The organism is Rhizobium sp. 10PS4 (assembly GCF_032464805.1).
GTDB classification, from domain to species: domain Bacteria; phylum Pseudomonadota; class Alphaproteobacteria; order Rhizobiales; family Rhizobiaceae; genus Rhizobium; species Rhizobium laguerreae.
In genome coordinates, this window is sequence record NZ_JAWDIW010000001.1 from 113534 (window position 1) to 344219 (window position 230686).

The 230686-nt window shown below is 60.8% G+C and carries 202 protein-coding genes and 3 pseudogenes (2 of these 205 cut by a window edge); 97 read left to right on the forward strand and 108 right to left on the reverse strand.

What is annotated here, in order from left to right; translation table 11 throughout:
* The 3 genes in view from RWJ89_RS00535 to RWJ89_RS00545 are tightly spaced (each overlapping or abutting the next) and all read left to right on the forward strand, a layout consistent with a single transcriptional unit that may run on beyond the window.
* Positions 1-745, forward strand: the 3' portion of a protein-coding gene (locus tag RWJ89_RS00535; RefSeq protein ID WP_065282748.1) for an ABC transporter permease. Its footprint begins 173 nt before the window's first position; the window shows 745 of its 918 coding nt (coding positions 174-918); its start codon lies beyond the left edge, outside the window; the stop codon is at positions 743-745.
* The gene (locus RWJ89_RS00540; RefSeq protein ID WP_316030403.1) at positions 745-1716 is read left to right on the forward strand and encodes an ABC transporter ATP-binding protein; all 972 of its coding nucleotides are present in this window, start codon (positions 745-747) and stop codon (positions 1714-1716) included. The genes RWJ89_RS00535 and RWJ89_RS00540 overlap by 1 nt, the downstream gene beginning before the upstream one ends.
* Positions 1713-2705, forward strand: coding sequence for an ABC transporter ATP-binding protein (locus RWJ89_RS00545; protein ID WP_316030404.1), 993 nt, complete (start codon positions 1713-1715; stop codon positions 2703-2705). Before RWJ89_RS00540 ends, RWJ89_RS00545 begins: the two co-directional genes overlap by 4 nt.
* Positions 2706-2779: 74 nt before the next feature.
* Here RWJ89_RS00545 and RWJ89_RS00550 read toward each other — a convergent pair whose 3' ends face one another.
* From RWJ89_RS00550 to RWJ89_RS00580, 7 genes are all read right to left on the reverse strand, one after another.
* Positions 2780-4894, reverse strand: a complete 2115-nt coding sequence (locus RWJ89_RS00550; RefSeq protein WP_316030405.1) for a carboxy terminal-processing peptidase — start codon at positions 4892-4894, stop codon at positions 2780-2782.
* A gap of 147 nt (positions 4895-5041) precedes the next feature.
* Entirely contained in the window at positions 5042-5521 is a 480-nt protein-coding gene (locus RWJ89_RS00555) for an MEKHLA domain-containing protein (protein WP_316030406.1), read from the reverse strand.
* Between the two features lie 119 nt (positions 5522-5640).
* A complete protein-coding gene (locus RWJ89_RS00560; protein WP_316030407.1) occupies positions 5641-6831 on the reverse strand; it encodes a M20 aminoacylase family protein in 1191 nt (396 codons plus the stop codon).
* A 70-nt stretch (positions 6832-6901) separates the two neighbouring features.
* The gene (locus tag RWJ89_RS00565) at positions 6902-7681 is read right to left on the reverse strand and encodes an amino acid ABC transporter ATP-binding protein (protein WP_316030408.1); all 780 of its coding nucleotides are present in this window, start codon (positions 7679-7681) and stop codon (positions 6902-6904) included.
* Positions 7678-8607 (reverse strand): amino acid ABC transporter permease, encoded by a 930-nt coding sequence (locus RWJ89_RS00570; RefSeq protein ID WP_222000419.1) that lies wholly within the window; start codon positions 8605-8607, stop codon positions 7678-7680. The genes RWJ89_RS00565 and RWJ89_RS00570 overlap by 4 nt, the downstream gene beginning before the upstream one ends.
* Positions 8604-9494: an ABC transporter substrate-binding protein gene (locus RWJ89_RS00575; protein ID WP_222000418.1), complete on the reverse strand. Its 891-nt coding sequence runs from the start codon at positions 9492-9494 to the stop codon at positions 8604-8606. The genes RWJ89_RS00570 and RWJ89_RS00575 overlap by 4 nt, the downstream gene beginning before the upstream one ends.
* Before the next feature lie 74 nt (positions 9495-9568).
* Positions 9569-10531, reverse strand: coding sequence for an ABC transporter substrate-binding protein (locus RWJ89_RS00580; protein WP_316030409.1), 963 nt, complete (start codon positions 10529-10531; stop codon positions 9569-9571).
* 99 nt (positions 10532-10630) lie between these two features.
* Between RWJ89_RS00580 and RWJ89_RS00585 the strand changes: the two genes are divergently transcribed.
* Entirely contained in the window at positions 10631-11956 is a 1326-nt protein-coding gene (locus tag RWJ89_RS00585) for an aminotransferase-like domain-containing protein (protein ID WP_316030410.1), read from the forward strand.
* A 55-nt stretch (positions 11957-12011) separates the two neighbouring features.
* On the opposite strand, the gene RWJ89_RS00590 is transcribed toward RWJ89_RS00585, so the two are convergent.
* Both RWJ89_RS00590 and RWJ89_RS00595 read right to left on the reverse strand, forming a co-directional pair.
* Complete coding sequence (locus RWJ89_RS00590) at positions 12012-12734, reverse strand: response regulator transcription factor (protein ID WP_003562390.1); 723 nt, start codon at positions 12732-12734, stop codon at positions 12012-12014.
* 13 nt (positions 12735-12747) lie between these two features.
* Complete coding sequence (locus RWJ89_RS00595) at positions 12748-13986, reverse strand: GAF domain-containing sensor histidine kinase (protein WP_222000415.1); 1239 nt, start codon at positions 13984-13986, stop codon at positions 12748-12750.
* Between the two features lie 280 nt (positions 13987-14266).
* On the opposite strand from RWJ89_RS00595, the gene RWJ89_RS00600 reads away from it, so the two are divergent.
* The 5 genes from RWJ89_RS00600 (at position 14267) to RWJ89_RS00620 (ending at position 19623) form a co-directional block, all read left to right on the forward strand.
* Positions 14267-15283, forward strand: coding sequence for an ABC transporter substrate-binding protein (locus tag RWJ89_RS00600; RefSeq protein ID WP_025396862.1), 1017 nt, complete (start codon positions 14267-14269; stop codon positions 15281-15283).
* Positions 15284-15354: 71 nt separating this feature from the next.
* A complete protein-coding gene (locus RWJ89_RS00605; RefSeq protein WP_168281402.1) occupies positions 15355-16803 on the forward strand; it encodes a sugar ABC transporter ATP-binding protein in 1449 nt (482 codons plus the stop codon).
* The gene (locus tag RWJ89_RS00610; protein ID WP_168281400.1) at positions 16800-17747 is read left to right on the forward strand and encodes an ABC transporter permease; all 948 of its coding nucleotides are present in this window, start codon (positions 16800-16802) and stop codon (positions 17745-17747) included. Before RWJ89_RS00605 ends, RWJ89_RS00610 begins: the two co-directional genes overlap by 4 nt.
* Positions 17744-18694: an ABC transporter permease gene (locus RWJ89_RS00615; RefSeq protein WP_168281398.1), complete on the forward strand. Its 951-nt coding sequence runs from the start codon at positions 17744-17746 to the stop codon at positions 18692-18694. Before RWJ89_RS00610 ends, RWJ89_RS00615 begins: the two co-directional genes overlap by 4 nt.
* Before the next feature lie 14 nt (positions 18695-18708).
* A complete protein-coding gene (locus tag RWJ89_RS00620; RefSeq protein WP_222000414.1) occupies positions 18709-19623 on the forward strand; it encodes an SMP-30/gluconolactonase/LRE family protein in 915 nt (304 codons plus the stop codon).
* A 76-nt stretch (positions 19624-19699) separates the two neighbouring features.
* Here the strand turns inward: RWJ89_RS00620 and RWJ89_RS00625 are convergent, their stop codons facing one another.
* On the reverse strand, positions 19700-20926 hold the full coding sequence (locus RWJ89_RS00625; RefSeq protein ID WP_222000413.1) for an MFS transporter: 1227 nt from the start codon (positions 20924-20926) through the stop codon (positions 19700-19702).
* Positions 20927-21045: 119 nt separating this feature from the next.
* Between RWJ89_RS00625 and RWJ89_RS00630 the strand changes: the two genes are divergently transcribed.
* Together RWJ89_RS00630 and RWJ89_RS00635 are read left to right on the forward strand one after the other, a co-directional pair.
* Positions 21046-21636, forward strand: coding sequence for a TetR/AcrR family transcriptional regulator (locus RWJ89_RS00630; RefSeq protein ID WP_168281392.1), 591 nt, complete (start codon positions 21046-21048; stop codon positions 21634-21636).
* A 190-nt stretch (positions 21637-21826) separates the two neighbouring features.
* Positions 21827-23164 carry an epoxide hydrolase family protein gene (locus RWJ89_RS00635; protein WP_316028155.1) on the forward strand — a complete coding sequence of 446 codons (1338 nt, stop codon included), beginning with the start codon at positions 21827-21829 and terminating at the stop codon, positions 23162-23164.
* Between the two features lie 122 nt (positions 23165-23286).
* On the opposite strand, the gene RWJ89_RS00640 is transcribed toward RWJ89_RS00635, so the two are convergent.
* The 5 genes from RWJ89_RS00640 to paoA are packed head-to-tail and all read right to left on the reverse strand — an operon-like array spanning position 23287 to position 28681.
* Positions 23287-23898, reverse strand: a complete 612-nt coding sequence (locus RWJ89_RS00640; protein WP_168281389.1) for a nucleotidyltransferase family protein — start codon at positions 23896-23898, stop codon at positions 23287-23289.
* The gene (locus RWJ89_RS00645) at positions 23891-24820 is read right to left on the reverse strand and encodes an XdhC family protein (RefSeq protein ID WP_316028157.1); all 930 of its coding nucleotides are present in this window, start codon (positions 24818-24820) and stop codon (positions 23891-23893) included. Before RWJ89_RS00645 ends, RWJ89_RS00640 begins: the two co-directional genes overlap by 8 nt.
* A 55-nt stretch (positions 24821-24875) precedes the next feature.
* Positions 24876-27074 (reverse strand): aldehyde oxidoreductase molybdenum-binding subunit PaoC, encoded by a 2199-nt coding sequence (gene paoC, locus RWJ89_RS00650; protein ID WP_316030411.1) that lies wholly within the window; start codon positions 27072-27074, stop codon positions 24876-24878.
* Between the two features lie 3 nt (positions 27075-27077).
* Complete coding sequence (locus RWJ89_RS00655) at positions 27078-28028, reverse strand: FAD binding domain-containing protein (protein WP_222000409.1); 951 nt, start codon at positions 28026-28028, stop codon at positions 27078-27080.
* The gene (gene paoA / locus RWJ89_RS00660) at positions 28025-28681 is read right to left on the reverse strand and encodes an aldehyde dehydrogenase iron-sulfur subunit PaoA (protein WP_222000408.1); all 657 of its coding nucleotides are present in this window, start codon (positions 28679-28681) and stop codon (positions 28025-28027) included. The genes RWJ89_RS00655 and paoA overlap by 4 nt, the downstream gene beginning before the upstream one ends.
* A 234-nt stretch (positions 28682-28915) precedes the next feature.
* Between paoA and RWJ89_RS00665 the strand changes: the two genes are divergently transcribed.
* Positions 28916-29782, forward strand: coding sequence for a creatininase family protein (locus tag RWJ89_RS00665; protein ID WP_222000407.1), 867 nt, complete (start codon positions 28916-28918; stop codon positions 29780-29782).
* Here the strand turns inward: RWJ89_RS00665 and RWJ89_RS00670 are convergent.
* Positions 29745-30734, reverse strand: coding sequence for a LysR family transcriptional regulator (locus RWJ89_RS00670; protein WP_168281379.1), 990 nt, complete (start codon positions 30732-30734; stop codon positions 29745-29747). The two genes, RWJ89_RS00665 and RWJ89_RS00670, sit on opposite strands and share 38 nt — an antisense overlap.
* A gap of 184 nt (positions 30735-30918) precedes the next feature.
* On the opposite strand from RWJ89_RS00670, the gene RWJ89_RS00675 reads away from it, so the two are divergent.
* From RWJ89_RS00675 to RWJ89_RS00700, 6 genes are all read left to right on the forward strand, one after another.
* Positions 30919-31935 (forward strand): ABC transporter substrate-binding protein, encoded by a 1017-nt coding sequence (locus tag RWJ89_RS00675; protein ID WP_168281378.1) that lies wholly within the window; start codon positions 30919-30921, stop codon positions 31933-31935.
* 73 nt (positions 31936-32008) lie between these two features.
* Positions 32009-32833: an ABC transporter ATP-binding protein gene (locus tag RWJ89_RS00680; protein WP_168281376.1), complete on the forward strand. Its 825-nt coding sequence runs from the start codon at positions 32009-32011 to the stop codon at positions 32831-32833.
* Positions 32833-33675, forward strand: a complete 843-nt coding sequence (locus tag RWJ89_RS00685; RefSeq protein ID WP_168281374.1) for an ABC transporter permease — start codon at positions 32833-32835, stop codon at positions 33673-33675. Before RWJ89_RS00680 ends, RWJ89_RS00685 begins: the two co-directional genes overlap by 1 nt.
* Positions 33675-34988, forward strand: a complete 1314-nt coding sequence (locus RWJ89_RS00690; RefSeq protein WP_168281372.1) for a cytosine deaminase — start codon at positions 33675-33677, stop codon at positions 34986-34988. Before RWJ89_RS00685 ends, RWJ89_RS00690 begins: the two co-directional genes overlap by 1 nt.
* A 1-nt stretch (position 34989) precedes the next feature.
* Complete coding sequence (locus RWJ89_RS00695) at positions 34990-36399, forward strand: FAD-binding oxidoreductase (protein ID WP_316030412.1); 1410 nt, start codon at positions 34990-34992, stop codon at positions 36397-36399.
* A complete protein-coding gene (locus RWJ89_RS00700) occupies positions 36396-36977 on the forward strand; it encodes an NAD(P)H-dependent oxidoreductase (RefSeq protein WP_168281368.1) in 582 nt (193 codons plus the stop codon). Before RWJ89_RS00695 ends, RWJ89_RS00700 begins: the two co-directional genes overlap by 4 nt.
* Here RWJ89_RS00700 and RWJ89_RS00705 read toward each other — a convergent pair.
* The 11 genes and pseudogenes from RWJ89_RS00705 to RWJ89_RS00755 all read right to left on the reverse strand — a co-directional run bounded on the left by RWJ89_RS00705 (position 36974) and on the right by RWJ89_RS00755 (position 48400).
* A complete protein-coding gene (locus RWJ89_RS00705) occupies positions 36974-37363 on the reverse strand; it encodes a RidA family protein (protein WP_168281366.1) in 390 nt (129 codons plus the stop codon). The genes RWJ89_RS00700 and RWJ89_RS00705 overlap by 4 nt on opposite strands.
* A 237-nt stretch (positions 37364-37600) precedes the next feature.
* Positions 37601-38623, reverse strand: a complete 1023-nt coding sequence (locus RWJ89_RS00710) for a class I SAM-dependent methyltransferase (RefSeq protein WP_316030413.1) — start codon at positions 38621-38623, stop codon at positions 37601-37603.
* A gap of 631 nt (positions 38624-39254) precedes the next feature.
* Positions 39255-39345, reverse strand: a pseudogene (locus RWJ89_RS00715) (HAD family phosphatase); the annotation flags it as partial.
* Positions 39346-39639: 294 nt separating this feature from the next.
* Positions 39640-40347 carry an ABC transporter ATP-binding protein gene (locus RWJ89_RS00720; protein ID WP_168271984.1) on the reverse strand — a complete coding sequence of 236 codons (708 nt, stop codon included), beginning with the start codon at positions 40345-40347 and terminating at the stop codon, positions 39640-39642.
* Positions 40344-41063, reverse strand: a complete 720-nt coding sequence (locus tag RWJ89_RS00725) for an ABC transporter ATP-binding protein (RefSeq protein WP_316028161.1) — start codon at positions 41061-41063, stop codon at positions 40344-40346. Before RWJ89_RS00725 ends, RWJ89_RS00720 begins: the two co-directional genes overlap by 4 nt.
* Complete coding sequence (locus tag RWJ89_RS00730; protein ID WP_164566215.1) at positions 41060-42001, reverse strand: branched-chain amino acid ABC transporter permease; 942 nt, start codon at positions 41999-42001, stop codon at positions 41060-41062. The genes RWJ89_RS00725 and RWJ89_RS00730 overlap by 4 nt, the downstream gene beginning before the upstream one ends.
* Positions 42002-42092: 91 nt before the next feature.
* Positions 42093-42965 carry a branched-chain amino acid ABC transporter permease gene (locus RWJ89_RS00735; RefSeq protein WP_222416046.1) on the reverse strand — a complete coding sequence of 291 codons (873 nt, stop codon included), beginning with the start codon at positions 42963-42965 and terminating at the stop codon, positions 42093-42095.
* An 11-nt stretch (positions 42966-42976) separates the two neighbouring features.
* Positions 42977-44230 (reverse strand): ABC transporter substrate-binding protein, encoded by a 1254-nt coding sequence (locus RWJ89_RS00740; protein ID WP_168271981.1) that lies wholly within the window; start codon positions 44228-44230, stop codon positions 42977-42979.
* A gap of 55 nt (positions 44231-44285) precedes the next feature.
* Positions 44286-45881 carry a GMC family oxidoreductase gene (locus RWJ89_RS00745; protein WP_316030414.1) on the reverse strand — a complete coding sequence of 532 codons (1596 nt, stop codon included), beginning with the start codon at positions 45879-45881 and terminating at the stop codon, positions 44286-44288.
* A gap of 54 nt (positions 45882-45935) precedes the next feature.
* Positions 45936-47342 (reverse strand): aldehyde dehydrogenase family protein, encoded by a 1407-nt coding sequence (locus RWJ89_RS00750; RefSeq protein ID WP_222060914.1) that lies wholly within the window; start codon positions 47340-47342, stop codon positions 45936-45938.
* 101 nt (positions 47343-47443) lie between these two features.
* The gene (locus tag RWJ89_RS00755) at positions 47444-48400 is read right to left on the reverse strand and encodes a helix-turn-helix domain-containing protein (protein WP_246621818.1); all 957 of its coding nucleotides are present in this window, start codon (positions 48398-48400) and stop codon (positions 47444-47446) included.
* A 208-nt stretch (positions 48401-48608) separates the two neighbouring features.
* Here RWJ89_RS00755 and hpaR point away from each other — a divergent pair, with 208 nt between their 5' ends.
* The gene (gene hpaR / locus RWJ89_RS00760) at positions 48609-49076 is read left to right on the forward strand and encodes a homoprotocatechuate degradation operon regulator HpaR (protein WP_246621832.1); all 468 of its coding nucleotides are present in this window, start codon (positions 48609-48611) and stop codon (positions 49074-49076) included.
* A 1-nt stretch (position 49077) separates the two neighbouring features.
* Here hpaR and hpaI read toward each other — a convergent pair whose 3' ends face one another.
* From hpaI to RWJ89_RS00805, 9 genes are all read right to left on the reverse strand, one after another.
* On the reverse strand, positions 49078-49884 hold the full coding sequence (hpaI, locus tag RWJ89_RS00765) for a 4-hydroxy-2-oxoheptanedioate aldolase (RefSeq protein WP_168281357.1): 807 nt from the start codon (positions 49882-49884) through the stop codon (positions 49078-49080).
* An 11-nt stretch (positions 49885-49895) separates the two neighbouring features.
* Complete coding sequence (gene hpaH, locus RWJ89_RS00770; protein ID WP_222060913.1) at positions 49896-50699, reverse strand: 2-oxo-hept-4-ene-1,7-dioate hydratase; 804 nt, start codon at positions 50697-50699, stop codon at positions 49896-49898.
* A gap of 2 nt (positions 50700-50701) precedes the next feature.
* Positions 50702-51571: a fumarylacetoacetate hydrolase family protein gene (locus RWJ89_RS00775; RefSeq protein WP_222060912.1), complete on the reverse strand. Its 870-nt coding sequence runs from the start codon at positions 51569-51571 to the stop codon at positions 50702-50704.
* 17 nt (positions 51572-51588) lie between these two features.
* On the reverse strand, positions 51589-53043 hold the full coding sequence (gene gabD / locus RWJ89_RS00780) for an NADP-dependent succinate-semialdehyde dehydrogenase (RefSeq protein WP_222010819.1): 1455 nt from the start codon (positions 53041-53043) through the stop codon (positions 51589-51591).
* 70 nt (positions 53044-53113) lie between these two features.
* The gene (hpaD, locus tag RWJ89_RS00785) at positions 53114-54094 is read right to left on the reverse strand and encodes a 3,4-dihydroxyphenylacetate 2,3-dioxygenase (protein WP_168271973.1); all 981 of its coding nucleotides are present in this window, start codon (positions 54092-54094) and stop codon (positions 53114-53116) included.
* 64 nt (positions 54095-54158) lie between these two features.
* Complete coding sequence (gene hpaE / locus RWJ89_RS00790) at positions 54159-55676, reverse strand: 5-carboxymethyl-2-hydroxymuconate semialdehyde dehydrogenase (RefSeq protein WP_316030415.1); 1518 nt, start codon at positions 55674-55676, stop codon at positions 54159-54161.
* A gap of 48 nt (positions 55677-55724) precedes the next feature.
* On the reverse strand, positions 55725-56111 hold the full coding sequence (locus tag RWJ89_RS00795; protein ID WP_168271971.1) for a 5-carboxymethyl-2-hydroxymuconate Delta-isomerase: 387 nt from the start codon (positions 56109-56111) through the stop codon (positions 55725-55727).
* Positions 56112-56218: 107 nt separating this feature from the next.
* Positions 56219-56731, reverse strand: a complete 513-nt coding sequence (locus tag RWJ89_RS00800; protein WP_168271970.1) for a flavin reductase — start codon at positions 56729-56731, stop codon at positions 56219-56221.
* 10 nt (positions 56732-56741) lie between these two features.
* Entirely contained in the window at positions 56742-58304 is a 1563-nt protein-coding gene (locus tag RWJ89_RS00805; protein WP_168271969.1) for a 4-hydroxyphenylacetate 3-hydroxylase N-terminal domain-containing protein, read from the reverse strand.
* 96 nt (positions 58305-58400) lie between these two features.
* Between RWJ89_RS00805 and RWJ89_RS00810 the strand changes: the two genes are divergently transcribed.
* A complete protein-coding gene (locus RWJ89_RS00810) occupies positions 58401-59276 on the forward strand; it encodes a helix-turn-helix domain-containing protein (protein WP_316030544.1) in 876 nt (291 codons plus the stop codon).
* Positions 59277-59440: 164 nt separating this feature from the next.
* Here the strand turns inward: RWJ89_RS00810 and RWJ89_RS00815 are convergent.
* A pseudogene (locus RWJ89_RS00815) lies at positions 59441-59758 on the reverse strand (methyl-accepting chemotaxis protein); the annotation flags it as partial.
* A 170-nt stretch (positions 59759-59928) separates the two neighbouring features.
* On the opposite strand from RWJ89_RS00815, the gene RWJ89_RS00820 reads away from it, so the two are divergent.
* Positions 59929-60648, forward strand: coding sequence for a 4'-phosphopantetheinyl transferase family protein (locus RWJ89_RS00820; RefSeq protein WP_316030416.1), 720 nt, complete (start codon positions 59929-59931; stop codon positions 60646-60648).
* On the opposite strand, the gene RWJ89_RS00825 is transcribed toward RWJ89_RS00820, so the two are convergent.
* The 3 genes from RWJ89_RS00825 to RWJ89_RS00835 are packed head-to-tail and all read right to left on the reverse strand — an operon-like array spanning position 60621 to position 66199.
* The gene (locus tag RWJ89_RS00825) at positions 60621-61973 is read right to left on the reverse strand and encodes a lysine N(6)-hydroxylase/L-ornithine N(5)-oxygenase family protein (protein WP_316030417.1); all 1353 of its coding nucleotides are present in this window, start codon (positions 61971-61973) and stop codon (positions 60621-60623) included. The genes RWJ89_RS00820 and RWJ89_RS00825 overlap by 28 nt on opposite strands.
* Positions 61970-65962, reverse strand: a complete 3993-nt coding sequence (locus RWJ89_RS00830) for a non-ribosomal peptide synthetase (RefSeq protein ID WP_316030418.1) — start codon at positions 65960-65962, stop codon at positions 61970-61972. Before RWJ89_RS00830 ends, RWJ89_RS00825 begins: the two co-directional genes overlap by 4 nt.
* An 18-nt stretch (positions 65963-65980) precedes the next feature.
* The gene (locus RWJ89_RS00835) at positions 65981-66199 is read right to left on the reverse strand and encodes an MbtH family protein (RefSeq protein WP_316030419.1); all 219 of its coding nucleotides are present in this window, start codon (positions 66197-66199) and stop codon (positions 65981-65983) included.
* Between the two features lie 205 nt (positions 66200-66404).
* On the opposite strand from RWJ89_RS00835, the gene RWJ89_RS00840 reads away from it, so the two are divergent.
* The 3 genes from RWJ89_RS00840 to RWJ89_RS00850 are packed head-to-tail and all read left to right on the forward strand — an operon-like array spanning position 66405 to position 70001.
* Positions 66405-67394 carry a GNAT family N-acetyltransferase gene (locus tag RWJ89_RS00840; protein ID WP_316030420.1) on the forward strand — a complete coding sequence of 330 codons (990 nt, stop codon included), beginning with the start codon at positions 66405-66407 and terminating at the stop codon, positions 67392-67394.
* A complete protein-coding gene (locus RWJ89_RS00845; protein ID WP_316030421.1) occupies positions 67391-68803 on the forward strand; it encodes an MATE family efflux transporter in 1413 nt (470 codons plus the stop codon). The genes RWJ89_RS00840 and RWJ89_RS00845 overlap by 4 nt, the downstream gene beginning before the upstream one ends.
* 10 nt (positions 68804-68813) lie before the next feature.
* Positions 68814-70001: a PLP-dependent transferase gene (locus tag RWJ89_RS00850; RefSeq protein WP_316030422.1), complete on the forward strand. Its 1188-nt coding sequence runs from the start codon at positions 68814-68816 to the stop codon at positions 69999-70001.
* Here the strand turns inward: RWJ89_RS00850 and RWJ89_RS00855 are convergent.
* Positions 69892-70551, reverse strand: a complete 660-nt coding sequence (locus RWJ89_RS00855; RefSeq protein WP_026264432.1) for a sigma-70 family RNA polymerase sigma factor — start codon at positions 70549-70551, stop codon at positions 69892-69894. The two genes, RWJ89_RS00850 and RWJ89_RS00855, sit on opposite strands and share 110 nt — an antisense overlap.
* A 164-nt stretch (positions 70552-70715) precedes the next feature.
* Between RWJ89_RS00855 and RWJ89_RS00860 the strand changes: the two genes are divergently transcribed.
* Positions 70716-71207, forward strand: a complete 492-nt coding sequence (locus RWJ89_RS00860; RefSeq protein WP_168281334.1) for a GNAT family N-acetyltransferase — start codon at positions 70716-70718, stop codon at positions 71205-71207.
* A gap of 82 nt (positions 71208-71289) precedes the next feature.
* On the opposite strand, the gene fhuF is transcribed toward RWJ89_RS00860, so the two are convergent.
* The 4 genes from fhuF to RWJ89_RS00880 form a co-directional block, all read right to left on the reverse strand.
* Positions 71290-72072 carry a siderophore-iron reductase FhuF gene (fhuF, locus tag RWJ89_RS00865; protein ID WP_168281332.1) on the reverse strand — a complete coding sequence of 261 codons (783 nt, stop codon included), beginning with the start codon at positions 72070-72072 and terminating at the stop codon, positions 71290-71292.
* A 9-nt stretch (positions 72073-72081) separates the two neighbouring features.
* Positions 72082-74265 carry a TonB-dependent siderophore receptor gene (locus RWJ89_RS00870; protein ID WP_316030423.1) on the reverse strand — a complete coding sequence of 728 codons (2184 nt, stop codon included), beginning with the start codon at positions 74263-74265 and terminating at the stop codon, positions 72082-72084.
* 290 nt (positions 74266-74555) lie between these two features.
* The gene (locus RWJ89_RS00875; RefSeq protein WP_131663398.1) at positions 74556-74981 is read right to left on the reverse strand and encodes a type II toxin-antitoxin system VapC family toxin; all 426 of its coding nucleotides are present in this window, start codon (positions 74979-74981) and stop codon (positions 74556-74558) included.
* Positions 74978-75232 carry a FitA-like ribbon-helix-helix domain-containing protein gene (locus RWJ89_RS00880; RefSeq protein ID WP_131663397.1) on the reverse strand — a complete coding sequence of 85 codons (255 nt, stop codon included), beginning with the start codon at positions 75230-75232 and terminating at the stop codon, positions 74978-74980. The genes RWJ89_RS00875 and RWJ89_RS00880 overlap by 4 nt, the downstream gene beginning before the upstream one ends.
* Positions 75233-75339: 107 nt before the next feature.
* Between RWJ89_RS00880 and RWJ89_RS00885 the strand changes: the two genes are divergently transcribed.
* The 10 genes from RWJ89_RS00885 (at position 75340) to RWJ89_RS00930 (ending at position 85316) form a co-directional block, all read left to right on the forward strand.
* Positions 75340-75462 (forward strand): hypothetical protein, encoded by a 123-nt coding sequence (locus RWJ89_RS00885; RefSeq protein ID WP_261337140.1) that lies wholly within the window; start codon positions 75340-75342, stop codon positions 75460-75462.
* 278 nt (positions 75463-75740) lie between these two features.
* Positions 75741-77027 (forward strand): GGDEF domain-containing protein, encoded by a 1287-nt coding sequence (locus RWJ89_RS00890; protein ID WP_391581106.1) that lies wholly within the window; start codon positions 75741-75743, stop codon positions 77025-77027.
* A gap of 174 nt (positions 77028-77201) precedes the next feature.
* Complete coding sequence (locus RWJ89_RS00895; RefSeq protein WP_168255521.1) at positions 77202-77945, forward strand: FadR/GntR family transcriptional regulator; 744 nt, start codon at positions 77202-77204, stop codon at positions 77943-77945.
* Positions 77929-79527 carry an ABC transporter substrate-binding protein gene (locus RWJ89_RS00900; RefSeq protein ID WP_316030424.1) on the forward strand — a complete coding sequence of 533 codons (1599 nt, stop codon included), beginning with the start codon at positions 77929-77931 and terminating at the stop codon, positions 79525-79527. The genes RWJ89_RS00895 and RWJ89_RS00900 overlap by 17 nt, the downstream gene beginning before the upstream one ends.
* Before the next feature lie 71 nt (positions 79528-79598).
* On the forward strand, positions 79599-80558 hold the full coding sequence (locus tag RWJ89_RS00905; RefSeq protein WP_316030425.1) for an ABC transporter permease: 960 nt from the start codon (positions 79599-79601) through the stop codon (positions 80556-80558).
* 2 nt (positions 80559-80560) lie between these two features.
* Positions 80561-81439 (forward strand): ABC transporter permease, encoded by an 879-nt coding sequence (locus RWJ89_RS00910; protein ID WP_072641185.1) that lies wholly within the window; start codon positions 80561-80563, stop codon positions 81437-81439.
* A gap of 18 nt (positions 81440-81457) precedes the next feature.
* Positions 81458-82375 carry a dihydrodipicolinate synthase family protein gene (locus RWJ89_RS00915; protein WP_168326999.1) on the forward strand — a complete coding sequence of 306 codons (918 nt, stop codon included), beginning with the start codon at positions 81458-81460 and terminating at the stop codon, positions 82373-82375.
* 8 nt (positions 82376-82383) lie between these two features.
* Entirely contained in the window at positions 82384-83400 is a 1017-nt protein-coding gene (locus RWJ89_RS00920) for an ABC transporter ATP-binding protein (RefSeq protein WP_222039554.1), read from the forward strand.
* Positions 83401-84354: an ABC transporter ATP-binding protein gene (locus tag RWJ89_RS00925; RefSeq protein ID WP_221968058.1), complete on the forward strand. Its 954-nt coding sequence runs from the start codon at positions 83401-83403 to the stop codon at positions 84352-84354. It abuts the gene before it with no gap.
* Positions 84355-84380: 26 nt separating this feature from the next.
* Entirely contained in the window at positions 84381-85316 is a 936-nt protein-coding gene (locus tag RWJ89_RS00930) for a dihydrodipicolinate synthase family protein (RefSeq protein ID WP_131663391.1), read from the forward strand.
* 47 nt (positions 85317-85363) lie between these two features.
* Here RWJ89_RS00930 and RWJ89_RS00935 read toward each other — a convergent pair whose 3' ends face one another.
* Positions 85364-86128, reverse strand: coding sequence for an IclR family transcriptional regulator (locus RWJ89_RS00935; protein ID WP_316030426.1), 765 nt, complete (start codon positions 86126-86128; stop codon positions 85364-85366).
* Between the two features lie 193 nt (positions 86129-86321).
* Between RWJ89_RS00935 and RWJ89_RS00940 the strand changes: the two genes are divergently transcribed.
* The 7 genes from RWJ89_RS00940 (at position 86322) to RWJ89_RS00970 (ending at position 94441) form a co-directional block, all read left to right on the forward strand.
* The gene (locus RWJ89_RS00940) at positions 86322-87896 is read left to right on the forward strand and encodes an ABC transporter substrate-binding protein (RefSeq protein ID WP_316030427.1); all 1575 of its coding nucleotides are present in this window, start codon (positions 86322-86324) and stop codon (positions 87894-87896) included.
* A gap of 146 nt (positions 87897-88042) precedes the next feature.
* On the forward strand, positions 88043-88897 hold the full coding sequence (locus RWJ89_RS00945) for a hydrolase (protein ID WP_077980603.1): 855 nt from the start codon (positions 88043-88045) through the stop codon (positions 88895-88897).
* Positions 88894-90504, forward strand: coding sequence for a gamma-glutamyltransferase (gene ggt, locus RWJ89_RS00950; RefSeq protein WP_316030428.1), 1611 nt, complete (start codon positions 88894-88896; stop codon positions 90502-90504). The genes RWJ89_RS00945 and ggt overlap by 4 nt, the downstream gene beginning before the upstream one ends.
* Before the next feature lie 65 nt (positions 90505-90569).
* Positions 90570-91544, forward strand: a complete 975-nt coding sequence (locus RWJ89_RS00955; RefSeq protein ID WP_168281308.1) for an ABC transporter permease — start codon at positions 90570-90572, stop codon at positions 91542-91544.
* Between the two features lie 4 nt (positions 91545-91548).
* On the forward strand, positions 91549-92463 hold the full coding sequence (locus RWJ89_RS00960; protein WP_130689986.1) for an ABC transporter permease: 915 nt from the start codon (positions 91549-91551) through the stop codon (positions 92461-92463).
* The gene (locus RWJ89_RS00965; protein ID WP_206988318.1) at positions 92460-93437 is read left to right on the forward strand and encodes an ABC transporter ATP-binding protein; all 978 of its coding nucleotides are present in this window, start codon (positions 92460-92462) and stop codon (positions 93435-93437) included. Before RWJ89_RS00960 ends, RWJ89_RS00965 begins: the two co-directional genes overlap by 4 nt.
* Positions 93437-94441 carry an ABC transporter ATP-binding protein gene (locus RWJ89_RS00970; protein ID WP_222060962.1) on the forward strand — a complete coding sequence of 335 codons (1005 nt, stop codon included), beginning with the start codon at positions 93437-93439 and terminating at the stop codon, positions 94439-94441. The genes RWJ89_RS00965 and RWJ89_RS00970 overlap by 1 nt, the downstream gene beginning before the upstream one ends.
* Before the next feature lie 48 nt (positions 94442-94489).
* Here RWJ89_RS00970 and RWJ89_RS00975 read toward each other — a convergent pair whose 3' ends face one another.
* The 3 genes from RWJ89_RS00975 to RWJ89_RS00985 all read right to left on the reverse strand — a co-directional run bounded on the left by RWJ89_RS00975 (position 94490) and on the right by RWJ89_RS00985 (position 96599).
* On the reverse strand, positions 94490-94915 hold the full coding sequence (locus tag RWJ89_RS00975) for a CBS domain-containing protein (protein ID WP_027664465.1): 426 nt from the start codon (positions 94913-94915) through the stop codon (positions 94490-94492).
* A 101-nt stretch (positions 94916-95016) separates the two neighbouring features.
* The gene (locus RWJ89_RS00980) at positions 95017-95457 is read right to left on the reverse strand and encodes a DUF2267 domain-containing protein (RefSeq protein WP_131641184.1); all 441 of its coding nucleotides are present in this window, start codon (positions 95455-95457) and stop codon (positions 95017-95019) included.
* A 92-nt stretch (positions 95458-95549) separates the two neighbouring features.
* Complete coding sequence (locus RWJ89_RS00985) at positions 95550-96599, reverse strand: AI-2E family transporter (RefSeq protein WP_222060881.1); 1050 nt, start codon at positions 96597-96599, stop codon at positions 95550-95552.
* A 142-nt stretch (positions 96600-96741) separates the two neighbouring features.
* On the opposite strand from RWJ89_RS00985, the gene RWJ89_RS00990 reads away from it, so the two are divergent.
* The 3 genes from RWJ89_RS00990 (at position 96742) to RWJ89_RS01000 (ending at position 99085) form a co-directional block, all read left to right on the forward strand.
* Positions 96742-97695, forward strand: a complete 954-nt coding sequence (locus RWJ89_RS00990) for an alpha/beta fold hydrolase (RefSeq protein ID WP_316030429.1) — start codon at positions 96742-96744, stop codon at positions 97693-97695.
* A gap of 164 nt (positions 97696-97859) precedes the next feature.
* Positions 97860-98534 (forward strand): L,D-transpeptidase, encoded by a 675-nt coding sequence (locus RWJ89_RS00995; protein ID WP_077980595.1) that lies wholly within the window; start codon positions 97860-97862, stop codon positions 98532-98534.
* Positions 98535-98548: 14 nt separating this feature from the next.
* On the forward strand, positions 98549-99085 hold the full coding sequence (locus RWJ89_RS01000) for an OmpA family protein (protein WP_025396922.1): 537 nt from the start codon (positions 98549-98551) through the stop codon (positions 99083-99085).
* 317 nt (positions 99086-99402) lie between these two features.
* Here the strand turns inward: RWJ89_RS01000 and RWJ89_RS01005 are convergent, their stop codons facing one another.
* Positions 99403-99873: an Hsp20 family protein gene (locus RWJ89_RS01005; RefSeq protein ID WP_025396923.1), complete on the reverse strand. Its 471-nt coding sequence runs from the start codon at positions 99871-99873 to the stop codon at positions 99403-99405.
* A 276-nt stretch (positions 99874-100149) separates the two neighbouring features.
* Positions 100150-102612, reverse strand: a complete 2463-nt coding sequence (locus RWJ89_RS01010; protein WP_316030430.1) for a glycoside hydrolase family 3 C-terminal domain-containing protein — start codon at positions 102610-102612, stop codon at positions 100150-100152.
* 203 nt (positions 102613-102815) lie between these two features.
* Between RWJ89_RS01010 and RWJ89_RS01015 the strand changes: the two genes are divergently transcribed.
* Positions 102816-103454 carry a TetR/AcrR family transcriptional regulator gene (locus RWJ89_RS01015; protein WP_316030431.1) on the forward strand — a complete coding sequence of 213 codons (639 nt, stop codon included), beginning with the start codon at positions 102816-102818 and terminating at the stop codon, positions 103452-103454.
* Positions 103455-103523: 69 nt separating this feature from the next.
* Here the strand turns inward: RWJ89_RS01015 and RWJ89_RS01020 are convergent, their stop codons facing one another.
* Positions 103524-106550: an alpha-mannosidase gene (locus RWJ89_RS01020; RefSeq protein ID WP_316030432.1), complete on the reverse strand. Its 3027-nt coding sequence runs from the start codon at positions 106548-106550 to the stop codon at positions 103524-103526.
* A 328-nt stretch (positions 106551-106878) separates the two neighbouring features.
* Here RWJ89_RS01020 and RWJ89_RS01025 point away from each other — a divergent pair, with 328 nt between their 5' ends.
* Positions 106879-107067, forward strand: coding sequence for a hypothetical protein (locus tag RWJ89_RS01025; RefSeq protein ID WP_025396930.1), 189 nt, complete (start codon positions 106879-106881; stop codon positions 107065-107067).
* 210 nt (positions 107068-107277) lie between these two features.
* Positions 107278-108417 carry an ROK family transcriptional regulator gene (locus RWJ89_RS01030; protein ID WP_222060870.1) on the forward strand — a complete coding sequence of 380 codons (1140 nt, stop codon included), beginning with the start codon at positions 107278-107280 and terminating at the stop codon, positions 108415-108417.
* Between the two features lie 11 nt (positions 108418-108428).
* Here the strand turns inward: RWJ89_RS01030 and RWJ89_RS01035 are convergent, their stop codons facing one another.
* Entirely contained in the window at positions 108429-109475 is a 1047-nt protein-coding gene (locus tag RWJ89_RS01035) for a Gfo/Idh/MocA family protein (RefSeq protein ID WP_222060868.1), read from the reverse strand.
* Positions 109476-109845: 370 nt separating this feature from the next.
* Between RWJ89_RS01035 and RWJ89_RS01040 the strand changes: the two genes are divergently transcribed.
* The 6 genes from RWJ89_RS01040 to RWJ89_RS01065 all read left to right on the forward strand — a co-directional run bounded on the left by RWJ89_RS01040 (position 109846) and on the right by RWJ89_RS01065 (position 116246).
* A complete protein-coding gene (locus tag RWJ89_RS01040) occupies positions 109846-111144 on the forward strand; it encodes an ABC transporter substrate-binding protein (RefSeq protein ID WP_222060865.1) in 1299 nt (432 codons plus the stop codon).
* A 70-nt stretch (positions 111145-111214) separates the two neighbouring features.
* Positions 111215-112144, forward strand: a complete 930-nt coding sequence (locus RWJ89_RS01045) for a carbohydrate ABC transporter permease (RefSeq protein ID WP_020047456.1) — start codon at positions 111215-111217, stop codon at positions 112142-112144.
* Positions 112141-112983 (forward strand): carbohydrate ABC transporter permease, encoded by an 843-nt coding sequence (locus RWJ89_RS01050; RefSeq protein ID WP_011649125.1) that lies wholly within the window; start codon positions 112141-112143, stop codon positions 112981-112983. Before RWJ89_RS01045 ends, RWJ89_RS01050 begins: the two co-directional genes overlap by 4 nt.
* A gap of 38 nt (positions 112984-113021) precedes the next feature.
* Positions 113022-114260 carry an ROK family transcriptional regulator gene (locus RWJ89_RS01055; RefSeq protein WP_222060863.1) on the forward strand — a complete coding sequence of 413 codons (1239 nt, stop codon included), beginning with the start codon at positions 113022-113024 and terminating at the stop codon, positions 114258-114260.
* A 47-nt stretch (positions 114261-114307) separates the two neighbouring features.
* Positions 114308-115162, forward strand: a complete 855-nt coding sequence (locus tag RWJ89_RS01060) for a sugar phosphate isomerase/epimerase family protein (protein WP_222060861.1) — start codon at positions 114308-114310, stop codon at positions 115160-115162.
* A gap of 22 nt (positions 115163-115184) precedes the next feature.
* Entirely contained in the window at positions 115185-116246 is a 1062-nt protein-coding gene (locus RWJ89_RS01065; protein ID WP_168281274.1) for an ABC transporter ATP-binding protein, read from the forward strand.
* A gap of 157 nt (positions 116247-116403) precedes the next feature.
* On the opposite strand, the gene RWJ89_RS01070 is transcribed toward RWJ89_RS01065, so the two are convergent.
* Entirely contained in the window at positions 116404-116877 is a 474-nt protein-coding gene (locus tag RWJ89_RS01070; protein ID WP_168281272.1) for a ProQ/FINO family protein, read from the reverse strand.
* 276 nt (positions 116878-117153) lie between these two features.
* Between RWJ89_RS01070 and panC the strand changes: the two genes are divergently transcribed.
* Both panC and panB read left to right on the forward strand, forming a co-directional pair.
* Positions 117154-118029 carry a pantoate--beta-alanine ligase gene (gene panC / locus RWJ89_RS01075; RefSeq protein WP_168281270.1) on the forward strand — a complete coding sequence of 292 codons (876 nt, stop codon included), beginning with the start codon at positions 117154-117156 and terminating at the stop codon, positions 118027-118029.
* On the forward strand, positions 118026-118847 hold the full coding sequence (panB, locus tag RWJ89_RS01080; RefSeq protein WP_077980583.1) for a 3-methyl-2-oxobutanoate hydroxymethyltransferase: 822 nt from the start codon (positions 118026-118028) through the stop codon (positions 118845-118847). Before panC ends, panB begins: the two co-directional genes overlap by 4 nt.
* A gap of 21 nt (positions 118848-118868) precedes the next feature.
* On the opposite strand, the gene RWJ89_RS01085 is transcribed toward panB, so the two are convergent.
* The gene (locus tag RWJ89_RS01085) at positions 118869-119783 is read right to left on the reverse strand and encodes a hydrogen peroxide-inducible genes activator (protein ID WP_132611671.1); all 915 of its coding nucleotides are present in this window, start codon (positions 119781-119783) and stop codon (positions 118869-118871) included.
* 143 nt (positions 119784-119926) lie between these two features.
* On the opposite strand from RWJ89_RS01085, the gene katG reads away from it, so the two are divergent.
* The gene (katG, locus tag RWJ89_RS01090; RefSeq protein ID WP_168281268.1) at positions 119927-122107 is read left to right on the forward strand and encodes a catalase/peroxidase HPI; all 2181 of its coding nucleotides are present in this window, start codon (positions 119927-119929) and stop codon (positions 122105-122107) included.
* A 97-nt stretch (positions 122108-122204) separates the two neighbouring features.
* Here katG and RWJ89_RS01095 read toward each other — a convergent pair whose 3' ends face one another.
* The 3 genes from RWJ89_RS01095 to RWJ89_RS01105 all read right to left on the reverse strand — a co-directional run bounded on the left by RWJ89_RS01095 (position 122205) and on the right by RWJ89_RS01105 (position 124182).
* A complete protein-coding gene (locus RWJ89_RS01095; RefSeq protein ID WP_168281266.1) occupies positions 122205-122465 on the reverse strand; it encodes an antitoxin in 261 nt (86 codons plus the stop codon).
* An 81-nt stretch (positions 122466-122546) separates the two neighbouring features.
* Positions 122547-123101 (reverse strand): DUF3299 domain-containing protein, encoded by a 555-nt coding sequence (locus RWJ89_RS01100; RefSeq protein WP_316030433.1) that lies wholly within the window; start codon positions 123099-123101, stop codon positions 122547-122549.
* 112 nt (positions 123102-123213) lie between these two features.
* The gene (locus tag RWJ89_RS01105; RefSeq protein WP_168281262.1) at positions 123214-124182 is read right to left on the reverse strand and encodes a zinc-dependent alcohol dehydrogenase family protein; all 969 of its coding nucleotides are present in this window, start codon (positions 124180-124182) and stop codon (positions 123214-123216) included.
* Positions 124183-124234: 52 nt separating this feature from the next.
* On the opposite strand from RWJ89_RS01105, the gene RWJ89_RS01110 reads away from it, so the two are divergent.
* From RWJ89_RS01110 to RWJ89_RS01120, 3 genes are read left to right on the forward strand one after another with little or no spacing between them, the layout of a single operon-like run.
* Positions 124235-124651 carry an acyl-CoA thioesterase gene (locus RWJ89_RS01110; protein ID WP_168281261.1) on the forward strand — a complete coding sequence of 139 codons (417 nt, stop codon included), beginning with the start codon at positions 124235-124237 and terminating at the stop codon, positions 124649-124651.
* Positions 124652-124680: 29 nt separating this feature from the next.
* Positions 124681-126210 (forward strand): class I adenylate-forming enzyme family protein, encoded by a 1530-nt coding sequence (locus tag RWJ89_RS01115; RefSeq protein WP_168281259.1) that lies wholly within the window; start codon positions 124681-124683, stop codon positions 126208-126210.
* On the forward strand, positions 126188-127390 hold the full coding sequence (locus tag RWJ89_RS01120) for a thiolase family protein (RefSeq protein ID WP_168281257.1): 1203 nt from the start codon (positions 126188-126190) through the stop codon (positions 127388-127390). The genes RWJ89_RS01115 and RWJ89_RS01120 overlap by 23 nt, the downstream gene beginning before the upstream one ends.
* Before the next feature lie 20 nt (positions 127391-127410).
* Here the strand turns inward: RWJ89_RS01120 and RWJ89_RS01125 are convergent, their stop codons facing one another.
* Positions 127411-127869, reverse strand: a complete 459-nt coding sequence (locus RWJ89_RS01125; protein ID WP_077980570.1) for a carboxymuconolactone decarboxylase family protein — start codon at positions 127867-127869, stop codon at positions 127411-127413.
* 397 nt (positions 127870-128266) lie between these two features.
* Here RWJ89_RS01125 and RWJ89_RS01130 point away from each other — a divergent pair, with 397 nt between their 5' ends.
* Positions 128267-129031: an SDR family oxidoreductase gene (locus RWJ89_RS01130; RefSeq protein WP_168255482.1), complete on the forward strand. Its 765-nt coding sequence runs from the start codon at positions 128267-128269 to the stop codon at positions 129029-129031.
* Positions 129032-129080: 49 nt separating this feature from the next.
* Entirely contained in the window at positions 129081-129494 is a 414-nt protein-coding gene (locus RWJ89_RS01135; RefSeq protein WP_131663368.1) for a cupin domain-containing protein, read from the forward strand.
* A 44-nt stretch (positions 129495-129538) separates the two neighbouring features.
* On the opposite strand, the gene RWJ89_RS01140 is transcribed toward RWJ89_RS01135, so the two are convergent.
* From RWJ89_RS01140 to oiaX, 21 genes are all read right to left on the reverse strand, one after another.
* A complete protein-coding gene (locus RWJ89_RS01140; RefSeq protein WP_168281256.1) occupies positions 129539-130822 on the reverse strand; it encodes a cystathionine gamma-synthase family protein in 1284 nt (427 codons plus the stop codon).
* A 73-nt stretch (positions 130823-130895) separates the two neighbouring features.
* The gene (locus RWJ89_RS01145) at positions 130896-131975 is read right to left on the reverse strand and encodes a YihY/virulence factor BrkB family protein (protein ID WP_025396954.1); all 1080 of its coding nucleotides are present in this window, start codon (positions 131973-131975) and stop codon (positions 130896-130898) included.
* A gap of 748 nt (positions 131976-132723) precedes the next feature.
* Complete coding sequence (locus RWJ89_RS01150) at positions 132724-132948, reverse strand: hypothetical protein (protein ID WP_131663367.1); 225 nt, start codon at positions 132946-132948, stop codon at positions 132724-132726.
* Positions 132949-135145: 2197 nt separating this feature from the next.
* The gene (locus tag RWJ89_RS01155) at positions 135146-136057 is read right to left on the reverse strand and encodes a protein-L-isoaspartate O-methyltransferase family protein (protein WP_222000290.1); all 912 of its coding nucleotides are present in this window, start codon (positions 136055-136057) and stop codon (positions 135146-135148) included.
* A gap of 271 nt (positions 136058-136328) precedes the next feature.
* Positions 136329-136838 (reverse strand): GNAT family N-acetyltransferase, encoded by a 510-nt coding sequence (locus tag RWJ89_RS01160; RefSeq protein ID WP_131663365.1) that lies wholly within the window; start codon positions 136836-136838, stop codon positions 136329-136331.
* 153 nt (positions 136839-136991) lie between these two features.
* Positions 136992-138062, reverse strand: a complete 1071-nt coding sequence (locus RWJ89_RS01165; RefSeq protein ID WP_168281254.1) for an ABC transporter ATP-binding protein — start codon at positions 138060-138062, stop codon at positions 136992-136994.
* Between the two features lie 20 nt (positions 138063-138082).
* Positions 138083-139603, reverse strand: a complete 1521-nt coding sequence (locus tag RWJ89_RS01170) for a DUF5060 domain-containing protein (RefSeq protein ID WP_168281252.1) — start codon at positions 139601-139603, stop codon at positions 138083-138085.
* A 33-nt stretch (positions 139604-139636) separates the two neighbouring features.
* Positions 139637-140521 carry a carbohydrate ABC transporter permease gene (locus RWJ89_RS01175; protein ID WP_222060850.1) on the reverse strand — a complete coding sequence of 295 codons (885 nt, stop codon included), beginning with the start codon at positions 140519-140521 and terminating at the stop codon, positions 139637-139639.
* Complete coding sequence (locus RWJ89_RS01180) at positions 140518-141417, reverse strand: carbohydrate ABC transporter permease (protein ID WP_168281250.1); 900 nt, start codon at positions 141415-141417, stop codon at positions 140518-140520. Before RWJ89_RS01180 ends, RWJ89_RS01175 begins: the two co-directional genes overlap by 4 nt.
* A gap of 91 nt (positions 141418-141508) precedes the next feature.
* On the reverse strand, positions 141509-142762 hold the full coding sequence (locus tag RWJ89_RS01185) for an ABC transporter substrate-binding protein (protein WP_131663361.1): 1254 nt from the start codon (positions 142760-142762) through the stop codon (positions 141509-141511).
* Positions 142763-142832: 70 nt separating this feature from the next.
* Entirely contained in the window at positions 142833-143477 is a 645-nt protein-coding gene (gene dhaL, locus RWJ89_RS01190; RefSeq protein WP_316030434.1) for a dihydroxyacetone kinase subunit DhaL, read from the reverse strand.
* Between the two features lie 3 nt (positions 143478-143480).
* Entirely contained in the window at positions 143481-144485 is a 1005-nt protein-coding gene (locus tag RWJ89_RS01195) for a dihydroxyacetone kinase subunit DhaK (RefSeq protein ID WP_131663359.1), read from the reverse strand.
* Positions 144486-144540: 55 nt separating this feature from the next.
* Positions 144541-146403, reverse strand: coding sequence for a D-apionate lactonase (apnL, locus tag RWJ89_RS01200; RefSeq protein WP_131663358.1), 1863 nt, complete (start codon positions 146401-146403; stop codon positions 144541-144543).
* Complete coding sequence (locus RWJ89_RS01205) at positions 146400-147434, reverse strand: Gfo/Idh/MocA family protein (protein WP_131663357.1); 1035 nt, start codon at positions 147432-147434, stop codon at positions 146400-146402. Before RWJ89_RS01205 ends, apnL begins: the two co-directional genes overlap by 4 nt.
* A gap of 1 nt (position 147435) precedes the next feature.
* Complete coding sequence (locus RWJ89_RS01210; RefSeq protein WP_131663356.1) at positions 147436-148500, reverse strand: ABC transporter permease; 1065 nt, start codon at positions 148498-148500, stop codon at positions 147436-147438.
* Positions 148497-150047 carry a sugar ABC transporter ATP-binding protein gene (locus tag RWJ89_RS01215; RefSeq protein WP_168281246.1) on the reverse strand — a complete coding sequence of 517 codons (1551 nt, stop codon included), beginning with the start codon at positions 150045-150047 and terminating at the stop codon, positions 148497-148499. The genes RWJ89_RS01210 and RWJ89_RS01215 overlap by 4 nt, the downstream gene beginning before the upstream one ends.
* Positions 150044-150688, reverse strand: a complete 645-nt coding sequence (locus RWJ89_RS01220; protein ID WP_164048340.1) for a DUF2291 family protein — start codon at positions 150686-150688, stop codon at positions 150044-150046. The genes RWJ89_RS01215 and RWJ89_RS01220 overlap by 4 nt, the downstream gene beginning before the upstream one ends.
* Positions 150689-150761: 73 nt before the next feature.
* Entirely contained in the window at positions 150762-151703 is a 942-nt protein-coding gene (locus tag RWJ89_RS01225; protein ID WP_097621577.1) for a D-ribose ABC transporter substrate-binding protein, read from the reverse strand.
* A gap of 101 nt (positions 151704-151804) precedes the next feature.
* Positions 151805-152632 carry a phosphogluconate dehydrogenase C-terminal domain-containing protein gene (locus tag RWJ89_RS01230; RefSeq protein ID WP_130679019.1) on the reverse strand — a complete coding sequence of 276 codons (828 nt, stop codon included), beginning with the start codon at positions 152630-152632 and terminating at the stop codon, positions 151805-151807.
* Between the two features lie 132 nt (positions 152633-152764).
* A complete protein-coding gene (locus RWJ89_RS01235; protein WP_168281571.1) occupies positions 152765-154102 on the reverse strand; it encodes a four-carbon acid sugar kinase family protein in 1338 nt (445 codons plus the stop codon).
* Positions 154103-154107: 5 nt separating this feature from the next.
* Positions 154108-155364, reverse strand: a complete 1257-nt coding sequence (gene oiaX / locus RWJ89_RS01240) for a 3-oxo-isoapionate-4-phosphate decarboxylase OiaX (protein WP_168281242.1) — start codon at positions 155362-155364, stop codon at positions 154108-154110.
* A 176-nt stretch (positions 155365-155540) separates the two neighbouring features.
* Here oiaX and RWJ89_RS01245 point away from each other — a divergent pair, with 176 nt between their 5' ends.
* From RWJ89_RS01245 to RWJ89_RS01280, 8 genes are all read left to right on the forward strand, one after another.
* Complete coding sequence (locus RWJ89_RS01245; RefSeq protein WP_003550397.1) at positions 155541-156245, forward strand: transcriptional regulator NanR; 705 nt, start codon at positions 155541-155543, stop codon at positions 156243-156245.
* Between the two features lie 178 nt (positions 156246-156423).
* Complete coding sequence (locus tag RWJ89_RS01250; RefSeq protein ID WP_168281240.1) at positions 156424-156738, forward strand: hypothetical protein; 315 nt, start codon at positions 156424-156426, stop codon at positions 156736-156738.
* 272 nt (positions 156739-157010) lie between these two features.
* A complete protein-coding gene (locus tag RWJ89_RS01255) occupies positions 157011-157538 on the forward strand; it encodes a sigma-70 family RNA polymerase sigma factor (RefSeq protein WP_168281238.1) in 528 nt (175 codons plus the stop codon).
* 210 nt (positions 157539-157748) lie between these two features.
* Positions 157749-158507 carry a FadR/GntR family transcriptional regulator gene (locus tag RWJ89_RS01260; RefSeq protein WP_222060845.1) on the forward strand — a complete coding sequence of 253 codons (759 nt, stop codon included), beginning with the start codon at positions 157749-157751 and terminating at the stop codon, positions 158505-158507.
* Positions 158508-158530: 23 nt separating this feature from the next.
* Positions 158531-159505 (forward strand): sialic acid TRAP transporter substrate-binding protein SiaP, encoded by a 975-nt coding sequence (locus tag RWJ89_RS01265; protein WP_168281234.1) that lies wholly within the window; start codon positions 158531-158533, stop codon positions 159503-159505.
* Positions 159506-159729: 224 nt separating this feature from the next.
* Positions 159730-160302 (forward strand): TRAP transporter small permease, encoded by a 573-nt coding sequence (locus tag RWJ89_RS01270; protein WP_168281232.1) that lies wholly within the window; start codon positions 159730-159732, stop codon positions 160300-160302.
* Between the two features lie 4 nt (positions 160303-160306).
* A complete protein-coding gene (locus RWJ89_RS01275) occupies positions 160307-161713 on the forward strand; it encodes a TRAP transporter large permease (protein WP_168281230.1) in 1407 nt (468 codons plus the stop codon).
* Between the two features lie 11 nt (positions 161714-161724).
* On the forward strand, positions 161725-162759 hold the full coding sequence (locus RWJ89_RS01280) for an L-idonate 5-dehydrogenase (protein WP_168281229.1): 1035 nt from the start codon (positions 161725-161727) through the stop codon (positions 162757-162759).
* A gap of 85 nt (positions 162760-162844) precedes the next feature.
* On the opposite strand, the gene RWJ89_RS01285 is transcribed toward RWJ89_RS01280, so the two are convergent.
* Complete coding sequence (locus RWJ89_RS01285) at positions 162845-163309, reverse strand: Lrp/AsnC family transcriptional regulator (protein ID WP_020047400.1); 465 nt, start codon at positions 163307-163309, stop codon at positions 162845-162847.
* A 126-nt stretch (positions 163310-163435) separates the two neighbouring features.
* On the opposite strand from RWJ89_RS01285, the gene alr reads away from it, so the two are divergent.
* The 3 genes from alr (at position 163436) to RWJ89_RS01300 (ending at position 166944) form a co-directional block, all read left to right on the forward strand.
* Positions 163436-164569, forward strand: a complete 1134-nt coding sequence (alr, locus tag RWJ89_RS01290) for an alanine racemase (protein WP_168281227.1) — start codon at positions 163436-163438, stop codon at positions 164567-164569.
* Positions 164570-164598: 29 nt separating this feature from the next.
* Positions 164599-165849, forward strand: a complete 1251-nt coding sequence (locus RWJ89_RS01295) for a D-amino acid dehydrogenase (protein ID WP_316030435.1) — start codon at positions 164599-164601, stop codon at positions 165847-165849.
* 72 nt (positions 165850-165921) lie between these two features.
* Entirely contained in the window at positions 165922-166944 is a 1023-nt protein-coding gene (locus RWJ89_RS01300) for a helix-turn-helix transcriptional regulator (RefSeq protein WP_316028205.1), read from the forward strand.
* A 78-nt stretch (positions 166945-167022) separates the two neighbouring features.
* Here the strand turns inward: RWJ89_RS01300 and RWJ89_RS01305 are convergent, their stop codons facing one another.
* A complete protein-coding gene (locus RWJ89_RS01305) occupies positions 167023-168357 on the reverse strand; it encodes an aspartate aminotransferase family protein (protein WP_316030436.1) in 1335 nt (444 codons plus the stop codon).
* A 144-nt stretch (positions 168358-168501) separates the two neighbouring features.
* On the opposite strand from RWJ89_RS01305, the gene RWJ89_RS01310 reads away from it, so the two are divergent.
* A complete protein-coding gene (locus RWJ89_RS01310; RefSeq protein ID WP_316030437.1) occupies positions 168502-169050 on the forward strand; it encodes a cupin domain-containing protein in 549 nt (182 codons plus the stop codon).
* Here RWJ89_RS01310 and RWJ89_RS01315 read toward each other — a convergent pair.
* The 14 genes and pseudogenes from RWJ89_RS01315 to RWJ89_RS01380 form a co-directional block, all read right to left on the reverse strand.
* Complete coding sequence (locus RWJ89_RS01315; protein ID WP_316030438.1) at positions 169047-169829, reverse strand: pyrroline-5-carboxylate reductase; 783 nt, start codon at positions 169827-169829, stop codon at positions 169047-169049. The genes RWJ89_RS01310 and RWJ89_RS01315 overlap by 4 nt on opposite strands.
* Before the next feature lie 540 nt (positions 169830-170369).
* On the reverse strand, positions 170370-170867 hold the full coding sequence (locus tag RWJ89_RS01320) for a DoxX family protein (RefSeq protein WP_020047393.1): 498 nt from the start codon (positions 170865-170867) through the stop codon (positions 170370-170372).
* Entirely contained in the window at positions 170864-171646 is a 783-nt protein-coding gene (locus RWJ89_RS01325) for an HvfC/BufC N-terminal domain-containing protein (protein WP_316030439.1), read from the reverse strand. Before RWJ89_RS01325 ends, RWJ89_RS01320 begins: the two co-directional genes overlap by 4 nt.
* On the reverse strand, positions 171643-172524 hold the full coding sequence (gene bufB / locus RWJ89_RS01330) for an MNIO family bufferin maturase (protein ID WP_316030440.1): 882 nt from the start codon (positions 172522-172524) through the stop codon (positions 171643-171645). The genes RWJ89_RS01325 and bufB overlap by 4 nt, the downstream gene beginning before the upstream one ends.
* 64 nt (positions 172525-172588) lie before the next feature.
* Entirely contained in the window at positions 172589-172876 is a 288-nt protein-coding gene (locus RWJ89_RS01335; RefSeq protein ID WP_168281209.1) for a BufA1 family periplasmic bufferin-type metallophore, read from the reverse strand.
* A gap of 425 nt (positions 172877-173301) precedes the next feature.
* Positions 173302-173418, reverse strand: a pseudogene (locus tag RWJ89_RS01340) (DUF488 family protein); the annotation flags it as partial.
* A gap of 228 nt (positions 173419-173646) precedes the next feature.
* Positions 173647-175092 (reverse strand): aldehyde dehydrogenase, encoded by a 1446-nt coding sequence (locus RWJ89_RS01345; RefSeq protein WP_316030441.1) that lies wholly within the window; start codon positions 175090-175092, stop codon positions 173647-173649.
* A gap of 23 nt (positions 175093-175115) precedes the next feature.
* The gene (locus tag RWJ89_RS01350) at positions 175116-175901 is read right to left on the reverse strand and encodes a coniferyl-alcohol dehydrogenase (protein WP_316030442.1); all 786 of its coding nucleotides are present in this window, start codon (positions 175899-175901) and stop codon (positions 175116-175118) included.
* Between the two features lie 40 nt (positions 175902-175941).
* Entirely contained in the window at positions 175942-176979 is a 1038-nt protein-coding gene (locus tag RWJ89_RS01355; RefSeq protein ID WP_316030443.1) for a branched-chain amino acid ABC transporter permease, read from the reverse strand.
* Positions 176976-177890, reverse strand: coding sequence for a branched-chain amino acid ABC transporter permease (locus RWJ89_RS01360; RefSeq protein ID WP_316030444.1), 915 nt, complete (start codon positions 177888-177890; stop codon positions 176976-176978). The genes RWJ89_RS01355 and RWJ89_RS01360 overlap by 4 nt, the downstream gene beginning before the upstream one ends.
* A complete protein-coding gene (locus tag RWJ89_RS01365; protein WP_316030445.1) occupies positions 177887-178615 on the reverse strand; it encodes an ABC transporter ATP-binding protein in 729 nt (242 codons plus the stop codon). The genes RWJ89_RS01360 and RWJ89_RS01365 overlap by 4 nt, the downstream gene beginning before the upstream one ends.
* Positions 178612-179367, reverse strand: a complete 756-nt coding sequence (locus RWJ89_RS01370) for an ABC transporter ATP-binding protein (protein WP_316028214.1) — start codon at positions 179365-179367, stop codon at positions 178612-178614. Before RWJ89_RS01370 ends, RWJ89_RS01365 begins: the two co-directional genes overlap by 4 nt.
* Before the next feature lie 6 nt (positions 179368-179373).
* Positions 179374-180693 carry an ABC transporter substrate-binding protein gene (locus RWJ89_RS01375; RefSeq protein ID WP_316028215.1) on the reverse strand — a complete coding sequence of 440 codons (1320 nt, stop codon included), beginning with the start codon at positions 180691-180693 and terminating at the stop codon, positions 179374-179376.
* Positions 180694-180759: 66 nt separating this feature from the next.
* Positions 180760-182271 (reverse strand): aldehyde dehydrogenase, encoded by a 1512-nt coding sequence (locus RWJ89_RS01380; protein ID WP_316030545.1) that lies wholly within the window; start codon positions 182269-182271, stop codon positions 180760-180762.
* A gap of 203 nt (positions 182272-182474) precedes the next feature.
* On the opposite strand from RWJ89_RS01380, the gene RWJ89_RS01385 reads away from it, so the two are divergent.
* Positions 182475-183374, forward strand: coding sequence for a helix-turn-helix transcriptional regulator (locus RWJ89_RS01385; protein WP_316028216.1), 900 nt, complete (start codon positions 182475-182477; stop codon positions 183372-183374).
* Positions 183375-183895: 521 nt separating this feature from the next.
* Here RWJ89_RS01385 and RWJ89_RS01390 read toward each other — a convergent pair.
* The 5 genes from RWJ89_RS01390 to RWJ89_RS01410 all read right to left on the reverse strand — a co-directional run bounded on the left by RWJ89_RS01390 (position 183896) and on the right by RWJ89_RS01410 (position 189720).
* The gene (locus RWJ89_RS01390) at positions 183896-185323 is read right to left on the reverse strand and encodes a TRAP transporter large permease (protein ID WP_168255859.1); all 1428 of its coding nucleotides are present in this window, start codon (positions 185321-185323) and stop codon (positions 183896-183898) included.
* Positions 185320-185967 carry a TRAP transporter small permease subunit gene (locus tag RWJ89_RS01395; RefSeq protein ID WP_221996953.1) on the reverse strand — a complete coding sequence of 216 codons (648 nt, stop codon included), beginning with the start codon at positions 185965-185967 and terminating at the stop codon, positions 185320-185322. The genes RWJ89_RS01390 and RWJ89_RS01395 overlap by 4 nt, the downstream gene beginning before the upstream one ends.
* A 59-nt stretch (positions 185968-186026) precedes the next feature.
* Positions 186027-187157 carry a TRAP transporter substrate-binding protein gene (locus RWJ89_RS01400; RefSeq protein ID WP_168291607.1) on the reverse strand — a complete coding sequence of 377 codons (1131 nt, stop codon included), beginning with the start codon at positions 187155-187157 and terminating at the stop codon, positions 186027-186029.
* Between the two features lie 547 nt (positions 187158-187704).
* Entirely contained in the window at positions 187705-189111 is a 1407-nt protein-coding gene (locus RWJ89_RS01405) for an adenylate/guanylate cyclase domain-containing protein (protein ID WP_316030446.1), read from the reverse strand.
* Between the two features lie 123 nt (positions 189112-189234).
* Positions 189235-189720 (reverse strand): MarR family winged helix-turn-helix transcriptional regulator, encoded by a 486-nt coding sequence (locus tag RWJ89_RS01410; protein WP_316030447.1) that lies wholly within the window; start codon positions 189718-189720, stop codon positions 189235-189237.
* A gap of 199 nt (positions 189721-189919) precedes the next feature.
* On the opposite strand from RWJ89_RS01410, the gene RWJ89_RS01415 reads away from it, so the two are divergent.
* The 7 genes from RWJ89_RS01415 to RWJ89_RS01445 all read left to right on the forward strand — a co-directional run bounded on the left by RWJ89_RS01415 (position 189920) and on the right by RWJ89_RS01445 (position 199873).
* Positions 189920-191542 (forward strand): AMP-binding protein, encoded by a 1623-nt coding sequence (locus RWJ89_RS01415; RefSeq protein ID WP_221947243.1) that lies wholly within the window; start codon positions 189920-189922, stop codon positions 191540-191542.
* Between the two features lie 4 nt (positions 191543-191546).
* Complete coding sequence (locus RWJ89_RS01420; protein WP_316030448.1) at positions 191547-192371, forward strand: p-hydroxycinnamoyl CoA hydratase/lyase; 825 nt, start codon at positions 191547-191549, stop codon at positions 192369-192371.
* A 56-nt stretch (positions 192372-192427) separates the two neighbouring features.
* A complete protein-coding gene (locus tag RWJ89_RS01425; protein ID WP_020047368.1) occupies positions 192428-193534 on the forward strand; it encodes an NAD(P)-dependent alcohol dehydrogenase in 1107 nt (368 codons plus the stop codon).
* 21 nt (positions 193535-193555) lie between these two features.
* The gene (locus RWJ89_RS01430; RefSeq protein WP_316030449.1) at positions 193556-194995 is read left to right on the forward strand and encodes a coniferyl aldehyde dehydrogenase; all 1440 of its coding nucleotides are present in this window, start codon (positions 193556-193558) and stop codon (positions 194993-194995) included.
* Positions 194996-195286: 291 nt separating this feature from the next.
* On the forward strand, positions 195287-197215 hold the full coding sequence (locus RWJ89_RS01435) for a diguanylate cyclase (protein WP_221947246.1): 1929 nt from the start codon (positions 195287-195289) through the stop codon (positions 197213-197215).
* An 82-nt stretch (positions 197216-197297) separates the two neighbouring features.
* On the forward strand, positions 197298-199592 hold the full coding sequence (locus RWJ89_RS01440) for an FdhF/YdeP family oxidoreductase (RefSeq protein WP_221947247.1): 2295 nt from the start codon (positions 197298-197300) through the stop codon (positions 199590-199592).
* Positions 199589-199873 (forward strand): hypothetical protein, encoded by a 285-nt coding sequence (locus tag RWJ89_RS01445; protein ID WP_221947248.1) that lies wholly within the window; start codon positions 199589-199591, stop codon positions 199871-199873. Before RWJ89_RS01440 ends, RWJ89_RS01445 begins: the two co-directional genes overlap by 4 nt.
* A 28-nt stretch (positions 199874-199901) precedes the next feature.
* Here RWJ89_RS01445 and RWJ89_RS01450 read toward each other — a convergent pair whose 3' ends face one another.
* From RWJ89_RS01450 to RWJ89_RS01475, 6 genes are all read right to left on the reverse strand, one after another.
* Positions 199902-200903 carry an AraC family transcriptional regulator gene (locus RWJ89_RS01450; RefSeq protein WP_316030450.1) on the reverse strand — a complete coding sequence of 334 codons (1002 nt, stop codon included), beginning with the start codon at positions 200901-200903 and terminating at the stop codon, positions 199902-199904.
* A gap of 1063 nt (positions 200904-201966) precedes the next feature.
* Positions 201967-203046 (reverse strand): quaternary amine ABC transporter ATP-binding protein, encoded by a 1080-nt coding sequence (locus RWJ89_RS01455; protein WP_316030451.1) that lies wholly within the window; start codon positions 203044-203046, stop codon positions 201967-201969.
* Positions 203039-203926: an ABC transporter permease gene (locus RWJ89_RS01460; protein ID WP_025397051.1), complete on the reverse strand. Its 888-nt coding sequence runs from the start codon at positions 203924-203926 to the stop codon at positions 203039-203041. The genes RWJ89_RS01455 and RWJ89_RS01460 overlap by 8 nt, the downstream gene beginning before the upstream one ends.
* 208 nt (positions 203927-204134) lie before the next feature.
* Entirely contained in the window at positions 204135-205136 is a 1002-nt protein-coding gene (locus RWJ89_RS01465) for an ABC transporter substrate-binding protein (protein ID WP_020047352.1), read from the reverse strand.
* Positions 205137-205203: 67 nt separating this feature from the next.
* Positions 205204-205998, reverse strand: a complete 795-nt coding sequence (locus tag RWJ89_RS01470; RefSeq protein ID WP_168281145.1) for a pyrroline-5-carboxylate reductase family protein — start codon at positions 205996-205998, stop codon at positions 205204-205206.
* Between the two features lie 11 nt (positions 205999-206009).
* Positions 206010-206639 (reverse strand): TetR/AcrR family transcriptional regulator, encoded by a 630-nt coding sequence (locus RWJ89_RS01475; protein ID WP_011649280.1) that lies wholly within the window; start codon positions 206637-206639, stop codon positions 206010-206012.
* Between the two features lie 147 nt (positions 206640-206786).
* Between RWJ89_RS01475 and RWJ89_RS01480 the strand changes: the two genes are divergently transcribed.
* From RWJ89_RS01480 to RWJ89_RS01555, 15 genes are all read left to right on the forward strand, one after another.
* Positions 206787-208823 (forward strand): NADH:flavin oxidoreductase, encoded by a 2037-nt coding sequence (locus RWJ89_RS01480; RefSeq protein WP_316030452.1) that lies wholly within the window; start codon positions 206787-206789, stop codon positions 208821-208823.
* Between the two features lie 48 nt (positions 208824-208871).
* Positions 208872-209474, forward strand: a complete 603-nt coding sequence (locus RWJ89_RS01485; RefSeq protein ID WP_131662606.1) for a dimethylsulfoniopropionate lyase — start codon at positions 208872-208874, stop codon at positions 209472-209474.
* Between the two features lie 32 nt (positions 209475-209506).
* Positions 209507-210256, forward strand: a complete 750-nt coding sequence (locus RWJ89_RS01490; protein WP_222060838.1) for an electron transfer flavoprotein subunit beta/FixA family protein — start codon at positions 209507-209509, stop codon at positions 210254-210256.
* A 25-nt stretch (positions 210257-210281) separates the two neighbouring features.
* A complete protein-coding gene (locus tag RWJ89_RS01495; protein ID WP_222060837.1) occupies positions 210282-211223 on the forward strand; it encodes an electron transfer flavoprotein subunit alpha/FixB family protein in 942 nt (313 codons plus the stop codon).
* 15 nt (positions 211224-211238) lie between these two features.
* Positions 211239-211934: a dimethylsulfonioproprionate lyase family protein gene (locus tag RWJ89_RS01500; RefSeq protein ID WP_168281138.1), complete on the forward strand. Its 696-nt coding sequence runs from the start codon at positions 211239-211241 to the stop codon at positions 211932-211934.
* 148 nt (positions 211935-212082) lie between these two features.
* Positions 212083-213210: an S-(hydroxymethyl)glutathione dehydrogenase/class III alcohol dehydrogenase gene (locus RWJ89_RS01505; protein WP_168281136.1), complete on the forward strand. Its 1128-nt coding sequence runs from the start codon at positions 212083-212085 to the stop codon at positions 213208-213210.
* 3 nt (positions 213211-213213) lie between these two features.
* Entirely contained in the window at positions 213214-214050 is an 837-nt protein-coding gene (fghA, locus tag RWJ89_RS01510; protein WP_168281134.1) for an S-formylglutathione hydrolase, read from the forward strand.
* A gap of 54 nt (positions 214051-214104) precedes the next feature.
* Complete coding sequence (gene gfa / locus RWJ89_RS01515) at positions 214105-214677, forward strand: S-(hydroxymethyl)glutathione synthase (RefSeq protein ID WP_132612109.1); 573 nt, start codon at positions 214105-214107, stop codon at positions 214675-214677.
* Between the two features lie 260 nt (positions 214678-214937).
* A complete protein-coding gene (locus RWJ89_RS01520; protein WP_029871392.1) occupies positions 214938-215948 on the forward strand; it encodes a GlxA family transcriptional regulator in 1011 nt (336 codons plus the stop codon).
* 674 nt (positions 215949-216622) lie between these two features.
* Positions 216623-217687, forward strand: coding sequence for an N-acetylmuramoyl-L-alanine amidase (locus RWJ89_RS01530; protein WP_168281132.1), 1065 nt, complete (start codon positions 216623-216625; stop codon positions 217685-217687).
* Positions 217688-217729: 42 nt separating this feature from the next.
* Positions 217730-218728: a DUF3616 domain-containing protein gene (locus RWJ89_RS01535; RefSeq protein WP_222060836.1), complete on the forward strand. Its 999-nt coding sequence runs from the start codon at positions 217730-217732 to the stop codon at positions 218726-218728.
* A 571-nt stretch (positions 218729-219299) separates the two neighbouring features.
* A complete protein-coding gene (locus tag RWJ89_RS01540) occupies positions 219300-222098 on the forward strand; it encodes a S8 family serine peptidase (protein WP_168281128.1) in 2799 nt (932 codons plus the stop codon).
* 9 nt (positions 222099-222107) lie between these two features.
* The gene (locus RWJ89_RS01545) at positions 222108-224183 is read left to right on the forward strand and encodes a trypsin-like serine peptidase (protein ID WP_222010354.1); all 2076 of its coding nucleotides are present in this window, start codon (positions 222108-222110) and stop codon (positions 224181-224183) included.
* A complete protein-coding gene (locus tag RWJ89_RS01550; RefSeq protein ID WP_316030453.1) occupies positions 224183-227617 on the forward strand; it encodes an AAA family ATPase in 3435 nt (1144 codons plus the stop codon). Before RWJ89_RS01545 ends, RWJ89_RS01550 begins: the two co-directional genes overlap by 1 nt.
* A 29-nt stretch (positions 227618-227646) precedes the next feature.
* Positions 227647-228606 (forward strand): DNA/RNA non-specific endonuclease, encoded by a 960-nt coding sequence (locus RWJ89_RS01555; protein ID WP_168281121.1) that lies wholly within the window; start codon positions 227647-227649, stop codon positions 228604-228606.
* Between the two features lie 1087 nt (positions 228607-229693).
* Here the strand turns inward: RWJ89_RS01555 and RWJ89_RS01560 are convergent.
* Positions 229694-230686, reverse strand: the 3' portion of a protein-coding gene (locus tag RWJ89_RS01560; RefSeq protein WP_168281119.1) for a M24 family metallopeptidase. It continues 288 nt past the right edge of the window; 993 of the gene's 1281 nt are visible here — the last part of the coding sequence; its start codon lies off the right edge, out of view — the gene reads right to left on this strand; the stop codon is at positions 229694-229696.

Genomic DNA, 230686 nt, shown 5'->3' on the forward strand with positions numbered 1-230686 from the left:
CATTTCGCTGAAGGCGCGCAACCTGCCGCCCTTCGACTTCGGCCAGTCCTGGACGTTGTGGCTGGGCGCCGACGCCCTCGGGCGCCCGCTCCTCGTTCGCCTCATTCAGGCGGCATCGACGACGATCGGCATAGCGCTTGTAACTGTTCTGACGAGCCTGATCGGCGGAACGCTGCTCGGCGTGATCGCCGGTTACTTCGGTGGCATCATCGGCAACCTTGTCATGCGGATCTGCGACATCATCCTGGGTTTCCCGACGCTGCTGGTAGCGCTCTTCGGGCTCTACCTGTTCGGCCCGAGCGTCGGCAATCTCATCATCGTGCTCGCCGTTACCCGCATGCCTGCCTATATCCGCGTCGCAAGAGCCGAAACTCTGGAGGTCCGGGAGAGGCTTTTCGTTGATGCGGCGCGCGTCTTCGGCGGCGGGCCTGTCTGGATATTGCGCAATCACATTCTCCCAAGCGTCGCTCCCACGATGCTGACGCTCGCCTCGGTCAATCTCGCCATGGTGATGCTATTCGAATCCGGGCTGAGTTATCTCGGTCTCGGCATTCAGCCGCCTGCCGTAAGCTGGGGTCTGATGGTGGCGCAGGGCCAGGGATATCTGTCATCCGCCTGGTGGCTGGGCTTTTTCCCCGGCCTGGCTGTGATGCTCACGACCATGTCCTTCAATCTCCTCGCCAACTGGTTCCGGATCGTTAATGACCCGTCGCAGCACTGGCGTCTTGTTAGCCGGAGGCGCTGATGGCTCTTCTCGAAGTCGAGGATTTGCAGGTCAGTTTCGATACTGCAGCCGGCCGCATCCTGGCGCTCAACGGCGTTTCCTTCTCGCTCGAGCGTGGAGCGGTCCTGGCGCTCCTAGGCGAAAGCGGCTCCGGCAAGTCGGTAACCGCATCGGCCATCATGGATCTCGTTCCCAACCCGCCGGGCGAAATCAATCAAGGATCGATCCGTTTCGACGGTGTCGAGCTGTTGCAGCTCTCGCGGAACGAGCGGCGCGATCTCTGCGGCGATCGGATCGCCCTGATCTTTCAGGATGCGCTCGCAGCGCTCAACCCGGTCTATTCCGTGGGCTGGCAGATCGCCGAAATGTTCCGTATCCACGGCCGCACTCCGGAAGGTGGCGTCGAAAAAGCCGTGATCGACCTTCTGACGGCCATCGGCATTCCCGACCCTGAAAGCCGTGCGAGGCAATATCCGCATGAGTTTTCGGGCGGTATGCGCCAACGCATCATGATCGCCATGGCCGTGGCGTTGGAACCGGATGTCATCATTGCGGACGAGCCGACGACAGCGCTCGACGTCACGATCCAGGCGCAGGTGGTCGATCTTCTGGAGACGATCCGCAAACGCAGCGATGCCGGCATGATCTTCATCACCCATGATCTCGGCGTCGTCGCCGAACTCGCCGATCGGGTTGCCGTCATGTATGCCGGCCGCGTCGTCGAGACCGCAAGCGTCTTCGAACTGTTCGAAGATGCCCGCCATCCCTACAGCGTCGGATTGCTTGCCTCGCAGCCGCGCATGGACACGGATGAAGACGAATTGGTGCCGATCCCCGGCTCCGCCCCCAATCCTGTCGCCCTGCCCTCCGGCTGCGCCTTCAGAACCCGCTGTCCACGCGCCGAAGGGCTCTGTGCCGAGATCGTCCCCTCTCTTGAAACCGTAGGGCCGGGCCGCCAGGCCGCCTGCCACTTCCCGGTATCACCAGTATGATCGAACCTCTGCTCAAGGTCCAAAACCTTTCCCGGCACTTCGGCGGCGCCTCGGCACCGGTGCGTGCCGTCGACGATGTGAGCTTCGAGATTGCCAAGGGAGAGACGCTCGGCCTCGTCGGCGAAAGCGGTTGCGGCAAAACCTCGCTGGTTCGGACGCTCTTGAAGCTTGGGCCGGCGACAAGCGGCAGCGCTTTGCTTGACGGCGTGGACATTACGACAGCCAGCGGCCGGCGGCTGCATGAATTGCGCCGCAAGATGCAGGTCGTTTTCCAGGATCCCTACCAGTCGCTCAATCCCCGCATGCGGGTCGACCGGCTGATTTCCGAACCCTGGGCATTGCACCCGGGGGTCGTGTCTAGGAACAACTGGCGTGAAGAGACGGTCAAGCTGCTCGAATCCGTCGGGCTGCGCGCCGAACATGCGGACCGTTATCCCTCGGAATTTTCAGGCGGCCAGCGGCAGCGCCTTGGCATTGCCCGCGCTCTCGCGCTCAATCCGACACTTCTTGTCTGCGACGAGCCTGTTTCGGCCCTCGACGTCTCGGTCCAGGCGCAAGTGATCAACCTGCTCGCCGGACTGAGGCGCGAGCGCAACCTGGCGATGCTGTTTGTCGCGCATGATCTCGCCGTTGTTCGGCATGTCTCGGACCGTGTCATGGTCATGTATCTCGGCAAGATCATCGAAACGGGGCCGAAGCAATCGATCTTCAGCGCGGCGGCCCATCCCTACACGCAGGCGCTGATGTCGGCGGTCCCGACACCGGATCCGAGGCGTCGCGCGCAGCGCAAGCGCATCGTTCTGCAGGGCGATCTGCCGAGTCCCGCAAATCCGCCTAGCGGATGCCGTTTTCGAACGCGTTGCTGGAAAGCAACGTCGATCTGCGCAGAACAGGAGCCCACGCTGACCACGCGAACGGCGGCCCCTGGTCTTCTGACCGCCTGTCATCACGCCAATCCGGAAATCGCCACCGAGATCCCTCGTCTTTGAAAGGACCTGAACCCAGGCCCATTATGCCAAGGTGATCGCAAAGCTGCGCATACTGTCACGCCGGTCAGCTATGACTATTTTCCGTTCGTGTTTCCCGTTTGTTTTATAGCTGCCTTGAGCACGCCTTCCTGCAGATCCGCCTGGTCTGCAAGAATGGCGGCGGCCTCGTCCAGCAAGACGTCTTTTGCATTCTTGCGGGCATTCTCGATGGCAATATCGGCACTCAGGCTGCGCTCGCCTGCCTCCAGGCCGTCATCTCCAAGATCCTCGCCATCCCCTGCTTTCGCTCGATCCTTGAACCGTTTCTCGCGAGCCGTCGCTTCTTTGCGACGTTCGGTTTCATTGAGGGAAACGACCCCTTTTTCGCGCTGCGCCTTGAGGTCGGCAATGTCTTTTATCAGGCGTTGGAAGTCCGGATCGCTCTCAACCCGCGCATCGTGGCGGCTTTGCAATGTAGGCAGCAACGTCGTGATCGTGTCGACAGCCGTGTACTTCGCAGGTTTGATCTGCGCCCACGGCAGGGCATTGTCATAACTGGTCTCGCCGAAGCTCGCCGGATCGAAAAGTCCTGGCAAGCTGATATCGGGCGTCACGCCGTGCAGCTGCGTCGTACCGCCGTTGACCCGGAAAAACTGGGCAATCGTCACCTTTAGCTCCCCGAATTCGGGTTTGCTGTTGCGGACGATCCGGTCAAGATCGACGACGGTCTGAACGGTGCCCTTGCCGAAACTGGGTTCGCCGACGATCACACCTCGGCCGTAATCCTGGATTGCCGCGGCAAAAATCTCCGAAGCCGACGCCGAGCCGCGATTGATCAGGACACCCATCGGGCCTGTCCAGACAGGCGCTGCAAGCTCCGAGCTCTTGACCTCGACCTTGCCATCGCTGCCGCGTTGCTGAACGACCGGACCATCGCCGATGAACAGGCCAGTCAAATCAATCGCCTCGTCCAATGAACCGCCGCCGTTGTTGCGCAGGTCGATGAGAACGCTGTCGACCTTTTCTTGGCTCAGTTCGCCGAGAAGCTTGGCGACATCGCGGCTTGCACTCTTGTAATCCTTGTCTCCTTTGCGCTTGGCTTCAAAATCCTCATAGAATACCGGCAGGGTAATGATCCCGATTTTACGCGTGACGTCGCCCGCTTTTACGGACAACACAGCCTTTCTGGCGGCTTGCTTGTCGAGGCTGATCTTATCGCGCACCAGGCTGATGACGCGATGCGTGGCATCAGCTCCGGCATCTGCCGGCAGGATGTCCAAACGCACGACAGAACCCTTTTTCCCGCGTATCATCTGCACGACTTCATCAAGGCGCGTGCCCACCACGTCCTTGATCGCGCCGTCCTTGCCTTGACCAACGCCGGTAATCCGGTCTCCGACCGAGAGTTTGCCGGACAGCTGTGCCGGTCCACCAGGAACGAGCTCGCGGATCGTCGTGTAGTCGTCGCGCTCCTGCAGGACCGCACCGATACCAAACAGCGAAAGCTTCATCGAGACATTGAAGTCGGCTGAAGCGGCCGCACCGAAATAGTCCGTGTGCGGATCGATCGACGTTGCGTAGGCATCCATGAACGACTGGAAAACGTCGTCGCTTTTGAACTTGTCAGCGCGCTCGAGCGTGTTTTCATAACGTTTGTCGAGTGTTTCGCGAATGGCCGCGTCGTTTTGGCCGCCCAGTTTCAACCGCAACCAGTCGCTCTTGACGCGCTTGCGCCAAAGGTCATTGCTCTCGGCCTCCGACTGCGGCCACGGTGCTTTATCGCGCAGCACCGAATAGTTTTCCTGCGCGCTGAAATCGAAGTCCTGCTTAAGCAGATTGCGCGCATAGTTCATGCGGTCGACAACGCGCTGCTGATACGCTTTGAAGATCGCAAACGGGATCTTCAAGTCTCTCTCCTCGATGGCATCATCGATCTCGCTGCGGTCGGACATGAATCCGTCGATGTCGGCTTGCAGGAAGAGCATGCGGTCCGGATCAAGTGACTTGATGAACCCATCCATGATCCTAGCCGACAAGGCGTCGTCGAGTGGGACGGGCTTGTAGCTATACCGCGAAAGAAATTGCGCGCTCAACTCAGCGGCTTGCGCCTGTCGCTTTAGCGGCGCCAGAGCAGGCGGTGATGCAACTTCAGCATATGCGGACTGTGCAATTGCAAGAAATGCACCAAGGAAAAAGTAGGCTATGCGCATTCAGCGTTGATCCAATTCTTAATGCCGAGTGTCGATGTGCGATCTATGTGACGCAATCATGGTTTTTTGGCAACCAAATGGCAAACGACATGGTTTGCAAAGCTGCGGACATATCCGGCGCCTGGTCGGCGTCTCCGCAGCCGGCGCTCAATCCGCCTGCACGTCTTGCCAGGAGTCGAATGTCGCAGCCTGACCGCGACGGCATCCGCTGCGGTCGACAAGATCCCAGACGATGGCTTTTTCGATATAGAAACGCCGCCCTGACTTGGCGATGCGAAGTCCGCGGTAGTCGGCGATAAAGCCATTCGCCGCCACGGCATTCAACAGCCTCTCACGTTCGGCGCGATCCGGTGCCTCCGCCGAAAGACGCGATGGCAAAGTGATGAACTCGTCCCATGAATATTCGAAGCAGGCCTGGGCAGCGCGGTTTGCGTAGATGAAGCGCGGATCGGCGTCGGTGTTGTGGGCAAGGACGACAGCCGGTGACCGGTCGTAAAGCCATTCGGCACCGTGGCCTTCCGGCGTCAGGCTGCGTCCCACCCTTCGTTCGAAGCTTTCCGCCATCAATGCGTAAAATTCGAGATCGTAAGACAAGTCGCGTCCGGCGTCGTTGTAGTTGGCAATCATGCTGCGCATCCTGCATTGCGGCGAGAGATGTTGACGTGATGGTCTCGCTACAAAATCCTTTTGCGCTACAGAAAGTGCAAGCTCCAAATGCGACGCGGTCAAGCCGGGCGATCGAGACTTCAGGCGTGATCCTGGAGGTAACGTTCCGCGAGCCTTGCCCACATGGCTGCGCCAACCGTCAGGCTGGCATCGGCGAAATCATATTTGGGGCTATGCAGGATGGCGGAATTCATGCCGTTGCCGAGACGCAGGAAGCTGCCCGGCTTGTGCTCGAGAAAATGCGAAAAATCCTCGCTTCCGGGAATGAGCGGGCAGGTCGCGACCTTGTCTTCGCCGACAAGTTCTGCCGCGACGATCCGGGCAAAATCCGTCTCGGCAGGCGAGTTGACGACGACGGGACTGCCGCGATCGTAGTCGATCTCGATGGAAGCACCATGACCGTCTGCCACCGAACGGGCGAGCTTGGTAATGCGTTGCTGCAGGAGGTCGCGAATGCCTGGCTCGAAGGAGCGCACGCTCAATGCGAGCTTGGCATATTCCGGAATGACGTTGACTGCATCGCCGGCATGGATCGTGCCGACGGTGATGACGGCCGTCTGGGTCGGATCGAGGTTGCGCGAGATGATGGTCTGCAGCGAGACGACGAGGTTGCACGCGACGACCACGGGATCGACGGTCAGGTGCGGCCGCGAGGCATGGCCGCCTTTGCCCTTGATGGTAATCTCGACGGTGTCCGACGCCGCCATCATCGGGCCGGATCGCAGCAGGATGGTGCCTTCGGGAGCGCCGGGGTGGTTATGGAGGCCAAAGATGGCATCGAACGGAAACCGCTCGAACAGGCCGTCGGCGATCATCGCCTGGGCGCCGCTATTCTTGCTCGCCTCTTCCGCAGGCTGGAAGATCAGCGTCACCGTGCCGTTGAAGCGGCGGGTGCGGGCGAGATATTCGGCTGCGCCGAGCAGCACGGTCGTGTGGCCGTCATGGCCGCAGGCATGCATCTTGCCGGGGGTGCCGCTGGCATAGGCAAGTCCTGTTTCTTCTGCGATCGGCAGCGCATCCATGTCGGCGCGGATGGCGATGCTCTTGCCACCCGTGCCTGCGCTGAGGCGGGCGACAACGCCGTGGCCGCCGACGTTGCGGGTCACTTGATAACCCCAGCCTTCCAGCTTTTCCGCGACATACCGCGCTGTTTCCGCTTCTTCGAAGGAGAGTTCCGGATGGGCGTGCAGGTACTGGCGGGTCGCCTTCAGCTCCGACTCCATGGCTTCGAAATCGGAAAGGCGGGCATAGGCATTGTCGAGCGTGGGCATGAAAACATCCAGTCTTGATCGAAAAGGGCGATTGCTCCGGCCCGAGGGTCGAAGCAGAAGCTGACACCAGTCAGAGAAAACGGGCGAGAAAAGCCTGGGTCCGGGGATGTTGCGGATTGCCGATGACATCCTCGGGCTTGCCGATCTCGACAACATTGCCGCCGTCCATGAACACGACCCGATCGGCCGCCTCACGGGCGAAACCGATCTCGTGGGTCACGACGATCATCGTCAGGCCCTGTTTGGCGAGATCGCGCATGGTGGAGAGAACTTCGCCGACGAGCTCTGGGTCGAGCGCCGAGGTGGGCTCATCGAACAGCATCAGTTTCGGCTTGATCGCCAGGGCACGGGCGATGGCGACGCGCTGCTGTTGCCCGCCGGAGAGCTGACGGGGATAGCTACCCGCCTTTTCCGACAATCCGACTCGCTCCAAAAGCCGCATGGCGTTCTCGGTCGCGGCCTTGCGGCTTTCTCCGTGCACGCCAATCGGGGCCTCGACGATATTTTGAAGCACCGTCATATGCGGATAGAGATTGAACTGCTGGAACACCATGCCGATCTTGCGCCGCTGGCTGGCGATCCCGTTGCTCGACAGCTTTTCCAGTCGGTCTTTGCGAAGGCGATAGCCGATCTGCTCGCCATCGACTTCGATGAACCCCTTATTGATCGCTTCGAGACGGTTGATGCAACGCAGGAAGGTCGATTTTCCCGACCCGGACGGGCCAAGCACCACGACGACTTCCCCCGGCATGACATCGAGATTGATCCCCTTCAGCACTTCGAGTTGGTCGAAGGACTTGTGGACGTTGCGGGCTCTGACGAGAGGCTTTGCAATTTCGGCACTGGTCAATGGCTTGCCTCCTCGGCAAGGGTCTCGGATTTGGCGGCAGCGGCATTGTTGCGCCGTTCGCTGCGGCCGTAATAGGCCTCGATATAGCTCTGGCCGAGATTGAGGATGGAGGTGATAAGCAAGTACCAGAGGACCGCGACCAGCAGCATCGGCACGATCTCGAAGGTGCGATTGTAGATCGACTGGACGGAATAGAGCAGATCGGCCATGGCGATGACGCTGACGAGCGAGGTTGCCTTGATCATGCTGATCAGCTGGTTACCCGTTGGCGGCACGATCGAGCGCATCGCCTGCGGAATGATGATCCGCCACAGCGCCCTCGCCTTGGTCATGCCGAAGGCTTCCGCCGTCTCGAACTGGCCGCGATCGACCGAGAGCAGGCCGCCACGAATGATTTCGGCCATGTAGGCCGCTTCGTTCAAGGCCAGGCCGACGATTGCCGCCGTCATCGGCGTAATCACCGAATTGGTCTCCCAGCTGGCGATCGTCGGTCCGAACGGAATGGCGATCGAAAGTTCGGGAAAGAGGGTCGAGAGATTGTACCAGAAGATCAGCTGCACCAGGAGCGGCGTGCCGCGAAAGAACCAGATGAACAGCGATGCCAGCGAACGTGCGAGCCGGTCATTCGACAGCCGGGCGATCGCCAGTCCGAGGCCGAGAACGATGCCGATGGCCATCGCAACCACCGTGAGGCCCAGGCTGACGTAAAGGCCGTTGATAACAGTCGGATCGAAGAAATAGGCCGCGACGACAGGCCAGCCGAAATTCTCGTTATGGGCGACGATCCACAGAAAGTTCGCGGCAATCAGGAGCACTACCACCCACAGGACGAGCCGGCCCGTTTGAAAAGGCTTGTGGGCGTGGGCAACATCCCGGAAGTCCGCACCGCCCAAAGGCGGTGCGGCAGTCGTGCGGTCATTGCTCATTTCGGCAGGGCTCCACCAAGATTGAGGCCGGGCTGCTTGATCATGTTGTTCTCAAGACCCCATTTCTTCATGATGGCGGCATAGGCGCCGTTATCCATCAACGCTTTGATCGAGTCGAGCAGAACGGGGCCGAGCGGCGAGCCCTTCGGCACGACGGCGCCCTGATAGAGATCCTCGAACCCGTTTTTCTGGCCGACGCCGCTCAATTCCAGCTGGCCGTTTGCCTGGGACACGAAATAGGTCAGCGGCGCCTGCGAGGAGAAGAAGGCATCGGCGCGTTTGGAGCGGACTGCCAGGATCGAGCTCGGCTGGTCGGTGTAGGACTGCACTTCGGGCGCGGGCTTGCCCGCCGTCTTGCACTTTTCGACCTGGGCCTGGATCACCTTTTCGGCGGAGCCGCCGGCCATGACGGCGATGCGATTGCCGCAGGCGCTGTCGAGCGAGGTGACGGCCTTCGGATTGCCCTTCTGGACGGAGAAGACCACGTATTCCTGAACCCAGTCGACGAAATCATTGGCCTCTTCACGGCTCTTGAAGTCACCGATCGGGCCGAAGGCGAACTGGTATCGGCCGGAATTGATGCCGGCGAGCAAGGCGCTCAACCCGCTGACGGTTTCGTGCTCGATCTCGACGCCAAGCATTTGGCCGATCGCATCGGTCAGATCGGCGCTGGCGCCGGTCAATTTCGTACCGGTGACGATCTCATAGGGAGGAAAGGAACCGTTGTTGACGGAGATCATCTTGCCGTCCGTGCGGATCTTCTCCGGCAGGCGGGCTCGAAGAGCGTCGTTGACGGTCTGTTTTGGCACGGCCGCCTCCTGAGCGAAGACCGACGTCGTCATCATCAGACCCAGCAGGGCGGCGGAAGCGATCAGTTTCGAATGCATGTCATTCCCCTTTTTTGGTTTGCGAAAGTGGGTGGTTCAACGATGAGGCCTCCGAGGGTTTCACCGGGCTTTGTTCATCGGGCCTTGGCGTGCCACGGAAACAGATCGGCGGGCGTCAAAAGGCGCGGCATGATCTTCTGTTCGTAGAGTTCCTCGGCAAAGTCGGCGATCATTGCCTCGTTCTCGGCAAGCCCGCTGGCTCTCCAGGTCGGCGGCAGGTCGGCCGCGCAGCGGCGCAGTTCGTCGATCATCCACGGCGTGGTGTCGGCGTATTTCTCACGCTTTTCCAGCCAGATACGCTGGGACTCGTCGATCAGTTCGCTGAGTTCAACCATGATCCAGGGGTGCTCCCGGACGATATCAGCCTTGAAGCCGATCAGATGCATGCCCGGGATGTAGCCAACTTCGTGGAAGTAAGCGACTTCAGCGGCACGGAAATCATCCAGCACCTGGCGGAGCGGCGATTCCTGATCGAAGAAGCCCTTCGGCATGAAAGGGGTGAACACGGCATCGAGCCCGCCATCCGTCAGAAGATCGACCATCGGGCGCTCGCTGGGAGCAGCCTCAATGCGGCCAGGCCGTCCAAAACCATCGAGCCGGTCGACGATCGGATGAGCCTCCGTCAGGCGCCCGGCATACCACATCGCATCCTCGACGCCGACGCCTTCCCGGCGCAATGCGGCGCGGGTCCAGGTATTTCCGGAATCGCGCCAACCGGTCACGCCGATCTTCTTGCCGGCCAGATCGGAGAGCTTGCGGATCTGACTATCCTTGGTGGTGATGATGCAGCGATGGCGGAAGCCGCGCATGATGAAGTTCGGCATGCCCAGAACCCGATCATCGCCATCATGACGCATCTGCGAATAGCGGCTGAAGGACATTTCCGCGGCATCATGCGCCGCATCATCGGCGAGGCTGGAGACCAGCGTGCCCACACGATGCACTTTGATATCGAGACGGGAAGAACTGACGTCACCGAGCACGAGGGGTGTCATGTAATCCCAGTCCCGGAGGGCGATGCGAAGCGTCACAGGCATGCAAAAACTCACAAAATTGCTCGACGAGTGGCAAATTAAATGTTCAAAATGAAGAGTACAAATGTTATTACGTTATTGAACATTTAAAGTGAGAGAAAAATGGGCGACACGGTCGAAGCCTCCTGGTTTGCCGAAAAAATAGCCGACCGCAGCATCCGGGGGATCGCTCTCGAAACCAGCGCGCTGATCCGTGCCGGCGTCCTGCCCATTGGGACGCGCCTGCCGGCGATCCGCGATATCGCTTACGAATTGCATGTCAGTCCGGCAACGATCTCCGAAGCCTGGAGCGAATTGCGGCGGCAGAAGATCATCAGCGGCCGGGGGCGCAACGGCACCTGGGTCAGCGGCGACCGCTTTGTCGCCAAGCCGGAACGTCTTGCCAGCTCGGGAAACTATGCGGCAGGTGTGCTCGACCTCACCTTAGCCGAACCGGATGCAGCACTTCTTCCTCGTCTCGCCGAAGCAATGGCCTATGGCGCGTCCGTCGATGATCTCAACAGCTATGAGCGCAGCCGGATCGTCCCTGAGTTGAAGGACGCCGTTTCAGAGCGATGGCCCTATGAGGCGGAAGCCTTTCTGGCCACCAATGGCGGTTACAACGCCGTCTATACGATATTGCATGCGCTGGTTTCCTCGGGTTCGTCGGTCGCGATCGAACATCCGACCGCGATGCGGCTGCTCGATATTCTGGAAGATCTTGGCGTGAAAATCATCCCTGTCGCCTGCGACGGCGAAGGCCCCCTGCCGGATTCGCTGCGCGAAGCATTGCAGCAACGTCCGGCAGCTTTCCTGTTCCAGCCGCGGCTGCATTCCGTGACCGGCGTTACGGTCAGTTCATCCCGCCTCGGTCAGCTCGGCGATGTGCTGGAAGACAGCGATACGCTTGTCATCGAGGATGACGGCGTCGGCGACGTGTCGGCGGCACCTCCGCAGTCGCTGGGCGCCCGATTTGCGGAGCGGACGATCCATATCCTCTCACTCTCGAAAAGCCTCGGCCCGGATCTCCGTCTCGCGGTTCTGTCGAGTTCCGCGCCGATCGTCGACCAGATCCAGTCTTACCGTTCCTTCAGCGCCGGCTGGACCAGCCGCATCCTGCAAGGTGCCGCCGCCTGGCTTTTGCGCGATCCGGCAACCTGGCAGCTCATCGACGAGGCGCGTGAGATCTATCAGCAGAGGCGCGACGCTCTTGCCGATGCGCTCAGCGAACGGGGGATAGCGATCCCTGCAGGCCGGGGCCTGTGTCTTTGGGTGCCCGTCGTCTCCGAACCATTCGCGATGGTGACGCTCGCCGCACGCAATATCGCCGTCAACCCGGGCAGCAAATTCTCCGTCCTGCCAAGCAGTCATATCCGTGTCGCGACCAGCACGCTCAGCCATCGCTGCGAGGAAGCCGCCGATGCGATCGCGCTGGCGCATGCGCCGTGAAAGGCAGGGCCGCAGCCCATGTCTCTGATCCCAGTCATTCCACGCAAGTCCGAAACTACTTTCCCTCAAGCCATTCCTGCAGCTCTGCCTCGGCCCGCTCCAGAGCGCTATAGTTCAGGAGTTTGCGGAGGAAAGCGACGGTGACGGCGCGGGCGCGCAGATTGAAGCGGCCGTCCTCGTGGTCGTCGCCGGCGCTCTGGTAGACGTCGAGCTTGTCGTAGAGCTGCTGCAGGCGGTTCTGCACGCTGCGCAGCGAAAGGCCCCGACGTTTGGCGATGGCCCGGTCGGTGAGGCCGAGCGCGATATCGACGAGGATCTCGTATTCGGAATCGGTAAAGCCGTTCGTCTGGCCTAGGCTCTTCTGCTGCAGGCCCCGCACCTCGCGGTCGATGACGCATTGGCTCTCGATGAAGATCGAGCGCAGCGCAAGCTTCAGCCGCTCGTCGGAAGCGGATTTCAGCACATAACCATAGGCGGCGCCATCCGGCACGATGCGGGAGACGCCGCGCACATAGGCCTCGTCCGAGTAATTCGACCAGAACAGGATGCGGGTCTCCGGCCGCTCCTTCCAGATGGTGCGCGCCGCTTCGATGCCGTTGCGGTTCGCCATCTGCAGGTCCATGACGATATGCGCCGACTTGTGGTCGCGGGCGAGCTTCTCGCCGACGGTTCCGTTCTCCGCCTCGATCACCGTGTCGCATTCCGGCAGAGCCGCGTTGACCGCCTCGTGCAGATAGGACCGGTGCAGCGGGTCGTCCTCGACGATCAGAACCTTCATCATGCCCTTCTCCTCAGTTTGGCCCGCTCGGCGGGTCGTTCGGTACGAGCGGTAGCACGACGCGCACCGCAGTCCCGCGATTGTTGTGGCCGGGGCCGGTCATGAACCGCGCCGAAATCAGCCGCGCACGGGTCTTCATATTGTCGATGCCGCCGCCGATCCGTCCCCGCGCCTTGGCGAGGCCGGTTCCGTCGTCGGAGATTTCGATCGATAGCCGGTCGTCATCGGCCTCGAGCCGCACCGTGACGGCCAGTGGCGCGGCATGGCGCACCGCATTGTTGATCGCCTCCTGGGCGATCCGGAACAGCGCGACGCTGACAGTCGGTTCCAGTCGCTCCAGTGCGCCGTGCGTCTCGTCGACAAGGCCCCACTCGATCCCCGATCCCGTGTCGCGGGTCGATCGGTCCAGATGATGCTCGATCGCCTGGGCGAGACCGAAGAGCTGGAGCACGGAGGGTTTTGCCTGCTCGATGATCTGCCGCAGATCCTGCATGCAATGCTGCAGAGAACGGGAGACGGGCTCCAGCGCCTCGGGCGTCACCTCGCCGTTGCGTGACAGCCGATCGATCCGGCGGGCGAGCCGCGTCAGGTCGGCGAGCGTCTGGTCGTGCAGGTCCATGCCGATGCGCTGGCGCTCCTGCTCCAGAGCTTCGGTAAGCTTCAGCGCACCTTGCCGCAAACCCTCCTCGCGGGCGCGGGCCTCTGCCTCGACAATGGCCGAGCGTTGCGCCTGCTCGGCCGCCTGCAGCGCGAAGAAATAGGGCGTCAGCAGGTCGGCGATGATGCGGGCGCGTTCGATATCCTCCATCGTATAGACGCCCGCCCTGTGCGACGAACAGGAGAGTGCTGCGATGATCGTGCCCTGCACCTTCATCGGCACGTGCAAGCGGCTCCTCAGCAACTGTTCGACGATCGGCCGCTTGAAGGCGCCCTCGAAGTGGAAACGCGGGTCGGTCATGGCGTCGTCCGCCAGCAAAAAATCCACCTCGCCCCAGAGCAGCGAACGGATGGGGCTGTTGACAACAGGCGCGCCGGCAAGGCCGCCCCAGGCAGTCTCGATGCCCGTCTCATAGGCCGTGTGGTAGTTGCCGCCCTCAAGCAGCACGCAGACATCGAGATGGTCGTGCGGGATGATATGGGCGACTTCGGCCGCGACGGAACGGATAGCCGAGCGGAAGTCGAGCTGGCCCGCGAGCAGCCGGGAAATGCCGAGATAATGGTCGAACATGGCTGCGGGTACGAGATGCAGCATCGTCAGTTCCTCCCCGAGGCGGCAGCAGGCTCCTCAACCCGCCGCGACCCTTCGCAGTAAGCGCCTGCGGAAGCGCCGCCGTCTTGCGTAAACCCGCAGCTTGTTGCGCAAATCCCGCAAACGGATTGCCGCCTTGCCCCTGTACAGGCCGGTCGATCTCCCGCATCCTGCCCTTACTGAGAGGAGGAAGCTCAGTGCAAGAACAATTTTCACTCGGACCCAATTGGGCCGGCAGGAGTGAAGCGATCCGCCGACCAGCGCGATCATCAGGGAGGAAGACATGACAATCCGTAAGATGCTTCTGGCATCGGCCGCTATTGCTTGCGCCGCGATGCCCGTTTCCGCCTTTGCCGACACGTCGGCCAAGAAGATCGCCCTTTCCAACAACTATGCCGGCAACTCCTGGCGCCAGGCCATGCTGACGAGCTGGGGCAAGGTGACGGGCGAAGCCGTGAAGGCCGGCACCGTTGCCGCAGCCGACCCTTTCACCACCGCCGAGAACCAGGCGACGGAGCAGGCCGCGCAGATCCAGAACATGATCCTGCAGGGTTATGACGCCATCGTGCTGAACGCCGCCTCGCCGACGGCGCTGAACGGCGCGGTCAAGGAGGCCTGCGACGCTGGCATCACCGTCGTGTCCTTCGACGGCATCGTCACCGAACCCTGCGCCTGGCGCATCGCCGTCAACTTCAAGGAAATGGGCCGCAGTGAGGTCGAGTACTTGTCGAAAAAACTTCCGGACGGCGGCAACCTGCTCGAGATCCGCGGCCTTGCCGGTGTCTTCGTCGACGACGAAATCTCGGCGGGCATCCACGAGGGCGTCAAGCAGTTCCCGCAGTTCAAGATTGTCGGCTCCGTTCACGGCGACTGGGCGCAGGACGTGGCGCAGAAGGCTGTTGCCGGTATCCTGCCGAGCCTTCCTGACATCGCTGGCGTGGTAACGCAGGGCGGCGACGGCTATGGCGCCGCACAGGCGATTGCAGCGACCGACCGGAAGATGCCGATCATTATCATGGGCAACCGCGAAGACGAACTGAAGTGGTGGAAGGAGCAGAAGGACGCGAAGGGTTATGAGACCATGTCCGTGTCCATCGCCCCCGGCGTCTCCACGCTCGCCTTCTGGGTGGCGCAACAGATCCTCGACGGCAAAGAAGTCAAGAAGGACCTCGTCGTGCCCTTCCTGCGCATCGACCAGGACAATCTCGAGACCAACCTTGCCAATACCCAGGCCGGTGGCGTCGCCAACGTGGAATACACGCAAGCAGACGCAATCAAGGTCATCGAGTCGGCAAAGTAAATCTCCCGGCGACTGCCGCGCGGCCGCAGAAGGTCGCGCGGCATTTTTTGCAAGCAGGCATGGCGGGCAGCATGGATGACGTTTTGAAGGCGGTGATCGCCGTCGATGGCGCCAAGGTGAGCTTCGGCGCGGTCAGGGCACTCGATGGCGTGACCCTCCACGTCATGCCGGGCGAATGCGTCGGGCTTGTCGGACACAATGGCGCCGGCAAGTCCACTATCGTCAGCGTCATCAACGGCGGTCTCGCGCCGCATGAAGGAAGTGTGGCGAGCGACGGCGAGCGGCTGGAGCGCTATGGCATCAACGCGGCGCGTGCCCGCGGCGTGCGCTGCGTCTTCCAGGAGCTTTCGCTCTGCCCCAACCTTTCGATCATCGAGAACACGCGCATCATGCATCGCCATCTCGGTGGTTTGGGCTGGCGAAGGCGCGCCGCAAGAATCATCCAGACGAGCCTCGACGCCGTCTTTCCCGGCCACGGCATCGACAGCAGCCGGGCCGTGGGAGATCTTTCGATCGCCGAGCGGCAGATGGTCGAGATATCAATGGCCTTTTCCGACGCCGGCATTGCGCCGCGTTTGGTGATCCTCGACGAGCCGACCTCGTCGCTCGATGCAAGCCTTGCCAGGCAGATGCTCGACCATGTCCGCCGCTTCATCGCCACCGGCGGGTCCGTCATCTTCATCTCGCATATCCTGCACGAGATCCTCGAAACCGCCGATCGCATCGTCGTCATGAAGGACGGCCGCGTTGTCGCCGAGCGCCCGGCGCGGGGCTTTGACCACCACGGCCTCGTGGAAGCCATGGGAACCGTTGCGAAGGAGGAAACCAAGCGCTCGGCCCGCGAACAATCCACCGCTCCGCTCATTCTGTCCCATCAGGCAAAGGGCCTTCCCTTTGCGGCCCGCAAGGGCGAGATCATCGGACTGGCGGGCCTGGCGGGCCATGGGCAGACCGAGCTCCTGCTCGCCCTGCATGCCGCCCAGTCGAGCAACTGGCTGCCGGAGAGAGATCCGCTCGTCACCTTCGTTGCCGGCGACCGCCGCCTCAACGGCGTCTTCGAGCTGTGGAGCATCCTGCGCAACTTCTCCATCGCCTCGCTCGGTGACCTCTCCCGGCGCGGCCTCATCCTGGCGGACGAAGAGGAGACGAAAGGCGCCGACTGGAAGCGGCGGATCGAGATCCGCACCCCCGATATGGACAATCGCATCCTGTCGCTTTCGGGCGGCAACCAGCAAAAAGTGCTTTTTGCGCGCGCGCTTGCGACGCGCGCACCTGTCGTCCTGATGGACGATCCGATGCGCGGTGTCGACGTCGGCACCAAGCAGGAGGTCTACGCGATTATCCGCGAGGAAGCGGCGCGCGGCCGCACCTTCATCTGGTACTCGACCGAGATGGACGAGGTTCGCCTCTGCGACCGCGTCTACGTCTTCCGCGAAGGCCGCATCACCACCGAACTTGCCGGTGATGCCGTCAACGAGACGAGTATCATCGCCGCCTCCTTCGAGGGGGCTGCTGCATGACGTTCCGGCTGTCGTCCGACGCCCTGCGTCTTGCCATTCCCGCCTTGTCGCTGACGCTGCTGCTTGCCGCCGTCTTCTGGCTGCAGCCGCGCGCCATGAGCTATGTCGGGCTCAACCTGCTGTTCAACCTGGCTGTGCCGATCGCGCTTGCGACGATCGCCCAGATGATCGTGATGGCGGTCAACGATCTCGATCTCTCGATGGGCGCCTTCGTCAGCTTCGTCGCCTGCGTCACCGCGACCTTTCTGCGGGATGCCCCGTTGATCGGCGTGCTGATCCTGGCCGGCGCGATCGCAACCTATGCGGCGCTCGGCGTTGTCATCTATCTGCGCAACCTGCCGTCCATTGTCGTGACCCTCGGCATGAGCTTCGTCTGGGGCGGCCTTGCCGTCCTGCTGCTGCCGGCACCGGGCGGGCAAGCGCCGGACTGGGTGCGCTGGTTGATGACCGTCAAGCCGCCGCTCGCGCCGATGGCGATCGTCGCCAGCATCGTCATCGCCTTGGTCGCTCATCTTCTCGTCATGCGGTCGTCGCTCGGCGTGCTGATGCGCGGCATTGGCGGCAACCAACGCTCGGTCGAGCGCGCCGGCTGGTCGATTGTCGGGGCGCGCGCGAGCGCCTATGGTCTTGCCGGTCTCTTCGCGGTGCTCGCCGGCATCGCCCTCGTCGGCCTGACGACCTCGGCCGATGCCAATATCGCGCTGCGCTACACGCTGCTGTCGATCGCTGGCGTGATCCTCGGCGGCGGCGAGTTCATCGGCGGCCGTGTCTCCCCGATCGGTGCCGTCATCGGTGCGCTGACGCTGACGCTTGCCGGCTCGTTCCTGTCCTTCCTGCGCATCTCGCCGGATTGGCAGATCGGGGCTCAGGGCGCGATCCTGATCATCGTGCTGGCACTTCGGCTGATGCTGAACCGCCTGGAGAAGCGGGAGAAACGCCGATGACCCCGCTCCTTCGCCTCTTCCGCAAACCCTGGATCTGGTCGTGGCTTGCCGCCTTCGTCGTCTGGTTCCTGACGATCATGGTGACGCTCGGCGCCAGCGCGCTCGGCCTGTCGCAGGCAGCCCTCACCTTCGCGGCCTTCTCGGTCATCGTCGGCATCGGCCAGATGTTCGTCATCACGCTCGGTCCCGGCAATATCGATCTCTCGGTTCCCGCCACCATGACGCTTGCCGGCACGGTGGCGCTGAAGCTGATGAATGTCGAAAACGGCATGATCCTGCCCGGCCTTCTCGTTGCCATCGTCATCGGCCTTGTCGTCGGCCTCGGCAACTATGCGCTCATCAAGGCGCTGCGCATTCCGCCGATCATCGCCACGCTGTCCATGAGCTTCATCGTGCAGTCCGCCGCGATCTGGACGAACCGGGGCTTGCGCATCAAGCCGCCGAGCGTGCTGGCGGAATTCACCACGTCGAACGCGCTCGGCGTGCCGAATGTGGCGATCGTGGCATTCCTCATCTCGCTGCTTGCCTGGTTCCTGCTCGAGAAGACGATCTACGGACGCTGGATCTCGGCGATTGGCCAGAGCATGCCGGCAGCGCGCATGGCCGGCATACCGGTCGACGGCACACGTTTCGTCACCTACCTCTTCTGCGCGGTGCTCGCATCGGTCGCAGGCTACCTGCTCGCCTGCTTCTCCGGCGGCGCGGCGCTCAACATGGGCTCGGAATATCTCCTGATGTCGATCGCTGTCGTCGTGATCGGCGGCACGGCGGTCGCCGGCGGCGATTCCAACGTGCCGGGCATCTGGGGTGCATCGCTCTTCATGTTCCTGGTCGTCTCCATGCTCAACACTTACGGGCTCGGCGCGGGCATCCGCCTGATCATGACCGGGCTCATCATCATCAGCGTCATCATGCTCGCCGGCGGTCGCCGGGCCGGCATGCGATAAACGGAAAGACCGCCATGGCCGAAGCCAGTATCTACGAAATCCACGACCCGCGCTTCCGGCAGATGATCGTGACCAGCGCCGGTCTCGAGGAGCTCTATTCCGGCTGCCGCTGGGCGGAGGGTCCCGTCTGGTTCAACGACGCGAACCAGCTGCTCTGGAGCGACATTCCCAACCAGCGCATGCTGCGATGGACGCCCGAGAGCGGCGTCTCCGTCTATCGCCAACCGTCCAACTTCACCAACGGCCATACGCGCGACCGGCAGGGACGGCTGATCTCCTGCGAACATGGGAGGCGCCGCGTCACCCGCACCGAGGTCGACGGCTCGATCACCGTGCTCGCCGACCGTTTCGAGGGCGCCAGGCTCAATTCGCCGAACGATGTGGTGGTGAAGTCCGACGGCTCGATCTGGTTCACCGATCCGACCTACGGCATCATGTCGGACTACGAAGGTTTTCGCGCCGAGCCGGAGCAACCAACCCGCAACGTCTACCGGCTCGATCCGATGACAGGCGCGCTTGCGGCTGTCGTCACGGATTTCATCCAGCCGAACGGCCTCGCCTTCTCGCCCGACGAGACAATCCTCTATGTGGCAGATTCGGCCGCAAGCCATGACGAAAGCCTGCCGCGCCACATCCGCGCTTTCGATGTGATCGACGGCATCAGGCTGGCAAACGGCCGCGTCTTCTGCCTCATCGACAACGGCATCCCGGACGGCATCCGCACAGATGTGAACGGAAACCTCTGGTCGAGCGCGGGCGATGGCGTGCACTGCTTCGATCCGACGGGCAAGCTGATCGGCAAGATCCGCGTACCGCAGACCGTCGCCAACCTCACCTTCGGCGGCCCCCAACGCAACCGGCTGTTTATCGCGGCGACGCGGTCGGTTTATTCGGTCTATGTCGCCGTGAGTGGGGCGCAGGTGCCGTGAGGTTGGTCGCCTTGAACGGTTTCGAACCGTTGGCCGGTGAACCCTCCTGCGCCGTTCCCTGCTACCGCCCGCCTTGCTACTGCGCCGGCTCCAGCATCGCGCAATCTTCCCCGCCGGTGCACTCTCCCGAGAGGGTGCGCTGACCGAGGGCAATGATGAGGACGGTCGCGGCCCCGGCCGCCGCAGAGAGCCAGAATCCGCTCTGGGGACCATAGCTGTCGACGACCCAGCCCGAGACGAAGGCGCCGAGTGCCATACCGATGCCGATGCCGGTCATCACCCAGGTGACGCCTTCCGTCAGCACCGATTCCGGCACGCGACGCTCGATCAGTCCGAAGGCCGTTATAAAGGTCGGCGAGATCGCGATGCCGCTTACGAAGACGGCGATAGCAAGCAGGGCTACCGAACTGCCGGCGACGAGCAGCGGCAGCGAGGTCAGTGCGAGGATCGCAACAGCGATCAGCAGCTGACGGTGCAAGGGGATGCGCAGATTAAGCGCGCCGAGGATCAAACCGACTAGGAAGGAACCGAGGGCATAGACACCGATCACCAGGCTTGCCGCATTCGGCTGACCAAGCTCCTTGGTGATGGCGACAACACTCACTTCAGCGGTTGCGAAGATCGCGCCGACGAAGATCAGCGCGAGCGTGATGATCTGCACCGGACGCTGGCGGATCGCGGAGCCAACCGAAGCCGCGCCGGCGACATGACGCACCTTCGGCTCGGTGCCGCGCTGCACGATGAAGGCGGCCGTCCCGAGCGCCAGAAAAGCTGTGCTCACCATCATGCCGGCTTCCGGGAATAGGGCGACGGCCAGCCCGACCGACAGCGAGGCTCCGGCGATATAGACCAGTTCGTCCGCAGCACTTTCGAACGCGAAGGCGGTGTTGAGCTCGGGCCGGTTGCGAAAGAGTTCCGTCCAGCGCGCCCGCATCAGCGCCGGAATGCTTGGCATAGCCGCCGCGAGGAAGGCTGAGGCGAACAGCGTCCACACCGGCCAGTTCTGGTTGGCCGCGGTGATCAGCGCGATGAACGCCAGCACGGATACGATGGTTGTGGGAACGACGACTGCCGTCTGGCCCAGTCGGTCGACCGCTCGCGAAATCTGCGGCGAGATCACCGCATTGGTAAGCGCATAGGTCGCCGACACGGCGCCTGCCAGCCAATATTCGCCATGTGCCTGAGAGAGCATGGCGACGATGCCAATCGGCGCCATGGCGATGGGAAGGCGTGCGAAGAAGCCGGCTGCGGAGAAGCCCTTGGCCCCAGGTGCCGCGAATATTTGCTTATACGGATTTGACATGGGACGATCCTTCCAGATATCGGGTAGAACACTTATATACGGAGCGTATGCGTTTAGATAATGCATACGTTCCGTATGTCAATGAAAAAAGATACGCGGCGTATGCCAATGGAGAAGACATGCGCAAACCGCGCCAGGAGATGATCGCAGAGACCCGCGGCAAACTGATCGCAGCCGGGCGGCGCGCCTTTGGCACGATCGGCTACGCAGAAGCCTCGATGGACGATTTCACCGGCGAAGCGGGATTGACGCGAGGGGCCCTCTATCACCACTTCGGTGACAAGAGAGGCTTGCTCCAGGCCGTCATCATCGAAATCGACGCGGAAATGACGGAGCGGCTGAACGAGGTCTCGGCCGCCGCTCCGACGCGCTGGCAGGGCTTTGTCGATGAGTGCTCCGCTTATATCGAAATGGCGCTGGAGCCCGAAATCCAGCGCATCATGTTTCGCGACGGCCCGGCTGTACTCGGCGATGTCTCGCAATGGCAGAACACCCCCGGCTGTATCGCCGCCCTCTCCCGCAGCATCGACCGTCTCAAGGCCGATGGCGAGGTCATCGACATCGACACCGAAACCGCCGCTCGCCTCATCAATGGCGCCAGTAGCCATATGGCGCTTTGGATCGCCAATGCGGAGAATCCGGAGGCGGTTTCGAAGCGGGCGGTTGCGGGCTTCAAGGCTATGCTGGGCAGCCTCCGCAGGCAGAAATAGGTGTTTGATTCCTATTCTGGCGCCGTGGGCCTGGTCGTTCCCTGACGATCGCGTTCCCGCCGCTGTGTAGCCGCCACTCCACACTCTGATACGTTTTTGGCATTTCTCGAAACATGCCAGATACGCAGACCCGGCAGACATCACTCCGTCACGAAATGTCGCCCCGGGCGACAAGAACATGGAGTGCCTCATGAAGAAGTTTGACAATATTCTCGCCTGGCGCCGGCTTGCCCGCGGAGCAATGGTGATGGCGGTTGGGCCAATGTTGCTGTTCCCAGCCGGTTACCTTGTGCCAGCGAGTGCCGCCGACGTCACATCGGACGGGCGGGCGACGCCGATCGGGGCCGACGAAACGATCCGCCCGTTCCAGATCCACGTTCCGCAGTCACAGCTTGACGATCTGCGCAGGCGCATTGCCGAAACGCGTTGGCCAGATAAGGAGACCGTGAGCGACACCTCGCAAGGCATTCAGCTTTCGCGCGTCCAGGATCTGGTCCGTTACTGGGGCACTGATTACGATTGGCGCAAGGCCGAGGCTGAGCTCAATGCACTTCCGGAATTCATCACGACGATCGACCGGGTCGATATCCAGTTCATCCATGTGCGGTCCCGTCATCCCAACGCCCTTCCAGTCATTCTGACCCATGGTTGGCCGGGTTCGACCTTCGAGTTCATCAAGGCGATCGGCCCTCTTACCGATCCGACTGCTTATGGCGGTAAAGCGGAGGACGCATTTGATGTCGTCATCCCTTCCATCCCCGGCTACGGTTTTTCGGGCAAACCGACGGAGCTTGGCTGGGGGCCTGACCGCGTTGCGCGAGCATGGGACATCCTGATGAAGCGGCTCGGCTACGCGCACTACGTTTCCCAGGGTGGCGACCACGGCTCCGTTATCTCCGACGCGCTGGCGCGCCAGGCACCGAAGGGCCTGCTTGGTATCCATCTCAACATGCCGGCGACCGTTCCGGGCAATCTCACCAAGGCGATCAACAGTGGAGACCCGGCTCCTGCGGGACTGTCGGCGCCCGAGCGGGATGCCTATGAATCGTTGAGCACCTTCTTCGGCCGGAATGCCGCCTATGGGGCCGTGATGGTGACGCGTCCGCAGACGATCGGCTACTCGCTTTCCGACTCGCCGTCGGGTCTGGCTGCCTGGATCTACGAAAAATTTGCTCAATGGAGCGACAGCGAGGGCATTCCCGAGCGTGTTTTTTCCAAGGACGAAATGCTGAATGACATCACATTGTACTGGCTGACTAACACTGGGGCATCCTCGTCGCGGTTCTATTGGGAAAACAACAACAACAACTTCAGCTCCGACGCCCAGAAGACCAAAGAGATCAAGATCCCGGTGGCAATCAGCGTATTCCCAAAGGAGATCTACCAGGCGCCGGAGAGTTGGAGCAAGGAGGCCTACCCCACGCTGCATTATTACCACCGTGTCGATATGGGCGGTCACTTCGCAGCCTGGGAACAGCCCCAGCTTTTCGCTGAGGAACTGCGAGAGGCATTCAGGTCGGTGCGTTGATCCATCGGCTGCCGAATGACGGCTTGGCATATCCGCGGCTGAGAGTGGCGAATTCAAAGCCGCGGAGAATCGAGCTCGAACCGTTGCGTCAAATCATCCTCATCTCAGTGTATTTTCGCGGATCAGTTCATTGCGCCACCGGCCGCCAATACCTCGTCCGGCGTGTCGACATCGAGCAAGGCCGCGTCGCCAACATCGACATCGAGCACGGGCAGGCCTGATGTGGCGATGATAGCGCGAGCGCCGACATCGCCTCGAAGTCGGAGGACTGCCTGAGTGAGAGAACGTGGCAGGATAACAGGATTGCCGGGCTTGCCCTGTGAAACGGCGCGCACGACGGTCTCGCCGCCCGAGTTGCGGAAGGCGGAAATCAGGGCGTCGAGATGCGTCGTGGAAATGCCGGGCATATCGGCCAGCATGACGAGAATGCCTTCGGCGCTGTCGGCGTCTCTCGATGAGAACCCTGCTATGAGTGAGCTCGCCATGCCGCTGGCGTAATCGGGATTATCGATGAAAGTCAGATCGAGCCCATCGAGCGTGGCCTCGATCTCGCTCCTGCGATGGCCCGTGACGACAATGACGGACGCTGCATCGGCAGCGAGCGCGGTCAATGCTGACCGCCGCACGAGCGGCACGCCGTCGAACGCGGCCAGCAGCTTGTGCTTCCCGCCCTCACCCATCCGGCTTGCCTTGCCGGCAGCGAGAATGACGATCGCGACCGACGCCTTACGCATAAGCCACCAGTCTTGCCGCGGCGACATCAGCCAGAACAGACAGGGCGAGCGAGGTTGCATCCCGCGTTGGGCCGAACATTCCGATGGGCGCCTTGATACGACGGATGTCGTCTTGTCCGAAACCCAAGGTCGTCAACCGCTCGACACGCCGATGATGCGTCCGGGTGCTGCCGAGCGCGCCGATATAGAACGCCGGCGAGTGAAGCGCGGTCTCGAGAATGGCGGCTTCGGCGTCGATGTCATGATGCAGGAGCACGACGGCGGTGAAAGGATCGATGGTATCGGCTGCGACCCTGCCCCCCTCGCCCCGTCCTCTGACGATCACGTCGTAGCCGGAAGCCTCGGCCAGTCGTGCGACGGCCTGCGCTTCAAGCGTCTGTCCGGAAAGGACGATACGGGTGCGAGGACGATAGACGGTCAGGAAATTACCTTCGGTCCAGCACGTCCGCAGCGGCGGGTCGACCGATATAAGCGTCTGCCGCTCTGGCGAATATGCAAGGCCGGGTGCCTGCCTTCGTTCGAGACGATCAAGAACATGCTGCAGAGCGCCGACATCTTTGAGGACATGGATAGCGATGGAGATTCCTCCGCCGCAGGGAAGAACGATGTCGAAGAAGGGCGAGCCGTCGCCGAACTTGACCGTGCGGTCCCGTCCGTCTTTCACGGCAAGCAGCGCTTCTGCGGCGACGGCGGCTTCGATGCATCCGCCGGAGACATAGCCGCAGAACCGCCCGTCTGCTGCAACGGCCATATGAGCGCCGAGCGCCCGCGCAGCGCCACCGCGGATTTCGACAAGGGTTGCAAGAGCCGCCGCGCCGAGGCAATGGGCGTCTATCGCGAAGCGAAGCAGTTCCGCAGGATCGTCGGTGGACGAGGCCCTGACGGGAATTGGTGCTGCAACGGGCGCAAGTGTCTGATCCATGCAAGATCCTACAGAAAGTGACGGTGGTCCGGGCTTTAAGACCGCCGCCGACTAATCAGGCCACATCCGGCAAGCCGCCGATCAGCTTGTCAAGGGTCAGCGGGTAATGCCGAACCCTGACGCCGGTCGCATTGTAGACGGCGTTGGCGATTGCTGCCGCGACGCCGCAAAGGCCAAGCTCGCCGACGCCCTTGGCCTTCATCGGCGAGGACATCGGATCGGTCTCGTCCATGAAGATCACCTCCTGGTGCGGAATGTCGGCATGCACCGCCACTTCGTAGCTGGCGAGATCGTGGTTGACGAAGAAGCCGCGACGGGTGTCGACCGCCAGTTCCTCGGACAGTGCGCCGCCCGCCCCCATCGTCATCGCGCCGATGACCTGGCTGCGGGCCGTGATCGGGTTGAGGATCCGACCTGCCGCGCAGACTGCGAGCATTCTGCGAATACGACTTTCTCCCGTGGCAATGTCGACGCCAACCTCCACGAAGTGCGCGCCGAATGTCGATTGCTGATGCGTCTCGGTGAGCTCGCCCCACTTGATGGTGTCCTCGCCGACAAGACCATCCGGACCGGCGGCCTCGGCAAGAGGCACCGAACGATTGCCCGAGCGGACCTCGCCATTCTCGAAGACGATGTCTTCGGAGTTGAAGCCGAGCTTCTTGGCGATGGCTTCACGCAGCTTGACACAGGCTGCATAGACGCCAGACGTGGAAGAGTTTGCACCGAACTGTCCGCCGGAACCTGCAGAAACCGGAAAACGCGAGTCGCCGAGTTGGACGGCGACCTTGTCGATCGGGACTCCCATCATTTCGGCGGCGGTCTGGGCGATGATCGTGTAGCTGCCCGTCCCGATGTCGGTCATGTCGGTTTCGACCGTTACGACGCCTTCCCGGTCGAGTTTTACCCGGGCTCCGGAGGGAAGGACGAGGTTGTTGCGGAAGGCAGCGGCGACGCCCATGCCGACCAGCCAGCTGCCGTCCCGCCTGGAACCCGGCCTTCCCCTTTCACCCCAGCCAAACCGCTCGGCACCGAGCGTCAGGCAGCCGACGAGATTGCGCTGGGAAAAAGGCCGCTGCGGCTTTTCCGGATCGACCTGCGTGTCGTTGACGATCCGAAACTGCACAGGATCGATCCCAACTTTTTCGGCAATCTCGTCGATGGCGATTTCGAGCGCCATCAGTCCGGGGGCTTCGCCCGGAGCGCGCATGGCATTGCCCTCCGGGAGGTTGAGTGTTGCAAGACGCATCGCGGTCATCCGGTTTGCACCCGCATAGAGGAGCCGCGTCTGGTTGACGGCGGTCTCCAGTCCGCCGCCCGGAAGGTCGCCGGACCAGCTTTCGTGCGCAATGGCGGTGATCTTGCCGTCACGCTCGGTTCCGATGCGGATCCGCTGGATCGTCGCCGGCCGGTGGGTGGTGTTGTTCATCATGAACGGTCGCGGCAAAGCAACCTTGACGGGGCGCCCAATCGCACGCGCGCCGACAACGGCCAGCACGGCATCCGCCCGCAGGAACAGCTTGCCGCCGAATCCGCCGCCGATGAAGGGCGACATAAGGTGGATCTTCTCCTTGTCGATGCCGAGCGTCGTTGCAAGGTCGGAGCGCCACCAGTCGATCATCTGGCTGGAGGTCCAGACGGTCACCTCGTCGCCGTTCCAGGCCGCGATCGATGCGTGCGGCTCCATCATCGCATGCGACTGGTCGGGCGTCGTATAAGACGCGTCAACAGTGACGGGAGCTGACCTGAAGGCAGCCTCGAAGTCGCCGACCGCTGTATCGGGCTGCTGCGATTCATCCGGCTTGACGGCTGAATCCTTTGCCTGGCCGAGATCGAACACACCCTTTTCTTCGGCATAGTCGACCTTGACCAGGGAGGCTGCGGCGCGTGCCTGCTCGAAACTCTCGGCGACGACGACCGCGATTGCCTGGTGATAGTGCTGAACCTCGTCGCCACCGAAAAGCTTGGCGGTGTTGAACCTGCCCTTCTTCCGCTCGCCGATGTCGAGCGTCGTCACGACGGCAAGCACACCCGGAGCCTTCTTGGCGGCGGAAACGTCCATGGACGTGATGCGGCCCTTGGCGATGGCCGCACCGACGGGATAACCATAGCCGTAGGACATATTGGGATCGTGCCACTCATAGGCGTACATCGCGCGGCCGGTCGTCTTGAGCTGACCGTCGATGCGGTGGATCGGCTGGCCGACGACCTTCAGATTGTCGATCGGGTTGGTTGTCGCTGGCGTATCGAACTGCATGGCTCAACCCCTTGCTTCGGCAATGACGGCGCCGAGCGTGCGCTCGACAAGATCGATCTTGAAACGGTTCTGTTCGGTCGAACGGGCGCCGGCAAGAAGCACGCCTGCCACCGCCCGCGCGCCTTTCGGCAGCTCGGCTTCGGCTGCCTCGATGCGCCACGGTTTGTGGGCGACGCCGCCGACGGCGACCCGTCCTGTGCCGTCCGGCTGGATCACCGCTCCGACCGAGACCAGCGCGAAGGCATAGGAGGCGCGGTCTCGCACCTTGCGATAGATGTGCTTGCCGCCGACCGGGGGTGGCAGCAAGACCGCCGTGATGAACTCGCCGCGCTCAAGAACGGTCTCGATATCAGGCGTGTCGCCGGGTAACCGATGAAAGTCGGCGATCGCAATCGCGCGACGACTGCCGTCGGCCTTGACCGTTTCCACAACGGCATCGAGCACCCGCATGGCGATCGCCATGTCACTCGGATGAGTGGCGATGCAGGCTTCGCTGGTGCCGACGACGGCATGCTGGCGGCTGAAGCCGCCGATAGCGGAACAGCCGCTGCCTGGCTGTCGCTTGTTGCACGGCTGGTTCGGGTCATAGAAATAAGGACAGCGCGTGCGCTGCAGGAGGTTGCCGGCCGTCGTTGCCTTGTTGCGCAGTTGCCCGGAGGCACCCGCGACAAGCGCCCTGGAGATCAGGCCGTAATCGCGGCGAATGGTTTCATGAGCTGCAAGATCGGTGTTGCGGACCAAGGCGCCGATGCGCAGCCCGCCCTCCGGCGTGGGTTCGATCTTGTCGAGGCCGACACCGTTGACGTCGATCAGATGCGTTGGCGTTTCGATCTCGAGCTTCATCAGGTCGAGGAGGTTGGTGCCGCCGGCGATGAACTTGGTTTCAGGATTTAAGGCTGCCGCCTTGGCCGCGGCCTCGACGGACGAGGCACGTTCATAGGTGAAGGCTCTCATGCTTTAATCCCCGCGACTTCAGCAATGGCATCGATAATGTTGGAATAGGCGCCGCATCGACAGATGTTGCCGCTCATGCGTTCGCGGATCTCGACAGGAGTGACGGCCGCCTCTGCCGTAAGATCGCCGGTGACGTGGCTCGGTATGTTCGCCTTGATCTCCTCGAGCACCGCCACGGAGGAACAGATCTGTCCCGGTGTGCAGTAGCCGCACTGGAAGCCGTCATGCTTGACGAAGGCCGCCTGCATCGGATGAAGGTTTTCAGGCTGGCCGAGGCCCTCGATCGTGGTGATTTGATCGCCTTCGTGCATGACCGCCAGTGTCAGGCACGAATTGATGCGGTGGCCGTCGACCATGACGGTGCATGCACCGCATTGGCCGTGGTCGCATCCCTTTTTTGTGCCGGTCAGATGCAGGTGCTCGCGCAGTGCATCGAGCAGCGACGTTCTGTTGTCGACCTCGAGATCGCGCTTCTCACCGTTAACCGCGAAGGAAACTTTGGATGTATTGGATGTATAGGCCATGTCATTTCCTGGGGACTGTGCCGCCGCGGGCGCGACGGCTCCGGTGACCGCAATCGTTGCGGCCGACGAGATAAGTAGATCTCGACGGGAAAGTTCCAGTTGTGTCTGGCTTGGCATGAACTGTTCCACCTTGCTCGTTGGACATGGGCGCGCGTCAACGCCGTCTGCTGAGGTAGTGCAACTCCGCCTCCTGATTAGACCCCTTCCGTTGCATACGGTTATCGATCTGGCTCATGAATTCCCCGAGCCGCGGTCATAAGATGCCGCGAGCCACAACTTCAATGAAGTTGCCTTGGACGCGGAAGCGCCAGCGGAGCAACGCCCGCCGATGCGCGCGAAAAAAAGCAGCGCCATGCGCAAAAAATGATGCTTTTCGGGCTCATCATTATTCCCTACTCCCTATCGAAGCAGGTGACGAAAGGGGAAGACCGCATGCCCACGCCGTTTTACTGGAACGAGCTCAATACATATGATTTTGCCGGCCTCTCCCCCGAGACCACGATTGCCGTTCTGCCAATCGCCTCGACGGAACAGCACGGCCCGCATCTGCCGATCGCAACGGATGTTGCCATCGCGACCGGCATGCTGGCGGAGCTGAAGAGGCAGCGGCCGGAGGACCTGGACATTCTGGTCCTTCCGACACAGGAGATCGGCAAGGCCAACGAACACATCTATGGCCCCGGCACGCTGTCGCTCAGTGCCGAGCTGCTCATCCCGGTCTGGACGGCGATCGGCGCAAAGGTTGCCGAAGCCGGGCTGCGGAAGATGGTGATCGTCAATTCCCACGGCGGTAATGTCGACATCATGAGCATCGTCGCGCGCGAACTGCGCGTGCGCCATCAAATGGCGGTGGTCTCCACGCAATGGGGCCGTTTCGGTCATCCGGAAGGCATGGTCAGCGATCACGAGAGCAAATATGGCATCCACGGCGGCGATGTCGAGACGTCGTTGATGCTGCACTTTCGCCCCGAGCTGGTGCGGATGGACAAGGCGCAGAATTTCTCCTCGAAGGCCGAAGGGATGCGGGAGCAATCCAAATTTCTTCAGCCTCTGCCGCCGCATTCGCTGGCCTGGATCGCGCATGACCTCAATCCCTTCGGTGTCGTCGGCGATGCCTCGATTGCCACTGCCGAAAAGGGCGAGGCGATCTGCCGCCATCAAGTCAACGGGTTCGTCGAGCTGCTCCGGGACCTCAAGGCCTATCCGCTTTCGGATCTCTATGTGAAATAGGCTCAGCCGCGGGTTTCACATCCGGTGGGATATGACCCTTGGCCTGCAATTCCTGCACCAGGCCGAGCAGTTCTGCGAGCAGATATTCGACGAAAAGGCTGGTGGCCGCGTCGAGCGGCGCACGGGCACGCGCAAACAGCTTCATCTGCTGGTAACGCGCATGCGGCTCGGCGATCGGCCGGAAGACGAGTTCACCGCGCCGGCATTCGGTGATGACGTCGAGCGGATTGAGCAGCGTCAGCCCGGTGCCGCATTTGACGAGCTGTTTCAGCATCTCCGATGCATTGGTTTCCAGCACCGGCTCGACCGAAATGGGCAGGCGCGCAAAAGCAAGGTTGATCACCTCGCGCAGGCTGGTGCCCGGCTGCGCCAGAACCAGTTTTTCCTGAGTGACATCGGCGAGGTTGATCGGCCCGGGACCGATCAGGTGATGCCCCGGCGGCAGCACGACGCCGATCGGGATATCGAAATTTCCAAGCGTGCGGATGCCGGGCATGGCGGGGATATTGAAGCCAAGACCGATATCCACCTCGCCTGATACAACGGGGTTGGCCGTCGTGCCGCCGGTGTCGTTGCGCAGCTGGACGAAGACGCGCGGATGCTCTGAAAGAAAGCGCGCGATGATTTCGGGCAGCGGCCCGGCGGCTAGCCCAACGGTCGTCACCATGCGCACCTTGCCTGCCTGCTGCATCTTGAGGCTGCGGATACGCCCCTCCAGGCGCTCGTAATTCTTCAGCACGTCGCGAATATGCTCGATGCAGAGCTCGCCGGCAGCCGTCAGCCGCAGGCCACGCGGCAGCCGCTCGAAAAGCGGCGCCCCGATCTCCTCCTCCAGCGCCAAAATCTGCCTGTTGACCGCCGACGACGCCACGTTAAGGCGCGCGGCCGCCTTGCGGATCGAACCGCAACGGGCAATCTCGTTGATGTAAAGAAGGCGTCTGGAGTGCAGCATGATCTCTCCGATGCATATATTTTGCGCAGGCCGCACAAATTATCTTCAGCTTTCCCAGGGATGCCGAAAAGGCATCAATGTGCACGAATTTTGATGCTTTTCAAAGCGCATGGCAATGGCTCAAATTCTCTCAAAAGGGAGCCGGATAAGGCTTCCCTCTGCCACAAAAGGGGAACTGCCGACCATGTTGAAAGCACAGACGAACAGACAATTCCTGAGCTGCCTTGGCCTCGCCTCGATGCTTGCCGCGGCCTCGCCGGCGCTTGCCCTCGACAAGGTGAGCTACGGGACGAACTGGCTTGCCCAGGCGGAACATGGCGGCTTCTACCAAGCCGTCGCCGACGGCACTTATGCGAAATACGGCCTCGACGTCACCATCGTCCAGGGCGGCCCGAATGCTGCAGGCAGCGCGCTGCTGATCTCCGGCAAGCTCGATTTCTACATGGGTGGTCCTCAGGGAGAGATATCCGCCGTCGAGCAGGGCATTCCACTGGTCGATGTCGCCGCGATCTTCCAAAAGGATCCGCAGGTGTTGATCGCTCATCCGGACAACGGCGTCGACAAGTTCGAGGATCTCGCCAAGCTGAAAACGCTGTTCCTCAGCAAAGACGGCTACCTCACCTATTTCGAATGGATGAAGGCCAACTTCAAGGGCTTCAAGGACGAGCAGTACAAACCCTATAACTTCAGTCCCGCCCCTTTCCTTGCAGACAAGGACTCTGCTCAGCAGGGGTACCTGACCTCCGAACCTTACGAGATCCAGAAGCAGGCAGGCTTCGAGCCGAAGGTCTTCCTGCTCGCCGACAACGGCTACTCGCCCTATTCGACGATGATCACGACGACGCAGGCGATGATCGACGGCAAGTCCGATGTCGTGCAGCGCTTCGTCGATGCTTCGATCGAAGGCTGGTACAACTATCTCTACGGCGACAACACCAAGGCGAACGAACTGATCAGGAAGGACAATCCTGAAATGACGGACGGCCAGATCGCCTATTCGATCGCCAAGATGAAGGAATACGGCATCATCGAATCCGGCGACAGCCTCGACAAGGGCATCGGCTGCATCACCGACGCCCATTACAAGAAGTTCTTCGACGAGATGACCGCCATCAAGGTGTTCAAGGCCGATACCGATTACACCAAGGCCTTCACGACGAAGTTCGTCTGCAAGAGCACCGGCGTGGCACTGAAGAAGTAGGCCGACCGACGGCTCTCCTGGTCCGCCATCGAGGATGTGGCGGGCCGTATCCTCCCGCATGAACGAGACAGCAATGCTCCCAGCAGAAGCCCAGGCGGTATCCCCGAAAGAGACGCGCAAGCGGCCGCTTGTTATCATGCAGTCGGTCTCGAAGGTCTTTTCAAGCGGCACTGTCGCCCTTTCGAACATGTCGCTCACGGTCGAAAGCGGCGAGTTCGTCAGCCTGCTCGGCCCTTCCGGCTGCGGCAAGTCGACGGCGCTGCGCATCATCGCCGGTCTCGGCGATGTCACCTCGGGAACGATCGACTGGCCGAGTTCGCGCATCAATTCCCGAGGTCTGCCGGAGGGCGATATCGGCTTTGTCTTCCAGGAGCCGACGTTGATGCCCTGGAAGAACGTGTTCGACAACGTCCACTTGCCGCTGAGGTTGAGGCGCGTTTCGAAGGCAGCCGCGCGTGATCAGATTATGGGAGTGCTGACCACCGTCGGTCTTCAGGATTTTGCCAAGGCCTATCCGCGGGAACTTTCCGGCGGCATGAAGATGCGCGTCTCGATCGCCCGTGCGCTGGTGACGAAGCCGAAGCTGCTGCTGATGGACGAGCCTTTCGCCGCGCTCGATGAGATCACCCGCCAGAAGCTCAACGACGACGTGCTGCGGCTGTGGAAGGCGACCGGCATTACGGTGATTTTCGTGACGCATTCGGTCTTCGAGTCCGCCTATCTCTCGAACCGCATCGTCGTGATGAAGGCAAGGCCCGGGCGCGTGCATGCCGACGTCCCGCTGATCACCAGCCTCGAACGCGACGCGCACTACCGCACCTCGGAAGAATACCGCAAGGCCTGCGAAACGGTATCGCATTCGCTGATCGGGGCGATCAATTCGGCAGGGGATCATTGATGAGTGACGAAACAGACACATCGCCGCTGCTCGTTAAGGGTACCGTAAGCGCAAGGCGCCGCGATCTTGCGCTGCGCATCGCCATTCCTTTTCTCGTCATCGCCCTGTTGATCCTCGTCTGGTACGCCTATGTGAAACTGTCCGGCGTGCCGCCCTATATCCTGCCAGGACCGGCCGCTGTGGCAAACGCCTTCGTGACGGATTGGGGTACGCTTGCTCCTGCCCTCTGGGTCACCACCAAGATCACCTTCATGTCGCTGATGCTGGCGCTTGTCGGCGGCGTCGGCTTTGCGATCTTTCTCGTGCAGTCACGCTGGGTCGAGCTTGCCTTCTATCCCCTTGCCGTCATCCTGCAGGTAACGCCAATCGTCGCCATCTCGCCGCTTATCCTGATCTATGCGCCGTCGACGCAGGTAGCGCTGCTGATCTGCGCCTTCCTCGTCGCCTTTTTCCCGATCCTTTCGAATATGGTCCAGGGACTGAAGAGCGTCGACCACAATCTGATCAACCTCTTTGAGCTCTACGGCGCCTCGCGCTGGCAGACGCTGCTCTTTCTCAAATTGCCTGCCGCCCAACCCTATTTCATGACCGGCCTCAGGATCGGCGGTGGCCTTGCGCTGATCGCCGCTGTCGTCGCGGAATTTGCGGCAGGTTCGGCAGGCGCGGGATCCGGCCTCGCCTTCCGGCTTCTCGAAGCACAGTATCGGCTGAATATCCCGCGTCTCTTTGCAGCCTTGCTGATGCTCTCCCTGCTCGGTGTAGCGATCTTCGCTATCACCTCTTTCATTTCCTGGCTGAGCCTGCACCGTTGGCATGAGAGCAGCCTGAAACGGGAAAACTGATGACCTATTCCTTCATCTCCCCGCCCAATGCCGGCCGCTTCGTGCTGAGCAATGCAACGCTGCCCGCCGTTGCCGTTGTGGGATTTGACGCGCCCGCCGTCGAGGGGCTCGTCAAGGCCGATATCGTCATTACCGATGGCATGATTGCCGCCATCCGGCCGGCCGGCGCCGCACCCGCCGATTATGCCAGGACCGATCTTAAGGACGGCATGGTCTGGCCGTGCTTCGCCGATATCCATACCCATCTCGACAAAGGCCATATCTGGCCGCGCCAGGCCAATCCCGACGGCAGCTTCATGGGGGCGCTCGATGCGGTCAGGGCCGACCGGGAAGCCAACTGGTCGGCGGCAGACGTCAAACGGCGCATGGAATTCTCGCTCCGCTCCGCCTATGCCCATGGCACCAGCCTGATCCGCACGCACCTGGATTCGCTTGCGCCCCAGCATCGCATCTCCTTCGAGGTCTTTTCCGAAATCCGGGATGCCTGGAAGGACCGGATTGCACTGCAGGCGGTCGCCCTCTTCCCGCTGGATGCCATGGCAGACGGCATCTTCTTTGCCGATCTCGTCACAACAATCCGACAAACCGGCGGCCTGCTTGGCGGCGTCACCCGGATGGGGCCGGAGCTTGTCTGGCAGCTCGACACGCTCTTCGGGACTGCCGCAGAGCATGGCCTGGAGGTCGATCTGCATGTCGACGAGACGGATGATCGCGGCGCGGAAACACTGAAGGCAATTGCCGAGGCCGTGCTGCGCAACGGGTTCGAGGGCAAGGTGACCGCCGGCCATTGCTGCTCGCTCGCTCGCCAGGACGAAGACACCGCCGCGCGCACCGTCGAGTTGGTCGCCAAGGCAGGTATCGCGGTCATCGCGCTGCCGATGTGCAACATGTATCTGCAGGACCGCTATCCCGGCCGCACCCCGCGCTGGCGCGGCGTCACCCTGTTCAAGGAATTGGCCGCCGCCGGTGTCGCGACTGCGGTCGCCTCCGACAATACCCGCGACCCCTTCTATGCCTATGGCGATCTCGATCCGGTGGAGGTCTTCCGCGAGGCCGTGCGGATTCTGCATCTCGACCACCCGCTCGATACCGCCGCCCGTGTCGTCACCACCTCGCCCGCCGCCATCGTCGGACGGCCGGACAAGGGCCGTATCGCCGCCGGCGATCCCGCCGATCTCGTGCTTTTCAGCGCGCGGCGCTGGAGTGAATTCCTTTCCCGTCCGCAGTCTGACCGCGTCGTGCTTCGCCGCGGCAAGGTGATCGACCGCAGCCTGCCGGATTACCGTGAACTCGATAGCGTTGTTGGAGCCTGACATGACCGATTATCAGAAGATCAAAAAGGAGCTCGAAGGCATCGCCGTCGAGGACAATCCGGCGCTGGTGCGCCAGAAGAGCCGGGATTTCTATTGGTACTCGCCGATCCTAAAGGCGCAGCTCGACAATGTGACGGCCGATCTCGTCGTCACACCGAAGACCGAGGAAGAGGTCATAAGGACGCTGAAGGTCGCCTATGCCCATGGCGTGCCGGTCACGCCGCGCGGCGCCGGTACCGGCAATTACGGCCAGGCCATGCCGCTTTCCGGGGGTATCGTGCTGAACCTTGCGGCGATGGACAAGATCAAGGAGATCCATCCCGGCCGCGTCATCTGCGAACCGGGCATCGTGCTTGCCCAGCTCGACAAGCAGACCAAGGCCCATTCCGGCCAGGAGCTGCGCTTCCACCCCTCCACCGCGCAGACGGCGACGGTCGGCGGCTTCATCGCCGGCGGCTCGGGCGGCGTTGGCTCGATCACCTGGGGCGGCTTGCGCGACCTCGGAAACATCCTGCGCCTGCGCGTCATCACCATGGAAGCCGAACCGCGCGTGCTCGACCTCACCGGCTGGGATCTGCAGAAGGTGAGCCACGCCTATGGCACCAACGGAATCATCACCGAGATCGAGATGCCGCTTGCACCTGCCTATGACTGGGTCGATGTGCTGGTCGGCTATGACGATTTCATGGAAGCGGTGCGCTTTTCCAACGCGCTGGCGAAATGCAACGGCATTCTCGTCAAGGAAATTGCCCCGATCGCCGCTCCTATCCCGCACGACTATTTCACCCGCCACAAGCCCTACATCCGTCAGGGCCAGTCGATCGTCGTGCTGATGATCGCGCCGCACTCCATGGATGCTTTTCTGGCCTTCACGGCGGCGCTGAAGGGCGAGATCATGTTCCGCTCCGACAAGGTGGAAAGCATGCGCGGCATCCCGCATGCCTACGAGCTTGCCTGGAACCATACGACATTGCGTGCGCTGAAGGTCGACCCGAGCTTCACCTATCTGCAGGTTCAATATCCCGGACCGGATCATGTCGCCAAGGTTCGCAAGATGGTCGAAATCTTTGGTGACGAAGTGCCGGGTCATCTCGAATTCATCAAATTCGACGGCCAGATCCAGTGCTCCGGCCTGCCGCTGGTGCGCTACACCACCGAGGAGCGGCTGGAGGAGATCATCAAGATCCACCAGGACAATGGATGCCCGATCTTCAACCCGCACCGCTATACGCTCGAAGAAGGCGGCATGAAGCGCACCGACGCGGTGCAACTCGCTTTCAAGCAGGAAACCGATCCGAAGGGCCTGCTCAATCCCGGCAAGATGATCGCTTGGGAGAATCCCGATTTCGACTTCAACGCCGGTAAGAACTATCTCTTCCCCGGCCTGGCGGCCTTGATGGAGGCTTCATGAGGGTTCTCGTCCTCCACTCTCACCCGGTCGAGGAAAGTTACGGCAAGGCGCTTTACCGGCAAACCGTCGAGAGCCTTGAGAAGGCCGGGCATATGGTGGATGGCTGCGACCTCTATGAAGAGCGGTTCGATCCGGTGCTCTCGCGCCACGACCGGCTCGTCTATCACGACTATCCGGAAAATCTGAAGCTGGTGGAGTCGCATGTCGAAAGGTTGAAGGCGGCCGAGGGGCTGGTGATCTGCACCCCGATCTGGAACTTCGGCTTTCCGGCGATCCTGAAGGGATATTTCGACCGCGTGTGGCTGCCGGGCGTTTCCTTCGAGCTGGTCAACGGCAAGGTGGAATCGCGGCTGCGCCACATCCGCAAGCTCGCAGCCGTCCTGACTTATGGCGCAACGCCCTTCCGCGCCTTCGCCGCCGGCAACCCGCCGAAGAAAATCGTCAAGCGCGTGCTGAGGGCGCAGATCAATCCGGTGAGGCCGGTGACGTTCCTCGCCCATTACGACATGAACAATTGCACGCCGGAGACGCGGGCAAAATTCCTCACCCGCGTCGGAGACGCGATGGAGCGCTTTTAGAAAATTTTCGCGGCCGTCACTTCCACTTCGACCAGGAACTCAGGGCGCGTAAAGCCGCCGATGATGAGCAAGGTGGAAACCGGCTTCGGATCGAGCGTATAGCGATCCCGCACGGCCATATAGGCCGGGAAATCCTCGCGGCGGGTGACGAAGCCCGAAATGCGGATGACGTCGGCAAAACTCATTTCCGCCTCTTCGAGGATCGTCTTGATAGCCTTGAAGCAGAGTTCAGCCTGAGCAGTGATATCGCTCGGAACAGCATCGTCGAGACCGATACCAAGCTGGCCCGAGGTGACCAGGAGCGATGCGCCGGGCGGCACCAGCAGGCCGTGATTATAATTTCCAAAGGGCCGGCGCACCGAGGCCGGATTGAATGTCTTTTTCATCGATCTGAAATTCCTGAGGGCTGCAGATATCAAGCCTACAGGATGCGGCGGGATATGAGAATATCGCCTGCGTCCATAATGTTTTGCGACAAAAAGCAGGACGACCGCCTTGAACGGAATCGAACCGCCGGGCACGAGCAAATGCGGCGAACGATAAGCGCTTTTTGTAGCGGCTACATGCTTCAGCGCAGCGACTCGGCAGGTGTCAGCTAGGCGACGCAGATGACGGTCGACCGGCTATTCAAAGAGAATAACGCTTGCCGGAGTTGGCGGCATCGATTTGATCGTGACGCCGGCAAGACCGGCAAGTCTTGCCATCTCAGTCAACTCACTTTGCGTATAAGCCTGGCCAGCCGGCGTGCTAGCGAGCATCTCCCAGGAGAAGGCTGCGGGAAAAGGCGGCGACACGCCATCTTCGTTCGGCACGAAATCGACCGCGACGATCCGACCATGCTCTGCAAGGCTGGCGATGATCCTTCGTAACAGTTGGACACATGTCGGCAAATCGAAGTGGTGCAGAAAATTCGGAAGCAGGACAAGATCATAACCCGTGCCCCACTCAACATCGAAAGCACTGCCGGCTATCGTCCGGTACCGGTCAGCCACGCCGGCTTTTTCCGCATTCTGCCTCGACAGCGCTAATACGGCGGCCCAGTCGACGGCGACGATCTCCGCCGTTGGAAAGGCCTTCGCAATTTCGATCCCGAAAACGCCTGGACCTGCAGCGATGTCCAACACCTTTTTGGGAGGCCTCGGCCAGCCGGAGATTTCGCCAGCCAGCATTTTGGCGCTGAGCCCGGTAAAGGAGCCCATGCCGTGCGCAAACTTCAACCAGACGGGGTTGTCTGCCGACACGTTCGCAAGCCCGGCCGAACCGCCTTTTCGCACGACGGCGGCCGGATCGCGCAGAAAATTATCCAGTATTTCGGGTGCGGCCGTGAACTCAACGGCCGCGCCCATATAGGCCGGCGAATTGCGATCGAGGAACATTCTGGTCGAGGGCGTCATTCGGTACTGTCCGCTCTCCTTTGTCAGGAAACCATGTACCACAAGGTAGTCGCACAGGATGCGCACCCCACGCTCCGAGGCGCTTGTTGCCGACGCCAGCGATGCTGCAGTCTTGCCCTCGTTTATATGAGTAAAGAGATCGAGCTCGATCGCCGCCCTTATAGCCGCCGTCTTTCGACACGCAAACAGTGCATCGACTACGAGTTCGGGCGACACTACGCCAACACGGGCGTCCTCGACGATTGTTTCCATGGGATCTCCAGAGCCCTCGATCAATCTTGCCCAGCAGCGGCAGCCGCGGAAATTATGCGCATATCCGCATATTCTACAATACTTATCGCGCTAACCCTATCGGGTGCCCGCCTCAAATGGCCGAGCTGTCCTGCCGGCCCGCCGACACCATGGCACGCGTTGCAGACCGGCGAGGCTGAGGTTCAATGCGGCAGGACTCAAAGAGCTGTCGACTTGCTTGGTATTGTGTGTCCCGGAATCGCAGAGAGTGGAAAATGAAATCTAGATCGCTCATTTTTGCTCTATCCGCGCTGCTTGCGACGGCTGTGAATGCCGCGGAGGACGAAGCTCTGCCACCTTACTTCGCACCACTTATAGCGGGACAGGGAGGGGAGATCGAAGGATGCTACACGGCAATCCTGGCACGCGATGGATTGGACTCCCCTGGATCGTGTCCCGGGAGGTGGTGTAGGTCGCGTGCTACTTCGACCTAAAATGACGAATACCCATGCTGCGAATCGCAAACGGGCCTATCCAACCAATTTTATCGGCACGTTTGCTGATTTGAAGTAAGCTGAAATTTTGTGCGATTGCCTTCGACCGCTCATGCAATCAGCGAGTCGAGCTGCGGATCACGCATGTTAGACCACCAGCGCGCTTCCGGGCGCAGTCACCAGGTCGGCCTCGGCGCCGCGCGCCCGCTGTACGAAGGTCTTCATGTCGGTCCAGTCTTCGCCAACCAGCCCGTTTCGGTCTTCCCTGACTATATGGTGAGCGGATATCCGTGCCGGAAAGCTTGCTCCACTCTTTCCTGAATGGTCGCTGCCGGTGGGCGGCATTTACGCTATGTTTCCGCCAGCCCGTTTCCGGCCAACCAAGGTGAGGATGTTTCTTGACTCTGCTTCTCGCGGCGGAACGAAACCGCCGGGAAACGATCGGGTTACAAGGAGGGTCGAAGAGGTTCGGCCTAACCTGCCAGTATCGATGCAACTGTCTCCCCGACCATTGCTCCGATGATGGGCGGCAGGACGTGGAACTCAGGCGAGATAGGCCTTGTGCAGAATGTCGGGATTTTGCCGCAGTATCTCCGGCGCCCCGCTGAAAGAAAACCGGCCGCGCGACAGGACATGCGCGTCGTGTGCCTCTTTAAGCGCGAGAGCAGTAAACTGCTCGATCAGCAGGATACCGGTTCCCTGGGCCGCGAGACGGGACAGCACGGCCATCAGCCGTTTGACGACCAGCGGCGCGAGCCCAAGCGACATCTCGTCGGCAAGGATGAATTTCGGGCGGGCAACGAGGCCCTGGCCCAGAGCTAGCATCTGCTGCTGACCGCCGGACATGGAGCCGGCACGCTGCTTCTTGCGCTCTGCCAGTTCCGGGAAGATGGCATAGACCTCGTCCACCGCCTTTGCGGCGTCTGCTGCCGATTGCTGAAAGCCTGCGGCCTGCAGGTTGTCCTCGACATTGAGGCCTGAAAGCACGCGGTGGCCTTCCGGTACCGCTGCAATGCCCGCGGCCCGCACAACCTCCGGCGATTGCCCGGAAACGACCCGTCCATCGACCGCCACCGTACCCGAGGCGACCGGCTGCGCACCGGCAATCGCCAGCACCAGCGAACTCTTGCCGGCGCCATTGGGGCCGAGAAGGGCGGTGATGCGACCGCTTTGCAATGTGAAGCTCAGATCATCGATGACCCGCTTGCCGCCGCGCTCGACTGACAAATTGCTGACCGTAAACGTGCTCATGCAGCCACATCCTCCATGCCGATATAGACTGCGCGGACCTTCGGATCCGTCAGCACAGCCGCAGTCGCGCCAACGGCAATCAGCGACCCGAAATCGAGCACCATCGTGTCCTGGCAGACAGCCTGAATGAGATCGACGTCGTGGTCGATCAGCAGCGTCGTTGCGCCGTTGAACGCCCTGATGCCGTCGATGATCTGGCGAAGCCTGTCAACTTCGCCCTGTGAAAACCCGGCGCCGGGTTCATCGAGGAGGATCAGCCTCGGCTTGCCGACAACGCAGCGGGCAATCTCGACCATCCGGCGTTCGAAGGCGTTGAGGCCAGCGGCGTTCAGACCACGAACGGCGGAAAGGCCCACGAACTCCAGAGCGGCCATCAGCGCACGTTCGCGATCGTTTCCCGACATTGCAAGGGGGTCGAGTACGACGCGAACATTGTCCTCGACCGACAGTTCATCGACCACCTGCTCCTTCTGGAAGGAACGGCGCAGCCCCCAGCGTGCCCGCTGATGCGGTGCGAGAGGGAGAATATCTGCTCCATCCATAGTGATCTGGCCGGACTGGGGTGTGACGAAGCCGGACAGGACATTGAGGAAGGTGGTCTTGCCGGCTCCGTTCGGGCCGATGATGCCGAAGACCGGCTTATCGAGGATGACGGTCAGGCAGTTGAGCGCGGTGACACCGCCGAAGGTGACGGTGACGTCGTCGATCGAGATCATCGCTTCTCCTCCCGTGAGCGCAAAACTCTGACCGCATCGGTCAACTGACCGGCGAGGCCTTTCGGCGCGGTGATCAGGGCGTGGATCAGGGCAAGGCCGAAGATCACATAGGCGGTATCGCCATTGATACCGAGGTCGTTGAGGTAGGCCGGTACCAGCCGGTAGAGCAGGGCGGCAATCACCGCGCCATACCAATGCCATGCACCGCCAACGATGGTCAGCGCGAAGATCATCACCGATTCTGCTGGCGGAAAGGAACGGGCGTCGAGAAGCTGGAGATTGCCCGCCAGAAGAGCGCCGGCGATTCCGGCCAGAAAGCCGGACAGGGCAAAACCCCAGACCTTGTAGAGCGTCACGTCAACGCCGGCTGCCATGGCGGAGGCCTCGCTCTTGCGGATCAGCGCCCAGCCCCGGCCGGCGCGGCTGCGCTCGTGCCAGTCGATCAGCAGGAACCCAAACGCCACGACCACCATGCAATAGCGGAAATAGGCGCTGTCCGACGCCGCCAGGTATGGACGCGGCATGTAGGTGACGGCCTGGACGGCAAAACCGGTCAGGCCGCCGCCGCCGTTGGGGAACTGCAAGACGTTGATGAGGATGCCGAAACCGCCAGCGGCCATTAGGGTGATCAGCGCCAGATAGAGACCGCGCATGCGCAGCGCCGGATAAGCGAGGACCATGCCGATCACTCCGGCAAACAAGCCGCCGGACAGGAGGTTCAGTTCGAACGGCAGGCCGAGGCCATGGGCAAGGCGTAGCGCGATCCATCCGCCGCAGCCCATCAGCGCCACCTGCGCAAGGGATACCAGCCCCAGCCGGCGATACAACAATGCGATGCTGGCGGCGGTCAGCGTATAAATTGCAGTGCCGGTCAACACCTTCACCCAGAGCGCATTGGCGGCGAGGGGCACGATGACGGCCATCGCAGTGAAAAACATCTGTGGCGCGTATCTCTGCAATAGTGGTCTCAAGGCCGTAGGGGGTGTGGAGATTTTAGCGGCGAGCGGTTCGATGACGGTTTGCATGGCGTCAATCCTGTCCGGCGAATGTCAGCTTGCGGCCGCGCTGCATCCACATCATCGCAATAATCGCGACAATGAAGGGGGTGGCAACGCGGAAGGGCGCCAACGGTTTGTAGAGGGTCAGCAGGCTTTCGAACATGCCGATGACGAGCCCGGCGGCGAAGGTCGCGGGGATTGAGGCAAGTCGGCCGATGATGGTCGTGGCAATGATCGGGATCACAAGAAAGGTCAGCACCGCCGGATCGAGCCGGACGAGGGTGGCAAACAACAGACCGGTGAAGCCGGCAAGAACGCCGGATATGCCCCAGGCGAAAGTTTCGACGCGCCTGACCGGTGTTCCGAGGATGGCCGCAATTTCGCGGTTGTCGGCAAGCGAACGCATCATCAGGCCCATGCGCGTGCGGGCGAGGAACAATCCCATGCCGAGTGTCACGCCGATGCCAGCAGCCAGTGCGATCAACCGCGTCGCGGTCACGCGCAAACCGACGATCGACAGTGAGAGGCTGTCGGGTGTCAACGAAAGCTTGCGCGGCGTGACGGTCCAGATCAGGTTCATAACGCCGAGCAGTGCAAGCGCTAACCCGAGGGTCGCCACCGCCTTGACCACCGGTTCACGATGAGCAAGTCCCGGGGCGATCAGCCGGCCGAACGCCAGAGACAGGACCAGCGCGATGCCGATACAGGCGAGCCAGGCAATGGGTTCCGGCCAGTTCCACTGCAACAGTTGCCAGGCGGTCATGGCACCTGCGGCGCCCATGGCGCCGTAGGCAAAATTCAGCACGCCCGTGGCGCGGTTGAGAAGCACCAGCCCGACGCCGCCGAGGGCATAAAGCGCCCCAACGGCAAGGCCGGAAACCAGGAACAGGCCGAGAGCGTTCATCGCGTATCCAATCAGTTGGTGATGCCGAGTTCTTTTTCAGCGGCGCGGATCGGATCGAGATAGGCGCTGTCGACGTCCGCGCATTTGCTGATGACCTTGAAGCCGTTGCCTGAGATCTGCACCATCATGTTGGCATGGTTCGGCATATGCCGGTCCGCCTTGCCGACATAGTATGGTCCACACAACAGGTCGGAGTTCTCGTTCTTGATCTGCTGAATGGCTTCGGTCACCGAGGCCCGATCGATCTTGGCCGGATCGAGCTTCAACAGGGCATCGACGAAGAAACGTGCCGAGAGATAGCCGGACTGGCTGAAGGTGTCGCGGGGATCCTCTGGCTGGGCATGCTTCTGCATGACCTCCCGCCAGTTGGCGGCGTCAGGTTCTGTGCCGTCGATCGGGGTCAACTCGATGTTGACGTTCATCACGCCGTCCCAATAGGCACCAAGCATGCCGGGGACGTCGGCATCATAGAGCGGGGTCGAGGAGATCCACTTGAAATTGTCGCGAAGATTCTGTTCCTCGACCGCTTTGAGGTAGGCGGCCGCCATGCCGGCGGGCAGGTTCACGAGGACCGTGTCGGCACCGCTGGCGACCGTTTCCAGCACAGAAGCATTCATGTCGGCGGCGGCTGGGTCAAGCAGGATGCTTGTTCCTGCCAGCCCCTTTGCCTGCATGTATTTTTCCGTCCAGCCGCAGGAATAGGGGCCGACCGACGGAATGGTGAGGCCAATGCACACGACATTCGTCGCGCCGAGATTGCCGACGGCCCATTGCGCCGCACCGACGCTGGAGGGCAAAGGCCCTTCATTGGTGGAAACGATGTTCGAGGATTCGAAGCACTCCGCCACGGCACACGCCGAGGCCATCGCCATGACGCCTTCGTCGGCATAGAGTTTGGCGTTGACGCCCATTTCGACGAACGACCCGTTGCCGACAAGGGCTACGACCTGCTCGTCCTTTACCAGCTTGGTCGCGACCTGACTGGCGACTTCCGGATTCCACTGGTCGTCTTCAACCAGATACTCGATCGGTCGGCCATTGATGCCGCCGTTTTCGTTGACGCAATTGAAATAGGCTCGCGCCGCGTCGGCGGACGACGAGAAGTCATCGGGGCCTGTCTGGCCGACCACGGCGCCCACCTTTATCGGTTCACCGGCCGCTTTCTGGCCGTTGCTGAGCCCGCAGGCGGGGGCCGCGAAGGCCGAGCCGCCGCTGAAGATGATCGCGGCGGTCGATGCAGCAAGAAACAGAGTTGTCTTGGTCATGTGTTCTCCTCCCAAAGAAACGTTGCATGAAAGTCAAAAAGGGCGCCGCTTTCGCTTATGCGGCGGCCTCCTTGCCGAGAATGAAGCGGGCTGCGCGCTCGCCGATCATGATGCAGGGCGCATTGGTGTTGCCGGACACGAGCGTCGGCATGATGGAGGCATCGGCGACCCGAAGTCCCTCGACGCCGCGCACTTTCAGATCCTCTCCTACGACCGCCATGCGATCTTCGGCGGGGCCCATCTTGGCGGTGCCCGCCGGATGGAAAACGGTTTTGGAGATGCTCCGGATATAGTTGCGCAGGGAAGTCGGATCTTTCTCGATGCCAGGTTCCGGCAGAACCCGCCGCTTGACGATCCGCGCAAGGGACGGAGCCTCGGTGATCCGGATCGCCCATTCGACACCGCGCACAAGCGTTTCCAGATCAGCCGGATTGGAGAAGGAATTTGCGTGAAACAGGGCTCTGTCCTTCGGATCGGCCGAGCGCAACTTTACCGTGCCACGGGATTGGGGCCGCAGGAAGCAGGGGCCGATCGAAATGCCGTGGCCGGGGACGGCGGCGCGTTCGCCAAATCCGACGAAGCTTGGCAGCACATGGAACTGGACATCGGGCTGTCCGGTGCCGGCCGTATCGACGAAACCACCGGATTCCACGACGCTCGAGGTCAGCAAGCCGGTTTTGGTCAGCAGGTATTGCAGCATGTGGCCAGCGGCCCTGAGCCCTTTGTCCTGCCCGAACATTGAGATCGGATCCTTGACCTCGACCTGAACGGTGGCCTCGAGATGGTCCTGGTAGTTCTCGCCGACGCCGGGCAGATCGGAAACGACGCCGATGCCATGGCTCTGCAGATGGGCGGCGTCGCCGATACCGGACAGCTGCAGGATTTTAGGCGTAGCGAGTGCGCCGGACGTCAGAACGACCTCGCTGCGGGCTTTGTACGTTGTGCCTGTCTCCGTCAGGACGCCGACGGCCTTCTTGCCCTCGAAAAGCACCTTGTGAACGCGCGTACTGGTCAGGATCGTCAGATTGGGACGCTTTTCGGCGTCGCGCAGGAAGGATTGCGCGGAACTCCAGCGCCGGCCGTTATGGGTCGTCGTCTGATAGAAGCCGACGCCCTCCTGGACCTTGCCGTTGAAATCCTCGTTATAGGGGATGCCTGCTTCCTGCGCAGCGCGGATGAACGCCCAAGACAGGGCGTGGCCGAAGCGACGGTCGGAAACCTTAAGTTCGCCCTCTGCGCCATGGAATTCGCCGGAGAGACGCTGATTGCCCTCGACAGCCCGGAATGCCGGCAGCACCTTGTCGTAGGACCAGTTGCGGCAGCCCATCTGGGCCCAGGTGTCATAATCTTCCCGCTGGCCACGAATGTAGATCATCGCATTGATCGAACTGCCGCCGCCGATGACATGGCCCTGCGGCACGACGTTCGGCTTGCCGTTCAGGCCCTTGTCCGGTTCCGAGGCATAGAATTGGACGTCCTTGCCCCTTTCGATGACTTTGAAAAATGTCGCCGGAATATGGATGAACTTGTCGGCATCCCGCGTGCCGCTCTCGATGAGCAGCACTTTGTTGCCGGGGTTCTCGGAGAGACGCGCGGCAACGACGCAACCAGACGAGCCGCCGCCCACGATAATGTAGTCAAATTCGTTCATGATAGGCTCCATCGCGGCAGCGCAGGAAAAACAGCGCGTGCCGGGTGTTTCACGTCAGCAGAAGACGGTCTGGATAGTGGTGAATTCCTTCAACCCGTCGGCACCGAATTCGACGCCGATACCGGATTGCTTTACCCCGCCGAACGGAGCATTCGGCTGGATTGCACCATGCTTGTTGATCCAGACCGAACCGCATTCGAGACGGCTTGCGACCTCTTTCGCCCTGGCGAGATCCGCCCCCCATACCGAGCCGCCGAGACCGGCCGGATTGTCGTTGGCCTTTCTGATCGCCTCTTCGACATCGCTGTAGCGGATGATCGGAAGGGCCGGGCCGAACTGCTCAAGATCGACGAGCTTGGCACCATGATCGATGTCGGCGACCAGCGTCACCGGATAGAAATAGCCGGGGCCGCCGTTGGGATTGCCACCGGTCAGAATGCGCCCACCTCTGGCTCTCGCCTCCTCGACAAAGGAGGCGACGATCTCGTACTGCATGCTGTTCTGCACCGGACCCAGCACCGAACTTTCCTCCATGCCGTCGCCGACCGGGATGTTGGCGGCGTAGGCGGCGAGATGCTCGCAGACAGCGTCGTAGATGCTGTCATGAACGTAGAGGCGCTTCAGGCAGGCACAGGTCTGGCCGTTGTTGATGAAGGCACCCCAGAACAGCCCCTCGGCGATTGCTTTCGGGTCAGCATCGGGCAGGACGATCCCGGCGTCATTTCCACCGAGTTCCAGGGTCAAACGCTTCAGCGTATCGACCGCGCTGGCCATGACCTTCTTGCCGGTAGCAGTGGAGCCGGTGAAGGTAACCTTGGCGATGCCGGGATGGGCGGTCAGTGCGGCGGCGATCTCGTTTTCACCCGTAACGACGTTGACAACACCGGGCGGCAGAACCTCGTTCATCAACTCCACGAGTCGGATCGTCGATAGCGGTGTCAGCGGTGATGGTTTGATGATGACGGTGTTGCCGGTGCGGATCGCCGGTATGATGTGCCAGCAGGCGATCATCACCGGCCAGTTCCAGGGCGTGATCGAGGCGACGACGCCGATCGGCTTGCGATGCAATTCGACGCGGCCCTCCGGCGCATCCTGAAGCACCTCGATGGGAAGTTCGATTTCCGCGGTATGGCGGGTCCAGGCGAGCGCGCCGCCGATTTCAAAACGCGAACCGAGACCGTTGAGCGGCTTGCCCTGCTCGAGGGTCAGCAATTGCGCGATTTCCTCGGCATGGGCTTCGATCTTGGCAGCAACGGCCCGGCACGCATCGGCAAGCTCGGTGCTGGATTTCAGCTTCCACGTCGCGAATGCCAGGCCGGCTGCTTCCACTGCGGCATTAAGGTCGGCGTGGGTCGCCATCGGCATGGCACCGACGATGTCGCCGGTGGATGGGTTGCGAATGTCCACGTGATGTGCGGTTTCCACCGCGGTACCGCCGATGAGCAGCGTATAGCGCTTCATGTCGAACTCCTCCCAAAGCAATGTTTCGAGAGGCATTCAATTCCATGTGCGCCGCGCTGTCTTGGGCTCCGGCGCGGTCTGAATAGGACAAAAACGCGACTCTAGTGCTGCAGGATGTCTTTCGGCGAGCAGTCGAAGGCTTTGCGGAAGCAGCGGTTGAAATAGGAGATGTCGTTGAAGCCGGCGGAATAGGCAACTTCGGCGATAGTTGGCGCGGACGGTCCGTTCTTCATCTGGAGCAGCTGTTCGTGAACCAGGTGCAGGCGCCGCAGGCGGATAAGAGATGTCGCCGTGGTTCCAAGTGCCGAGAAGTCATCCTGCAGCGTGCGCAACGAGATGCCAACCTTGTCGGCCAGCCACTGAGGCGTCAGGTGTTCGTCGGTGAGGTGCCGGTCGATCAGAATCTGGACGATTTCCAATCGCCCGCCTGGACTATCAACCGGAAAAGACTGATCCGGGTCCTCATCCATTGCAAAGGCCTGACGCGTGGCGCTGAACAGCAACTCTCTCAAATTCTGTGCCCGCTTGTCCTGTGCATCGGTGCGGATCAGCTTGGCGACCAGCGCCCGCAACATCGCCGACATGGGGTCTTCGGCTTCGAGCCGCCGCGAGATCTCCACCTGTGCGGCCTTGCCGGCGACGATCAACTGGCGCGGCAGGTGGACGGACAGATGGTTGGAAAAATGACCGCCGAAATGAAAGATTGAGGGTGCCGAGCTGTCCACCAGAATGCAGTCGCCCGGCGCGATGATTGATTGGCGACCCCGCTGCTCGATGCCGCAGGTTCCCTCCAGTTGCAACAACAGGAACAGGTTCTCGCCGTAGTCACGCTTGATGTCGATGAAGTCGCGATGGATGATGTCGAGATCGTTGGCCACCTGTGCCAGTTCCAGACCGCCAGCGTCCATGATCGTAGCGCTGCCGGTGACGACCTTGCATTCGACGCGGCGCGAATTGAAGCTCCCGCAGATTGATTTCAGCTGATCAGTCCAGTCGTCCACGGGAGTTACTGGCCATTGCTTGGGGATCAGGGCCCCGAATTCCACCATTTGCTGCATGTTAGCCTCCTCCCAAAGACTAAATGAAAAATCGCCGGCTCCGCCGAGATAGTTTCTATGTTAAGGAAATACTCTTCGTGACCTTTGTCAACTTTATTGCGGTTCGATCCCGTAGGATCTGCGAATACCCGCGATTGCACAAGCGCCGAAACACCGGATAGAAAGAACCAGCATGAAGAATGAACCGATCGACGATAGAGAAAGTGGCATGGGTTCTGCCGGCCCCGCTTCCCGCGAGCGGCGCTCGCTTGCGATTGGGCTCCTGCGCGCCCGTGAAGCGGTGATGAGCCACTTTCGGCCAATCCTTGCGGCCCATAACGTGACCGAGCAGCAGTGGCGGGTGATCCGCGCGCTGGCTGAGGCAGGAACGCTGGATGCCACCGAAGTCGCGGAAAAGGCTTTCATTCTGGCCCCAAGCCTCACCCGCATGATCCGCTCGCTCGAGGAGCGTGATTTCATCACCAAGCACAAGGACAAGGCGGATGGGCGGCGGGTGCTTCTAAAGCTTGCGCCGCCCGGCAGAGCCATCATTGACGAGGTGATGCCGGACAGCCGTCGGGTCTATGCGGACATCGATGCCCGCTTCGGTGCAAGCCGCGTCGAAGAATTGCTCAACATGCTTGACGACCTTGCCGCCCTGAAACTTGACGGCAAGCCAAGCGGCGAAGACGTTTAGGTCAGTAGGTGTTTGCAGTCGCCACCGCCTTGGCCGTCGTGGCAACCCGAAAATCGGAAAGCAGCTTTGTCGTGGCATTGGCGAGCAGCGTCACATCGTTGCCGATAGCAACGAAGGTCGCGCCCAGTTCAAGATAACGCTTGGCAAGATTAAGGTCGCCAGTGAGAATGCCCGCAGCCTTGCCATGGCTCTGGATTCGCAAAAGCGCGCGTTCGACCTCGGCCTGGACCTCCGATGCGCCTGGCTTACCGAGATAGCCCATATCGGCAGCGAGATCGGCGGGCCCGATGAACACGCCGTCCACGCCTTCGGTGGAAGTGATAGCGTCCAGCGCCGCGAGACCCGCCCGGCTTTCGATCTGCAATAGCAGGCAGATCTCGTCATTGGCGGTTTGCAGATAGTCGGGAATACGGTTGAACGCAGAGGCCCGCGCCAGGGCAGCGCCAACGCCGCGCACGCCGTGCGGCGGATAGCGCACGGCTTTCACCATGGCGTCTGCAAGTTCCTTGCTGTCGACCATCGGCACAAGCAGGGTTTGCGCGCCGATATCGAGCAACTGCTTAATGATATGGGTCTCACCGATCGGCGGGCGGATGATCGCATGACTGCCGCTTCCCTTCATCGCCTGCAACTGGGACACCAGAAGCGGGATGTCATTGGGCGCGTGCTCGGCGTCGAGCAGAAGCCAGTCATAGCCGGCTCCAGCGGAGATTTCGACCGTGTAGGGATTGGCCAGCGCCTGCCAGAGACCGATCTGGGGCGCGCCTTCCCGCAGCGCTTGTTTGAAAGTGTTCTTGGGGGCAGGCATGATGGCGATCCTTATTCGAAGAACAGGCTGACGGTGCCGTAGGGTCCGAAGTCGCCGACAATGGTGTCGCCATGCCGGGCTTCGATCGGCCGGATGAAGGAGCCGGCGAGCACGATCTGTCCCGCTTCGATGCCGTCGCCGTATTGCGCCAGCCGGTTGGCAAGCCAGGCGATGCCGCGCGCTGGTTGGTTGAGCACGCCAGCACCAAGTCCAGTTTCCTCGACCTCGGCGTTGCGGCTGACGATCGCACCCATCCAGCGCATGTCGATCTGGTCCGGGCGCACCGCGCGCCCGCCGGTAACAATGCCCGCATTGGCGGCATTGTCGGAAATCGTGTCATGGACCGTGCGGGCCTTTTTCGTTTCCGGGTCGATGCGCAGGATGCGGGTATCGAGAATTTCGAGCGCCGGTGTCACATAGTCGGTGGCGTTCAGCACGTCGAAGACGGTGACGCCCGGCCCCTTCAGCGGCGCCTTCATCACAAAGGCGATTTCGGCCTCGATGCGGGGCTGGATGAAACGGTCTTCGGAAACGGTCGCGCCATCCTCGAAAACCATGTCATCGAAGAGCACACCGGAATCCGGGATATTGATATTCAGCGCATATTGCATGGCCTTGGAGGTCAGTCCAATCTTCCAGCCGATCACCTTGCGGCCCGCGGCGATCTTCCTTTGCACCCAGGCGCCCTGGATCGCATAGGCATCGTCCATAACGATCTGCGGGTATTGCAGGGACAGGAGCCCGGTCTGCACGCGGGTGCGCTCGGCCTCGTCGAGACGGGTTGCGGCTTCCTCGATCTGGTCTTTGGTCAGCATGCTCAAACCTCGTCGGCGATCGTGTTGCGTAAGATGCCGATGCCGTCGGCTTCGACTTCCACGACATCACCGGGCTTCAGCCAGATTGGGGGATCGAAACGCGCGCCGGCGCCGGTCGGAGTACCCGTGACGATTACATCGCCCGGCACCAGCGTGGTGAAGGTCGAGATGTAGTTAATGATCTTGCGGAAGGAGAAGATCATGCGGCTTGTACGATCCGACTGGCGAACCTCGCCATTGATGCGGGTTTTTAGCTCGATGTCAGCCAGTTGGTTTTCGTCGACGTAGGGCACGAGCCAAGGGCCGATCGAGCCGGTGCGGTCAAAATTCTTGCCCTGTGTCACGTTGAACTTGGCATGGCGGACCCAGTCGCGGATCGTGCCTTCATTGCAGAGAGAAAGTGCTGCAACGTGATCGAGCGCCTGCGCTTCGGGAATGCGCCGGCCGCCCTTGCCGATAACGATGACGATCTCACCTTCGTAGTCGAGCTGCGGGCTTTCCGGTGGACGGATCAACGGTTGGTCATGGCCGGTGAAGGACCGCGGAAAGCGAATGAACAAGGACGGATTGGCGGGCGCCGACTGGCCGTCCTTGTATTCCTCGTTGCGGTCCGGGAAGTTCACGCCGACGCAGATCAGCTTTTCCGGCTGGGGAATCGGGATTTCGTAAGTGACCTCGGACAGCGGGAAATCGGCAGGAAGGCTCTTTGCGTCTTCGGCCAGCAAGGTGAGTGCGCCTGCTTCGATAACTTCCCGCAAGGTCGGCCATTTCGATCCATGACGAGCGGAGAGATCGACAACTCCTGTCTCGATCAGAAGGCCATAACCGGTGCTGCCATTGCGGGAAAAGCTGACGAACTTGGGATGAGACATGGTTTCTCCTTGCCTCCTCAGGCGATGCCGCCGAGGCAAACATATTTGATTTCGATGAAGTCCTCGATACCGTATTTCGACCCCTCGCGTCCGAGGCCGGAAAGCTTCACGCCGCCAAAAGGCGCCTCGGCGGTCGAGATCAGACCGGTATTGACGCCGACCATGCCGTATTCGAGTGCCTCGGCGACGCGGAAGACGCGGGCGAGGTCCTTTGCATAGAAATAGGACGCCAGGCCGAATTCGGTGTCATTGGCCTGCGCGATGACATCATTCTCGTCCTTGAACCGGAAGAGAGGCGCAAGCGGTCCAAAAGTCTCTTCATGCGCCACCACCATGTCTGGCGTGACATCGGCGAGCACCGTCGCTTCGAAGAAGGTGCCGCCCAGTTCGTGTCGCCTGCCGCCCTGGATCAGGCGTGCGCCTTTGGCCAGCGCGTCGGAGACATGCTCCTCGACCTTAGCCACGGCAGCTTCATCGATCAGCGGCCCGAGGATAACGCCTTCATCCAGGCCGTTGCCGGTTTTCAGCTTGCCGACGGCCGTTGCCAGCTTCTCGGCAAAGGCGTCATAGACACCCTCCTGGACATAGAGCCGGTTGGCGCAGACGCAGGTCTGGCCGTTGTTGCGAAACTTGGCGATCAGGGCGCCTTCGACGGCAGCATCGAGGTCGGCATCGTCAAAGACGATGAAGGGCGCGTTGCCGCCGAGCTCCAGGCCCAGCTTCTTGATGGTCGGCGCGCACTGGCGATAGAGTTCGGCCCCGATCTCAGTCGAACCGGTAAATGTCAGCTTGCGGACGATCGAGCTCTCTGTCAGTGCGCCGCCGATCTCGCGGGCTGAACCGGTGAGCACGCTGAACAGACCGAGAGGCAGGCCGGCGCGTTCGGCAAGGACGGCCAGAGCAATGGCAGAAAAAGGGGTCTGAGACGCCGGTTTCAGAACCACGGCACAGCCTGCGGCCAGTGCCGGGCCAGTCTTGCGGGTAACCATGGCATTGGGGAAATTCCAGGGTGTGATAGCGGCCACCACGCCGATGGGCTGCTTGAGCACTAGGATTCGCTTGTCAATCTGGTGTCCGGGAATGATGTCGCCGTAGACGCGACGCGCTTCCTCCGCGAACCACTCGATGAAGCTTGCGCCATAGGCAATTTCACCCTTGGCCTCGGCCAGCGGTTTGCCCTGCTCAAGCGTCAGGATGCAACCGAGGTCATCCTGGTTCGCCATCATCAGCTCGAACCATTTGCGCAGGATGGCCGAGCGCTCCTTGGCGGTGCGTGCAGCCCATTCTTTTTGCGCGCGTTCGGCCACGACGATAGCGTCACGGGTCTCCGTCGCGCCGAGCTTCGGCACGCGGCCGATGATTTGGCCTGTTGCCGGATTCGTAACCTCAATGGCATTGTCCGGATCGGCCTCGATCCATTGGGTCCCGACCAGTACGGCCTGTCGAAAGAGCGTCGGATCCTTGAGCTGCATGGTCGCTTCTCGCTTGCTGTGCAAAAAATGGCAGACCCGAAGGTCCGCCAGGTGGGGAGGTCTGGGAAGTTTAAGGAGCGATGATCGGCTGGGCTTTGAGGTCGGAATCGCGTACCGGCGTATCGGCAAAAACGCTGCCATGCTCGAACCAGGATTTTGGCGCGGGCGCTCCCCAGAGCGTCTGGCGCTGCGGATCCTTAAGGTCCCACTTGATCGGCTCGAGGTCCGGATCGACCGTCTGGTAGTCCGAGCAGTAAATCTCGATACGATGACCATCCGGATCGAGAATGTAGAGAAAAAAGGCGTTCGAAATACCGTGGCGGCCAGGGCCACGCTCGATATTGGCAACCCAACCGGTCGTCGCCATCAGGTCGAGCAGGTCGATAATGTTGAGGGGCGTCGGAACCCAGAAGGCGGTGTGATGCATGCGCGGGCCGGTGCCGTTGGTAAAGGCGATGTCATGCACGCCGCCCTTTCGGTGGGTCCAGGCAGCCCAAAGGCGGCCTGTTTCCTCGTCCGCCGTGTATTCCGTCACCCGGAAGCCGATCTCGTTGTAGAAGGCGACCGACTCGTCCACATTGGGCGAGAAGCAGTTGAAGTGATCAATGCGCAGCGGCTTCACGCCCCTGTAAAGCGCGTATTTCTGATGGATCGGCGGCAGGCGGTCCATCCTGGAATAGAATTCGAGCGGAATTCCGTGCGGGTCGCGGGTGCGGAAGGTGCGCGACTGGTAGGGACGCTCGACCCATTCCACCGGCAAGCCCTTGCCTTTGAAGAAATGCGCTGCCTTGTCGAGTTCTGCCTCGTCATAGACCTTGAAGCCCAGGTCGCGCGCTTCCGACTTATCGGATTTCTTCAACACGATGCAGTGATGCCCGCGCTCTTCCATCGCCCGCAGATAAATCGTGTCGGCGGTCTCGTCCGTCACCTGCAGGCCGAGCGTATCGACATAGAAGGCGCGCGACTTTTCGAGATCCTTGACGCCGAATTCGACATGGCTGAGGCGCACGATGTTGAAGGGCGGGTAGAGATTGGGTGCAGGCAGTGCCATTGGGTCCTCCTCCGGCCTGTCTCACTCCATGAAACAGGCACTCGTGTTCGTTGTTTTCTGAAAATCAGCCACCCAGCTTCTGGATGGCGTGGGGCTTCGTGGCGAAGGCGACGTTCTTCGTTTCCATGTAGAAATCAAAGGACCAGTCGCCGCCGTCGCGGCCGATGCCGGAATTCTTGACGCCGCCGAAGGGCGTGGGCAGATGTCGCACATTTTCCGAGTTCACCCAGATCATGCCCGCCTCAAGATGGTCAGTGAAGCGGAAGGCGCGGGTGAGATCCGACGTCCATAGGTAGCCCGTCAGGCCGTATTGGACGTCGTTGGCAAGCGCGAGGGCCTCGGCTTCATCCCTGAACGGTATCGCTGTGAGCACCGGTCCAAAAATCTCTTCCTGCGCGATGCGCATCTGGTTGTGGGCACCGGTGAAAAGCGTCGGCGAGACATAGCAGCCACCGCCCGGTCCATCGAATTTCGCCCCGCCAGCTGCAACGGTTGCGCCTTCGGCCTTGCCGACGCCGATATATTCGAGAACCTTCGTCTCATGCACCGGATGGATCAGCGGGCCGATCACCGTTTCCGGATCGAGCGGATGGCCGACTTTGATGCGCGTGGCTTTCTCGGCGACCATCGTGGTGAACGTGTCATAAACGCTCTCTTCGACCAGCAGTCGCGAGGACGAGGTGCAGCGTTCGCCGTTCAGCGAGTAGATCATGAATACGGCCGCATCGGCAGCGCGTTCGAGATCGGCGTCGGCAAAGACGATGACGGGATTTTTTCCGCCGAGTTCGAAATGGACCCGTTTCAAGGTGTCGGCGCCCTGTTTCATGATCATGGAGCCGGTGCGGCTTTCGCCGACGAAGCCGATGGCCTTGATCAGCGGATGTTCGGTCAAAGCCTTGCCAGCATCTTCACCCAATCCGTTGACGAGGTTCCATACACCCTTGGGCAGCCCGGCATCTTCTGCGATTTCGACCAGCAGGCGAGCAGTCAGCGGCGAAAATTCGGCCGGCTTATGGACGATCGTGCAACCGCTCGCGAGCGCCGGCGCGATCTTCCAGGTGGACAGCATGAACGGTGTATTCCACGGTGTTATGACGCCTACCGGACCGATCGGGTTGCGCGTTGTGATGTTCACCTGGCCATCGGCGCGCAAGGATTTGCCGTCACGAGCTTCCGGCGCACGGTCGGCAAAGAAACGGAAATTCTCAGCGCCGCGCAAGGCAGCCTTGGCCATGAACTTCAACGATTGTCCGGTGTCCATGCACTCGACAAAGGCAATTTCCTCAGCCCGCGCCACGATGGCATCGGCGATTTTGTGCAGCAGCTTCTTGCGGGCTGTGCCATCCATGGCGGCCCAGGCCGGGAACGCAGCCTTGGCAGCCTTCGCCGCGCGGTCTATATCTTCCGCCTTGCCACGAGCGATGTTGGCAAGCGGCTTCAGATCGACCGGCGAAATCGTTTCAAACGTCGAACCGTCGGCTGCAGCGACGTCCTCGCCTCCAATGCGATTCAAGACGCCGTTGTCCCCGAACCGGGCGAGATAGGCTTGCGCCTTGGTGATGTTTTCCTCAAGTATGGACATGGAATGATCCTTGGCTCAACCGCTCGCGATACCAGCGGCAGTCTGGGGTTATTTGCCGCGCAGGCGCGGATGGATGGCGTTATTCTTCCAGCTCAACTCCGCGTCGATCTCCCGGATTTCCAGCGACAGCGCGAAGTGGGGGGTGTCAAAGAGCTGGGCCAGGGCGGCGCTTGCCGCGGCAAACAAAGCGTCGCCCGTACGCTTCTTCTCTTCTGCGCTGCGGCCCGCGCCGACACGGAAATTGAGGTCGATGAAGCTGTTTTCGGCAAGTCGGTCGGCGACGGCGTAGTGATCAGCTTTCAGCGCCCGCACACGGACGGCTCCGATTTCAAACAGGCCCGTTTCCAGAACCGTTTCAAGCAAGGTGCCGCAAAGGGCTCCCATATCGGCGCGACCTTCCAGGTTGGCCGAATATTCGACGGTCAAATGTGGCATGTGTCCTCCCAGATGCCGATATATTTAACATGTTAACTATTTAGTCATATGTCAAGGGAGATTTTGAAATCCCTTTGAAGGTTCCCGACATGAGCGGCTGCCTGGAATCAACCGCCGAAGCTGCCGGTCTGTGTCGGCACATGCACATAGTTACGGTCGAAATACAGAAGCGCGTGCCCGTCCTTGCGCGAGCGGATTTCGACGACCTCTCCGATCAGAATGTTGTGCGTCCCGACCGGCCGCGCCTCGATCAGGCGGCAGTCGAAGGAGACGATCGAGTTGGCGAGAGCCTGGTTCCCGGACAACAGGTTGATCCAGTCGGCGGCTGCATAGCGCGCATCCATGTCGCTTTGCTGTCCGGCAAAATAGCTGGCCAGATCCTTGTGTTCCGGCGTCAGGACGTTGACGCAGAACCGACGGTTTTCAACAAAGATACCCGTCTGGGCTGATCGGCTGTTCATGCAGACAAGCAAGGTTGGGGGCTCGTCCGTGACCGAGCACATGGCTGTCGCCGTGAACCCGCCGCGGCCGGCGGATCCGTTGGTGGTGATGACATTGACGGGAGCGCATACCCTCGCCATCGCATTGCGAAATTCGGTCTTCGAGACAGAAGCGGCCATCACACCACCCTCACTCGGCCGCATCGCGCAGTGGACGGATATCGTTGAGCGGCGGCAGCCAGGTGTCGCCGGTCCAGCCGTTTTCGTCATAATCTGACATACACTGATCGACCAGCGCTTCCATCTCCTTCAAGCGGCCGCCACGTTCGGCGCCTTTGAGGACCTGCAAGCGAACCTCTTCCGGCGCCCCGGCGTAGTTCAGCTCGTAAAGAGCATGGCGCCCACCGAATTCCGTTCCCGTCGCATCCCAGAGCAGTTTCATGATCTTGATGCGCTCAATATGAGACATATCGTTGGAACCGCGGACATACTGCGCGAGATAACGATTGATCTCCGGGTTCTGGAAATCCTTTGCCGAGGACGGCAGGTAGATGAGGCCGGACGCCACAGTACGCCGGACGATGTCGATGACCTTGGGATAGGCTTCGGACATGAAGGTCCGGTAGCAGAGCGCGGCCTCCAGGTTCGGCAGCACGGCGCCGTTCGCCCAAGGAATGGGATTGTGCGCCATTGCATCGGAAAAAGCCCAGAACTGGTGGCGGATGGCGATCACTTCGCCCAGCATGGCCTGGTTGCCGCGGAAGGCATCGCCGCCTGTCGCGCGGAGCGCCTTGGCGAGGAGACCTGCGAGAAAGTCCATTTTCACGGCAAGACGCGTGCAGCCCTGGAAGCAGTAGCCGTGCATGAAGCCTGAGGCCGGATGGAAGGACAGGATCTTCGCCGCATCCCGGATCACCAGAACGTCCTCCCACGGCACGAACACATTGTCGAGCACCAGGATGGCGTCGTTCTCGTCGAAGCGCGAGGAGAGCGGATAATCGAAGGGTTGGCCTTCCGCATTGGCCGTCTGTTCGTAGGAGACGCGACAGAACATCTTGATGCCGGGCGCATTCATCGGAACGATGAACATAACGGACAGCGAAGGGTCCTCGGTTATGGTTGCCGAGCTCTGGGCGAGGAAGTTGTAGTGCGTCAGGGCCGAAGAGGTCGCGACGACCTTGGCGCCAGACACATAGATGCCGGCGTCGGTTTCCTTGGTGATGTGGACGAACACGTCCTTCACCGCATCGGCCGGCTTGTGTCTGTCGATCGGCGGGTTGACGATCGCGTGGTTCATGAACAACGCTGCTTCCTGCGCGCGCTTGTGCCATGCGAGCGCATTGTCCTTGAACGGGCCATACCAGTCGGCATTGGCGCCGAGCGTGTTCATTAATGCGGCCTTGTAATCGGCCGTGCGGCCCATCCAGCCATAGGACATGCGCGCCCAGTCGGCGATCGCTCCCTGCTGTGCGACAAGGTCTTCGGACGATTTGGCGACGCGGAAGAACTTGTGGGTGTATCCGCCGGATCCGGTATCCGTCGGTGACGTCAGGCGCGCTTTGGTCTTCTCGTCGTGAAGCGCGTCGTACATGCGGGCAATCGAGCGGGCAGAGTTGCGCATCGACGGGTGCGTGGTGACGTCGGCGATACGTTCGCCATTGATATAGACCTCGCGGCCGTCGCGCAGGCTCGCCAGATATTCGGCGCCGGTGAACGGGCGGGTCTTGTCTGCCCGGTGATCTTCAGGTCGCATCCCGTGTTCCTCCCTTGAGATTGTGACAGGAAGGTAAGACCGCGCGTGATTTCGAGCCATGGACAAAGCAGGCAATTCGCTGGTACTTTTTCCGGTATGATGGCAAAAAACGATATTCCCTCATTCTTCGTCTATGGCGAGCCGAGCCGTTCACTCGATGTTGGGTTCCTCCATGTTGAGACCGTTATGGCGCGCAGAATCGTGCATTTCGGCCATGTTGCGCCGCATAAGCATTCCTCCATGGGGCAAATCACCTATTGGTTTCGAGGCGGCGGCGTCTATCGCATCGACGACCAGACTTGGAATTTTTCGGCTCCAACGATCAGCTTCGTGCCGAGCAACGTGGTTCATGCTTTCGATGTCGGCGAGCAATCCGATGCGATCGTTGTGTCGGTATCTGACGATTTACTGGGTGCGATAGATCCACAGGTGGCACTCGATCTTGACACACCAATACTGCTCATTGGCGAGGCGCACGATCCGGGCTGGTCACGGCTCGGGGCGACGCTTGAAATGATTGCCGACGAATATCGGGGCAGCGGCGGTAAGGAGGACAAGGTTGTCGTCGGTCTTGTCTCGGTCGCCCTGTCGATGTTGGCCCGTCTTGCTGGGGCGAGAGATGTCCAGATGACATCACCAGCGGGCGCTCTCAGCATTGCGCTTCGGCGAGCCATCGACAATCATTACAAAGAGGACTGGCCGGTCAGCCGCTATGTCGATTATCTGGCGACCACACCCCATCTGCTTGACAGGGCCGCGCGCGAGGTGTTCGGCCAATCGGTCAAGGATCTGCTGCTCGATCGACGCCTACTGGAGGCCAAGCGATTGCTGAAGTTTACAATCCGCTCTGTCGAGGATGTCGGCCGGGAAATTGGATTCGAGGATCCGGCTTATTTTTCCCGGTTTTTCCGCAACCGTGCAGGAGAGGCACCTGCGGCTTGGCGCCGGCGGCAGGTCGGCGGGGAGCCATAACACCGCAGAGTGGCGCTGCATTTCCTTTGTGCCGCCGGGACGGACGGAACGGCAGGCCGCCACTCTGGAGAAAGCGGTCGCAGCATGCCGTGCCATGTCGAGCAAAGCACGATTATAAACAATCCTCCCGCGTCGCCTTCACCGATGACAGCAGTCTTCATGATGCGCTGCACGTCCGCCGTGCTTTTCTCGTCGTCCAATTGAAACTGATTGACCAGATCCCGCAGGGGGCCCGCCTCGGAGGACAATGAGGCAACGGCAGCTGTCGACTGCTCGACCATCGCTGCATTTTGCTGGGTCGCCTGGTCCATTTGATTGACGGCCGTGTTGATCTCGGCAAGTCCAGTCGACTGCTCGCGCGCCGATGTGGCAATCGCATCCATCAGTTGGTTGATCTGGACAACGTACTCACCGATCGACTTGAACGATGTTCCGGTTTCAAGAACCAGTTTCACGCCATTTTCCACATCAGCTGATGACTCGGCTGATGCAAGATCTCGCACCGGATTCAATAATTTAGTATTAATTAAACAATGTTCCCGCTTCACTCTCGAAGATCTTCTGAGTTGACCAATACTTCCGCGATCGATTAAACGCGTTACGACCCAGAGTTCTTGAAAATTCAGGAAGATAGCAGCCACGGCGAGCAAAAATGCACCAACCTGAAGACCAAGCCGCCGGCATTGAAATCGCGCTCTGGCAGTATTCTAAGAACGAAGGCGACCGAAACCGCTGGATGCAGTCGCTTTCACCGGATGAACGGGAGCGCGCCGCGACCTACTATTTTGACCGGGATCGGGCCTCCTTCGTTGCCGGCCGGTATCTCCTGCGGCGGCTGTTGAGCGTGCATACCGGGATATCGCCGAGCAAGCTCCTGTTGTCCCCGGACAACCGCGGCAAGCTGAGGCTTGAGGGGCGTGAGAGGCCGCAATTCAGCCTCGCAAATACCGATGGGCTTGTGGCGGTCGCTGTCGCTTCAGCATGTGACCACCTGGGAATAGACTGCGAGCGCGCCGATACCGAGATCGAAGCGGCGGCAGTGGATAGCTATTGCAGTGCAGACGAACGGCGCTGGCTCGCGGAATTGCCTGCGTCCGAACGCGGGCGCGCGGCGGCCGCACTCTGGACGCTCAAGGAGAGCCATCTGAAGGCACTCGGCGTCGGGCTGCGCGAGGATCCCCGCAACGTCGCCTTTTCCTGGAAGGATGGCATCCCAGTCATGGTCGATGGCGGCGATCGTGACCGGCAATGGCATCACCGTCTGGTCGAAAGCGGCAGCCAGCACGTCGTTGCGCTGGCTGTTTGCTCTCAATCCGGACTCCCCGGCATTTCGACACGCCTGTTTCAGGACGACAGCATGCCGTCCGAATAGCCGGTCCGGAGCTGATGAGGCATTGCGGAAGCGGTCTCCGTCGCCCAGGCGAGTTGCCCGTTGTCGGGTTCCGCATCGAAGTGCTGCCGGCCGAGAAGCGTATTGACGATGGTTGCGCTGCGCCAGGCCATCAGGCTGAGCTGAGAGTCGGCGATGCCATGCGAGTATCGCCCCGCATTCTGCGCAAACAGCCGGTTGGCCCTCGGACCCGTCCACTGCATCGTGTAGTCGTCATTGAGAAGCGGATAGCCGTTTCTGTCGAGCGTTATCCTGTCGCCCAGCGAGCCGAGAGCCTCCGGCAACCGGAACCGGTAGCCGGTTGCCAGAACCACCGCATCCGCATGAAGCACCTCGATCCCACCGTCGAACTGGTTCCTGACGATGAGCCGATAGGCATTGCCGTTCCGCTCCATCTGGATCACATCGCGGTTTGGCGCCAGGGATGCGTTGAGCGTGCTCGGTTCGAGATAGCGCAACGCATAGAGGCGTCGATAGATCGCGTGAATCGTCGAAATCGACAAGCCGTCGCTGGTCAGGATCGAGTTCCTCAAGGCGGCCTGCTTCTGCTCGCCGCCGAGCTTCAGATAGGCCTGCACATATTCCGGCGAGAAGACCTGGTTCGAAAACGGCGTGTCGTTGATCGGCTCGAAATTATGACGCCGGCTGATCCATGTCAGCTCCTTCATGGAACCAGGATCGGCAAGCAGGGCTTCGACGACCTCGCCGCCGCTTTGACCGCCGCCGACCACGACGATGCGGGCAGCGCCGAGATCGCTGAGACGCGATTTGGCCTCGCTGTTGTGAAAGCAATCAGCACCCAGAAACGGTTTTGCCCAGTCGGGCACGAAGGGTGAAGAACCTGTACCGATCACCAGGTTTCGCGCCTCCTCCTGCCCGTTGTCGAACCGCAGCAAGAAGCGGTCGTCGCGATGCTTGACGTCGCGGATCTCCGTGCCAAAGCGCAGGCCGTCCACGCCGTTGGCGACCCAGGCGAGATAGCGCGCGAACTCCTGCCGGGGAACGGCGTCATAATTGGCGTTCAGGAAAGCGTAGAGCCTTTTATGGGCAACCAGATAGGAGACGAATGACCAGCGGCTGGTCGGCAGGACCGGGGTGACGAGGTCTTTCAGAAAGGACGATTGCAGCTCGACGCCGGGCATCATCATACCGGGATGCCAGTCGAACGACGGGCGCCGCTCGAAGAAACGGCTCCTGATCTCGGGCACCGACTCGAACAGGCAGGCGAGGCTCAGATTGGAGGGGCCGATGCCGATGCCGGCAATATCCAGCGGCTCGGCATCCCCGCGGGCAAAAGCGACGGTCATGCGATATCCTTCTCTGTTTCCTTGAGACGCAGGGCAAGCCTTGAGTGGAAGGCGGGAGACCCGATCATGTGCAGATGGTTGGTGCCGGTGATGATTTCGGCGGCACGCGCCCGCGGCGACAGGCGGCGCCAGTCGATCAGGTTGAGGCCACGATTGAGGCTGTCGTCGGCAGCCCAGGGGTAGATCGGCACATCGTGAGGAACCAGCCGGTGCTTGCGGAAGATCAGGGCATTATCGATCAGCACCCAGAACGTATGCTCACGACTGCTGATATCCGGCCCGTCGTTTGGAAGCGGGTCCTTTTCGTCGCCGACAAAGCGCAGGAACTGATCGTAAGTATCCGCGTCCATCGTCGACAGCAGCCGGTCCCATTCGAGACGCATCGCCGTTCTTCCAAGCCATGCCTCTACGTCTCGGTGAAGCTCATCGCGCTCGCCCGGCCGGAACCTCGGCTTTGCGCCGATCGCGAATTCCGATCCGAGATCGCAGACATCGACCATCGCCATCATCCTGACGTCGACCTGCTTACCGAGGGCGCGGGCAGCCTCATAGGCCAGAAGCCCGCCCCACGACCAACCGAGGAAATAGCAGGGCGCGCCTTTGCTATGCATCCTGATATAATCGACATAGCTCTCGATGATCTCTTCGACCGGAGCGCCGACTGCCTTTTTCTCGGAAAGCGAGTGGCAAATGAAGCCGGTCGCCGGCTGGTCGGCTCCGAGATAGTCGACGAGCTTGACGTATTCACGGGTGCTGACGAGAAGGCCTGGGAAGCAATAGAGCCGCGGCTTGGCGCCCGAAGCACGCAGCACGATCACCTCGGACAGATCCCGTTGGTCCCCCTGCTCCATCACGCCGGCAAACGAGCGCACGGTCGGGTTGTTGAAAATATCGGCGACAATGAGCGGAATTTTCGGCCGGCGCTGCCGCAGCTGCGAAAGGATGCGGATCGCGCCGAGCGAATTGCCGCCGATCGCGAAGAAATTGTCCTCGACGCTGATCGCTTCCAGCTTGAGAACCTGCCGCCAGACATCCAGCACCTCCTCTTCGAGCGCGGTCGCCGGCTCGACGATTGTGCGTTTGACCGGTTGTGGCGCTGGCAGCGCAAATCGATCGAGCTTGCTGTTCGGATTGGTCGGCATTTTCTCCAGTTCGACCACGGCAGACGGCACCATGTAGGATGGCAGGCTGCGCTCGAGGCCGGCGCGGATCGTCTCGACGTCCAACCTCTCGTCTTTCTTGGGAACGACGTAGGCGACGAGCGCCTTGTCGCCGCCGGCATCGTCATCGCGCAGGATCACCAGGGCTTCGCCGACACCAGGTTGCTGGAGCAGAGCCGCTTCGATCTCGCCGAGCTCGATCCGGTAACCACGAAGCTTCACCTGGTGGTCGACACGACCGACGAATTCGACGGTCCCGTCATCACGCCAGCGCGTCAGATCGCCGGAGCGATAAAGCCGGCCGCCGTCGCTCGAGAATGGATCGGGGATGAAGCGGTCCGCCGTCGTATCCGGCTTGCCGAGATAGCCGCGTGCGATGCCTTCGCCGCCGATATAAAGCTCGCCCGTCACGCCGATCGGGCACGGATTGAGGTCGGGGTCGAGCACATAGACGCGCCTCAACCCGACAGCGCGGCCGAGCGGAGCATAGACCCCCTGGAATTTCGTGCCGGCCCTCACCTTCCAGACCATCGGCGTCATGATGGTTTCGGTCGGCCCGTAGCCGTTGATCAGCCATTCTGATTTCAGCGCCCGCGACAGAAGGTCGAAGGTCGGCTGCGCCAGCCCCTCGCCGCCGAAGGAATAAAGCCGCATCGGCGGCGCACCGTCCGTTATATCTGCCCATTCCGCCAGTTGCTGCAGATAGGTTGTGGGAATGCTGGCATTGTTGGCGCCGTGCTTGCGCATGGCCGTCAATGTCTCTTCCGGTGTCCACAGCGGCTGATCGGGAAGGATGATGCTGCCCCCCTCCATCAGCGGGTTCATCCATCGCTCGTGCCCGCCATCCGAACTGAAAGGCAGGAACGGCAGCTCTCGTGACGCCGAGCTCATGCCGTAGACGCGCGAGGTGTTCTGCAGATGGTGCGTCAGCGGGCCGTGCTCGACGGCCACGCCCTTCGGCAACCCCGTTGATCCAGAGGTGTACATGACATAGGCGAGCTGGTCCTTGTGAGTGGGAATATCAAGCGGCGTATCCGGCTCGCCGTCGAGGTCGATCTTGTCGAGTTCGAGGATAATGGTGTCGAGCTCTTCCGGCAGCCGATGGCGAAGCCAGCTATGGGTCAGAACGATCTTGACACCACCGTCGCGCAGAATGTGATGGTTGCGGACCGGCGGATGATCCGGCTCGACCGGGATATAGGCACCGCCCGCCTTCAGCGTCGCGAGGATGCCGACGATTGCCTCCGGCGATCGCTTGATGAAGATGGCAACCGTCACCTCGGCGCGAACACCTAGATGACGCAGCCGATGTGCGAGTCGGTTGGTGCTTGCCTCCAGCCAGCCGTGGCTCCACTCCTCGTCGCCGTAGACGATCGCCGTCTTCTCGGGCGTCTGGCGCGAATGGGCTGAGATCAGCTCGTGGACCGGCCTGTCATCGTTGACGACCTCGTCTTCGTAGGGCGCCGACAACTGATCGAGCTCATCACTCCCCACGAATTCGATGTCCTTGATCCGCACATTGTCACGCACAACGATCTGTTCGAGTACAAGGGTGAAATGCCGGGAGACACGGGTAATCAGGGCGCTGTCGTAGAGATCCTGCGCATAATCGATCAGCCCGCATGCGGCCCCATCCAGACGTGCCTCGATCACCAGGGAAAGCTCGCTGTCGGCACGCGCCCCCAACGGTTCCAGATTTGTTGCGTGCCTGGGGACCGGATACGGCTCGCGGAATTCGAACAGCGCCTTGACCACGGCTTCCTGGGCAGCCGCTTCGTCGACGACCAGTTCCTGGGTGATACGCTCGAGCGGAACGAGCCGGGCAAGGCCCTCCTCCGTTGCCGATGAGATCGCTGCGATGACATCGTCGAGAGAGTTTCTTGATGTCAGTGACAGGATGAGGGGAAGGACCTGTTCGGCACGGCCGCGGTTCGCAAGATGTTCCTTCTGCGGCCGCGCGACCAGCAGCCCGGTCAGCAAAGCGTAATTGCCGCTGTAGCGTGCCAGCAGCGCGCAAAAGGCGGCGTGAAGCACGCGCTCGACCTGATATCCCTTATGCTGCGCATGTCGACCGAGCTTTTCCCAGAGACCGGGCTCGATCGAAAATCGATGCTGCGCGCGCGCCACGCCTGCCAGCCCGCCGCTGTTGAAGCGGGTGGGAAAGGTCGAGGCGGCGTAGTCGAGACCGATCGTGTTCCGCCAATAGGAGAGGGATTCCTGCGCCTGCTCGGTCTGCAGCCATTCAGCCTCCCGCGTTCCGGCCAAGATTTCGGGCAGCTGCGTGTCGCCGGCGGCTGCGCCGTCGAGAATTCGCGTCAGGGAGCCGGCGAGAATAGACTTCTCGCGATCGTCCGAGATCACAGGATGAAGCACGATCGTCAAAAGCGACTGCCCATCGGCAAGCAAGATAATCTGAATACGCGCCGGCGGACTAGCAAGGAGATCGAAGCGCCCCTCGCGGAAGGCTTTCTGGGCGGCCAACGCATCCGGCTCCGCAACAGCAGCATCTTCGCCGACAATCTCGATCGGTACTGCGGTCAATGTGCCGCAGTATTGCTCGACGCGGCCGCCCGCCAGCCGGCGAAACCGTGTGGCAAGCGACGGATGCTGCGCCACGAGCGTCCGGCAGGCGCCGGCAATCGTCTTGACGTCGACCGCCGGGCTCAATCGCAGCGAAATGACCTGGTCGGGAAACACCGTGTCGTTGCCGATCTGCTCCAGCGACCAGATACGCTTCTGCGCGATTGTCAGCGGGAAGCTCTCGAAGACCGCGTCCGTTGCGACATCGGTCGGGTAGGCATCTGCGAAATTTGTGATCTGTTTGTTCATCCGTGCCATCCAGCCGTTTCAGAGACGCGCATCGCCGGCGATTGCCGAGCGCAAAGAGAGGGGGCGCGGATCCGCCCAGACGTCAGCGATATGCGCCAGGCATTGCTGGCGCGAACCGGCAAAACCCGCCGGCTCCCAGCCCAGAGGAATCCGCTTGTCCTGCGGCCAGACCGAGTAGCGACGCTCGGTGTCGACGACGGCGATCCAGAGATCGTCGTGAAGTTCAAGATTATCCATTCGCAGCTCCTGCGGTGATGATGGTCATGCGCAAGTGACGGATCCGGCGGGCTGCAGTTTAGAAAATTGATGAGAATTTTTTTCTTCGCTTACCCCTAAACCCAGCGGGAGATGGATCGTCATTCTACTAAATCGGCACAAGAGCACGCTTCATGCTCGCAGCGCCAAAAGCCCGACCGGTACTCGACCGGCCAAGGAGAACATCATGGATTTCGACGCCGTCAAACAAAGGCGCGCGCTGCAGTCGCGCAGCTACGTCAGCCTCGCCCCCAATCTCATCCACCTCAAGACCGCTTACGGCCACCATGAGGCCGCATTCGAGGTCGAGGCCGGCGTCGCGTCGGTGACCTTCTACCATGGCGATCCGGTGCGATCGGCAGAGCTTCTCATGGCGGCCGCCGAAGCCGTGACGGCAGAAGATCGCTCGATCACCTCAGTCGTCTTCGAAGGGCATCAGACAAGCCTCCCCAGACACATTGTGGATGCAAGCGGAAGGCTCGATTCGGCGATCCTGTGGCAATGGCCTTCACTGTGGCTGCCGCAGCTCTCCTATCCGCTGCCACCCGTGCAGGAGATGACTGCGGGCCGGTATCATCCGCGTCGACCCGCAAAGCCGAAGGGCGCGATCTACAGGCGTTTCATCCCCTGGCTGGAACGGGAAATCGCCTTCACGGTGGCCGATCCGGAGACCGATCTTGCAGCATTTCATCGCTGGATGAACGACGAACAGGTCAACACGATCTGGGAGGATGCGGGTTCGATCGACAAGCACCGGGAGATCCTGGAAGAAAGGATCGCAGATCCGCATGTCCTGCCGCTGATCGGCAGTTTCGCGGATATTCCCTTCGGCTATTTCGAGGTTTATTGGGCGAAAGAGAACCGGCTCGGCCCCTTTTACGACGCCGACGACTATGATCGTGGATGGCATGTCGCGATCGGCGAGCCCGGCTATCGCGGCAAGAAATGGATCAGCGCATGGCTTCCCTCGCTGATGCATTTCATCTTCCTCGACGATCCGCGCACGAAACGCATCGTCGGCGAGCCGCGCGCCAGTCATGAACAGCAGATCCGCAACCTCGATCGTTCGGGTTTTGCCAAGGTCAAGCATTTCGATTTTCCGCACAAGCGGGCGCTCCTCGTCATGCTCGGCCGCGAGCGTTTCTTCGGCGATCGTCTCTGGGTGCCAGCATCATGAACGACATGAGCGACAGCTTCCGGAGACGGCCGCGCCTCGCACCGGAGGACCTTGCAAGTCCTGAGCTTCTCAGGCTGCTGCTTCGGCTCGGGCTGCCGGCCATGTTCGGGCTGTCGATCAACGCCGCCCATCATACGATCAACATGATCTTCGTCGGGATGATCGGTGAAGACCAGATCGCGGCGATCATGATCGTCCTGCCGATCCTCATGCTCATAGCCGCCTTCGGCGAGGGGATCGGCGTCGGTGTTGCAACGGAGGTCGGACGCACACTCGGAGCCGGCAACCGATCCCGGGCCGGCGCCATTGCCTCGATCAGTCTTGCTGCCGGCGTCGTTTTCGGCGCGGCAAGTGCCATCGCAATCATCGCATTTCCAGATTTGCTGCTGTTCGGCGCCACGCCTGCCCTTCAGCCGCTCGCGCAACATTATCTGATGATCATTGCAGTCTCGGTGCCGCTGACGATGGCGCAGATCATTCTTGATTTCCTGGCGATCGCAGAGGGCAATGCCCGCTTCAGCATGTGGACGCTGGTCGTCTGCTTTGCGCTGAACATGATCCTCGACCCGGTCATGATCTTTGGCTTCGGCCTCGGCCTGCAGGGCGTTGCAATCGCAACTATCCTGTCCCAGCTCGTCGCGCTTTGCATCTACGGCGCCTACCACGCCAGGCGACTTGGAACGGTCCGGCTGACGTTTGGCTGGCGGTGGGGAGATATCGGCTATCTCAAACCTGTCCTTGCTGTGGGCGCACCGACGACGCTGACCAGTCTTGCAACCGCTGGCGCGATTGCGGCCGTGGTATCGCTCGCCGGCACCTATCACGGAGAAGCCGGCATCACCGGCGTCGGGATTGCCTTGCGGCTGCTGGCGGTCGGAACCCTCCCCGTCATCGGCATTTCACTTGGGGCCCAGTCGATCCTGAGCTTTGCCTGGGGTCGAGGCGATACGGCCCGGATGTTGTCGGCAGCCCGCATCCTCACAGCGGTCACAACTGCGGTGAGTGGTGCCTATGGATTGGCCGCGCTCGTTTTCTCCGAAGAACTTGCCTCGTTCTTCACCGACGATGCGGTGGTGATCGGGATCGCCGGACAAGCGATCATTGCAACCCATCTTCCCCTTCTGCTGTTCGGTCTGCGGCAAACGGTGCTGATCCTCTTCCAGGCCCAGGGCAGACCGAAAGTGGCGGTTGCCATCGGTCTGGCGCAGAATGGCTATCTTCTCTTTCCGCTGCTTGCTCTTCTCCCGCCGTTCTTCGGCTTTTCAGGGTTGCTGGCAGCAATATTCCTGGCCTCTGCTTTGACTGGCCTGCTGTCGGCCGTCTGCCTGGCGAGGGCGCTCAGCGCGCTCCGGCAGCGCTCGGCCGACCATCTGACCTCCATCCGTCCATATCCCAGCTTTTGTCCATGAGAGGATGACCATGAACCAGTCGATCAACCCGCACGACCTTGGCGCCCATGCGGTCGCTGACGATCTCTTTACGCCTGTCAATCCGGCGGCATTCAACGCCGTGTCTCAGCCGATCTTCCAGACATCGCTCTTCACTTATGACAGTTACGAGGCGATGGAGGATGTCTTTGCCGGACGCACGCGCAACTACATCTATTCGCGCGGCGACAATCCGACCGTTCGCGAATTCGAACTGCTGGTTGCCCGTCTCGAGGGCGCAGAGGATGGACGCGCTTTCTCCAGCGGAACGGCTGCCATTACATCGACAATTCTCAGCCTTGTTGAGGCAGGCGACCGGGTCGTTGCGGTCCGCCATCTCTACAACGATGTCTACCGCCTTCTGGTGAAGCTGCTTGCCAGGCTCGGTGTCGCGGTAGATTTCGTCGATCCCACCGACCACGACGAGGTCCGCAAGGCGCTATCGGGCGCCAAGCTGCTCTACCTTGAAAACCCCACATCCTTCGTCTTCGAGCTTCAGGACATTGCGGCGCTGTCGGCCATGGCAAAGGAGGCCGGCGTCACCACCATCATCGACAATTCCTGGGCAACGCCGCTCTTTCAGAAACCGATCCAGCATGGCGTCGATATCGTCATTCACGCCGCCTCGAAATATCTCGGCGGTCACAGCGATACGGTCGCCGGCGTCGTCGTCGGCTCGAAAGAGGCCATCGCCAGGATCAATTCAACGTCTTACCCCTATGTCGGCGCCAAATTGTCACCGTTCGAGGCCTGGCTGCTGCTGCGCGGCATGCGCACGCTGCGTGTCCGTCTCAAGGAGCATGAGCGCAGCGGGCTTTTGCTGGCCGGGCGGCTGAAGGAGCATTCTGCGATCGGACGCGTTCGTCACCCGGCATTCCAGGAGCATCCCGGAAGGGCGACGCTGACGGGTTATGCCGGGCTGTTTGCCTTTGACCTCAATCCCGATATCGATGTCGCACGTTTTGTGAACGGCCTTCGCGACATCCGTCTCGGTGTCAGCTGGGGGGGACCAGAAACGCTGGTGGTCCCCGCCAAGGTCGCGCTTCAGATCCCCGACCGGATGACCTCCTTCATCCGGTTCGGCGTGAGCGAGCAGACGGTTCGTTTCGCCGTTGGCCTGGAAGAGCCGGAACTGCTGTGGAGCGATTTGCAGCAGGCGCTGCACGCGGCGAAACGCTAGGCTCCTGTCGGTGTGCATGATCGGGGCGGAAGGCAGGTTCGGCGATCGCCAGATGGCAATGTTCCTCTGCCGCCTTGATCATGAAGTTGACGAGCGTCCTTGAGACGCCGAGTTCGGCCGCAATATCCTTCTGCGGCACGCCGTTGAGGCGATGGCGAATGAAGGCATCGTTGGTTCGCTTCGGCAGCGCCTCGAGCGAGGCAAGCACATTGCGCAGGGTCTCGGCAGCGACGAGCTGGTCGAGCACGGTGGGGACGGGAGCTGTGATCTCCTGAATCTGGTCTATCGACCTATGGTTGTTCATCTTCTGGCGTCGCCGGCGGCTCTCGTCGAGTGCGAGATTGTAGACCATCCGGAAGGCGTAGCCGATCGGGCAACGAATGTCGTCGGTCTTGACCCCATAGGCTTTAATGACTCCATCTTGAAAGATATCCTCGGAATATGACTTTGATTTGACAACGCTTTCAATCGTTTTAAGGAGCTTGTCCTTGTTTTCGATCATGGCGTTGACCACGGCATTTCCGTTCACATCACGATGCAATGCTTGCATTGTCCTGTACCCTTTTTACAAATGGAAAATCAGGCTCTGTCGTTGCTGGCCGGTTCGGTCTCTGGCTCCTTTTTTTGAGCTAAAGTACACGATTTGATTGCAGTGTCTATTTTAAGGTGATAACAGGAGTCAAGTTTAAATCGACTGATCGGAGGCGAGAAAAAATGGGAAAAACAGTTGAGATCCTGACCGGCAAGGCAGAGCTCTGCCGATCGATCATGGGGGCCTTGCCGGACTGGTTTTCAGAACTTGAGGTCATCGAAGCGAGCGCCCAGGCGATCGAAGACCTGCCGGTGTTCGGCTATGTCGAAGCGGATGTCGTGACCGCATTGATGGCCTTGAAGCCGCACCCGCCCGGCGCCATCGAGATCGCGCTGATTGCGACACGACCCGAACATCACGGTCGCGGCGCCGGACGCCATCTCATCGATGCGGCCGAACGTTTTGGCTATGAAACGGGTGCCAGGCTGCTGACGGTTAAAACGCTCGCCCCGCGCGGCCTCGACGAACCGCAATTCGAGGCGACGCGGCGCTTCTATGACCGGAACGGCTTTGTGCGGGCAGAGGTCTTTGCAAAGCTTTGGCACGAGGACCATCCATGCCTGTTCATGGTCAAGCCACTCGCCGACGTCGAGGCAGGTGAGGCTACGCTTTGAGACGACGAGACTTCTGTTTGGCGGGCAAACGCAATAACTGGTGCGCAGGGCACCCGTCTCTGCACGCGGCGGACGATAGGAGCTAGTGGCGCCCCTCCGGCAGCGGGCAGGCTTCGCCGCAGCCGCCGACGCCCGGCAGATTATAGCGCAGGCAGCAGACTTTCCGGCGGACGAATTCGAGCCCGCATTGCTGGCGCGCAATGCGGATCATGCCGAACATCGGGTTGCGCCCGCCGCCCGGCCATTGAGCTTCGTCCAGAAGCGCCAGGCCGCCTTCGACGAGGGCGGGCTCGTGGCGATGAGCGATCTCTTTCAGAATCCAGGAGAGATAGGCCGCAACATTGTTCCAGAGGAGTTTCGGAGCGACGCCGGCGTTGGCCGCAATCGCCGCGACGAGAGGTTCGGCGTGACCGCGCATCAGCCGGAGAAGCTCAGCGGCCGGGTCACTCGTCGCCTCGGGCCTGCCTGACATCACGAATGCTTCCGGCTCGCCCGTCTGCTCGTTGCAGACGAGCGAAAGCCGATCGACCTCCAACGGCAGCGCGATGCGGTTCATGAACATATGGACGCTCGGAGCAATCGTCAGCATGCTGAAATAATAGAGGGTCCACATGGAGACGATCGCGCGACGGTCGCTGCCCGGAAATTTTTGCGCATATCGGCCAATGACCTCGTCGAAGATCGCTCGGTCGCAAAGATCCCTGCAGGAAACGACGATGCCCGTCTGCGGGAGAGCGCTGAGCAGCTTGCCGCGGCAATAGGAGAACGGGCTGTCGCCCACCAGACCGTCGAGGTCGACGGCTTGGTGCGCGACGGGATGGTCAGCGATCAAGGTCGGGCGTTGGAAGACCCCGTTTGTCTCCATTGCCGTGCCTTACCAGCGGTATTTCAGGGTTCCGGTCATGTTCCTGCCCTGTCCGAGGTAGCAGAAGCCTTCGTTGCAGACAGTGTCGCGTTCGTCGGCAATGTTGCGGATGTTGAAGGCGGCCGTCAGGCCCTCATATTTCTTGTCGACCGCGCCGAAATCATAAGCGGCGGATGCATCGATGTAGAAGCTCGAGGGATTCTTCGACGTATTGGCTGTATCTGTCCAATTCTCGCTGACATAACGGACACCCGCGCCGACGGACAGCCCGTTGAACGGATTGGTTTCCTGGAACGTATAGTTGGCCCAGAGACTTGCGACATGGGAGGGCGTCACAGCCGGCGTGTTGCCCTCGTTTTCACCACCCCCGGTCACCTCGGAATGATTGTAGGTGTAGGCTGCGATGAGATCCAGGCCATCGGCCACAGCCGCGCGGGCTTCAAGCTCAATGCCCTTTCCCGTCACCTCGCCGAGCGAGTCATAGGCAAGGGTAACCGGATTAACCAGCACCGGCTTATTCTTTTCGGCGATGTGATAGGCGACCGCCGACAGCAGGATATCTGTGCCAGGCGGCTGATATTTCACGCCGAGTTCGTATTGTTCACCCTCGGTCGGCTCGAGGATCTTGCCGGATGTCGACCGGTTGGTCACCGGATCAAACGAAGTTGCGTAAGAGACGAAGGGCGCGATGCCGTTGTCGAAGAGGTAAAGCGCGCCGGTCTGCCAGGAGAAGGCATTCTTGTTGACGTCTTCCGACTCGTTCAACCCAAATGAGGGGTAGGTCGTGTCACGCGTCTGTTTCACCCAGGTCTGGCGGCCGCCGAGATTGAAGCGCCAGTTGCCGGCCTCGATCTGGTCCATGGCGTAAACACCCACCTGCCGCATGTCGGCATCGGCTACGATGAAGTTATAGGCCGGCGTGGCGCCCGACACGCCATAGGTCGGATTGGCGATATCAAAATCGAATGCCGAGTTGACGGCGCCGATGCCGTAGCCCCAGTTCGACTGGAGATTGGTGTAGTCGAGCCCGAACAACATCGTGTGGGCAAGCGGACCTGTATCGAACTGCGCCTCGAGCTGGTTGTCGACCTGGAAGACGTTCATCTCGTCCCGGATCGAACTGGCGTTGCGATGTGCGACGGTCCCGGTCCAGCTGGAAACGCCGAGGTAGCGAGCGCGAAGATCGAGATGCGAGTAACGCAGGTTCTGCCGGAACGTCAGGCCGTTGTCGAATTCATGCTCGAACTGATAGCCGATCTGCTGCTGCTTGACCTTCTGGTGGTCGTAATCGGGATCGCTCTGCCTGATGTCGAGGATTCTGCCGTCCAGGGTCGTGATCGCGCCGACATTGGAGTCGGTCTCGTCGGCTTGCGCCAGACCGTACAGCGTGAAGGTCGTGCCTTCGTCAGGCTTCCAGGTAAAGGAGGGCGCCAGAAAATAGCGGTCGTCGGCAATATCGAAATTGGTATCGCCGTGGCGGGCAAGGCCGACGATGCGATAGAGAAAATCGTCGTTGCCTTCGCTGATCGGCCCGCCGAAATCGAACATCGCCTGAGCCCGATCCTTGGTGCTGTAGGAGACACCCACCTCGCGGATCGGCTCTTCGGTCGGAAGCTTCGATATCTTGTTGACGAGACCGCCCGGCGATCCCGAACCGTAAAGCACGGATACCGGCCCCTTGATCACCTCGACGCGCTGCAGCTGATAAGGATCGGTGCGAAACATGCCATAATTGATGTAGGGCTGGCGCAAGTTGTCTCGATAATCACCGATCGTCGTAACGTTGAAACCGCGAATGTATATCTGGTCGAAGCGCGGATCGAAGCCGTTCGGTCCCGTCGTCACGCCGGCCGAATAACGCACGGCCTCGATGATACTCTGCGCGCCACGCTGCTCGATTTCCTTCTCGGTGGTCACCGAAACCGAACGCGGCGTTTCGACGAGCGGGGTGTTGATCTTGGTCGCGGCTGAACTGTTCTTGGCGGCAACGGACGTTCGGTCAGTCTTGCTATCAGAGGATGCACCTTGAATGACGATCGGCTCCAGCGTTGTCGCGCTGGCATCTGTCGATGCGCTCTGGGCTGAGGCCGGCGATGCCGTAATGCCGATCAGGACGATCGCTGTCGTGACAAATAAGCTATCTCTGTAAATTCGCGATACATTATTAGAAACATTCAAAAAAACACGCGCCATTGCTTGGTCCCTACGTCACGGATGCGGGCGGAACCTATGGAGCGAAATTGGCCTTGTCAATATAAGATGATAATTTTAGTCACCTTTTAATCGATAAAATACCGCGCTCGACTTTCTCGAACAGGTTGTACGTAAGAATCGGCCTCGCAATGTTTGTGCGGGTAAATTGCCAAGGGAGGCGGTTCTGTCGTGCGAAGCCCAGGTGCGGATCGAGACGACTGTCAATCTGCCGGTTTTGATGGGTCGAGCTGGCGATTGCGGCTCGGCAATCATCTGACGCTTTGTCGCTGCTATGTTGATGCGTGCCACGGGTTGATAACGTTAAGTCCTGCGGCTTCGAAGGGGCTAGTGTCGCGGGTGGCGACAATAAATCCGTTCGCCGCGGCAGTTGCGGCGATATAAGCATCTGCTCTACCGACTGCCCGACCTGCTACGCGTGCTCGCGCCATTAGTTCCGAATAGCTCTGTGACGCAGCCATGTCGAAGGATAGAACGCGTCCTGAAAATAGAGGCAGAACTTCCTGTTCTAGTCGATCGGAGAGGATGGTCTTTCGTCTTCCGCTAGGCATCACGGCAATGCCGAACCGTAACTCGGCGACTGTAATCGCCGAAACGAACAGCGTTTCCACCGCTTGAGCATCGATCCACGCCAGCACCTGATTATCGGGTGTGGGCTTCCATGGCTCCGAGATGACGTTGGTATCGATCAGGATCATTCGAAACTCATGGGTTCCGCAGCTGTTTTGTCTCGGACGAGCTGCAGATTATCTACGTCGTCGTTGGAAAGCCCTGCCTCGCGACCGATCGATGCTAGCAACGAGCCCAACATGACGCGCTCAGCTGGCCGTACCGCTGTTTCTAGAATGTCACGGATTTCTGCTTCTGTGCTGCGGCCGTGATGAGCTGCCCTCACTCTCAAGGCACGATGTGTCTCCTCAGACAAATTGCGTATTGTAACTGCTGCCATGATTGCACTCTTTAACACTGATGGTAATGCTATCAATATATGGAATTCGATATCACCTGGCAACTCCTCGAGTTGGTTTAGGAGTGACTGGCTTGAGGGGTGGCTGGGTGATAACGCCACACAATGCCTTCTATTCCGATCATGCAGCCATCGAGATGCGCCACAACGCAGCGCAGACGGTCAAGATCCTGCTCGACGAGGGCCGGCTGCGAAATCAGGTCACGGCGTGAGCGGCCGTCATTCGGAAACCAGACGTCAAGTCGAACGCTTACTATCCCGCTCTGACGGAGGGCAAATCACGTGTCGGTCTACCGACTGAAAGGTGATCGCCGTGAAAAGAATTGAATCGTGAGTTCGGCCTGGCACGAATGAGACTTTGACCCAATATGATACGGTAACGACATACTGTTGTCCCGTGGTACAAAATCATTAGGGCAAGCATATCGTCTTTTGGGGCGGAATTCGCGGCTCGTCTTGCCTCCAGTCGTCTGCTCCCTAGATCCGACACATGGATACCGAGCGAACCACAGCTCCTATCAAACCGGTAAGGGCGTCTTCGCGGAAACCTCTTCAGAGGTTGAGCCCGGCCATTGTAGAGCAAGTCGAGCGCCTGCTCGGTGGACGCACGCGTGATATCCGCCTCAATGGGGAACTGGCCCAGCTTTTTGGCGAACGCTCCTGGCCGCGGACTGCCAAGATCATCCGCGCGTGGATGGTTTGGGTTATCGTGCTCGACGTCCTGACGTTGGGCCTCAACGCGATCTTGCTTCCGACCGAAACCGTCATGTCGATGCTTTGGCCAGCGTCTATCCTTCCCCCCGCGGCTCTTGTCGCCGCGATAGCCTTCCTGCGGCCGCATGCTTTGTGGGTGCAGGGAGTTTTCCTCCTCTCGGCCGTTTTTCTCATCCTCCTGTCAGTCGCCTTGGTGGGTGTTAATACCGGTGGTGAGTTTTACGAGCGGCATTTGACCATCATGCTTTTTGTGGCCGTCACCGCTATTATCATATTTCCGATTCCACTCGGTTGGGCGATGGCGATCGGCGCTGCTGCCCTCGGTCTCTATCTTGTGTTTCAGCTGCGCAATCCAGACATTGAAGCGGGAAGTGCTCTGGCCGGGACGCTGTTTTTCGCAAGCGGTGTGGCTGCAACCGTCGTTGCCCGCCGCACCGCCACCATCTTCGCTCAGAAGACTTTCTTGCTCGAGTTACGAGATCGAAGTCGCCTCGCGGAGCTTACAGACGCCAACTCGCAGCTGGAATTGCTGGCGCGGACCGACCCGTTGACGGGTGTCGCCAACCGGCGTTCGATGATGGAAACGCTAAATCATTTCTGGAACGAAGACCTCAAAAGAACGAACGGCGCGGCGATGCTGATGTGCGATGTCGACGACTTCAAGCATCTCAACGATAATCTCGGACATGCCGAAGGCGACCGCTGCCTGGTGAAAGTTGCCGGCATCATTCAGAGCAGCATGAGAGACGAGCGGGACCAGGTCGCCCGGTACGGAGGCGAAGAATTTCTCGTCTTTCTCCCAGGCTCCGATCAACAGGAGGCCGAGTTGATCGCTGAGAGAATTCGCAGCCGAGTAGAAGCTGCGTCTCTTCCAAATCCTACTTCCCGCGTCGGTCCCTGGGTCACTGTCAGCATCGGACTAGCGATATCGATGCAAAACGGTGAACCCGTGTCAGCAGAGCACATGCAGCGACAAGCGGATGCGGCCCTCTACCTTGCCAAAAAGACCGGCCGCAACCGCGTGGTGGTCCACTCTCCAGAGGTCGATCAAAGCCTCCAATGAAGTAATTCCGGCAAAAGTGCGCCGTTCCTGTGGTCCTTCCGGTGCCCAAAAACACCCGCCTCAAACGGCTGCCAGCTGGGTTCGGCGGCACTTCTCCAAGACTGACCAGTTGACAGATATCCTACAAGTCGATATGTACTTCGACCTTATCGGCGATGCGGGAAAGTGACCGGCATGACATTGAAATCGATGAAGCCGCTAACGCGCGCGCCGCTGTTGCATGTCTCCGTGCAGGAAAGTCTGCGCGCCTATATCGACGACAATGGCCTTGCGCCCGGCACCCTGCTTCCGGCGGAAGGAGAGCTCGCCACCCAGCTCGGCGTCAGCCGCAATTCGCTGAGGGAAGGCATAAAGGCGTTGGAATCGCTCGGCGTGCTGGAGACGCGGCGCGGCGTCGGCATCTTCGTGAAGGCCTTTTCCTTCGAGCCGCTTCTCGACAACCTCGCTTATGGCCTCGGCGGCGCCCTGCGGCAGATCGAGGAGGTCCTCGAAATCCGGCGTACGCTGGAAGTGGGATTGATCGGCAAGACGATCGACGTGATCGGCGAGGAGGACATCGCCGAGCTGCGCGCCACCGTCAATCGGATGCGCGCCCATGCTGAGCGGGGCGAAACCTTTGCGCAAGACGACCAGCTGTTCCACCGGCTGCTGTTTCGCTGCCAGGACAATGAAACGCTGGTGCGGCTGATCGATGTCTTCTGGCTCGCCTTCTATAAGGCGTCGGATTTCGTCAACCTTGAAAATGCCGATCCGATGGCGACGTGGCGCGACCATGCCGCGATCGTCGATGCGATCGAGGCAAAAGATCTGGAGGAGGCGCGCAGACGCCTGGATCGTCACTACGAAGGCATTGCCCGGGTGATTGCCAACAACAAGACAAGTTCAAACGTGGGAGGAACACATGAAAAGACTGTCTAGATTATCCGTCATTGCGCTTGGCGCCCTGCTGTCGACGGCTGCCGTTCCGGCTCTTGTCGTTTCGGGCGTTGCAGCTGAGGCTCAGGCAGCCACGCTGTCGGGCGGTTTCGATGTCGGCCCCGGAGGCTTCCAGGGCAACTTCAATCCGCTCGCCGCGACCGCCGGCTTCACCTGGCTCAGCGTCTACTACGAACCGCTGATCACCTATGACGAGAAGCTGCAGAAGGTCGTCGGCGCGCTGGCAAGCTCCTACGAGGTCAGCTCCGACCAGATGACCTACACGTTCAAGCTGGCGGACGCCAAATGGCATGACGGCAAACCGTTCACCGCCAAGGACGCGAAGTTCACCATGGGCCTTGCGATGGAAGCGAAAACCGGCTCGGTGCTCGCTGCCCGGCTGAAGGGCATATCGTCGGTCGAGACACCGGACGATCACACTGTTGTCATCAAGCTCAGCGCCCCCAGCAGCAGTTTTCCCGACACGATGACCAAGGTGATGATGCTGCCCGAGCATGCCCTCTCCTCGATTCCGGCCGACCAGCTGGCGAAGAACGCGTGGTGGTCCACGGTCCCGATCGGCACCGGTCCGTTCAAATTCACCAAATACGTCTCGGATCAATATGTCGAACTTGCCGCAAATACCGATTACCGCGGTGGCAAACCCGCACTGGAACGCGTCATCAATCGCTATTTCGCCAACCCGGCCGCAGCGATCGCGGCGCTGAGATCCGGCGAAATCCAGTTCACCTATGTCGATTCCAACGACGTGCCGACCTTCAAGGACAACAAGGACTTTAAGGTCATCGAAGGCAACTCTTTCGTCGTCAACTATCTCGGCTTCAACCACGATTCCCCGCTCTGGAAGGACGTGCGCGTCCGCCAGGCGGTGATGTACGCGATCAATCGCGATGCCATCATCCAGAGCCTCTATGGCGGCGCGGCCAAGCCTGCCAATTGCGCCTATGTCGCCGAACAGCTGATACCTCAGGGCATCGACACCTATACCTACGATCCCGAGAAGGCCAAGCAATTGCTGACGGAAGCCGGTTGGGACCAGATCAACGGCAGCAAACCGATCACGCTTCTGACCTATTACACTACGCCGCTGGCGACCAACGTGCTTGCCGCAGTCCAGGCAATGCTTGCCCAGGTCGGCATCAACATCGTCCCGCGCGCCGTCGATGCGCCGACCTATAACAGCATCGTGCTCAATGCGACGCCGGATATTGCCCAGTTCCAGTTGGTTTATGCAGGGCTGCAGAACGGGCCGGATGCCGGAAGCATCAATGTCGGCCTCAACGAGAAGCAGATCCCTCCGGCCGGACCGAATGTCGCCAGGGTTCGCATGCCTGACCTCACCAAGGCGCTCGATAGTGCCTTGGCCGAGCCTGATAGCACCAAGCGGGATGCCGCCTACCAGGACGTCTGCAAGGCGATGAACACGAACCTGCCCTGGGCGACGCTCTGGGTGGCAAACCGCTACGGCATCGTCTCGACCAAGGTGAAGGATTTCGTCTGGACGCCGGCGCCGGGCGGCGGCCCCTACCAGGCCAATCCGCAGAAATGGTCGATTGCCGAATAGGCGTTTGCCGGGAAAGCCTCGAGGGTGGCCTCGGCCACCCTCACAAGACGGCCCGATAAGACGGATTGCCGATGCTCCAATACAGTCTCAGACGTCTGATCATAGGAATAGGCATGCTCGTTGCCCTGAGCATGCTGATCTTCCTGCTGCTGCGCCTGACACCCGGCGATCCGATCGATGCCTATATCGATCCGAATCTGCCGATGTCGCCGTCAGATCTTGCCGATCTGCGCCGAAGCCTCGGGCTCGATCAGCCCTTGCCCGTGCAGTATCTGGGCTGGTTGCAGCAGGCGCTGACCGGCAATCTCGGCTATTCGATCAAGCGTCTCGATCAGCCGGTTCTGGGTTTAGTGCTGTCACGGATCGGCCCGACAGTGCTCTTGATGGGCACCGCACTTGCCTTCGCCATCGTCGCCGGCATTACCTTCGGGGTGATCGGCGCCGTCCGCCGCAATTCGCTTGCCGATCTCTCCTTGTCGGTGATTGCGCTTGCCGGCATTTCCAGCCCGGCATTCCTCAGCGCGCTGATCGGCCTTTATATTTTCTCCGTCCGCCTGCACTGGATGCCATCAGGCGGCATGCTGACGCCGGGCGAGGAATTCTCGCTCGGTGATCTCCTCCATCATCTGATCCTGCCGGCGGCACTTCTGTCTGTCGCGCAGGCCGCATTGATCATGCGTTACATGCGCGCCTCGCTGCTCGAAGTTCTGAACCAGGACTACGTGCGCACGGCCCGCGCCAAGGGCGTTCGCGAGTTCTGGGTCATCAGCAAGCATGCCTTGCGCAATGCGCTTCTGCCGATCGTGACGCTGATCGGCTCCACCATCGGGCTTGCAATCGGCGGCGCCATCTTCATCGAGAGCGTCTTCAACTGGCCGGGCATGGGTCTGTTGCTCGTCGATGCCGTGCAGACTCGCGACTACCCCGTCATCATGGGGGCGACGCTCGTCATCGGCGCCTGCGTTATCGTCGTCAACCTTCTGACCGATATCACCTATGCGGTCGTCGACCCGCGCATCAAGGTGAGTTGATCATGCTGGCACGCTCTTCCGAACGCCGGAGCCCCGGACCACTTGCCCGCGCCTTCAGTCGGTTTCTGCTCAATCGCGCAGCCGTTGCCGGCGTCTGCATTGCCGTTCCAATGCTGCTGTTGATCCTCTCCTATCCGCTATGGTGGGCTTTCCGGCCGAACGACATCGATCTTCTGGCGATGAATAGCGGCCCGACGGCAACGCACTGGTTCGGAGCCGACGGCGTCGGCCGAGACGTCTTCGCGCGCGTGCTCGAAGGCGGCCGGATTTCGCTGCTGGTCGCCGTTGCATCGACCGCGCTTTCGGCAGTCATCGGTTTTCTCTTCGGGGCAATTTCGGCGCTTGCAGGCCGCTGGACGGACGCCGTCTCGATGCGCTTCGTCGATCTGGTGATGACCCTGCCGCCCGTCATCTTCCTGCTTGTGCTCGCCTCGATTGCCGGCACCGGCATCTGGCCGACGGTGCTGGTCATCTCGCTGCTCTCCTGGCCGCTGCTTGCGCGCATGATCCGCTCGCGGCTACTGGAATTGCGTGAACGCGACTTCGTCATGGCTGCCCGCGGCATGGGCGCCGGCATCGGACATCTGCTCTTTCGCCACGGCCTGCCGAACTCGATCGATATCCTCGTGGTCTATGCAACGCTGCAGATCGCCAATGCCATCCTGCTCGAGGCGGGCCTGTCCTTTCTCGGTCTCGGTATCGCCCCGCCGGCAGCAAGCTGGGGCAACATGCTGAACGCGGCCCGCTCGACCGCCGTGCTCGAACAATATCCGTGGCAATGGCTCTTCCCCGGCGCCGCGCTGATCCTTGCCGTCCTGGCGATCAACTTCATTGGCGATGGCCTCAGAGATGCCTTCGACCCGCGTGCCGAACTGAACTGACAATCGAAAGAAGCGAAAATGACCAAATTCAAGGGTGTCGTCCCCCCCGTCGTAACACCGCTCAATCCGGATCTTACCATCGACTACCCATCCTATACACGCGTGCTCGAGCATCTGATCGACGCTGGCTGCCATGGCGTATTCGTGCTCGGCTCGACGAGCGAGGTGATCTTCCATGACGAGAAGACCCGGCGGGAAATCATCGAGCATTCGGCCAAGGTGGTGAATGGCCGGGTGCCGCTGATCGTCGGCGTCATCGATCCGACCACGGATCGCGTCATCGCCCATGCGAAGGTCGCAAAGGCTGCCGGCGCCGATGCAGTCGTGGTGACGGCGCCATTCTATACGGTCACCAGCCAGTCCGAGATCCTCGACCACTTCCGTTATATCCGCGACGCGGTGGACATTCCGCTGATCGCCTACGACATTCCCGTCTGCGTTCACGTCAAGCTGCAGCGCCAGACCGTGGTCACGCTCGCGAGGGAAGGCGCGATTATCGGCCTCAAGGATTCCAGCGGCGACGACGGCAACTTCCGCTATGCGCTCCTCGATCTTGCCGAACACAAGAACGTCTTCCTGATGACCGGCTCCGAGATCGTCGTCGACACCGCCCTGCTGATGGGCGCCCATGGTGTTGTCCCTGGTATCGCCAATGTCGATCCGCACGGCTATGTCCGCCTTTGGGATGCCGCCCAGCGTGGCGACTGGGTCGCCGCCAAGAAGGAACAGGAGCGGCTTTGCCGCCTGTTCGAAATCGTTTGGGTCGCGCAGGGCCGTGTCAGTGGCGGCGCAGCCGGCATCGGCGCCTTCAAGACCGCCATGCGCAGCCTCGGCATCATCGATTCCGCCGTCATGCCGCGGCCGCGTGCCTCCCTCAACGAAGCCGAAACCGCGCGGATCGACGAGATCCTGCGTGCAACCGGTCTGCTGAACTGAGCCAGTTGATGGAACAGACCGCCGAACCCGTACTCGACATCAGAGGATTGCGAACGATCTTCCGCATCCGCGGTGGCGAGATCACGGCGGTCAACAATATCGACCTGACCGTTGCCGCCGGCGAGACGCTTGCGCTGGTCGGCGAATCCGGCTCCGGCAAGTCGGTCACCAGCCTGTCGGTCATGCGGCTGCTGACCCGCAACATCGGCGTGATCGCCGCAGGCAGCATCCGCCTTGCGACGGGGAACGGCGTGGTACGCGATCTCGTCTCCCTCGACGAAGAGAGCATACGCAGGATCAGGGGCGACGACATCGGCATGATATTCCAGGAGCCGATGTCGAGCCTCAATCCCGTCTTCACTATCGGCGACCAGATTGGCGAGCCGATCCGCATCCATCGCGGAGCGGACCGCAAGGCGGCGATGAACGCAGCCGTCGCGCTGCTTGAAAGCGTCGGCATACCGGACGCCCGACGCCGCGCCGGCCAATATCCGCACGAACTGTCGGGCGGCATGCGGCAGCGCGCGACAATCGCCATGGCGCTCGCCTGCGATCCGGCGCTACTGATCGCCGACGAGCCAACAACGGCGCTTGACGTGACGATCCAGGCGCAGATTCTCGACCTGCTCCTCAAACTGCAGCGCGAGCGCGGCATGGCCATGCTCTTTGTCACCCACAATCTCGGCGTGGTCGCCGAAATCGCCCATCGCGTCGCGGTAATGTATGCCGGCCGGATCGTCGAAGAAGGGCCGGTCGGCGAGGTTTTCCGCAATCCCAAGCACCCCTACACGATGGGCCTTCTCGCCTCCATGCCGCGCCTTGGCGATGCCGCGCGGATGAAGCTGGCCGGCGAAAAGCTTGCGGCCATTCCCGGCATGGTTCCGAGCCTGATGAACATGCCGAGCGGCTGTGCCTTTTCCCCGCGCTGCAAGTTCGCGATCGATGCCTGTCGCGCTGCCGTTCCCGCACTCGAACAGGTCAATCCGCAGCATCGCAGCCGCTGCATCAGATGGCAGGAGATCTAGATGAGTGCACCGCTGCTCTCCGTCCGCGACCTTTCGAAACATTATACTTCCCGCGGCACGCGGCTGAACATTCTTGAGGGTATCTCCTTCGACATCGGCAAGGGTGAAGCCGTCGGGCTTGTCGGCGAATCCGGCAGCGGAAAGACCACGATCGGGCGCTCTGTCCTTCGCCTGGTCGAGCCGTCGTCAGGCAGCGTCCGTTTCGACGGCACAGAACTCACGGCACTTTCCGCCTCCGCGCTCAGAAGGCAACGGCCGCGCATGCAGTATATTTTCCAGGACCCCTTCGCTAGCCTGTCGCCGCGTATGACGATCGGCGAGATCCTGACGGAAGGCCTGAAGATCCAGGGGATCGGCACCGCCCGTGACAGGCTCGAACGGGCGCAGTCGGCCTTGACCCAGGTCGACCTGCCCGCCGATGCGATCAATCGATATGCCCATGAATTTTCCGGTGGCCAGCGCCAGCGCATCGGCATTGCCCGTGCGTTGACATTATCGCCAGAATTCATCGTCGCCGACGAGCCGGTCTCGGCGCTCGACGTGTCGATCCAGGCGCAAGTGATCAACCTGCTGCGCGATCTGCAGCAGCAGCTTGGCCTGACCATGCTGTTCATCTCGCATGACCTTGCAGTTGTCGAATATATCTGCGACCGGGTGATCGTGCTTTATCTCGGCCGCATCATGGAAATCGCGCCGAGTGTTGATCTCTATGCGAGACCGCAGCATCCCTATACACGCGCGCTTCTCTCGGCGATTCCGTCGCCTGATCCGGATGCCCGCCGTAACAGGCAGATCCTGAAAGGCGATATTCCAAGCCCGGCCAATCCGCCGAGCGGATGTGTTTTTCGCACGCGTTGTCCGAGCGCGCTTGAAGCCTGCGCCGGCGCCGTTCCGCAACTGCGGGAAATCGCTCCCGGCCACTTCAAGGCCTGCATCCGCGACGACCTCAACTGATCCGTCATCCATCGGAGAAACAAGAGATGAATGCGAAGACGCCGCGTCCCGCCATCGGCGGAAATTGGGCGAGCCTGCTTCTGCCGATCGCAGCCGATGACAGCATCGAATTCGACAAGCTTGGTGAAGAGATCGACATCCTCATCGATGCCGGCGTCGATGGTATCTATTCGAACGGCACTGCCGGCGAATTCCACAATCAGACGGAGGCGGAGTTTGACAGCATCCAGGCAATGCTGGCCGAACGCTGCAAGGCATCTTCAACGCCATTCGTCATCGGCGCCTGCCAGCCCGACCCGCTGATCATGCTCAATCGCGTCCGCCGCGCCGCCGTGCTCGATCCCCGCGCCATTCAGGTCATATTGCCCGACTGGTGGCCGCTCAACGATGCCGAAGCGGTCGACTTCCTCAAACGAGCGGCCGAGGCTGCCGACGGCATTCCGCTCATCCTCTACAATCCGCCGCATGCAAAACGGGTGCTGGCGCCAAAGGACCTCGGCATGGTCTGCGCGGCGGTGTCTGAGGTGATCGGCATCAAGCTCGCCGATGGCGACGCTTGCTGGTATGTCGAGGCGCGCCTGTATCTGTCCGGGCTGTCGCTCTTCGTCCCCGGCCATCATCTCGCAACCGGCACCAAGGAAGGTGTGGCAGCAGGCTCTTTTTCCAACGTGGCCTGCCTTAGTCCCCGCGGTGCTCAGACCTGGACGGTCTCGATGCGAAACGATATAGACGCCGCACTCGATCTGGAGCGACGCATCTGCACGTTTATGGACGCGCATATCGTCCCCTTTCGCCAGGAATTTGGCTATTCGAACGCCGCTCTCGACAAACTTTTGAGTGCGATCGGCAATTGGGGACCCGTAAGCACCCGCTTGCGGTTTCCCTATCGCTCGATAGACATGGCAGAAGCGGTCAGATTGCGACGCATCGCACGCGCCGAACTCCCCGATCTTTTCCCCTGAGTTTGCCTAAAGAAGGGGCCTTTCCGCATGGCGCGCAACGAAAACTTCTACCATCCCAGCCGGGCCGATATCTTGCTGGAGGCCTCCTTCAGCAGAACGATGAAGCGGTCGACATCGCTTTTTTGCGTGCGAAAGGCCGGGGCGCCGACATTCACCGCGGCGATCACGGATCCGTCGAATGCCAGAACCGGCACCGAGACGGAGACGAGTTGATCGCTGACTTCACCGTAACTCACACAAAATCCCTGGCGGCGGATTTTATCCAATTCAGCAACCAGCTTGCCACGATCCGTGATCGTGCGCTTGGTCAGCCGCGGCAAAGTCTCGGGGATCATTTGCAACTGCACCTGGGGGTGGAGATAGGCGAGAAGCACCTTGTACGAGCCGGCCGTGAGCGGCCGTCTTCGACCGATCATCGCCTGCACCCGCAAGTCGCGCATCGGTTCGAACTTCGCAATACACAGGGATTCCCCATTGTCGATGATCCTGAGCTGGGTCGTTTCGTTCGCCTTTTGGCCGACTTCTTCAAGGATAGGATTGGCTATTCGCACCAGATCAACCTGTGTCGAGGCAGCGGTCCCGAGAATGATCGCAGTCGTCCCCAGCCGGTAAGTGCCCGTATCGCTCTTCCGCACCAGGCCGCGCCGTTCCAGTGTGCGTAACATGCGCAAAATTCTCGGCTTGGTTTCCCCGAGGTTCTGCGCCACCTCAGTCAGTCTGATATCCGGGTTTTTGGCGACATTCAGCAATACGTCAATGCAGACATCAACAGATTGCACGGTATCGCTTTTTGATGGTTGTCTTTTGTCCATAAGACCAGAAGTTTCTCCGCGACCAAGGTCGAAGGATTGGCATACTTTCAAGTTACGCCTATCGTAACGCGCTTGTTTTCCGTTTGACAGCCCCCTTGAGGCCCCCTTACCAATTTGTGTCAAGAGCGGACGGGAACCTGCTCGCACCGACCAAGCAAGGTCGGCCCAAAAACGCTAAACCGGGATGGATGAAATGGCCGCAAAAATATTGACGCGGGCAGCGATCGGGCTGCTCGGAACGATTGCTATTCCTGCAATGGTCGTCGCACAGGAAGCCCCGCTGACGATCGGGATGTCGACGACGCCGACGACGCTGGATCCCCATGAAGACAGTTCGGCGCCAAACAATGCGACCTCGCGCCATATCTGGGACAGCCTCATAAACCTCACGGGAACCTCGGCAAATGCTCCGGAGCTCGCCACCGAATGGAAGGTCGTCGACCCAACCCACTGGGAATTCAAGCTGCGGAAGGGCGTGAAATTCCATGACGGCAGCGAGTTCAACGCCGATGACGTCATCGCTTCGCTTCTGCGTGCCCGCGACAAGCCCAGCCAGAGCTTTGCTTCCTACACCCGCAATATTGTCAATGTCACGGCCACGGATCCCTATACCATCGTCGTCGAGACGAAGGTTCCGGATCCGATCCTGCTGAATTCCGTCAGCCGAATTCGCATTATCAGCGCCGATTGCAAGGAGGCGCCGGTCCAGGATTTCGACAACGGCAAATGTGCAATCGGAACCGGGGCCTATTCCTTCGTCTCCTATTCGCCAGGCAGCAACCTGACCTTGAAGCGCAATGACGGCTATTTCGCTGGCCCCTCGCACTGGTCGAACGTCACGCTGCGCTTCCTGCCCGATGACGGCGCCCGTCTGGCATCGCTTCTTTCCAACGAGATCGACATTGTCGAAACTCTTCCTGCCGATGGAATGGCACGCGTCGAAGCGAGCGATAATCTGCAAGTCATCAACGGCCTATCTTCCCGCTTCGTCTATCTTGGGCTCGATGTCAGCCGCGATGTTTCACCTTTCGTGAAGGCTGCGGATGGTTCCGATCTCGACAAGAACCCGCTCAAGGATGAACGGGTGCGTCGCGCAATGCTGATGTCGATCAACCGGCCGGCAATCGTCGACCGCGTCATGCAGAAGAATGGCACGGTGGCCGACCAATTCGTCGTCCAAGGCTATGCGGGCTATTCCGAAAAAGTCGAGAAGGTGGGCTATGATCCTGCTGCAGCCAAGGCGCTTCTGGCTGAGGCCGGTTATCCGGATGGCTTCAGCCTGACCCTGCATGGCCCCTCTGGCCGTTACGTCAAGGATGCCGAAGTTCTGCAGGCGGTCGGCCAGATGTTCACGCGCATCGGCATCAAATCGAAAGTCGAGGTCCTGCCCTGGTCGATGTATTCGGAAGCCTATTCAAAGGGCACCTACAGCACCTATTTCGGCTCCTGGGGTGTGAACACCGGCGAAACCACCAATCCGACTGTTGCACTCGTCGCCACGCGCGACGAGAAAAAGGGGACCGGCAGATATAACGGCGGCGGCGTGTCCGATCCGAAGATCGACGAGGTGCTGGCCAAGGCGAGTTCGACACTCGATGAAGCTGCACGCGCGCCCCTTCTCAAGGAGCTGTCGACAGAGACCTTCAACAACCTCTGGCTCCTCCCAATGCATTACGAAAACGTCGTGCTGGGCGCAAAGAAGACCGTGTCCTACACCCCGCGCGGCGACAAATATACGCTCGCTTACGACGTGAAGCCGGCGGACTGATGCATCTAGTCCAAAAGCGTGCAGCGGTTTTGGGACAAATAAAGATTTGAAGTGCGTCGCATCGATCCAATCGATGCGGCGCGGTTTAAAACAGCAGCATGGGGCCGCCCCGAGGCCACCCTTTCTTCATCTCCCAGGAGACATTCATGCAGGAACTTGGAACGGGCGAAGCCGTCGCCCGGGCGAAGGCCATCTATGACTATGGCCAGACGGCCATCTTCGCCTCTCAGGCCGATCCCCGCCTCCATATGGTGCTTTATGTGCCGCCGACGGCGGCAGACGGCCGCAAGCTCGACCTCCTAGTCGCGGTCCACGGCACCGGGCGCACGTCGGCCATCGACTTCCGCGACGGTTTTGCCGAATTCGGACTCTACAACGACTGCGCCATCCTTTGCCCGATCTTCCCGGTTGGCGTTCTCGGCGATGGTGCGCGTTCCGGCTACAAGTTTCTTGAGGAAGGCGACATCCGCTACGATCAGGTCGTCCTTGCCATGGTCGCGGAGATGGCCGACAAATACCGCCAGGACTGGTCCAAATTCGCCATGTTCGGCTTCTCCGGCGGCGGGCATTTCGTGCACCGTTTCACCATCCTGCATCCGGAAAAGCTATGGGCGGCATCGATCGGCGCACCTGGTTCCGTCACCCTTCTGGATCCGACGCGTGACTGGTGGGTCGGCATTCGGGATCTGGAGGCACGCTTCGGCAAGGCCTTCCGGCCCGAGGATCTCGCCAAGGTGCCGGTGCATATGATCGTCGGCGACGCCGATCTGGAGACCTGGGAAATCACCCACAAGCCGGGCGGCAAATATTATATGGATGGCGCAAACGACGCCGGCAAAACCCGGCCAGAGCGCCTTGCCGCCTTGGCGAGCTCATTCCGCAAAGCGGGTGTCGATGTGACATTCGATCGTGTTCCGGGCGTCTCTCACGACCGGATGAAGGTTCTCGGTCACGTCAAGACCTTCCTGGCAAAGGTACTGGAGGGCCGTCGCGCGAAATGAGAAATGCAACGATCGTGGCGCCTCAGCCGGAGGCAGTCGAAGCCGGCGCGGAAGTTCTCGAACGCGGCGGCAATGCCATCGACGCAGCACTTGCCTGTGCTTTCGTCCAAGGTGTGGTCGACCCGCAGATGGCCGGCATCGGCGGCTTCGGCTCCATGCATGTCTATATGCCGAAAAAGGGCGTGCACGAGATCCTCGAATTTTATGCGCGCGCGCCGTTGAAGGCTGCGCCGGACATGTGGCTCGACAAGATCAAGCACCAGAGCCGCGACGGCTTCGGCTACGTGCTTGAAGGCAATATTTCCGATATCGGCTACCTTGCCGTCTGCACTCCCGGCTCGCTAAAGGGCTATGAGACCGCGCTACGCAATTACGGCACCTTCGATTGGGCCGATCTCGTCAAGCCGGCCATCCGCCTGGCCCGTAACGGTTTCATGATCCGAAACCACATGCACTGGTATTGGGCCAAGGACCAGTCGAATGACGGTTTTGCAAACACGCTCGACAAGCTGCGCTTTTCTGCAACGGGCCGGAAAGTCTATTTCCACGACGACGGCACGCTCAAGAATGTCGGCGACCTGCTCGTCAACAAGGACATGGCACAGACCCTCGAACGCATCGCGCGAAGCGGCGGCTCGGACATCTTCTATCACGGCGAACTGGCCGAGCAGATCGCCGACGATTTCAAGGCAAATGGCGGCTTGATCGATCGGCAGGATCTGGCGCGTTACGAATTGTCGAAGGTAGAGCCCGTTTGGGGCGACTACCGCGACAACCGCATCGCCACCTCGCCTCCACCAGGCTCGGGCTTCCCGATGCTTGAACTCCTGCATATCATGGAGCAGTTCGATGTCGGCTCGCTGCAGCATGGCAGCGCCGAGCATGTCCGCATCCTGTTCGAGGCGATGAAGCGGATGACGATCGACAAGGACGCACATATGGGCGATCCCGCCTATGTCGACGTGCCCTATGAAAAGCTGGTTTCGAAAGAGCATGCAAAGGCGCATGCCGGCGCGATCAAGGCGGGTGAGATCGCCAGCGTATCGCGCCTTGATGGGTCGCAACGCGACACCACCCATATCTCGGTGATCGACAAGGATGGCAATGCCGTCGCGATGACCCACACCCTCGGCAGTCCCTCGGGCGCGATCACCGATGGCCTCGGCTTCATGTACAATGGCACGATGAGCCGCTTTAATCCGCTTCCGGGCAAGCCCGGCTCCATTGCGCCCGGCAAGCGGCGTCCCAGCTCGGCGGCACCGACGATCGTCTTTAAGGGCGACGAGCCCAGCATCGTCATCGGAGCGCCAGGCGGCAGCTATATCGCGCCGGCTGTTGCGCAATGCCTGATGAACATGATCGATTTCGACATGTCCGTGCTCGAAGCCGTCTCGGCGCCGAGGATCGTAGGGGTGTCAAACACGATCGACATCTGCAATCGCATTCGACACTCTGTCGAAGACGAGTTGCGGGCGCAGGGCTACCAGGTGGCGCGGTCGCCGCAGACATACGCGTTCGCCGCAGTCCATGCGATCAAGATTGACGGCGGCATATCGAAAGGCGCGGCCGATCCGCAGCGCGACGGGATGGCGATCTCCGTCGCCTAGATTCAAATGTTACAGCGCCATTGCGGCTCTCAAAAAAGACGCGCGGCGCTGAAGGGAGAGGTTCAATGGTCACATCCATTATCAGGCGATTGATACAGGCGCTGTTCGTCGTTGTCGCGATGACGATCATTGTCTTCATCGGCGTCAATGTGATCGGCAATCCGGTCGACATCCTGATCAACCCGGACGCCAATCAGGCGGAGCGGGCACTCGTTATCGCGCATTACGGTCTGGATCAGCCGCTGTGGAAACAGTATCTGCTGTTTCTCCAAGGACTTCTGCAGGGGGATTTCGGCAACAGCTTCGTTTATGGGCGGCCGGCGCTGGGTCTGATCCTCGAACGTCTCCCAGCAACACTCGAACTGGCGATCACGGCTCTCGGCATCGCGCTGCTGTTTGGCTTGCCGCTTGGGCTGTATGCAGGGCTTTACCCCAATCGAATTTCATCCAAGCTCATCATGAGCGGCTCGATTCTGGGCTTCTCGCTTCCGACCTTCTGGGTCGGTCTCATGCTGATCATGGTGTTTTCCGTCGAGCTTGGATGGTTGCCGACGAATGGTCGCGGCCCGACGCAAGAACTGCTCGGCGCACAATGGTCGTTTCTGACCGCAGACGGCATCAGGCACCTTTTATTGCCCGCCTTCAACCTGGCTCTGTTCAAGACGTCGCTCATTCTTCGGCTGACCCGCGCCGGTGTGCAGGAGGTCCTTCCCCAGGACTATGTGAAGTTTGCCCGCGCCAAGGGATTGCGAGAGCGGCGGATCATTTCCGTGCACGTTCTCAAGAACCTGATGATCCCGGTGGTGACCATCATCGGTCTCGAGTTCGGGTCGCTGATCGCCTTTTCGGTCGTCACCGAAAGCATCTTTGCGTGGCCGGGCATGGGCAAGCTCATCATCGACTCGATCAACCTTCTCGATCGCCCGGTCATCGTCGCCTACCTGATGATGATGGTGCTGCTCTTCGTCATCCTCAATTTCATCATCGATATCTGTTATACCCTTCTGGATCCGCGGGTCCGGCTGGAAGGAAAGGCTTGACCCCATGGCCGAACCAAACACCCAAGACACAAGCGCTCCAACGCCCGAACCCAGTCGTCTGTCGAAAGGGATCGCGGATTTCTTCAGCTCTCCTGCAGCCGCGATCGCCTTCCTTACGCTGGTGATCATCTGTTGCCTGGCGCTGTTCGCGCCATGGATCTCTCCGCAAAATCCCTATGATTTGATGCAGCTCGACATCATGGACGGACGGCTGCCGCCGGGGTCCGAATCCATGACCGGGCTTGTCTATCACCTCGGAACCGACAGCCAGGGCCGCGATATTCTGTCCGGCATCCTCTATGGGCTGCGCACCTCTTTGCTGGTGGGCGTTCTGTCGGCTTTCGCTGCTGCCATCATCGGAACCTCGGCCGGATTGTTCGCCGCTTACATGGGAGGGCGCACGGAAACCGCGATGATGCGGCTCGTCGACCTGCAGCTCTCTTTTCCGACCATATTGATGGCGCTCATGATGCTCGCCGTGCTCGGCAAGGGCGTGCCCAACGTCGTGATCGCACTGATCATCGCCGAGTGGGCGACCTATGCCCGCACCGTCCGCGGCACCGCCCTGGTCGAGCGCGAGAAGGAATATATCGAGGCGGCTCGGATGCTGCGTCTGCCTGGATGGCGTATCCTCTTCAGGCATCTGCTGCCGAACTGTCTTGCGCCGGTCATCGTCATCGCCACTATGCAGATCGCCCGGGCAATCGGCCTCGAGGCGACCCTGTCCTTCCTCGGTCTCGGTGCATCCGTGACCGAACCCTCGCTCGGCATGCTGATCTCGACGGGCTACCAGTATCTTCTGACCGGCCTCTACTGGATCAGCTTCTTTCCCGGCATTGCCCTTCTGGTCACGATCGCGGCGATCAATCTCGTCGGCGACCGGCTGCGCGATGTGCTCAACCCGAGGAACATGTCATGACCCCTTTGCTGCAAGTGAGCAATCTCGTTACCGAATTCGGCAGCGGCAGGGGACGCCCCAGCCTTTGCGCCGTCAATGATGTGTCGTTCACGGTGGAGCGCGGCAAGGTCCTTGGTCTTGTGGGAGAATCCGGATCCGGAAAGTCGGTGACCGGTTTCTCGATCATGCGGCTCCTCGATAAGCCCGGCCGGGTTGCCGGCGGCCGGGTTATCTTCGACGGCGCCGACATCGCGAAATGTTCGGACGAAGAGATGCGGCAGCTGCGCGGCAAGCGGATCGCCATGGTATTCCAGGATCCGATGATGACGCTCAACCCGGTCCTGACGGTCGGGACGCAGATGGTGGAAGCCGTCCAAGCACACGAGCGAGTCTCGAAGGATGCTGCCCGGCAGCGGGCGCGGGATGCTTTGGCGCTGGTCGGAATACCAAGCCCTGAAGAAAGGCTTGCCGCTTATCCGCATCAGTTTTCCGGCGGAATGCGCCAGCGTGTGGCGATTGCCATCGCGCTTCTTCACAAGCCGGACCTTATTATCGCCGATGAACCGACAACGGCGCTGGATGTGACGATCCAGAGCCAGATCATTTCCGAATTCCAGAAGCTCACCGAAGAGGGAAATACGGCGGTGATCTGGATCACCCACGATCTGGCGATCGTCTCAAGATTGGCCGACGAGATCGCCGTCATGTATGCTGGCCGCCTCGTCGAGACCGGACCCGTGGGCAAGGTTCTGACCGATCCTCATCATCCCTACACGGCCGGTCTGATCGCGTCCGTTCCTTCGCAAAACAGACGCGGAGAGCCGCTTCGCCAGATCCGCGGCATGACGCCGGCCATCAACCGCCTCCCACAGGGATGCAGTTTTCGTACGCGCTGTGATCGGGCAACCGACGGCTGTCTGGTCATGCCGGCGCTCGTGCCGGAAGGCGATCGCTCCTTCCGCTGCATTCATCCCGTAACGAAAGAGGTAGCATGATGACGGCGACCGCCGCGCCCCTGATCGAAGCGAGGAACGTGTCGCAACGCTTCGGAGCCAAGCCCGATCTCGCCGCTAAGATCGCGCTCAAGCTCAAACTGGCCAAACCGGCGCCTGTCGTTCACGCGCTTGATAATGTCAGCCTCAGCATTCGGCCCGGAGAGGTTGTCGGCCTCGTCGGCGAAAGCGGTTGCGGGAAGTCGACGCTCGGCCGCGCCATTGCCGGGATCACCTCGCCGAGCCAGGGCCAGATTCTCTGGAAGGGGATGGATCGAAGCGCCATGTCGAAAGGCGAGCAGCATCAGTTCGGTCTCGCCAGCCAGATGATCTTCCAGAACCCGATGGCGGCTCTCAATCCGCGCATGACCGTCGAGGAGCTTATCTGGGAGGCGCCTCGAACGCATGGGCTTGCCCGCTCGACGGAACGCGACGTCTATGTCGACAGATATTTGATGCTGGCCGGTTTCGACCCGGCCATGAAAAAGCGATACCCGCACCAGTTTTCCGGTGGCCAGCGGCAACGTGTCAATATTGCGCGTGCGCTTGCCGTGCAGCCGAAATTCCTCGTCTGTGACGAAAGCGTCGCGGCCCTCGACGTTTCCATCCAGGCCCAGGTGATCAACCTGTTCATGGAACTTCGTGACAAGCTCGACCTGACCTATTTGTTCGTCAGCCATGATCTCGGCGTCGTGGAACATATTTCCGATCGCGTTGCGATCATGTATCTCGGCCGCATCGTCGAAGAGGCGCCCGTCGAGGAGGTTTTCAGGCGGCCCAATCATCCTTACACGAAAGCGCTCTTGGCCGAGGTGCCGCGCATCGAACCCGGCAAGCGACAGTTCAAGCCCGTCGATGGCGAACTCCCCAGCCCGATAAACCCGCCAAAAGGCTGTCACTTCCATCCGCGATGCCCGTTTGCGATGGACCGCTGTCATATGGAAGTGCCAGTGAAAAAGGTAATTGCACCGGGGCACCTGTCGGCTTGCCACCTCAACGATGAATGATCTCAAACGACAGGATGCTGATTGCTTCAGGCCTAAAATCATCCTCCTCTAATGTGCATGAGCACCGCCCGGTCGGGAAACCTTTTTCAACCCGGCTCCTGCTGCAGCGGTGTCCGCCAGGGACGCGTCGCCGAGCGAGATGACGCCGGTAAGGCGTTTGTCACGATTGACGACGGGAAGGCGGCGGACCTGGACCTGCCCCATATTGCGGGTCACGTCGTCGACATCTTCGTCTTCGAAACAATATTTGACATCGCGCGACATGACTTCGCGCACCTTTGCATCGCCCCCTAATCCGCCGGCAAGCCCGCGCACGACGAGATCGCGGTCGGTGATGGTTCCGACGAGCCGGTCGTTGTCGCCGACCGGCAGGAAGCCGATCTGCCTGTCGGCCATGCATCTCGCGATTTCGGCTATCGTCTGGTTAGGGTTGGCGATTTCTACATCGCGCGACATGATCTCTGACACTTTCATGGTCTTTCCTCCTGCCTTTTGCGGTTAGTGGACGTCGAATGTTCCGGTGAGAGTCGTTTCCGAAACGATGTGGTTGCGGCTCCTGCCACTCTCTTGATGCCCTAATGGCGCATATCCGGATCCGGCCAGAGCGCCTGGACTTCTGCCGGCAGTCCGTGGCGCACTTTCCGCACCTCGCCCGGATCGATGTAGTGGGAAAGCACACGGAAAACCGACCGCACGGCCTCCTTCGCGTCTACCGGATGCGTCGATGAAAGCTCGTGGTTCACCTGCTCCAGGAACTCATCCAGGGAACGGGAGCGGACGGGTTGTTTGGAAGGATCGTACCGATCGTAATAGGCGCCGCGCACAAGGAGCGGCAGCTGAGCCGACAGATGCGCAGCCAGATCGATCGGCAGACGATCTCTCAACGTATGAAGAACCGCGCCAAGCACATGCCAGGCGAGCTGCCGATCAGGTCCTTGGTCGGCCATCAGATCGTCGAGCCATATATTTGTGGTTTGCAGCGTCTTATCGAAGACGGCGACACCCGAAGCGCTCATGGCTTCACCTCCATGATGATGGTTCGAATCTGTTGAACCATTCAGGGAGATGAAAGTTCCGGAAGCCATAGTTAAATGCTCCGGCCGCATCGTCAGGAATCCGACGTGCCCTCCTCCTCCACGAATATCCCCCAAGCGGCGATGAAGAGAGCGGCTATCAACGGGCCGATCACGAAACCATTGATGCCTACGAGAGAGATGCCGCCAATGGTGGAAATGAGGACGACATAGTCGGGAAGCTTGGTCTCCCTGCCGACCAAGGATGGCCTCAGAAGATTATCGACAAGACCGATGACGAGGGCGCCGACCGCAACCAGCACAATCGCCTTCATCCAAAAGCCGGCCAGGGCCAGGTAAATGGCCGTGGGCACCCAGATCAATGCGGCGCCGACCGCAGGCAGCAGCGACAGGAAGCTCATCAGTACGCCCCACAGAAGGGCTGGCTCGACGCCGAGGGCCCAAAAGGCGATGCCGCCGATCGAACCCTGGATGATGGCGATGATAATATTGCCTCGCACGGTCGCGTGAACGACCGAAGTGAATTTGGAAGTGAAGCGAAGGGTATGGGCATCGCTGAGAGGCAGCGCTCTTCTGATGGCGCGGGCAACGGCGCGCCCATCCCGGAACATGAAGAACAGGAGATAGAGCATCACGCCGAAGGTGACGAAGAACCGCAGGGTGTTCTGACCGAGGCTTAAGGCGCGTCCGGCAAAAAAACCGCCGCCCTGCATCAATGCCGAGGAAACGCGATCCTGTAACGTATCGACGCCGTTCAGCTCGATGCTGCGGAGCCAGTCGCGGAGGAACAAGGGCAATGCTTCCTGCAGATTATGAATAAAGCTCCGGACGTCGATCTCGCCAGTGTCCATACGTTGGTAGAGATGGTTGCCCTGCTGGACGAGTGAACTGAGGACGATCAGCCCGGGAATGATAACGACGCAGAGACAGATCAACACAGAGAGCGCTGCAGCAAGGTTTCCGCGCCCACCCAGCCGAGCCTCCATACGGGCGTGAAGCGGGAAGAAGATGATAGCGAGGACGACTGCCCAGAATATCGCCGAATAGAACGGTAGCACGACGGCGACGAACGCAATGGTCACGAGGACCAGAAGCACATAGAAACTGACACGCTGAAGGAGCATTCGATCTTTCCGCTTCGAGACCGCGATGATGGTAGCACAGATAAGGCGGCAGCGCTGGGCCTCCCTTCCATCCTATTCTAACTGCTCGATGCCGTAGGCGCCGTCCGGCAACCGGCCGGAACTTCTTCTTCCGATTTTAGTTATGCGGCTCATGTTAGTGAAGCCAGCCCGGCCGACGCTCGGAACAATAATTCACGTTGAAGATCAGGATGTTCACATCCTTGACGGTGGCAACCCACGTGGCATTCCAGTCCTCCTCCTGCATGGCTGCGGCAGCCTTGCGCAGGAAATTTTCCTTCCCTTCGACAACAGCGACTTCCGTATCATTGCGCCCGACCGCCCCGGCTATGGACTGAGCACGCCGCTTGCACCGGCGGAGCGTGGACCTGAGGGACAGTCCTTCTGGCTTGAACGCCTTCTCGTGTCTCTTGACCTGCCGGAGGTGAGGATCGTCGCGCACTCGATCGGCAGCGCAGCGGCGTTACACCTTGCTGCAAGAAGACCCGACCTCGTCAGGGGACTTTTTCTCATCTCCCCGTGTTGCGCGCCTGTGCCATCGAAGCCGTTGATTGTGCTTAGATCGGCGGTCGCTCCGGTGGTCGGGCCGTTGATCCGCCAGCACGTCATCGGCCGGTGGCCCGCGTTTTTTCTCGATCGGGGCCTGAGGTCGTCCTCGTTTCCCAATCCCCTGCCTTCTCATCTCTCGGATCTGCCGGCCTCTCACGTGGTCAATCCCATTACCATCCGCACGATGGCCGACGAGTTGCGCGCCTTCAACCGAGACATGGAGCGCCTTCCAGATCTGCCTGGCGATCTTCCCCTGCACGTTCTGTTCGGGATGGAGGACCGCGTGATTTCACCGAACTGGCATATTGATTGGCTTTGCAGGAAGCATCCGGGGCCGATCGTCAGATTGCTGGAAGGTGTCGGGCACTTGCCCCATCATGTGGTCCCTGGCGTGGCGCGAGAGATGCTTTGTGCTCTTGTGGAGGCATTCGAAGAAGCGGAACTGCCGCGTGTGAGGAGCATCGGCTCGCAGGCGGTTGCGGAAGAGTACATGCCGATCTTCAGAGGAGATGAATGCCCGGCTCCTTAACTCGAAGCGCCGCGGCATTCCAGAGTAACGATGGGCAATACCAGACATAGGAGGACTGTGACCCGATCTCCGCCTTTGGGGAGGAGATGATTTTTCTGTTGTGGCAAATGAAAAATCTGATTTACTGACGCTTCGCTGCTTGGCTTTAAGGGGGGATATTGCCGATGCCGTGGACTCGCAGAAATATTGTGCTGGGTGGTTTGGCGTTACTTGGCGCCGGTGCAATCCGGAAACCCGCATTTGCCGCGGCGTCTTCCTATTTCGACGGAACCGCTGTCGACAATGGCGTGACGTTCCGAAGGACCAACTTCGCCAAGATCGACAAACAGTGGCACCGCCAGGTTGTCAAATATTTCAGCAGCGAGCCGATCGGCACCGTCGTCGTCGACACGAGGCACCATTTTCTCTACGTGATCATGGAAAACAAGACGGCCATTCGCTACGGCGTCGGCGTCGGTCGCGAGGGCTTCAAATGGTTTGGCCGCGCGACGATCGACAGCAAATCGCTGTGGCCGCGCTGGACGCCGCCGCCGGAGATGCGCAAGCGCCATCCGGAACTGCCCGAATTCGTGGCGGGAGGCTCACCGAAAAACCCACTCGGGCCACGCGCCATGTACCTGCATCGCGACGGCGTCGATACCGGCTATCGCTTCCACGGCACGCTGGAGCCCTGGAGCATCGGCAAGGATGCCTCCAGCGGCTGTATCCGTATGTTTAACGAAGACGCCATCGATCTTTACCAGCGTTGCCCCATCGGCACTGCGGTGCAGGTCCTGCCGCATATCGCAGACCAGGCTGAAAGCGCCACTCAGGTCAGCCAGACAACCCCGGTCGAATAAGGAATATCACCTTGATCTCTATTGCGACCGGATTTACGAGGCGCCTTCTCGCCGCGACAATGCTCTTGGCGCTTGCCGCCTGCTCCACCACCGAACTCGCCTCGCTCGAAGAACCTGCGGCGGTGCCAATGACCGGCCAGACGAACGATCCGGCGCCTGGTTTCGAAAACGTCGCGGCTGGCAGCGAGCAAGATTTTATCCTGAATGTCGGCCGACGGATCTATTTTACGCAGGACTCCGCCAAGCTCGATTCCGTCGCCATGGCGACGTTGGACAAACAAGCCAGCTGGCTCAACAACAACCCGACCTGGATGCTCAAGCTACAGGGATTCGCCGACGATTCAGGGTCTGCGTCCAATATGGAGACGCTGTCGCAGAAGCGTGCCGACGCGGCAATGGCTTATCTTATCTCAAAGGGCGTGGACGCAAAGCGGATGTGGGCCAAGGGTTACGGGAACGAGCGCGAAGTCCGCGATTGCACGGAGCGCTCCTGCAAAGTGCAGAACCGGCGCGTCGTCTCCAATCTTCGCAAGCAGCCCGACGCTGTCTGATCTCTTCGCGAATGCCCCTTGTGCAAAAGGGGATGAAGCCACGTAATTCGCGGCAAGACGACGTCGCTTAGGGGCATTTGCGGGGGATGCGGCGAAGCCATTATGGTGGTCCGTCGGACAAAGGGCCGGCCACCAAGCCGGCCCTCCTTGCATGCAACTCAATTCAGGATCGCGCTACCGGAGCCGAGGCTCCCGAGCGGAGCTTGTCAAGAAGCTTCGAGAGCACACGCTTTCCTGCGTCCTTTGCACTTGCCCCGCGGCGTTTCCTGATTTCGACCGTGAACGGCTTTTTCCGGGACTTCATCGAGAAGCGCTCCTTAAGCCACCTGGCGCTCTGCTTCGATCTGAAGAGGCGCCTGCTGAAAGGAGCCGTCTCCAATGGCGATTTTGCGCGGCTTCATGGCTTCCGGCACCTCACGCTTCAGCGCGATCGAGAGAATACCGTTCGTCAGGGAGGCATTCTCGACCCTGACGTGGTCCGCGAGTTCGAAGCGACGTTCAAACGCGCGCCCGGCAATGCCGCGATGCAGATATTCGCCATCCTTCCCTTCGGCCTTCTGGCCTTTCACCACGAGCACGTTCCGCTCCTGGGTGATCTCGAGATCGGCCTCGGCGAAACCGGCGACTGCCATCTGGATACGATAGTCGTCTTCGCTCGTCTTGACGATGTCATAGGGTGGCCAGGTCTCGATCGCCTGCAGCCGCTGCGCATTGTTCAAGAGGTTGAAGACCCGGTCGAAGCCGATGCTGGACCGGTAAAGGGGTGCGAAGTCAAGTTCGTTTCTCATAGCCATATCCTCCGTAAAGCAACATGGAGTGGAGACGCGTCGAAAACGCGTCCCCGGTCTGGTCGACCCGCTTTTGCGCTGCCGACGAAAATGATCTGGTTTCGAGCGTTTTTTGATTCAAGAGGACATCTAAAAAAATTTTCGGTCGAGGCTTGAGGCTGACCGCAAGCCTCTTGAACGCTGTTTTCCTTCACCTAAATCGAATGGTGCCTGAAGATGTTCTTCGCTTGTGTGGAAATTTTTGGGCGGCCTATCCGGTGTGCTACCGACTACGGCCTACTGCGAAGGCGGCAGCAGATAGGCGCGTGGTGACGGCAGATCGATGACGAACCTGATATCCGCGGCATTGGCCGCCACGACCAGTTGGTAGGCGCCGGGCTCAGCGCGGAAGGCCCCGGCCTCGACGTCGAAATAAGCGAGATCGCGCGGCAGGATCTTCATCACGGCCGTCCCAGTCTCGCCGGACAGCAGCGAAAGCTTTGCGAAGGCGCGCAGTTCCTTGTCCGGCCGCTCCACCTTGGACTTTGGCGAACGCACATAAAGCTGGACCAGTTCCGACCCGGCCCGGTCGCCGATATTGATCAGATCGACGCAGACAGTCACGCCTTCGGCACCCATTTCGCTCGTCGACAGGCGCGGCTCGCCCCAGCTGAAGCGTGTATAGCCAAGGCCGAAACCGAAGGGGAAGAGCGGCTCGACAGCGCGTGTATCGTGGTGACGGTAGCCGACGAACACGCCTTCGGCATAGCGCACATGTCCATCCTTACCCGGATAGACGGCTGGATCGCCCGTCATGGCGGAATTGTCGGCAAGCGCTTTCGGGAATGTCTGCGGTAGGCGTCCGCCGGGCTCGACATCGCCGAAGAGGACATCGGCAACGGCATTGCCCAGCTCCTGCCCGGGATACCAGATCTGCAATACCGCGCGAACCTTGCCGAGCCAGGGCATTTCCACCGGGCCGCCGGTCTGCAGCACGACGACTGTGTTGGCGTTGACGGCCGCAACCCGCTCGATCAGCTCTTCCTGCTGGCCCGGAAGCCGCATGTCGGGCAGGTCCAAACCCTCGGTATCCCATTCGCCGTCGCGGCCGACGAAGAGAAGCGCCACGTCGGCATTCAGCGCCGTTTCGACGGCGTCCTCGATATCGGCCTCGCCCAAGGGCTTTTCGACGCCGAAGCGGATGGCCGTGAGGTTGATCCCTTCCCCGGTCGCCACCGGCGTGTCGTACTCGACGGTTACGGTATGGGCCTTGCCCGCATCGAGCGCCATCGTGCCGCGTTGTTCGTCATTGGCGGTGCCGAAATAGTTTTCGCCACGTGTCCAGCCGTCATGGCCGTCGACCGTGAGCCTGCCATCGACGAAGAGCCGCGCCAGTCCGGCATTGGTCATGCCGAAGAGGTGATCGCCGCTTTCCTCCGGCACGAATTGCATCGTCATCCGCGCCGAGAAATCGGCCGGGTCGAGTTCGCCTGACGGCAACTCGAACCAGAAGAACTCACCCTTGTCGACGGTCTCGACATGAAGCGGATTGCCCCCGCAGCCGCGCCCCTTGAAATATTCGACGGTGATCTTTCCCCTGGCCACCTCGATCAGACGGTTATGGCGGCAGCCGATGGCGTGGCTGACGCTGTTGGCATTGGAAAGGGCCGCTCGAATGCCGTCGAGCGGGCTGACCGTATAATGCGCCGCGATCTGCGCGCTGCCGCCGCCCATCACGCGCGCGCTCGCGGCGTTGGGTCCAATGACGGCGATCCGGTCGAGAGACGTCTTGGCAAGCGGCAGGATGCCATCGTTCTTGAGCAGGACTGCGCCTTCCGCGCCGAGACGCCGGATCAGCGCCCGGTCTTCCGGCAGATCGACCGCCTGCTCGGTGAGGTCGGGCCTCTTCTCGAACGCGCCGACCCGCTCGAGCAGAAGCAGGATCCGCCGTGCCGCCGCCCGCACGGTCGCCGCTTTGACCCGGCCCTCACGCACGGCCGCAACCAGCTTCTCGCCGCGATCGCGCGCCGGGCCAGGCATTTCGAGATCGAGACCGGCATTGATCGTCTCGGCCGTCGAATGCGAACCGAACCAGTCGGACATGACGATCCCGTCGAATCCCCATTCCTCGCGTAGCACCTTGGTCAGCAGCCACGCATGCTCGCTCGTATAGGTACCGTTGAGACGGTTATAGGAAGACATGACGGCCATTACGCCGGCGCGCCTGACAGCCTGCTCGAAGGGCGGAAAGTAGATTTCGCGCAACGTCCGCTCGTCGATATCGGAGGACATGGTCTGCCGCTCGATCTCAGATTCGTTGCCGGCGAAATGCTTGACCGTTGCTGCGATCCCCTGGCTCTGCACGCCCTTGATATAGGCGACGGCCAGTTCCGCGGTCAGCATCGGATCCTCGGAATAACATTCGAAATTTCGCCCGTTGAGGCCGGAACGATGGATATTCACCGTGGGGGCGAGCAGCACGGCGGCACCCTTGCTCTTTGCCTGGTGGGCAAGCGCCACGCCCATGCGCTCGACGAGATCGGGATTCCAGGTGGCGCCGAGCGCAATGGCGACAGGAAAGCAGGTCGCCTTGACGCCGCCGACCAGCGAACCCGCGCCGCGAGCCCCATTCGGCCCGTCCGTCACCTTGATCTTCGGCACATTAAGACGCTCGACGGGAACGGTCGTCCAGAAATCGGCGCCTGATAGCAGCGAGACCTGCTCCTCGAGCGTCATCTTGTCGAGAATGGAATCGATCATGCAAACCTCTCCTTCAATGGAATTCGGGCATTGCGAAGTGCTGGGCGAGCATGCTCGATGCCAGTTCATCCGGCGGCGACGCCAACTTCTCCACGCGCCATGCAGTTCTTAAACCTACCGATTAATCGGTATTTTTAAGATGTCAACTGTCGAGTTGTGATGTATGGATGGAGGACGGAAGAAAGAGGCAGGCGGAAGAGACGATGGCAGAGGTTTCCGAATCGAATACCGGACAGGACGAAAAGCGACGGCGCCGATCTCGCAAGGGTGAAGCACGCCGCACGGAGATCCTGTCGGCTGCGATGCAACGTTTTGCCGAAGACGGCTACCAGAATTCGGCTATCGGCGATGTGGCTCGCGACGTCGGCCTGTCGCTGCCGGGCCTGCTGCACCATTTTCCGACCAAGGTCGATCTCCTGCTTGCCATTCTGGACAAGCGCGATCTCGAATGTGAAAGCTTCATCGGGCCCTATCGTTCCGATCTCCGCGGCCTGCTCAAGGGCATGGTCGAGGTCTTCCGCCGCAACGCCGAAATGTTTGAGGTCGTCAGGGCCTTCGCCATCCTGAACGCCGAGAGCCTTATGAAGGATCACCCGGCCAAGGCATGGTTTCTCGATCGTGCCACCCAGCTGCAGAACGACATCGCCGCCACCTTCGAACTGGCCGTCGCCGATGGCTCGATCGACCGCAAGATTAATGGCAAGGCGATGGCGGCTGAACTGATCGCCGTGATGGATGGCCTTCAGATGCTCTGGCTGCGCGATCCCACCCGCTTCGACATGGTCGGCGGGTTGGAAGCTTATGTCGGCCGCCTGCTGGCGAGCCTTGGTTTAGAGGACTGAGCTTGGTTGAGCGCGCCGCGGATCATTCCGCGGCACCGAAACGAAGGGGCCACCTTCCAAGACAAGGTTTCAGCCATTCTGCAGCTTCCAGGTCCGGATTTCGAACGGCATGATGTCGGCGGGTCCCTTCCGCTCCATCGGCTCTTCGAGAATGTTCAGCGGCTGCGATGCTGCCCATCCGGAAGGCAGGCCGAGGGAGAGCCTGCCGCGCCGGCCGGCTGGTTCGTAAAGGCGCAAGATGAGCCCCTCGCCTTCTTCCGCCGGCTTCAGGCCTGAGAACGCGACGGGGATTCCGGTGACCGCGAGCGGCGCGAAAGTGCCGGCGGAGAGACCGCTGGCTTCCGCCGAGACGAGCGGTTGGCTGAGATCAATCGCCTCGTCGAGAACGCCGCCTTCATGCCAGGCGCCTTCATGCGGCATCAGCGCATAGGTGAAGCTCTGCTCACCTTCGTCGGCGAGCGGATCCGGATAGATCGGCCCGCGCACGAGGCTCATGCCGATCACGTTGCCACGCGCGCTATGGCCGTATTTGGCATTGTTGAGCAGCGCGACCCCGAAGTCCGGCTCGCTGATATCGACGAAGCGGTGCGCGACGGCCTCGAACATCGCCTGCTCCCAGGACGTATTCGTGTGCGTTGCCCGCTCGACGATGCCGAAGGCGCATTCGAAGGTCGCCTTGCGGGCCTGTGCGGCGACCGGGTTCAGGGTTCGCAGAAGCGTGCGGCGATCATGCCAGTCGATCGTCGTTTCGATGTCGAGCCGCCTGGCGTTGGCCGTCAGCACATAGGTCTGCGTGACGCTCGAATTCCGGTAGCGGTAAACGACGCGGATCGCCGCGCGGTGCGGGCCGTCTTCCACGAGGGTGATGCTATCAGGCGCATCGAGGCGGACGGCCTTTTCGGCATAATCCGCATCGATATCCCAGGCGTCCCAGTTGCGCGGCTTGTCGGCCGGATAGACCCAGAGCTGATTTGCCGAGCCGTCGACCGCCTCCCGGCCTGTGGCCTTGTGAACGAGGCTTGCAACCGCCCCGTCCCTGCCGATGGAGACCGAGAGGTGGTCGTTTTCGAGACGGTCGGGGCCAGCTTTCAGTGCGCCCGCCGGCTTGAGCGAGCCCTTGTCGAAGACCGCGACGGACAAGGGCGCGACGAGATCGGCGGCTGAGACGACCGTACCGTCGGAAAGCGTTGCGCTGAGCGGCCTTGGAGCAAGAGACGGATTGACGACGACGAGGGCATCGCCAATCCCACCCTTCGGCAGCTTGGCCGACAGCGCTTGCAATCCCCCCACCTGTTCGGCCTTGGCATGTTCGATGACGCCGTCCAGTTCCTGCTCGGCATCCTGATAGACTTCGCGGATGCTCGAGCCCGGCAGAATGTCGTGAAACTCGTTCTTCAGCACCACGCGCCAATCCGCTTCGAGACTTCGGGGCCTGTCTGCTCCGAGCATATGCGCCAGCGAAGCGATGGTTTCGGCGGTGATCAGCGCCCGTTCGGCCTGGCGATGCTTGCGCTTGACGCCGCTTTGCGTCGTCAGCGTGGCGCGGTGCAGTTCGAGATAGATTTCACCATCCCACACCGGAAGGCTCTTTTCCCCAGCGGTGCGGTGCGCCTGCTCGTAATAGCTTTTGACGGTGCCCCAGCGCGCCTGCGGAATTGCCGGGAAATCGCGCAGCTGCACTTCGCGTTCGACCATCTCCGGCGTGACGCCGCCGCCGCCGTCGCCGTAGCCGACGGCCAGCAGCGAGGTATCATGCTGCGTTTTGCCGCGGAAATTCTTCCATGTCGGCACGTAGCAATCGGCTTGCACGAAGCCATTATAACCCTGCATCGGATTGTCGAACGTGTGGGTCAGCACCCGGCTGCCATCGAGGCCCTTCCACCAGAAGAGATCGGAGGGAATATGATTGGTCTCGCTCCAATTGACCTTGATCGTGAAGAAGCTGTCGATGCCGCCCTGTCTCAGGATTTGCGGCAGCGCGCCGGAAAAGCCGAAGCAGTCCGGCAGCCAGCAGACCGTATGGCGTGTGCCGAAGGTCTTTTCGAAATAACGCTGGCCATAGAGAACCTGACGGGCGAGGCTTTCGCCGGTCGGCATGTTCGTGTCGGGCTCCACCCACATGCCGCCGACGGTTTCCCACTTTCCTTCCGCGACCTTCTTCTTGATACGATCGAGAAGCTCCGGGTCTTCCTCTTCCATCTGCGCGTAATAATGGGCGGTCGATTGATTGAAACGGAAATCGTCGGAGCGCTCCATCAGCGACAGCGCCGTATTGAAGGTGCGCCGCATTTTCCGCCGCGTCTCGCGATACGGCCAAAGCCAGGCGAGATCGATATGTGCATGGCCTGTCAGCAGCAATTCTCCATTCGGCGGGAAGCGCTTCTGCAGCTCCTTCAGCCTCGCCGTCAGAGCCTCGAAGGCTGTGGCTGCCGATGCGCTCTGCTCATCCGTGAGACCTGCCGGATCAATCTCAAGCTCCGGCAGTTCCCAGATCTTCTGCTGCATGACCGCGCTCGATGTGCGGGAGATATAGGCCGCCGTATCCGACGGCCAGTCGAGGCTGCGCAATGAATGCTCGGCGGCATCCATCAGGTGCGGCACAACTTCATGCTCGCCCAGCGCATCGATTGCCTCGGCAACCTGCTTCAACAGAAGATGCAGGCGGTGAGCGGGACCGTCGAGCCAGATAAACCGGGCCTTATTGAGCCTCGGAGCGCGATTAGGCTCGCCGAACGGAAAGCGGGCGACGGTTTCTGTCGCGATCGAGAAGCGGCGGCCCTTCACCGGGAATTCCTGATGATAGGGATCGAGACCGAATGTTTCCGTCTCGCCATCGGGATAGCTCAACGTAATCAGGCTCTCGCCGCCGAGATCGAGCTGCAGGCGAATATCTGCCAGAGGCCACAAGTCCGGCGCTTCAGCGGTCGCGGCAAAATGCACCACCCCCTTGCGGTGCGGCCAATCCTGGTGATGTGCGATCGGCTCGCCCTCGAAAGTCCAGCCGTCGATCACCGCACTTTGTCGATCTCGCCAATGGGCCAACTCGGCAATGCGAACTTTGAGACGATCGAGGCGTTGGGCAATGGTCAGAGGCATGGCTTATCCTGTTGAAAATCGACGGCGAATGATCCGGAGTCATGGCTTTGGGAGATGAAGATGGTGCGACAAGGATCGCGTTTTGCCGGCCCTCCTCCCAGCGGGTCCCGCCGACGCTTAGATTAAGTAACTTTGATTTCCCGTCAAGCCCGGAAGAACTGAACCGCTCCGGGTTTGCGGTCAGCCGTTCTCGATCGGAAGCCGGTGATGGGCCTTCACCGAATAACGAGATCTTGATCGAGGACAATAGTTATCGAAACCCCTGTCGGCCCTATTTGACCGAGAATTGCACTGATATGGCAGATTTCAGGCAGCTGGGGAGGGTGGGATGTTTCAAGTCCGCAAATTATTGACAGCCACGATAGCCGTCATCGTGATTGCCGTATCGTCGTCATCCTGCACGACGGCCTCGAATGATTCGATGCAAACTGGCTCGGTTGGATATAGCAGCGTCGACTATGGGCTCAGACCTGCCTGCCGCGACGGCTTCGGCAATGATCGTCCTTGCAGCTACTAACGACCGATAGAGTGAAGCTCCGATTGCCGTGTCGTTTCGAGGGTCTGTTGACGCATTTTGCGGCATTCGCCCCGCGGCGCTTCGTCAGCGCCGTGATGGCCCTGATCCCCGTTGATAGGACGTTCAGCTGAAAAAGCGGCTGCTAAGCGCGGCTTTCCCATAGCCGGTGGATGAAGTACACAACCCGGAAAGGCTCTAGGAAAGACAGTCATGCGGTATCTTCGGTCAGGGCCGCGTCGGCTTCACACTCAGGAGATGGGCGCCCAGCGCGCCAAAACGGTCGGTCTGCGGTCCGGCGAAATCGCCGATCGAAACATTCGCGTCATTCTGGAAGCCATCCGCCGCCATGGCCCGCTGACGCGGATGGAGCTTGGCCGGCATTGCGGCCTGACCGGCCCCGGCATTACCAATATTCTCCGCCGGTTGGCTGACGAAAAGCTTGTCACCTCCAACCGTCGCAATGGCGTTGGCGGAGGGGCCACCGCTACCGAGTTTGCCTTGCGCCCGGAAGGTGCTTTCTCGATCGGCGTCAAGCTTCGCCAAAGGCGTGGTGAGGCCGTGCTCATCGATCTAAGTGGCCAGGTCCACGACCGGGTCTACATCGAGCTGGATCCCGCTGACAAAGTCGGCGTGGTGCATGCGGCGGTCAGGGATATGGTCGATCACCACGCCGCATTGCCGATCATCGGCCTCGGCATCGCCGCCAACGACTGGACAGAGGATCAAAGCGAGCAGATCGCCGCGATGTCGACGATCGCGCGTCCCTATGTCGAGAACGAGTGCACGGCGAGCCTTCTCGCCGAACGCACGATCGGCAGCTCCGGCAGGGAAGGCGGACTTGCGATGATCATCATCGACGACGACGTTCAGGCCGGCTTTCTCATTCGCGGTATTCCCTATTCCGGCGTGCATGGCCGGGCAGGCAGCATCGGCGAAATGCTGACAGGCCCGGACAATGTCCAATTGAACACCGTCGTCGGTTTCGAATCCCTGAGATCACGGATCGGCGACCAGGCATTCACCCGCCTGCTGCAAGGAGAGGAATTCTCCTCGCCGTTACTGTCGCAATGGATACGCGAAGCCGCAGGCCATCTGCTCGACCCCATCATCGCCATGGCCGGTTTTCTCGCCCCGAGCGTCGTCATGATCGGCAGCGACCTGCCGCAGGGCGTGATCGAAGCGCTGATCCATCAGCTTTCCATCGAGCGGCGCGACACCTCGACGAGGCCGTTGCTGACGCCCTGGATTTCGCCGATGAAACCCGCGAGCTTCAGCGGCGGCGGCGTGGTGCTCGGTGCCGCCCTCCTGCCCTTCCTCAACACTTTGCTGCTGCCGCCCGCTTCGGCCTGATGCATGTCGCCTCAGGCGAGCGCTTCATCGGCGTGGCTGAGGTCGGAGGCCAGCGCCTTGTCCAAGACTTTCTGGATATTGGCGGCCCGCCGGAACGAGGGTTCCTGGGTCCTGCCCGCGCGCACGGCCTGGACGAAACGCTGGTAGTTCGTTTCGACCGGATCGAAGGGGACGTCACGCCAGGTCGCCGTGTGCACGTCTTCTCCAAGACAGGCGCGAAGTGACGATTTTCCGGTATCGTAGATCATCTCGATCGAGCCGGTTTCGCCATAGACCCTGAGGCGTAGCTGATCCATCTGTCCGGCCGCCGTGCGCGTCGCCTGGATCGTCCCGATCGCGCCATTGGCGAAATCAACATTCATCGTGAAACTGTCGTTGGCGTCGAGATCATATTCGCCGATCCTATGGCCCGGTGCTTTATCGAAGGTCTTCAGCCGCGCGAAGACATGGGCGATATCGAGCCCTGAACCGTAGGATGCGAAATCGACGATGTGGATGCCGATGTCGCCGAGCGCGCCATTGGATCCATGTTTTTTGCTCAGCCGCCACAGCCATTTGCTCTCGCTCTTCCAGTCGCCCCAATGGCGGCCGACCAGCCAGCTTTGAAGATGAGACGCCTCGACGTGCCTGACCTTCCCGATTTCGCCGGCGAGTACCATCTGCCGGCCTTTCTGAAGGGCGGGCGAATTGCGATAGGTGAAATTGACCATGCCGACCTTGCCCGATTGCTCGATGGCCTCGGTCATCTCCATGGCCTTGACGGCATCGGTGGCGAGCGGCTTTTCGCAGAAGACGTGCTTGCCGGCGGCAATGGCCTGCAGCGTCGTCGGGTGGTGAATGCGGTCCGGCGTGACGTTTGCCACTGCGTCGAATTCGCCCCAGGCGAGAGCATCCTCGAGGGTCGTGAAATGATTGGCGACGCCATGTTCGGTGCAAAAGGTCGCGAGCCTTTCCGGGACGACATCGACGCCGCCCACGACACTGACGCCTTCGATCGCCTTGAAGTTGGCGGCATGCTGGTTGGCCATTCCGCCGGTACCGAGAATGAGTAGACGCATCCTATCCTCCATGGAATTAACTGCCCGCGGCAGTTCAGCCGGGCAAAACCGCACTCGCGCCATCGCAGCCATCCGCGATTGCCTCGTGCTCTTCTTCAGGAAAATTGCGGTGGATGCGCCGCGCGTGCCGCGGGACGCTCCATCACTTTCACGGCGCATGTTCTTTTCCGGAAATCGATCTCGATTTTCCGGAACTGTGCACTAGCTGCTGTTGATTGTCGCCAGCATCTCAACCTCCCAGGTCTGGCCCTTCCAAGCTGTGGCTTGACATCAAATCAAAGTAACTTAATCTAATTAATGCAGCACGGAAATGAGGAGAGGTCAACTGACCGCCAAGCTGTATCCGTTCAAAATGGGGAGGAGACCCATCATGAAGAGCGCCACCGTCAGCGTATTTGCGCTGAGCACCATGTTATTTTCAGCATCCGTTTCATTTGCCCAGGAACTTGCCACGAAGGACAGGATCGGCCTTGCCGATGCGCCGAAATCCCTCGTCGTCCGTCTGACGAACGATAGTCCGAACAATTCGGATCCGGCGATCGCCGAGGGCTATCAGAAGCTGTTCGTCGATTTCATCAAGAAGCATCCGGACTGGAAATTGCAGATGCAATTTATGTCGTCGGACATCGGCACGGAACAGGCCAAGATGCTGGAGCAGGCCAAGGCCGGCAACGCGCCTGACTGCGCTGCTGTCGACTCCTTCGTCCTCTCGCAGTTCATGGTCAATAAAGTTCTTGCGGACTTCACGCCGTATTTTTCGAAGGAGGAAGTGGATGACCTGTTCCCCTTCATCCGCAGCGGCATCACGGATAAGGACCAGACGGTCCGTGCCTGGTGGTGGGATACCGATCTTCGTGTGCTTTACCGCAACAAGTCGATCGTTGCGGATGCGCCGCAGACATGGGACGACCTGAAAACGGCCGCGCTCGCCTCCACCAAGGAAGGCATGGAGGGCGTTCTCTTCAACGGCGGGCGCTGGGAAGGGACGACGTTCGACTGGCTCGCGAATTATTGGGCGCTGGGCGGCAAGCTCGTCGACGACTCAGGCAAGCCGGTGTTCGGCGAAGGCGAGAACAAGGAGAAATTCCTGAAGGCGCTGAATTATTTCAAGGATCTCGTCGATTCCGGTGCCGCGCCGAAGCGCGTCAGCACGATCGCGAATTACGATGATATGAATGCCGCGGCCGCCGCGGCGACGACGGCTCTCTTCATCGGCGGCAACTGGCAATATGCGCAGCTGAAGGCCACGCTCGACGAGGACGAGTTCAACAACTGGACCTTCTCGCCGATCCCCGGCCCCAGCGCCGATCAGCGTTCGACCGGCACCGGTGGCTGGACGATCGCCTCCTTCAGCAAGGACAAAGACAAGATCGAGATGTGCGCCAACCTCGCACGCGAGGTCTATATGGGGCCGGCAAATGCGCTGCAGCAGCAGTTGCCGACCCGGAAGTCGCTGTTCGACAAATATGAGGTCTTCTCCACCGAAGCCAACAAGACCTTCGCCGCGGCTCTGGTCGATGGACAGGCACGCCCGGGTGTGCCGATCTATCCTGAAATCTCCAACCAGATCCAGATCATGATGGGCGACGTGCTCTCGGGGACCAAAAAGCCGGAAGACGCCTTGAATGCCGCCTTCAATGCGGCGCTGGAGGCCTACAAGCGTCTCTAGTGCTTCCCACCGTGACGGCGCCTGCCCGCCGGGCGCCGTCGACATTGCGAAACCCCGCACAGAGAAGCCAATGAGCCCCATTGCCATCGAGGCTGACAGCCCGCCTCAAAGCAGAACGTTCATGCGCCGTTTCGCCGGTGCGCCCCTGCCCTGGATCATGCCTGTGATCGTCGTCATCGGCATCTTCTATCTTTACCCCGTCATCGACGTTTTCAGGCTTTCATTCACCAATGCCACGCTGATCGGCGACAATCAGGATTATACGCTGGGGTCGATCACCAATGCGCTGAGTTCGCCGCAGCTGCCCGACATTTTGTGGGCGACCCTGATCTTCGTCGGCGGCAGCGTCATCGGCCAACAGATCCTGGGCCTTGCGGTCGCTGTCGTGGTTATCCGCGGTGAAAAGCGCGGCCTGTTCGGCACCACCATATTGAGGACGACGGCGCTCGTTGCCTGGGTCGTTCCCGGAATTGCCGGCGGCATCATCTGGCAGATGCTCTTTTCTGAAGCGCCTTATGGTGCGCTGAACAGCATTCTGCGGTTGATGCACATGCCGACGGTCGCCTGGCTCTCCGACCCCGCGATCGCACCGTGGTCTACCCTCATCTCCAACATATGGCGCGGCACGGCATTTTCGATGGTCGTCATGTATGCGGCGCTAAAGTCGATCGATCCCTCGCTCTATGAAGCGGCCGAGGTCGACGGTGCGACGGCATCACAGCAGTTTTTCTTCGTCACGCTTCCGCAGCTGCGCGCGGCGATCCTGGTCAATATGATCCTCATTACGATCCAGACGGTGAATACTTTCGATGCGATCATCACCCTGACGGGCGGCGGTCCGGGGCGTGCGACCGAGGTCATCTCGCTCTACGTCTTCAATATCGTCTTTAGAAATTACGACCTGTCCGGCGGCAGCGTGCTCTCCGTGCTCATGCTGATCATCAGCCTCGGGCTAGCCTTTATCTATGCGTCGTTCCTGCCGAAGGAGGAAGAGCAATGAGTGGACGGACCGGAACGCGGCTCGGCGATGCCATGAGCTATCTGTTCATGCTGGTGATGTTCGTGTTCTTCGCTGGCCCCCTCACCTATCTCCTGTCGATGGCGATGCGCGACAAGCGTGAGATCTATCGCGGCGCGGCGCGGTATATTCCCAACAACCCCACCATCGACAATTTCATCACTGTCCTCAACAACAGCTATTTCCCGATCTATCTCTGGAACGGCCTCAAGCTTGCCGCCCTCAGCGGACTGGGCGTCCTGATCGTCGCACTGCCCGCGGCTTACGCCTTTTCCCGCTTTCAGTTCCGGGGCAAGGGCCTGTCGATGATGGGGCTGCTGCTTTTCCAGATGATCTCGCCGCTCGTCATCATGGTGCCGCTCTACCGCTACATGAACCGCCTTGGCCTGCTGGATACGCATTTTGCCGTCGTCATGGTCTATATCGCCCTTGGCGTTCCGCTGGCGACCTGGCTCTTGAAGAGCTCGGTCGACGGCATCCCGCGCAGCCTCGACGAAGCCGCCATGATCGATGGCTGCAATCGATTTTCGGTCTTCTGGCGCATCATTCTGCCATTGTCGGCGCCGGGCATCGCTTCCGTCTTCATCATCACGGTGATTGCCGGCTGGTCGCAATTTCTGGTGCCTTTTCTGTTGCTCACAAAAAATGATCTGATGCCGATCGGCGTCGGGATCTTTAACTTCCGCGGCATGCAGACCGACTCGTCCATCCAGCTGCTTGCCGCCGCCTGCCTGATCGCAGTCGTTCCGGCGATCGTCGCCTTCCTGTCGCTCCAGCGGCTGATCCTCGGTGCGATGACCAGTGGCGCCGTCAAGGGATGACGATCGGTTCAGGCTATGCGCAAGGAAGGATTTCGAGCATGAACCAGACACTCGGCGCCAGACTGTCCCCGGATCTGACGGGCGCCAATGTCGAGGATGCAGGTGAGCACAACAGGGCTGTCGTCCTGCGCTGCATTCATCGCCAGGCGCCGATTTCGCGCGCCGAAATTGCCAGGCGGACGGGTTTTACCAAACCGGCAATCGCCCGGATCGTCGATCGCCTGCTGGATGAGGGCCTGATCATGGAAGCCCGCCGTCGGCATGGGCTGAGAGGCCAGCCGGCGATCGAACTCGAAATCAACCCGGATGCCTGTTTTGCCATCGGTATCAACATCGATCGCGACCATCTGACGATCCTGGCCGTCGATGCCGTCGGCAACGTCCGTGCCCGCGTGCATCACGAGAAACGCTTCATCCTGCCGGCGGAATTCCTGCAGCTGACGGCCGATGCGATTTCGCATTTCCAGCGCAGCCGGCTCATCGACGACGCGCGCCTGGCCGGTATCGGTCTGGCGATGCCGGATTGGCTTGGCGAGATTTCGCTCCTCGGCAAGCCCGAGGCCTATCAGGAATGGACGGCATTCGATGTGCGCGCCGCACTGGAGAACCTGACACAGCATCCCGTCTTCATCGAAAACGAAGCCAATGCCGCAGCCCTTGCCGAACTCGATTACGGACTGGGTGCTGAAAGCAGCAGCTTCTTCTACATCGCCATCAATCCATGCCCGGGCGGCGGCCTCGTGCTCGACGGCAACGGTCATCGTGGCGCCATGGGCCTCAGCGGCGAAATCGGCTGGCTTCCGATCGCCGATGGCGGGGACGGGAAGGCCCATAAGGTCCAGCTTCTCGGCGAGATATTCTCGCTGTTCTTCCTCTATGATTTTCTTGCGCGGCATGGCGTCGAGGTGAGTATTCCCCACGATCTCCTGACGCTGGATGCGCATGGCAGGCGCCTCGTGTCGCAGTGGCTGAAGGAAATGAGCGCGCATCTGGCCGTCGCCGTCAAGCATATCGGCATGGTCGTCGACCCCGACGCCGTCCTTGTCGGCGGCCGATTGCCGATCCGCATCGTCGACGAATTGCTGCGCTATGTGCACGAGCATCTCGATGCCGAGGATACCAACCTTCCGTCGCTTCATCGCGCCTCGCTCGGAGAGGATGCCTCTGCCATCGGGGCGGCGGTCATGCCGATGGCAGCAGCCCTCATGCTCGCATCGGCCGACGCTGCTCAACGCACACGTTCGCCACTCAAGAACATGGATCGCCTGAACAGTTGAAACGGCCGGCAATGCCCCAGGGATTTGGTGAAGATGGGAGGATTTTGGTGAAGATCGGCTTTTACACCTCGACGTTCAACGATCGCCCTCTGGAAGAAGTGGTGGATTTCGCAGCATCGGCCGGTTTCGACGCCATCGAGATCGACGTCGGCGGTCATATCAAGACGCCCGATCGGGTGGAGGCCGCCGTCGCGCTCGCGCGGAGCCGCGACCTCTTCGTGTCGTCGATCACCTATTTCGGCAATCAGCTCGATGCCGACCGCGCAAAGCGTGAGGCACTTCGGGCGAAGACCGCCGAATTTGCTGACGCGATCGGGCAAGCGGGCGTCCCGATCTTCGTGATCTTCCCGGGCCGGGACGACACCGCAAGCGACGAAGCCAACTATGATGATTTCGCCGATTTCGCCAACGGGCTGATCCAAGAGACGCTGCCCTACGGCCTGACCTTCGCAATCGAGAACTGGCCGGGTCCGAAGGACAATTTCATCGGGACGACGCCGAAAGGATGGCAGGAGCTTTTTCAAAGGATCGAGAACCCCCGCTTCGGCTTGGAATTCGATCCCTCGCACCTCATCCGCATCGGCGTCGATCCCTATCAGGCGATGGAGGCGGTGAAGGATCGCATCGCCATTCTGCATGCCAAGGACACGGCAATCGATCCGGAGAACCTGCAGGCTGTCGGCTATCACGGCAAGGGCTGGTGGCAATACAAGCTGCCAGGGCTCGGCCTCATCGATTGGCCGAGGTTTCTGCGCCAGGCCCGCGGGGCTGGTTTCGACGGCACGCTGTCGATCGAACACGAGGATGCCGCCTATGGCTGGCCGGGCAAGAACTTAGCCGCGCGCAAGGACGGCGAGCGCCTCGGCCTCGATTATTTGAGAAATGTCCTGAGCGGACTTTGACAGCGATTTCGGGAGGACGGCAATGGCTCATGTTTCGGTCAACAATGCGCGCAAGGATTACGGCGCGTTCAAAGCCATCAAAGGCGTATCCGTCGACATCGGCGACGGCGAGTTCGTCGTTCTGGTCGGCCCTTCGGGCTGCGGCAAATCCACGCTTTTGAGGATGATTGCCGGCCTTGAGGGCATCACCTCGGGGCAGATCCAGATCGGCAAGCATATCGTCAACGAGCTTGCCCCCAAGGATCGGGACATCGCCATGGTGTTTCAGAACTATGCGCTCTACCCGCATATGACCGTTGCCAAGAACATGGGCTTTTCGCTGCGGCTGAAACGGATGCCGAGGACGGAGATCGATCAGCGGGTCGGCAACGCCGCGAAGATCCTCGGTCTCGAAAGTCTCCTGGAGAGATATCCCAAGCAACTGTCGGGTGGCCAGAGACAGCGCGTGGCGATGGGGCGGGCGATCGTGCGCGACCCGGCCGTCTTCCTCTTCGACGAACCCCTGTCGAACCTCGATGCCAAGCTCAGGGTGCAGATGCGCTCGGAGATCAAGGAACTGCATCAACGGCTGCAGACGACGACCATCTATGTCACTCATGACCAGATCGAAGCCATGACCATGGCCGACAAGATCGTCGTCATGAAGGATGGCCTGATCGAGCAGTCGGGCTCTCCGCTGGAATTGTACGATCGTCCGAATAACCTTTTCGTTGCCGGCTTCATCGGCTCCCCGGCGATGAACTTCATCAGCGGCAGCATGACGGAAGACGGGTTTCGAACCGCTGACGGCCTGCTCCTGCCGAGCGAGCGCCGTCCGGCAGATGCCGTCATCTACGGCATTCGTCCCGAACATATCCGGTTGGACCCGGGTGGCATCGAGGTCACGACGGTGGTCGTCGAGCCGACTGGCTCGGAAACGCTGGTCATCGTCCGGCTGGGGGCACAGACGCTGACCTGCGTCTTCAGGGAACGGATCAGGGCAGCCCCCGGCGAGGTGCTGAGGATTGCGCCGATCCACGATGCCGTCCACCTGTTTGACGAGAACGAGCAGCGGATCACATCAGGCGAAGCACCGTTGAACTGACCCGGCCGATTGCCCCTCCCCTTCGGTCGGCGCCGGCCGGGGGCGCGTTTTCCGCGCCCCCGATGCGGCCAAGCTCATAGAGCGACTCCGTCGAGCTTTAAATGACGGTCACGCTACGCAAGACCGCGCAATGACTTCAAGCCGGATATATCCTGCTCTAGCTGGCGGCGTTCCTTTTGCCGAGGAGGGCTGCGCGGATCTGTTCGCTTTTGCTCAACAGAGGAGCTGGGACCTCTGCTGTCTGCTCGGGCGCGTCTGTCTTACCGGTGGTTTGCTTGAGGCTCAGGAAGCGTTTTTGCGCGACCAGCCGATCTTCGGACGACAGTGGTTCGACAGGTTCGCCGTCAAGACTATAGCGCATGGAATCGGGTTGGGCGCTGGCGAAATAGTAGCGCCGGCAGTGGACATAGGCCGCGGTCGCTCGCCTGAGCGTGGTGACGCCGGCATCGGGCTTCAGGAGCGGACGGAGTTCGTTGAAAAGGCCGACGGCAAAAGGAAGGACGGGATCTCCCGCCTTGGCCGGAAGGACGCCGACCGGCCGGATCAACAGCACATTGATCGCGTTTGCCTTCTCCACGTCGAGCTCGGTTGCCGCAATCGGTCCGCGGCTAATCTTCCAGGGCTTGTCCATGCGTCCTCCATGTAACGTCCATAGCTATCGACTGTGATGGTATCTTGACGGACAGGGCGAGTAACGGAAGTCGCACATCGTCGGTTCCACTGCAAGCAGGAGAGACGCGGAACAGGAGCCAAGTGACGAAAATCCATTCCCCAGCGCTGATATGGTCCGGTGTCATCGGCTGGCGTTTCATCTAATCGTTTTTATCGAGGAATATGCATTGACCTGCCGCATCGATTACACTTCTTATCCGCGCCCAAGATGGAGTGACCGGCTGCGGGAGGATATATGCGGGTTTTCTCGAAGATTGACGAACTGCGCCACACGCTTGATGCGCTGCGGCGGCAGGGGCGAACCGTCGGCCTTGTTCCGACGATGGGCTATCTTCATGCCGGTCATATGGAGCTCGTCTCGCGCGCTCGAGCCGAGAACGACATCGTCGTCGTCTCGATTTTCGTCAATCCGCTGCAGTTCGGCCCGGCGGAAGATCTGAGCAAATATCCGCGCGATCTGGAACGCGACGCCGCCATGCTGAGGCAGGCCGGCGTCAATTTCCTATTTTCGCCTGGCGTCGAGGACATGTATTCCCGCCCGATGTTGACCGTCGTCGACGTTCCCGACTTCGGGCGCGAACTGGAAGGGGCGGTGCGGCCTGGGCATTTTGCCGGCGTCGCGACCGTCGTCTGCAAGCTTTTCAACATCGTGCAGCCGCAGATCGCCTATTTCGGAGAGAAGGATTATCAGCAGGTCGTCATCATCAAGCGCATGGTGGACGATCTGGCCTTGCCGGTGCGCGTGATATCGGTGCCGACGGTCAGGGACGGCGACGGCCTCGCCTTGTCGTCGCGCAACGTCTATCTCAGTGAGGCGGAGCGGCGTGCCGCGGTGATCATCCCTCAGACCCTGGACGAAGCCGAGCGTCTGGTCGCCGACGGCCTTACCGATCCGGTGGAACTAGAGGCAAGGCTCACGGGATTTCTCAATCGCGAGCCGCTGGCAAAGCCCGAAGTCGTCGCCGTCAGGGATGCCTCGACACTGCAGCCGGTCACGTCGATCGCAGATCCTGTCGTCGTGGCGCTCTTCGTTCGAGTCGGCTCGACGCGGCTGCTCGACAACAGGACTATCGGCCGGCCGGGCTTGCCGGGAAAGGGAGTGACCAGATGAGTGCCGTCGGAATTCAGAAGCGCCTTACACCAAGGCACATCTCAGCCATGAAGGGCGGCAAGCCGATCGTCTGCCTGACCGCCTATACAACACCCATGACGCGGCTGCTCGACGAGCACTGCGACCTCCTGCTGGTCGGGGATTCGCTCGGCATGGTACTCTACGGCATGGAGACCACCATCGGCGTCACGCTCGATATGATGATCGCACACGGCAAGGCGGTGATGCGCGGCGTCGGCAAGGCCTGCGTCGTCGTCGACATGCCGTTCGGCAGTTATCAGGAATCTAAGGAGACCGCCTTCCGCAATGCTGTTCGCATCCTGCAGGAAACCGGTTGCGATGCCGTCAAGCTGGAGGGCGGCGAGGAGATGGCCGAGACCATCGCCTTTCTGACGAAGCGGGGGATACCGGTGATGGGCCATATCGGCCTGATGCCGCAGCAGGTCCAGACCGCAGGCGGATATCGGTCCGTCGGCCATTCCGAACACGAGACGTCGAAAATCCGTCGCGATGCCCACGCCATTGGCGGCTCGGGCGCCTTTGCCGTCGTCATCGAGGGCACGGTGGAGCCCCTCGCCCGAGAGGTGACGGCCGCGATGCACGTCCCGACTATCGGTATCGGCGCTTCTTCCGCCTGCGACGGTCAGGTTCTGGTTTCCGACGACATTCTGGGGCTCTTCAACGATTTCACCCCGCGCTTCGTCAAGCGCTACGACGAACTCGGCAAAAGGATTTCGGCCGCCGCTGCCGCTTACGCCGAAGAGGTCCGATCGCGACAGTTTCCGGCAGCGGAGCATACGTTCAAACGGCGATCTTGAGGCGGGGCCATATCAGGTCCATCACCGGGCGGCATACTGTTCGCGCATGCTGTCGGCCGACCGGCGAACCGCCTCGGAAACCTGCTGGAGCTGTTTGGCCATGGGCGTCGAATTGCGCCAGATCATGCCGATCGTTCGCGACGGCCGCGGAGACTGAAAACGGGAGATCGAGACATGCGCCGAGCGCGTTTCGAGGGGAACGGCCATCTCGGGAATTAAGGTGATGCCGATACCGGCGCTGACCATCTGGACCAGGGTGGATAAAGAGCTGCCTTCCATGACTTCCCGGGGACGGGCCTGCCCTATCTTGCAGAACGACAAGGCCTGATCGCGGAAGCAATGGCCTTCCTCGAGCAGCAGCAACCGCATTTCGCGCAGCGCCTCGCGTTCGGGCACCGGCTTACCCTCGTCTTCGGGCCGCCGAACCAGCACGAACTCTTCCTTGAAGAGCTCGAGTTCTGCCAGGGAGGGTTCCGACACGGGCAAGGCAACGATTGCCGTGTCGAGTTGACCTTGCGCCAGCTCCTGAACCAGCTTCGACGTCTGCGTTTCGCGCACTTCGATCTGAATGCCTGCAAAGCTCCTGTTCAGATCGTTGATGATTGCCGGCAACAGATAGGGCGCAATCGTCGGGATGATGCCGATGCGCAGCCGCGTCAGAAAAGGATCGCGCGCGGCGCGCGCCAGTTCCGCCAGTTCGTCCACGCCACGCAGGATATCGCGGATCCTGAGAGCGACGGTCTGACCGAAAGCGGTCAGCTTCACCTCACGTGCGTTGCGTTCGAAAAGCTCACCGCCCAACTCTTGCTCAAGTTCTTTGATCTGCATTGACAATGCCGGCTGGGAGATCGCACAGGCATCGGCGGCACGTCGGAAGCGGCCATCTCTTGCTAGTGCTTCAAAATAACGTAGCTGTTTCAGGGTCAGGTTCTTCATAACCTCAGCTTATCGCAACGATCAGTAAATCAAACTTAAATTTATGAAACGCTTCCGATATGAAGACTGCAGGGAGAGAGTGGGGCGCCAGCTCGGCTCATCTTTTTGGACCGCAGACAGATCAAGCAATCAAGGAGACGATCATGGACAACCCCACTGACAGCGCAGGCAAATGTCCTGTTGCACATGGCAATACGCCTCGCGGCAGATCCAACCGCGACTGGTGGCCCAATCAGTTGAACGTGCAGATTCTTCACCAGAATTCTGGCCGAGCCGACCCGCTCGGCCAGGCCTTCGATTATGCCGAGGAGTTCAAGAAGCTCGATCTCGACGGCCTGAAGAAGGATCTTCACGCGCTGATGACGGATTCGCAGGACTGGTGGCCAGCCGATTTCGGTCATTATGGCGGCCTGTTCATCCGCATGGCCTGGCACAGCGCCGGCACATACCGCATCACCGATGGCCGCGGCGGCGCCGGGGCCGGCCAGCAGCGTTTTGCGCCGCTCAACAGCTGGCCTGACAACGTGAACCTCGACAAGGCCCGCCGCCTGCTGTGGCCGATCAAGCAGAAATACGGCAACAGGATCTCCTGGGCTGACCTGTTGATACTCACCGGCAACGTCGCGCTCGAATCCATGGGTTTCAAGACCTTCGGCTTTGCCGGCGGCCGCGCCGATGTCTGGGAGCCGGAGGAACTCTACTGGGGTCCTGAGGGTACCTGGCTGGGTGACGAGCGCTACAGCGGCGAACGCGAGCTGGCAGAGCCGCTTGGCGCCGTGCAGATGGGCCTCATCTATGTCAACCCGGAAGGCCCTAACGGCACTCCGGATCCGCTGGCGTCTGCCCGCGACATTCGTGAAACCTTCGCCCGTATGGCGATGAACGACGAAGAAACCGTGGCGCTGATCGCCGGCGGGCATACCTTCGGCAAGACCCATGGCGCTGGCGATCCGTCGTTTGTCGGTGTCGACCCGGAAGGCGGCGAGCTCGAAGCTCAGGGCCTGGGCTGGACCAGCAAGTTCAACACCGGCGTCGGTCGCGATGCCATCGGCAGCGGCCTCGAAGTGACCTGGACCCAGACGCCGACCCAGTGGAGCAACTACTTCTTCGAAAACCTGTTCGCTTTCGAATGGGAGCTGACCAAGAGCCCGGGCGGTGCGCATCAGTGGCAGGCCAAGAACGCCGATGCCTCCATTCCGGATGCCTATGATGCATCGAAGAAGCATCTGCCGACCATGCTGACCAGCGACCTGGCACTGCGTTTCGACCCCATCTACGAAAAGATCTCGCGCCGCTTCCTTGAGAACCCTGCCGAGTTCGCCGATGCCTTCGCCCGCGCATGGTTCAAGCTGACCCACCGCGACATGGGACCGAAGGTGCGCTACCTCGGTCCGGAGGTTCCGTCAGAAGACCTGATCTGGCAGGACGTGATCCCGGCCGTCGATCATGCGCTTGTCGACGACAAGGATATCGCCGACCTAAAGGCAAAGGTGCTTGCGTCAGGCCTCACCGTGCAGGAACTGGTCTCGACCGCCTGGGCGTCCGCCTCGACCTTCCGCGGCTCCGACAAGCGTGGCGGCGCCAATGGCGCGCGTATCCGCCTTGCCCCGCAGAAGGACTGGGAAGTCAATCAGCCGGCGCAGCTCGCCAAGGTCCTCGGCGTTCTTGAAGGTATCCAGAAAAACTTCCACGCCGCCCAGACCGGGGCGAAGAAGATCTCGCTCGCCGACCTGATCGTTCTGGGTGGTGCAGCCGGTGTGGAAAAGGCGGCAGCGGCCGGCGGTCATGCCGTCAGCGTGCCGTTCACGCCGGGCCGCATGGACGCTTCCGAGGCACAGACCGACGCGCATTCCTTCGCGGCGCTGAAACCCCGCGCCGATGGTTTCCGCAACTACATCGGCGGCCGGCAGTTCATGAAGCCGGAAGAAGCCCTGGTGGACCGTGCCCAACTGCTGACGCTGACCGGACCTGAAATGACCGTTCTCGTCGGCGGCCTGCGTGTGCTGAAGGTCGGTGCGCCCGAACATGGCGTCTTCACGTCCCGTCCGGAAACGCTGACCAACGACTTCTTCTTCAACCTGCTCGACATTGCCACGCAGTGGTCGCCCGCTGCCGGCAAGGACGGCGTTTACGAAGGGCGTGATCGCAAGACCAACGAAGTCAAGTGGACCGGCACCCGCGTCGACCTGATCTTCGGCTCGCACTCGCAGCTGCGCGCCTTTGCCGAAGTCTATGGCCAAGCCGATACCAAGGAGAAGTTCGTCAGGGACTTCGTCGCGGCCTGGACCAAGGTCATGAACGCCGATCGTTTCGATCTCGTCTGATCGGCAGCATTTTGCCCGGGCGCAGTTTCGGCTGCGCCCGGGCATTTTTCATCGGAGACCGGACCTACGCCCGACCGTCCAGTCGATGAGATGGGTATCACTTGAACGGATCCTGAAGACCAGGCCTCTCTTGCCCCTTCGGCTGCTCTCGCCCTTCCGCCATGAAATCGTCGCTGAGGCCGCGCTCCAAGGCGCTATGCAACGATGCCCACCGCACGCCGCGATCTGCCCGTGGCCGAAGGATCACAGCATCGCCTTCCCGCGTCACCTCCACCTGGTCGACGTCGAAGCGGAACTCCTTCGGCAGCCGGACGGCCTGCGAATTGCCGGATTGGAATACACGCGCATATTGCGGCATGAGAACCTCCGCAGTTTATATATGCCGTAGTATATACGCAATTGGCGGCATCCATGCCAGAAACCGTCTCTGAGACTTCCACTAGCGAGGCAGAATGCCGAAAGGCGAAACTGACAGCAAATCGGGATCGGTCGTCGCCGTTACTGTCGCCACCTGGGCGTGGCTTATGCTGTAGCCGTAGGTGAGGACGCGGTCACCGTCGATCATGAAGAATTGCGCCTGATCCAGGCCGGGCCGCAGGGTACCCGTCACGGTGACGGTCTCGTACATTCTTGCCAGGTGCAGAGGCTCTTCCGGAACGACACGAACCAGTTGGTTGGGCGGAGGGGAAGGCATGTGGCTGCAGGCTCCGGCCCAAGGCACCAGCATGAATTCGTAGACTAGATCGCCTTCTTGGTCGATCGGCAGGACGAAGCCCGTCAATTCGATCGGATGTTCCTCGCCATGCCAGGCGAGTGTTTCGCCCTGTGGGCCGCTCACCGCCTTGCCTGACAGCGGCACCGTCGCTTTGGCCTGATCGGCCGGCCGTAAAGCGCTCCAGAAGATAGGCTGCGCCGCAGCGAAGGCGTTGGAAATTGGCCATGCGGAACAAAATGCCAGCGCCGCGAACGTCAGGAGGAAAGGTTTGTGTTTCATCGTTGCATCTCCATCGGGCCGGCCGCTTTTTACTACCCTGCAGCTGCCGCATGGATGCTACTCCCGATCCCGCTCAGCCGTCAAAAGGGTTGTCGCGGCCTGCTCATGTTCGTTAGGCCAACAGCACTTTGCCGCCCGTCCGAAACGGAACGGCGGATCGCAGTGCTTCACTGACCTTTTCCAGAGGAAACACCTCCCGTACCTCGGTGGTGATGACCTTCGAGGCGATCTGCACGGCGAGCTCGGAATAGGCGCGCTGGACGTCGCTCATCGCTTCGGAATGAACCCATTCCCGGAGGTGACAATAGGAAAAGGCAATATCGGGATGGGAGGCCCAGAAGGAAGCCGGAATGCTTTGGCCCGAAAGCAGGCCGTAATGCACGAAATGCCCGCCGGGCTTTAGCGCCTCGGCGAGGACGGATGCGCGCGCGCCGCCGACGCAGTCGAGCGCCGCGTCGAGGCCATGCCGGCCGGCGAGCCCGGCAGCCAGATCGCTTTCCTCCCTATCGATGATGACAGCCTCGACCCGGCCGCGAAGGCGCTCAAGCGATCCTTCGCTGCGGACGATGGCGACCGGCTCCACGCCTGCGACATTGGCGAGACCGATCAATATCGCTCCGATCGAAGAGGCGGCGGCATTGATGGCGATGCGCATGCCGGGTCTGAGCTCGATCTTCTTATGCAGCATCAGCCAGGCCGTCATCGGATTGACATAGCTCGTCGCCGCTTCGAAATCCGAAAGCTCGTCCGGAACGCGGAGGCACCAGCCGGGATCGGTATCCTTGAATTCCTGCCACCCGCCGGCGCTGCGCACCGGCAGCACGCGTGTCCCCGGAGAGAGGCCGTGAACCTCTTCGCCGCACTCTTCGACCACGCCGAACGCTTCGAAACCGGGAATGAAGGGCAAGGTCGTGCGTCCGGCATAGGCGCCTGATATGGTGATGATATCGGAGGGATTGATCGACCGCGCGAGCAGGCGCACCCGGATCTGGTCGCGCCGCAGCGGCGGCAGCGCAGCCTGCTCGAGCTCAACGACGTCTTGGGCCGGCCCGAATTTTCGCACGACCGCCTGATATTGCATTGCATCCCCCACACACTGCGGTTAGATCACCCGTCGAATTTTCGGTGATCGAATGAGCGTTGACGACAGGCCTTTAGCATCGTTCCGGGTCTCGATGCGAGACATCGACATCTATGGTCATGTCCACAACTCCCGTTATCTCGATTATTGCGAGGATGCGGTCGTCGAGTTCCTGCGGCAACGGCAAATTCTCAGCCATTTCCGTCACACCTCCTCCGGCGTTGCCTATCACGTGAAGAAGGCGGAGATCACCTTTCACAGCCCGGTCGACCTCGACGATGTCGTGGAAGTGAAGGTGGACGTGGAAAAAATCGGGCGCACGAGCCTGTCCTTTGCCATCGAACTCTTTCGCCAGCGCGATGGCGCCCATTGTGCATCGGCGCATTTCGTCTGGGTCTGCGTCGGCCTCTCCGACAGCCGCCCGACGCCGATTCCGGAAGCGACCAGAGCCGCTCTGTCTCCCGGCTGACGGCCGATCATTCAAACCAGCGGGTGTCCATGCCGATCCATGCGCAGCTTCTTCGACATGCAACGGAGACACCGGACAAGCCAGCGCTGGTGATCAACGGGCGCTCGCTCAGCTATGGCGAACTCTATATGCGCGCCAAGGCAATTTATCGGTTTCTCCAAGATCTGCCCCGCTCGAACCGCCGCATGCTCGACCTGCCCGGTGTGGAGAAGCTTGCCGCTCTCAGCCTTGGCAACCATATCGGCTTTGCCGAGTATTTTGCGGCTGCCACCGCTTTCCCGAATGCCTGTTCGGTCATCGACCCGATGATGCCGGCGGAAAGGATCGAACGCATCATCGAGCGCCTGGCGCCGGACGCTCTGATCGTCGACGACAATGCCGGGCCGAGCGCCGAAATTGCCCGTAGGTTCGGCATTCCCGTTATTGCTGCTGGAGCGGAGACTTTCGACCTCGCCGCGGCGGGAGGTGAAGCCGAGCTGCCGCTCAGTGTCGACAAGATCTTTCTGATCGGCTTCACCTCGGGGACCACCGCCGAGCCGAAGGCCTATTATCGCTCGCGCGAACAATGGCGCAGGAGCCTCGATCGCGGACGCGTCGTTTTCGAACTCGAAGACGCGCCGTCGACAATGTGCCCGGGAGCCCTCGCGCATGGCCTGGCGCTTTATGCATTGGTCGAAGCTTTGGATGCCGGGGGGACCTTTCATTCGGTCCGGAAATGGGATCCGGGCGTGGTCGTACGCACGCTCTCCTCCTGGCAAGTCGAACGGCTGGTTGCTGTGCCCACCCATATAGCCGGAATTGCAAGGGCCTGGGCGGGTGAACCCGCTCTGACCTCTCTGCGCGATGTCCTCACCGCCGGCGCAAAGCTTGACAGGAACGAGGTCGACTCCATGCGCCGACTGTTTCCGAATGCCCGTATCCGGGAATATTACGGCGCCTCCGAGCTCGGTTTCATGACGGTCTCGACCCTTGTCGGCGGCGAGATCGATTTTCCGATCGACCGGGTGGGGCAAGCCTATCCCGGCGTGGAAATTTCCATTCGCGATCCCGATGAAAACGACGTCGGGACCGATGTGCCGGGAACCATATTCGTCGACAGCGACCTGATTGCGGATGGATATCTCTGGGGCGATGACGGTCAGGCCTTCCGAGTCACAGAAGCGGGAGCGACGGTTGGAGATCTCGGCGAACTCGATGCCAATGGCATGCTGCGGGTGATCGGCAGGGCCGGCGGCATGATGATATCAGGCGGCAACAACGTTTATCCCGCCGAAGTCGAGAGCGCGCTCAAAGCCTGCCCCGGGGTAGAGGATGCCGTTGTCTTCGGGCTGCCGGACGCCTATTTCGGCCAGCGAATCGTCGCCGTCGTGTCGGGAGAGGCGGTGGACCCGAAAATTCTGGCTGATCATTGCGCGCAGATGCTCGGGAAGTACAAGATCCCCAAGCAATTCTACCATATAAGGTCCTGGCCGATGACGAGCAGCGGGAAGATCTCGAGGGGGCAAGTGGAGCAGGCCGTGATTTCTGGAGACGATCTTGTCCTACGCCTTTCAGCCTGACGAGGATTGGCAGCCGGTCGTGGTCGCCGCCTATCGGTCGCCGATCGGCCGGGCGTTCGGATCGCTGTCGACGATTACGGCAGAAGATCTGCTTGCGCCGATCATCCATCGCATTGTTTCCGAAACGGGAATTGCGGCGGAAAGCATCGATGATTTGCTGGTGGGTAATGCCGCCGGTGGCGGTGGAAACATCGCGCGGCTGGCAGCGCTGACCGCAGGTCTGCCCATGTCGGTTCCGGGTGTTGCGATCGACCGGCAATGCGGCTCGGGCCTGGAAGCGATCATCATGGCGGCGCGCTTAATCCAGGCGAAAGCCGGCGCGTGTTTTCTGGCCGGCGGCGTGGAGAGCGTCAGCACCGCGCCATGGCGCGTCGAAAGACCAAAGGCGAATGGGGCGATGCCGCATTTTTACGGGCGCGCCCGGTTTTCGCCTGACACGATCGGCGACCCGGAAATGGGTGTTGCTGCCGAAAACGTCGCCCGTCAATTCGGCATATCGCGGCAGAGACAGGATGAATTCGCCCTTCGCAGCCATAGGCTCGCCGTAGCGGCGGCCGAGGCAGGCATCTTTCGCCCCGAGATCGTTGACATTTCCACCGGCCACGGTCTGATCGAACGGGACGAATGCCCACGTGCGGCTACATCCTTCCAGGCGCTCGCAAACCTCCGGCCGGTCTTCCTGGCCGATGGTTCGGTGACAGCCGGCAATGCCTGCCCGCTGAACGATGGCGCCTGCCTGGTGCTCGTCATGAGCCGTGGCATGGCGAAAAGCCTCGGCCTCGAAAAGGGCCTTGCCTTCATCGACAGCGCCGTTGCCGGTGTGGATCCCAATCTGCTCGGCATCGGCCCGGTCGCCTCGACCAGAAAGCTATTGCAGCGTCAGCCCGGGCTCTCGCTCTTAGACATCGATGCCATCGAATTCAACGAGGCCTTTGCGGCCCAGGTTCTGGCATCGCTGGACCAGCTCGCTATCCCTGCCGACGCGATCAACAAGGACGGCGGAGCCATTGCGCTCGGCCATCCATTCGGGGCCTCCGGCGCAATCCTCGTTACCCGACTATACAGCCAGCTGATCCGCGACATCGGCGGATGGGCGCCGGGCGCGACCGGCCTGGCCATGATCGGTATCGGCGGAGGCATCGGGCTGACCGCCATGTTCGAGGCTGCCCAGCTTTCCTGACCCGGCGATGGCGCAGACCGTCAGGCGGCGGCGCGTTTGTGATCGGCCGGATGCTGAAGCCGAAAGCCGATCGCTAGTCTGTTCCAGGCATTGATCATCGCAATACCGATCGAAAGCGCCACGAGCTCGTCATCCGAGAAGTTGGTGTGTGCCTCTTCATAAACATCATCTGGCGCATGGCTTTTCGCGATCTGAGTAAGAGCCTCCGCCCAGGCGAGTGCCGCCCGCTCCCGTGTGCTGAAGAGCTGCGACTCCCGCCATGCGTTGAGAAGCAGCAGCCGGTCATCCGTTTCGCCGAGCTTCAGTGCGTCCTGGCGGTGCATGTGCAGGCAATGCGCGCATCCGTTCATTTGGGAAACACGCACTTTGACGAGTTCGAGCAGCTTCGGATCGAAGCTCTTGGCAATCCAGGCTTCAACAGCCACGAGGCCGTCGATGCCGCTGTTCTTATGGGCCATGAAGTTCAGACGCTTGGTCATTCTTATCTCCATCGTGAGGATTGACGGCCGAAGTCACCGGCTTGCAGACCGGTGAATACGCCTTGCCTTCCGGGTCGGTCATCTGCCCCGACGGTAGGTTCGGCCCATGCCTGTCGACGTGATGGTCCTCTATTTCAGCCAACCGGCTCGTCGCAGAGCCAGTTGGCCTACTGCGTTCGCATAGGGTGACAGCGACCGAGGGAGAATAGTTTGGGACCGCGATCGGGCGCATTCTCTGCCCATCGGTTACACCGGCCGTACCGGCGACGGTCCCGATGAAGCCGCTTCACTCATAGAGGACGCGGTTTCGCCACGCCGAGCAGTCGCCTGCTCGCTTTCAAGTCAACAAAGGCAAGTCAACAGAGGAAACTCCTCGTAAAGGACAAGGAGACTACCCATGAAAATCGTCGTTATCGGCGGCACCGGCCTCATCGGCTCGAAGACCGTGGAAAGATTGCGCAAAAAGGGGCACGAGGTGTTGGCGGCTTCGCCGAATTCGGGCGTCGACACGATCACCGGCAAGGGCGTGGCCGAAGCGCTCTCTGGCGCGCAGGTGGTGCTCGATCTCGCAAATTCGCCCTCGTTCGAGGACAAGGCCGTCCTGGAATTCTTCCAGACGTCGGGCCGCAATCTGCTCAAGGCAGGGGCTGCCGCCGGCGTCAAGCATCATATCGCACTGTCGATCGTCGGCATGGAGCGGCTGCAGGGCAGCGGCTACATGCGCGCCAAGATGGCCCAGGAAGAGCTGATCAAGACGTCCGGCATACCCTACACCATCGTGCACTCGACACAGTTCCATGAATTCATGGCTGGCATCGCCCAGTCAGGCACCGTCGGTCAGACCGTGCATCTATCGCCGGCCTACGTGCAGCCGATCGCCTCGGACGACGTCGCCGACGTCATGGCCGAGGTGGCGCTCGGTACGCCTGTGAACGGCACGATCGAGATCGGCGGGCCGGAGAAAGTCCGCCTCACCGAAATCGTGACGCGTCTCTTCAAGGCGACGAACGATCCGCGCCAGGTGGTCGCCGATCCGCACGCCCGCTATTTCGGCGTCGAGCTCGAGGACAATTCGCTCGTGACCGGAGCCAAGGCGCGGCTTGGCCAGATCCGCTTCGACGATTGGCTCAGCCGGCAGCCGCCGCAGAAAAAGAGCGCCTGACGGACTTGGTGCGCCGGTGCGCTCGTTTATCAACGAAAGGAGACCAGACATGCTCAGGAAAATGATCTCGGCAGCGGCCTTCGCCCTTGTCCTTGCCGCCGGCACTCAGGCTCACGCCGGAGGTGGGAAAGCGAAGATAAGCGTCGTTTTCGACCAGAAGCTTCCCAATGTTCCCGGCAAGAGCATGAGGGCTGTGATGGTGGAATATGCGCCCGGCGGCATGTCGCCCGGCCATACCCATCCGAATTCCGCTTTCATCTACGCCACGGTTCTCGAAGGGGCGATCCGCAGCGCGGTGAACGACGGTCCGGTGAAAACGTATAAGGCCGGAGAAAGCTTCGCCGAATTTCCCGGCGATCACCACAGCGTCAGCGCAAACGCCAGCGACACCAATCCGGCGCGCCTGCTTGCGGTCTTCGTGCTGGACACGGACGAGACGGAACTGACGATCGACGACAAATGATGTGGGACACGATGCCCGGCGCCGCCGGGCATCGTTTTCCCTGATCACGCAGCCTGCAGCGCTATCTCCAGGTCGGCGATCAGATCGTCCGGATGCTCGATACCGATCGAAAGACGGATCGTCGATTCCAGAACGCCGATGCGCTGGCGGACATCGGCGGGTACGCCGGAATGCGTCATGGCGGCCGGATGGCTCGCAAGCGATTCCGTGCCGCCGAGGCTGACCGCGAGCTTGAAGATCTGCAGCCCGTTCAGGAATTTGAACGAGGCTGGCTGACCGCCGCGGATGTCGAAAGAGAAAGTCGAACCGGCGCCGGTGCATTGCGCGATGAAGGTCCGCCCGGCCGGCGATTCCGGATCGTGGTAGGGCAGGTAGTGAACCTTCTCGACCTTCGGGTGATCGCGCAGAAAGTCGGCGACGGCCCGCGCGTTGCTGTTTGCCCGTTCCATACGCAGCTGCAGCGTTTCCAGCGAACGGCCGAGCATCCAGCAGGAATGCGGATCGAGCTGGGTGCCGATCGCGCCGCGCAAGGCCTTGATCTGCTTGATCACCGCCTTACGGCCAAGAACGGCGCCGGCGATCAGATCGGAATGACCACCGACATATTTCGTCAGCGAATAGAGCGAGATATCGGCGCCGTGCTCGATCGGCCGCTGGAAGACCGGCCCGAGTAGGGTGTTGTCGCAGACGATGATCGGCATATGGCCCTGTCTTGCACCAATCGCGTCGGCCACGCGTCGGATCATCGCCACATCGACCAGGCTGTTGGTCGGATTGGCGGGCGTCTCGATCAGGATGACGGAAACGCGGCCCTTGGCCATCGCCTCTTCAGCCGCCTTCTGCACCGATGCTTCGCTGACGCCGTCGGCAAACCCGACGGCGGCGGCGCCGAGGTTCAGGAAGGTCTTCGCCAGTAATGTTTCCGTTCCCCCGTAAAGCGGCTGCGAATGCAGGATCGCATCCCCCGGCCGGACGAAGGCAAGCAGGGTGGTGGCAATCGCCGCCATGCCGGATGAAAACAGCACGCCGCTTTCCGTCCGTTCGTAGACGGCGAGCCTGTCCTCGACGATCTCGCTGTTCGGATGGTTGAAGCGCGAATAGACAAGGCCCGCCCCCTTCCCTTCGGGTGGCTCGCGGCGGCCCGACACATAATCGAAGAAGTCGCGACCATCTTCCGCCGTCTTGAACACGAAGGTAGAGGTTAGGAATACCGGCGGCTTGACCGCCCCTTCCGAGAGCTCCGGATCGTAGCCGTAATTCAGCATCTGTGTTTCGGGATGCAGGGCATGATTGCCGATATGGGTTTTGGAAGGATGCGGGGCGGTCATCATCGTCTCCTCTATCGGGACTGGCGAAATGTCAGAATACATCAAAACTACAGGAGAGGAGCAATCTTCGCGGTCAGTTCCTGATCTCGCCCAAAGTATCCGCGACATAGGCGCCTCGCGCTCCCATTGGCAGCGGCGTTCCTGTCGTCGTGTCCCTCGCGGTCTGATGCTCCAGTTCTGCGTTGAGCTCTCCTCCGACGATGAGAATGACGACGGAAAGCCAGATCCAGATGAGGAAGCCTATCAGCGCCCCGAGCGTGCCGTATGTCGCGTTGTAATTGGCGAAATTCTCTAGATAGAAAGAGAAGCCGAGCGACATGGCGGCCCAGGCGATCGTGGTCAAAACCGCGCCCCACGTCATCCACCGGACCTTGGCAGCCTCCCGGCTTGGGCCAAAGCGGTAGACCATTGTGACGGCCACCGCAACCACGAGCAGAAGCAGCGGCCACCTAAGCAGAAGAGCCATGTGCTCCTTGAATTGATCGAGCCAAAGATAGGAGAGCACAACTGGCATCACACCAACGAGGGCCACCATGACGATCGCAAAAGCTATCGCACATAGGGTAAAGCAGAGGCCCGTCAGATTAAGCCGCACCAGGCTTCGCTTCTCCTTTTCCTCATAGGCCACGTTCATAGCGTCGAATATCGCCAGCGTGCCATTATGGGTGCTCCATAGCGCGACCGCGAGGCCTACGAAAAAGGTTAGGCCAAGTGTGCCGTCGCGCCGCTCGACGAGCGCCTTGATCTGATCGGCAAGAAGATCGAATGCGCCGGGTGGCAAGAGGACAGCCAACTCGCGAAGATGTTCGGATATGGTAACCGGATCGGCAACCAACCCATAGAGAGCGACGAGGGCCGCCAGGGCAGGAAATATCGCCAGCAAGAGATAGAAGGTCACGCCCGCCGCGATGAGAGTGACGCGGTCGTCTAAAATTTCATGGAAGACGCGCCAGAAGACGTCGCGAAGGCCGCTGAAAGGGATAGCCTCGGGCGTACTGGCGCTGCGGCCATGATCGTCACCTGCGTGGCCAGTATCCGCAGACGGAGCGGCCGACCTGCGCTCGACTGCCTGCATGTAGACAAGCGCGCCGATCGCTGCGGCCATCATTGCAGCCGCGGTGGAGAATCTCTTACGTTGAACCACATCACGCATGTGGATGGTCTCCGATCTAGTGCGGAGATAACGCAGGGTGCCGCTAAAGGATGCAAGCCGTTGCTTTCTCGCGGACATTTGATGCAGGGCCGAGGGCGCCCGCTTCTCCAATCGGGTCAGGAAGCAGGGATTGGAACGATTGAGCCGCGCCACCGCTACGCCCATAAGATATTGATATAACTGCAGTCAAATCCTACTACGGAAGCAAATCCGGACTTTAGTTTCGTTACTGCAGTGCTGGGCGTCTTTTCAACAAGTCTCCCGATGGGCTGCTTGGCAGCCGCGGTAGATTGGTGCGCAGCTCGTCGGAAGCGCGGCTTGGATCTGAATTCCACCTGCTGCCATCCGATGCGGGTGCCTCCAGGCGAGGCGCTGTGCAGTAGACCTGACAAAACAATAGCGCCGGTGACAATGGCCTGCAATAGCCGTTTACGTTATCAACGGGCAAATACCGGGGGGCTGATGGGCCCATTGCCTTAGCTCGGCGTGCCTCATGACCAAGCGTCGTCGAGGACCGAGACACTACCTGTCTGCGGACGTGATCTCGATGGCATCGGTGGTTTGCTGGCGTCTCAGCAATCGACAGAACATGCGTCGCGATCGACCAGGTCGCCACGCGAAAGCAACTGCGCGGCAAGGAGGCGGCGACAGGATGCGCGCTGCTTCAGATGCCGACCAGCTCGCAGCCTGACGTTAATTGCCATAGGTGGCCCCTCCCCGACCGTCACTGGGACGCTGCTCCGGCCATTCATTGCTGGGCATCTCCGGCGCACTGTTCAAAAGCGTGGGATTTATCTCCTGGCATTTCGGCCGGGATAAACAGGTCTTTCACATCGCCAGAGAGCGAGGAGCTGCACGTCATCGAATAGCGTGCATCGATGACGGCGCCGCCCATCTGACGTGACGGTGCGGCCTTGCCGCCGCGGTCGGCTATCCCAGGATAGAGTGGACCCCGATGCTGCCGTTCCGGCATGCGCTCGGCTCGCTGCCGCAGGCAAATCAGCAGCAGTCGCTGATGTGTCACGTGCGTTGACGGACGATCGGTCGATATCAGCGGCCATCCGTCGCAATGGGCTGGCGCGCCCGAAAGCCCCGGCTGTGAACCGCCAATGCTGTCGGATCGAAAGGCAGCCCTCCCCCGTCGCGTCATCCTTCGGCTCGGTCGCAGGAGGAACCGAATGCGATGGCAGTGAGGCCGCGTTCTGTCTGTCGGCCGTCGCCACGGAGCTGGCTTGGTTGCGGATGGGCAGCTGACCCTGCGGCCTTCCCAGGCGAATCCGAGAGCCGCAGTGCACGCCGAATGTTGCCTGATCGTGCCGTTGTCCGCGGACAACCGGATGATCAACATGGTAACCGGCAGGTCGTTTGCACATGAGCCGATCCCTGCAGCAATCGGTTCGCACGGCCGAGAAAACTTCCCTGATCTCGCCCTGCTGATGGATGCCATGGACTTGCGGTATTGCTGCCGCCTCGATTGCTCTGCCTGGGGTCGTAGCGCAGCGGTTTCGTGCCTCTTGCCGAACGGGCGTGGACGCTGCCGGCCCCAGGGGTCGAAGAGCCTCGTCAGGTCTGTCGACAGGTCAGTAATGCCGAAACCGGATCCTCATTTAAGGGGGGCGGAATGCATTCGAAGAAGCTGCGGGACCGCCGGCGCTGCGGCTTCGCTCATCGAAAAGGATGCGCGGCAACGGATGGCGGGGTGGTCGCGACGCCGTGATCCTCGCCGCTCTCCCTTCTTCTGGACCAAGCGGCAATCGATGCCGTCCGTCGCCCGGCGGGAGGCCGCCTGAGTTTTGCAGGCCAAAGGTACAAGCCTCGAATGATACGGTGGATGGTTGGAAGCCGGCGGCAGCGTCCGCATGTGGCGGGGCGGATGGTCGGATGTTGTAGCCGTCGTTGGTGATTGGCGACAGGTCGGCCAGCTTGGTGATCGCCCCTCGGTCAATTCGGCCGTCAGTCAGGTGGAGATGAGCGAGGCAACGCCCTCGGGCGAAGGGTTGGGCAAGGCAGGTCCAGGGCGGATCGTCGTCGATCATGAGGCAATCTCCGTTCGCCTGTCCGGCTCTTGGCGCATCAGCGGTGCGACCCCCTGCCCTCATCAATCACTTTGTGACAGTGGATCGGACCGCTAAAAGCTGGAGAATTCCCTCCGCTGGGGATCGCTGCTCGGCAAGTTGTCCGCGGACAACCCCGCGCCGAACCCTGGTCGCGTGCGTGAAAAGGCCGCATGTGTCTGACCCCTCGTCTGCGACATCCGCGGCAATCGCCAGGCTTGAATTTGCCGCATTACGGCACTACCTGATGACGGACCGAAGCGTTTTCCCCTCCTAGCCGCTTCGGTCCGACGGACGGCGCTTCTCCTCCCACGCTGTCAGTCACTATCGAAGCCCGGCGCATCTCTCCCGCGCCGGGCTTTTGCCGTCTCGGCGATCCACTGTCGTCGCCGGGCACGGAACGTCTCCTTGTCCTCCATTCTTATCGCTCCGGTCCTCAAGCGAGTTGCGGCGGCAAATTGGAACGCCGGCGGCGGCGATCAATTGCGTGCGTCGCCAATCTGTGTCGCTGCTGCAGTGCTGCCGCCAGCAGAGGAGCCGCGATCGGCCGTCTTCGTCCGATGGTCGGCGTGGAGCCACGCGCCGAAACGCCGCCGATCGAGGGCCGTCGCCTGCTGGTCTTCATCGCAGTCTGAGTGCCGTCGTCCCAGAGGGGCGTCGATGGCCGGAGTGGGACCGCGCCGGCAAGTTCGGATCAATCAGCAGGTCACCCGACGGCGCGGCCTGTCCGGCTCATGCGGCTCACTGATTTCGATCGCCCGTTGGTGCGTAATTCTGCCTCCGCCTCAGCCGGCATGCCGCCGCTCGGACCCTCGGCAGGCTTGGCCCGGCCTCAATGATGATGGGCACCAAATTTCAACGGCAGGCTTTTCGGTGTCGGACGAGGGGAGGGCGCTGGTGGTGAGACTGATGTCGGCGCTCTGGGCGTGTTTTCGCCCATGTCTTGCTCCGGATGTTTGAGCGTGGCGACGTCAGCGTCGGTCAGAAGTGCGGCGAACTGATCGCGCCGGGCGAAAGGAGGATGGTGTAGAGGACGTCGAGCTCTTCAGTGCCGCGGCGCGCTATATTGCTCGCTGAGATGAGACGGCCGCCTTTCGCGGAACCGGCGCGGATGTTTCAGACGTCGTCATAACAAAGCGCCCATTGGTCGCCGATATACCAGCAGCGCCCTATCCGCGGCTCCGTCTTCCAGAGCAGGCTTTTGACGAACTCGATGCCGCCGCGCCTGAACGCGGCTGTCAGCGCCTCGATCTCGCTATCGTCGATTGTCAGTCCACCATTGGCGCAGACGAAATAAGCTGTGCCGATCCAACGCGTCGCAAATCCACCCTCGCCGCGCTCAATACGAAGTGCAGCACCATGGGATGCATGACGGCCGCCTTTCGACGGTCGGTCCTGACGCGGTACGCCGAGTGGCAGCACGAGGCGCCCCCCAGGCCGCAGCCTTTCGATCCAGGGTTCCGCGGGCCGCGCGACGGCGAAATTCACATAGATCGCATCCACCTCCTGCTGCGGCCATTGGCTGCCGTCGGCGTTAATGACGCTGACATTGGCCCGATCGGAAAGTGCTGTTTGAGCGTGGGCAGCCAGATCGGGATCCATTTCGACGGCATAGACATGACCGGAAGTTCCCACAAGCTCGGAAAGAATGGCGCTGTAATAGCCGGTGCCGGCACCAATATGGGCGATGCGATCGCCGATTTGTATGCCCAGCTCTGCCAGGAGCCGGGCATGCAGCGAGGGACTGCCATTGTTGACACCCTTTTCGGACTGCAAGGCGAACAATACGTCCTGATAGGCCAGAACCAAGTCGGAGGAGGGGAGGGGGCGATATCCGCCGCCCAAGTTCGCGATCTGCCATGGCGGCGCACCGAGAAATTTTTCGCGCGGGACGGTGGCAAAGGCAGCTTCGATCCGCGGGTTCGTCGTTGCGGCGGTTGCCGCCACCTGATGGGCGTAAGCGCGGCGGATCACCGCTAGTTCGTCGGCCGTAAACATCGCAGTTGGCAGGGGTAAATCTCCGGGCATGGCTTTGACCTGTTCCTTTTTTACGTCCTTGCGGCTCTGGATCCGTCGCTATCCCGAATGCTTGATCATGAGCGAGGGGAACTCGTGACGGAAGTTAAGTGTCGCTTCTCTTCCATTGTGGAAAACTACGCTGTTACTTCATAAGGTTAATATTCCGCCACGTCCTGCAAAGAGGCAGCATCGGCCTATCGGCCCCGACAGCAGGCAACGCTGGGCAAAGGCTGAACCGGTCCTTGGACGACAAGCACTCCTACAGCGCCGTCGACACGTTTCAGGCGTCGGGTATCGTGGGGTGTCTGGCGTGTACTCTGAAACGCTTCTTGATCCTGTCGACGGGCGTACCGTCCTGAAGCGGAACCTGGATTAGTCGGTCATAGGTCTCGAAGCCCATCTTTGCGTAATAACCAAGGCCGCTGACATTGTCGGCTCGGATGGTCGCATTGATGAATTCGAGCCCGAACTCTTCCGCTGCGGCTCGGGTTGCGGGGAAGAGAGCGGTGCCGACGCCTGCGGTCCTTGTGGTCATGCGGGCAAAGGTCGCGATATCGGCGAAGCCTTTCGGCGGATCGCCGTATAAGCTCAGGGACTGAAAACCGACGAGCGACTGACCATGCTCTGCAACATGGCAGGTCAGAGGAAACTCGCCGTCGATGAACCAGTCCGCGAACTCGGCAGCTGAAAGCGGTGTCTCGAGTGCGGTCGTTCCACCGGCAAGGATGATCTCGTTCAGGAGACTGCTCAGCTCCGCCGCGTCGGCGGAGACGGCCCTTCGAATGTGCATGCCTTGGCTACCTCGTTTTGGAGGTACAGCCTATCGGCGAGATCAGAGATTGCAAGTCGCCAATTCGCTGCGAAGACGAGGAATCATCAAGCACGTCCGATGCCGTCAAATTCCGGTTTCGTGTTCGACGGACTTGCTCCTTGCCCTTCATCTTCAGGCGCTCAAACGCTGCTGCGTCTGCCGGTCGAAGAAGTGAACCTTGGCCGTTTCGAAAGAAAGCTTCACCGGCTGTTCCGGCACCAGCTCGACACGTTCGCGAACGACCCATGTCAGCTCCCGGCCTTCAAGTTCCACGGCGACATGGGTTTCCGATCCCGTGGGTTCGACCACCTTGACCACGGCATCCACACCGTTTTCGCCACCAAAGGTGATGTCTTCGGGACGAATACCCAGCGTCAGCGGTCTGTTGGCGGCATTGGCTGGAGCCCGCGAAAGCGCTACGCGTGACCCACCCGGCAGCGACAATGCCGGGTTGCCTGCGCCCTCAAGAGTTCCCTCGAGAAAGTTCATCGCGGGTGAACCGAGGAAACCTGCGACAAAGATGTTGCGCGGCCGGTCGTAGAGTTCGAGCGGACTGCCGATCTGTTCGACGCGACCGCCGTGGAGCACGACGATCTTGTCAGCCATGGTCATGGCCTCGATCTGGTCATGAGTGACGTAAACGATCGTGGTCTTCAGGCGCTGGTGCAGAGCCTTGATCTCCGCTCTCATCTTCACCCGCAGTTTCGCATCCAGATTGGAGAGCGGCTCGTCGAAAAGAAAGACTTTCGGATCGCGAACGATGGCCCGGCCCATGGCGACGCGCTGTCGCTGTCCGCCCGACAGCTGCGCCGGCTTTCGATCGAGAAGCGGCTGCAATCCGAGAATTGCTGCAGCCTCACCGACCTTCTGTTCGATTTCCGGCCGCTTGACCCCGGCGAGCTCGAGCGCAAATCCCATGTTCTGGGAGACCGTCATCTGCGGGTACAACGCATAGTTCTGGAAGACCATCGCGATATCGCGATCCTTCGGCTGCAGATTGTTCACGACCCGGCCGTCAATGCTGATTTGACCGGCGGTGATATCCTCGAGCCCGGCAATCATGCGCAGCAATGTCGACTTGCCGCAGCCGGAGGGGCCGACGAGAATGGTAAATTCACCGTCGGCGATCTCGACGTCGACACCATGAATGATATCGACCGTGCCGAAGGATTTCTTGACGTTTCTGATACTCAAGCCAGACATTTCGTACCCCTTGTCATCTTCTAGCGCTTCCTGCGCACACGCAGCGCCTGGTACGGCTTGCGCGGAATTTTGACGCCGAAGGCTGCGTCCGGCTTGCCGCCGCGCACGATCGAGCCATGGCGCGTCGGATGCGGAGCGGGAGCCGCCACCTTCTCCACCGGCGTGATCGTCATCTCCCAGGTGTCGATGAGATCGACATCATAATCGTCGCTGTCGACCGGCAGACCCGTGGACCAGATCACCGGCTGATGCTCGCCGAAATAAATCAGGCGGAAATCGCCGTCGCCGTCGCGCGCGCCCGACACGCGGGACCAGGGCCATTCGCCGATGATGCCCAGCGGTTCGAGGCCGTGCTTGACATCGGCTTCCAGGAGGTCGCGGAGGAAGGCGATGCGCTTCCACGCTTCGCCGCGCAGTTCCCCGCCCTTGGCCCACCAGATCAGGTCCTCGGGATGGGAATAGGTTTCGCCATGGCCGGCATAGCCGCCGCGCGCCATGGTGATCCAGAAGCGATGCACGAGCTCCTGCGCATTGAGATTGCCCCATGACTGCAGGATGTCGCCTTCATATTCCGGCTCGTCGTTGACGACAGGCTTGCCGTAGGCATCGCGCCATTCCTGGGTCCGCTTGACGTCGGGGTTTTGAATGCAGGTGTGCGTGACCCACGGCTTGCGATGATCGAAATTTGCCGTCACGTCGCCATTATGGATGGAGCGCAGGTGCTGGTAGGGGTCGTTCTCTTCCAGGATGTGGAAGTAGCGATCCCACTGCTCCATCGGCTTCGTATCGATGAGGAAATCATATTCATTGGCAAGCGACCACCAGACGTTCCGGTAGGCGGCGAGACGAGCGGCCAGATATTCGACATAGCGAAAATCCTGTTCGGCCGACATGTCGGCATAGCCCCACCGGTCATAGGGGTGGAAGATAATGACGTCGGCTTCGATCCCAAGTTGGCAGAGCGCTGCGACCTGCTTTTCGAAGTGCTGGAACGAGGCGGGGTTCGGACGGTCGAAGTCTTCCCTTCCGTCCGCCCCGCGTTCGAAGCAGGCGTGCAGCGGCTCGTTCACGTTATAGGGATAGTCCTTCGGAAACACGCCCATCCGCATCTTGTTGAAGCGGGCCTTCTTGAGGGTTTCGAGGGTCTGCTTCTGCATGTCGAGCGGCTGGTGCGTCCAGGCGTAGCAGGTCGTCCCGAAGGACAGGAACGGGGTGCCGTCGGCATAGGCGAAGTGGAATTTGTTGCGCACGCGCACCGGGCCGTGATTGCCGGCCGAAGGCTTGGTAGCGATCAGCGCGCCGGTCTTGCCGTGGAGTGCCGCGGTCCTGGAACGCGTCAGGAACGACCATTCGCCCTCGCTATCCGGCATGAAGCGGATGCGGTAGGTGCCGTTGCCGTCATAGAAGCCCGGCACGCGGACTTCGCGGCTCTTGTGGGTGAACACGGCATCGAATGCCACGTCGAGATAGGGATTGCCGCCGGAGGGTCCATCAAAGGAGGCCTCGAACACGCCCCATTTTTCGACTGTTGCATCAGACATAGAATATTCTCCTCGTGAATGCTTTTGTGGTCGCTAGCCTTTGACGGCGCCGGAGGTCAGGCCAGAGACGAAGTAACGCTGGAAGATGAGATAGACGATCGTGGCCGGCAGGACGGTCATCACGATGGCCGCATTGAGCTGGCCGTAATTGCTCGAGAACTGCCCCTGAAACGACATTAGGCCGAGCGGTAAGGTCCACATGTGCTGATCCTGGAGCAGCACCAGCGCCATGGCGAATTCGTTCCAGGTGGAGACGAAGTCGAGGATGAGCAGTGCGGCGAGCACGGGCAGGCACACCGGCAGAAAGATCCGTCTGAAGATGATGAAGTGGCTGGCACCGTCGATCAGTGCTGCTTCCGACAGCTCCTTGGGAATGCTCTTGAAGAAGCCATGCAGGATGAAAACCTGATAGGGAACGCCGAAGGCGATGTAGGGAAGGATGACGCCGGGATAGGTGTCGACCAGGCCGAACGAATTGACCAGGGTGAAGAGCGGCGCAAGCATCACCTGGAAGGGGATCATCGTGCCGAACACGACGAGCAGCAGCAGGGCCTTGGTGATCTTCAGCTTGATCTTGGCAAGGGCATAGGCGGCCATCGCCGAAAGGAATAGCCCGAGTGGCACCTTGATGACGGTGATGATGACGCTGTTGAAGAAGGAGTTTGCGAAGTTGCCGCGGCTCCATGCGGCGCTGTAGTTTTCGAAAGCGAGCTCGGTTGGCGGCACGAAGGCGCCCGTACCCGTCACCGCCGCCGGCGTCTTCAAGGAGGTGAAGACGATGAAGACGAATGGCGCGACCCAGACGAGCGCCACGATAACAAGCGTGATCCAGAGGCCGATCAGAATCGGATCCCGCTTCATCGACGATGGTTCGACCTGCAAATGCACTGCGGTCTGGTCGGTCGGTACCGCTGTCACGATTCAACCTCCTCGTGCTTCTGGGTCCATTTGAGATAGGGAATGACGACGGCCATGGTGATCAGCAGCAGCACGACCGAAATCGCCGCGCCTCGTCCGAAATCGAAGATCTGCATCGCCTGCGTGAATGCCCAGAGCGCCAGCATCTGGGTGGACTGCGCCGGCCCGCCGCCGGTGAGGCCATAGACGATGTCGAAGGCCTTCAGGGAAGAGATGACGGAAAGAACGAGAACGATCGTGATCGTCGGGCGCAAGGCCGGCAATGTCACATGCTTGAACACCGCCCAGCGGCCGGCGCCATCGATGCGCGCTGCCTCCACGAGCGTCTGAGAGACATTCTGCAGGCCCGCGAGAAACAGGACCATCGAGAAGCCAACCGTCTGCCAGAGATAGGCGACGAAAACCGAATAAAGGGCGATATCCCGGTTGCCCAGCCAGTCCTTGATCCAGCCCTGCATGCCCCAGGAGGTCAGCAGCTGGCTGAAAAGGCCGAAGAAGGGATCGTACATCCACTTCCACATGGTGGCCACCGCGATCGGCGCGATGATAACAGGCAGATAGAAGATGGCCCTGAGGCCATTGCGGCCGAATATCTTCTGGTTGAGACTAAGCGCCAACAGCAGTCCGACCATCGGCGGAAAGATCAGGCTCATCATGGTCCAGATCACGGTATTGCGGAAGGCCACCCAGAAGACCGGATCTTTGGTGAAAATCGCCGAATAGTTCGCAATGCCGACAAACTGCCGATTGGGATCGAGCCCGTTCCACTTCTGGAAACTCAGGATCACGACGTTGAGCATCGGGTAGAGCGCGAAGACCGCATAGATCGCCAGCGCCGGCACGAGCAGGATGAGCGCTTGTACGCGCGGATCATGTGTCGATTGTCGAAGTGACATGTTTTCCTCCTGGCAGTGAAGCAGCTGCCAGCTGATGAAAGGGGTGCCAGCCGATCGAGATCATGTCGGTCGACCGGCGCCTTGGGAGGAATCAGGTTCTGCTGGCGATGAAGCTCTGCAGCTGCTTGGCCGCCTCGGCCGGCTCGGTGTTGCCGGAAGCAACATCGTTGATGACCCGGAAATATTCCGTCGTGACATCGAGCGGGAACGCCTGGTCGCCGTTCATGTAGACCTTGCCGTATTTCTGGAAGATCCCCAGCCATTCCGCCTCGAGCGGCTTCTGGTTGGCATATTGTACATTCTTGTTGACGGAGGTCGAACTCAACTGGCCGAGCAGGTCCTGCTGGACTTTCGTCGAGAGGAAGTAGTCGAGGAACTTCGCCGCTACGTCAGGGCTCTTGCTCTTGGTGCTGATGTAATTGTACTCGGCAAAGCCATAGAGGCGGTCGGTGTTGGTCGGGAAGGGGAAAATCCCGTAGTCGTCGAGATTGGCGCCGGAGCCGTTAAGCTGGCTGACCAGCCAGTCGCCTTCGAGCATCATCGCCGCGCGGCCTGCGGTGAAGAGGCTGTAGGACTGCTTGTTGTCGATGCCCATGAATGGCTGCAGCGTATAGTCCTTCGTCCACTTCGCAAACTCCGCGAAGGATTCCGTCGCGCAGGGCTCCTTGGTCCAGTCCAGCGTCATCGCCTTCAGCGCATCGTGCTTTTCAGCACCGCACTTCGTTTCAAGGATAACGTCCATGAGGCGCATGACGTGCCAGTTGACCGTGCCGCCGAAGGTGAAGGCAGGAATGCCTGCAGCCTTCAGCTTATCGGCCGCGGCAAGGAATTCGTCGTAGGTCTTCGGCTCTTCCTTGATGCCGGCTTGTTCGAAAAGCTTCTTGTTGTAATAGACGGCCTCACCCTTGAAGGTGAAGGGAACGCCGTGTTTGCCGCCGGGATAGAGGTCGGCAAAAGCCGCTGCCGAGGGCAACAATTCGTCGCTCCACTTATACTCGGCATAGTATTTGTCGAGCGGCAGGGACAGACCGGCCTTCACATATTCGCCGCCGAGGCCGAGGCCCGCCCAGCTGAAATAAATGTCAGGTCCCTTGTCGGAGCCAGCAGCGACGCGCAAGGCGGTCTTGTGCTCGTCGACGGCGCGCTGAACGATCTCGACATGTGTTCCGGGGTTTGCGGCTTCGAAATCCGTCGCCACCTTCTTCAGGGCCGTATTGGCGGCATTGTTGTCGAAGTTGAGGGTCCAGAGCGTGATGTCTTCAGCAAGAACCGGCGTGGCCGATAGCGACGCCACGGCGATCGCAATGATGCTCGCAGTCTTCAATTTCGCAGAAAGGGTCAGCATTACCGTCCTCCTCTTGTAAAGCCGGCCCCTTGTTGCAGATAGTCATCGACATGTCAACTGGTATGATGAGCTAACCATTGTCGCACTGCGCAAATTTTGCCATTGCGGCGATGATGATGACGGCCGAGGCGGCACCGGGATCGATGTGCCCGATCACGCGGTCCCCCAATCGCGAAGCCCGTCCCTTGGCCGCCGTCATGTTGCTGGTCGCTTCACAGCCTGCCCGCGCTGCCCGCTCGGCTGCCTCGAAGCATTGGGGGAGGGGCTTTCCCGACTGCCAGGCATCGAGTGCCGCGTTAGCCGCGGGCTTCCAGGCGTCAACCATCGTCTTTTCACCGGGTTCGGCCTTTCCGCGTTCCTGGATTCCCTGTGCCATTGCCGCAAAGACGCGCAGGAAATCATCATCGCTCAATACCTGCCTGTCTTTGGCGGCCGCTCCGGCACGCATGAAGGCCGTGGCATATAGCGGGCCGGACGAAGCGCCGACCGCATTCAGGAAAGCCTTTGCAGCGACATTGAATGCGGTTGTCGGGGCAATCCCGGCGTCAAGCTCGCCGACCGCTTTCGCCGCGGCCTGGCAGCCCGCATCCATGGCAAGGCCGTGATCTCCATCGCCGATGGCGCCGTCCAACGCGCAGAGATGGTCGCTCTCTGCTGCAATATCCTTGGCAATCGCGGCAAACATGCGCTGCAGGTCTTCGGTCGTAAACGTCATTGATCACCTCGCAAACATCGCGCAATCACAGGGGTAGTCGATCAATTGCTGAAGCTCGTCGTCGAGATGCATGAGCGTGATCGACGCGCCGGCCATTTCGAGCGAGGTGCAGTAATTCCCGACGAGCGACGTATGGAGGATGAGTCCGGCATCGTCGAGCCGGGACTTGACGCGCCGCATCATGATGTAGAGTTCCATCATCGGGGTCGAACCCAGCGAATTGACAAGAACGGCGACACGATCGCCCCGGTCTGCTTTCATTTCGCGAAGAATGCTGTCCATGAGTTCGTCCGTCACCGCGTCGGCCGGCCTCAGCGGCTCGCGCGCCACGCCAGGCTCCCCATGGATGCCCATTCCGATCTCCATCTCCCCTTCTCCGATCAGGAAGTTCGGCTTCAACGTCTGGGGCAGAGAGCAAGGCGAGAGCGCCACACCCATCGTATAGGTTCGCGCATTGGCATGGCGGGCGACACGCTCGACATCATCAAACGAGTAGAGAAGATCGCAGGCTGCGCCGGCGGCCTTGAAGATGAAGACGTTGCCCGCGACGCCTCGTCGCTTGTCCCGCTGATCGGCAGGGGCGGACGCTACATCATCCGTGGTGAGGACGGTGCGCACCTCGATCTCGTCAAGCGCAAGCATCTCGGCGGCCATGTCGAAGTTCATCACGTCGCCGGCATAATTGCCATACATGAACAGCACGCCGGCGCCGCCGTCGACCGCCATGGCGCAGGCGATGATCGGATCGGGTGGCGGCGACGCGAACACGTTGCCGATTGCGGCCGCGTCCGCCAGCCCCTTGCCGACAAACCCCAGAAATGTCGGTTCGTGCCCCGATCCGCCGCCGATGACCAAGCCGACCTTGCCCTTGCGGGGCCCGTTTCTGGCAATGATCGCGCGGGGCATGTTCTCCACGGCGTATAGGTGGCGCGGATGCGTCGCCAGAATGCCTTGCAGCATCTCATCGACGGCATCTGCGCCGGCATTGATAAGCTTCTTCGTCTTCATGCTGATCCTCCCAGTGCGAGCTCCACCTGCATAAATGCGGTTGCACCGCCGAAGGTCAATCCGCCAGTGGGAGGGCTGCGGTCGCCAACGGCGCGAGCAGCAACTCTTTGCCCGCATCTGCCGGCCGGCATGCGCCGCAATCGACCTTTCGTTCTTCGCCCGTCAGATTGACGACGTGAAGCCTGGCGCCTGCGGCATTCCGTGCAACGAAAGACAGGACCTCGGAGGGCGAGGAGGAGACGCATTCCTGCCAGGATGCGCCAGCCAATCGGGACAATGTGTGCACGGTGTTGAACAACGGGCGCCGTCCGCCTTGCTCGGTGGGTTCAGCCGGACCGGCGATCAAACCGAACGGGCCTGATAAGGCCGAGAGCGTCAGGCATTCCAGGCCGGCATCCAGCACCCGTATCGCGTAACCGAGCGCGAAGGCCTCCGCGAAGCGTCCATTGTGGCGCGGGTCGCGATTGGCCATAGGAATGCGTGCGCCCGCCGGATTGTCCATCGTGCGGCTGCCATAGGGGTTCTGCCGCATCGGGATCGTCGACGGGCCGATCCGGTAGGGCTTGTCGCCATAGATCGCTCGAACGGATCGCGTGATGAAGGGCAGCGCTTCCAATGTCTGCATGACGCTGCGATCGTCGGCCGCGTGCACGATCGGATTGGTGCAGTGGCTGACGAAGTCGAGCTGTCCATCGGGGACGCGCTTCCGGTTGAGTTCGGTGAAATAGCTCAGCATGCCGCCGCCGATGCGAATACCGGGAAAGGCGGCGTGGGCTGCAGCATAGACCTCATCCAGGGGCGGGCAATCCGGCCATTTGCTGCCGGGCGGCGTCGACTGTCGGTCGACGGAAGGCGAGATCATAATCGCATCCGGCCGGAATTCCGCCAGCTGCATCTGGCGGGCAATCTCGGAGGTCTCGGTCGCCGGGACTGATTTGCAGGGAAGGGCGATCTCCAGCGCCGAGCGGCCGCGATGGACCGTCGCGATTGCTGCGAACCGCCTGAGTGCTTCGACGCCGTGCCCGGCACCGGGGTCGAAATGGAAGAGGAGTTCTTGGGGAGCGATCTCCGTTAGGACGGACTTTGCCGCGAGGGTCGCATCGGCTTCTTCGGGCGTAATGATAACGCCGATATCAGGCATGGTGCCGGTTCGTGCCCCGAGTTCGAGTTTTATGACGCCGCCTGACGCCGCAGCTGGAGGATGCCGCGTAGCACCGCCGATATCCCTGATAACAAGCGACGTCTTTTGTCGAACGGGCCGATTGGCGGCAATCTCATACGGCCAGGGAAGAGCGAGCGGTCTGACATAGGTCTTGTAGGATGCGTCCGACCAGTTCCTTTGATCTTCCATTTCAAAGGTGTCCCCCTCCATCCGGCATTCCGCCTGAACGCCAGGTATGACCGCGTGAGTGATGGCCCGCATATCCTTGAACGGCTGCCAGGGCTCGATGACATCGGGAAACCGTGTCGCCACGATCTGCCCGTCGATATGCTCGACCGTCGCCGGTGAACCCGCCACGCCGACGATCGGATGCAGGATGCAGAAGCCGCAGCGGTTGGTCTCGAAGCCGGTCGGGGCGATGGCTTCGGCCTCGAAGTCGAGCCGGTCCGGACTTCCGACGATGCGAACATCGATGATGAGTTTGGTATCATCCGGTCCCTCGCAGCGGGCGAGATAGGCGACCTCGAAACGATCGTCACTCTGCTCGATCCTGAGATCGGCGATCTCGGGGCTGTAGGTCCCCCAGTCCCGATCGCGAACGAGATAGGAAATCGCCCGCAGCACCTCGGTTCCATCGTAGCGGATGGTGCGGAGGTTGCCGTTGGCGAGATCGGCTTCCAATTTTCCGGCTCTCAGGTGAACCGGTGGCGGATCGACGAGTTGGGTGCCGTAGAGCTGGAACGCATCGATCGTCATCGCAGCATCGCTCCGACATCGATTGTCTGTCCTCCGGCAGCGCTGTCATAGGCTGCCTCGACCAGGGCGAAGGTCTTCAGATTGTCCGCCCCGGAGGTCGAATGTTCGGCGCCGCGCTCCAGCTGGTCGACCCAATGCTGCTGGATCGCGTAGACGCTCTCCTGGATATTGTGCCAGGGCCGCGAGGCCCATGACAAAAGCTTCGGCGACACGTCCATGGTGGTGGTGCCCTTGGCGTTGGTGACTTCGAGGCCGTAACCCTGGGTCAGGCGGATCGTGCCCTCATAACCGTCGAGCTCGATCAAGGTCTCGGGAAACGGCTCCCTGGAAAGCCTTGTGGCGTAGCTGACGTCGACGACCGACGTGGCGCCGTTTTCGTGATCGAGCAGAATGGTCGCGACATCCTCGCCCTTGATTCTCGGATTGACCCGCTTGGTGCGGGCGGTGAGCGATCGAACGTCACCAAGGATATAGCGGGCGACATCGAGCGTATGAATGCCGAGGTCTTCGATGATGAACCGTTCCCCCTCAGCGAGATAGGGCTGCCCGGAAAAGACGTCATAGGCCGAACGGAAGGAGAAGCGGCCCCAGAAGGGTGTGCCGATGACATCGGCCTCCAGCGCCTTGCGCACCGCCTGGATCGGCGTCTGCCAGCGAAAGTTCTCGTGCACCATCAGCGGTATGCCGGCATTGCGGCACGCCTCGACCATCGCCTTCGCATCCGACAAGGTCTTGGCGAACGGTTTCTGGCAGATTGCCGGCACCCCGTTACGGGCGGCCAGTTCTACCAGGGCGCGGTGGCTCTGCACTGTCGTGGCGATATCGACGAAATCAAAACCGCCATCGGCGAACAAAGCCTCGGCATCACTGTATCGACGCTCGATGCCGAACTGATCGCCAACGATCTTCAGCCGCTCCGGATCGCGATCGCAGATCGCAACAATGTCAGAGCCCCGAACGTCATTCCAGGCATGCATCTGGTTGATCGCAAAGAAACCGCAGCCGATCAGAGCCCCTTTCAATTCCGTCATCTCAACCTGCCTTTGCCATCTGCATGAGGGTGACGCGCTGCTGCAGGCGGCGCTGCGCCTGGTCGACGACGACAGCAATAATGATGACGAGGCCCTTGATGACCATCTGCCAGAAGGAGGAGACGCCCATCATTACCAAACCGTCGGAGAGAATGCCGATGACGAAGGCGCCGATGATCGTGCCGCCGATCGTGCCGCGGCCGCCCGACATCGAGGTGCCGCCGAGCACGGCTGCGGCAATCGCATTGAGTTCGAAGCTTTCGCCGGTTGCCGGATGGGCTGCCATCAGCTCGGAGGAGATGACGACGCCGACGATGGCGGCGCAAAGTCCGGAGAACATGTAGACGAAGATCTTGACGACATCGACCCGGATACCGGACATGCGCGCGGCACGCTCATTGCCGCCGACGGCGAAGATATGACGGCCGATCGGCGTCGAGCGGGCGACATAGGCCGCCAGCAGCGCCAGCACGATCAGAATCCAGATCGATACCGGCAGACCGAAAATGCGTCCCGCGCCGAAGAAATCGAAGCCGGTCGTGGCATATTCAGGCCGGCCGACAAGGTTCGGAAACGTCTGCCCGTCCGACGACAGCAAAGCGAGACCGCGGGCGATATAGAGTGTGCCGAGCGTGGCGATGAAGGGCGCGACGTTGAGCTTGGTGATCAGCAGGCCGTTGATCAGACCGATGAGCAGGCCGATCGACAGGGTGATCAGCACGATCTCGAAAAGGTTGAAAAAGATGGTGTAGCCGATCGGCAATTCGATGCCGTAAAGGATCAGGCCGCCGGCGACCATGCCGCAAAGCCCGACGATCGATCCGACGGAGAGATCAATGCCGCCGGTGATGATGACGAAGGTCATACCCATCGCCAGGAAGGCGTTCAGCGCCACATGCTTCGACATCAGGATCATATTTGCTGTCGAGGTGAAGTTCGGCGCAAAGATCGCAAAGAAGATGATGACGGCAAATAGCGCGATGAACGTCCTGAGCTTCATCAGCGTCAGAAGCGCCGAGCCGTTGTCGCCCTTCGGCGCAAGAGTTGTTGATGTAGCCGTCATCATGACGCGAGTTTCCCTTGATGTCCGTGTCCCTTGGCCGAAGCCGCGATAATGGCTTCTTCCGTGGCCTCGTTGCGGTCGAAGACGGCGACCAGCTGGCCGTTGCTCAAGACCGCGATGCGATCGGAAAGCGCCATGACCTCCTCGAGGTCGGAAGTCGAAAACAGAATGGCGAGCCCGTTTGCCGCCAGCCGCCGCATGGTGCGAAAGACGTCGGCCTTGGCGCCGACATCGATGCCGCGGCTCGGCTCATCCATCAGCAGCACCTTCGGATTGGTCATCAATGCCTTACCGATGACCACCTTCTGCTGATTGCCGCCCGACATCGAGGTCACCTCGAAATCCGGGTTCGGCGCCTTGATCGAGAGATCGCGGATCGCATCGCGAACCGCATTCTTCTCCGCACCCCTGTCGATGTGAAAGAGCCGGGTGAAGCGGCCAAGGCTCGCCAGCGTCAGGTTGGAGGCGATGGAAAGCACCTGGACCAGGCCTTCGCGCTGCCGGTCTTCCGGAATGAGCGCAAGACCGCGGCGGATACGCCGGGTGGTGTCGCGGGCACGAACCTGCTTGCCGTCGATGAAGATCTTGCCGGTCGAGTGTGTGTGACGACCGATCACGCATTCGAAGAATTCGCTGCGCCCGGCGCCCATCAGGCCGTAGATGCCGAGGATTTCGCCTGCCTTGACCGATAAGGAGACATCGTTGACCGAAAGCCCGCCCGTCGGCCGCGGCAGACTGATGTTTTCGGCGCGAAAGACCTCGGCTCCGACGGCGTGGTCCACGGACTTTGCAAAATCCTTGGCATCCGAGCCGATCATCGACCGCACGATCCAGCGCATGTCGATGTCGCGGACCATCGCCTCACCGGTGACCTGGCCGTCACGCAGCACCGTGATGTAGTCGCCGATCCGCATCAGTTCTTCGAGCCGGTGCGAGATATAGACGATTGCCACACCCTGGGCCTTCAGTTCCGCGATCACCTTGAACAGGATCTCGACCTCGGCTGCAGAAAGAGCCGACGTGGGCTCGTCCATGATCAGGATACGGGCATTCAACGACATCGCCTTGGCGATCTCGACGAGCTGCTGCTGGCCGATCGGCAAGTCCTCGACCATCGTATCGGCCTCGATCCCGGCATCCAGACGCTTCAAAAACGCATTGGCCTTTTGAACCTGCGCCTTGTGATCGATGCCGAGGATGCCGCGGGTGATCTCACGCCTGGCGAAGATGTTCTCGGCGACCGACATGTTGGCGAAGAGATTGAGCTCCTGGAAGATCATGCCGATGCCATTCGCCTGCGCGTGCGCCGGGCTGTCGAAGGATATGGGCTTGCCGTCCAGGATGATGCGGCCGAGCGTCGGACGCTCGACACCGGCGATGATCTTCATCAGCGTCGACTTGCCTGCGCCGTTTTCGCCGACGAGGACGTTCACCGCGCCGCGGCGAAGCTCGAGATTGGCGCGCTTGACGGCGACGATGCCCGAATAGACCTTCGACACGTCGTCGAGGCGCAGGATGATGTCGTCCTTTTTTGCCTCTCCTGTGGTCATGGGCCGACCTTCAGTTCCGAAGGTGTTATGAGCGGCAGCTCGCCGCTCTTGGGCAGCGGAAAGGCGCCGATCGCGGTCACCGTCTTGCCGGCGAGGCCCTCACGCGGGATGGCGGAGAGAAAGGTGGTATTGGCCTTCTCGTTGAAGGCTTTGCCGAACTGCGCCCACTCGATCTGGTTCTTGAATTCGTTGAAATTGACGAACTCCAACGTGTCGCGCAGCGCCGTGCCGCGCAGCGCCGGCCCGATCTGCACCTTCGCATCGGCCTTGCCGTCGCCATCGGCGTCGACATCGAGCGTTGCCGCGCGCGACGCTGTATCGGCCGCGACAACCTTGCCGGTGATCTTCACCGCATAGGTCCATGGCGAACTGCTCTGCTTGCGGGGATTGCCGTATTTCTCGCCTGCGGCGTCGGGGCTGGAGGCTGCCAGTTGCATGACGTCCTTGAGGTCGCCGGCGCGCTTCTCGAAATAGGGCACTGCCTCGGACTGCCAGATCGCCTCGACCTTTGCATTCGGGTCGAAGGCGGTCTTGGCCGCTGCCGCCGCCTTTTCCTCAGCCGTCGGTGTCTTGATGATCTTGCAACCGGGCAAGGCGGCCGCCACGACGGCGGCGAGCAGGGCGCCCTTCATTCTCAACATGCTTTAAACCTCGACGTATTGCGAAATGCATTGCGGAGGGCGAAGCGCTGCGCCCTCCGCAATTCGCTGCTGATCAGTTCGTCAGGGCGAAGGTTTCGAGCTTGCCGGCATTGTCGGCATTGATGAGAACGCAATCCATCAACTGCTTCTCTTCCTTTGGTGTCGTCTTGTTCTTGATGTAGGCGTCTGCCTGTTCTACCGCCAGCTGAGCCTGCGCATAGGCAGGCTGCAGGACCGTTGCCTTGATGCCGCCCGACTTGATGGAGTCGCGCACGTCGTTGGAACCGTCGAAGCCGACGACGATCACGTCCTTGCGGCCGGCCGCCTGCAGCGCAGCGATGGCGCCCATGGCCATGGTGTCGTTCCCTGAAATGACGCCCTTGATGTCGGGATTTGCCTGGAGGATGGTTTCCATCTTCGAATAGGCTTCCGTCTGGCTCCAGTTGGCCGACTGCTTGGCGACGGACTTCAGCTCCGGGTAGTCGTCGATGACATCGTGATAGCCCTGCGAGCGGATGCCGGCATTGGTGTCGGACTCCTTGCCCACCAGCTCGACGTAATTGCCCTTCTCGCCCATCAGCTTGACGAATTCCTGCGCTCCGAGCTGGGCGCCCTGATAGTTGTTCGAGACGATCTGGGCGACGGCAACGCCCGTCGCGTTGATTTCGCGGTCGATCAGGAAGGAGGGGATGCCTGCATCCTTCGCCTTCTTGACGGCTGCGACGGAGGCGTCGGCTCCGGCATTGTCGAGGATGATTGCCTTGGCGCCGCGCCCGATCGCCGTATCGATCATTTCGGACTGCTTGTTGGCGTCGTCGTCATGCGTCATGAGCAGCGTCTCGTAGCCGAGCTCCTTCGCCTTGGCTTCAGCGCCGACGGCTTCGGCCTTGAAGAAGGGATTGTCATGTGCCGGCGTGATGATGGCGATGAGATCGGCCGAAAAGGCCGGAAGAGCCGTTCCAAGCGCCAATGCGCCGGCAAAAGCTGCAAGTGTCAGTCTGCGCGTCAGTTTCATTTTTTCCTCCCTGTTGTGAATGAAGCCCCTTCTCCCTGGGGCGGCTAGACCCCGTCTCCCCGGGGCAGTTGAGGGGGGAGGACTTGCCTCCCCAAGCCGGTTCAGGTGATGCGCCGGATGCTTTCGGCGATCTCCTGCGGTTCGAATACTTTTTTCCAGTCGTCGCGCATCAACGCCGGGATGCCGAACTCGATCGCCTTGTTGCAGGCATCCGAGAACACGCCGTCGACTTCCTTGAAGATGACCGCGCCGAGCACGTTCATATGGCCGAGCAGGAAGTCGCGGGCCGCCTGTTCGGGCACGCCGCGTGCCACGCATTCGTCCATGGCCTGTCGCATCACGACGAGCAGCGATGCGCAGACGGTTTCCGACAAGCCCGGTTCGAGCATCGCAAGCTGGTCGACCGTGACCCGGTGCGAGCGCATGACCGGGGCCCAGATCAGCTTGGCGATTTCCTCACCGAGCGCATAGGCGCTTTCCGGACCCTGCATCAGTGCGGAAACGATATGCTGCTTGGCGAAGAGGCCGCCGAAGTGGTCCTTCTTCGCCTGCATGTCCGTCTCGTCGTTGAAGATCGGCGGATGGCAGGGATGGGTGACGAAATAGGTGAGATCGTCACGCTTCGGCAGGTGGCCAGCAAAGGGAGCCGCAGCGTCCAGGGCGATCACCATGGTGCCTGATGCGAGCTTGTCGACGATGCCTGCCGCGACTTTGCCGATCGCCGTGTCCGGCACGGCCAGGATCACCACGTCGGCGCCGTCGAGCCCGACATCGACGGGTACGCAATCGACACCGAGATCGTTCTTCAAACGGGCCTTGCCTGCGTCGCTCACCTCGACATGGCGGACCTCGAAACGCGAGCCTTTGAGATTTTTGGCGAGCCGGTATCCCATTTTCCCGCCTGCGCCGAAGAGGGCAATTTTAGTCATGTTTTCCTCACCTTTTCCGTTCTCAATAGGATCACAAACTGGTATAATGAGTCAATCACCATATCACTACTTAATTTGTTGGAGTCACGTTTTTCTGCGATCGCACGTTTCGGCCGATGCCGAAGGAAACCATCAGTGCTTCCTTCCCTCACGGATCTGGACGAAATAGCCGTCCGTCCCGACCTGGCCGCCTTTGAGCGCGATCTGCAGGCCGTTGGTCGGCTGATAGTCGCCATGTGCAAGGCAAAGCGGAGAGCCCGGCGTCTGGGGCAGCGGAAGGAGCGTCGTCAGCGCGTCGATCTTCAACTGCCTGAGCGCGTGACTGGACGTGTCGCCGCCGGCGACGACGGCACGCGAAAGCCCTTCGTTTTCGATCAGGCGGCGCAAGATCGTGCCGAGCGCGCTGCCGAGCCGGTGACGAGCCCCCGGTAGCTTGTCGATGTCGGCGCCGCGGTCTGCGGACGGTCCAAGCGCGGTGTACAGGATGACGCTTTTGCCTTGCTTGAGCTTCTGGATGCCCGCCTGCACCGCCACATCCACCGCGCCTTCGCCATGCTCCGAGACCAGTGCAAGCGGATCGAGCGCGATACTCTCGAAGCCGTTGTCGACAGCCGTCCGGATCTGGCGCTCGGTCGTTGGCGATACGCTGCCCGAGACGACGGCGAGGCGGTCGACCGGGCCGATATCGGGAAACTCGGCGCCGCTGTTGCCGATGAAGCCGCTCCGCCGCCACGCGCTGAGCAGGGCATATTCGACCCCCGAGGAGCCGGCGACAAAGCTTCCCGAACGGCCGGTGGCACGAAGCAACTGTCGACCCGCGGCCTCCTGCGTCGCCTCGGAGTCGACATCGATGAGCAGGATCCCTTCTGAAGCCGACGCCAGTTCGTCGATCCGCGCATCGGCGTCCGGCGCGGTGATGGCGACGAGATCGGCGAGCAGGACGGGAAGGCGGGTCTGCTTCGACAGGTGGACCGCAAGGTCCGCCTCGTCCATCGGGGTCACCGGATGGCGGCTCATGACGGGATGGCGGTCGATGCGAAAGATCCGGCCCTGGTAAGCGGCAAAGAGATTGCCGAATGCCGTATAGCGCTTCAATTGCGGCGCACCGACGATGACGGGCACGACGGATTGCCCGAATACCGATCGGCCGATTTCGATCGCCTTGCCGATATTGCCGATTTCGGGGCTGGAATCGAAGGTCGAGCAGACCTTGTAGTGGCAGATGTCAGCGCCGAGCGAATTCAGCCACTCGAAAGCGCGCGCAAGATGCTCTCGCATCCATGCGGGCGTCTCGCTGCGGCTTGTCCCGGCAATGCCGATTGCGCGGCAATCCCCAAAGCGCGCCAGCAGTTCCGGCGTCGGAACGTCGAGGAAGAGCACGGTCGACACGCCGTTCGAAGCCAATGCCTCCATGACATCGGTGGAGCCGGTGAAGTCATCCCCGTAATAGCTGACGAGAGGTCCACCCATCGCGGTCACGCGCCCTTGCCTTCGCTGAATTTTGCAATCGAAGCGGCGAGTTCCGGATGATCTTTCGCGTAGATCTCCAACGGGATGTCTGCGACGGCTGCCTGCCAGGCCTGCTGCACGGCCCGAACGCCGGCCGCCGGGCCGGCGGGGTGGCTGACAATGCCGCCGCCGCAGAGATAGAGAAGATCGACGGTGCGGCCGGTCCGTTGATAGGTCTCCGGCGCCTGTCCTCCCCACTGGCCCGAACCGGCAACCGGAAGCGGGCAATCGGAGGCATTAAACAGCGGCGTGCTGACGGCCTTGAAAGACGAGACGAAGCTGTCGTCCGGCTCCCAATACTTGACCCTGATACCGTTGATCTGAAACTGGTCGACCCCGAGCAGCCGCCAGAACTGCTGGTAGACCTTGAAATCCATGCCGGCGCCCGGATCGCGTGTCAGCACGTCCCAACCGTTTCGATGCGCGTGCAGCACCAGATTGGAGCGCTTGCGCAGAAAGCTCATGCCGCCGAAGCCGATCGAGTTGATGTTGACGACGGCGCAATTGCCCCCGGCCTTGGCGACGATGTCGTGGTTGCGCATCATCTCGTCGGGATCGGCATGCGAGATGCCGAAAGCATACATGACCTTCTTGCCGGTCTTCTGCTCATGATCGAGGATGCGCGGCATGATCGCCGCAACGCGGTCCTTGAGCGGCGAATAGGCCGGGCTCATCAGTTTTTCGTCATCCTTGATGAAGTCGACGCCGGATGAGATCAGCTCGCCGACGAGTTCCGCCGTTTCGTGCGGTCTGAGACCAAGCGCCGGCTTGACGATCGTTCCGATGATGGGTCGGCCTTCGACGCCGGTAAGGCGGCGGCTTCCAGGGATGCCGAACTGCGGTCCGGGATGCGCACTTTTGAAGGCTTCGGGCAGCGTCATGTCGACGATGCGGATGCCGGTCATGCCCTTGATGGAGTAGACGCCGCCGATCGCAATGGTCATCAATGCCGAAAGGTCTGTCCCGATCGCGTCCAGTGGAAAGGCGATGTCGACATCGGCGCGATGAAGAAGCGTGCCGGGCGCGACCTCGGGCCAAGTCGGATGACTGGCGCCCTCGAGCGGACGGATCGCCAGCACGCGGGCGGCGACGCGCGATTTCAGCTCCTCGGTCTCGCCAGGGACGGGCACGAAGGTTCCGGTCGACTGGTCGCTCGCGATCTTTTCCGCCATCGCCTCGACGTTGCCGGGCGTTTCGATGCGGTAGGTCAGGGTAATCATCATGAAACGGACGGTTGCTCCTCTCGCCACGCAGATTGCCATGGCGTCAACTCGTGATCTGGAATAATGAGTATTCCAACTGATGAAAAGTGGAATCTTCAGATCCTCATATTTCCACCGACAGCTTTGTTCTCGACACGGAAACTGTTAGGAGAAAACTTTTGAGCCAGCGAGATGTGATGACCCAGCCCCTCGAACAAATCGTCCGCCGGAAACTCTCTGACGAAGTGTTTGATCGACTTGAGCGAATGATCACCTCGGGCGAGCTTCAGCCCGGCGATGAAATGCCGTCCGAGCGCGTGCTGATGGAACGCTTCGGCGTCGGCCGGCCGGCGATCAGGGAGGCCATGCAGTCCCTTGCCAACAAAGGTCTGGTCAGCATTTCCCACGGTGAGCGGGCGAAGGTCCTCAGGCTGACGGCAAAATCGATATTCCGCCAGGTCGATCTCACCGCCAAGATCATGCTGTCGCAATCTTCGGACTCGCTGGAATATCTGAAGAGCGCGCGCATCTTCTTTGAGCGGGGCATGGCGCGCGAGGCCGCGCAGCGGGCCTCGGCAAATGATATCGCCGACCTCAGGAACGTCATCGAACGCCAGCGCATGTCGCTTGGCCGGGCCGAAGAGTTCATCGACGCGGACATGGAATTCCACACCCGCATCGCGCAGATATCAGGCAACCCGATCTACGTCGCCGTCAGCGAAGCGATGCTTGCCTGGCTGAAGGAATATCATACCGAGATGCTGATCTGGACCGGCAAGGAAAAATTCACGCTTGCCGAACACGACGAGATCGTCGACCGCCTTGAAGCAAACGATGTGGATGGCTCGGAAACGGCGCTCCTCAAGCATCTCGAGCGGTCGCGAGCGCTTTACGCGAAGTAATCGCCGATTGCACTTGTGGGCAATGGCTGCTCATCCCCCCGCTAAAAGACCTCGATTGTTGATCGCGTCGCGGCTGTCGAACGCGGTAGTGCATTTTGTCGGCTGCAGCCGGAACAATGATCTAAGAATGAGGTTCTGAGTGGGTCAAGTATGCAAGGATCCCAAGGAGGACATCACAATGCGTATGAAACTCGTAGCAGCGTCAATTTTGGCTATCGGCATGGCCACATCCGCCTTCGCCCAATCGAATCCCGCCCCCGCAGGTGCCACCATTGATAAGAGCCAGGCCGACCAGGGTGGCGGCGCAGGCACCGACACGAAGGCCAAGAAGCCGATGGCAACGGATACCACCACGACTGGTTCCACGACCAGCGGCACGAAGGACAAGGTCAAGTGCCCCAATCCGGTCAATAACTCTGCCAATCTTCAGACGCAGGGCGGCACGAGCAACGCCACCCCGATGGACGAAGCCTGCGCAGCCCACAACAATTGATCGGCTTCTTCACAAAAACTCCGCCTCGTGACCTGACCCCCGAAAGTTGGACAACCAACCTCGGGGGTTTTGCGTGGGCGAACTTCAGTAAAGCAATCCGTCGGGCAGGATCGCTGCCGGCACGACGGCTCCAGGCCGCTAGCCTCCGTTTTGCGATAACGTGATTCACCGACGCGAAACGTGCCGGATCGCGTCAACGACGTGTTTGTTCGATATCGTACGGCAACGATTAGGACGTCCAGAACTTTTCCTTCTCATCCCGGGAGAGAAAAATGGCGTCAGTATCTTCCATACACTCTGCGTCGCACGACAAAAACACGTCCGCAATCGAGCTAGAAATCGTTGCACTGACGCCGGCATTGCGCATCTTTGCCCGAAGGTTCCTGCGCAGCAACGACGATATCGACGATCTTGTGCAGGAAACCTTGTTGAAGGCATTGAATTCGCTTCATCTCTACCGTCCCGGCACCTCCCTGAAATCCTGGCTTTTCACCATCCTTCGAAACACGTTCTGCACCAATTATCGCAGACAGAAACGCGAACCGACGGGAATGGACGTGATGGTGGAACGGATCGCGATCGCGCCGACCCAGGAATGGGCGCTGCGGGAACACGAACTGCAACAGGCACTGACACTTCTTTCCGACGACAGGCGCCGCGCCCTGACACTGGTGGCTGCCGGTACCAGCTACCAGGACGCCGCCAGAATATGTGGGTGCCGGATCGGCACGTTGAAAAGCCGCGTCAGCCGCGCCCGCGAGTCCCTGCTGCTGATGCTCGGAAACCATCTTCGCGACTGATCATGCGCCTGTTCTTTTGATCGTGCTCTTCTCGGAGACGATCACAAGCTCCGGCTAGAACAGGATGATTTTAGGCCGGGTCTGTAAACTCTCCTTTTCCAGTTTATGCGGCGGATTGACGTACAACCCACGCGATGGTATCTATATCTTAATTGGTCAGGCCATTTGACCAGCTGCGCGCTTGAGGAGAAGCCGCCTAGGGAGGCCACGATGTTTTCGCCTGTTGAATCACGCCGCCTGTATCGGCAGGTCGCGGATCAGATTCGCCTGATGATCGCCAGCGGCGAGCTTGCCGTCGGTCTGCGGCTGCCGGCTGAGCGCGACCTTGCGGAGCAACTGTCGGTTTCACGCCCGACCGTCCGTGAGGCGCTGATCGTCCTGGAGGTCGAAGGCCTCGTCAACATCCGCATGGGATCCGGCATCTATGTGGTGCGCCAGCATGCTGCGACCGTCACGGGGGCCGAGCGCGAGCCGGTGGAGGGCCCGTTCGAGCTGCTGCAGGCGCGCGCCCTCATCGAATGCGCCATCGCCGAAGAAGCTGCAGGCCGCGCCAAACCGGACGATATCGCTCTGCTGGATGAAGCTCTGACGCGCATGGGTGGGGTGGTCAACGATGCAATCGCAGTGCTCGATGCCGATCGCGCCTTCCACACCGGCATTGCCGCCATCGTCGGGAATGCGACATTGATTCGCGTCACGGGCGAGATGTTCGACATGCGCATGACCCCTTATTTCGCAAGGCTCGCCAGCCACTTCGAGGGGCCGACGACCTGGCGCAGCGCCCTGGACGAGCATCGGGCCATTCGCGACGCGATCGCCGCCGGCGATGCAGCCGGCGCCAAGGCCGCCATGCGCGCCCATCTCACAATGTCGCAGAAGAGGTTTTCCGAGAGCTTCGGGGAGGAGTTTTCGGGGGAAGAGGAGCGCGGACGCAACAAGCGGCCGTCGAAAGGAACTGCCAAGACTTAACCCAAGCTCGGGAGGAGAGAGCAATGAAGAGCAGACTGACAACGATACTTTGCACCGCGGCCGCGATCATGGCGAGTAGCGCGATCGCGCAGGCCCAGACAGTGCTGAAATGGGCGCATGTCTATGAAACGTCAGAGCCCTTCCATACGGATACCGTATGGGCTGCGGAAGAGATCAACAAACGCACCGACGGGCGCTACAAGATCGAGGTCTATCCGGCGTCGCAGCTCGGCAAGGAAGCCGACATCAACCAGGGCCTCAAGCTCGGGACGGTCGACATCATCATCTCCGGATCGAGCTTCGCGGCACGCGACTACAAGCCGATCGGCGTGACTTACTTCCCCTATATCTTCCGCGGTCCCGATCACTTGATCGCCTACACCAAGAGCGATGTCTTTAAGCGTCTTGCCAAAGGCTATGAAGACAAGACCGGCAACCACATCGCCGCCGTCAGTTATTACGGCACGCGCCACACGACATCAAACAAGCCGATCGCCAAATGCGCCGATATGCAGGGCCTGAAGATCCGCGTGCCTGACGTTCCCGCTTATCTCGCTATGCCGCGCGCCTGCGGCGCCAACACGACGCCGATCGCCTTTGCCGAAGTCTATCTCGCTTTGCAGAACGGCACGGTCGAGGCACAGGAAAACCCGCTGACGACAATCGAGGCGAAGAAGTTCTACGAAGTCCAGAAGAACATCATCCTCACCGGCCACATCGTCGATCACCTCAACACCGTGATCTCGAAGACGCGGTGGGCGAGCCTTTCCGACGAGGACAAGAAGATCTTCGGCGAGGTCATGCAGGAGGCCGCCGAGCGCACGACCAAGACGATCGCCGGCAAGGAAAACGGCCTTATTGCGACCTTCAAGGAAAAGGGCCTGAACGTCGCCGAGGTCGACAAGTCCGATTTCGAAAAGACCGTGATGGAAAAGGCCAAGTTCGAGGATTTCGGCTACGAGAAGGCCGATTGGGAAGCAATCCGCGCGATCCAGTAAAGCCCGAGGCGCGGTGCCTAAGCGTCGCGCCCTTCGCTAACAAAGCTCGCCGACTTCTCCTTCGTCATGCTCGGGCTTGTCCCGAGCATCTGCTCCGATCGATGCGTGGCAGATCCTCGGCACAAGGCCGAGGATGACGGCAAGCAAAGAACGAGCTTTGTCGGCAGTTTAAAGGTCGCGCCACCCAAGCGCGCCCTTCTTCCCCAACCGGAACAAGGCCGATCATGTCGCAAGAAATCCATACGCCAATCACCGCCGAAGAAATCGGTCACGAGTTCGAAGGGCACGCGCCGACCGCAAACGTCTCGGACTACGCCATCGAGGACTGGATCACGCTGCTCGTCTTCTGGCTGATGGCGGGTTGCGTCTTCCTGCAGTTCTTCACGCGCTATGTGCTGAACGACAGCTACGCCTGGACCGAAGAGATCGCCATCAACTGCCTGATCGTCGTGGTCTTTCTCGGTTCCGTCATGTGCGTGCGCACATCCCGGCATATCCAGGTGGACGTGTTCTATCATTATATGCCTGCAGGTCTTGCGCGTGTGCTTGCAACCTTCGTCGATATCGTCCGCATCGGCTTCTTCGCCTATGGCTGCCATCTGATGTGGCGCTATGTCGACATCGTGGCGGAGGAGCAGATGGTGACGATCGACCTGCCGCGCAACATCGTCTTCTACACCGTTCTCGTCGCCTTCGTGCTGATGCTGATCCGCGCGATTATCGTCTTCATCGCCAATATCCGCCGCGGCTACTCCGTTCTGGAGCGCCCCGAAGAATTCCAGACGATCGAGGGTTGATCTGATGCTGCTGCTTCTTGGCTCGTTTCTGGTGCTGATGCTGGTCGGGGTGCCCGTTGCCATCTCGATGGCCGTCGCATCGGTGCTTTACATCGTCCTTTACGGTGTCGCTCCCGACATCATCGTCGCCCAGCGCATGATCGCCGGCGTCGAAAGCTTCCCGCTGCTGGCCGTGCCGTTCTTCATCCTCGCGGGCAACCTGATGAACTCGGCCGGTGTCACCGGCCGCATCTATTCCTTTGCGGTGGCTCTCGTCGGCTGGATGAAGGGCGGTCTGGCGCAGGTCAACATCATCGGTTCCGTCATCTTCTCCGGCATGTCCGGCACGGCGCTCGCCGATGCGGCGGGTATCGGTACGATCGAGATCAAGGCGATGAAGGATCACGGCTATCCGGTCGAGGCTGCGGTCGGCGTGACGGCGGCGTCTGCCACGCTCGGCCCGATCTTCCCGCCATCGCTACCTTTCGTGATCTATGGCATGATGGCGAACGTCTCGATCGGCGCTCTTTTCATGGCGGGCATCCTGCCCGGCATCGTCATGACGCTGCTGATGATGGTCACTGTCGCCGCCTTCGCCTATAAGAAGCGCTGGGGCTCGGACGCGCCGTTCGATGTGAGGCAGTTGCTGTCGGCAGGGATGGAAATCGTCGTCGTCCTGGCGGTGCCGCTTGCCATCTATCTGATGATACGTGCCGGTGTGTCGGTGAATGCCGCAGCGGGCATCGCTCTTCTCGTCCTTCTCGTCCTTGACTGGTATTTCCGCTTCTCCGCCGTCATGGCGCTGATGACGCCCGTCATCCTCATCGGCGGCATGACGATGGGCTGGTTCACACCGACCGAGGCCGCCGTCGCCGCCGTCCTCTGGTCTCTGTTCCTCGGTCTGGTGCGCTACCGCACGATGACGCCCTCGACGCTCGCCAAGGCAAGTTTCGATACGATCGAGACGACGGCATCCGTTCTCTTCATCGTCACCGCGGCATCGGTCTTTGCCTGGCTGCTGACGGTGAGCCAGGCGGCCCAGCTGCTGTCCGATGCGATCCTCTCTATCACCGACAACAAATGGGTTTTCCTCATCCTGGTGAACCTGCTGATGCTCTTCGTCGGTTGCTTCCTGGATACGATCGCGGCCATCACCATCCTCGTGCCGATCCTTCTGCCGATCGTCCTGAAATTCGGGATCGATCCCGTCCAGTTCGGTCTCATCATGACGCTGAACCTGATGATCGGTCTGCTGCACCCACCGCTCGGCATGGTGCTTTTCGTGTTGTCGAGGGTTGCGAAACTCTCTGTCGAACGCACGACCATGGCGATCCTGCCCTGGCTGGTGCCGCTCTTCCTGGCGTTGATCCTGATCACCTTCGTGCCCGCGGTGTCGCTGTGGCTGCCGCAGCAGCTTGGACTGTTGAGATAGGGATGGACACGATGCGGACACGTCTGGCACGGCTTTACCAAAAGGGCGATCTCAGGATCGAGACCGAAACGGTTGCGGCCCCTGGTCCCGGCGAGGTGCTTCTCAAAATGGCGGCCGCAGGGATTTGCGGCTCCGACCTGCATTATTATCAGGATGGCGGCTTCGGGCCGGTTCGGGTTCGCGAGCCGATCATACCCGGCCACGAGGCCTCGGGGACGGTGAGCCAGGCGGGCGAGGGGGTCGACCTGAAGGCTGGGACGCTGGTGGCGGTCAATCCCAGCCAACCCTGCGGGCATTGCGAATATTGCCGGAAAAACATGCCGATCCACTGCCTGGAAATGCGCTTCATGGGCAGCGCGATGCGCCTGCCGCATGAGCAGGGCATGTTCCGGGAATGGCTGGTGGTGCCGGCCAAGCAGTGTTTTGCGGTCGGAGTTGCGACAACCGCCGCGGAAGCGGCCTGCAGCGAGCCGCTCTCCGTCTGCCTGCACGCGGCATCGCGCGCAGGGAATATCACAGGCAAACGCGTGCTGGTCACCGGAGCCGGCCCGATCGGCGCCCTGATGGTTGCCGTCGCCTCCTATCACGGCGCAAGCGAGATCGTGGTGAGCGATCTAGCGGATGCGGCGCTGGACCGGGCCAAAGCGATGGGCGCCAGCCGCACGATCAATGTTTCCAAAAATGCCCAGGCGCTTGCGGAATTCGAGGCGGGAAAGGGCTATTTCGATCTCGTCTTCGAATGCTCGGCCGCCGCCCCGGCCATCCGCGGCGCGATTGCCGCCATCAGGCCGCGCGGAACGATCGTGCAGGTCGGCGTCACGGGAGACGTGCCGATCCCTCTCAACGCCATTGTCGGCAAGGAACTTCAACTCCACGGAACGCAGCGCTTCCACGAAGAATTCGCAACTGCCGTCGAGCTGATCTCCAGCCGCAAGATCGATGTGCGGCCGATCATCAGTCACAGCCTGCCGCTCGAAGAAGCCACCGCAGCCTTCATTCTCGCCGGTGACCGTGCGGCCGCCTGCAAGGTGCAGCTGACTTTTTAGAGCGCGGCATGGGGCCTGTCGGCACAGCGGAGAAGAAGATCGGCTCTTATTGGCAGGCCGTTAGGCCGCCGCCTGGGATCGCGGCTCAGCGCCTGCCTCTCGTGCGCGTCGCCAGAACATTGCGGATCGAGAAGCTGGAATGAATCCTGAGAACGCCGGGCAAGGTCGAAAGGATCTCTTTGTGGATCCGCTCGAACTCGCCCGCATTGGCAACCTCCACGCGCAGCAAATAGTCGGAACCGCCCGTCATCAGAAAACATTCCCGGATCTCGGGATGCCGGCGGACCGCCGCCTCGAGGCGGTCGAGATAGTCCTCCGTTTGTCGTTCGAGGGTGATGTTGATGATCACGGCGATCATCTCATCCGCATTGCCGGTGTCCACCAGCGCTGTATAGCCGCGGATCACGCCTGATTTTTCCATGATTTTGATGCGCCTGAGACAGGCCGATGGCGAGAGACCGATCTCGGCGGCGAGCTTGGCATTGCTCATGCGGGCATCGAGGCGCAGCAGTCTCAGGATATTGCGATCGATCGCGTCGAGAGCGGGCATGAGAGATCGTTCCAAATTTTCATTGATTATGCGGATAATAAGCAATTCAAGCAATAATCAACTACTAAATGATAGGCAATTTCGCTCGTTATTTCATAAACTCCCTGAGGTCGAAAAGGGGTGGACATGGATAGCGATATTTTGGTTTCCCGCACACGCACCGCTACGACCGCGCAGGGAGCCACGGGCTATCTGACGATCGATCTGGCTGCCCTTGGACGTAACTATCGTAAGCTCGTATCGGTGCTGGCACCGGTCCGCGCCGGCGCCGTCGTCAAGGCCGACGCCTATGGCCTTGGCGCTGACCGGGTCGGAAGAACGCTCTATGGCGAAGGTTGCAGGCATTTCTTCGTCGCCCAGTTTGTCGAGGCCTTGAGGCTCCGGCCGGCACTTGCGCACGACGCCCAGATTTTTGTGCTGAACGGCTTGCAGCCGGGTAACGAGATCGCCTGCGCCGAGATGGGCATCGTCCCGGTTCTCAATTCGCTGGCGCAGTGGCGGCAATGGTCGGCGGCGGCGCGCATTCTGAAGCGCTGCCTGCCCGCCGTCCTGCAATTCGACACCGGCATGTCGCGGCTCGGTTTTCCGAGGGAAGAGCGCGCGGGGCTGGCGGCGGCTCTTCGCGACGGCAGCAATGTCGAAATCCTGTTCATCATGAGCCATCTGGCTTCGGCCGATGACATGGACAGCGAACAGAACGGCGAGCAGTTTACCGAGATGTCCCGCATCGCCGACGAGTTTCCCGGCTTCGATATTTCCTTCGCTAACTCCGGCGGCGTTTTCCTGGGCGACGCCTATCACGGCGTGCTCGCCCGGCCAGGCATCGCGCTCTATGGCGGCGCTCCGAATGCCGGCGAGAACAACCCGATGGAGCCGGTCGTCAGCCTTGATGTCGCCGTCGTGCAGACGCGCACCGCGCCGGCGGGAGCGAAGATCGGCTATGGCGGCGCGCATGTTACGCAACGGGAAACACGTCTCGCCACCATTGCCGCCGGCTATGCCGATGGCCTGCCGCGTTGCCTCAGCGACCGCGGCGCCGTCTATTTCAAGGGCATCCGTCTGCCGATCGTCGGCCGCGTGTCGATGGACAGCGCGACCGTCGACGTGTCAGCACTGCCCGAAGGGTCGCTGACCTTCGGCAGTCTCGTCGAAGTGCTTGGCCGCCATCAGACGCTCGAAGACATCGCCCGAGACGCGGGCACCATTTCTTACGAAATCCTAACCGGCCTGGGCGATCGTTACGACAGGCAATATCGCTGAGAGCCGGCGGCTCCATTATTGGGAACATCATGAAGGTCATCGTTCTAGGAGCCGGCATCGTCGGCGTCACATCCGCTTATCAGCTCGCTAAGGCCGGCCATGACGTCACGGTCGTCGACCGGCAGTCGGGTCCGGCGCTGGAGACGAGCTTTGCCAATGCCGGCGAAGTCTCCTTCGGCTATTGCTCGCCATGGGCAGCACCCGGCATTCCCATGAAGGCCATGAAGTGGCTGTTCATGAAGCACGCCCCGCTCATCCTGCGCCCGAAACTCGATATGGCCATGCTTTCCTGGATGGCGAGGATGCTGTCGAACTGCACCTCCGAGCGTTATGCGATCAACAAGAGCCGCATGCTGCGCCTTGCCGATTACAGCCGCATCGCGCTGGCCGAGCTTCGCGCCGAGACCGGCATCGCCTATGACGAACGCATGCAGGGAACCCTGCAGCTGTTCCGCACTGAGCAGCAGCTCGATGCCTCGGCAAAGGATGTCAAGGCGCTGGCTGCCGACGGCATTCCCTATGAGGTGCTGGACCGGGACGGCTGCATCCGCTTCGAACCAGCGCTCAAGCATGTGCGCGACAAGATTGTCGGCGGTCTGCTGACGCCGAAGGACGAAACCGGTGACTGCTTCAAGTTCACCAACGCGCTGGCCGCCAAGGCCGAGGCGCTCGGCGTCCGCTTCGCTTACAGGACGACGATCAAGGCACTGGATGTCGAGGCCGGCCGGGTGCGCGGGGTCATCACCGATCGTGAGCGGATGAGCGCGGAGGCGGTGGTGGTGGCGCTCGGCAGCTATTCGCCGCTGCTGCTCAAGCCGCTCGGCATCAGGCTGCCGGTCTATCCCGTCAAGGGCTATTCGCTCACCATCCCGATCACCGATGCGTCACGCGCGCCGGAATCGACCGTCATGGACGAGACCTACAAGATCGCGATCACCCGGCTCGGCGACCGCATCCGGGTTGGGGGCATGGCCGAAATATCAGGCTATACCAACGATCTCGGCCTGGCTCGCCGCAGCACGCTGGAACATTCGGTCACCGATCTCTTCCCCGGCGGCGATATTTCCAAGGCCTCCTTCTGGTCCGGCCTGCGTCCGATGACGCCTGACGGCACGCCGGTCATCGGCGGGACGAAAGTTGCCGGCCTTTTTCTCAATACCGGTCACGGCACACTCGGCTGGACCATGAGCACCGGTTCGGCGCGGCTCATCGGCAATCTCGTCAGCGGCGGCCAGCCGGAGATCGACGCGAAGGATCTCGCAATCAGCCGCTACGGCTGAAGCCGCCCTGGCAACGCAAACAAGATGTGATTGCGCAAATCCGCTATCATTTGTGTACATCGGAGGTCCCGAATGTCGGTCAATTCTCGTATCCGGAACAACGGCGGCCTCACCCGACAGCTGGCGGAGCAGGGTATGTCGTTTCGGGAGACGGCACACAGCGGAACAGACCCGGACGAGCTCTCGGAAATATTGTCGACGCCGAACTCCCCGATCAAGGTTGCGGCCGAAGGCAATATGCCGATTGCATACCGCTGCAATTTCGTTTCCGTGGGAGAAGAGGTAACCGTAGCCGACTGCACCTACGAAGGCACAATCCTGATCAGGCGGGAGGCGCCCAGCGGCAGGATGATCGTTTTTCTGCCGATGGAAGGAAACGCATCTTTCGAAGGCATGCGGGAGCAAATCTATTCGATTCCAGCCCGTGGCACGATCCTTGAGGCAGGTCGCGCCGCCGGTGCCCGCCTGTTTGGGCCGCGCCGTCATTTCGGCTTGTTCGTCGATCAGGCGAAGATCATCAGTCACCTCACGCATATGTTCGAGAGAACGATCAGCGGCGACATCGATTTTCATCCTCACATCGATCTGACGAGCGGCCCGGGGCTCGTGTTGCAACAAATTGTCTCAAGCCTCCATCGCGGCCTCAGCGGGGACGGACCGCTGCAACGGTCGCCGCTGGCGGTCAGCTCGCTCTGCGACGCGGCGATCTATCTGCTTCTGGAAACCTGCCCCAATCGCTTTTCGAACGAGCTTGCGCTTCCTGCTCCTGCACCGGCTCCACGCCACGTGAAATGGGCGATCGACTTCATGCAGGAACACATCGCCGAGCCGATTTCGCTCAACGATATCGCGTTGGCGGCCAAGGTAAGCGTTCGGACTTTGCAACAGGGTTTCCGGCAGTTCAGGGATACGACGCCGATGTCCTATCTGCATGACCTTCGAATGGTCGCCGCCCATCGCGATTTACTCGAGTCGGACGAGAAGCAGGCCATCGCCGACATCGCGCTGCGATGGGGGTTTACGCATCTGGGGCGGTTTGCTGCCGAATACAGAAAGCGTTTCGGCCAACTGCCGTCACAGACCTTGAGGCGCTGAGCTCCGTCTCGGCGTGCCCGATGGCTCCGTCTAGCGATGGACCAGACATCCGATCGCCGACGGAAGCTGCACGCGGATCTATGCCGCGCGCTTCAGTGCATCGCCGAGTATTGAAACGATCGTGTCTATTTGGCCCTTCTCGATGATGAGCGGCGGAGAAAGCGCGATGATGTCGCCGGTCACCCGGATCAACAGGCCCTTTTCGAAGCAGTCAACGAAGATGTCGTAGGCGCGGGTTCCCGGCGCCCCGTTACGAGGAGCCAGTTCGACTGCGCCGACCAGTCCGAGATTGCGGATGTCGACCACATGAGGCAGGCCATTCAGCGAATGGAGGGCCTCCTGCCAGTACTCGGCCAAGTCGGATGCGCGGGTGAGCAGACCTTCCTCCTCGTAGATCTCCAGCGTAGCGAGCCCGGCTGCGCAGGCGACCGGATGGCCGGAATAGGTATAGCCGTGGAAGAGTTCGATCGCGTTTTCCGGTCCGACCATCAGGCCGTCATAGACCTTGCGGCTGGCAAAGACCGCGCCCATGGGGATCGCGCCGTTGGTGAGGCCCTTTGCCGTCGTGACCAGGTCGGGCACGACGCCGAAATAGTCGGTCGCAAAAGGAGTGCCGAGACGGCCGAAGCCGGTGATGACCTCGTCGAAGATCAGCAGGATGCCGTGCTTGTCGGCGGTCGCGCGCAATTTGTCCAGATAGCCCTTCGCGGGCAGGACCACGCCTGCCGAGCCCGACATCGGCTCGACGATAACAGCCGCGATGGTTTCGGCGCCGTGCAACTGCACCAGGCGCTCGAGATCGTCCGCCAGTTCCACGCCGTGGGCGGGAAGGCCCCTTGAAAACGCATTACGCTCGACGTCGAGCGTGTGGCGCATGTGGTCGGCCGGTATTTGCGGGAAGACCCGCCTGTTGTTGACGAGACCGCCGACGGAAATGCCGCCGAAGCCGACGCCATGATATCCCTTCTCGCGTCCGATAATCCGTGTGCGGGTGCCTTGGCCGATCGCCCGCTGATAGGCGATTGCGATCTTCAGCGCCGTATCGACCGATTCCGAGCCCGAGCCGGTGAAGAAGATCCTGTCGAGCTTGGCTTCTGGACCACCCGGCGCGATAGCAGCCAATTTCGAGGCGAAGTCGAAGGCGATCGGATGCCCCATCTGAAATGTCGGCGCATAGTCCAGCGTTGCAAGCTGCCGCTCGACAGCGTGGGCGATCTTTTTGCGGCCATGGCCGGCGTTGCAGCACCAGAGCCCGGCCGTGCCGTCAAGCACTCGATTTCCATCGACGTCGGTGTAGTACATGCCCTCCGCGGCTGCCAGAAGGCGCGGCGTAGCCTTGAATTGCCGGTTCGCGGTGAACGGCATCCAGAAATTTTCGAGTACGGGCGCGTTCGTATTGCTGAGCTGGTCCATCCTGGCCTCCTTTGGGAATGGCGCCGAGAATGACAATTTCTCCTTTTCAAACAAGTCCTTTTCTTCATCGGTGCAAGTTGTTGAAATTCAACGACTGAAAAGGTATATTTTTGGATATTCTGGACAACGCAAACGAACCGTATCATGTCAGTCGACATCGGCAGCCGCCTTCGCCATCTCCGCATTGCCCATAAGCTTTCCCAGCGTGAGCTCGCCAAGCGCACCGGAGTGCCCAATTCGACGATCTCGCTCATCGAATCGAACGCCTCCAACCCGTCGGTCGGGGCCTTGAAGCGAATCCTGGACGGCATCCCGATCGGTCTGGCGGAGTTCTTCGCCTTCGAGCCCGAGCGTCCAAGGAAGGCCTTCTATGCGGCCGAGGAACTGGTGGAGATCGGCAAGGGCGCCATTTCCTACAGGCAGGTTGGAGAAAACCTGTTCGGCCGCAGCCTGCAGATCCTCAAGGAGTGCTACCAGCCGGGCGCGGACACCGGAAAGGTTCCGCTTGTTCACGAGGGGGAGGAGGGCGGGATCGTGCTCTCGGGAAGGCTCGAGGTGACGGTCGATGACGAGCGGCGGATCCTTGGGCCGGGTGACGCCTACTATTTCGAAAGCCGGCACCCGCACCGCTTCCGCTGCGTCGGGCCGGTTGCCTGCGAGGTCATCAGCGCCTGCACGCCGCCGACGTTCTAGTTCCTGCCCTCGATGCGGCCAAGCACGCCGTCGAGCGCGGCGTTCAATGCCGCAAGGCCGCCCTTCTTCTCGAAGTCGGAGAAAACCTGCTCGTTCAGTCCGCCCTTGGTCGCGAATTCGCGGCTCAGCGCGCTGAACGGTTCGTTGCCGGGACTGTTCGCTTTCTGCGCGAGGCTTGCAAAGAGCGGGGCAATGTAGGCCTGTCCCTTCGCCTTTTCGAGGCCGCTTCTTTCCAGCCAGACGGCAACCTGCTCCATGATGCCGAAATAGGTCGACATCATTGCGCTCGCTGCCGCGAGAAGATCGTATTCCTTCCTCGACTGGCATTGGACAGCCGTTCCGAGCGTATCGAAAAGCGCTGCGACAGCGGTATCCGGCGGATAGATGGCAGTGACGCCTTGCCGGCCGGCGACGAAGGGCAGGGGGATCGCCTGCACCAGATGCACGTCGGCGCCGATCCATTCCAAGAGGGCCTGGCGCTCCGTCGCCGCAACGAGGCTGACGACCATTTGGCCATTCCTGAACGATAGCGCGCGCACGACCTCCTCGGCGACCTGCGGCCGTATTGCCAGGAACACCATGTCGCTGCGCTCGACGACGTCCTGATTGTCCTTGGCAATTCTGATGGTGGCGAATTCGTCTGCCAGCGTCGCGGCGATGTGAGCGCTTCGTGGAGACACGTGAATCTCGGACGCATAGGCCGGCTCAGTGAGAAGCCCGCGAACCATCGCTTCGGTGATCGCGCCGGTTCCGACGAATCCGATACTGTCGACTTTCATTTGACTACTCCGCAGCCCGCAACGGGCCTAACGCGACATCCCTGCGTCGAACCCCATCGCCCACGCCTCGACAAAACCCAGCGGTTGCCGCCTTCGCCCGAGACTATGCATCGGACAAGCTTCGGGTCAATGCCGTATGTCGCAAACCTGCGCCTATGCGCTTTGCGGGACCGATCCGACATGCATGCTGGCGGCCGCGACCTTGGGGGAGAACATCGGTGGCGTGCCGTTGCGTCTGGCGATTGCCCAAGACATTGTCGGCTTGCCAAACATTCGACCAAGCCCATCGAACGTAAAGGCGCCGCCCTTCGACGCCACCCCTTAATCCCCGACAATCACGCAAACCTATTGGACCGTCGGTCATTCAACAAGAAACTCTCGTGCCCGAGAAACCTAACCTCTGCTTGTCCCGATTGCCGGTCCAGCTTGTTGGAATGTCATCGCGGATATTCGATAAGCGCTCGAACTGCCAGAAAGATGAATTTCTCCAATCAAGCGCCGTGAGGTGTACCCAGCAGATCCAAAAGCGGTGGATCTGGGTCAATCTCGGCGCAATTTGACAAGGGGATCAAGTGCGATCCTGCCGCCGCCATACACCATAAGGGTCAGCGCCATCGCGGCCCATGGAAGATGGAAGTTGGCCCAGCCGTCTGGAATAGTGAGTTGGATCACTGCCGTCATCGCGAGCAGGCCAAGAGCCGCATAGCGGGTGAAAAGGCCCAAGACCAGCAGGACGGGCAGGGCGAGTTCGGCAATCCCGGCCGCGGCCGCCATGGTCAATGGCATCGGGTAGGAGAATTGGCTGCCGAATATATGCAGCTTGAATTCCTGTTCGAAAAGAAATCTGGCGCCGGTCGAAAGGGTCAGGAATCCGTCCCACTTCGTCAGCCCCGATTTAAAGAACGGGATTGCCAGGCCGATGCGCAGCGCCAGCAGCGGCAGCGACTGTGGAATTAATGAGAGCAGGTGTTCGGCGCGATGATGAAGCGAGACAAGTGCTATGCCGAGACCGCGGGAGGAAGCACGTTCGACGGTCATGGAAGTTCTCCTTCAACAGGTTCAAAAACGCTGAATGCGCCAAGGCCTATGAGACCGATCAGCGCCGATCCGAAGTCGAAATCGGGCGCGACGGCGAATGCGGTCTGTGCCGCCTCGCCGAGGGTAACGCCCTCAAGGAGGGAGCCGGCGAACGCCGCGTCCCGCGGAGGTAGGACATGTACCTCGACGTGCATTGCCGGTCGCACCACCAGCACGGTCTCTGCCTGCCAGTCGGCTACCGTTGCCACGGTCTCGCCCTGATGGGCGCTCCAGATCGAGCCCACGGGAAAGTCCGACCGGACGAGTCGAGCCGCGGGATGTGGGACGAGCGCCATGTCGCCAAGCCCCTCCGAGGGCACGGCGGCGAGTTGGGCGACATCGAGCGGCAATCTGTCCGCCGCATGATAGGCCCGGGTCCAGGCAACCTCGATCCGGGCGACATCGGGCAGATAGGGGAGAGAAGCCGCGGGGAGAAACGCTGCGATAAAATCGGGGAATTCATCGCCGTAATGCATGATCAGTGGTGAGGCCGGCTTGTGATCTGCTGCGTAGGCGCGGGCCATGCCGGCGAAGAAGTCGGAGCCGACGAGCCGCTTCGTCACGGGGAAGCGCTGGCCCAATGCCGTGGTCAGCCCGACATAGACATTGTTGCGGTAGACGGCGAAGCGCGATGAATCGGCCGCGCCGCGGGCGGTGGTGATGCCTTGGGGAAGCGGTCCGTCCGGGTGCAGCAGGGCGGCCGCGAAGGCATCCTGGCTTTCGGTGAGACCCATGGTCATGCCGCCCGGGTTGCGCCGCGATCCAGGGCCGCGGCTGCCAGCATGGCATCGGCGCGAACTGCTTCGGCGTGAAGGGTGGCAAAATCCGGCACGTCGTTGTCCCACTCGATCAATGTCGGCAGGGGGCCGCTCCGGAACAGCGTGTGTCGGTAAAGCTCCACTACATCGGTTCTGACGGTGCTGCCATGGGCGTCGATCAGCAGCCGGTCACCCACGCTGTCGACGGTTTCATCATAGCCGGCGAGGTGGATTTCACCAACCAGTTCAATCGGGAAACGGTCGATATAGGCGACCGGATCGAGACAATGGTTTACGGCCGAAACCATGACATTGTTGACGTCGAGTAGCAGCCTGCAGCCGGCGCGGTCGGCGATCTCCGTCAGGAAATCCACTTCGTCGATCGTGCTCTCGGAGAACAATAGATAGGTCGACGGATTTTCGAGCAACATTTGCCGGCCGAGCCATTGCTGCGTCTCATCGACATGATCGACGACCCGCCCCAGCGTTTCGGCCGTATAGGGCAGCGGCAGAAGGTCATTGAGAAAGCCGGTCTCGTGGGTCGACCAGGCCAGATGTTCCGAAAAGCTCTGCGGCCGGTAACGGTCGATGAGACCGCGAAGCCGCTTCAGATGTTCTCTGTCGAGGTCGCGCGCTGCACCGATCGACAGGCCTACGCCATGGAGCGAGAGCGGATAGCGGTCGGCAACGGCCTCGAGATAGCGGTGCGGCGGCCCGCCAGCACCCATGTAGTTTTCGGCATGGACCTCGAAAAAGCCGACATCCGGCCTGATGGCGAGAATGGTTTCGTAATGTTCCGGCTTGAGGCCGAGGCCGGCGCGTGGCGGCAGGACGGTGGCACGGTCTGCTGAAACGGTCATTGCTGTTCTCCCGGTATCGACGGATGAGGCGGAGGCCCGGCCAAACCGGGCCTCCGGGTCGGGTTCAACCCTTCATCGGCTCCAGCATGCCTTTATGGCCGTTGACATTCATCGAGGTGCAGGTGCCGGCGGGGACGGCCTTCCAGGCATTGCCCTGGTAGTCCATGGTCGAGGTGCCGGCGCAGGTGGTGCCGGGGCCGGCTGCGCAATCGTTCTGACCCTTCAGTGCGATGCCATAGCACTTCTCATTGCCGACCATCTTTTCCGGGGCGAGCGGTGCGGCGAAGGACGCGGATGCGATTGCACTGGCGAGCGAGCCGGCGAGGGCGAGCGTGAGCGTGGAACGGTTCATGGATGATCTCCTCTTTGACATCCGAGGCCGGTGATCGGCTGCGGTATTTCTGTATTCGTTTGGAAACCACTGATGTTACGGTCTGCCGAGAACACGAGTTCGTGATCGCCTTTTTCTTCTGGTGTGCAAATGTGTTGGAAGCTCATTGGCGACGAGGCACTTTTGATTCTGTTCTATTGGCAGTGGCTGGGATCGTCGCGGCTGATCAATGTCATCAAGCGGCGGCGATGCGCCGATGACGTCCACGACAGGCACGCACTTGAGGCGCCCGGTTTGCAAGCTCCCTTGTGTCGTGACTGAATGCCTTCCCGCGGCAACACTGATTTGCCTTCGGAAGCGAGCATTGGATGCTGCTCGGACGAAAAGGTTCCCGGAGATTTCGGACCCAGAGAAACAGCTTGCCCTCGGCGTTCGTCACCGACGCGTCAGTCTTTGCCGAGGAAACGCTGAAGTACGATAGCGTGATTCTGGTCCACGTCTTTCGCAGCGTAGAGAAGCGTCGTGTCCGCTTGCTGGATCTGGCGTTTCAGCTCCTCGACGGATGGTGACTGCCAGAGCGAAGACAAAACGACGATTGGCAAACACAGGCTGCGTTACGACGGATCGAAATATGCCGTTCCCAAAGATCTGAAGCCGGATGAGTAAGAGGAAGTTGATCCAGGCCGGGTGACGGCCGCAATGACCGCGCTAAAACTGCGATAGAGCGCCGCGTGTCCGACAGGACGCTCTATCGCTTGAAGTGGCGCGATCTGCCCTTCGCCGCTGTCGGCTCAGAAAGGATAATGCTGGGCGGAATCCTCTACCGTGATCCAGCGCAGGTCGGTGAATTCGGCGATTGCCGCCTTGCCGCCGAAGCGGCCGTAGCCGCTGCCTTTGACGCCGCCGAAGGGCATTTGCGCCTCGTCGTGCACCGTCGGGCCATTGATGTGGCAGATGCCGGATTCGATCCGTGCCGCAACCGCCATTGCCCGTTGGACATTCCGGCTGAAGACGGCGGAAGACAGGCCGTATTCGGTGTCGTTGGCGATGCGGATTGCTTCTTCCTCGCCGGAGACGCGAATGATCGGCTTGACCGGGCCGAAGGATTCTTCCGCATAGACGCGCATCTCGGACGTGACGTGATCGAGCAGCGTCGCCTCGACCACGGTGCCCGAGCGCTTGCCGCCGGCAACGAGCTTTGCCCCCTTGGCCGTCGCATCGGCAATCAGCTCCTCCATTTTCTTCGCAGCGTCGAGGCTGATCAGCGAGCCGAGAACGACATGGCCGCGCGGGTCGCCGGCCGGCAGCTGGCTGGCGCGGGCGGCCAGTTTGGCGACGAACTGATCGGCGATCGTCTCGTCGACGATGATCCGCTCCGTCGACATGCAGATCTGGCCCTGATGCATGAAGGCGCCGAAAGTGGCGGCATTGACGGCACCGTCGATATCGGCGTCGTCGAGAATGACCAGAGGCGCCTTGCCGCCGAGTTCGAGGAGGGCGGGTTTGAGATGCCGGCCGCAGGTCTCGGCAATGATCCTGCCGACCTTGGTCGACCCGGTGAAATTCACGCGTTTGACGGCCGGATGGGCAATCAGCGCGGCGACGATCTCAGGCGCATCTTCCGGCGCGTTGGTGATGACATTGACGACACCGGCCGGCAGGCCGGCTTCGGTCAGCGCGGTGGCGATCAGCCGGTGCGTCCCGGGGCATTGTTCGGATGCCTTGAGCACGACGGTATTGCCGCAAGCGATCGGCATGGCGATGGCGCGGGTGGCGAGGATGACCGGCGCGTTCCAGGGAGCGATCGCCAAGCAGACGCCGGCGGCCTGGCGAACGCCCATGGCGAGCGTGCCGGGTTTGTCGGAAGGAATGATTTCGCCTGATATCTGCGTCGTCATGGCGGCGGCCTCGCGCAGGATGTTGGCGGCGAGCATGACATTGAAGCCCGCCCAGGGCGCGGTTGACCCCGTCTCCTCGATCATCAGCCGGGTAAACTCGCCGACTTTGGAATCCATGATATCGGCGGCCTTCATCAGGATCGCGCGGCGCTGGCCCGGGCCGGTCTTCGACCAGGCGCCGAACGCAGCGCTGGCTGCATCGACGGCCGCGGCAACGTCCTCCAGGCCTGCGGCGGCGGCGCGGCTTGCGAGCTTTTCGGTAAAGGGATCGATGCGGTCATAGGTCCGGCCGCCGGAGGCCGCGCGGTCTGCGCCGTTGATGAGGAGGGCAATATTCATCGGAGGTCTCCTTGGGACAAGAACTAGAAGCCGAGGACTTCGGCGTTGATGGAAGCTTCGAGGCCGCCGTCGACGGCAAGATTGGCGCCGTTGATCCAGCGCGCGCCATCAGAGCAGAGGAAGAGCACTGCGGGTGCGATATCGGCAGAGGTGCCGGCGCGGCCGACGCGGGTAATGTCGCTGTCGACCCTGGCGTCGCCGAGTACTGCGCGGAACTGCTTGAGGATCGGCGTTTCCACCGGCCCGGGGCTCACCGCATTCACCCGGATGCCGCGGTTCTTGAACAGCGGCTGGTGGGCTGCCCGCATCGTCCAGAGCAGCAGCAGCTCCTTGGAGAGCGGGTAGCCTTCCTCTTCCTTGAGATCGTGCTCAGCGACAACTGCCGCCACTTCGGGAAAGCCTTCGATTCCGGCCAAGGATTTTGCCCGCTCGAGATTGGCGCGCCAGCCGTAGCCGGCGATCGAGGCGACGTTGATGATGGCGCCGCCCTCGCGCAGGCGGGGCGCCACGGCTTCCGAAAGGGCGCGAAGCCCGTAGAAATTGACGGCGAGCGTCGAGACGACACCGGTGTTGCCGGAGAGGCCGGCGACATTGGCGAGCGCGTCGAGGCGCGCCGGAAGCTGCGCGACGATCTCGGCAACGCCTGATGCCGTGGACAGATCACCCTTGATGAAGGCGGCACTTCCACTGGCAGGCTCGCGGACATCGACGCCGATGACCTCAGCGCCCATCTGGCCGGCTAGTTCCGCCGTGCGGGCGCCGATGCCGGAAGCGACGCCGGTCACCAGGATTGTTTTACCAAAGAGCATGAACGTCACCTTTCGCGAGAGAATCCGGAAGCAAGCCGGCTCATTCTTTCCATTGGATCTTGGTCGGACCGGGCAATTTCAGCCGGTAGCCGACCGGCAGAAGTTGAAAATCGAAGCGGCGCTCGATTTCGCCCCAAAGACCGCGCGGCAGGTAGAGCGAGAAAATGACGGCGGTGGCGCCGAGGCCGATCAGGTACCAGACACCCGCTCCGCCAAAGACGGTCTCGATCGCGAAGAACAGGATGGCGCCGAGGATCGCACCTTCGAACTTGCCGATTCCGCCGACCAGCACCATGAAGATCATGTAGGCCGTCCATTGAACGCTGAAATAGGTCTTCGGCTGGAAGGTCGTGGCGGTTGCCAGCCACAGGCCGCCGGCAACCGCGATGCCGAAGGCGGCGAGCACGAAGAGCAGCCTCTTGGTCGCGATCACCCGCACGCCGACCGAGGTTGCCGCCTCCTCATTGTCGCGGATCGCCTGCATGGCCGCACCGGCGCGGCTGCGCATCAGCATGAAGAGAGCGCCAAGGAGGGCGGCCATGGCTATCAAGGCGAGCCAGTAGATCGTTGCCCGCCGCGTGCCGCTATCATAGACGTTGAGGGAGATCAGCGAGGTTCCCGTTTCCCCCTGGATCAGCCGGTCGAGGTTGACCAGCAGATGGGCGAGTTCTGCTATCACCCACATGCCGATCGCGAACTCGCCGCCCTTCAGGCGCAGCATGAACAGCGAAAGCGGGATCGACAGCGCGCCGGTCACGACCGCGGCGGCAAACAGCGCGACGAAGGGATTGAGCCCCGCATCCGCAAGCCGGATGGTGAAATAGGCGCCGAGGCCGAAGAACACCTGCTGGCCGACCGAGACCAGCCCGCCGAAACCGGCAAGCGCATTCCACATGGCGGCAAGGATCACGTAGATGAACAGGGCCGTCATCCGGTCGATCGCGCCGGCGCCGAGCAGGGCGGGGGCAAACATCAGCAGGGCAAGCACGGCGGCCATGCAGCCGAGCGCCATCCGCGACGATTTCGTCCAGCGTTCTATCGATATGCCGTTGGAGGCAAGGGTCGCGTTGGGGCTCATGTCGGGCTCCGGAGACGGTTGCGCAGTTTGAGAGCGGCGGCAAGTTTGTCGAAAGCCGGCATGCCGAAGCGGGACAGCCTGACGAAAAGCACCAGCAGGAACACGGCATGGCCGCCGATCAGGAAACCTTGCGGATGCAATTGGGCGCCGAGCGATTGGGCAAGGCCGAGAAAGATGCCGCCGGCAAGTGTGCCCCATAGCGATCCCGCTCCGCCGATGACGGCCGCCTCGAAGGCGAAGAGAAGCTGCGGGCCGCCGGAATAGGCGCTGAAGGTTGCCCGCATCCCGAGAAAAGCGCCGGCGATGCCGACCGTGACCATGGTGATCGCGGTGGCGACGGCGTTGACCCTGCGGGCATCGATGCCGACCAACCCCGCCGTATCGGGATCTTCGGCCGTGGCGCGGATGGCGCGACCAAGCGCAAAACGGCTCAGGAAGAACTGCAGCCCGCCGAGAATGAGGACTGCCGTCACCATCATCATGACGGCAAGCTTGCCGACGTAGATGTGGCCCGGCAGTTGCCAGGATGCATAGGACAGATTGCCGATAAAAGGCGCGAGCGAGCGGGTGTCGGCGCCGAACTGCTCGAACAGAAGGTTGTCGATCACGATCGACAGGCCGAAGGTCGTCAGGATCGGCAGGAGCGGGCCACCGCGGGCGCTGCGCTCCAGAATGAAGCGCTGCAGCAGCCAGCCGGCGGCCGCCATGATGGGCAGCACGATCAGCAGGCCGGCGAAGGGCGGAATGCCGGCTTTGGCGGCGAGCAGCCACAACCCATAAGCGGCTGCGACCGCCAGGCTGCCATGCGCGAGATTGATGACCCGCATGACCGAGAACATGAAGGACAGTCCGCAGGCGATAACGGCGTAATAACCGCCCAGCAGAATGCCCTGGAGCAGGGTGTTGATCACGATGCGCTCCTTTCGCCGGCTGCCCGGTGCAATCCGAAATAGGCTTGAGTGACATGATCGCGCGTGACGGCGGCGGCCGGCCGGTCGAGGACGATGCGCCCTTCCAACATGCAGATGACACGGCTTGCGACGCTCATGGCGCGGGCGAGATCCTGCTCGACGAGCACGATGGTCGTTCCCGAGGTGAGCAGCGCCTGCAACTGGGCGTAGACGCGATCGACGACCAGCGGCGAAAGCCCGAGCGAGACTTCGTCCAGGAGAAGAATATCGGGATTGCTCATCAGCGCCCGGCCGATAGCGGTCGCCTGCTGTTCTCCGCCTGAGAGATGTCCCGTCTTGGCGTGACGGCGGGGCTTCAGGTTCGGAAAGGCGTCGAGGACGCGGTCGATGTTCCACTCGCCCTTGCGGCCGGAGCTCTTTCCGAGAAGCAGGTTTTCTTCCACCGTCATCTGCGAAAACAGGCGCCGGCCTTCCGGCACCAGGGCGATGCCCTTGGCGATCCGCTTGTGGGAGGGGACGGCGGCCAGATCTTCGTCGTTGAGAAGGACGCGCCCGGAGGATGGCAGATGGGCGCCTGCGATCGATCTGAGCAGCGTCGTCTTGCCGGCGCCGTTTGCACCGACCAGCGCCAGCACCTCGCCTTTGGCAAGATCGAAACTGACCTTGCGCACCGCCTGGAGCAGTCCGTGACGGACGTCGAGGTCGCGGATGGAGAGAAGGTTCATGCGGGTGTCCCTCCGAGATAGGCCTTGACAACCTCCGCATCGCTCATGACCGTTTTCGGTTCGCCATCGGCGATGATCCTGCCGGCATCCATGCAGATCAGCCGTTCGGCCACCTGCAGGAGGATATGAACGATATGCTCGATCCAGACGATGCCGATGCCGCGGCGGCGCAGTTCCAGGATGGTTTCCACCAGCTCGCTCGCCTCGCCATCCGTCAGACCGCCGCCGATCTCGTCGAGCAGCATCAGCCTCGGCTGCGTGGCAAGCGCACGGGCAAGCTCCAGGCGTTTGCGGTCCAGCAGGCCGAGCGTGTCGGCTGGGCGGTTGGCGACTCCAAGCATGCCGCAGAGCGAAAGCGAATCCACCACGCGCTCATAGGCCTCGTCGCGGCTTGCGGCATTGCGGTGCGATGCGGCGACGAAGACATTTTCGAAGGTCGTCATGCCGCCGAAGGGCTTGGGAATCTGATGGGTCCGGACGAGCCCGGACCGGCAGCGTTCCGCCGCCGTCCGGCGCGTGACGTCGACGCCGTCGAAGGTGATGCTTCCCGCATTCGGCGGGAAGGCGCCGGCGAGCACGCTGAGCAGGGTCGTCTTGCCGGCGCCGTTCGGCCCGACAATGCCGATCGCCTCGCCATCGCCCATGGAAAAATCAAGATTCTCCAGCACCACCAGCGCGCCGAACCGCTTGTGGATCCCTTTGGCCGAGAGAAAGGCTGCCCCCGGCCGTCTTTGAGCTTCCCTCTGCAGCACTGTTCGTTACCCGTTATAGGCGGTGAGCTTGGCGCCGACCGGGACGTTGGGGTCGGTGGCGTTTTCGGTGACGACGTAGTCGAGCGCGAATTTCGAACCCTCCGGCGCCTTCACCCATTGCGTGCCGATGATCGGTCCGGGAGAGACGTTGGCGACGGGACCGCTGGTGAAATCGACCTTGCCGGCGATCGTCGTGGTCTTCAGCGTGCTGATCGCCTTGGCGACGGCCTCCTTGCTCTTGACGTCGGTGCTGGCCTTCAGCGCATCGAAGCCGGCGTCGAGAAGGGCAAGGCTGGCGCCGAGCTGCTGCGTCCACTGCTTGCCGCTTGCCGTTTCATAGCCGTCGGCGAGTTCGGTGCCGGAGACGCCCGTCAGCGTGGATTTATAGGGGAAGGCCTTGTGCCAGTAGGCGGCGCTGCCGATGTTCAGGCCGAGGTCGCCGAGCGCCTCGATGTCGGAGGGAAAGAGGCCCGTCTTGGCGATCTGGCAGATCTTGATCTGCTGGGTGAGGCCCTGCTGTGCGGCCTGACGCCAGAAGGCGGCGAAGTCAGGCGGTATCGGGAACGAGTTGAAGATCTCCACGCCCTCCTGCCTGAAGAGAGCGATCTGCGCGGTAAAGTCGGTGGTTCCGGTTTCATAGGCTCCGGGATCGACGATGGTGAAGCCGGCCTTGGCGAGCGCCGGCGCCAGATGGGTGCGGATCGCATTGCCGTCGGCGTCGTTGGGATACATGACGCCGACCTTCTTGTTGGTCTCGATCAGGTTCCACTGCGAAACATAGGCCTTGTGGAACTCTTCGACGCCGAAGCCGAAATGATAGGTCCACTTGAACGGCGAGGGTGCGCCCGGCTTGGCGCCGCGGCCGAAATACCAGGCTTCCCAGGGCATGACGGTCGAGAGGCAGGGAATGCCTGATGCTTCGCAGGCGTCGGCCACCGGATTGATGGTTTCGGGCGTCGACACGGCGAGCATCAGGTCGATCGCCTGGTTGTTGATGAGGTCCTTCGCCAGCTGGCCGGCGCGCGAGGGATCGGACTGGGTGTCCTGGTCGAGAATATCAACCTTCCAGGTCTTGCCGCCCGCCTGCAGGCCGTTCGCCAGCGCCTTGCGCGCCAGTTCCAGCACATAGCCGTCCGTTTCGCCGAAGCCGCCGAGAGGGCCAGTGCGCGGGCTGATGAAGCCGACCTTCAGCGTATCGCCGCTCTGAGCGAAGGCCGTGCGGCCGGAAAGCGCCAGCGCCGCGCCGCCCGCGACGGTCGATGCGATGAAAGAGCGCCGGCTCAGAGATGCCGCGTTGAATTTACCGCTGCGGAAAATGCCGTTCATGAAATCATTCCTCCCTCTTGATCGGGCCTCCCAGCCCGTTCCCAGTGTTCATGTCGGCCGATCTATTCAGATCGGGTAGTGTCGTTTTCCCGAGGCCATGGTGATCCATCTGAGCTCGGTGAATTCATCGATCGCCGCCTTGCCGCCGAAGCGGCCGTAGCCGCTTGATTTGACGCCGCCGAAGGGCATTTGCGGCTCGTCGGAAACTGTGGCTTCGTTGATGTGGCAGATGCCGGATTCGAGCCGCATGGCGACGGCAAGTGCGGCATTGACGTCGGCGCTGAAGACGGCGGCCGACAACCCGTATTCGTTGTCGTTGGCAACCGTCACGGCCTCATCGACGCTGCCGACCCGGACGATCGCCGCGACCGGCCCAAAGCTCTCCTCGCGGTAGATACGCATGGCAGGCGTCACATGATCGATGACGGTCGCATCCATCAGCGTGCCGTTGGCCTGGCCGCCGCAGACGAGCACCGCGCCCTTCTGCAGGGCATCATCGACGAGCGACCTAACGCGGCGGACGGCCTCAGTGTTGATCAGCGTGCCGAGCGGCGTGTTGCCATCCTTGGGATTGCCGGCGACGAGGGTTGCTGCCTTCGTCCGGAATTTGCCGACGAAGCCGTCGGCGATCTCGTCCATCAGGATGATCCGCTCGGTGGACATGCAGATCTGGCCCTGGTTCATGAAGGCGCCGAAGGCGGCCGCACGTACGGCCTCGTCGATATCGGCGTCGGCAAGGACGATGAACGGCGCCTTGCCGCCGAGTTCGAGCAGGCAGCGCTTGAGATGCCTTGCGGCGGATTCGGCAATGATCCGGCCGACACGGGTGGAGCCGGTGAAGTTGATGCGGCGCACGGCGGGATGGGCGATCAGCGCATCGACGACGGCGGCGGCATCACTCGGCGCATTGGAAACGACATTGACGACGCCGCGCGGAAAGCCGGCGTCACGCAAGGTGTCGCCGATCAGGCCATGGGTTTTCGGGCAGAGTTCTGAGGCCTTCAGCACGACGGTGTTGCCGCAGGCAAGCGGCATGGCGACGGCGCGGGTGCCGAGGATGATAGGTGCATTCCAGGGAGCAATGCCGACGCAGGCGCCTGCCGGCTGACGGACGGCCATGGCAAGGCTTCCCGGAATGCCGGAAGGGATGATCTCGCCTGCTATTTGCGTGGTCATCGCCGCCGCCTCGCGAAGAATATCCGCGCCAAGGCCGCAATTGATCGCCGCCCATTGCGCGGTGGCGCCGGTTTCGCCGGTCATGGCGGCAATGAGTTCGGGCGTGCGGGCTTCCAGGATGTCGGCTGCGGCATTCAGAAGCCTGCGCCGTTCGCCCGGGCCGGTCTGCGACCAATCCGGAAAGGCGGCTGCTGCCGCATTGGCGGCCCGCGTCATGTCGGCAATGGACCCCGCCGAAGCGATCGTTGCGATGTCGCCGGTCAACGGATCGATGCGTTCGAAGGTGGCCCCTTCGGAAGCATCCATCGCCTCGTTGTTGATCATCAGTTTTGCCGAAAACACTGTTCCACCCAATTCGCCATGTGTTGGCGCCACGTCGTGGCGCCAGATGCCGGTTTGCATTGTTGCCATGGGAGAAAACGAGCGGACGCGGCGCCACGAGGGCGGCCTGACCGTTCCTGCATCTGTTGAGGTGCCTCCTCCCAAAGGCTGATGGAGAAAAGGTTACGCCGATCTGGCGCGGATGGAATGCGATTTATTGGGTTAATATTGTAATTATCCGGTGATATCAGCATTGTTTGAGGGTGGGGAGCGGAGGAGAAGCGTTGGCGACGGACGGAGGGATTCATCACTATGCCAGGGGCGAGTGGCACGCTCCGTCGCTATCGCATCGGCGTATCCGTTTTCAAAAAGGACTCTATGCCGATTTCCACCATTTCCTGCTGCTCGGCGGGGGGAGTGGGGAGCTTCACTTCGACAATGGCGAACATCGGCCGCTGCACGGACCGCTGCTTGCCTTCCTGCCGCCGCAGGCGCGATGCGACCTGTCGATATCAGCCGGAACCGCGGCTCATCTGGTCGGCGCTTCGCCGCAGATCATGGTCGATGCGATCGGCGACAAGGTGGAATCCTATTCGCTGCGCATCTTCACCGAGCAGCGCAAGCTGGTCGAGGCATTGGATCCCTTGACGATCACTGAAATCAGCCCGCTGATCTCGGGCTTCGTGCGGGAACTGGGCGATCCCTCCCGCTCCTCCTGGATGGTCGCTTCCGCCTATATCAGGCTCATCCTGATGGCGCTTTGGCGCGGTTCCGATGGCGAAAGAAGCGAGCAGCGCGGACAGGGCGAAGTGGGATCGATCCTGCAGAGGTATCGGCAACTGGTCGAGGCCGGTTTCCGCCAGCACCGGCCGATCAGCGATTATGCCGCGGAGCTCGGCGTCACAGCCGACCGGCTGCATTCCACTTGTCAAAGGGCGCTCGGCCGCTCGCCGATCCAGCTCCTGCACGAGCGTGTGGTGCAGGAGGCAAAGCTCAGATTGGAGCGGTCGGCCCGCAATATCCAGGAAATCTCCGACAGCCTCGGCTTTCGCGACCCGACCTATTTCAGCCATTTCTTCAAGCGCAAAACCGGCCTTTCACCCGCCGGCTACCGCGAGATCGCCCGCGCGTCGGCCGGCTCGGAAAACAGCATGCTGTCCTCGGGTTATGCGGATTGGCCTTAGGTTCAGGGCATTGGTCAAAGCAATGGCTTGCCAATCTTGGGTCACACAATCATGCTGCCGAAATCGCAAGCCGCGTAGACCACGAGTATGACCTACGGCTCGATTTGGCGCTCATCGCGCACGTCGCGCACCGACGCCTTCTCGACGCGAGTTAACCGGAAGTTCGCGTAACGACGGTGCCTCTCGCTTTCACAGGGAGGGGCCGTGGGTGATTAATTTCCAAGCCAAGAGCCCGTAGGTCGATGGACGAACGGGCTTTTTGCAACGGATTGCCGTCACGAAAGGGCGGCGGTTGAACGATTGCAGTCTATCCAGACGATTTCGACGGGCGTCGCCGAAAGAGCTGATCCCAGATGTCGTACCCCGCAGGGACAATCCCGATCAGCAGTGCAGCGGCCAAATCGAACCGTGGAACAAACGCCAGGATGATCGCGCAGAACGCGACAAGCGTCACGAATGCAAATATTGCAAAAAACCGGCTTCTGTTCATCGGTCTATCCTTTCGGGGGCCAGACTCTGCGTCATCTCTGTCCTCCGTAGAGTAGATTCGGCAGCATGTAGACGATGCTCGGGAACAGATAGATGACCACCATGCAGAGAATGACGATCAACATATACGGCATCATGCCGCGGAAGATGTCGGTCAGTTTGACATGCGGAGGCGAGACGCCCTTCAAGTAGTATGCCGACATCGCCATGGGTGGTGATAGGAAGGCCGTCTGCAGGTTGATTGCCACGAGGATACCGAAGAACAGCGGATCGATTCCGAAATGCGGCAGCAGCGGAATGAAGATCGGGATGAAGATGACGATGATTTCAGTCCATTCCAGAGGCCAGCCGAGAATGAAGATGATGATCTGGGCCAGGATCAGGAACATCAGCGGCGACATGTCCAGGCCGGTCACGAAGTCACTGATGAACTGTTGGCCGCCGAGATAGGCGAATACCGATGCGAAGGTCGCCGAACCGACGAACAACCAGCAGACCATCGCGGTCGTTCGCGCCGTCAGATACACCGACTCCTTCAGTCGCTGCCAGGTCAGCGCCCGATAGGCCGCAGCAAGCGCCAGTCCCCCCAATGCGCCGATTGCGGCGGCTTCCGACGGCGTTGCCAGGCCAAAGAGAATGGCGCCCAGCACCGCAAGAATTAGAAAGGCGAGTGGCGCGAAGGATGTAAGCATCATCCAGGCGAGTTGGACCGGCGTGTGCTCGCCCACATCTTCTTTCGTTGGCCGCGGCGCCAGTTGCGGCTGCAGGATTGCTCGCACCACGACATAGATGAGATAAAACCCGGCCAGGGCGAGACCGGGCAGGAGCGCCGCCGCATACATTCGGACAACCGAGATCCCGGAGGTGGCCGCATAGACGATCAGCAGGATGGAAGGCGGGATCAGGATCCCGAGCGTGCCGCCCGCGCAGATCACGCCCGTCGCGTAGCGCACGTCATACTTTGCCTTCAGCATCGCTGGTAGGGCGAGCAGTCCCATCAACGTCACCACGGCCCCGACGATGCCGGTTGCCGTGGCAAAGAGTGTGCAGGTGGCCAGGGCGGCGACCGCCATCGAGCCGGGCACCCGGCGCGTGACGCTGAATAGCGTCGAGAACAGCCGATCGACGATGTTGGCTCGCTCGACGATGTAGCCCATGAACAGGAACAGCGGGATAGCCGTCAGCACGTCGTTCTGGATGACCGAGTAGGTCTGGTTGACGAACAGATCGAAGATCCGGTTGTTGAAGAAACCGCCGATCCAGGTCTGCGCCAGTGTAAAGGCATCGCCGCCGGATTCGAGCGCGCGGTCATAGCCGCGCCACATGCGGCCGGCATCGAAATAGGCATAATATCCGAAGCCGACACCCAGAGCCATCAAGGTGAACGCCACCGGGAAACCGAGGAAGATGGCGAGGATCAGGATGAGGAGCATCCCGACGGCGATATGTGCATCCGTCATTGAGCGTCCCAATCCCGTGGTTCACGTCCAGCGTCAAGTTCCCGCGACGGAAGGAAACCCTCGTCCTCGGACTTGAGCACGTCCAGGCTTTTTGTTTCCAGCAGTACCTTTTCCAGTTCTTCGACATCTTCGGCCTGCTTCGGCCATTCGCCCGTCCTTATGCAGAGAATACAGCGGAAGACCTGCGCCACGCCCTGCAGGAACAGGAGAATGCCGGCGGCGACGATCACGGCCTTGAACTGGAAGATCGGCACACCGGCGGGACTGTTGGAACTGACCTCCAGATAGCCCCAACTGCGTGCGGCATATTTCCAGCCCGAGATCACAAGCGCGGTAATACCGGGAAAGAAAAAGATGAAGTACAACACCAGTTCCAGCCTGGCCTGGGTGCGCGGTTTCCAGAGCCGGTAGATGAAGTCGCCGCGCACATGGCCATCACGCGAGAGGGTATACGCTCCCGCCATCATGAAGATCGTTCCATAGAGCATGTAGCTCAGATCGAAGGCCCAGGGGGTCGGCGCGCGAAAGAGGTAGCGTGCAACAACCTCATAGCCGACGCCGAAGGCCATGATGAGTATCCCCCACGCGAACACCTTGCCGAACCACGCCGACAAATCGTCGGCGAATGCAATGTAACGGAGCATGCAAGCGCCTCCCTGATCTCGAAGAGGGACGAGGCCCGGAAATACCGGGCCTTCACCATCTATTTTCCGAGCTTCAATTTTCCGGGGAAATAGTGTTCATAGGCGAGTGCGAGATCGGCGGAGTTCATCAATTCGTAGTACACGACCCTCTCCACCCACTGCCGCTGACTGTCGAGCACCTTCTTCATGAACGCATCCGCTTCAAGCGTGGGGATGATCTCATCCCAGGCCTTGAGTTGCGCATCCAGAATTTCCTTTGGAGTGCGGTGCACGGTCACGCCATGTTCGGCCTGGAGTTTTTGAAGGTCGCTTGAATAGTTGTCCATCGCGGACGCTGTTATCGCCGTGCTTGCTGCCTCCACGCCATATTCCAGGATCGCCTGCAGATCTTCGGGAAGGTCGTCAAACACATCCTTGTTGAAGAGGAACTCGAAAGATTCGCTCGCTTGATGGTAGGACGACAGCATGTAGTTCTTGGCGACATCCTGCGAACCAAACCGTATGTCAGAGGAGGGATTGTTGAACTCGAAGGCGTCGATCACACCTCGCTCCATTGCCGGCACGATCTCGCCGCCCGGAAGTTGAGCGACGCTCATGCCCATATTCTGCATGAGATCGGCGGCGAGCCCGACCGTACGATATTTGAGGCCGTTGACGTCGTTCACGGTCGCGACCGGGTTCTTGAACCAGCCGAACGGCTGCGCGGGCATCGGGAAGCCATAGAAGCCGTAAAGGTTCAGCCCCATGATGTCCTGGGTGAGTTCTCGGTAGAGATCCTTGCCGCCACCTTGATGGAACCATCCGAGCATGGTGGTTGCGCTGCCGCCAAATACCGGCCCGGTACCGAAGAGGGAAGCTGCCTTGTGCTTTCCGTACCAATAGACGGGAACGGTGTGGGCTGCGTCGATCACGCCATCGTTGACGCCGTCGAGCACCTGAAACGCGCCGACGACCGTACCGGCAGGCATTAGTTCGAACTTCAGGCGTCCGCCGGACATTCGTTCGACCCGTTCGACGTACAGGCGGGCAAAATCCATCCAGATGTCCGACGCGGGCCAGGATGTTTGCATTTTAATGACGGTGGGTGCCTGGGCCAGCACCGCCGGGGCGGCAAGAGCCCCAACTGCGGTTACTCCAACGAGCGTAGAGGCTCCCAGCAACTCTCGACGCGATACTGCCTTTTTGGTCATTGTTCTTCCTCCCTGGATTGTAGTCGAATTCTCCCTGCATTTCCTGGTAGTCTGCTAAGTTGAAGAAGAGGGCTCCCAACCTCTTCGCGATCAGTATCAACAACTGATTGTTCTCATTTGTCAATTATGCACACTTTTTGCAATTCTGACAGACGTTCAAGTGTTGTTGATGACAGCTCGGGGCTGTGGTCCAACGGCCAAGGCACAGTACCGCTGCTCCGCGTTGTCCGGACCACCTCAGCTTAGAAAGAAAAAGCTGCTTTCGCCCGTCGACGATGAACTGGAGCCATGTGCTGAACTGGAACCATATGCTCGCTCTTGATCGCCTTCGTCCCAAGTCGATTAAGCCGAAGAGAGCCGACGTCCACACATGGCGCACAGATGTCGTCTCGACAAACCAATGCTATGGCCGCTTTCGGGGAGCGGCAACAATTGCCTCTATGACCGAGAAGAGGCGCGAAGCTGCCGAACACTGATTGCCCAATGAAAGTCCAAAAAGGGCCGTTAGCGGAAACCGCTCAAGTTGGCTTGACCTCGAAGACCACCCTCACGACAGCGCAAAAATCCTTACCTCTCTCCCGATCCCCTGAAGCTCCGCCATTCGGGAGGCGGAGGTGATGCCGCTGTCGCGGAGGATCTCTGAAACTTGGGCATCCCCAACGATCGCCTCGGTCGTCATGATCACATTGGGATCGGCAAGGCCCTGGACGCGGGAGGCGATGTTGACGGTTTGGCCGAAGTAGTCCTGTCGGTCGTTCAGGTTGACGGCGAGGCATGGTCCCTCATGGATGCCGATCTTCAGGAGAAGATCGTCGCTGCCGTGTTCGGCATTTAGCCGAAGCATCGCCTCCCGCATCCTGAGTGCCGCCGCCACTGCGCGGTCCGGGCTCGGGAAGGTCGCCATCACGGCATCGCCTATGGTCTTGACGACCGCTCCGGCCTCTGTGGCGACGATCTCGTGAAGAACCCGGAAATGCGCTCGTACCAGATCGAAAGCGGCAAGATCTCCGACGCGCTCGTAAAGCGCGGTCGAGCCCCTCAAGTCGGTGAAGAGGAACGTCAGGCTGGTGATCTTGAGGCGCTGGTCGACGTCGAGCGTGTCGGTCCGATAGATGTCCCGGAAGCTCTGGTTCGTCAGCAGGCGCTTGGCGGTCAGGAAAACCTGCCTGCGGCCCAAGAGGTCGTGCAGGTCATCGCCTGCGATGCAGACGTTCGGCACTACTCTTCGATCGGTGTGGTTTTCGAGCGTCAGCCGCAGTAAGCCGGGGCGGAGGGTCAGCGTTTCGTTCAGCGCATGCGTCCGGCTGATGATCATCGAGAGGGTTTGACGTTCGTCGGTGGGCTCGCCCTGCACGTCGATGAACTGCGCCGAGTGTGTGACCGCATCGAAGATGATGACGAATTGCGCCGGCAGTTGCAGGGAGACGAAGGCCTTCTCGCCCGGATCCAGCTCGATCATCTCCAGCTGGATGCGCGCCAGCCTCGCTTCGAGATCGTCAGGCAGGTCGACCCCGGAGCTGAAGAAGATCTGGCGGTAGTACTCGAGCGGCGACAACCGATCGGGATCGTGAGCGGCAATCCTGCGCACGCGCGGGCTGACCGTAAACGTGACCTCGACCATCTCGTCGAGGGTCGGCTCGTATCCGGCCGCGCAGAGCGCGCAATGGTACGTCTCATGGACGACGGTTTTGAGGGTTGCGCCGCTGTCGAGGACGCCGCCGCATCCCGGGCAAAGGACATTCCAGGTCATCTCGAATGCGCCTATGCGGGCTGCATGGAGAAATGCGGCGATGGTTTTCTCTTCATCGAGATCGTGCTTCTCGGCGAAAGCGAGCGCATTGATGCGATTGAGCTCGCGATCCGAGCCATGCATGACGACGTTTTCGATGCACTCGACCGTCCGCGGGTCAGCCGCCTGTCGCAGGGAGGCAAAAAGGACGTCCACTTCGCTCATCAGACAAGTCTCCGTGCGCAGAACCCACGGCGGACGACGCCAGGATCGGGATCATAACACGGGAGTGTCCCAATAGAAATCTAAAGGCTTGGATGCTGCTCGCTTCCTGAGCGAAGGCGGGTTTCACTTCCCCTTGTATATCCGCTTCAGCGCCGTCAGCAGCGCATCCATTTCGTCGCGCGAAAACAGCTCGATGAAACGCTGTTCATGCCTATCGATCAGCTCGCGCGCCCGGGCGAGCATTGCGCGCCCCGCCTCCGTCAGATGAAGTTCCTGGCGGCGGCGATCGGCTGCGGAGGGCCGGCGCTCGATCAGGTCACGGGCGGCCAGCCGATTGACGAGGGCCATCATCGTCGCCCGGTCGGTGCCGAGCGTATTGGCAAGGTCGATCTGCGATGCGCCCGGATTGCCGGCGACGAGTTCCATCACCGCCAGCTGCTTCTGCGTCAGCGCCAGCGCCGCCATGGTTTCGGCGAAGTCGCGATAGACTGCGACATGGGCCATGCGCAGATGAAACCCTAGCAGATCGCCAAGCCGGCCGACGTCGAGGCCCGGCATCGCTGGCGCATCTTCGCCCTCGAAATCGTCCTGCGTTGGTTTCGTGCTCATCGTTCGTTCTCGCCTCATCCAGGCTCATAACCATCAAAATCAGCAGGTTAGTCAATATCCATAGTGCGGATTTCCCCGCGCCATTCGCGCGATCGGATTTGCCTTAAACAGCCTCTTGCATCACAGGAAAAAGATATTAGTATGTGTTACATACAAATTTGATGCCTGCGGCGGGGAGCGGCGGGCATGGGAGGAGAACATGGCGCATTCCATTTCCGGGATGGCTTCGTCGGCGGATTGCGGACTGGTGACGGATGATCCGATCCTTTACCGCGCCCGCGTCGCACCAGGCCGTCCGGCCCTGTTCGAGATCGCCACCGGCCGGCAACTCACCTATGCCGAACTCGATGCACGGATCGCCCGCTGCGCCGGCTTGCTAAGCGATGTGCTCGGAGCGCGCCGCGACGGGGCGCGTGTCGCCATGCTGGCGCGCAATTCCATGGAGTCGATCGTGCTTGCCTTTGCCTGCCAGCGTGCCGGCGCCGTTTACGTGCCGCTCAACTGGCGCCTCAACGCCGCCGAGCTTCGGCCGATCCTTGCCGATTGCGCGCCGGCTCTGCTTGTTCACGACGAGGAGTTCGCGGCAACCGTCGCCAGCGTCGCGGGCGCCGACCCTGAGATGGCGGTGATATCGACGGCCGACGGTGCGGCCGGGCTCGCCGCGCGGATCGAGGCGAGCCTTCCGGCCGCTGCGGTGTCTGTCGATGCCGACGTGCCTTGCGTCCTTCTCTACACCTCAGGCACGACGGGGCAGCCGAAGGGCGTCGTCATCACCCGCCGCAACGCCTTCTTTGCCGCCATCAATTTTTCCGTCGTCGGAGAGATCGGACCAAAATCCGTCGCCCTGTGCGACTTGCCATTCTTTCATACGATCGGGCTGATCGCGGTGGCGCGCACCACGTTGATGCTGGGCGGCACGCTCGTCGTCTCCGACCGCTTCACACCGGCGCGCACACTCGCAGCCCTTGCCGACCGGCAGCGTGCCGTCACCCATTATTTCGCCGTGCCGCAGATCGCGCTCGCCTTGCGCAACGATCCCGCCTATAGCGCCGCGGCGCTGGCCGGCCTGCATGCGCTCTTCGTCGGCGGCGCGCCGCTGACGCAGGCGCTGATCGAAAGCTATCTCGATGACGGCGTTGCGCTGGTCAATGGTTACGGCATGAGCGAGGCCGGAACGGTGCTGCACGTGCCGATCGACCGACGCGCCATGCAGAACAATCCCGGCAGCGTCGGTCTGCCCGCGCCATTGCTCGACATTCGTATCGTCGGTGAGGATGGCCGCGAGGTTGATGAAGGCGAGATCGGTGAACTCTGGCTGCGTGGACCGGCGGTGACGCCGGGCTATTGGAACAAACCTCAGGAAACCGCTGCCGCCTTCACCGACGGCTGGTACCGCACCGGCGATCTCGGCCGGCGCGAAGCGAACGGCTTCTATCGCATCGTCGACAGGCTGAAGGACATGTATATCAGCGGCGGCGAGAATGTTTATCCCGCCGAGGTCGAAGCAGTACTCGCAAGTCATCCCGATATCCTCGATGCCGCGGTCGTCGGCATTGCCGATATCCGATGGGGCGAATGCGGCCTCGCCTATGTCGTGCTGCGGCCGGGTGCTGCGGCAACGGTCGATGAGATCGCCGGCCATTGCGCGGCAAGACTCGCCGCCTTCAAGCGCCCGGCCCGCATCCTCTTGGTCGAGGCCATTCCCCGCACCGCCTCCGGCAAGGTGCAGAAACATGTCCTGCGCCAGTTCCATTCCGACGAAACCCTTCAACGACAGGCCCGTAAAGCGGCCCCGGCATTCACGCCGAAACCCATGGAGTAACCTCATGACCGATATGCAATCGCCGGTTCTGGTCGAATTCGACAACGGCATCGCCTTCGTGACCCTCAACCGCCCGGAAAAGCGCAATGCGATGAATCCGGCCCTGAATGCCCGGATGCTCGAGGTGCTCGACGAGCTCGAGGGCGACGAGCGCTGCGGCGTCCTCGTCCTGCGCGGTGCCGGCGAATCCTGGTCCGCCGGCATGGATCTGAAGGAATATTTCCGCGACAATGACGAGAAGCCGCGCGATGCGACGCTGAAGACGCGGCGGCAGTCCGGCGGCTGGTGGAGCCGGCTGATGTATTTCGAAAAGCCGACGATCGCCATGGTCAACGGCTGGTGCTTCGGCGGCGCCTTCACGCCGCTCGTTTCCTGCGATCTCGCCATCGCCGCCGAGGAGGCGAATTTCGGCCTCTCCGAGATCAACTGGGGCATTCTGCCGGGCGGCAATGTCACCCGCGCGGTTGCCGAAGTGATGCGCCATCGCGACGCTCTCTATTACATCATGACCGGCGAATTGTTCGGCGGGCGCAAGGCCGCGGAAATGGGTCTCGTCAACGAGGCCGTGCCGCTTGCGGAGCTGGAAAGCCGCGTGCGCAAGATCTGCGCCAGCCTGCTCGAAAAGAACCCGGTGACGCTGAAGGCCGCCAAGGACACCTACAAGCGCGTGCGCGACCTGCCCTGGGATCTCGCCGACGATTACATCTACGCCAAGCTGGAACAGATGCTGTTCCTCGACAAGACCAAGGGACGCGACGAGGGGCTGAAGCAGTTCCTCGACGACAAGACCTATCAGCCGGGGCTTGGCGCCTACAAGCGCGGCCGCTGAAGACGAGCCCGGTTCGCCGGGTTGTTCGCGAGCCGATCATCGGGAGGAGGAAAGCAATGAAGATCCACGCCGCGGTGGCGCGTGCGCCCCATACGCCGTTTTCGCTGGAAAGGCTCGATCTGGAGGAGCCGCGCGAGGGTGAAATCCTGGTTCGCGTCGTGGCGACAGGGGTTTGCCACACCGATATCGTCATGCGTGACCAGCATCTGCCGGTGCCGCAGCCGGTCGTGCTCGGCCATGAGGGCGCCGGCATCGTCGAGCGTGTCGGACCGGGCGTTGCCAAGGTCAAGCCCGGCGATCACGTGGTCATGACCTTCAATTCCTGTGGTCATTGCCCGAGCTGCAACGATCATGAGGAGACCTATTGCCACGAATTCTTCCCGCGCAATTTCTTCGGTGCGCGCGCCGATGGTTCGAGCGGGCTCTCATGCGAGGGAGAGCGGGTTCACGGTAATATTTTCGGCCAATCCTCCTTCGCCAGCCACGCGCTGTGCCATGAGCGCAATATCGTGAAAGTGCCTGAGGATGCGGATCTGGCGCTGCTCGGGCCGCTTGCCTGCGGCATCCAGACCGGCGCCGGCGCGGTCATGAACGCGCTGAAGGTCGAACCGGGAAAAGTGCTCGCGGTTTTCGGCATGGGCTCCGTCGGTCTTGCTGCCGTGATGGCGGCGCGGATCGTCGGTGCGTCACGGATCATCGCCGTCGACGTCAACGAGACGCGGCTGGCGCTTGCGGCGGAACTCGGCGCGACCGACATCGTCAACGGCAAGGCAAGCGACGCGGTTGCCGCGATCATGGCGCTGACCGGCACCGGCGTCGATTATTCGATAGATGCCTCCGGCGTGCCCGCCGTCATCGACCAGTGCGTGCGCGTGCTGGCGCCGCGCGGCACCTGCGGCATCGTCGGGGCCTCTCCCCATGGCGCGACGCTGACGCTCGACCTCACCCATATCCTGTCCGGCGGGCGTCGGATCCGCGGCATCGTCGAGGGCGATTCCAATCCCGACGTGCTGATCCCGTTGCTCATCGATCTCCATCGGCAGGGCCGCTTCCCCTTCGACAGGCTCATCACCTTCTATGATTTCGCCGACATCAACCAGGCGGTGGAGGATTCCGAGAAGGGCATCGTGCTGAAACCGGTCGTGCGTCAGCCGGCCGTCTGACACCGTTCAAGGGAGGAAACAATGAACACCGTCACCCCAATCGCCACCGATACCAGCCCTGATGTCATGAAGGCGCTGCTTGGCCGGCAAAGGGCGTCTTTCCTGAGGGAAGGGCCGCCGAGCATCGACACCCGCATCGATCGCATCGACCGCGTCATCGCCCTTCTCGTCGACCATAAGGATGCGATTGCCGCTGCCCTGTCGGAGGATTTCGGCAGCCGCAGCGTCGAGGCGAGCCTGCTTCTCGACGTCTTTACCTGCGTCGGTTCGCTCAAATATGCCAAGGCCCATCTTGCCGAATGGCTGAAGCCCGAGCAGCACGAGGCATTGTTCCCGGACGCGGTGGCCGAAGTGGTCTATCAGCCGAAAGGGATTGTCGGAATCCTGAGCCCGTGGAATTTCCCTTATCAGCTCGCCCTTGCGCCGCTTGCCGGCATTCTCGCCGCCGGCAACCGCGCCATGATCAAGCCGTCGGAGATGACGCCAGCCTCGGCCGCCTTGATGGCGAAACTCATTGCCGGCGCTTTCGACGAAACGGAAATCGCCGTCGTTCAGGGCGGACCGGCCACGGGCACGGCCTTTACATCACTTGCCTTCGACCATCTGATCTTCACCGGCGGAACCGCAATCGCCCATCACGTCATGCGCGCGGCGGCGGAAAACCTGACGCCGCTGACGCTTGAGCTCGGCGGCAAGTCGCCCGTCATCGTCGGCCGCTCGGCCGACCTCGCAGACGCGGCGCGCCGCGTCATGACCGTCAAGACGCTGAACGCCGGCCAGATCTGCCTGGCGCCGGACCATGTCTATGTGCCCGAGGAAAGTGTCGAGGCCTTCGCCGGGCACGCGGTCGCGGCGGTCGGCGCGATGTATCCGGCGCTGAAGGAAAATCCTGACTACACCTCGATCGTCAATGCCCGCCATCTCGCCCGCATCCAGGGCTTGATCGACGATGCCAGGGCCAAGGGTGCCCGTGTCGTCGAGATCAACCCGGCGGCAGAGAATTTCTCCCAGCAATCGGCCCACCGCATGCCTCCGACCCTGATCCTCGATCCCACGGAAGACATGCGCGTGTTGCAGGAGGAAATCTTCGGACCCGTGCTGCCGGTCCTTCCCTATCGCGATATTGCCGACGTCATCGATCGCATCAATGCCAGGCCGCGCCCGCTCGCACTCTATTATTTCAGCCAGGATCAGCAGGAGGAGGCCCTCGTCCTCGACAATACGACCTCCGGCGGGGTGACGGTCAACGACTGCATGAGCCACGTCACGGCGGAAGGCCTGCCCTTCGGCGGCGTCGGCCATTCGGGCATGGGCGCCTATCACGGCAAGTTCGGCTTCCTCGCCTTCTCGCACCCGCGCGCCGTCTATCACCAGAGCAGGATGGTGGAAGCGGAATACATGATGCGGCCGCCTTATGGCGAGGCGATGCGCGGCTTCTTGGCGGCGGCGATCTGCAAATAGAAGAGAAGTGGCGGACGATGCCGTCGGCAGCCGGCTGCTGACGGCATGGGATGGCTGCTCGCAACGAGTGACCCGATTGCGCAGACTTATTCCGATAACGCTATATTGCGTCATTGGGCTGTGCGTCCTGACACAGAGGATGCCGTTGTTACATACGCCCCCGACCTCGTCCTTGTGGCGGACGCCGCTTCCCTGTCGTCGCATTGCTGCCGGTCGGCCTGGCGACGCATCTGCGAAAGAATATGCCCTGGTGGGTCTTTAGTTTAACGAAGCCCAAACCAGTATTGCCCTATGATTGGTTCGGATGACGTATTGGAAGGTGGATCCAACGCAGTGAATGGCATCTGGACGCAATTCGGTGGCAACCTGTCATTCGTGTGCCTGGCGATTTCGCTCTGGGCGCATTTCTCGATCCAATTTCAGAGTCGTTCGGTCATACAGGAAAAAATCGCCTTCGGACTCATAGCCGGCGGTGCCTCCGTCGGGTCCATATTGCTGGCCGTCGAAGTCAATCCCGGCATCTATATCGACATGCGCTTTTCGCCGCTTGCTTTGGCGGGCATGTTTGGCGGACCGATCGCTGCGGCCTTTGCGGCGTCGCTGGCAATGGCCTTCCGCTTTGCTGTCGGCGGCACGGCCATGATCGATGGTCTGATCGCAATTGCCGTCGCGACCGGGATCGGCCTGGCTGCCAATGTCTGGATCCGGAAGAGATCTCCCGAGCTTATGGACGTTGCGCTGCTGAGCCTCGCGCTCGGCGCCGCACTTATCGTATTGATGGCGGTGCTTCCCACCCTGGTGCACGCCCGCGTATTGGCCATCATCGGTCTGCCGATGACGGTATTGAATTGCCTGGCGACGGCGCTGTGTGGTTTCGTTCTGTTGAAGACGCAGCAATGGGAGCTGGAGCGGAGCATCTTGGTGACCGCGTTTTCGCAGTCGCCCGACTATCTCTATGTGAAGGACAGAAACAGCCGGTTCATCACCGTCAATGAAAATATGATCCGCCTTTTTCGTTTCAGAACCACGGCGGAGATGACCGGATTGTCGGATTTCAATCTTATATCGCGGCCGCGCGCCGAAGAATTTTATTATCTCGAACAGCAGGTCATGGACACCGGGGTGCCCCTGATCGACTCCGTCGAGCGTATCGAAGACAGATACCTGCTCGCCTCCAAGGTGCCGCTGAAGGATAGGCAGGGGCGGGTGATCGGCCTTGCCGGCGTCACGCGTGACGTGACGGAGCGGACTGCCCTGGAGCGGGAATTGCGCAAGAGCAAGAACCTGCTGTCGCATGCAATGGCTGGCATGTCCGATGGCATCGCCATGTATGACAGCAAGGGTTTTCTCGTTTTTTGCAACGACCAGTATCGCACCGCCTTTCCGCTATCCGGGGACGCCCGCGTGGTTGGTGCGCATATCAGCGACATCCTTCGCCGCGTCGCCGAAACGGGCGAGCGCACCGGTATCCCGGAAAATGACCGTGAAGAGTGGATCAAGGCCACCGCCGCTACGTTGCATAGCAACAAGGACGAAGAGGTTCAGCTTCACAATGGCGACTGGCGCAGCATCCGGACAAGGCTAGCGGAAGACGGTACGGCAATGGCCGTTGTCTCAGACATCACAGCGACCAAGCAGGCGGAAATCGCGCTCAGGCTTTCGGCGGAACAGCTGAAGAACCTCGCTGAGACAGATGGGCTCACCGGCATGGTCAATCGCCGGGCCTTCGACGAAGCTTTCGCACGTGAGACCGCAGGCAGCGCCAGGAAAAACACGCCGTTCAGCCTTCTGATGGTCGATATCGACCGCTTCAAGGCCTATAACGACACCTATGGTCATCCCGCCGGAGACCAATGCCTGCGTGTCGTCAGCAGGTGTCTGCGCCAGTCCGTAAGCCGCCCGGCAGATATCGTCGCACGCTACGGCGGAGAGGAGTTCGTCGTTCTGCTCCCCGCAACCAGTGCGAAAGGCGCAATGATCGTTGCCGAGCAATTCGCGCGTCTCCTCAGTCAGGAAAATATCGTTCACTCCGGCAGCGAATTCGGACGGGTGACGGCCAGCATCGGCATATCCTGCGCGACGGGAGCCACCCTGAGGATAAACCCGAACCGCCTCCTGACCGAGGCCGATGCCGCGCTCTACGACGCCAAGACGCAAGGTCGCAATCGCATCCTGGCACATTCGCCCGACGAGCGGCAGACTATGAAGGACGTCGGTTAGATCGGATCCTTGATAGGTTTTTCCTATCGAGCCATCGCTCGTGCGCCCTTGATGTTTTCCCCGCTTCGACAATACAGGGCGCATGGACACAAAATTCATCGGTAAGAAATCGGCGGCAGCCGGCGGCTGGGGCGCTTTGAAGAGCTGCGGCAAGCAGTTGCTGCAAAGCGGCATGCCCATTTCAGGGGCGCGGACGGTGCTGAAGGCGAACCAGCCGGATGGATTCGATTGCCCGGGCTGCGCCTGGGGCGATCCAGAGCACGGATCGTCGTTCGAGTTCTGCGAGAACGGCGTCAAAGCCGTCGCCTGGGAGGCAACGGACAAGCGGGCCACGCCCGCCTTCTTCGCGGAAAAGACGGTATCGCAGCTTCGCCAGCTGACGGACTATGAACTGGAACTCAACGGCCGCCTCACGCATCCGATGCGTTACGATGCGGCGAGCGACCGTTACCTGCCGGTCGCGTGGGAGGATGCCTTTGCCGAGATCGGCAGCATTCTGACAGGCCTCGATAATCCCAACCGGGCGGAATTCTACACGTCGGGCCGGGCGAGCAACGAGGCCGCCTTCCTGTACCAGCTGTTCGTGCGCGTCTACGGCACCAATAATTTTCCCGACTGCTCCAACATGTGCCACGAGGCGAGCGGCATCGCCATGCGTCAGGCGATCGGTGTCGGCAAGGGTACCGTGCTGCTGGAGGATTTCGAAGAGGCCGACGCGATCTTCGTGATCGGACAGAACCCGGGCACCAACCATCCGAGGATGCTCGGCGACTTGCGCCGGGCGGCGATCCGCGGGGCGCGCGTCATCGTCTTCAATCCCATCCGCGAACGCGGCCTGGAGCGCTTCTCCGACCCGCAGGACAAGGTCGAGATGCTGCGTGGCGGTGCGACTGATATCGCCAGCCTTTATCTGCAGCCACAACTCGGCGGCGACATGGCCGCGGTGCGCGGGATGGCGAAGGCCGTGCTGGCCGCGGAAGAAGCAGCGGTCGCCGCCGGTCTGCCCGCCGTTCTCGACCATGCATTTCTCGCCGAACATTGCGCGGGTTTTGCAGAATACCGGGCAGCGGTCGAGGCGACGAACTGGGCTGACATCGAGGACCAGTCGGGACTGAGCCGGCAGGAGATCGAACGGGCGGCCGATGTCTATATCAATGCCGAGCGGGTCATCTGCACCTGGGCGATGGGCGTGACCCAGCATCTGCATTCGGTGGCGACGATCCGCGAGATTGCCAACTTCATGTTCCTGCGCGGCAATATCGGCCGGCCGGGGGCAGGCCTTTGCCCGGTTCGCGGCCATTCCAACGTGCAGGGCGACCGCACCGTCGGCATCAACGAAAGGCCGGCGGACAATCTCCTCGATGCGCTGGAGAAGCATTTCCGCTTCACCGTTCCCCGCGAACACGGCCACAATGTCCTTGCCGCGATCGGAGCAATGCTCGACGGCTCGGCTGAGGCCTTCATCGGGCTTGGCGGCAATTTCGCCCGCGCCACGCCCGACAGCGCACTCGTTGAAAAGGCGCTTCGGCGGCTGAAACTGACGGTGCATATCGCCACCAAACCCAATCATTCGCATCTCATGCCCGGCGAGACGGCCTTCATCCTGCCGTGCCTCGGACGCACCGAGATGGATCTGAACGCGGCGGGCAAGTCCCAGCTCGTGAGCGTCGAGGATTCGATGAGCATGGTGCATGGTTCCGCCGGCATCAATCGTCCGGCCTCGCCGCATCTCCTCTCGGAAGTCGCCATCATTGCCGGCATTGCGCAAGCGACGGTCGGCTCCGCCGTGGTCGACTGGGCAGAGCTTGCCGACGATCACGACCGCATCCGCGATCATATCGAGGCGACCATTCCGGGCTTCGAAAACTACAATAAGCGCCTGCGCAAGCCGCGCGGTTTTCACCTGCGCAACACGGCCGCCCATCGGGAGTGGGATACGCCGGCAGGCAAGGCATCATTTTCTTCCGAAGCGCTTCCGGAGGAGACGGTGCATCAGCGTGCGCGAAAGGGCGAGGGGCGTTTCGCCCTGCAGACGTTCCGGTCACACGATCAATACAATACGACGGTTTATGGTCTCGATGACCGATACCGCGGCGTCTACGGGGAGCGGCAGGTCATCTTCATTCATCCAGCCGACCTGGAGGCGATGAATGCCAAGGCCGGTGACCGGGTCGACGTGGTCGGCGAGCATGATGACGGTATCGAGCGTATCGCTGAGAATTTCCGCTTTGTGCCCTATGACATTCCGCGAGGAAGCATCGCGGGTTATTATCCCGAACTGAACGTGCTCGTGCCGCTTGGCAGCGCCGGTACGGAAAGCGATACGCCCACCTCGAAATCCATCATGGTGTCCTTCCGCTGGCGAAAAGCCGCGTGAGCGAAGAGGCGTCCGACGCCGATCGTTTTCTTGCCCTCGTCGCTGCGGCGCAAGGCAAAGATGTCGGGCTGACATCCATACAGGCCGGTCTCCTTGTCGCCGCGGAGCTGGGGATTGCGCGTGACAGCCGCGCCTTTGCGCGCAAGCTGGGGATCGCGCATTCTCTCGTGCTCAGGGAACTCAACGTCCTGGTGGAACGCGAAGGGCTGCTGCGGATCGTGAAGCGGGATCTGAGGACGATGAGAGTGCATTACATGTTGCCGCCGCGGGACGAGGCGTAAAACACCCCTGCACCGGAAGCCACGGTCGCTATCGACGGATTACGCGCTTCCTGGTGTCGGAGGGGTATTCTCCGTATGTGGTTTTATAGACTGCGGAAAACCGGCCGAAATGAAAGAAGCCCCATTTGAGGCAGATGGCCTTCATGGTCTCCTTGCTCTCGGGATCGAGCAGATCCTGGCGCGCGGCGCGCAGCCGAAGCGTCAGCAGATAGGCGGCGGGAGAGGTCCCCCTGAACGCACGAAAACCGGTTTCGAGTGCCCGGCTGGAGACGCCGGCCGCTTCGGCCACCTTCAGCATGGTGATCGGCTGATCGATATTGGCATGCATGAATTCGATCGCCCTGCGGACGTGCCGGGGGGCGATCAGGGCGGGGCCATTCTCCAGGAAATGCGACAGCCGGTGCGGCACCAGGCGCACGACCAGATCGGCCAGCGCCTGCGTCATATGCGCCATGGCGATCGGCGACTGCAGCAAGGGCCCATCGTTGCGCATGCCCAGGATGATCGTTTCCGTGAGATTGCTGATCAACCGGCCTTCCGGCTTGGACAGATCCAGTTCGGGCAGCAGGTCGAGGGAGCCGTTGAACGGCATCTCGAAAGTCTGGCCGATCGTCTGCAGGATGACGGGCCAGTTGATCAGCAACTCGTCGATGACGTTCGATTGCCCATGCATGATGACGCTGTTGGGCTCGAAATTGTTATAGAGAAGCAATTTTCCTTGCCCGGCCTCGGCGATGCGGGACGATCCATAGGTTACCCCCATGCCGCCGCTGCGCGGCACGACGATCGACAGATACTCCGCCGTATCGGCGGTCGGCTCGATATTGAACTGAAACTCCGCCTCATGATAACCCGTGAGCAGGACGGCTTTGTCACATACCGAGAAATCCAATCCCCAATGGAAGTCCTGGGCGCGGCCGACAGGCTCTGCTTCAAATGCGCCAAAAGCGCCCCCCAGCGTTTCGACCATGTTGTCGAAGGACGAACCGCTAAATCGAAATGAGAATGGGGGAGGGCTATTTTCAGTCATGCTTCTCCCATTGTTCGATGTGGCTGTTTCGACATGCCCTTCTTGGCCGCTCTGAGATGCCAGCCTGATGGCGATCCGCGCGGGTGCCGGATTGGTGCACTCTACCAGTCTTGTCAGTCTTCATGCATCCTCCGCCGCAGGGCTTCATCAGAGCCAGCAGATGGTCTGGATGAGCGGAGCTTGCCTGTATATTAGATGATTATAATTTATAGTGAAGCGGCTTGCCGCCGAGCAGGTGGATTTCCGCATGGCATCGGCATCGAGATCAGCGGCGTTCGGCAGCCGATGCAGGCCGAATTCGCGCGTGGAAGGCGTCAAAAAGACCAATCCGTTGAATGCATTATCGATCGTTCCCATCCAGCGCAGATTTGTCGCCCAGACGACAGGAGCTGACAGAACCCGCAGGAATAGGCAAGACGTCAGGCTGCCGGTTATGGTGACAACCCGCTGATAAAACGATTACGCTAAAGGAATGATTCTACAGCTGTATCCGCCACGCCACAGATTTACCCGCGGCGATCTTGCCGAGATGCGCATCATCTGAAGTCTATGGAGAACGCCCCATTCGAAGCCGCGCAGTCGCCTGCCGAAGGTTCTTAGTGGACCGCTTAAAGAGGGCCTTCGGCAGGCGACAGGCATGCAGGCATACGCACGGGATGGAGTGCGTATGTACGATCCCTTCCATCCTGTTGGGGGTGATGGGATGGACGGGCTTGGCTTTGGGACCGCAAACCATCATGGTCTTGGTCGGGTTTCATCTTACTGTTCCCTAGCTATGGAGCAATTGTCGGGTCCCGATATTGTCGGCCAACCGGCTTTTCGTGACGCAGTCTGGACTGACCTTGCGCAAAATGTATATGGACCAGCGTCGCCGAAGCCGCCTGTTGCGCGCAATGAACTGCGCGAAGTGGATAGAGATCTTTAGTTTCTCATTGGGCACCAACGATGGGACGCCGGCATGATGCCGCCGCGCGCGATGCGTTCGGTTCTTCTGAGCTGAGCAATGATTTCTCACTGAAGGCACAAGCGACGGATCGTTTCCAAAACGGACGCACGTGCAGCTTCAAAGTGCGACCGAGAGGGCGCTGTCGCGCCGGGGGGCCACCTCCTGCGAGTTCACCATCGCGCCCGCGAGCTGGCGGAAGGTGACAAGACCCAATGCTTCCCCGGATGGTGAAACCACCCTGGCATCGTCGTGCGCCGCCGATGCCAGGATCCGGACGGCGTCTTCGACGGTCGTGCCTGATGCGATCGTCAATCCGCCTGGCGCCGCACCGGAATGCAGGGGTGTCATGACGGCGTCGACCTGAATGACCCGGCCTCGATTGACCTCCTTGACGAAGTTGGCGATGTAGGCGTCGGCCGGACGCAGAACGATGTCCTGGCTGGTGCCCTGCTGGATGACTTCGCCATCGCGCAGGATCGCAATCTGGTCGCCCAGCCGAAGGGCTTCGTCGAGATCGTGGGTGATGAAGACGATGGTCTTCTTGATCTCCTTCTGAATGTCGAGAAGGACCGTCTGCATATCCGTACGGATCAAAGGGTCGAGCGCCGAATAGGCCTCGTCCATCAGCAGAACCGGCGCATCGTTCGAGAGGGCTCGCGCCAGCCCGACACGCTGCTGCATGCCGCCCGATAGCTGGTTGGGATATTTGCTCTCGAAGCCCTTCAGGCCTACCCGCTCCAGCCAGCCCATGGCGACGTCGACGGCTTTCGAGCGCTCCATGCCCTGCACTTCGCGGCCGAAGATGGTATTGTCGAGAACATTCCGGTGCGGCAGAAGCGCGAACTTCTGAAACACCATTGCCGTCTGGTGCCGGCGAAACGTCCGCAATTCGGTCTCGTTCATTTTCACCACATCGACGCCGTCGACAAGCACTTCACCGGCGGTTGGATCGATCAGACGGTTGATGTGGCGGATGAGCGTCGATTTGCCCGAACCCGAAAGGCCCATGATGACCTGGATGCGGCCCGAGGGTATCTCGACATTGATATCTTTCAGGCCGAGCACGTGGCCGTGCTTTTCGTTGAGCTCGGTCTTCGACAATCCCTTTTTGACGGCGTCGACATGAGCGCCGGGATTGGGACCGAAGATCTTGTAGAGATGGCGGATCTTGATGCCGCCGAAACGTTGATCAGCCATGGACGATCTCCCGATGCTTCTGGAGCCGCTTGCCATACGCCTGGCTGACCCGGTCGAAGATGATGGCAATGCCGACGATGGCAAGGCCGTTGAAAATACCCAGGGTGAAGTACTGGTTGGCGATCGCCTTCAGAACCGGCTGGCCAAGACCCTGGACGCCGATCATCGAAGCGACGACCACCATGGCGAGCGCCATCATGATGGTCTGGTTGATACCGGCCATGATGGTGGGAAGCGCCAGCGGCAGCTGGACCTTGAACAGCTTCTGCGAACTCGACGTTCCGAACGCATCGGCTGCCTCGAGCACGTCCTTGTCGACCAGCCGGATACCGAGGTCGGTCAGTCTTATCATCGGCGGGATGGCATAGATGACGACGGCGATCAGTCCCGGTACCTTGCCGATGCCGAGCAGCATGACGACAGGGATCAGATAGACGAAGCTCGGCATGGTCTGCATGACGTCGAGGATCGGATTGATAACGCGCTGCAGCCGGTCGGAACGCGCCATCAATATCCCCATCGGAATGCCGATGGCGATGGAGAGCACGGTACAGACGAAGATCATCGAGACCGTCCGCATCGTATCGTCCCACATGTCGAAATAGCCGATCAGCAGCAGGGTGACGAGACAGCCGAAGACGATCTTCAGGCTGCGGCTCGCAAACCATGCGATGACAAGGATGATCGCCGTAATGATCGGCCACGGCGTCTGCGTCATGAAGCGGTCGGCGGCGATCAGGAAATGCTGCAGCGGAGAGAAGAGGCTTTCGATCGCGTCGCCATAGGTGCGGGTAAATGCGCGAAAACCGTCATCGATCGCCTTCTTCAGATTGCGAAGGGCATCGTCATCCATATGCGGGAATTTATAAAACCATTCCATTCGGTTCCCCTTTTTCTTCAAAGAGCCGCGGCAGTCTTTTTGATTTTATCGGCAGCGAGAGGCGGTGCGCATTGAGCGCACCGCAGTAGTCGGTGTGAGAGCATGATGCCGAAAAGTGTGATCTGTTTTCGGACGACATCATGCTCTCACTATTTAGCTTAGAACAGGATTCAGATTTTAAGCCGAACAGGCCTAAAATCATCCTGTTCTAGAGAGCAGCTTCGATCTTCGTGGCTGCCTCAGGCGAGACCCACTTGGTCCAGAGGTCCTTGTTTTCTTTGAGGAAGTGCTTGGCACCGTCCTCGCCGGTCGCCTGGTTGTCGGTCATCCAGGCCATGAGCTTGTTGACCGTTTCATTGCTCCAGGAGCGCTTCGTCAGGTAGTCCATGACTTCAGGGCCGACCTTTTCCGAGAAAGGCTTTGCAACCAGGGTGACGATCTTGTCGACCGGCCATGCATTCGGCTTCGGATCAGGGCAATCGGCAACGGTATTGCAGCGCTTCCATTCGGCGGCGTCGTTCGGCACGCCGGCTTCCAGCTTGACCATCTCATACTTGCCGAGCAGCGCGGTCGGCGCCCAGTAATAGCCGGCCCAGCCTTCCTTGCGTTCGTAGGCCTTGGAAATCGAACCATCGAGGCCGGCAGCCGAGCCGGTATCGACGAGGGTGAAGCCGGCCTTGTCGGCTTCGAAGGCCTTGTAGAGCTGCGTCGTCACCACGGTGCCGCCCCAGCCCTGCGGCCCGTTGTAGATCGCGCCCTTCTTGGGATCCTCAGGAGCGGGGAAGAGTTCCGGATGCTTCAGCACGTCGCCGATGGTCTTGATATCAGGATGGGCATCGGCCAGATATTTGGGAATCCACCAACCCTGCACGCCGCCATCGGGCAGCGGAGAGCCGACCTGGACGATCCGGCCTTCTTCCGTTCCCTTCTTGACGACATCCGGCAGCAGGTCGATCCATGCTTCCGGTGCGATGTCCGGCTGGCCCTTTTCGGCCATCGAGGTGATCGTCGGGACGGTATCGCCGACGGTGATTTCGGCCTCACAGCCATAACCTTCGTTCAGGATGAACTTGTCGAGGTTGGAGAGAACCTCTGCACTCTGCCAGTTCATGCTGGCGATGGTGACAGTGCCGCATTCGGCGGCGCTGGCGAAAGACGCCCCGCCGATCAGGCCGAACGTCAGACATGTCGATGCGAATAGTTTTTTCATTCTCGTTCCCTCTGTTTAGCGGCCGGTTTTGCCGAGCGGGGCGCCGCAGGACCCGCTCCAACGGTTGTCAGGAAGCCTCTCCCATACTCACCGATTTCTTGAATGCCGCCGATAGTCCCTTCGCGACCGAAGCGTCGAACCCAGCAGCACGCATGCCTTCGATGGCTGCCGCCGTGGTTCCGCGATAGCCGAGAAAGGTTTGAACGACATCGTCAGGAGATTCGTCTTGGCGCTCCAGCAGGCGGCCGGCGCCCGTGATCACCGTGTTGACGGCGCGGCGCGCAATCTCCGCCGACAGGCCATTTGCCACGGCGTCGCTCATCATGGCGGCGGCGAGCAATGCCGGGAACGCCGGTCCTGACCCGGAAAGGCCGGTGAGGTAATCGATGTCGCTTTCCCTTGCGACCTCGTCCTCAGATCCGCATGCCTGAAAAATCGCGCGGACAAGCGCCCGGTCGCCTTCGCTGACATCGCTCGCGCCAATCCACGGCGTATAGGACTTGGCCACTTCGGCGGCGGCGTTCGGCAAAGCGCGGACGACCCGCCTGGTCTTGTGGCGCTCGGAAAGTGCGTCCAGGCGGATGCCCGCCATGACAGATATCACAAGCTTGCCGCCGGCATCGACATCAAGAGCACGCCAGTCATCAGGACGGACAGAGAGAAGGATCACGTCCGAACGGTCGGCAAGCGCCTGATTGTCCGTGGCCAGGAATGAATTCGGGAAGCGGCGCGGCTGCTCGCTGCGATAGGAGAGGGAGAGATTTCGAGGTTCGATCCGGCCGGCATCAAGGATCGAGCCGGCGATTGCGCCGCCAAGCCATCCGCCGCCGCCAATGATCCCGATCCTCAAGGACACGCTCATCCCGGCGTTCCCTAACCCGGCCTGTAGCCATGCCGGGAGAAGAAGCGATCGAGCTCCCTCTGCTGCGGCACTTCGCCGGTGTAGATCGCGATATATTCGGGAATCCGTTTCATGCGGACGGCGAGTTCCTCCTTGGCTTGCATGGAGATATATCCGATCTGCACGAGGTAAGTTGTTCGCGCTCGGACATCTGATGTCGCTTCTGGTAGCCCAAACCGGATAAACATCCGCTTGAGCGCATCAAGCCGGAGCTGATCGGCTTGCCGGACCTCGGCGAGAATCTCGTCGGACTGCAGCGCCCAGCTGCGCACGGCGAATTCGAACCTGGCGTCGAACAGATCATTGTTGAGCCAGCAGTCGAAGACGTTGAGCATCGCCTCGGCGAGCGATTCCGCGTAAGCTTCGGACTGCTTGACGATGTTGCCGGTGTTTTTATCGCGCCACCGCGCCACAAGCCCGGCCAGAAGTTCCTCCCGATCCTTGAAGAACCAGTAAAAGCTCGTGCGCGAGAGATTGAGCTTCTTCGCCAGCGGCAGAATCTTCACCGAATCCACGCCGGAATCCAGCAGCGAGTGGTAAGCTGCTTCCAGCCATCCCTCCTGTGATCCGCGCCAGCCAGTGTCGTTCAAAGCCTGATCCATGGGCTATCTCCTATCAAATTATCAAGCCGCGTACAAGAAAAATGTACATCAGTGTCGAAAACAACGACCCAGTTGTTTTCAATGTTGACACATATGTACATTGTGCTTAGCGTCTGCTCTGACGTTTTTAATCCGGAACCACGGTCCATGTCGAACGATCCCCTTCTTCAACCCTACCAGCTCAAGCATCTGACGCTACGCAACCGTATCATCGTGACCTCCCACGAACCGGCCTATCCGGAAGACGGCATGCCGAAGGAGAGGTACCGTGCCTATACGGTGGAGCGGGCAAAGGGCGGGGTGGCCTTGACGATGACGGCGGGCTCGGCTGCGGTTTCCAGAGACAGCCCGCCGGTCTTCAACAACCTGCTCGCCTATAAGGACGAGATCGTACCCTGGGTCAGGGAAATGACCGACGCCGTGCATGAAGAGGGTGCGGCGATCATGATCCAGCTCACTCATCTCGGCCGGCGCACGCGCTGGGACAAGGGCGACTGGCTGCCTGTCGTGGCGCCGTCGCATCATCGCGAGGCCTCCCACCGCTCCTTCCCGAAGAAGATGGAAGATTGGGACATCGAGCGCATCATCAAGGATTTCGCCGACGCTGCCGAGCGCATGAAGGCGGGCGGCATGGACGGCGTCGAGCTGGAAGCCTACGGCCACCTGATCGACCAGTTCACCTCGCCGCTCACCAACGAGCTCGACGGTCCCTATGGCGGCTCGCTCGACAACCGTTTGCGCTTCTGTCTCGATGTCTTCAAGGCGATCCGGCAAAGGGTGGGGAACGACTTCATTCTGGGCGTGCGCTACACCGCAGACGAATGTCTTCCCGGCGGCACCGGTAAGGGCGACGGCATCGAAATCTCCAAGCGCCTCAAGGAAAGCGGCCTGATCGATTACCTGAACGTGATCCGCGGTCACATCGATACCGATGCGGGTCTGACCGACGTAATCCCGATCCAGGGCATGGCGAATTCACCGCATCTCGATTTCGCCGGCGAAATTCGCGCCGCAACCAACTTTCCGACCTTCCATGCGGCGAAAATCCCGGACGTCGCCACCGCGCGCCACGCGATCGCCTCCGGTAAGGTCGATATGGTCGGCATGACGCGCGCCCACATGACCGACCCGCATATCGTCCGCAAGATCATTGAAAAGCGCGAAGACGATATTCGTCCCTGCGTCGGCGCCAATTACTGTCTCGATCGCATCTATCAAGGCGGGGCCGCCTTCTGTATCCATAACGCAGCCACCGGCCGCGAACTGACCATGCCGCATATCGTGGCAAAGGCAGACACCAAGAAAAAGGTCGTCATCGTCGGCGCCGGCCCGGCCGGTCTGGAAGCGGCGCGCGTCGCCGGAGAACGCGGCCACCAGGTCGTGGTTTTCGAAGCGGCGAGCAATCCCGGTGGTCAGATCCGCCTCACCGCCCAGAGCGAGCGCCGCAGGGAAATGATCAGCATCATCGACTGGCGCATGAGCCAGTGCGAGAAATACGATGTCACCTTCCACTTCAACACCTGGGCGGAAGCGGACACCATCGGAGCCGAGAACCCCGATGTCGTCATCATCGCGACCGGCGGCTTGCCGCATACCGAGGTTCTCGCCAGCGGCAACGAGCTGGTGGTCTCGTCATGGGACATTATCTCCGGCGACGTGAAGCCTGGAACCAACGTGCTGATCTTCGACGATGCCGGCGACCATGCCGGCCTTCAGGCGGCCGAATTTCTCGCCAAGGCAGGCGCCAAGGTCGAGATCATGACGCCGGACCGGTCCTTTGCGCCCGAGGTCATGGCCATGAACCTGGTGCCCTATATGCGGTCTCTGCAAAAGCATGACGTAACCTTCACCGTCACCTATCGTCTCGAAGCCGTCGAGAAGAGCGGCAACCAGCTCGTCGCCCATGTCGGCAGCGATTACGGCGGGATTGCCCGGCAGCAGAGCTTCGACCAGATCGTCGTCAATCATGGGACCATTCCGCTCGATGAGCTCTATTTCGAACTGAAACCCAGCTCGAGCAATCTCGGCGAGATGTCGCATGACCAGCTTCTTTCCGGAGAACCCCAGTCCGTCATCCGCAATCCCGACGGCAAGTTCCAGCTGTTCCGGATCGGCGATGCGGTCGCCGCACGCAACACGCATGCCGCCGTCTACGACGGGCTGCGGATCGCGAAAGATATCTGATCGCAAGAGCGGACCGCTTGCCGGCCGATCGTCTCGGGAGGTGATGACATGAGTTTACGCAATGAAAGCCTGCAGATTTTCGTTGATGCGGCTTTCGTAGCTTTCGACCAGTTCGCCAAGGCCCCGGAAGCCCGCCGCTCAATCCGTCAGATTTTTGCAGCGCTGGAGCGCCGGGGAGCCGCGCGTGCGGGAGAGGGAAGCCGATTGCCCGTGTGCGCTCAGCTTGATGTAGCGCTCTCGATCGATACGTCCTATCCTTCGCTGACGCGATTGATCGACGGGTTCAAAGGCATCGAGCCAATGCTTGAATGGCGTCGGCGCAGCAAGTATGACCACACGGCCAGCGACAATTTTGTCGATGGGCATGCCAATGCGATGATCATCGGCCCGGGAGGATTGGAGGAGCGGAGCGACCTGTGGATCGGCGTGACGTTGATGGCGCCTCAGGTGCGCTATCCCGACCACGTTCATGCGCCAGAGGAGGTCTACCTCGTAATGTCCGAGGGAGAGTTCCAGCAGGGGGAAGGGGACTGGTTTTCGCCTGGTATCGGCGGATCCTTCTACAATGTCCCCGACATCAAGCATGCCATGAGGTCGCTCGACACGCCGCTCTTCGCCTTCTGGGCATTACTTGCCGAACGGCCGAACTGACGGCCAGCAGTAGAAATAAAGGGGGGTTGCCCATGAAGATACTCGTCCCAGTCAAACGGGTTGTCGATTACAACGTGAAGATCCGGGTAAAGCCGGATGGCACGGGTGTCGAGCTAACCAATGTGAAGATGTCGATGAACCCGTTCGACGAGATCTCGGTGGAAGAGGCGCTGCGGCTGAAGGAAGCCGGCAGGTGCGAGGAGGTGGTGGTCGTCTCGATCGGTCCGGCCAAGGCCGAGGAGACGCTGAGGACCGCACTCGCGATGGGCGCCGATCGGGCGATCCTGGTCGAGACCGACGATCAGATCGAGCCGCTGACCGTCGCCAAGATCTTGAAGGCTGTCGCAGACGCCGAACAGCCGGGGCTGATCATCGTTGGCAAGCAGGCGATTGATGACGATAGCAACCAGACCGGCCAGATGCTGGCGGCATTGATGGGAATTGCCCAGGCAACCTTCGCCTCGAAGATCGAGATCGGTGATGGCAAAGCGACCGTCACCCGCGAAGTCGATGGCGGCCTGCAGACGATCGAGATCAAGCTGCCGGCGGTCGTCACATCAGATCTGCGCTTGAACGAACCGCGTTATGCCTCGCTGCCTAATATCATGAAGGCGAAGAAGAAGCCGCTCGACAAGAAGACGCCAAGCGACTTCGGTGTCGACACGACGCCACGCCTCAAGGTGTTGAAGACCGAGGAGCCGTCGGGCCGCAAGGCCGGCGTCAAGGTCAAGTCGGTCGCCGAACTGATCGACAAGCTCAAAAACGAAGCCGGCGTGCTGTAATCAGCTTGGAACAGGAGCCATCATCATGACCATTCTTCTTCTGGCTGACCACGACAATGCCAGCCTGTCCGACCAGACCGCCAAGGCGCTGACGGCAGCCGCAAAGATCGCCAAGGAACAGGCAAGCGATATTCATGTGCTCGTTGCCGGCAAGGCTGCCAAGCCCGCTGCCGAACAGGCGGCAAAACTTGCCGGCGTCTCCAAGGTGCTGCTGGCCGAAAGCGACGACCTCGCCAACAATCTGGCCGAACCGCTCGCCGACCTGATCGTCTCGCTGGCCGGCAGCTACGACACGATCCTGTCTGCCGCCACCTCGGTCGGCAAGAACGTGCTGCCGCGCGTCGCTGCCCTGCTCGATGTCGCTCAAGTCTCCGAGATCATCGAGGTAATTTCCTCAAACACCTTCAAGCGGCCGATCTATGCCGGCAACGCCATTCAGACGGTACAGGCGAGCGATGCCAAGAAGGTCATCACCGTGCGCACCGCATCCTTCGCCTCTGCACCGGAAGGCGGCTCAGCCACCGTCGAGGCGATCCCGGCGGTTTCCGATCCGGGGCTTTCGACCTTCGTCGGCGATGCGCTGTCGGCCTCCGACCGGCCGGAGCTGACCTCTGCCAAGATCATCATCTCTGGCGGCCGGGCACTCGGCTCGGCGGAAAAATTCAGGGAGGTCATCCTGCCGCTTGCCGATAAGCTCGGGGCCGCCGTTGGCGCTTCCAGAGCCGCCGTCGACGCCGGTTATGCGCCGAACGACTGGCAGGTCGGCCAGACCGGCAAGGTGGTGGCGCCGCAGCTTTACATTGCCTGCGGCATTTCAGGCGCCATCCAGCATCTGGCCGGCATGAAGGATTCGAAGGTCATCGTTGCCATCAACAAGGACGAGGAGGCGCCGATCTTCCAGGTCGCCGACTATGGCCTCGTCGCCGATCTCTTCGATGTCTTGCCGGAATTGGAAAAGGCGCTCTAGCGGGGGAGACCGAACGTGGTGCGCGTCGTGGGACGTCCAATCAAACTTGGTGCCGACCTTCTCCTCAACGATGACGAGAAGCCGGCATACATACGGCTGCACGACATCGGGAGGGAGAGGCGCTCTCGGCCGCTGCAGGAATTCCTCAATGATGTCGGCGGCCTGATGCTGTCGGCGGAGGCTCCAGCCGTCGCCAGTTTCGTCGCGGGCAAAGTCCTACAGAGGCTGCTCAAGACCGGCAAGGTGCGTCCGGAGGGCGGGCCTCTTCCCGGCGCGCCCGACGGGCTGGATGGAGCCATCGGCCATCTTGCAAAATCGGGACGGAAATACGAGGCGATCGCCGGCCAGTTCCAGAGTCTCGCCGATAAGCTGCTCTGGAGACGCGGCCGCTCCGGTCCGTTCGCAAGCTTGAATTTTGGCAATACGCATTCCCATGCGGTCTTGGTCGGTCCCGGCGGCATGGAGGAACGCGCCGATCTCAGGGTCGGCGTGATTTATATGGATCGCTATACAAGATTCCCCGATCATGTTCAGACGCAGCCCCGCGCCTTCATTCTGCTTTCGCCGGGCGAAATCCGCCTTGGCGATTCCGAGTGGTTCTCCGCCGGTGTCGGCACGGTCTTTGCGAACGACGCCGGGCAATCCTTCGCGATAAGATGCACTGCCCGGCCGCTGCTTGCGGTCTGGTGCCAGGTTGAGCGGGAGAGGTGATGGGATCCTTGGCAACAATGAGCCTGAGATGAATGAAAAGCGCGAAGGCGAGAGCATGAAATCTCGGCTGTGACGTAGCAGATCGGCGAGAAGCCGGCCCCTTCGAATATGCAGCATCAGAATTCAATTTAAGAGGAAGGATATCAAAATGGACGTTCGCGCCGCCGTTGCCGTTCAGGCAGGAAAACCGCTCGAAGTGATGACCGTGCAGCTGGAGGGCCCGCGGGCCGGCGAAGTGCTGGTCGAGGTCAAGGCGACGGGCATCTGCCACACCGACGATTTCACTTTGTCGGGCGCCGATCCGGAAGGCCTCTTTCCGGCGATCCTCGGCCATGAGGGCGCCGGCATCGTCGTCGATGTCGGCCCCGGCGTCACTTCGGTGAAGAAGGGCGACCACGTCATTCCGCTCTACACCCCGGAATGCCGCGAATGCTATTCCTGCACCTCGCGCAAGACCAATCTCTGCACCTCGATCCGCGCGACCCAGGGCCAGGGCGTGATGCCGGACGGAACCAGCCGCTTCTCGATCGGTAAGGACAAGATCCATCACTATATGGGCTGCTCGACCTTTTCGAACTTCACCGTGCTACCGGAGATCGCCCTTGCCAAGGTCAATCCCGACGCGCCGTTCGACAAGATCTGCTACATCGGCTGCGGTGTCACGACAGGCATCGGCGCCGTCATCAATACCGCCAAGGTGGAGATGGGCGCGACCGCCATCGTCTTCGGTCTCGGCGGCATCGGCCTCAACGTGCTTCAGGGCCTGCGTCTTGCCGGCGCCGACATGATCATCGGTGTCGATATCAACTCTGACCGCAAGGCATGGGGCGAAAAATTCGGCATGACCCACTTCGTCAATCCGAAGGAGGTCGGCGACGACATCGTGCCCTATCTCGTCAACTTGACCAAGCGCCACGGCGACCTGATCGGCGGTGCCGACTACACGTTCGACTGCACCGGCAACACCAAGGTGATGCGACAGGCGCTGGAATCTTCCCATCGCGGCTGGGGCAAGTCCATTATCATCGGCGTTGCCGGCGCTGGCCAGGAAATCTCCACCCGTCCGTTCCAGCTGGTTACCGGCCGCAACTGGATGGGCACGGCCTTTGGCGGCGCGCGCGGCCGCACCGACGTGCCGAAGATTGTTGACTGGTACATGCAGGGCAAGATCCAGATCGACCCGATGATCACCCACTCAATGCCGCTCGAAGACATCAACAAGGGCTTCGAGCTGATGCACAAGGGCGAGAGCATCCGCGGCGTGGTCGTGTACTGAGCCATGAAGACGATCTCGACAGAAAATTCTCATGGCGGCACCCAGGGCGTTTACGTCGATCGCTCGGACGCCTGCGACTGCGACATGACCTTTGCGGTATTCCTGCCGCCGCAGGCCAAAGCACGGAAGCTGCCGGTTCTTTGGTACCTTTCCGGTCTGACCTGCACCCATGCCAATGTCATGGAAAAGGGCGAGTACCGGCGTCTTGCCGCAGAACTCGGCATGATCATCGTCTGCCCCGACACCAGTCCGCGGGGCGAGGCCGTCCCGGATGAACCTGATAATTGGCAGTTCGGCAAGGGAGCCGGCTTTTACGTCGACGCCACTGAGCCGCCGTTCGCGCAGAATTATCGGATGTACAGCTACATCGTCGATGAATTGCCGAAGCTTATCGCGGCCGAGTTTCCGGTCGACATGGACCGACAGGGAATCTTCGGTCACTCGATGGGCGGACATGGCGCGATCACCATTGCGCTCAAGAACCCCGGACGCTTCGGCAGCTGCTCGGCCTTCGCGCCGATCAGCCATCCCTCGGTCTCCGGCTGGTCAAAGCCGGCATTCCGGAAATACCTCGGCGCCGATGAAGCGCGCTGGCGAGCATATGATGCCTGCTCGCTGATCGAAGACGGGCACCGGTTCCCGGAATTCCTCGTCGACCAGGGGACGGCGGATAGTTTCCTGGAGGACGGATTGCGCCCCGAAGAGCTCAGGCAAGCCTGCGAGACGGCCGGCATCAGCCTGCGGCTTCGCATGCAGGAAGGCTACGGCCACTCCTACCTCTTCATTTCGACTTTCATGGAAGACCATCTGCGCTGGCACGCGCGAAGGTTGGGAGACTGATTGCAGAGCTTGGCCGGGCATATCGCAAACGGCCCAGAAGGGGAGGAGAAACCCATGACCAGCATAGCCATACATCCGGCAGTGGATTCAGGCTTTCGGGCGACTGACGCTGCTTTCGCAGGCGGGACGCTCGTCTGCAAATGCGCAAGCAACCCGGTGAAGGTCAGGATCAAAAGCGATATCGCCCACAATCACGCCTGTGGCTGCACGAAGTGCTGGAAGCCCGAGGGCGCAGTCTTTTCGGTCGTGGCCGTTGCGCCGACCGAAAGCGTCGAAGTTCAGGAGAATGGCGACAAGCTCGCCGTCGTCGATTCCACAGCCTTGATCCAGCGCCACGCCTGCAAGGAATGCGGCGTTCATATGTATGGGCCGGTCGTGCGCGAACATCCGTTCCAGGGATTGTCGTTCGTCCATCCGGAACGCTTTCAGGAAAGCGGCTGGGCGAAGCCGGGCTTTGCGGCCTTCGTGTCGTCGATCATCGAAAGCGGCTTCGACCCCGCGAAGATGGACGCCGTCAGGGCGCAGTTGAGGACGTCCGGCCTCGAGCCTTACGATTGCCTAAACCCCGGCCTTATGGACTACATCGCAACCTGGATGGCCAAGAAGAGCGGCGTCCTGGCCGCGTGATTTGACCCTGGGGAGCGCCGACGCGGCGCTCCCCAGAAAAACCGCCGCTCTCCGGATATCGAGATATTCCGTGATTGCCGCGCGCCGGCCTGCCGGCGGCTCAGGCTAGCCCGGTCGAAGCTGGGGAACTTATAGCGGCATTCTTCCAAACTCGGGGCTGGGCGCGAGTCGTCGAGCACAAACCATTCTCATTGACGATCATGATCCGCGAGCGCATGTCTTTCGATGAGCACGCTCTTACAAGCGGCAGGGGGATGAATATGCGATCCGGGCAGCATCGGCAGGGAGACGACGCCGCGAGGTCGGCTGAGCGGCTCAAGGTGGGCTTCGTTCTGGCGCGATCGTTCACGCTGTCCGCCTTCGCGCTGTTCGTGGATACGCTGCGGCTTGCCAGCGACCAGCAGGATCGTTCCGGAAGGGTCCTTGCCGACTGGCAGGTGATCGGCAGCACGCGGCACCTGATCACCTCGAGTTGCGGCGTCCAGGTCGCTCCGACCTCCGATTTCGTCGATCCGTCGAAGTTCAACTACATCGTGGTCGTCGGTGGCCTTCTGACGGTGGAGAACCCTGTCGACCAGGAGACCATCGCTTTTCTCAAGCAGGCGGACGCCAAGAAGGTGCCGCTGATCGGCGTGTGCACGGGTTCGTTCATTCTTGCTGCGGCTGGCCTGATGAAGCGGCACGATTCCTGTGTGAGCTGGCTGCATTATAAGGAGTTTCGGGAGCGGTTTCCCGACCTCAGCGTTCGCTCCGATCGGCTCTTCAATCTCGATCGCCAGCGCGGATCATGCGCAGGCGGCAGCAGTTCCGCCGACATGGCGGCGTTGCTGGTCCGAAAATGTATCAGCCGCGATGCCGAACGAAACGCGCTGGAGGTCCTTCAGATCGAAAAGGCGCGGGCTCCGGCCGACATACAGCCGCGGCGTCCGCTCTACGACGACTATGACGACGCCCGCGTCAAGGCGGCGATGATCACGATGGAGCAGTTCGTCGATGGCAGCATGTCTATACAGAAGCTTGCCGCCATGGTTGGCCTGTCGAGGCGGCAGTTGGAGAGGATCTTCATCGACAAGACGGGGATGTCTCCGGCCAAGGCCTACAATCGTGTTCGCATGGAGCGGGCGAAATCGATCCTTGTCCAGTCGAAGGCGCCTCTGATCGAGATCGCGCTGGATGTCGGCTTTGAAAACGCCTCGCAGTTCACGAGAACCTTCAAGCGCACATTCGGGCAAACGCCGTCACAGCATCGTGCCGCTTCGAGAGCGCACTGAACTTAAAATTAGAATGCTGAAGGCGTTCGGTGTCATCAGCCCGACTAACGGTTCCCAAGAGTTTGGAGTAGGCTGAACCAATACCGGCCGCGCCATCTTTGAACAATTACAGCAACTAAAAACGAACACTCGGGTCATAGGTCCTTATCCGTTCAACTGCAGAGGCCAAACTTGGTCGTCCACTCCGACACGGTCTGAAACAGGACGTTAATGCTGCGCTCGGCGAGCAAGTCCTTTACGTCGCGTAGATGCAGCGGGGATCTGTAATAGAACGGTGTGGTCGGAAAACGATGGCGTCGGTAGCGGTAAGCGGCTCTTCGGTCATTCTGGTCGATTATCAGCGAAATATACTCCGGAATCTAAGTCGTCGCATTTTCCTACTGTAAAGATTGAGTAAATATCGAAAGATATAAACCACATTTACAAACGTGTATTTTTAGTGTTTACTAAATCTCAACGTGAAATCCGCCCGCGTGTCATCGCTGGCAGGGCGTATACCAAGTACATTCCAGTTTTTTACTCAAAATCATTCTGATTTTGAGCCTCGTTCACGTGCGTTGTGTCTCGTCACGCTGGCGGATGAATGCTTACTGCCATTGTCATTGTCACATGGGAACGCCGCGTGTCGGGTTCGTCTACGCTCCGCGCGTGTCGTGCAAAAAGGAGGGACAGTTATGTCGGTATGGGATGATCTGATTGCGAAATATCAAGACTTCAACGATGTGCCAGAAGCTGCGAAGATTGGCTCCCTGGCACAATGGATCCTGGAATCAGGTCGTGGTTCCAGTCCGCTTGCACGCCAGCATCTGAATTTCGGTGGCCTAAAGTTTCGCGAACGCATGGTTGGGTTTGCACAGCCGGTCGACTACAGAGGCAGTGACGGCGAAATGACGACCTACTGCAAATTCTCGTCGATCAACGAGTTCATCAAGGGCTATTGGCACTTCATCGATTCAGGTCCGTACACCGAATGGAGGAACCACTGCTCCTCTCCGGAAGCCTATGTCAGCTATTTAAAATCATCGGGTTACGCGGCCGATCCCGCCTATGTGACAAAGGTTCGGTCGCTCTTCGATGAATCAGCGGAGCTACTGGGTGCCGACGTCGGCGTGAATCCAGGTACCGGTCATCCGGGCTCGGCACCGGGGCGTCCGGCCTGGCAGGAATTGACCGCAAGATACCTCAATGTGCGGACCACTCCCATCCTGGGCATCGTATTGCACGACACTGCCGGATCCGGCACACACAACGACACCATCTATCTTTCAAATCCACAGGACGGACGGAAGGTCAGTGTCGATTTCACGGTCGAGCGAGACGGCTCAATCTGGAAGCTGAATCCCGACTTGCGAACCCATTATTGCAATCACGCCGGCCGAGCCACGCAATGGCGTGGCTTCAGGAATGCGCAGGTCAATGCGGTCACCGTGGGAATTGAGATCGTCCAGAAGTCCGATCTGAGCCTCAACCCCGTCTACACCGACGGCCAGGTGGCATCGGTTGCCCGCTTGTGTGCTTGGCTGTCCCATGAATTTGGGCTTACAGCTTCTGATATCACGACGCATCGTCAGATCATCACGGATGGATCGCGTTCCGATCCTCGAAGGTTCCCATTCGATACGCCAAACGGCTTCTGGGCCAAATACTGGGAATGCTTCGGCAGGCACGAACAATTCGTGGCATCACTCGGAGAGGGTGAAGGGCCTGCATTGGTTGAGGTGCTGACAAACGCCGCCTGAAGCCGCAGATGGATTGCGGACTGAAGCGCCAGGGGGAGGACCATGAGGAAGAGCCTAATCTATATCGCAGTTTTGTCATTCCTGTTCACATTGCCAGGCGGCTTTGCGGCGTCTGCAAACGTCATCGAACCGGAAAAGCTGCTCACTCCGCGGACTTCGCCACCAATTGCGCCGGATGAAGCGACCAAAGTGAGCGGAGCCGCCTGCTCGAGCGATGGGAAGACTTGCCTCCTCGTCGGCGACGAGTACCGATATGCCTTGTCCTTCGATGTGGACGACACGTCTGTCGCCATAAAGGACCGCGTGTTTCTGCTCCCCAAGAAGGCAAAGGACGGACACAAATACAAGGAGACGGATGCCGAGGGCGTCTCCTTCAGCGGCGGCTTCTTCTATATCGTTGGCTCCCATGGGCGTAACAAGGAAGGCGAAAAGCAAGACTCGCGCTATTTCGCATATCGCATTCCGGCGAGTGCGCTATCGGGTGGCGATCTGGGGGAAGAGAACGAAGTCTCATCAGCTGTAGAAAAGAGCGACCACCTGGCCGATCTCCTCGACCAGAGCGATGCCTTCAAAAAAGCGAACGCGTTGGCTCCCGAAAAAGACGGGACGAACATCGAGGGGCTCGCTGTCACCGGAGACAAGCTGTTCGTTGGGTTCCGAGGCCCACTTCCCGACGGCAAGGCCGTCATCGGGGAAACCTCGGTGAACTACCTGTTTGACGATGGGGCTGGTGGGCTTGAATTACACCCGGTGGATTTAGGAAAGGGCCAGGCGGTCCGCGATCTGGCACCATATCACGACGGCTTATTGATCCTGGCTGGTCCTCAGGACAGGAATGGCGGTAAGGCCGCGATCTATACATGGACCCGCGATAACGGTCCCTCTCAGCTAGCCGAACTCGAACCGGTTGGTTCAAAAGATCGACAACCAGAAACGTTGATGGTGCTGTCCGAGGAGAACGGATTGATACGCTGCCTTGTGTTCGATGACGGTGACGCGCCCGTAAATCCACGGATTTACGGGATTCCCTCCAAGCAATAACGGCTGGAAGGAGCACTCGACTCCAAACGATATATCGTCGAGCAGATGTGACAGCGAAGAGTATGCTCAGAAACTTTGTGAGGAGCATCCTGTGAACCGAAGCGAGGCTGAACGCCATGAGCTATCTGCCCGCCAAGCGCGCCGGTCTTTAGCGCGTCGATTATCGACAGGACCATGTTTTTCGGCTTGTCCATTGGGAAAGCCGCGACGGAGGCGTTGAGCTCCCATCATTGGCATAATCTCCATCCATGATCTTACGGGCGATTCCAGTCTTGCCGCCGACATGTCCTTGCTTCTAACCCATAGCCTTGTGACGGAAGATGTGATGACCAACGGCTTGCCAGCGATAAGAATGCGTGAGGCGAGAACTGCTGGCATGCGGTCATCTCTATCGAGGATAAGGTTTTGCGGAGCGAAACGCAGTTTCAATTTGCCAACATTAAGTAACTATTGCGCGCAGTCGAAGACTGCGCTCGCTTATTATCCCCAACCCAAAAATAAATTTTCTCGACCGGTTGTAGAGAGATAAATTAGAAGCGATAAAGTGGTATCCTGACGAGGGAAAATAACGATGGCTAATTTCGATATTCTGCGCGCAGTTTCGGAAGCTTCTCAGGGTGACGATCAAGCTTTGCATCCCGGAATTGTTCGTTTCGAGCTCGAACTAAAGAATGTGTCGTCTGCCGCCGATCTCCGCAAGAGACTTGCGTCCCTGCTTCAACGTGACACGTTCAGCTTAGTACCGTTGGGATCTTTGCTGCCGACATTTTACGTTCTTCAATTCCCCGGAGTGTCCCGAACAATTGCTCCGGACCGCTTATTTGCAATTGCTGACGACCTCGTCGAGGCACTTGATCTCGTGTCATGCAGTCCAGACATCGGTTCGACACTCTATGCCGAACCCGATGCTCGTGCTTTACGCGGAAATACGCCAGAGTCGGTGGCACTGGATGCATTTTGTTGGTCTCAAGCAGCCACACCTAGCGATCACCAATGGTCCGTCAAGGCAGTCAAGGCACCACAGGCATGGGCAATGTCGCCAAAGAAGGGCGAAGGGGTGCTGGTTGCGCAGCCTGATACCGGGGTAGCCAGTCATCCGGATCTTGACCTGGAGGCACTGCGCTTTGATCTTGCGGCTGATATCATCGGGGGTGACACAGACCCGACGGATCCCCTCGATCCGACCTTTGCAAATCCCGGTCACGGCACGGCCACGGGCAGCGTCGTCATCAGCCGCGTGGGCGGTGGGATGGTGGGCTCTGCCCCGGCGGCAAGCCTGGTGCCGATCCGCTGTACGACAGACGTCAAGATTTTCGATGGTACTCCGATCGCCGCAGCGATCCTTCATGCCGTAAAGATTAAGGCAGATGTGATCACGATGAGCCTTGGCGGCATCTATTCGCGCTCCATTGCAGCTGCGGTAGGCGTCGCCATTGATGCAGGGTTGATCATAATGGCAGCGGCCGGAAACTGCGTCAGTTTTGTCGTTTACCCCGCCTCGGACGATCGTGTCATTGGTGTTGCGGGCGTTGATGTCAACGACAAGCCGTGGAAGGGCACCAGTGCCGGACCGAGCGTGACAATATCCGCCCCTGCCGAGAATGTTTATGTCGCTCGCCGTACACCCATCGACGGGGGTGCGGGCATCGTCAGTGGCGGACAGGGCACCTCCTTTGCCGTGGCGACGACGGCTGGGGTGGCGGCGCTTTGGATTGCGCATTTCGGACGCACGAAGGTTCGAGCGGAAGCAAAACGTCGCGGAGTGAGCGTACAAGAATTATTTCGCTCCGCGCTGACCTCGACGGCGCGGCGTCCGTCACGCTGGAACAGCTGGCTGCATGGTGCGGGTATCGTCGACGCAGAAGCACTCCTACGTCTGTCTCTGACCAAAATACCGAATAAGGTGGATACACCAATCGCACCCGAGTCGGTTCCTGACGCCCCAACGAGTATGACAGTCTCCCAGGTTTTTGCCGAAGCGCAGGCGAACGCTGAGAATGGAACAAATTGGGCGCGTATCGGATCAGAAGCAACCTTCCTGGCTGCTGATGCCTGGCGGCGCAGCGATGCCGGACGCTCAGTGCTTCTGGAGTCCGCTGCACGCCCGACCCCTTCACCTGGCCTGGTGGCACATGCGCCGGCGTCGTTGAGGCGGAGCCTCAAGGTCGCGAACGAGGCCCCTCACCTCGTATCGCCGATACCGCCGCCTGCGCCCCTAAGACGCCAGACGCTTGCGATGATTGCACCAACGCAGCCCGGTCGGGAAAGCACGGCCGAAAGCGTCCGAGCCAGCCTCAGCGGGACCGGCATGCGGGATTTGCAGGACCAGATCGAGCGAGCGCTCAACGAGATCGAGGCTAGCTCTGGCACGACGCTCGAAGCGTCGGCTGCCCGCCGCGACGTGCTCAACAGAACCGAGAGCGTCGTTCGTTCGCTCATAACCGGTGGCGAGGCGGCGCTGTCGATCGAGGGGCGGATCGTCATGGAATCGTTGGTCAGACTAAAAGGGCGCCCCGCTTTCAAAGTCAACGATGGCGCGATCTCCAAAAGCCAGGCCGAAATCACCGATTGGGCGCCGGCACTGTTCGCCGCCGAGGAGTATTTGCCGGCCTTATGCGCGACGGTCGGACGCATCGACCTCAACGGAGAGCATGTCGGCACAGGATTTATCGCAGGACCCGGGCTTGTGATCACGAACAGACATGTGGCCGAAGCGATCGCCGACGTTGTTCCGGGCAATGGCGGAGACCGCTGGTTCCTGCGGGAGAATGTAACGATCAATTTCGACGACCGAGGCCGCGGCAATGAAAAGCGTTTTAAGGTGCGAGAAATCGTTTCGGCTGGATTGTCCCAAATCGGCGAAAAGGTCGATTTCGCGCATCTTGATATGGCGATCCTCGACGTCGAAACAGAAAATATGACCGGGAAGCTGCCGAAACCGATCGGTCTGATCACGGATTTCAATGAAGCGGCAAGCAAACAGGATATCGCGGTCATTGGCTACCCGGCCCGTCCTGACCTTGCTGCCCTCGACGATCCGTCAGGAGTGGAGACTTCCGAAACGATTGGACGCCGCCTCGCCATGATATTTGGCTTGGACTATGGACGAAAGTACTTCAGTCCCGGAACAATCGTGCAAGCAGCCGGGACCCTCGGAGGAGATGGCCGAAACTGGATCCTGACGCACGACGCAACTACGCTGGCAGGCTCGTCGGGGTCAGGTGTGCTGCGCTTCAGCGATAGCTTGCCCATTCTGGGGCTACATTTTGCAGGACGTGTCATGACAGCGAACTATGCACACTCGCTTGCTGCTGTCAGGGATTCCAAGATCCTGGCACAAGATGCGATTGGGCGACTGAACTGGGTGTGAGGGCAAGCAATGCCAGAACCTTCCAACGATCTCGACGTCACAAAACTCGCATCGCAGCTGAAGGTGACGCGTGAGACCTTCGAGAAGGCTTTCGACGTTTTTGCCGATGCGCGACCGAGCGAGATAACTCGCTTCAAGGCACTCGCATGGCGACGACAGAAACGCGAAGCGCTCGATTCCGGGGATCTGCGCGACAACGCCGATATGCTGGCGGCTTTGGAATATGCAAAGGACAAAGGGTTCCTCGGCGAGCTGTGCTCTGCGGCCGGTGCCATGCTCTTCGCCACCCCGATTGACGGGACGCAAGGAGATGGCGTCGTCATGGCAGTCGCCCTCAGCTCCGACGAAGCCGCTCGAACCAGCGCACAGATCACGTTTGAAGCCATCATCAACAACAAGGAACGCTTTCGCGATCCAGATGCGGTCAATGCCGGCCTGATGCGTGCACAAAGGTGTACCTGCCGAGTTGTCGTCAAGCAGGGGGCAAGTCGTATCAGGGGCACCGGATTTCTGATCGGACCGCGGCTTGTGCTCACAAATTGGCATGTCGTCCGGACCTTACTCGAAGCGCTGCCGCCTGAGGATGCAGCTGCCGCCAAACTTGGCCCAGCGGAGGCTTGGCGAGCCAAGCCGGGGAGCGCGCCATTGTTGAGCGTCGAGTTCGATTTCACTGCCAGGGCAGCCCAATCAGGCGGCGTAACCTCCATTCCGGCGAGCACGAATTGGTTTGTCGCGGCAAGCAGTGCCGAGGGCAGCGAGCACGCGGCAGACGAGAATACCGGTGTGCCGTGGCCTGAGGATCTGGCAGCCTTCGAGCCGTATGACGACTTCGCCATTTTGGAGTTGATCGAACCCGTCGGCCTCGACAGGCGCTTTTACAACATAATCGATGAAGAGCCACCCGTTCCGCAGGGGAACATGATCCTTCTCCATCACCCCGGCGAATATTCCATGCGGCTGTCCTATGGCAGTTTCAACGTCGACAAGAAGTTTGCCGGACTTTTGGGCAGCACGCAGGCAAGGACAAACGCACGGGTTCTACATGACGCGAACTCGATCAGTGGATCGTCAGGTGGGCCTTGCCTTGACCTCGATATGCGTCCCGTCGCCTTACATCAGGCCGGCGTGGAATTTGACGGGAATTCCGATGTTTTGGACGACAATGGCAAACCGCTGCGGAAGGCAATCATCAATATCGCAATTCCACTGCGCCGCGTTCGGCAGAAGGCAGGTGCTGCTATTAAATTTCGAATGGGCGACCTGCTCGCCTTAAAGCCGATTTTCCTAAACGGTGATCCGCTCATTGGCCGCGGTGAACTGCAAGAGTCCATAGCGGAAGCCTGCACCGGCAAGGTCAAAATCCTGATCGTGCGTGCAGACATATCGAGCGACGGAAAGCCGTTCCGGGCTGTCGGCAAGTCCTTTACCAGGAAAGTCCTCAAGGAACATCTGGACCCCGCGCAGCATGAGGTCGTCGAAATCAGTGCAGCAAGCTTGATGCAAAATGCCTTCAGAACGGCTGGAGCGATCCTTGACGCCGTCAACCTTGGCTTGTCGGCGCAATTGACGCCTGTCGATGACAAGGCTTTGCTTTCAGAACGGCAATCAACAGAGATCAATGACGTCGTCGTTCGCGTTGTTGCGGAACTGAAAGCTGCTCTGATTGCCGCCGCGGGAAATCGCACGCTCTGGATCGTCATTGACGACCTTGAAAAACACTCGCTGCCTGACACGAGCACGCGCGGACTTCTTGATCGCCTCTACGCTGATGTATCGGCAGAGCCTTCGCTGCGTTTGGTGTTGCTCGGCCTCGCCGACGTCGATCTGCCGTCGCTCCAGGGCATCAAGGCGAAGAAGCTCGACAAGCCGTTGACCCATCTTGACGGAGGCCGCGTCGCCCTTTGGATCGGGCACCGCGTCGATGGCCGATTTGCCCTGCCCGACGCTGCGTGCGAGTGCCTTGCCGGGCTCGTGGCATCGGTCGCGGGCGGTCGGATTAATGACAGTTTCAGCATGACTCAGGCCATTGCGGCGGTCGTCAAAAACGATCTTGATCCCCATTTGAAGAAACGGATGGGGCTTTGATGACGGTCGCCTCATCCGAAACGCCGGAAGCCATCGCTGCAACATTGCGAAAACGCGCAGCGGTCGTGGGGACGTTCGACCCGATGCAACTCCTGGCGACGTTCGCTGTCGGAGAGCGTGACGAAACGTTAGAAGATCAGATCCTTAGCGCTCTTTCTGCCTCAATCGAAGAAGTGGTGGATAATAAGGAGGTGCTCTGGCGTCTGCAGCCAGAGGCGCGCCGCGATGCCCTGAGGGAGCTCGTTGGTGGCGGTGAGCTGGATCGAACGATTACCGACACGATCCCGCGGCGAGGCGACCGCTTCGGCCAAATTCTCCAAGCAATCCTCAAAAAGGGAGGCGGCGCTGTCGGCACGTCCATGCGGAAGATGTCAACGGACGAGCTAATGTTTCAGGCGCTCGCACTTGACTTCGCGCGGTCGCTACCGCTGCCCAGGGCAGTTGCACGGGCGCCTGGCATCGACCCGCGAATTCTTCTCGCCCGCCAAGCCGAGCGCCGGCGCCAGGACTATGTCGCTCCCAAAAAGCTTTTTGGACGTGAGCGAGACGCAGAAGCACTCGATCGCTATATCGCCGATGGGGCATTGGTTCCACCTCTTGCCCGTCTGGTTGTCCCCACTGAGAATCCCCCTCGGCTGCGTCCGCTGCTCCTCACAGGCATCGGGGGCTCTGGAAAATCTGCTCTCGTTGCCGATTTGATGCGCCGAACGCAGCGCGCTGATTGGTCAGGGCCGATCGTCGTGTGTCTCGACTTTGACCAGCGGAATGTCGCGCTCGGCGGAGAGCGTGAATGGCTGAACGAACTCACACGTCAGATCGGTTTTGCGCGACCGGAACTCGATGCGCCTCTGTCAAAAATACGCAGTAATGCTCGCCTTGAACTACATAGGCTCAGCCAGCTAAGAGAGGCCATCGATCAGCTTTCGGGCACAGATAACCTCTTTATCATTTCCAGCATGCGCGACGAGTTGCAGAAGGCGTTGAGCAATGGCGAACTCGCCGCTCAAACCCTTGTGATTATTGTGGATACGTTCGAAGAGGTTCTGGTACGCTCCGATATGCGGGCCGTCTCCCTCGTCCAAGAGCCCTTCGGTCTCGTCCTGACATTCATCGATTCATTGACACGGCTCGTCCGTCCAGATGGAACGCCGGCGTTTGGCGCCGTCAGATCTGTTGTTGCAGGACGCGCCGACCCGTTTCCTCATGACGAATCGATGACCGCACAATGGTTTGACGCCCACCGGGAGGTTGGAGAACTCGATATCGATGCTGCCGTCGAATTGCTTCACGCCTGCGGCGGCCGGCGCAAATTCACCGAAAGCCGCGCCCGACGGATCGTCGAGGTCATCCCGCGCTTTCCACTAGTTCTCACTCTGCTTGCGACATTTGCTCGCGACCGGAACGCACGCGACATCGACGCGATCATTGCAGAGGCCGAGGGCGCAGGGGTGCTTGGCGCGGCTGCGAGCACACGCGTCCTTTATTCGCGCTTTCTTGATCGGCTGAAGGATCACGTCATCAAAGGCGCCGGCGGTGAACGGCTGGTTTCAAGCAAGGACCTTGCGCGGCTGGCTCATCCGGGGCTGGCCTTGAGTATCATCACGCCCGATCTGATCCGGAATGTTCTCGCTGTGCCCACGGGCTTGGGTGAGATCGACGAGCAAAAAGCGCAGGATCTTTTCGACGCTCTATCGCGTGAGGTCTGGCTGGTCGAGCAAGTCGGACCCAATGCGGTTCGCCACATCCCTGTGCTGCGGCGGATCATGTTGCCGATGTTAAATGGTGATCTCACGCTGTCCGAAAATGCCAATATCGAGATGCGTGAAACTGTTCGCCAGGTGCATCGCGCAGCAGCCCAATGGTACCGTTCCGGCGGGGGGGGCGGCGACCCGAACGCAAGCGCACTCGCTGCTTATCACGACGCCTTTCTTGGTGAGATCTCGGTTCTGGTCTCTGATCCCAGCCTCGTTCGCCGCGTGCTCGATGTTGCGGGTGACGATATCTCAGCGATGCCGGTCAACGCGCGCGCCGTACTGCGCCGCGAGGCCCGATCGGACGAAGGCCTGTCGGCTGAAGAGACAGCAGCTTTGCCTGCATCCCAGCGCAGCGAGGTCAGTGCTGTGCAGCAATCCCGGCGTGCCAAGTCAGGCATCACCTCTCGATTGGTCGATCTTGAGGATGACAACCTCGAGCAGAAGCCGTTACGCTCAAGTTTCGAACTTGCCCCCGTGCCACCAGGCAACTACCCGAGGGTTGGGCATGTCCCGCGTCGCCAGATCGACGTTCTACGCGACAAGGAGACAGCCGAGCACATTCAAGCGATGTATGTGGAGGCCGACTTCGAAAACATCGTCAAATACGGATCTTCGGCTGCCGCTCTCCTTTGTGAATGCGCCCAAGAAGAGCCGCCATTCGACAAACTCGCCGACACGACAAACCATTGGACCTGGAAATGGGCCTTGTCTTGTTTAGCGACTGGCACCGGCGATGAAGCATTTTTGAAATGGGCTGTGGCGGACGTGCAGAGTGTCAGGGAACTTTCGAACGCTACCCCATTTCGAATTGGAACGCTGCTTTCACTCGCAATTGCGACCGTTGCGCTAGGCCGCGCACCAACTTTCTGGGACGAGCCGCCTTATCGGGATGCGATCAGGACCTATCCGAGGATCGAGCGCAGTCCGGTAACTTCCGTCTTGTCACTGCGTCTTCGGGTCCTGGCAAACTATTGGGACAACGCTAACTCTCCGAATGACTTAGAATCCTACGAACTACGACCGGATATCGTGCGTCTTGTCGCGCTCTTATCGCCTACAACGAACTTCGGGGGCTCAATGCTCGGCAGCCCGTCTTCGGTCGTCAAACTTCCGGAAGAGCTGCTCCGTCGATTGGAAGAATTCCAACGCGCGCCTCCCTTGTCGTCAGACCTGAAAATGCTGGATCAAGTCAATGACAGCATATTCTTTTATGCCAGCAGGCAGAATTCCCGGTCATGGCAGCCGCAATTATTGTCGCGCCCTGTCCTCGGTTCCATTTTGCGCGGACGTTCACCGGAGATTTACGATCCTGTCCGCGCTGCACTCGGCGATGCAATGGCCGTGGATGCATCAAGCTTTGTTGCAGCGGTTGCAGAGGTTTCAGAATTTGCACCCTTCTGGCCGACAGACTGCATGTCCGACCTATTCCAAAATGGAAGAAGCTTGCGCGAAGACGACTATTTGCTCGCGCGCCTCGTCATTTTCATTGATCAGGCAGGCCTGACGTCTGAGATGTTTTCTGCCCTTGCCCGGTATGGAAAATTTGGCAGGCGTTTTCAGGCTGTCGCAAAGCTGGTCCAAGCTTACGATCACCTGCTTCTGGCGCCTTATCGTGATGGCGGTTTGTTTCCATTTACGCATTCAACGGACGAGCCATTTTCAGGAAATGTCATGTCCTAAACATCGGATTGAAAAGAGGGGGATACAGCATGACCATCGATCTTACACACAAACCGCGTCTGGCCGACCTTACCCGGCTTGGCGGTCCCGCGGATATCGACAGCCAGGCGGCACTGAATCAAGAGCTGGAAAGTGTGGAAGCCCGGGGACAGCCAAAACGCACTCCGGCCGCCAGCTTCTCTGGGCGCGCAGGTTACGTAGAGGACTTTCTCGGCTTCACGGTGCCATTGCCAACACCGCTTGGCGAGCTCAAGCGGTTCGTCGCACCTGTGTCGGGATCGAGCGAAGGGCGTCTTGATTACGAGCATTTCAGCGTCGTTATGCATTCGGCAAGACGGCTGGCCATGTTTGTCGCCGTTAACATCGACGGGGCGCATCCGGGAGAGGTCGAGCGGAAGAACGATAAATGGTTCCTGGACGGTCGCATCGCAGACGAGTTTCAGATCGGCGAAGACCTCTATGCCGACAACATCCTGGACCGCGGTCACCTGGTTCGCCGTCAGGACCCGGTCTGGGGCAAAACGGCAGCAACAGCCAACGGCGACACCTTCCATTTCACGAATTGCTCACCGCAAGCGGCAAATTTTAACCAGAAGACGTGGCTGAGCCTTGAAGACTACGTGCTCGGTAACGCCAAAGTTCAGGACACCAAAGTCTCGGTTTTCACGGGGCCAGTTTTCAGAGACAGTGACAGGACTTATCGCGGCGTGCAGATACCTACCGCCTACTGGAAAGTGCTGAGCTTTGTGAACGATGCCGGCCGGCCTTCAAGCACTGCCTATATCGTCGACCAGGTTTCGGAATTGAAGCATCTCGAAGCCGTTTTCGGCGCGTTCAAGACCTACCAGCGCAGCGTCGCATCTATTCAACGTATGACGGGGCTGTCCTTCAATGGTCTTGCTGATTTTGATGGATTCACAAACGAGGAGGCCGCAACCCGGACCGCCATCATTGCAGAGCTCCGATCCCCCGCCGATATAAGGGTCTGAAAACAATCACGTCGTGGGGCCGCGGGCGGGAAAAGGAACGGCGAATTCCTAGATCGCTGCAGAAGAAGGCGTGCGCGCAATCGACCCTGTGATGCTGCGCGGGCAGGCTTCATTCGTCACCGCTTTCTGTCAAAGTCAGAGCTGCGTTGGCGACACCATAATCGTCTCTTGATCTTCAGAAAGGCGTTTCGAGTCCTCACGACGACGTTCCCTAGCACAAGACTAAATCAAAATGCCCTAAGAACAGGAATGAAAATCCCATGGTCAAATGGCTTCTCGTGATGATTTCCATAACGGTCGACGGCTCACTCTCATTCAGTCAGCTCGGCCCATTTGACAATCTTCAAGCGTGCGATGCAGCCGGCAGAATGGTGCAGGGCTCGCTCCATGGCTCCAAGGCCCGCAGCAACTCCTATGATTTGAGATGCATCGCCACCGACACCGGAAGGACACAGTGACCTGTGTGTCCTCCGTCCTAGGGCAGCGAACGGTAAGCATGAAAACCAAGATATTGTCATCTTGTTAAAGCTGATTAGCCTGCAAGATCAGGAAGTCGATAAGGGCGGTATGGAGCAGGTGCGATCGAACCGATCGGCTTCTTGTTACCTGCACTCCCAACCGGGTTCTGCAGCAGTCCTGCGCTCCTGCTCCCCGCAGGGCCTCAGAAAGACGACGCATTCGCGGGACCTATATCGTTACGCCTCTTCAAGCGCGAGATGCCCGCGTTTTTCGCTTGGCTGGTCGCAGCCTCCTATGAGCATCGGGCGGAAATCCTCCTCCGCTTCGTTCCGGCCAATTTTGTCATTGCGGTCCTAGCACTCGCTGGCAAAGCAAGCGTCACAAGCGCACCCGTCTTGACGATCGGCCTTTCGCTGGCCATGGCTGCGATCGAGCACGTCTGGAAGGCAACGACGACTTTAGATTTGCACTCGGTCGCCGACTGATCGCTGCAATGCTCTGCGTTCTGTACTCTCGCCTGGCTGGTGCTTTTGGCCTAGATCTATAGAGCAGGATGATTTAGGGCCGGGTCGGCCTAAAATCGTCCTGTTCTACATTACCGCGCACACTTTTCGGCATCATTTCCGGTTCAGATATCTTCCCACGGAAACGTGTCCAGTCGCTCGGCTCCCCTTGCCGTGATCAGAGCCTGGGTTTCCAGTTTGATGCTCTCGGATCCGGCTTCGGCAATCAGGCTTTCGACATTCAGAACCATGTTCTCCTCGATGATGCCGCTGAAATCGGGGTCGAAATCCGGATGCAGAAGGATCCCCGGCCATTCGTCCGCCATTCCGGTCCCGTGCAGAGCAAGCGTGTATCGATAAGGCTGGTATTTCTCCGGAATCCGCCACGACATTTCGTTGAATTCCTGGAAAGTCATCCCGGGCCTGATGATTGAAAGATTATGCTCGATCTGATCCCTGGCAGCGGCGTAGAGTTCCTTCTGCTTGGCGTTCATCGCCACGTGTCCCGCTGTCCACGAGCGCGACAGGTCGGCGCAATAGCCGTAGGGTCCGATCATATCGGTATCGAAGGATATCATCTCCCCGCGTTTGATGACGTAGTCCGAACATTCCTGATACCAGGGGATTGTTCTCGGGCCTGCGGTCAAGAGCTTGGTCTCGAGCCACTCGCCGCCGCTGCGTGCGTTTTCGAAGTGAAGCTCGGCCCAGATCTCTCTTTCGGTGCGGCCCGGCTCGGACACCTCGTACATCCGCGCCATACCTGCTTCGCAGACACGGATCGTCCATCTCATCAGCTCGATCTCGTCGGCGCTTTTGATGGATCGCGCCCGCTCGGCCAGTTCCTGGCCGTCTAAGAGCATGAAGCCGCGTTCCCTGAGTTCGAACGCGCCGGCCGGTTCGAGCCTGTCCACCGCCACGCGTTTGTTGCCGCCATTGCGGCTTACGAGGTCAGCGACCTCGTCCGCCCAGGCTTTCAGGCGGGGTTCCATAAGGTTCCCTGATGTGAAGAATATCCATGACTTTGCCGGCCGGATCTCGTCGATGCCGGGAAGCCCGTCATTGACGTGGTCGGCGCCTTCGAATTCGAAAAGTATGGCCGGACCATCGGCCAGGATCAG

What these genes read in the sequence shown, in the direction of transcription:
- RWJ89_RS00965 (WP_206988318.1), top strand. Translation starts at nt 92,460, where the DNA reads ATGACCCCTTTGCTGCAAGTGAGCAATCTCGTTACCGAATTCGGCAGC.
- RWJ89_RS01110 (WP_168281261.1), top strand. Translation starts at nt 124,235, where the DNA reads ATGAGCGTTGACGACAGGCCTTTAGCATCGTTCCGGGTCTCGATGCGA.
- apnL (WP_131663358.1), bottom strand. Translation starts at nt 146,403, where the DNA reads ATGACGATCGATGCGTTCCAGCTCTACGGCACCCAACTCGTCGATCCG.
- RWJ89_RS00890 (WP_391581106.1), top strand. Translation starts at nt 75,741, where the DNA reads ATGGATACCGAGCGAACCACAGCTCCTATCAAACCGGTAAGGGCGTCT.
- panC (WP_168281270.1), top strand. Translation starts at nt 117,154, where the DNA reads ATGCGGGTTTTCTCGAAGATTGACGAACTGCGCCACACGCTTGATGCG.
- RWJ89_RS01390 (WP_168255859.1), bottom strand. Translation starts at nt 185,323, where the DNA reads ATGACGGATGCACATATCGCCGTCGGGATGCTCCTCATCCTGATCCTC.
- RWJ89_RS01450 (WP_316030450.1), bottom strand. Translation starts at nt 200,903, where the DNA reads ATGACTGAAAATAGCCCTCCCCCATTCTCATTTCGATTTAGCGGTTCG.
- RWJ89_RS01185 (WP_131663361.1), bottom strand. Translation starts at nt 142,762, where the DNA reads ATGCTGACCCTTTCTGCGAAATTGAAGACTGCGAGCATCATTGCGATC.
- hpaH (WP_222060913.1), bottom strand. Translation starts at nt 50,699, where the DNA reads ATGCTGACCAAAGACCAGATCGAGGAAGCCGCAACCCGTCTCGACGAG.
- panB (WP_077980583.1), top strand. Translation starts at nt 118,026, where the DNA reads ATGAGTGCCGTCGGAATTCAGAAGCGCCTTACACCAAGGCACATCTCA.
- RWJ89_RS00905 (WP_316030425.1), top strand. Translation starts at nt 79,599, where the DNA reads ATGCTCCAATACAGTCTCAGACGTCTGATCATAGGAATAGGCATGCTC.
- RWJ89_RS00810 (WP_316030544.1), top strand. Translation starts at nt 58,401, where the DNA reads ATGATGGCAAAAAACGATATTCCCTCATTCTTCGTCTATGGCGAGCCG.
- gabD (WP_222010819.1), bottom strand. Translation starts at nt 53,043, where the DNA reads ATGCAGCTCAAGGATCCGACGCTCTTTCGACAGGCCGTACTGGTCGGG.
- RWJ89_RS00970 (WP_222060962.1), top strand. Translation starts at nt 93,437, where the DNA reads ATGACGGCGACCGCCGCGCCCCTGATCGAAGCGAGGAACGTGTCGCAA.
- RWJ89_RS00895 (WP_168255521.1), top strand. Translation starts at nt 77,202, where the DNA reads ATGACATTGAAATCGATGAAGCCGCTAACGCGCGCGCCGCTGTTGCAT.
- RWJ89_RS00825 (WP_316030417.1), bottom strand. Translation starts at nt 61,973, where the DNA reads ATGACCGTCGCTTTTGCCCGCGGGGATGCCGAGCCGCTGGATATTGCC.
- RWJ89_RS01125 (WP_077980570.1), bottom strand. Translation starts at nt 127,869, where the DNA reads ATGACCAAGCGTCTGAACTTCATGGCCCATAAGAACAGCGGCATCGAC.
- RWJ89_RS00935 (WP_316030426.1), bottom strand. Translation starts at nt 86,128, where the DNA reads ATGGACAAAAGACAACCATCAAAAAGCGATACCGTGCAATCTGTTGAT.
- RWJ89_RS01145 (WP_025396954.1), bottom strand. Translation starts at nt 131,975, where the DNA reads ATGCGTGATGTGGTTCAACGTAAGAGATTCTCCACCGCGGCTGCAATG.
- RWJ89_RS01350 (WP_316030442.1), bottom strand. Translation starts at nt 175,901, where the DNA reads ATGCTCTTTGGTAAAACAATCCTGGTGACCGGCGTCGCTTCCGGCATC.
- RWJ89_RS01535 (WP_222060836.1), top strand. Translation starts at nt 217,730, where the DNA reads ATGAGGAAGAGCCTAATCTATATCGCAGTTTTGTCATTCCTGTTCACA.
- RWJ89_RS00635 (WP_316028155.1), top strand. Translation starts at nt 21,827, where the DNA reads ATGAAGAAGTTTGACAATATTCTCGCCTGGCGCCGGCTTGCCCGCGGA.
- RWJ89_RS01285 (WP_020047400.1), bottom strand. Translation starts at nt 163,309, where the DNA reads ATGCCCGCTCTCGACGCGATCGATCGCAATATCCTGAGACTGCTGCGC.
- RWJ89_RS00705 (WP_168281366.1), bottom strand. Translation starts at nt 37,363, where the DNA reads ATGAAAAAGACATTCAATCCGGCCTCGGTGCGCCGGCCCTTTGGAAAT.
- hpaE (WP_316030415.1), bottom strand. Translation starts at nt 55,676, where the DNA reads ATGTCCATACTTGAGGAAAACATCACCAAGGCGCAAGCCTATCTCGCC.
- RWJ89_RS00665 (WP_222000407.1), top strand. Translation starts at nt 28,916, where the DNA reads ATGATGCTTTTCGGGCTCATCATTATTCCCTACTCCCTATCGAAGCAG.
- RWJ89_RS01485 (WP_131662606.1), top strand. Translation starts at nt 208,872, where the DNA reads ATGAGTTTACGCAATGAAAGCCTGCAGATTTTCGTTGATGCGGCTTTC.
- RWJ89_RS00700 (WP_168281368.1), top strand. Translation starts at nt 36,396, where the DNA reads ATGAGGGTTCTCGTCCTCCACTCTCACCCGGTCGAGGAAAGTTACGGC.
- RWJ89_RS01335 (WP_168281209.1), bottom strand. Translation starts at nt 172,876, where the DNA reads ATGAACCGTTCCACGCTCACGCTCGCCCTCGCCGGCTCGCTCGCCAGT.
- RWJ89_RS00920 (WP_222039554.1), top strand. Translation starts at nt 82,384, where the DNA reads ATGGAACAGACCGCCGAACCCGTACTCGACATCAGAGGATTGCGAACG.
- gfa (WP_132612109.1), top strand. Translation starts at nt 214,105, where the DNA reads ATGACCAGCATAGCCATACATCCGGCAGTGGATTCAGGCTTTCGGGCG.
- RWJ89_RS01085 (WP_132611671.1), bottom strand. Translation starts at nt 119,783, where the DNA reads ATGAAGAACCTGACCCTGAAACAGCTACGTTATTTTGAAGCACTAGCA.
- RWJ89_RS00945 (WP_077980603.1), top strand. Translation starts at nt 88,043, where the DNA reads ATGCAGGAACTTGGAACGGGCGAAGCCGTCGCCCGGGCGAAGGCCATC.
- RWJ89_RS01540 (WP_168281128.1), top strand. Translation starts at nt 219,300, where the DNA reads ATGGCTAATTTCGATATTCTGCGCGCAGTTTCGGAAGCTTCTCAGGGT.
- RWJ89_RS01425 (WP_020047368.1), top strand. Translation starts at nt 192,428, where the DNA reads ATGAAGATCCACGCCGCGGTGGCGCGTGCGCCCCATACGCCGTTTTCG.
- RWJ89_RS01555 (WP_168281121.1), top strand. Translation starts at nt 227,647, where the DNA reads ATGACCATCGATCTTACACACAAACCGCGTCTGGCCGACCTTACCCGG.
- RWJ89_RS01310 (WP_316030437.1), top strand. Translation starts at nt 168,502, where the DNA reads ATGTCAGTCGACATCGGCAGCCGCCTTCGCCATCTCCGCATTGCCCAT.
- RWJ89_RS01040 (WP_222060865.1), top strand. Translation starts at nt 109,846, where the DNA reads ATGAAGAGCGCCACCGTCAGCGTATTTGCGCTGAGCACCATGTTATTT.
- paoC (WP_316030411.1), bottom strand. Translation starts at nt 27,074, where the DNA reads ATGCAGTTCGATACGCCAGCGACAACCAACCCGATCGACAATCTGAAG.
- RWJ89_RS01170 (WP_168281252.1), bottom strand. Translation starts at nt 139,603, where the DNA reads ATGTCTGATGCAACAGTCGAAAAATGGGGCGTGTTCGAGGCCTCCTTT.
- alr (WP_168281227.1), top strand. Translation starts at nt 163,436, where the DNA reads ATGGATAGCGATATTTTGGTTTCCCGCACACGCACCGCTACGACCGCG.
- RWJ89_RS00880 (WP_131663397.1), bottom strand. Translation starts at nt 75,232, where the DNA reads ATGGCAGCAGTTACAATACGCAATTTGTCTGAGGAGACACATCGTGCC.
- RWJ89_RS01305 (WP_316030436.1), bottom strand. Translation starts at nt 168,357, where the DNA reads ATGGACCAGCTCAGCAATACGAACGCGCCCGTACTCGAAAATTTCTGG.
- RWJ89_RS00835 (WP_316030419.1), bottom strand. Translation starts at nt 66,199, where the DNA reads ATGGATAATCTTGAACTTCACGACGATCTCTGGATCGCCGTCGTCGAC.
- fghA (WP_168281134.1), top strand. Translation starts at nt 213,214, where the DNA reads ATGAAGACGATCTCGACAGAAAATTCTCATGGCGGCACCCAGGGCGTT.
- RWJ89_RS01315 (WP_316030438.1), bottom strand. Translation starts at nt 169,829, where the DNA reads ATGAAAGTCGACAGTATCGGATTCGTCGGAACCGGCGCGATCACCGAA.
- RWJ89_RS01375 (WP_316028215.1), bottom strand. Translation starts at nt 180,693, where the DNA reads ATGAACGGCATTTTCCGCAGCGGTAAATTCAACGCGGCATCTCTGAGC.
- RWJ89_RS00560 (WP_316030407.1), bottom strand. Translation starts at nt 6,831, where the DNA reads ATGCCCACGCTCGACAATGCCTATGCCCGCCTTTCCGATTTCGAAGCC.
- RWJ89_RS00575 (WP_222000418.1), bottom strand. Translation starts at nt 9,494, where the DNA reads ATGCATTCGAAACTGATCGCTTCCGCCGCCCTGCTGGGTCTGATGATG.
- RWJ89_RS01355 (WP_316030443.1), bottom strand. Translation starts at nt 176,979, where the DNA reads ATGAGCCCCAACGCGACCCTTGCCTCCAACGGCATATCGATAGAACGC.
- RWJ89_RS01105 (WP_168281262.1), bottom strand. Translation starts at nt 124,182, where the DNA reads ATGCAATATCAGGCGGTCGTGCGAAAATTCGGGCCGGCCCAAGACGTC.
- RWJ89_RS00610 (WP_168281400.1), top strand. Translation starts at nt 16,800, where the DNA reads ATGACGTTCCGGCTGTCGTCCGACGCCCTGCGTCTTGCCATTCCCGCC.
- hpaI (WP_168281357.1), bottom strand. Translation starts at nt 49,884, where the DNA reads ATGCCTGCCCCCAAGAACACTTTCAAACAAGCGCTGCGGGAAGGCGCG.
- RWJ89_RS01225 (WP_097621577.1), bottom strand. Translation starts at nt 151,703, where the DNA reads ATGAAACTGACGCGCAGACTGACACTTGCAGCTTTTGCCGGCGCATTG.
- RWJ89_RS01520 (WP_029871392.1), top strand. Translation starts at nt 214,938, where the DNA reads ATGCGATCCGGGCAGCATCGGCAGGGAGACGACGCCGCGAGGTCGGCT.
- RWJ89_RS01180 (WP_168281250.1), bottom strand. Translation starts at nt 141,417, where the DNA reads ATGTCACTTCGACAATCGACACATGATCCGCGCGTACAAGCGCTCATC.
- RWJ89_RS00685 (WP_168281374.1), top strand. Translation starts at nt 32,833, where the DNA reads ATGAGTGACGAAACAGACACATCGCCGCTGCTCGTTAAGGGTACCGTA.
- RWJ89_RS00675 (WP_168281378.1), top strand. Translation starts at nt 30,919, where the DNA reads ATGTTGAAAGCACAGACGAACAGACAATTCCTGAGCTGCCTTGGCCTC.
- RWJ89_RS01475 (WP_011649280.1), bottom strand. Translation starts at nt 206,639, where the DNA reads ATGGATCAGGCTTTGAACGACACTGGCTGGCGCGGATCACAGGAGGGA.
- RWJ89_RS00595 (WP_222000415.1), bottom strand. Translation starts at nt 13,986, where the DNA reads ATGCTGCATCTCGTACCCGCAGCCATGTTCGACCATTATCTCGGCATT.
- RWJ89_RS00870 (WP_316030423.1), bottom strand. Translation starts at nt 74,265, where the DNA reads ATGGCGCGTGTTTTTTTGAATGTTTCTAATAATGTATCGCGAATTTAC.
- hpaD (WP_168271973.1), bottom strand. Translation starts at nt 54,094, where the DNA reads ATGGCACTGCCTGCACCCAATCTCTACCCGCCCTTCAACATCGTGCGC.
- RWJ89_RS00955 (WP_168281308.1), top strand. Translation starts at nt 90,570, where the DNA reads ATGGTCACATCCATTATCAGGCGATTGATACAGGCGCTGTTCGTCGTT.
- RWJ89_RS00680 (WP_168281376.1), top strand. Translation starts at nt 32,009, where the DNA reads ATGCTCCCAGCAGAAGCCCAGGCGGTATCCCCGAAAGAGACGCGCAAG.
- RWJ89_RS01235 (WP_168281571.1), bottom strand. Translation starts at nt 154,102, where the DNA reads ATGGGTGGACCTCTCGTCAGCTATTACGGGGATGACTTCACCGGCTCC.
- RWJ89_RS01150 (WP_131663367.1), bottom strand. Translation starts at nt 132,948, where the DNA reads ATGCCGGAACGGCAGCATCGGGGTCCACTCTATCCTGGGATAGCCGAC.
- RWJ89_RS00590 (WP_003562390.1), bottom strand. Translation starts at nt 12,734, where the DNA reads ATGAAGGTTCTGATCGTCGAGGACGACCCGCTGCACCGGTCCTATCTG.
- RWJ89_RS00925 (WP_221968058.1), top strand. Translation starts at nt 83,401, where the DNA reads ATGAGTGCACCGCTGCTCTCCGTCCGCGACCTTTCGAAACATTATACT.
- RWJ89_RS01415 (WP_221947243.1), top strand. Translation starts at nt 189,920, where the DNA reads ATGGCGCATTCCATTTCCGGGATGGCTTCGTCGGCGGATTGCGGACTG.
- RWJ89_RS01245 (WP_003550397.1), top strand. Translation starts at nt 155,541, where the DNA reads ATGACCCAGCCCCTCGAACAAATCGTCCGCCGGAAACTCTCTGACGAA.
- RWJ89_RS01230 (WP_130679019.1), bottom strand. Translation starts at nt 152,632, where the DNA reads ATGACTAAAATTGCCCTCTTCGGCGCAGGCGGGAAAATGGGATACCGG.
- RWJ89_RS01010 (WP_316030430.1), bottom strand. Translation starts at nt 102,612, where the DNA reads ATGATCGATTCCATTCTCGACAAGATGACGCTCGAGGAGCAGGTCTCG.
- RWJ89_RS01140 (WP_168281256.1), bottom strand. Translation starts at nt 130,822, where the DNA reads ATGACCGCCCCGCATCCTTCCAAAACCCATATCGGCAATCATGCCCTG.
- RWJ89_RS00995 (WP_077980595.1), top strand. Translation starts at nt 97,860, where the DNA reads ATGCCGTGGACTCGCAGAAATATTGTGCTGGGTGGTTTGGCGTTACTT.
- RWJ89_RS01470 (WP_168281145.1), bottom strand. Translation starts at nt 205,998, where the DNA reads ATGAGCGTGTCCTTGAGGATCGGGATCATTGGCGGCGGCGGATGGCTT.
- RWJ89_RS00730 (WP_164566215.1), bottom strand. Translation starts at nt 42,001, where the DNA reads ATGTTTTTCACTGCGATGGCCGTCATCGTGCCCCTCGCCGCCAATGCG.
- RWJ89_RS01365 (WP_316030445.1), bottom strand. Translation starts at nt 178,615, where the DNA reads ATGAACCTTCTCTCCATCCGCGACCTCGACGTCCGTCACGGACTGCTC.
- RWJ89_RS01195 (WP_131663359.1), bottom strand. Translation starts at nt 144,485, where the DNA reads ATGAAGACGAAGAAGCTTATCAATGCCGGCGCAGATGCCGTCGATGAG.
- RWJ89_RS01205 (WP_131663357.1), bottom strand. Translation starts at nt 147,434, where the DNA reads ATGACGGAATTGAAAGGGGCTCTGATCGGCTGCGGTTTCTTTGCGATC.
- RWJ89_RS01395 (WP_221996953.1), bottom strand. Translation starts at nt 185,967, where the DNA reads ATGCTCCGTTACATTGCATTCGCCGACGATTTGTCGGCGTGGTTCGGC.
- RWJ89_RS01270 (WP_168281232.1), top strand. Translation starts at nt 159,730, where the DNA reads ATGTCGCAAGAAATCCATACGCCAATCACCGCCGAAGAAATCGGTCAC.
- RWJ89_RS01035 (WP_222060868.1), bottom strand. Translation starts at nt 109,475, where the DNA reads ATGCGTCTACTCATTCTCGGTACCGGCGGAATGGCCAACCAGCATGCC.
- RWJ89_RS01255 (WP_168281238.1), top strand. Translation starts at nt 157,011, where the DNA reads ATGGCGTCAGTATCTTCCATACACTCTGCGTCGCACGACAAAAACACG.
- RWJ89_RS00845 (WP_316030421.1), top strand. Translation starts at nt 67,391, where the DNA reads ATGAACGACATGAGCGACAGCTTCCGGAGACGGCCGCGCCTCGCACCG.
- RWJ89_RS00550 (WP_316030405.1), bottom strand. Translation starts at nt 4,894, where the DNA reads ATGCGCATAGCCTACTTTTTCCTTGGTGCATTTCTTGCAATTGCACAG.
- RWJ89_RS00960 (WP_130689986.1), top strand. Translation starts at nt 91,549, where the DNA reads ATGGCCGAACCAAACACCCAAGACACAAGCGCTCCAACGCCCGAACCC.
- RWJ89_RS00655 (WP_222000409.1), bottom strand. Translation starts at nt 28,028, where the DNA reads ATGAGAGCCTTCACCTATGAACGTGCCTCGTCCGTCGAGGCCGCGGCC.
- RWJ89_RS00805 (WP_168271969.1), bottom strand. Translation starts at nt 58,304, where the DNA reads ATGCGACCTGAAGATCACCGGGCAGACAAGACCCGCCCGTTCACCGGC.
- RWJ89_RS01055 (WP_222060863.1), top strand. Translation starts at nt 113,022, where the DNA reads ATGAACCAGACACTCGGCGCCAGACTGTCCCCGGATCTGACGGGCGCC.
- RWJ89_RS01030 (WP_222060870.1), top strand. Translation starts at nt 107,278, where the DNA reads ATGCGGTATCTTCGGTCAGGGCCGCGTCGGCTTCACACTCAGGAGATG.
- bufB (WP_316030440.1), bottom strand. Translation starts at nt 172,524, where the DNA reads ATGACCGTTTCAGCAGACCGTGCCACCGTCCTGCCGCCACGCGCCGGC.
- RWJ89_RS00745 (WP_316030414.1), bottom strand. Translation starts at nt 45,881, where the DNA reads ATGAACGAATTTGACTACATTATCGTGGGCGGCGGCTCGTCTGGTTGC.
- RWJ89_RS01550 (WP_316030453.1), top strand. Translation starts at nt 224,183, where the DNA reads ATGACGGTCGCCTCATCCGAAACGCCGGAAGCCATCGCTGCAACATTG.
- RWJ89_RS00820 (WP_316030416.1), top strand. Translation starts at nt 59,929, where the DNA reads ATGCACCAACCTGAAGACCAAGCCGCCGGCATTGAAATCGCGCTCTGG.
- RWJ89_RS00735 (WP_222416046.1), bottom strand. Translation starts at nt 42,965, where the DNA reads ATGAACGCTCTCGGCCTGTTCCTGGTTTCCGGCCTTGCCGTTGGGGCG.
- RWJ89_RS00990 (WP_316030429.1), top strand. Translation starts at nt 96,742, where the DNA reads ATGCGGCTCATGTTAGTGAAGCCAGCCCGGCCGACGCTCGGAACAATA.
- RWJ89_RS01095 (WP_168281266.1), bottom strand. Translation starts at nt 122,465, where the DNA reads ATGCCGCAATATGCGCGTGTATTCCAATCCGGCAATTCGCAGGCCGTC.
- RWJ89_RS01045 (WP_020047456.1), top strand. Translation starts at nt 111,215, where the DNA reads ATGAGCCCCATTGCCATCGAGGCTGACAGCCCGCCTCAAAGCAGAACG.
- hpaR (WP_246621832.1), top strand. Translation starts at nt 48,609, where the DNA reads ATGGGTTCTGCCGGCCCCGCTTCCCGCGAGCGGCGCTCGCTTGCGATT.
- RWJ89_RS01215 (WP_168281246.1), bottom strand. Translation starts at nt 150,047, where the DNA reads ATGACCACAGGAGAGGCAAAAAAGGACGACATCATCCTGCGCCTCGAC.
- RWJ89_RS01210 (WP_131663356.1), bottom strand. Translation starts at nt 148,500, where the DNA reads ATGATGACGGCTACATCAACAACTCTTGCGCCGAAGGGCGACAACGGC.
- RWJ89_RS01405 (WP_316030446.1), bottom strand. Translation starts at nt 189,111, where the DNA reads ATGAGCGAAGTGGACGTCCTTTTTGCCTCCCTGCGACAGGCGGCTGAC.
- RWJ89_RS01410 (WP_316030447.1), bottom strand. Translation starts at nt 189,720, where the DNA reads ATGAGCACGAAACCAACGCAGGACGATTTCGAGGGCGAAGATGCGCCA.
- RWJ89_RS01530 (WP_168281132.1), top strand. Translation starts at nt 216,623, where the DNA reads ATGTCGGTATGGGATGATCTGATTGCGAAATATCAAGACTTCAACGAT.
- RWJ89_RS00625 (WP_222000413.1), bottom strand. Translation starts at nt 20,926, where the DNA reads ATGTCAAATCCGTATAAGCAAATATTCGCGGCACCTGGGGCCAAGGGC.
- RWJ89_RS00605 (WP_168281402.1), top strand. Translation starts at nt 15,355, where the DNA reads ATGGATGACGTTTTGAAGGCGGTGATCGCCGTCGATGGCGCCAAGGTG.
- RWJ89_RS00725 (WP_316028161.1), bottom strand. Translation starts at nt 41,063, where the DNA reads ATGATCTCGATCGACGACGTCACCGTCACCTTCGGCGGTGTCACCGCG.
- RWJ89_RS00855 (WP_026264432.1), bottom strand. Translation starts at nt 70,551, where the DNA reads ATGCAAGCATTGCATCGTGATGTGAACGGAAATGCCGTGGTCAACGCC.
- RWJ89_RS01460 (WP_025397051.1), bottom strand. Translation starts at nt 203,926, where the DNA reads ATGGAATGGTTTTATAAATTCCCGCATATGGATGACGATGCCCTTCGC.
- RWJ89_RS00545 (WP_316030404.1), top strand. Translation starts at nt 1,713, where the DNA reads ATGATCGAACCTCTGCTCAAGGTCCAAAACCTTTCCCGGCACTTCGGC.
- RWJ89_RS00840 (WP_316030420.1), top strand. Translation starts at nt 66,405, where the DNA reads ATGGATTTCGACGCCGTCAAACAAAGGCGCGCGCTGCAGTCGCGCAGC.
- RWJ89_RS01100 (WP_316030433.1), bottom strand. Translation starts at nt 123,101, where the DNA reads ATGAAACACAAACCTTTCCTCCTGACGTTCGCGGCGCTGGCATTTTGT.
- RWJ89_RS00775 (WP_222060912.1), bottom strand. Translation starts at nt 51,571, where the DNA reads ATGTCTCATCCCAAGTTCGTCAGCTTTTCCCGCAATGGCAGCACCGGT.
- RWJ89_RS01420 (WP_316030448.1), top strand. Translation starts at nt 191,547, where the DNA reads ATGACCGATATGCAATCGCCGGTTCTGGTCGAATTCGACAACGGCATC.
- RWJ89_RS01050 (WP_011649125.1), top strand. Translation starts at nt 112,141, where the DNA reads ATGAGTGGACGGACCGGAACGCGGCTCGGCGATGCCATGAGCTATCTG.
- RWJ89_RS00930 (WP_131663391.1), top strand. Translation starts at nt 84,381, where the DNA reads ATGAATGCGAAGACGCCGCGTCCCGCCATCGGCGGAAATTGGGCGAGC.
- RWJ89_RS00585 (WP_316030410.1), top strand. Translation starts at nt 10,631, where the DNA reads ATGGGCGACACGGTCGAAGCCTCCTGGTTTGCCGAAAAAATAGCCGAC.
- RWJ89_RS00830 (WP_316030418.1), bottom strand. Translation starts at nt 65,962, where the DNA reads ATGAACAAACAGATCACAAATTTCGCAGATGCCTACCCGACCGATGTC.
- RWJ89_RS00940 (WP_316030427.1), top strand. Translation starts at nt 86,322, where the DNA reads ATGGCCGCAAAAATATTGACGCGGGCAGCGATCGGGCTGCTCGGAACG.
- RWJ89_RS01165 (WP_168281254.1), bottom strand. Translation starts at nt 138,062, where the DNA reads ATGTCTGGCTTGAGTATCAGAAACGTCAAGAAATCCTTCGGCACGGTC.
- RWJ89_RS00555 (WP_316030406.1), bottom strand. Translation starts at nt 5,521, where the DNA reads ATGATTGCCAACTACAACGACGCCGGACGCGACTTGTCTTACGATCTC.
- RWJ89_RS01435 (WP_221947246.1), top strand. Translation starts at nt 195,287, where the DNA reads ATGATTGGTTCGGATGACGTATTGGAAGGTGGATCCAACGCAGTGAAT.
- RWJ89_RS00570 (WP_222000419.1), bottom strand. Translation starts at nt 8,607, where the DNA reads ATGAGCAATGACCGCACGACTGCCGCACCGCCTTTGGGCGGTGCGGAC.
- RWJ89_RS01480 (WP_316030452.1), top strand. Translation starts at nt 206,787, where the DNA reads ATGTCGAACGATCCCCTTCTTCAACCCTACCAGCTCAAGCATCTGACG.
- RWJ89_RS00910 (WP_072641185.1), top strand. Translation starts at nt 80,561, where the DNA reads ATGCTGGCACGCTCTTCCGAACGCCGGAGCCCCGGACCACTTGCCCGC.
- katG (WP_168281268.1), top strand. Translation starts at nt 119,927, where the DNA reads ATGGACAACCCCACTGACAGCGCAGGCAAATGTCCTGTTGCACATGGC.
- RWJ89_RS00670 (WP_168281379.1), bottom strand. Translation starts at nt 30,734, where the DNA reads ATGCTGCACTCCAGACGCCTTCTTTACATCAACGAGATTGCCCGTTGC.
- RWJ89_RS01275 (WP_168281230.1), top strand. Translation starts at nt 160,307, where the DNA reads ATGCTGCTGCTTCTTGGCTCGTTTCTGGTGCTGATGCTGGTCGGGGTG.
- RWJ89_RS00985 (WP_222060881.1), bottom strand. Translation starts at nt 96,599, where the DNA reads ATGCTCCTTCAGCGTGTCAGTTTCTATGTGCTTCTGGTCCTCGTGACC.
- RWJ89_RS00615 (WP_168281398.1), top strand. Translation starts at nt 17,744, where the DNA reads ATGACCCCGCTCCTTCGCCTCTTCCGCAAACCCTGGATCTGGTCGTGG.
- RWJ89_RS00540 (WP_316030403.1), top strand. Translation starts at nt 745, where the DNA reads ATGGCTCTTCTCGAAGTCGAGGATTTGCAGGTCAGTTTCGATACTGCA.
- RWJ89_RS00900 (WP_316030424.1), top strand. Translation starts at nt 77,929, where the DNA reads ATGAAAAGACTGTCTAGATTATCCGTCATTGCGCTTGGCGCCCTGCTG.
- RWJ89_RS01490 (WP_222060838.1), top strand. Translation starts at nt 209,507, where the DNA reads ATGAAGATACTCGTCCCAGTCAAACGGGTTGTCGATTACAACGTGAAG.
- RWJ89_RS00850 (WP_316030422.1), top strand. Translation starts at nt 68,814, where the DNA reads ATGAACCAGTCGATCAACCCGCACGACCTTGGCGCCCATGCGGTCGCT.
- RWJ89_RS00695 (WP_316030412.1), top strand. Translation starts at nt 34,990, where the DNA reads ATGACCGATTATCAGAAGATCAAAAAGGAGCTCGAAGGCATCGCCGTC.
- dhaL (WP_316030434.1), bottom strand. Translation starts at nt 143,477, where the DNA reads ATGACGTTTACGACCGAAGACCTGCAGCGCATGTTTGCCGCGATTGCC.
- RWJ89_RS01430 (WP_316030449.1), top strand. Translation starts at nt 193,556, where the DNA reads ATGAACACCGTCACCCCAATCGCCACCGATACCAGCCCTGATGTCATG.
- RWJ89_RS01280 (WP_168281229.1), top strand. Translation starts at nt 161,725, where the DNA reads ATGCGGACACGTCTGGCACGGCTTTACCAAAAGGGCGATCTCAGGATC.
- RWJ89_RS00875 (WP_131663398.1), bottom strand. Translation starts at nt 74,981, where the DNA reads ATGATCCTGATCGATACCAACGTCATCTCGGAGCCATGGAAGCCCACA.
- RWJ89_RS00755 (WP_246621818.1), bottom strand. Translation starts at nt 48,400, where the DNA reads ATGCAGCAAATGGTGGAATTCGGGGCCCTGATCCCCAAGCAATGGCCA.
- RWJ89_RS01345 (WP_316030441.1), bottom strand. Translation starts at nt 175,092, where the DNA reads ATGAATATTGCCCTCCTCATCAACGGCGCAGACCGCGCGGCCTCCGGC.
- RWJ89_RS00580 (WP_316030409.1), bottom strand. Translation starts at nt 10,531, where the DNA reads ATGCCTGTGACGCTTCGCATCGCCCTCCGGGACTGGGATTACATGACA.
- RWJ89_RS00800 (WP_168271970.1), bottom strand. Translation starts at nt 56,731, where the DNA reads ATGGCCGCTTCTGTCTCGAAGACCGAATTTCGCAATGCGATGGCGAGG.
- RWJ89_RS01545 (WP_222010354.1), top strand. Translation starts at nt 222,108, where the DNA reads ATGCCAGAACCTTCCAACGATCTCGACGTCACAAAACTCGCATCGCAG.
- RWJ89_RS00620 (WP_222000414.1), top strand. Translation starts at nt 18,709, where the DNA reads ATGGCCGAAGCCAGTATCTACGAAATCCACGACCCGCGCTTCCGGCAG.
- RWJ89_RS00795 (WP_168271971.1), bottom strand. Translation starts at nt 56,111, where the DNA reads ATGCCACATTTGACCGTCGAATATTCGGCCAACCTGGAAGGTCGCGCC.
- RWJ89_RS00860 (WP_168281334.1), top strand. Translation starts at nt 70,716, where the DNA reads ATGGGAAAAACAGTTGAGATCCTGACCGGCAAGGCAGAGCTCTGCCGA.
- RWJ89_RS01465 (WP_020047352.1), bottom strand. Translation starts at nt 205,136, where the DNA reads ATGAAAAAACTATTCGCATCGACATGTCTGACGTTCGGCCTGATCGGC.
- RWJ89_RS00645 (WP_316028157.1), bottom strand. Translation starts at nt 24,820, where the DNA reads ATGGATCAGACACTTGCGCCCGTTGCAGCACCAATTCCCGTCAGGGCC.
- RWJ89_RS01005 (WP_025396923.1), bottom strand. Translation starts at nt 99,873, where the DNA reads ATGAGAAACGAACTTGACTTCGCACCCCTTTACCGGTCCAGCATCGGC.
- RWJ89_RS00720 (WP_168271984.1), bottom strand. Translation starts at nt 40,347, where the DNA reads ATGAGCACGTTTACGGTCAGCAATTTGTCAGTCGAGCGCGGCGGCAAG.
- RWJ89_RS01015 (WP_316030431.1), top strand. Translation starts at nt 102,816, where the DNA reads ATGGCAGAGGTTTCCGAATCGAATACCGGACAGGACGAAAAGCGACGG.
- RWJ89_RS01130 (WP_168255482.1), top strand. Translation starts at nt 128,267, where the DNA reads ATGAAAATCGTCGTTATCGGCGGCACCGGCCTCATCGGCTCGAAGACC.
- RWJ89_RS01320 (WP_020047393.1), bottom strand. Translation starts at nt 170,867, where the DNA reads ATGACCGTCGAACGTGCTTCCTCCCGCGGTCTCGGCATAGCACTTGTC.
- RWJ89_RS01115 (WP_168281259.1), top strand. Translation starts at nt 124,681, where the DNA reads ATGCCGATCCATGCGCAGCTTCTTCGACATGCAACGGAGACACCGGAC.
- RWJ89_RS01155 (WP_222000290.1), bottom strand. Translation starts at nt 136,057, where the DNA reads ATGCCCGGAGATTTACCCCTGCCAACTGCGATGTTTACGGCCGACGAA.
- RWJ89_RS01295 (WP_316030435.1), top strand. Translation starts at nt 164,599, where the DNA reads ATGAAGGTCATCGTTCTAGGAGCCGGCATCGTCGGCGTCACATCCGCT.
- RWJ89_RS01160 (WP_131663365.1), bottom strand. Translation starts at nt 136,838, where the DNA reads ATGCACATTCGAAGGGCCGTCTCCGCCGACGCGGCGGAGCTGAGCAGT.
- RWJ89_RS01260 (WP_222060845.1), top strand. Translation starts at nt 157,749, where the DNA reads ATGTTTTCGCCTGTTGAATCACGCCGCCTGTATCGGCAGGTCGCGGAT.
- ggt (WP_316030428.1), top strand. Translation starts at nt 88,894, where the DNA reads ATGAGAAATGCAACGATCGTGGCGCCTCAGCCGGAGGCAGTCGAAGCC.
- RWJ89_RS01220 (WP_164048340.1), bottom strand. Translation starts at nt 150,688, where the DNA reads ATGTTGAGAATGAAGGGCGCCCTGCTCGCCGCCGTCGTGGCGGCCGCC.
- RWJ89_RS00710 (WP_316030413.1), bottom strand. Translation starts at nt 38,623, where the DNA reads ATGGAAACAATCGTCGAGGACGCCCGTGTTGGCGTAGTGTCGCCCGAA.
- RWJ89_RS01250 (WP_168281240.1), top strand. Translation starts at nt 156,424, where the DNA reads ATGCGTATGAAACTCGTAGCAGCGTCAATTTTGGCTATCGGCATGGCC.
- RWJ89_RS00640 (WP_168281389.1), bottom strand. Translation starts at nt 23,898, where the DNA reads ATGCGTAAGGCGTCGGTCGCGATCGTCATTCTCGCTGCCGGCAAGGCA.
- RWJ89_RS01135 (WP_131663368.1), top strand. Translation starts at nt 129,081, where the DNA reads ATGCTCAGGAAAATGATCTCGGCAGCGGCCTTCGCCCTTGTCCTTGCC.
- RWJ89_RS01025 (WP_025396930.1), top strand. Translation starts at nt 106,879, where the DNA reads ATGTTTCAAGTCCGCAAATTATTGACAGCCACGATAGCCGTCATCGTG.
- RWJ89_RS01265 (WP_168281234.1), top strand. Translation starts at nt 158,531, where the DNA reads ATGAAGAGCAGACTGACAACGATACTTTGCACCGCGGCCGCGATCATG.
- RWJ89_RS00915 (WP_168326999.1), top strand. Translation starts at nt 81,458, where the DNA reads ATGACCAAATTCAAGGGTGTCGTCCCCCCCGTCGTAACACCGCTCAAT.
- RWJ89_RS01400 (WP_168291607.1), bottom strand. Translation starts at nt 187,157, where the DNA reads ATGACCAAAAAGGCAGTATCGCGTCGAGAGTTGCTGGGAGCCTCTACG.
- RWJ89_RS01505 (WP_168281136.1), top strand. Translation starts at nt 212,083, where the DNA reads ATGGACGTTCGCGCCGCCGTTGCCGTTCAGGCAGGAAAACCGCTCGAA.
- RWJ89_RS00975 (WP_027664465.1), bottom strand. Translation starts at nt 94,915, where the DNA reads ATGAAAGTGTCAGAGATCATGTCGCGCGATGTAGAAATCGCCAACCCT.
- RWJ89_RS01495 (WP_222060837.1), top strand. Translation starts at nt 210,282, where the DNA reads ATGACCATTCTTCTTCTGGCTGACCACGACAATGCCAGCCTGTCCGAC.
- RWJ89_RS00690 (WP_168281372.1), top strand. Translation starts at nt 33,675, where the DNA reads ATGACCTATTCCTTCATCTCCCCGCCCAATGCCGGCCGCTTCGTGCTG.
- RWJ89_RS01300 (WP_316028205.1), top strand. Translation starts at nt 165,922, where the DNA reads ATGTCGGTCAATTCTCGTATCCGGAACAACGGCGGCCTCACCCGACAG.
- oiaX (WP_168281242.1), bottom strand. Translation starts at nt 155,364, where the DNA reads ATGATGATTACCCTGACCTACCGCATCGAAACGCCCGGCAACGTCGAG.
- RWJ89_RS01440 (WP_221947247.1), top strand. Translation starts at nt 197,298, where the DNA reads ATGGACACAAAATTCATCGGTAAGAAATCGGCGGCAGCCGGCGGCTGG.
- RWJ89_RS01070 (WP_168281272.1), bottom strand. Translation starts at nt 116,877, where the DNA reads ATGGACAAGCCCTGGAAGATTAGCCGCGGACCGATTGCGGCAACCGAG.
- RWJ89_RS00600 (WP_025396862.1), top strand. Translation starts at nt 14,267, where the DNA reads ATGACAATCCGTAAGATGCTTCTGGCATCGGCCGCTATTGCTTGCGCC.
- RWJ89_RS01065 (WP_168281274.1), top strand. Translation starts at nt 115,185, where the DNA reads ATGGCTCATGTTTCGGTCAACAATGCGCGCAAGGATTACGGCGCGTTC.
- RWJ89_RS01020 (WP_316030432.1), bottom strand. Translation starts at nt 106,550, where the DNA reads ATGCCTCTGACCATTGCCCAACGCCTCGATCGTCTCAAAGTTCGCATT.
- RWJ89_RS00630 (WP_168281392.1), top strand. Translation starts at nt 21,046, where the DNA reads ATGCGCAAACCGCGCCAGGAGATGATCGCAGAGACCCGCGGCAAACTG.
- fhuF (WP_168281332.1), bottom strand. Translation starts at nt 72,072, where the DNA reads ATGGAGACAAACGGGGTCTTCCAACGCCCGACCTTGATCGCTGACCAT.
- RWJ89_RS00750 (WP_222060914.1), bottom strand. Translation starts at nt 47,342, where the DNA reads ATGAAGCGCTATACGCTGCTCATCGGCGGTACCGCGGTGGAAACCGCA.
- RWJ89_RS01325 (WP_316030439.1), bottom strand. Translation starts at nt 171,646, where the DNA reads ATGACCATGGGTCTCACCGAAAGCCAGGATGCCTTCGCGGCCGCCCTG.
- RWJ89_RS00740 (WP_168271981.1), bottom strand. Translation starts at nt 44,230, where the DNA reads ATGACCAAGACAACTCTGTTTCTTGCTGCATCGACCGCCGCGATCATC.
- RWJ89_RS01380 (WP_316030545.1), bottom strand. Translation starts at nt 182,271, where the DNA reads ATGCAAACCGGCATCTGGCGCCACGACGTGGCGCCAACACATGGCGAA.
- RWJ89_RS00980 (WP_131641184.1), bottom strand. Translation starts at nt 95,457, where the DNA reads ATGAGCGCTTCGGGTGTCGCCGTCTTCGATAAGACGCTGCAAACCACA.
- RWJ89_RS01455 (WP_316030451.1), bottom strand. Translation starts at nt 203,046, where the DNA reads ATGGCTGATCAACGTTTCGGCGGCATCAAGATCCGCCATCTCTACAAG.